Source organism: Leclercia sp. G3L (assembly GCF_021117075.1).
GTDB lineage: Bacteria > Pseudomonadota > Gammaproteobacteria > Enterobacterales > Enterobacteriaceae > Enterobacter > Enterobacter adecarboxylatus_C.
Map to the genome: position 1 here is coordinate 3211328 of NZ_CP088265.1, position 230686 is coordinate 3442013.

Annotated in this window: 204 protein-coding genes, 2 tRNA genes, 1 other RNA gene, 11 pseudogenes and 1 other annotated feature (1 of these 219 only partly in view); of the genes and pseudogenes, 133 read left to right on the plus strand and 85 right to left on the minus strand. The window is 55.9% G+C overall.

Annotated features, from left to right (window positions below):
* Positions 1 to 225 precede the first annotated feature (225 nt).
* The gene (ychH, locus tag LRS40_RS16835; RefSeq protein ID WP_142489866.1) at positions 226 to 501 is read left to right on the plus strand and encodes a stress-induced protein YchH; all 276 of its coding nucleotides are present in this window, start codon (positions 226 to 228) and stop codon (positions 499 to 501) included.
* A gap of 121 nt (positions 502 to 622) precedes the next feature.
* Positions 623 to 1666, plus strand: coding sequence for a MerR family transcriptional regulator (locus LRS40_RS16840; protein ID WP_231312138.1), 1044 nt, complete (start codon positions 623 to 625; stop codon positions 1664 to 1666).
* On the opposite strand, the gene dauA is transcribed toward LRS40_RS16840, so the two are convergent.
* The 4 genes from dauA to lolB all read right to left on the minus strand — a co-directional run bounded on the left by dauA (position 1652) and on the right by lolB (position 5997).
* Entirely contained in the window at positions 1652 to 3328 is a 1677-nt protein-coding gene (dauA, locus tag LRS40_RS16845) for a C4-dicarboxylic acid transporter DauA (RefSeq protein WP_231312139.1), read from the minus strand. The genes LRS40_RS16840 and dauA overlap by 15 nt on opposite strands.
* 120 nt (positions 3329 to 3448) lie before the next feature.
* Complete coding sequence (prs, locus tag LRS40_RS16850; protein WP_003856663.1) at positions 3449 to 4396, minus strand: ribose-phosphate diphosphokinase; 948 nt, start codon at positions 4394 to 4396, stop codon at positions 3449 to 3451.
* A 123-nt stretch (positions 4397 to 4519) separates the two neighbouring features.
* Entirely contained in the window at positions 4520 to 5389 is an 870-nt protein-coding gene (gene ispE, locus LRS40_RS16855; protein ID WP_231312140.1) for a 4-(cytidine 5'-diphospho)-2-C-methyl-D-erythritol kinase, read from the minus strand.
* Positions 5386 to 5997 (minus strand): lipoprotein insertase outer membrane protein LolB, encoded by a 612-nt coding sequence (gene lolB, locus LRS40_RS16860; RefSeq protein WP_142489863.1) that lies wholly within the window; start codon positions 5995 to 5997, stop codon positions 5386 to 5388. Before lolB ends, ispE begins: the two co-directional genes overlap by 4 nt.
* A 221-nt stretch (positions 5998 to 6218) precedes the next feature.
* Between lolB and hemA the strand changes: the two genes are divergently transcribed.
* From hemA to kdsA, 6 genes are read left to right on the plus strand one after another with little or no spacing between them, the layout of a single operon-like run.
* Entirely contained in the window at positions 6219 to 7475 is a 1257-nt protein-coding gene (gene hemA / locus LRS40_RS16865; RefSeq protein WP_142489862.1) for a glutamyl-tRNA reductase, read from the plus strand.
* Positions 7476 to 7517: 42 nt separating this feature from the next.
* Positions 7518 to 8600 (plus strand): peptide chain release factor 1, encoded by a 1083-nt coding sequence (prfA, locus tag LRS40_RS16870; protein WP_106993217.1) that lies wholly within the window; start codon positions 7518 to 7520, stop codon positions 8598 to 8600.
* Positions 8600 to 9430 carry a peptide chain release factor N(5)-glutamine methyltransferase gene (gene prmC, locus LRS40_RS16875; protein ID WP_231312141.1) on the plus strand — a complete coding sequence of 277 codons (831 nt, stop codon included), beginning with the start codon at positions 8600 to 8602 and terminating at the stop codon, positions 9428 to 9430. Before prfA ends, prmC begins: the two co-directional genes overlap by 1 nt.
* Positions 9427 to 9819: an invasion regulator SirB2 gene (gene sirB2, locus LRS40_RS16880; RefSeq protein WP_142489860.1), complete on the plus strand. Its 393-nt coding sequence runs from the start codon at positions 9427 to 9429 to the stop codon at positions 9817 to 9819. Before prmC ends, sirB2 begins: the two co-directional genes overlap by 4 nt.
* 3 nt (positions 9820 to 9822) lie before the next feature.
* Positions 9823 to 10632, plus strand: coding sequence for an invasion regulator SirB1 (sirB1, locus tag LRS40_RS16885; RefSeq protein WP_142489859.1), 810 nt, complete (start codon positions 9823 to 9825; stop codon positions 10630 to 10632).
* Positions 10633 to 10667: 35 nt separating this feature from the next.
* A complete protein-coding gene (kdsA, locus tag LRS40_RS16890) occupies positions 10668 to 11522 on the plus strand; it encodes a 3-deoxy-8-phosphooctulonate synthase (protein ID WP_231312142.1) in 855 nt (284 codons plus the stop codon).
* Positions 11523 to 11644: 122 nt separating this feature from the next.
* Here the strand turns inward: kdsA and chaA are convergent, their stop codons facing one another.
* Entirely contained in the window at positions 11645 to 12745 is a 1101-nt protein-coding gene (gene chaA / locus LRS40_RS16895) for a sodium-potassium/proton antiporter ChaA (protein WP_231312143.1), read from the minus strand.
* Between the two features lie 268 nt (positions 12746 to 13013).
* Here chaA and chaB point away from each other — a divergent pair, with 268 nt between their 5' ends.
* Together chaB and LRS40_RS16905 are read left to right on the plus strand one after the other, a co-directional pair.
* A complete protein-coding gene (gene chaB / locus LRS40_RS16900) occupies positions 13014 to 13244 on the plus strand; it encodes a putative cation transport regulator ChaB (RefSeq protein WP_142489856.1) in 231 nt (76 codons plus the stop codon).
* A gap of 193 nt (positions 13245 to 13437) precedes the next feature.
* The gene (locus LRS40_RS16905) at positions 13438 to 14133 is read left to right on the plus strand and encodes a gamma-glutamylcyclotransferase (RefSeq protein WP_156263984.1); all 696 of its coding nucleotides are present in this window, start codon (positions 13438 to 13440) and stop codon (positions 14131 to 14133) included.
* Positions 14134 to 14175: 42 nt separating this feature from the next.
* Here LRS40_RS16905 and LRS40_RS16910 read toward each other — a convergent pair whose 3' ends face one another.
* The 3 genes from LRS40_RS16910 to ychN all read right to left on the minus strand — a co-directional run bounded on the left by LRS40_RS16910 (position 14176) and on the right by ychN (position 16875).
* Positions 14176 to 14418, minus strand: coding sequence for a DUF1883 domain-containing protein (locus LRS40_RS16910; RefSeq protein ID WP_142489854.1), 243 nt, complete (start codon positions 14416 to 14418; stop codon positions 14176 to 14178).
* Between the two features lie 211 nt (positions 14419 to 14629).
* On the minus strand, positions 14630 to 16414 hold the full coding sequence (locus LRS40_RS16915; RefSeq protein WP_231312144.1) for a methyl-accepting chemotaxis protein: 1785 nt from the start codon (positions 16412 to 16414) through the stop codon (positions 14630 to 14632).
* Positions 16415 to 16521: 107 nt separating this feature from the next.
* Positions 16522 to 16875, minus strand: coding sequence for a DsrE/F sulfur relay family protein YchN (gene ychN, locus LRS40_RS16920; RefSeq protein WP_142489852.1), 354 nt, complete (start codon positions 16873 to 16875; stop codon positions 16522 to 16524).
* Positions 16876 to 16947: 72 nt separating this feature from the next.
* Between ychN and nasR the strand changes: the two genes are divergently transcribed.
* The 7 genes from nasR to LRS40_RS16955 all read left to right on the plus strand — a co-directional run bounded on the left by nasR (position 16948) and on the right by LRS40_RS16955 (position 29379).
* Positions 16948 to 18102 carry a nitrate regulatory protein NasR gene (gene nasR, locus LRS40_RS16925; RefSeq protein WP_231312145.1) on the plus strand — a complete coding sequence of 385 codons (1155 nt, stop codon included), beginning with the start codon at positions 16948 to 16950 and terminating at the stop codon, positions 18100 to 18102.
* Positions 18103 to 18330: 228 nt separating this feature from the next.
* Positions 18331 to 19578, plus strand: a complete 1248-nt coding sequence (locus LRS40_RS16930; RefSeq protein ID WP_231312146.1) for a CmpA/NrtA family ABC transporter substrate-binding protein — start codon at positions 18331 to 18333, stop codon at positions 19576 to 19578.
* 1 nt (position 19579) lies between these two features.
* Positions 19580 to 20458: a nitrate ABC transporter permease gene (ntrB, locus tag LRS40_RS16935; RefSeq protein ID WP_231312147.1), complete on the plus strand. Its 879-nt coding sequence runs from the start codon at positions 19580 to 19582 to the stop codon at positions 20456 to 20458.
* A gap of 9 nt (positions 20459 to 20467) precedes the next feature.
* Positions 20468 to 21256: an ABC transporter ATP-binding protein gene (locus tag LRS40_RS16940; RefSeq protein WP_225758598.1), complete on the plus strand. Its 789-nt coding sequence runs from the start codon at positions 20468 to 20470 to the stop codon at positions 21254 to 21256.
* 11 nt (positions 21257 to 21267) lie between these two features.
* Positions 21268 to 25248 carry a nitrite reductase large subunit NirB gene (nirB, locus tag LRS40_RS16945; RefSeq protein WP_231312148.1) on the plus strand — a complete coding sequence of 1327 codons (3981 nt, stop codon included), beginning with the start codon at positions 21268 to 21270 and terminating at the stop codon, positions 25246 to 25248.
* Positions 25245 to 27755, plus strand: a complete 2511-nt coding sequence (locus tag LRS40_RS16950) for a nitrate reductase (RefSeq protein WP_231312149.1) — start codon at positions 25245 to 25247, stop codon at positions 27753 to 27755. Before nirB ends, LRS40_RS16950 begins: the two co-directional genes overlap by 4 nt.
* A gap of 220 nt (positions 27756 to 27975) precedes the next feature.
* Positions 27976 to 29379, plus strand: a complete 1404-nt coding sequence (locus LRS40_RS16955) for a YchO/YchP family invasin (protein WP_231312150.1) — start codon at positions 27976 to 27978, stop codon at positions 29377 to 29379.
* Positions 29380 to 29381: 2 nt separating this feature from the next.
* On the opposite strand, the gene narL is transcribed toward LRS40_RS16955, so the two are convergent.
* Together narL and narX are read right to left on the minus strand one after the other, a co-directional pair.
* Positions 29382 to 30032, minus strand: a complete 651-nt coding sequence (narL, locus tag LRS40_RS16960) for a two-component system response regulator NarL (RefSeq protein WP_142489844.1) — start codon at positions 30030 to 30032, stop codon at positions 29382 to 29384.
* On the minus strand, positions 30025 to 31821 hold the full coding sequence (narX, locus tag LRS40_RS16965; RefSeq protein ID WP_142489843.1) for a nitrate/nitrite two-component system sensor histidine kinase NarX: 1797 nt from the start codon (positions 31819 to 31821) through the stop codon (positions 30025 to 30027). The genes narL and narX overlap by 8 nt, the downstream gene beginning before the upstream one ends.
* Positions 31822 to 32130: 309 nt before the next feature.
* On the opposite strand from narX, the gene LRS40_RS16970 reads away from it, so the two are divergent.
* The 5 genes from LRS40_RS16970 to narI all read left to right on the plus strand — a co-directional run bounded on the left by LRS40_RS16970 (position 32131) and on the right by narI (position 40565).
* On the plus strand, positions 32131 to 33525 hold the full coding sequence (locus LRS40_RS16970) for a NarK family nitrate/nitrite MFS transporter (protein ID WP_156263977.1): 1395 nt from the start codon (positions 32131 to 32133) through the stop codon (positions 33523 to 33525).
* A gap of 380 nt (positions 33526 to 33905) precedes the next feature.
* Positions 33906 to 37649 carry a nitrate reductase subunit alpha gene (locus LRS40_RS16975; protein WP_142489841.1) on the plus strand — a complete coding sequence of 1248 codons (3744 nt, stop codon included), beginning with the start codon at positions 33906 to 33908 and terminating at the stop codon, positions 37647 to 37649.
* A complete protein-coding gene (gene narH, locus LRS40_RS16980; protein ID WP_142489840.1) occupies positions 37646 to 39181 on the plus strand; it encodes a nitrate reductase subunit beta in 1536 nt (511 codons plus the stop codon). Before LRS40_RS16975 ends, narH begins: the two co-directional genes overlap by 4 nt.
* Positions 39178 to 39888: a nitrate reductase molybdenum cofactor assembly chaperone gene (gene narJ, locus LRS40_RS16985; protein ID WP_231312151.1), complete on the plus strand. Its 711-nt coding sequence runs from the start codon at positions 39178 to 39180 to the stop codon at positions 39886 to 39888. Before narH ends, narJ begins: the two co-directional genes overlap by 4 nt.
* Positions 39888 to 40565 (plus strand): respiratory nitrate reductase subunit gamma, encoded by a 678-nt coding sequence (gene narI / locus LRS40_RS16990; protein ID WP_106993195.1) that lies wholly within the window; start codon positions 39888 to 39890, stop codon positions 40563 to 40565. Before narJ ends, narI begins: the two co-directional genes overlap by 1 nt.
* On the opposite strand, the pseudogene LRS40_RS16995 reads toward narI, so the two are convergent.
* Positions 40562 to 41457: pseudogene (locus tag LRS40_RS16995) on the minus strand (DMT family transporter). The gene narI and the pseudogene LRS40_RS16995 overlap by 4 nt on opposite strands.
* 107 nt (positions 41458 to 41564) lie before the next feature.
* Here LRS40_RS16995 and LRS40_RS17000 point away from each other — a divergent pair.
* The gene (locus LRS40_RS17000; RefSeq protein ID WP_142489838.1) at positions 41565 to 42008 is read left to right on the plus strand and encodes an Lrp/AsnC family transcriptional regulator; all 444 of its coding nucleotides are present in this window, start codon (positions 41565 to 41567) and stop codon (positions 42006 to 42008) included.
* A gap of 155 nt (positions 42009 to 42163) precedes the next feature.
* Here the strand turns inward: LRS40_RS17000 and LRS40_RS17005 are convergent.
* The 5 genes from LRS40_RS17005 to LRS40_RS17025 form a co-directional block, all read right to left on the minus strand.
* A non-coding RNA gene (locus LRS40_RS17005) (RtT sRNA) lies at positions 42164 to 42290 on the minus strand.
* A 45-nt stretch (positions 42291 to 42335) separates the two neighbouring features.
* Positions 42336 to 42420, minus strand: a tRNA-Tyr gene (locus LRS40_RS17010).
* Positions 42421 to 42455: 35 nt separating this feature from the next.
* Positions 42456 to 42540 (minus strand) — tRNA-Tyr (locus LRS40_RS17015).
* A gap of 156 nt (positions 42541 to 42696) precedes the next feature.
* The gene (gene purU / locus LRS40_RS17020) at positions 42697 to 43539 is read right to left on the minus strand and encodes a formyltetrahydrofolate deformylase (protein WP_142489837.1); all 843 of its coding nucleotides are present in this window, start codon (positions 43537 to 43539) and stop codon (positions 42697 to 42699) included.
* A gap of 46 nt (positions 43540 to 43585) precedes the next feature.
* Positions 43586 to 44044, minus strand: coding sequence for a YchJ family protein (locus tag LRS40_RS17025; protein WP_142489836.1), 459 nt, complete (start codon positions 44042 to 44044; stop codon positions 43586 to 43588).
* A 114-nt stretch (positions 44045 to 44158) separates the two neighbouring features.
* On the opposite strand from LRS40_RS17025, the gene rssA reads away from it, so the two are divergent.
* From rssA to galU, 3 genes are all read left to right on the plus strand, one after another.
* Complete coding sequence (rssA, locus tag LRS40_RS17030; RefSeq protein ID WP_142489835.1) at positions 44159 to 45061, plus strand: patatin-like phospholipase RssA; 903 nt, start codon at positions 44159 to 44161, stop codon at positions 45059 to 45061.
* 92 nt (positions 45062 to 45153) lie between these two features.
* Positions 45154 to 46167: a two-component system response regulator RssB gene (gene rssB, locus LRS40_RS17035; RefSeq protein ID WP_142490111.1), complete on the plus strand. Its 1014-nt coding sequence runs from the start codon at positions 45154 to 45156 to the stop codon at positions 46165 to 46167.
* 201 nt (positions 46168 to 46368) lie between these two features.
* Positions 46369 to 47277 (plus strand): UTP--glucose-1-phosphate uridylyltransferase GalU, encoded by a 909-nt coding sequence (gene galU / locus LRS40_RS17040; protein WP_142489834.1) that lies wholly within the window; start codon positions 46369 to 46371, stop codon positions 47275 to 47277.
* Positions 47278 to 47477: 200 nt separating this feature from the next.
* On the opposite strand, the gene hns is transcribed toward galU, so the two are convergent.
* On the minus strand, positions 47478 to 47891 hold the full coding sequence (gene hns, locus LRS40_RS17045) for a histone-like nucleoid-structuring protein H-NS (RefSeq protein WP_039030686.1): 414 nt from the start codon (positions 47889 to 47891) through the stop codon (positions 47478 to 47480).
* Positions 47892 to 48433: 542 nt separating this feature from the next.
* Here hns and LRS40_RS17050 point away from each other — a divergent pair.
* A protein-coding gene (locus LRS40_RS17050; RefSeq protein ID WP_095033700.1) for an IS1-like element IS1B family transposase occupies positions 48434 to 49131 on the plus strand; the annotation gives its coding sequence in 2 pieces (ribosomal slippage) (positions 48434 to 48683 and positions 48683 to 49131; 699 coding nt in all).
* 84 nt (positions 49132 to 49215) lie between these two features.
* Positions 49216 to 49830 (plus strand): thymidine kinase, encoded by a 615-nt coding sequence (gene tdk, locus LRS40_RS17055; protein ID WP_231312152.1) that lies wholly within the window; start codon positions 49216 to 49218, stop codon positions 49828 to 49830.
* An 82-nt stretch (positions 49831 to 49912) separates the two neighbouring features.
* Here the strand turns inward: tdk and adhE are convergent, their stop codons facing one another.
* The gene (gene adhE, locus LRS40_RS17060) at positions 49913 to 52594 is read right to left on the minus strand and encodes a bifunctional acetaldehyde-CoA/alcohol dehydrogenase (protein ID WP_231312153.1); all 2682 of its coding nucleotides are present in this window, start codon (positions 52592 to 52594) and stop codon (positions 49913 to 49915) included.
* A 477-nt stretch (positions 52595 to 53071) separates the two neighbouring features.
* On the opposite strand from adhE, the gene LRS40_RS17065 reads away from it, so the two are divergent.
* Positions 53072 to 53293: a MarC family protein gene (locus tag LRS40_RS17065; protein WP_370649917.1), complete on the plus strand. Its 222-nt coding sequence runs from the start codon at positions 53072 to 53074 to the stop codon at positions 53291 to 53293.
* Positions 53294 to 53303: 10 nt separating this feature from the next.
* Here LRS40_RS17065 and LRS40_RS17070 read toward each other — a convergent pair.
* Positions 53304 to 54001 (minus strand): IS1 family transposase gene (locus LRS40_RS17070; RefSeq protein WP_223216367.1). Its coding sequence is split into 2 segments (ribosomal slippage): positions 53304 to 53752 and positions 53752 to 54001, totalling 699 coding nucleotides; the frame shifts between segments, so codons are not numbered across the junction.
* A gap of 50 nt (positions 54002 to 54051) precedes the next feature.
* On the opposite strand from LRS40_RS17070, the pseudogene LRS40_RS17075 reads away from it, so the two are divergent.
* From LRS40_RS17075 to oppF, 6 genes and pseudogenes are all read left to right on the plus strand, one after another.
* Positions 54052 to 54495: pseudogene (locus LRS40_RS17075) on the plus strand (YchE family NAAT transporter); the annotation flags it as partial.
* A gap of 773 nt (positions 54496 to 55268) precedes the next feature.
* A complete protein-coding gene (oppA, locus tag LRS40_RS17080; protein WP_231312154.1) occupies positions 55269 to 56900 on the plus strand; it encodes an oligopeptide ABC transporter substrate-binding protein OppA in 1632 nt (543 codons plus the stop codon).
* 85 nt (positions 56901 to 56985) lie between these two features.
* Positions 56986 to 57906 (plus strand): oligopeptide ABC transporter permease OppB, encoded by a 921-nt coding sequence (gene oppB, locus LRS40_RS17085; RefSeq protein WP_032611266.1) that lies wholly within the window; start codon positions 56986 to 56988, stop codon positions 57904 to 57906.
* A 14-nt stretch (positions 57907 to 57920) separates the two neighbouring features.
* A complete protein-coding gene (gene oppC / locus LRS40_RS17090; RefSeq protein WP_231312155.1) occupies positions 57921 to 58829 on the plus strand; it encodes an oligopeptide ABC transporter permease OppC in 909 nt (302 codons plus the stop codon).
* 11 nt (positions 58830 to 58840) lie between these two features.
* Positions 58841 to 59854, plus strand: coding sequence for an ABC transporter ATP-binding protein (locus tag LRS40_RS17095; RefSeq protein WP_142489829.1), 1014 nt, complete (start codon positions 58841 to 58843; stop codon positions 59852 to 59854).
* Entirely contained in the window at positions 59851 to 60855 is a 1005-nt protein-coding gene (gene oppF, locus LRS40_RS17100; RefSeq protein WP_231312156.1) for a murein tripeptide/oligopeptide ABC transporter ATP-binding protein OppF, read from the plus strand. Before LRS40_RS17095 ends, oppF begins: the two co-directional genes overlap by 4 nt.
* A 59-nt stretch (positions 60856 to 60914) precedes the next feature.
* On the opposite strand, the gene LRS40_RS17105 is transcribed toward oppF, so the two are convergent.
* Positions 60915 to 61244 carry an HI1450 family dsDNA-mimic protein gene (locus LRS40_RS17105; protein ID WP_142489827.1) on the minus strand — a complete coding sequence of 110 codons (330 nt, stop codon included), beginning with the start codon at positions 61242 to 61244 and terminating at the stop codon, positions 60915 to 60917.
* Between the two features lie 37 nt (positions 61245 to 61281).
* On the minus strand, positions 61282 to 62742 hold the full coding sequence (cls, locus tag LRS40_RS17110) for a cardiolipin synthase (RefSeq protein WP_142489826.1): 1461 nt from the start codon (positions 62740 to 62742) through the stop codon (positions 61282 to 61284).
* Positions 62743 to 62884: 142 nt separating this feature from the next.
* On the opposite strand from cls, the gene LRS40_RS17115 reads away from it, so the two are divergent.
* Together LRS40_RS17115 and leuE are read left to right on the plus strand one after the other, a co-directional pair.
* Positions 62885 to 63058, plus strand: a complete 174-nt coding sequence (locus LRS40_RS17115; protein ID WP_098946243.1) for a YciY family protein — start codon at positions 62885 to 62887, stop codon at positions 63056 to 63058.
* Between the two features lie 70 nt (positions 63059 to 63128).
* Positions 63129 to 63764 carry a leucine efflux protein LeuE gene (leuE, locus tag LRS40_RS17120; protein WP_231312157.1) on the plus strand — a complete coding sequence of 212 codons (636 nt, stop codon included), beginning with the start codon at positions 63129 to 63131 and terminating at the stop codon, positions 63762 to 63764.
* 35 nt (positions 63765 to 63799) lie between these two features.
* On the opposite strand, the gene LRS40_RS17125 is transcribed toward leuE, so the two are convergent.
* Positions 63800 to 64096: a YciI family protein gene (locus LRS40_RS17125; RefSeq protein ID WP_032611245.1), complete on the minus strand. Its 297-nt coding sequence runs from the start codon at positions 64094 to 64096 to the stop codon at positions 63800 to 63802.
* Between the two features lie 221 nt (positions 64097 to 64317).
* On the opposite strand from LRS40_RS17125, the gene tonB reads away from it, so the two are divergent.
* Entirely contained in the window at positions 64318 to 65049 is a 732-nt protein-coding gene (gene tonB, locus LRS40_RS17130) for a TonB system transport protein TonB (RefSeq protein ID WP_231313906.1), read from the plus strand.
* Between the two features lie 42 nt (positions 65050 to 65091).
* Here the strand turns inward: tonB and yciA are convergent, their stop codons facing one another.
* The 4 genes and pseudogenes from yciA to LRS40_RS17150 all read right to left on the minus strand — a co-directional run.
* Positions 65092 to 65487 (minus strand): acyl-CoA thioester hydrolase YciA, encoded by a 396-nt coding sequence (gene yciA / locus LRS40_RS17135; protein ID WP_142489824.1) that lies wholly within the window; start codon positions 65485 to 65487, stop codon positions 65092 to 65094.
* A gap of 104 nt (positions 65488 to 65591) precedes the next feature.
* Positions 65592 to 66131 carry a septation protein A gene (locus LRS40_RS17140; RefSeq protein WP_142489823.1) on the minus strand — a complete coding sequence of 180 codons (540 nt, stop codon included), beginning with the start codon at positions 66129 to 66131 and terminating at the stop codon, positions 65592 to 65594.
* A gap of 56 nt (positions 66132 to 66187) precedes the next feature.
* Positions 66188 to 66931: a YciC family protein gene (locus LRS40_RS17145; protein ID WP_142489822.1), complete on the minus strand. Its 744-nt coding sequence runs from the start codon at positions 66929 to 66931 to the stop codon at positions 66188 to 66190.
* A gap of 25 nt (positions 66932 to 66956) precedes the next feature.
* Positions 66957 to 67046, minus strand: a pseudogene (locus LRS40_RS17150) (YkgJ family cysteine cluster protein); the annotation flags it as partial.
* Between the two features lie 225 nt (positions 67047 to 67271).
* On the opposite strand from LRS40_RS17150, the gene ompW reads away from it, so the two are divergent.
* Entirely contained in the window at positions 67272 to 67904 is a 633-nt protein-coding gene (gene ompW, locus LRS40_RS17155; RefSeq protein WP_156263967.1) for an outer membrane protein OmpW, read from the plus strand.
* A gap of 31 nt (positions 67905 to 67935) precedes the next feature.
* On the opposite strand, the gene LRS40_RS17160 is transcribed toward ompW, so the two are convergent.
* The 9 genes from LRS40_RS17160 to trpL form a co-directional block, all read right to left on the minus strand.
* Positions 67936 to 68208, minus strand: coding sequence for a YqjD family protein (locus tag LRS40_RS17160; protein WP_103179906.1), 273 nt, complete (start codon positions 68206 to 68208; stop codon positions 67936 to 67938).
* Between the two features lie 106 nt (positions 68209 to 68314).
* Positions 68315 to 68548 (minus strand): sulfurtransferase-like selenium metabolism protein YedF, encoded by a 234-nt coding sequence (gene yedF, locus LRS40_RS17165; RefSeq protein ID WP_039030671.1) that lies wholly within the window; start codon positions 68546 to 68548, stop codon positions 68315 to 68317.
* Positions 68545 to 69756, minus strand: coding sequence for a selenium metabolism membrane protein YedE/FdhT (yedE, locus tag LRS40_RS17170; RefSeq protein WP_231312158.1), 1212 nt, complete (start codon positions 69754 to 69756; stop codon positions 68545 to 68547). The genes yedF and yedE overlap by 4 nt, the downstream gene beginning before the upstream one ends.
* Positions 69757 to 69912: 156 nt before the next feature.
* Positions 69913 to 70722 (minus strand): tryptophan synthase subunit alpha, encoded by an 810-nt coding sequence (trpA, locus tag LRS40_RS17175; RefSeq protein ID WP_142489819.1) that lies wholly within the window; start codon positions 70720 to 70722, stop codon positions 69913 to 69915.
* On the minus strand, positions 70722 to 71915 hold the full coding sequence (gene trpB / locus LRS40_RS17180; protein WP_231312159.1) for a tryptophan synthase subunit beta: 1194 nt from the start codon (positions 71913 to 71915) through the stop codon (positions 70722 to 70724). Before trpB ends, trpA begins: the two co-directional genes overlap by 1 nt.
* 10 nt (positions 71916 to 71925) lie before the next feature.
* Positions 71926 to 73284 (minus strand): bifunctional indole-3-glycerol-phosphate synthase TrpC/phosphoribosylanthranilate isomerase TrpF, encoded by a 1359-nt coding sequence (gene trpCF / locus LRS40_RS17185; RefSeq protein WP_231312160.1) that lies wholly within the window; start codon positions 73282 to 73284, stop codon positions 71926 to 71928.
* A 3-nt stretch (positions 73285 to 73287) separates the two neighbouring features.
* Positions 73288 to 74883, minus strand: coding sequence for a bifunctional anthranilate synthase glutamate amidotransferase component TrpG/anthranilate phosphoribosyltransferase TrpD (gene trpD, locus LRS40_RS17190; protein WP_142489816.1), 1596 nt, complete (start codon positions 74881 to 74883; stop codon positions 73288 to 73290).
* Entirely contained in the window at positions 74883 to 76445 is a 1563-nt protein-coding gene (locus LRS40_RS17195; protein WP_142489815.1) for an anthranilate synthase component 1, read from the minus strand. Before LRS40_RS17195 ends, trpD begins: the two co-directional genes overlap by 1 nt.
* Positions 76446 to 76469: 24 nt before the next feature.
* Positions 76470 to 76564: a sequence feature (Trp leader region), on the minus strand.
* Positions 76541 to 76585 carry a trp operon leader peptide gene (gene trpL, locus LRS40_RS24790; protein ID WP_106993556.1) on the minus strand — a complete coding sequence of 15 codons (45 nt, stop codon included), beginning with the start codon at positions 76583 to 76585 and terminating at the stop codon, positions 76541 to 76543. It overlaps the preceding feature by 24 nt.
* A gap of 138 nt (positions 76586 to 76723) precedes the next feature.
* Between trpL and rnm the strand changes: the two genes are divergently transcribed.
* The 8 genes from rnm to LRS40_RS17235 all read left to right on the plus strand — a co-directional run bounded on the left by rnm (position 76724) and on the right by LRS40_RS17235 (position 83295).
* Complete coding sequence (rnm, locus tag LRS40_RS17200) at positions 76724 to 77605, plus strand: RNase AM (RefSeq protein WP_142489814.1); 882 nt, start codon at positions 76724 to 76726, stop codon at positions 77603 to 77605.
* Positions 77602 to 78222, plus strand: a complete 621-nt coding sequence (locus tag LRS40_RS17205; protein WP_142489813.1) for an L-threonylcarbamoyladenylate synthase — start codon at positions 77602 to 77604, stop codon at positions 78220 to 78222. The genes rnm and LRS40_RS17205 overlap by 4 nt, the downstream gene beginning before the upstream one ends.
* A gap of 198 nt (positions 78223 to 78420) precedes the next feature.
* Positions 78421 to 78942 carry a DUF2778 domain-containing protein gene (locus tag LRS40_RS17210; RefSeq protein WP_156263963.1) on the plus strand — a complete coding sequence of 174 codons (522 nt, stop codon included), beginning with the start codon at positions 78421 to 78423 and terminating at the stop codon, positions 78940 to 78942.
* A 248-nt stretch (positions 78943 to 79190) separates the two neighbouring features.
* A complete protein-coding gene (locus tag LRS40_RS17215; RefSeq protein ID WP_231312162.1) occupies positions 79191 to 79682 on the plus strand; it encodes a type VI secretion system tube protein TssD in 492 nt (163 codons plus the stop codon).
* A 338-nt stretch (positions 79683 to 80020) separates the two neighbouring features.
* Positions 80021 to 81661 carry a site-specific integrase gene (locus LRS40_RS17220; RefSeq protein WP_231312163.1) on the plus strand — a complete coding sequence of 547 codons (1641 nt, stop codon included), beginning with the start codon at positions 80021 to 80023 and terminating at the stop codon, positions 81659 to 81661.
* An 81-nt stretch (positions 81662 to 81742) separates the two neighbouring features.
* Complete coding sequence (locus LRS40_RS17225) at positions 81743 to 81811, plus strand: DUF1493 family protein (protein WP_255673662.1); 69 nt, start codon at positions 81743 to 81745, stop codon at positions 81809 to 81811.
* Positions 81812 to 82055: 244 nt separating this feature from the next.
* Entirely contained in the window at positions 82056 to 82517 is a 462-nt protein-coding gene (locus LRS40_RS17230) for a helix-turn-helix domain-containing protein (protein WP_231312164.1), read from the plus strand.
* 13 nt (positions 82518 to 82530) lie between these two features.
* On the plus strand, positions 82531 to 83295 hold the full coding sequence (locus tag LRS40_RS17235; protein ID WP_231312165.1) for a DUF3944 domain-containing protein: 765 nt from the start codon (positions 82531 to 82533) through the stop codon (positions 83293 to 83295).
* A 150-nt stretch (positions 83296 to 83445) separates the two neighbouring features.
* Here LRS40_RS17235 and LRS40_RS17240 read toward each other — a convergent pair whose 3' ends face one another.
* Complete coding sequence (locus LRS40_RS17240) at positions 83446 to 83991, minus strand: tyrosine-type recombinase/integrase (protein WP_231312166.1); 546 nt, start codon at positions 83989 to 83991, stop codon at positions 83446 to 83448.
* 1899 nt (positions 83992 to 85890) lie between these two features.
* Between LRS40_RS17240 and LRS40_RS17245 the strand changes: the two genes are divergently transcribed.
* The 12 genes from LRS40_RS17245 (at position 85891) to rluB (ending at position 94096) form a co-directional block, all read left to right on the plus strand.
* Positions 85891 to 86076, plus strand: coding sequence for a hypothetical protein (locus LRS40_RS17245; RefSeq protein WP_231312167.1), 186 nt, complete (start codon positions 85891 to 85893; stop codon positions 86074 to 86076).
* Between the two features lie 62 nt (positions 86077 to 86138).
* On the plus strand, positions 86139 to 86306 hold the full coding sequence (locus LRS40_RS17250; protein WP_231312168.1) for a hypothetical protein: 168 nt from the start codon (positions 86139 to 86141) through the stop codon (positions 86304 to 86306).
* Positions 86263 to 87039: a helix-turn-helix domain-containing protein gene (locus LRS40_RS17255; RefSeq protein WP_231312169.1), complete on the plus strand. Its 777-nt coding sequence runs from the start codon at positions 86263 to 86265 to the stop codon at positions 87037 to 87039. Before LRS40_RS17250 ends, LRS40_RS17255 begins: the two co-directional genes overlap by 44 nt.
* Before the next feature lie 36 nt (positions 87040 to 87075).
* Positions 87076 to 87828, plus strand: a complete 753-nt coding sequence (locus LRS40_RS17260) for a hypothetical protein (RefSeq protein ID WP_231312170.1) — start codon at positions 87076 to 87078, stop codon at positions 87826 to 87828.
* An 8-nt stretch (positions 87829 to 87836) separates the two neighbouring features.
* Complete coding sequence (locus LRS40_RS17265) at positions 87837 to 88226, plus strand: hypothetical protein (RefSeq protein ID WP_231312171.1); 390 nt, start codon at positions 87837 to 87839, stop codon at positions 88224 to 88226.
* On the plus strand, positions 88219 to 88557 hold the full coding sequence (locus LRS40_RS17270) for a hypothetical protein (protein ID WP_231312172.1): 339 nt from the start codon (positions 88219 to 88221) through the stop codon (positions 88555 to 88557). The genes LRS40_RS17265 and LRS40_RS17270 overlap by 8 nt, the downstream gene beginning before the upstream one ends.
* 624 nt (positions 88558 to 89181) lie before the next feature.
* Positions 89182 to 89400: a hypothetical protein gene (locus LRS40_RS17275; RefSeq protein WP_231312173.1), complete on the plus strand. Its 219-nt coding sequence runs from the start codon at positions 89182 to 89184 to the stop codon at positions 89398 to 89400.
* On the plus strand, positions 89390 to 89752 hold the full coding sequence (locus tag LRS40_RS17280; protein WP_231312174.1) for a hypothetical protein: 363 nt from the start codon (positions 89390 to 89392) through the stop codon (positions 89750 to 89752). The genes LRS40_RS17275 and LRS40_RS17280 overlap by 11 nt, the downstream gene beginning before the upstream one ends.
* A gap of 15 nt (positions 89753 to 89767) precedes the next feature.
* On the plus strand, positions 89768 to 90799 hold the full coding sequence (locus tag LRS40_RS17285; RefSeq protein WP_231312175.1) for a major capsid protein: 1032 nt from the start codon (positions 89768 to 89770) through the stop codon (positions 90797 to 90799).
* A 135-nt stretch (positions 90800 to 90934) separates the two neighbouring features.
* On the plus strand, positions 90935 to 91129 hold the full coding sequence (locus LRS40_RS17290) for a hypothetical protein (protein WP_231312176.1): 195 nt from the start codon (positions 90935 to 90937) through the stop codon (positions 91127 to 91129).
* A 2-nt stretch (positions 91130 to 91131) separates the two neighbouring features.
* Complete coding sequence (locus LRS40_RS17295) at positions 91132 to 93006, plus strand: hypothetical protein (protein ID WP_231312177.1); 1875 nt, start codon at positions 91132 to 91134, stop codon at positions 93004 to 93006.
* Positions 93007 to 93217: 211 nt separating this feature from the next.
* Positions 93218 to 94096, plus strand: a complete 879-nt coding sequence (gene rluB, locus LRS40_RS17300; protein WP_142489810.1) for a 23S rRNA pseudouridine(2605) synthase RluB — start codon at positions 93218 to 93220, stop codon at positions 94094 to 94096.
* A 31-nt stretch (positions 94097 to 94127) separates the two neighbouring features.
* On the opposite strand, the gene cobO is transcribed toward rluB, so the two are convergent.
* Positions 94128 to 94718 (minus strand): cob(I)yrinic acid a,c-diamide adenosyltransferase, encoded by a 591-nt coding sequence (gene cobO / locus LRS40_RS17305; RefSeq protein WP_231312178.1) that lies wholly within the window; start codon positions 94716 to 94718, stop codon positions 94128 to 94130.
* Positions 94715 to 95476: a YciK family oxidoreductase gene (locus LRS40_RS17310; RefSeq protein WP_142489808.1), complete on the minus strand. Its 762-nt coding sequence runs from the start codon at positions 95474 to 95476 to the stop codon at positions 94715 to 94717. Before LRS40_RS17310 ends, cobO begins: the two co-directional genes overlap by 4 nt.
* Before the next feature lie 249 nt (positions 95477 to 95725).
* Here LRS40_RS17310 and sohB point away from each other — a divergent pair, with 249 nt between their 5' ends.
* A complete protein-coding gene (gene sohB / locus LRS40_RS17315; RefSeq protein WP_231312179.1) occupies positions 95726 to 96772 on the plus strand; it encodes a protease SohB in 1047 nt (348 codons plus the stop codon).
* A 34-nt stretch (positions 96773 to 96806) separates the two neighbouring features.
* Here sohB and LRS40_RS17320 read toward each other — a convergent pair whose 3' ends face one another.
* Positions 96807 to 97058 carry a YciN family protein gene (locus tag LRS40_RS17320; RefSeq protein WP_142489806.1) on the minus strand — a complete coding sequence of 84 codons (252 nt, stop codon included), beginning with the start codon at positions 97056 to 97058 and terminating at the stop codon, positions 96807 to 96809.
* A 396-nt stretch (positions 97059 to 97454) separates the two neighbouring features.
* Here LRS40_RS17320 and topA point away from each other — a divergent pair, with 396 nt between their 5' ends.
* From topA to acnA, 6 genes are all read left to right on the plus strand, one after another.
* Positions 97455 to 100049: a type I DNA topoisomerase gene (gene topA, locus LRS40_RS17325; RefSeq protein ID WP_231312180.1), complete on the plus strand. Its 2595-nt coding sequence runs from the start codon at positions 97455 to 97457 to the stop codon at positions 100047 to 100049.
* Positions 100050 to 100236: 187 nt separating this feature from the next.
* Positions 100237 to 101211: an HTH-type transcriptional regulator CysB gene (cysB, locus tag LRS40_RS17330; RefSeq protein ID WP_106993152.1), complete on the plus strand. Its 975-nt coding sequence runs from the start codon at positions 100237 to 100239 to the stop codon at positions 101209 to 101211.
* 318 nt (positions 101212 to 101529) lie between these two features.
* Positions 101530 to 101691, plus strand: a complete 162-nt coding sequence (locus tag LRS40_RS17335; RefSeq protein ID WP_142489804.1) for a YmiA family putative membrane protein — start codon at positions 101530 to 101532, stop codon at positions 101689 to 101691.
* A gap of 38 nt (positions 101692 to 101729) precedes the next feature.
* Positions 101730 to 101864, plus strand: a complete 135-nt coding sequence (locus tag LRS40_RS24690) for a hypothetical protein (RefSeq protein ID WP_255673665.1) — start codon at positions 101730 to 101732, stop codon at positions 101862 to 101864.
* Between the two features lie 126 nt (positions 101865 to 101990).
* A complete protein-coding gene (gene ymiC, locus LRS40_RS17340) occupies positions 101991 to 102092 on the plus strand; it encodes a small membrane protein YmiC (protein ID WP_231312181.1) in 102 nt (33 codons plus the stop codon).
* A gap of 168 nt (positions 102093 to 102260) precedes the next feature.
* Complete coding sequence (gene acnA, locus LRS40_RS17345) at positions 102261 to 104936, plus strand: aconitate hydratase AcnA (protein ID WP_231312182.1); 2676 nt, start codon at positions 102261 to 102263, stop codon at positions 104934 to 104936.
* Between the two features lie 47 nt (positions 104937 to 104983).
* On the opposite strand, the gene ribA is transcribed toward acnA, so the two are convergent.
* Positions 104984 to 105574 carry a GTP cyclohydrolase II gene (gene ribA / locus LRS40_RS17350; RefSeq protein WP_106993149.1) on the minus strand — a complete coding sequence of 197 codons (591 nt, stop codon included), beginning with the start codon at positions 105572 to 105574 and terminating at the stop codon, positions 104984 to 104986.
* 197 nt (positions 105575 to 105771) lie between these two features.
* Here ribA and pgpB point away from each other — a divergent pair, with 197 nt between their 5' ends.
* The 5 genes from pgpB to yciH all read left to right on the plus strand — a co-directional run bounded on the left by pgpB (position 105772) and on the right by yciH (position 109417).
* Positions 105772 to 106536 (plus strand): phosphatidylglycerophosphatase B, encoded by a 765-nt coding sequence (gene pgpB, locus LRS40_RS17355; protein WP_142489802.1) that lies wholly within the window; start codon positions 105772 to 105774, stop codon positions 106534 to 106536.
* A 151-nt stretch (positions 106537 to 106687) separates the two neighbouring features.
* Entirely contained in the window at positions 106688 to 106996 is a 309-nt protein-coding gene (locus LRS40_RS17360) for a LapA family protein (protein WP_106993147.1), read from the plus strand.
* 6 nt (positions 106997 to 107002) lie between these two features.
* Positions 107003 to 108172 (plus strand): lipopolysaccharide assembly protein LapB, encoded by a 1170-nt coding sequence (gene lapB / locus LRS40_RS17365; protein ID WP_142489801.1) that lies wholly within the window; start codon positions 107003 to 107005, stop codon positions 108170 to 108172.
* A 181-nt stretch (positions 108173 to 108353) separates the two neighbouring features.
* A complete protein-coding gene (gene pyrF, locus LRS40_RS17370; RefSeq protein ID WP_156263954.1) occupies positions 108354 to 109091 on the plus strand; it encodes an orotidine-5'-phosphate decarboxylase in 738 nt (245 codons plus the stop codon).
* A complete protein-coding gene (yciH, locus tag LRS40_RS17375) occupies positions 109091 to 109417 on the plus strand; it encodes a stress response translation initiation inhibitor YciH (protein ID WP_142489799.1) in 327 nt (108 codons plus the stop codon). The genes pyrF and yciH overlap by 1 nt, the downstream gene beginning before the upstream one ends.
* A 113-nt stretch (positions 109418 to 109530) precedes the next feature.
* Here the strand turns inward: yciH and osmB are convergent, their stop codons facing one another.
* The 3 genes from osmB to LRS40_RS17390 all read right to left on the minus strand — a co-directional run bounded on the left by osmB (position 109531) and on the right by LRS40_RS17390 (position 111013).
* Positions 109531 to 109746: an osmotically-inducible lipoprotein OsmB gene (osmB, locus tag LRS40_RS17380; protein WP_106993143.1), complete on the minus strand. Its 216-nt coding sequence runs from the start codon at positions 109744 to 109746 to the stop codon at positions 109531 to 109533.
* Between the two features lie 260 nt (positions 109747 to 110006).
* Entirely contained in the window at positions 110007 to 110762 is a 756-nt protein-coding gene (locus LRS40_RS17385; protein ID WP_231312183.1) for a DNA-binding transcriptional regulator YciT, read from the minus strand.
* Between the two features lie 68 nt (positions 110763 to 110830).
* Positions 110831 to 111013 carry a hypothetical protein gene (locus tag LRS40_RS17390; RefSeq protein WP_106993141.1) on the minus strand — a complete coding sequence of 61 codons (183 nt, stop codon included), beginning with the start codon at positions 111011 to 111013 and terminating at the stop codon, positions 110831 to 110833.
* Between the two features lie 192 nt (positions 111014 to 111205).
* Between LRS40_RS17390 and LRS40_RS17395 the strand changes: the two genes are divergently transcribed.
* A complete protein-coding gene (locus LRS40_RS17395) occupies positions 111206 to 112075 on the plus strand; it encodes a crotonase/enoyl-CoA hydratase family protein (RefSeq protein ID WP_156263951.1) in 870 nt (289 codons plus the stop codon).
* Here the strand turns inward: LRS40_RS17395 and pdeR are convergent.
* The 10 genes from pdeR to pspF all read right to left on the minus strand — a co-directional run bounded on the left by pdeR (position 112072) and on the right by pspF (position 124843).
* Positions 112072 to 114069 carry a cyclic di-GMP phosphodiesterase gene (gene pdeR / locus LRS40_RS17400; RefSeq protein ID WP_231312184.1) on the minus strand — a complete coding sequence of 666 codons (1998 nt, stop codon included), beginning with the start codon at positions 114067 to 114069 and terminating at the stop codon, positions 112072 to 112074. The genes LRS40_RS17395 and pdeR overlap by 4 nt on opposite strands.
* Before the next feature lie 324 nt (positions 114070 to 114393).
* Complete coding sequence (locus LRS40_RS17405; RefSeq protein WP_231312185.1) at positions 114394 to 116328, minus strand: exoribonuclease II; 1935 nt, start codon at positions 116326 to 116328, stop codon at positions 114394 to 114396.
* An 88-nt stretch (positions 116329 to 116416) separates the two neighbouring features.
* Entirely contained in the window at positions 116417 to 117424 is a 1008-nt protein-coding gene (locus tag LRS40_RS17410) for a CMD domain-containing protein (protein ID WP_156263949.1), read from the minus strand.
* A gap of 161 nt (positions 117425 to 117585) precedes the next feature.
* Entirely contained in the window at positions 117586 to 118374 is a 789-nt protein-coding gene (gene fabI / locus LRS40_RS17415; protein ID WP_142489793.1) for an enoyl-ACP reductase FabI, read from the minus strand.
* Positions 118375 to 118497: 123 nt separating this feature from the next.
* On the minus strand, positions 118498 to 119304 hold the full coding sequence (sapF, locus tag LRS40_RS17420; RefSeq protein ID WP_142489792.1) for a putrescine export ABC transporter ATP-binding protein SapF: 807 nt from the start codon (positions 119302 to 119304) through the stop codon (positions 118498 to 118500).
* A gap of 1 nt (position 119305) precedes the next feature.
* Positions 119306 to 120298 carry a putrescine export ABC transporter ATP-binding protein SapD gene (gene sapD, locus LRS40_RS17425; RefSeq protein ID WP_231312186.1) on the minus strand — a complete coding sequence of 331 codons (993 nt, stop codon included), beginning with the start codon at positions 120296 to 120298 and terminating at the stop codon, positions 119306 to 119308.
* A complete protein-coding gene (gene sapC / locus LRS40_RS17430; protein ID WP_142489790.1) occupies positions 120298 to 121188 on the minus strand; it encodes a putrescine export ABC transporter permease SapC in 891 nt (296 codons plus the stop codon). Before sapC ends, sapD begins: the two co-directional genes overlap by 1 nt.
* Positions 121175 to 122140 carry a putrescine export ABC transporter permease SapB gene (gene sapB, locus LRS40_RS17435; protein ID WP_231312187.1) on the minus strand — a complete coding sequence of 322 codons (966 nt, stop codon included), beginning with the start codon at positions 122138 to 122140 and terminating at the stop codon, positions 121175 to 121177. Before sapB ends, sapC begins: the two co-directional genes overlap by 14 nt.
* Positions 122137 to 123777 carry an ABC transporter substrate-binding protein SapA gene (sapA, locus tag LRS40_RS17440; RefSeq protein WP_142489788.1) on the minus strand — a complete coding sequence of 547 codons (1641 nt, stop codon included), beginning with the start codon at positions 123775 to 123777 and terminating at the stop codon, positions 122137 to 122139. Before sapA ends, sapB begins: the two co-directional genes overlap by 4 nt.
* A gap of 88 nt (positions 123778 to 123865) precedes the next feature.
* Positions 123866 to 124843 (minus strand): phage shock protein operon transcriptional activator, encoded by a 978-nt coding sequence (gene pspF / locus LRS40_RS17445; RefSeq protein ID WP_231312188.1) that lies wholly within the window; start codon positions 124841 to 124843, stop codon positions 123866 to 123868.
* 167 nt (positions 124844 to 125010) lie between these two features.
* Here pspF and pspA point away from each other — a divergent pair, with 167 nt between their 5' ends.
* The 7 genes from pspA to tyrR all read left to right on the plus strand — a co-directional run bounded on the left by pspA (position 125011) and on the right by tyrR (position 130775).
* Complete coding sequence (pspA, locus tag LRS40_RS17450) at positions 125011 to 125679, plus strand: phage shock protein PspA (RefSeq protein WP_231312189.1); 669 nt, start codon at positions 125011 to 125013, stop codon at positions 125677 to 125679.
* Positions 125680 to 125733: 54 nt separating this feature from the next.
* Entirely contained in the window at positions 125734 to 125958 is a 225-nt protein-coding gene (gene pspB, locus LRS40_RS17455; RefSeq protein ID WP_106993128.1) for an envelope stress response membrane protein PspB, read from the plus strand.
* Positions 125958 to 126317: an envelope stress response membrane protein PspC gene (gene pspC, locus LRS40_RS17460; RefSeq protein WP_142489784.1), complete on the plus strand. Its 360-nt coding sequence runs from the start codon at positions 125958 to 125960 to the stop codon at positions 126315 to 126317. Before pspB ends, pspC begins: the two co-directional genes overlap by 1 nt.
* A 14-nt stretch (positions 126318 to 126331) precedes the next feature.
* Positions 126332 to 126550, plus strand: a complete 219-nt coding sequence (gene pspD / locus LRS40_RS17465) for a phage shock protein PspD (RefSeq protein ID WP_142489783.1) — start codon at positions 126332 to 126334, stop codon at positions 126548 to 126550.
* 111 nt (positions 126551 to 126661) lie between these two features.
* The gene (locus tag LRS40_RS17470; RefSeq protein ID WP_231312190.1) at positions 126662 to 128059 is read left to right on the plus strand and encodes a YcjX family protein; all 1398 of its coding nucleotides are present in this window, start codon (positions 126662 to 126664) and stop codon (positions 128057 to 128059) included.
* Complete coding sequence (locus LRS40_RS17475; protein WP_142489781.1) at positions 128056 to 129105, plus strand: YcjF family protein; 1050 nt, start codon at positions 128056 to 128058, stop codon at positions 129103 to 129105. The genes LRS40_RS17470 and LRS40_RS17475 overlap by 4 nt, the downstream gene beginning before the upstream one ends.
* Before the next feature lie 128 nt (positions 129106 to 129233).
* Positions 129234 to 130775, plus strand: coding sequence for a transcriptional regulator TyrR (gene tyrR / locus LRS40_RS17480; RefSeq protein ID WP_231312191.1), 1542 nt, complete (start codon positions 129234 to 129236; stop codon positions 130773 to 130775).
* 53 nt (positions 130776 to 130828) lie between these two features.
* Here the strand turns inward: tyrR and LRS40_RS17485 are convergent, their stop codons facing one another.
* Positions 130829 to 133576 carry a nucleoside hydrolase-like domain-containing protein gene (locus tag LRS40_RS17485; protein WP_231312192.1) on the minus strand — a complete coding sequence of 916 codons (2748 nt, stop codon included), beginning with the start codon at positions 133574 to 133576 and terminating at the stop codon, positions 130829 to 130831.
* Between the two features lie 241 nt (positions 133577 to 133817).
* Between LRS40_RS17485 and LRS40_RS17490 the strand changes: the two genes are divergently transcribed.
* The gene (locus LRS40_RS17490; RefSeq protein WP_231312193.1) at positions 133818 to 134969 is read left to right on the plus strand and encodes a DNA-binding transcriptional regulator; all 1152 of its coding nucleotides are present in this window, start codon (positions 133818 to 133820) and stop codon (positions 134967 to 134969) included.
* A gap of 109 nt (positions 134970 to 135078) precedes the next feature.
* Here LRS40_RS17490 and tpx read toward each other — a convergent pair whose 3' ends face one another.
* Entirely contained in the window at positions 135079 to 135585 is a 507-nt protein-coding gene (gene tpx / locus LRS40_RS17495) for a thiol peroxidase (protein WP_231312194.1), read from the minus strand.
* Between the two features lie 105 nt (positions 135586 to 135690).
* Between tpx and ycjG the strand changes: the two genes are divergently transcribed.
* Positions 135691 to 136656, plus strand: coding sequence for an L-Ala-D/L-Glu epimerase (ycjG, locus tag LRS40_RS17500; RefSeq protein ID WP_156263946.1), 966 nt, complete (start codon positions 135691 to 135693; stop codon positions 136654 to 136656).
* On the opposite strand, the gene mpaA is transcribed toward ycjG, so the two are convergent.
* On the minus strand, positions 136647 to 137360 hold the full coding sequence (gene mpaA / locus LRS40_RS17505; RefSeq protein ID WP_142489777.1) for a murein tripeptide amidase MpaA: 714 nt from the start codon (positions 137358 to 137360) through the stop codon (positions 136647 to 136649). The genes ycjG and mpaA overlap by 10 nt on opposite strands.
* Positions 137361 to 137545: 185 nt before the next feature.
* Here mpaA and LRS40_RS17510 point away from each other — a divergent pair, with 185 nt between their 5' ends.
* The 11 genes and pseudogenes from LRS40_RS17510 (at position 137546) to LRS40_RS17560 (ending at position 150208) form a co-directional block, all read left to right on the plus strand.
* Positions 137546 to 139162, plus strand: a complete 1617-nt coding sequence (locus LRS40_RS17510; protein ID WP_231312195.1) for an ABC transporter substrate-binding protein — start codon at positions 137546 to 137548, stop codon at positions 139160 to 139162.
* Between the two features lie 373 nt (positions 139163 to 139535).
* Positions 139536 to 140027 carry a type VI secretion system contractile sheath small subunit gene (gene tssB / locus LRS40_RS17515; RefSeq protein WP_231312196.1) on the plus strand — a complete coding sequence of 164 codons (492 nt, stop codon included), beginning with the start codon at positions 139536 to 139538 and terminating at the stop codon, positions 140025 to 140027.
* A 42-nt stretch (positions 140028 to 140069) separates the two neighbouring features.
* Complete coding sequence (gene tssC, locus LRS40_RS17520; protein ID WP_231312197.1) at positions 140070 to 141605, plus strand: type VI secretion system contractile sheath large subunit; 1536 nt, start codon at positions 140070 to 140072, stop codon at positions 141603 to 141605.
* Between the two features lie 13 nt (positions 141606 to 141618).
* A pseudogene (gene tssK / locus LRS40_RS17525) lies at positions 141619 to 142959 on the plus strand (type VI secretion system baseplate subunit TssK).
* Positions 142956 to 143609: a type VI secretion system protein TssL, short form gene (gene tssL, locus LRS40_RS17530; protein WP_231312198.1), complete on the plus strand. Its 654-nt coding sequence runs from the start codon at positions 142956 to 142958 to the stop codon at positions 143607 to 143609. The pseudogene tssK and the gene tssL overlap by 4 nt, the downstream one beginning before the upstream one ends.
* A gap of 3 nt (positions 143610 to 143612) precedes the next feature.
* Entirely contained in the window at positions 143613 to 145322 is a 1710-nt protein-coding gene (locus tag LRS40_RS17535) for an OmpA family protein (protein ID WP_231312199.1), read from the plus strand.
* 145 nt (positions 145323 to 145467) lie between these two features.
* Complete coding sequence (gene hcp, locus LRS40_RS17540) at positions 145468 to 145959, plus strand: type VI secretion system effector Hcp (protein ID WP_103179849.1); 492 nt, start codon at positions 145468 to 145470, stop codon at positions 145957 to 145959.
* Between the two features lie 170 nt (positions 145960 to 146129).
* Positions 146130 to 148775, plus strand: a complete 2646-nt coding sequence (gene tssH, locus LRS40_RS17545) for a type VI secretion system ATPase TssH (protein ID WP_231312200.1) — start codon at positions 146130 to 146132, stop codon at positions 148773 to 148775.
* On the plus strand, positions 148775 to 149335 hold the full coding sequence (locus tag LRS40_RS17550; protein ID WP_231312201.1) for a type IV secretion protein Rhs: 561 nt from the start codon (positions 148775 to 148777) through the stop codon (positions 149333 to 149335). Before tssH ends, LRS40_RS17550 begins: the two co-directional genes overlap by 1 nt.
* The gene (locus LRS40_RS17555; RefSeq protein WP_231312202.1) at positions 149329 to 149871 is read left to right on the plus strand and encodes a putative T6SS immunity periplasmic lipoprotein; all 543 of its coding nucleotides are present in this window, start codon (positions 149329 to 149331) and stop codon (positions 149869 to 149871) included. The genes LRS40_RS17550 and LRS40_RS17555 overlap by 7 nt, the downstream gene beginning before the upstream one ends.
* Positions 149858 to 150208, plus strand: coding sequence for a hypothetical protein (locus tag LRS40_RS17560; RefSeq protein WP_370649918.1), 351 nt, complete (start codon positions 149858 to 149860; stop codon positions 150206 to 150208). Before LRS40_RS17555 ends, LRS40_RS17560 begins: the two co-directional genes overlap by 14 nt.
* Here the strand turns inward: LRS40_RS17560 and LRS40_RS17565 are convergent.
* A protein-coding gene (locus LRS40_RS17565; protein WP_095033700.1) for an IS1-like element IS1B family transposase occupies positions 150143 to 150840 on the minus strand; the annotation gives its coding sequence in 2 pieces (ribosomal slippage) (positions 150143 to 150591 and positions 150591 to 150840; 699 coding nt in all). The two genes, LRS40_RS17560 and LRS40_RS17565, sit on opposite strands and share 66 nt — an antisense overlap.
* A 55-nt stretch (positions 150841 to 150895) precedes the next feature.
* Between LRS40_RS17565 and LRS40_RS17570 the strand changes: the two are divergent.
* Together LRS40_RS17570 and LRS40_RS17575 are read left to right on the plus strand one after the other, a co-directional pair.
* A pseudogene (locus LRS40_RS17570) lies at positions 150896 to 153157 on the plus strand (DUF2345 domain-containing protein); the annotation flags it as partial.
* A pseudogene (locus LRS40_RS17575) lies at positions 153154 to 154467 on the plus strand (DUF2235 domain-containing protein); the annotation flags it as partial. The pseudogenes LRS40_RS17570 and LRS40_RS17575, both read left to right, overlap by 4 nt.
* A 15-nt stretch (positions 154468 to 154482) precedes the next feature.
* Here the strand turns inward: LRS40_RS17575 and LRS40_RS17580 are convergent.
* Positions 154483 to 155180 (minus strand): IS1 family transposase gene (locus LRS40_RS17580; RefSeq protein ID WP_223216367.1). Its coding sequence is split into 2 segments (ribosomal slippage): positions 154483 to 154931 and positions 154931 to 155180, totalling 699 coding nucleotides; the frame shifts between segments, so codons are not numbered across the junction.
* A gap of 55 nt (positions 155181 to 155235) precedes the next feature.
* Between LRS40_RS17580 and LRS40_RS17585 the strand changes: the two are divergent.
* Positions 155236 to 155631: pseudogene (locus LRS40_RS17585) on the plus strand (hypothetical protein); the annotation flags it as partial.
* A gap of 11 nt (positions 155632 to 155642) precedes the next feature.
* On the opposite strand, the gene LRS40_RS17590 reads toward LRS40_RS17585, so the two are convergent.
* The 3 genes from LRS40_RS17590 to LRS40_RS17600 form a co-directional block, all read right to left on the minus strand.
* Positions 155643 to 156209 (minus strand): DJ-1/PfpI family protein, encoded by a 567-nt coding sequence (locus LRS40_RS17590; RefSeq protein ID WP_231312203.1) that lies wholly within the window; start codon positions 156207 to 156209, stop codon positions 155643 to 155645.
* A gap of 44 nt (positions 156210 to 156253) precedes the next feature.
* Positions 156254 to 157486, minus strand: a complete 1233-nt coding sequence (locus tag LRS40_RS17595) for a sensor domain-containing diguanylate cyclase (protein WP_142489751.1) — start codon at positions 157484 to 157486, stop codon at positions 156254 to 156256.
* Between the two features lie 293 nt (positions 157487 to 157779).
* Entirely contained in the window at positions 157780 to 159054 is a 1275-nt protein-coding gene (locus tag LRS40_RS17600) for a diguanylate cyclase domain-containing protein (protein ID WP_231312204.1), read from the minus strand.
* Between the two features lie 599 nt (positions 159055 to 159653).
* Between LRS40_RS17600 and LRS40_RS17605 the strand changes: the two genes are divergently transcribed.
* From LRS40_RS17605 to dbpA, 4 genes are all read left to right on the plus strand, one after another.
* Positions 159654 to 160622, plus strand: coding sequence for a methyl-accepting chemotaxis protein (locus tag LRS40_RS17605; protein ID WP_231312205.1), 969 nt, complete (start codon positions 159654 to 159656; stop codon positions 160620 to 160622).
* 169 nt (positions 160623 to 160791) lie between these two features.
* Positions 160792 to 161775, plus strand: a complete 984-nt coding sequence (zntB, locus tag LRS40_RS17610) for a zinc transporter ZntB (RefSeq protein ID WP_142489748.1) — start codon at positions 160792 to 160794, stop codon at positions 161773 to 161775.
* A 281-nt stretch (positions 161776 to 162056) separates the two neighbouring features.
* Complete coding sequence (locus LRS40_RS24725; protein WP_285111870.1) at positions 162057 to 162233, plus strand: hypothetical protein; 177 nt, start codon at positions 162057 to 162059, stop codon at positions 162231 to 162233.
* A gap of 28 nt (positions 162234 to 162261) precedes the next feature.
* Entirely contained in the window at positions 162262 to 163635 is a 1374-nt protein-coding gene (gene dbpA / locus LRS40_RS17615; protein ID WP_231312206.1) for an ATP-dependent RNA helicase DbpA, read from the plus strand.
* Positions 163636 to 163680: 45 nt separating this feature from the next.
* On the opposite strand, the gene ttcA is transcribed toward dbpA, so the two are convergent.
* The 3 genes and pseudogenes from ttcA to LRS40_RS17630 form a co-directional block, all read right to left on the minus strand.
* Positions 163681 to 164616 carry a tRNA 2-thiocytidine(32) synthetase TtcA gene (gene ttcA / locus LRS40_RS17620; RefSeq protein ID WP_231312207.1) on the minus strand — a complete coding sequence of 312 codons (936 nt, stop codon included), beginning with the start codon at positions 164614 to 164616 and terminating at the stop codon, positions 163681 to 163683.
* A gap of 49 nt (positions 164617 to 164665) precedes the next feature.
* Positions 164666 to 165313 (minus strand): annotated as a pseudogene (locus LRS40_RS17625) (site-specific integrase); the annotation flags it as partial.
* Positions 165314 to 165571: 258 nt separating this feature from the next.
* Complete coding sequence (locus LRS40_RS17630) at positions 165572 to 166114, minus strand: hypothetical protein (protein ID WP_231312208.1); 543 nt, start codon at positions 166112 to 166114, stop codon at positions 165572 to 165574.
* 1823 nt (positions 166115 to 167937) lie between these two features.
* Here LRS40_RS17630 and LRS40_RS17635 point away from each other — a divergent pair.
* From LRS40_RS17635 to LRS40_RS17655, 5 genes and pseudogenes are all read left to right on the plus strand, one after another.
* Positions 167938 to 169144, plus strand: a pseudogene (locus tag LRS40_RS17635) (IS3 family transposase).
* A gap of 245 nt (positions 169145 to 169389) precedes the next feature.
* Positions 169390 to 170328 carry a tetratricopeptide repeat protein gene (locus tag LRS40_RS17640; protein WP_231312209.1) on the plus strand — a complete coding sequence of 313 codons (939 nt, stop codon included), beginning with the start codon at positions 169390 to 169392 and terminating at the stop codon, positions 170326 to 170328.
* Between the two features lie 268 nt (positions 170329 to 170596).
* Positions 170597 to 170674 (plus strand): hypothetical protein, encoded by a 78-nt coding sequence (locus LRS40_RS17645; protein ID WP_225759512.1) that lies wholly within the window; start codon positions 170597 to 170599, stop codon positions 170672 to 170674.
* Between the two features lie 239 nt (positions 170675 to 170913).
* The gene (locus LRS40_RS17650; protein ID WP_156263936.1) at positions 170914 to 171420 is read left to right on the plus strand and encodes a hypothetical protein; all 507 of its coding nucleotides are present in this window, start codon (positions 170914 to 170916) and stop codon (positions 171418 to 171420) included.
* A gap of 97 nt (positions 171421 to 171517) precedes the next feature.
* Positions 171518 to 171931, plus strand: coding sequence for a GFA family protein (locus LRS40_RS17655; RefSeq protein WP_142489687.1), 414 nt, complete (start codon positions 171518 to 171520; stop codon positions 171929 to 171931).
* Between the two features lie 45 nt (positions 171932 to 171976).
* Here the strand turns inward: LRS40_RS17655 and LRS40_RS17660 are convergent, their stop codons facing one another.
* The 3 genes from LRS40_RS17660 to nifJ form a co-directional block, all read right to left on the minus strand.
* Positions 171977 to 172189 carry a KTSC domain-containing protein gene (locus tag LRS40_RS17660; RefSeq protein ID WP_142489686.1) on the minus strand — a complete coding sequence of 71 codons (213 nt, stop codon included), beginning with the start codon at positions 172187 to 172189 and terminating at the stop codon, positions 171977 to 171979.
* 136 nt (positions 172190 to 172325) lie between these two features.
* On the minus strand, positions 172326 to 173447 hold the full coding sequence (gene ompC, locus LRS40_RS17665; RefSeq protein WP_231312210.1) for a porin OmpC: 1122 nt from the start codon (positions 173445 to 173447) through the stop codon (positions 172326 to 172328).
* A 402-nt stretch (positions 173448 to 173849) separates the two neighbouring features.
* Complete coding sequence (nifJ, locus tag LRS40_RS17670; protein ID WP_142489684.1) at positions 173850 to 177374, minus strand: pyruvate:ferredoxin (flavodoxin) oxidoreductase; 3525 nt, start codon at positions 177372 to 177374, stop codon at positions 173850 to 173852.
* Positions 177375 to 177641: 267 nt separating this feature from the next.
* Between nifJ and LRS40_RS17675 the strand changes: the two genes are divergently transcribed.
* Complete coding sequence (locus LRS40_RS17675) at positions 177642 to 177908, plus strand: DUF333 domain-containing protein (RefSeq protein WP_231312211.1); 267 nt, start codon at positions 177642 to 177644, stop codon at positions 177906 to 177908.
* On the opposite strand, the gene hslJ is transcribed toward LRS40_RS17675, so the two are convergent.
* Positions 177909 to 178322 carry a heat shock protein HslJ gene (gene hslJ / locus LRS40_RS17680; protein WP_231312212.1) on the minus strand — a complete coding sequence of 138 codons (414 nt, stop codon included), beginning with the start codon at positions 178320 to 178322 and terminating at the stop codon, positions 177909 to 177911. It lies immediately after the preceding gene.
* Positions 178323 to 178457: 135 nt separating this feature from the next.
* On the minus strand, positions 178458 to 179447 hold the full coding sequence (locus LRS40_RS17685; RefSeq protein WP_142489681.1) for a 2-hydroxyacid dehydrogenase: 990 nt from the start codon (positions 179445 to 179447) through the stop codon (positions 178458 to 178460).
* 458 nt (positions 179448 to 179905) lie between these two features.
* Here LRS40_RS17685 and LRS40_RS17690 point away from each other — a divergent pair, with 458 nt between their 5' ends.
* The 4 genes from LRS40_RS17690 (at position 179906) to LRS40_RS17705 (ending at position 183433) form a co-directional block, all read left to right on the plus strand.
* Positions 179906 to 180079, plus strand: coding sequence for a hypothetical protein (locus LRS40_RS17690; protein WP_185902361.1), 174 nt, complete (start codon positions 179906 to 179908; stop codon positions 180077 to 180079).
* 201 nt (positions 180080 to 180280) lie between these two features.
* On the plus strand, positions 180281 to 182917 hold the full coding sequence (locus LRS40_RS17695; RefSeq protein WP_231312213.1) for a YdbH family protein: 2637 nt from the start codon (positions 180281 to 180283) through the stop codon (positions 182915 to 182917).
* Positions 182914 to 183105, plus strand: coding sequence for a YnbE family lipoprotein (locus tag LRS40_RS17700; protein ID WP_059307766.1), 192 nt, complete (start codon positions 182914 to 182916; stop codon positions 183103 to 183105). Before LRS40_RS17695 ends, LRS40_RS17700 begins: the two co-directional genes overlap by 4 nt.
* A gap of 7 nt (positions 183106 to 183112) precedes the next feature.
* Positions 183113 to 183433 carry a YdbL family protein gene (locus LRS40_RS17705; RefSeq protein WP_156263932.1) on the plus strand — a complete coding sequence of 107 codons (321 nt, stop codon included), beginning with the start codon at positions 183113 to 183115 and terminating at the stop codon, positions 183431 to 183433.
* Here LRS40_RS17705 and feaR read toward each other — a convergent pair whose 3' ends face one another.
* Positions 183434 to 184342, minus strand: coding sequence for a transcriptional regulator FeaR (gene feaR, locus LRS40_RS17710; RefSeq protein WP_231312214.1), 909 nt, complete (start codon positions 184340 to 184342; stop codon positions 183434 to 183436).
* Positions 184343 to 184578: 236 nt separating this feature from the next.
* On the opposite strand from feaR, the gene LRS40_RS17715 reads away from it, so the two are divergent.
* Positions 184579 to 186078, plus strand: coding sequence for an aldehyde dehydrogenase family protein (locus tag LRS40_RS17715; protein ID WP_231312215.1), 1500 nt, complete (start codon positions 184579 to 184581; stop codon positions 186076 to 186078).
* Between the two features lie 123 nt (positions 186079 to 186201).
* Here the strand turns inward: LRS40_RS17715 and LRS40_RS17720 are convergent, their stop codons facing one another.
* The 3 genes from LRS40_RS17720 to paaZ form a co-directional block, all read right to left on the minus strand.
* A complete protein-coding gene (locus tag LRS40_RS17720; RefSeq protein WP_231312216.1) occupies positions 186202 to 188178 on the minus strand; it encodes an alkyl/aryl-sulfatase in 1977 nt (658 codons plus the stop codon).
* Positions 188179 to 188499: 321 nt separating this feature from the next.
* Positions 188500 to 190767 carry a primary-amine oxidase gene (gene tynA / locus LRS40_RS17725; protein WP_156263929.1) on the minus strand — a complete coding sequence of 756 codons (2268 nt, stop codon included), beginning with the start codon at positions 190765 to 190767 and terminating at the stop codon, positions 188500 to 188502.
* Between the two features lie 176 nt (positions 190768 to 190943).
* Complete coding sequence (paaZ, locus tag LRS40_RS17730) at positions 190944 to 192989, minus strand: phenylacetic acid degradation bifunctional protein PaaZ (RefSeq protein WP_231312217.1); 2046 nt, start codon at positions 192987 to 192989, stop codon at positions 190944 to 190946.
* 282 nt (positions 192990 to 193271) lie between these two features.
* Here paaZ and paaA point away from each other — a divergent pair, with 282 nt between their 5' ends.
* The 13 genes from paaA (at position 193272) to paaY (ending at position 204447) form a co-directional block, all read left to right on the plus strand.
* A complete protein-coding gene (gene paaA, locus LRS40_RS17735; RefSeq protein ID WP_231312218.1) occupies positions 193272 to 194201 on the plus strand; it encodes a 1,2-phenylacetyl-CoA epoxidase subunit PaaA in 930 nt (309 codons plus the stop codon).
* An 11-nt stretch (positions 194202 to 194212) separates the two neighbouring features.
* A complete protein-coding gene (gene paaB / locus LRS40_RS17740; RefSeq protein ID WP_032611057.1) occupies positions 194213 to 194500 on the plus strand; it encodes a 1,2-phenylacetyl-CoA epoxidase subunit PaaB in 288 nt (95 codons plus the stop codon).
* Between the two features lie 8 nt (positions 194501 to 194508).
* On the plus strand, positions 194509 to 195255 hold the full coding sequence (gene paaC, locus LRS40_RS17745; RefSeq protein ID WP_231312219.1) for a 1,2-phenylacetyl-CoA epoxidase subunit PaaC: 747 nt from the start codon (positions 194509 to 194511) through the stop codon (positions 195253 to 195255).
* 14 nt (positions 195256 to 195269) lie between these two features.
* Positions 195270 to 195767 carry a 1,2-phenylacetyl-CoA epoxidase subunit PaaD gene (gene paaD, locus LRS40_RS17750; protein ID WP_142489671.1) on the plus strand — a complete coding sequence of 166 codons (498 nt, stop codon included), beginning with the start codon at positions 195270 to 195272 and terminating at the stop codon, positions 195765 to 195767.
* Between the two features lie 7 nt (positions 195768 to 195774).
* Positions 195775 to 196845, plus strand: a complete 1071-nt coding sequence (paaE, locus tag LRS40_RS17755; protein WP_142489670.1) for a 1,2-phenylacetyl-CoA epoxidase subunit PaaE — start codon at positions 195775 to 195777, stop codon at positions 196843 to 196845.
* Entirely contained in the window at positions 196842 to 197609 is a 768-nt protein-coding gene (gene paaF / locus LRS40_RS17760; protein WP_231312220.1) for a 2,3-dehydroadipyl-CoA hydratase PaaF, read from the plus strand. Before paaE ends, paaF begins: the two co-directional genes overlap by 4 nt.
* Before the next feature lie 2 nt (positions 197610 to 197611).
* Positions 197612 to 198397, plus strand: coding sequence for a 2-(1,2-epoxy-1,2-dihydrophenyl)acetyl-CoA isomerase PaaG (gene paaG / locus LRS40_RS17765; protein ID WP_231312221.1), 786 nt, complete (start codon positions 197612 to 197614; stop codon positions 198395 to 198397).
* A gap of 1 nt (position 198398) precedes the next feature.
* Positions 198399 to 199823, plus strand: coding sequence for a 3-hydroxyacyl-CoA dehydrogenase PaaH (paaH, locus tag LRS40_RS17770; RefSeq protein WP_231312222.1), 1425 nt, complete (start codon positions 198399 to 198401; stop codon positions 199821 to 199823).
* Positions 199813 to 200235, plus strand: a complete 423-nt coding sequence (gene paaI, locus LRS40_RS17775) for a hydroxyphenylacetyl-CoA thioesterase PaaI (RefSeq protein WP_156263921.1) — start codon at positions 199813 to 199815, stop codon at positions 200233 to 200235. Before paaH ends, paaI begins: the two co-directional genes overlap by 11 nt.
* Entirely contained in the window at positions 200235 to 201440 is a 1206-nt protein-coding gene (gene pcaF / locus LRS40_RS17780; RefSeq protein WP_231312223.1) for a 3-oxoadipyl-CoA thiolase, read from the plus strand. The genes paaI and pcaF overlap by 1 nt, the downstream gene beginning before the upstream one ends.
* 39 nt (positions 201441 to 201479) lie before the next feature.
* Positions 201480 to 202817, plus strand: coding sequence for a phenylacetate--CoA ligase PaaK (paaK, locus tag LRS40_RS17785; protein WP_231312224.1), 1338 nt, complete (start codon positions 201480 to 201482; stop codon positions 202815 to 202817).
* An 87-nt stretch (positions 202818 to 202904) separates the two neighbouring features.
* A complete protein-coding gene (gene paaX / locus LRS40_RS17790) occupies positions 202905 to 203840 on the plus strand; it encodes a phenylacetic acid degradation operon negative regulatory protein PaaX (RefSeq protein WP_231312225.1) in 936 nt (311 codons plus the stop codon).
* Positions 203841 to 203850: 10 nt separating this feature from the next.
* Positions 203851 to 204447, plus strand: coding sequence for a phenylacetic acid degradation protein PaaY (paaY, locus tag LRS40_RS17795; RefSeq protein WP_142489662.1), 597 nt, complete (start codon positions 203851 to 203853; stop codon positions 204445 to 204447).
* A gap of 656 nt (positions 204448 to 205103) precedes the next feature.
* Here the strand turns inward: paaY and nadS are convergent.
* The 3 genes from nadS to azoR form a co-directional block, all read right to left on the minus strand.
* Entirely contained in the window at positions 205104 to 205388 is a 285-nt protein-coding gene (nadS, locus tag LRS40_RS17800) for a NadS family protein (protein ID WP_142489661.1), read from the minus strand.
* 1 nt (position 205389) lies between these two features.
* Positions 205390 to 205722 (minus strand): type II toxin-antitoxin system RelE/ParE family toxin, encoded by a 333-nt coding sequence (locus LRS40_RS17805; protein ID WP_156263917.1) that lies wholly within the window; start codon positions 205720 to 205722, stop codon positions 205390 to 205392.
* A 236-nt stretch (positions 205723 to 205958) separates the two neighbouring features.
* Entirely contained in the window at positions 205959 to 206564 is a 606-nt protein-coding gene (gene azoR, locus LRS40_RS17810; RefSeq protein WP_142489659.1) for an FMN-dependent NADH-azoreductase, read from the minus strand.
* 203 nt (positions 206565 to 206767) lie between these two features.
* Here azoR and hrpA point away from each other — a divergent pair, with 203 nt between their 5' ends.
* Entirely contained in the window at positions 206768 to 210670 is a 3903-nt protein-coding gene (gene hrpA / locus LRS40_RS17815) for an ATP-dependent RNA helicase HrpA (RefSeq protein ID WP_231312226.1), read from the plus strand.
* A 79-nt stretch (positions 210671 to 210749) separates the two neighbouring features.
* Here the strand turns inward: hrpA and LRS40_RS17820 are convergent, their stop codons facing one another.
* From LRS40_RS17820 to LRS40_RS17835, 4 genes are read right to left on the minus strand one after another with little or no spacing between them, the layout of a single operon-like run.
* Entirely contained in the window at positions 210750 to 211409 is a 660-nt protein-coding gene (locus LRS40_RS17820; RefSeq protein WP_231312227.1) for an O-methyltransferase, read from the minus strand.
* A 52-nt stretch (positions 211410 to 211461) separates the two neighbouring features.
* Positions 211462 to 212880: an efflux transporter outer membrane subunit gene (locus LRS40_RS17825; protein WP_231312228.1), complete on the minus strand. Its 1419-nt coding sequence runs from the start codon at positions 212878 to 212880 to the stop codon at positions 211462 to 211464.
* Positions 212877 to 213956 carry an HlyD family secretion protein gene (locus tag LRS40_RS17830; RefSeq protein WP_142489655.1) on the minus strand — a complete coding sequence of 360 codons (1080 nt, stop codon included), beginning with the start codon at positions 213954 to 213956 and terminating at the stop codon, positions 212877 to 212879. The genes LRS40_RS17825 and LRS40_RS17830 overlap by 4 nt, the downstream gene beginning before the upstream one ends.
* A 44-nt stretch (positions 213957 to 214000) precedes the next feature.
* Positions 214001 to 215653: an MFS transporter gene (locus LRS40_RS17835; RefSeq protein WP_370462874.1), complete on the minus strand. Its 1653-nt coding sequence runs from the start codon at positions 215651 to 215653 to the stop codon at positions 214001 to 214003.
* Positions 215654 to 215842: 189 nt separating this feature from the next.
* Between LRS40_RS17835 and LRS40_RS17840 the strand changes: the two genes are divergently transcribed.
* The 3 genes and pseudogenes from LRS40_RS17840 to LRS40_RS17850 form a co-directional block, all read left to right on the plus strand.
* Positions 215843 to 216646 carry a YdcF family protein gene (locus LRS40_RS17840; RefSeq protein ID WP_231312229.1) on the plus strand — a complete coding sequence of 268 codons (804 nt, stop codon included), beginning with the start codon at positions 215843 to 215845 and terminating at the stop codon, positions 216644 to 216646.
* Positions 216647 to 216844: 198 nt separating this feature from the next.
* Positions 216845 to 217523: pseudogene (locus LRS40_RS17845) on the plus strand (aldehyde dehydrogenase family protein); the annotation flags it as partial.
* 588 nt (positions 217524 to 218111) lie between these two features.
* Positions 218112 to 218297 (plus strand): annotated as a pseudogene (locus LRS40_RS17850) (aldehyde dehydrogenase family protein); the annotation flags it as partial.
* Positions 218298 to 218398: 101 nt separating this feature from the next.
* Here LRS40_RS17850 and LRS40_RS17855 read toward each other — a convergent pair.
* Positions 218399 to 219325, minus strand: coding sequence for an alpha/beta hydrolase (locus tag LRS40_RS17855; protein WP_231312230.1), 927 nt, complete (start codon positions 219323 to 219325; stop codon positions 218399 to 218401).
* 103 nt (positions 219326 to 219428) lie between these two features.
* Positions 219429 to 220430 (minus strand): type I glyceraldehyde-3-phosphate dehydrogenase, encoded by a 1002-nt coding sequence (gap, locus tag LRS40_RS17860; protein ID WP_142489651.1) that lies wholly within the window; start codon positions 220428 to 220430, stop codon positions 219429 to 219431.
* A gap of 183 nt (positions 220431 to 220613) precedes the next feature.
* Between gap and cybB the strand changes: the two genes are divergently transcribed.
* Complete coding sequence (cybB, locus tag LRS40_RS17865; RefSeq protein ID WP_142489650.1) at positions 220614 to 221141, plus strand: cytochrome b561; 528 nt, start codon at positions 220614 to 220616, stop codon at positions 221139 to 221141.
* 9 nt (positions 221142 to 221150) lie between these two features.
* Positions 221151 to 222419 carry an MFS transporter gene (locus LRS40_RS17870; RefSeq protein ID WP_231312231.1) on the plus strand — a complete coding sequence of 423 codons (1269 nt, stop codon included), beginning with the start codon at positions 221151 to 221153 and terminating at the stop codon, positions 222417 to 222419.
* 67 nt (positions 222420 to 222486) lie between these two features.
* On the opposite strand, the gene LRS40_RS17875 is transcribed toward LRS40_RS17870, so the two are convergent.
* The 3 genes from LRS40_RS17875 to LRS40_RS17885 form a co-directional block, all read right to left on the minus strand.
* Positions 222487 to 222705 carry a hypothetical protein gene (locus LRS40_RS17875; RefSeq protein ID WP_142489649.1) on the minus strand — a complete coding sequence of 73 codons (219 nt, stop codon included), beginning with the start codon at positions 222703 to 222705 and terminating at the stop codon, positions 222487 to 222489.
* A 117-nt stretch (positions 222706 to 222822) separates the two neighbouring features.
* Positions 222823 to 223005 (minus strand): general stress protein, encoded by a 183-nt coding sequence (locus LRS40_RS17880; RefSeq protein ID WP_039028538.1) that lies wholly within the window; start codon positions 223003 to 223005, stop codon positions 222823 to 222825.
* 306 nt (positions 223006 to 223311) lie between these two features.
* Positions 223312 to 224646, minus strand: a complete 1335-nt coding sequence (locus tag LRS40_RS17885) for a PLP-dependent aminotransferase family protein (protein ID WP_231312232.1) — start codon at positions 224644 to 224646, stop codon at positions 223312 to 223314.
* A 90-nt stretch (positions 224647 to 224736) separates the two neighbouring features.
* Here LRS40_RS17885 and LRS40_RS17890 point away from each other — a divergent pair, with 90 nt between their 5' ends.
* The 4 genes from LRS40_RS17890 to LRS40_RS17905 all read left to right on the plus strand — a co-directional run.
* On the plus strand, positions 224737 to 225615 hold the full coding sequence (locus LRS40_RS17890) for a DMT family transporter (RefSeq protein WP_231312233.1): 879 nt from the start codon (positions 224737 to 224739) through the stop codon (positions 225613 to 225615).
* A gap of 538 nt (positions 225616 to 226153) precedes the next feature.
* Positions 226154 to 226615, plus strand: coding sequence for a hypothetical protein (locus tag LRS40_RS17895; RefSeq protein WP_231312234.1), 462 nt, complete (start codon positions 226154 to 226156; stop codon positions 226613 to 226615).
* A 231-nt stretch (positions 226616 to 226846) separates the two neighbouring features.
* A complete protein-coding gene (locus LRS40_RS17900; RefSeq protein WP_231312235.1) occupies positions 226847 to 227266 on the plus strand; it encodes a translesion error-prone DNA polymerase V autoproteolytic subunit in 420 nt (139 codons plus the stop codon).
* Between the two features lie 313 nt (positions 227267 to 227579).
* Positions 227580 to 230686, plus strand: partial view of a CapA family protein gene (locus LRS40_RS17905; protein ID WP_231312236.1) — the 5' portion only. Its footprint extends 253 nt past the window's final position; only the first 3107 of its 3360 coding nucleotides appear in the window; the start codon lies at positions 227580 to 227582; its stop codon lies beyond the right edge, outside the window.

Consider the following 230686-nt stretch of genomic DNA (forward strand, 5'->3'; position numbering starts at 1 on the left):
CGTCGCTTGACAAAATTCTGCGCGCCGTCACGGTGAATCAGAATAATACCGTCTCTGAACCATTAGAATTTCATGCTACACAAAGGCTTATTTGTAAAGTTTTGTTGCTCCGATGTGCGTAAATGTGATCCCTCACGCAATCAGCAAAAGGGGTGTTGTCTATACTTTACACACAAGGATTAGGGAGATTATTTCCCTGCAACCCAAAAGTTCCGGAGGTGACATATGAAACGCAGCAACGCTTCGTTACTCGGTAACGTGCTAATGGGGTTGGGATTGGTGGTCATGGTTGTTGGCGTCGGTTATTCCATTTTAAACCAGCTGCCGCAACTTGACCTGCCGCAATATTTTGCACATGGTGCGGTGCTGAGCATCTTTCTGGGTGCTGTATTGTGGCTGGCGGGTGCCCGCGTCAGCGGTCATGAGCAGGTCTGCGACAGATACTGGTGGGTGCGCCACTACGATAAGCGCTGCCGTCGCGATCAGCATAAGCACAGCTAATGTGCGAACCCAATGAATACCGAAACGGCTCCCTCTGGAGTCGTTTTTTTTTGCATCATCTATTGACCCTCACGTAACGTAAGGCTCCAGAGTGACGCCACTGGCACAAGAAGGAGCCGTTATGTTAATTCAGGTCGGGGAACTGGCGAAACGCGCCGGGATCACCGTGCGCACCTTGCACCATTATGAGCAAACAGGGTTGTTGCTGCCTTCTGCCAGAAGCGCGGCAGGGTACCGGCTCTATAATCTGGCCGATGTTCAGCGTCTGCATATGATTCAGGCGCTGGCAAAGGCAGGGCTGGAACTTGCTGAAATCAGGGACTTTCTGGAGAAAGATTCACTCTCGCTATCGGAACTGCTCGAGGCGCAAATACACCTGCTGGACAAGCAGGTGCGCAGCATCACCACGCTGCGCGACCGGCTTGTGGCGTTGCGCACCGGGCTCGATGCCCATGAGGATCTCGATCTGGAGTCCTGGCTACAGACTCTGGAGTTGATGAATATGTACGATCGCTGGTTTAGCAAAGACGAGTTGCAGCAGTTACCTTTTGCGCAGCACAAGGAGGCGCTGGCGGATATCTGGGCCGCTCTGGTTGTGGAGGTGAAAAACCTGCTGGAGAACGACGTTACGGTTTCCGATCCCCGGGCGAGGGATCTGGCTACGCGTTGGATGGTTCGCCTCGAACAGGATACGGCGGGCAAACCGGAGTTTCTCACCCGTCTCAACGAGATGCACAGCGTTGAGCCGCAGATGCGCGAACAAACGGGCATCACGGCGGAGATGACGGATTACATTACGCGGGCGTTTGCCGAATCAAAGCTCATCATCTGGGAAAACTATCTCACGCCGGAGGAGATGGCCTTCACCCGGGCACACTATTTTGATCGCATGATGGAGTGGCCACCGCTGGTGGCGAAGCTGCACCGGGCCCGGTCGGAGGCGTTAGATCCCGCATCCGACGCCGCGCAACAGCTGGCCGAAAACTGGCTGGCGCTGTTCCAGTCTTACGCCGGAACTGACCCAGTGACGCAGCAAAAATTCCGCCAGGCGATGCAGCAGGAGCCGCATCTGATGAAGGGCACCTGGATGACGCCTGCTGTGCTTGAGTGGCTCCAGCAGGCGATTGGCATCATGATGCAGCGGCGGATGTCACAGATCCGCTAACGCTGCCTCGCGGTTCGGATAGAACGCCAGACGACCGGCAATGGGTTGCACCCCTGCGCGCGCCATGGTGCGCAGGGGCTGGAACTCGAGATTGCTCACCCGCAGTTCACAGCCTTCCGGCAGGCGTTGCACAAACCGCTGGAAAGCGTCCAGCCCGCCCGCATCCATTACCGGAACCGCATCCCATTTCAGTACCACAATTCGTTTCCCCGCGATGCGCGACTCGAGATCGCTGAACAGGCCCTCGGCGGCGGCAAAGAACAGTGGGCCGATCACCCGCAATACCAGCACGTCGTCAGGCACCGTCACGTTGACCGTCGCCAGGCGGGTCATACGGGCAATGCGGCGCATAAACAGCAGCGAGGCCAGCACAATCCCGACGCTTATCGCAATTACCATGTCAAAGAGCACGGTCAGCGACATGCAGATAAGCATCACGATGATGTCGTCCTTCGGCGCGCGGCGCAGCAGGTTCACCACTTTATGCGCCTCGCTCATATTCCATGCCACCATCAGCAGCAGGGCCGCCATCGCCGACAGCGGCAGCCACGAGAGCAGGGGAGCCAGCACCAGCAGGGCGAGGATCACCAGTATCGAGTGGATCACCGCCGAGACCGGGGAGGTTGCGCCGGCGCGCACGTTCGCTGCCGAGCGGGCGATGGCTGCGGTGGCGGTGATCCCGCCGAAGAACGGCGCGATGATATTGCCCAGCCCCTGGCCGACCAGCTCGCTGTTGGCTTTGTGTTTGGTGCCGGTCATGCCGTCCAGTACGACCGCGCAGAGCAGGGACTCAATCGCCCCCAGCATCGCCATCGAAAAGGCGGCAGGCAACAGGGCGCGCAGAGAGTCCCAGCTCAGGGTGAAGCTGGATCCGGGCATATCCCACGGCAGCACCAGCTGCGGCAGAAGCTGCGGGATACCGTTACCCTGCGAGCCATCTGCCAGCACATAGTGGAACTGCGAGCCGATGGTGGCGACGTGTCCGCCCAGCAGATTAACTACCCCCATCACCGCACAACCCAGCAGCAGGGCGGGCAGATGTCCCGGCAGGCGGATGCCCAGTCGCGGCCAGAGGATCAGCGTGCCCAGCGTTACCACGCCGATCGCCGCATCGCCCAGGTTTGCTGTCGGCAGCGCCATGATGAGCGCCCCCACTTTTTGCAGGTAATGCTCCGGCACGTGGGCCATCTGCAGGCCGAGGAAATCCTTGATCTGCATGGTGCCGATGGTGATGCCGATCCCGGAGGTAAAGCCCAGGGTCACGGAAAGTGGAATGTACTCAATCAGCCTGCCAAAACGCGCCAGGCCGAACAAAATCAAAAATACCCCGGACATCAGGGTCGCCACCAGCAACCCGGCGAGGCCAAACTGCTGGGAAACCGGATAGAGGATCACCACAAAGGCGGCGGTCGGCCCGGAGACGCTGAACCGCGACCCGCCGGTCAGGGCGATGACAATCCCGGCGACGGCAGCGGTGTACAGGCCGTATTGCGGTGCCACGCCGCTGCCAATCGCCAGCGCCATCGCCAGCGGAATGGCAATGATACCGACGGTGATCCCGGCAATCAGGTCACGGGTAAAGCGTGACAGGGTGTATTTCTCTTTCCAGCAGGCGTCGATGAGGGCGCGGAAGGGCAGAACATGAGAGGAAGCGTTTTTCACAATCATCATCCATGTGCGCATCATCTGTCATATCAATGGCAGGTGAAGGAGGCATTAATCATACAAATAAATACCACAGACAAAAAAACCCGCCGTAGCGGGTTTTCAGACTGCGTCCGATTAGTGTTCGAACATTGCAGAGATGGATTCTTCGTTGCTGATACGACGAATCGCTTCGGCCAGCATCCCGGACAGGGTCAAAGTACGCACGTTTGGCAGCGCTTTGATTTCGTCGCTCAGTGGGATGGTGTCACACACCACAACTTCATCAATGACGGAGTTGCGCAGGTTGTTCACTGCATTGCCGGAGAAGATCGGGTGAGTTGCGTAAGCGAATACGCGTTTTGCACCACGCTCTTTCAGCGCTTCGGCGGCTTTGCACAGAGTGCCGCCGGTGTCGATCATGTCGTCAACCAGCACGCAGTCACGGCCAGCGACGTCACCGATGATATGCATCACCTGAGAAACGTTAGCGCGTGGACGACGTTTGTCGATGATCGCCATGTCGGTATCGTTAAGCAGTTTGGCGATAGCGCGTGCGCGAACCACGCCGCCGATGTCCGGAGAAACCACAATCGGGTTGTCCAGGTTCAGCTGCAGCATGTCTTCCAGCAGGATTGGGCTGCCGAATACGTTATCAACCGGAACGTCGAAGAAGCCCTGGATCTGCTCGGCATGCAGGTCAACCGTCAGAACGCGGTCAACGCCAACACTGGAGAGGAAGTCAGCAACAACTTTAGCGGTAATTGGCACACGTGCGGAACGGACGCGACGGTCCTGACGGGCATAACCAAAGTAAGGAATAACAGCAGTGATACGGCCAGCGGAAGCACGGCGCAGGGCATCGACCATGACAACCAGTTCCATCAGGTTATCGTTAGTTGGAGCACAGGTGGACTGGATGATGAAAATATCACCACCGCGTACATTTTCGTTAATTTGTACGCTGACTTCGCCATCGCTAAAGCGACCTACGGCGGCGTCGCCAAGAGAAGTGTACAGGCGGTTGGCAATACGTTGTGCTAGTTCCGGGGTGGCGTTACCAGCAAAAAGCTTCATATCAGGCACGAGAAGAACCTCAGGCATGCGTCCAGTGGTGGATAGTTCGCCGTAAACTGTGCGGGCCAGGCGAATGCTATCCAGGCGGTGTATTAAAGAGCGCGATGCAACGTCTGGAACAGGGTGACGTTGTCACCGAAACTCAGATTGCGCCAGAATGGCCTGCTGCAGCGGGGAGATGTTCATACCACGCGCTACGAAACCATGCAGCCACTCTGGAGCCAGCTCGAGCACCTGACGTGCAGCGGATTCCGTATCAAATTCAGCAAAGACACAGGCCCCTGTGCCAGTCAGGCGCGACGGCGCGTATTCTAACAGCCAGGAAAGCGCGACATCAACCTCGCGAAAACGTTTTCTTGCGATATCCTCGCAATCGTTGCTGAATTCACAGTTTAATAACGTTTCTATTGACCTTATTGGCGTATCGCGCGGAAGGTCCGGATCTTTAAAGATAACCGGGGTCGGAATGCTGACCCCCGGGTGGGCCACCAGATACCATTTTTCCGCGGGTTCTGCCGGGGAGAGGATCTCGCCCACCCCTTCAGCAAAGGCCGCATGTCCGCGGACAAACACCGGCACGTCGGCCCCGAGCGTCAGCCCGAGCGCGGCCAGTTCATCCACCGTGAGATCGCAGCCCCACAGGTGGTTGAGCACCACCAGCACGGTGGCGGCGTTAGATGATCCGCCGCCGAGCCCGCCGCCCATCGGCAGCCGTTTCTCAACGCTGATATCCGCGCCGCTGCCCGCAGGCAGACGTCCGGATTGTTGCGCGGCGCGCATCAGCAGACGGGCGGCGCGCACGATCAGGTTATCCTCATCGGCCACGCCTTCGACCGGCGTCAGCAGACGGATTTCTCCGTCCTGACGCAGTTCAATGGAAATCGTGTCGCCATAGTCAACAAACTGAAACAACGTCTGCAGAGTGTGATACCCGTCAGCACGCTGGCCGGTAATGTATAAAAACAGGTTCAGTTTTGCGGGCGACGGCCAGTGGGTCATCATTTGACAATCCAGTTATCCATTTTCAGCTTGATGCGCTGGCTGCCTTCGGTCAGTTCCAGGCTGGACGGCAGGGCCGGTTTGCTGTTGCTGTCGTAGCCGCCGTACACCACTTTCCAGGTTTTGCCGTTCTGGCTGTAGTTCACCTCGCTCAGGCGATACTGGTCGTCGAGCTTATAGTCGGTGGCGTCGCCCGGCAGGCCGAGGATCCACTGGCGCAGGCTGGTGATCGGAATCGGCATCCCGGTCAGCTTGCCGATCATCTCTTCGGCATCGGTACCGGTATATTTCTGCCCTTTATTGTCGGTGACCTGGGCGCTGCCAGGCTGGGCAATCAGCTCCATCTCCGTGCTGCCAAGCGGGTTCAGCAGCAGCAGACGATAGCGATCCTGGCCGGTTTGCTGCCAGAAGAAGCGGGCGTAGACCTTCTGCTGATCCGACAGATAAGCAAAGGCGCCGCGGGTCTGATATTGGCTTAATGTGCGCACTTCCTGTTGATGCTGGCGCCACTGCGGTGAGTCCGGGCTTTTACCTGGCCCTTTAGGCGGCGTAATGGAACATGCGGTCAGCACCAGCGCGGCCAGGGGCAGCAGGCGAATCAGTCTGGTCATAATGAGGACAAATCCTTGAGATACGTGGCAGTTATAGTTCTTAATGCTAGCGCCCGGTAGCGGGAGCGTCTACGCTCAAGTTGTCCTAAATCATCAAATTAACGGTTAATAACAACTAATAACCTATTACTCCGAAAGGGTGCAGTCTCTTTTATTGATCTCGCGCATCCTGTATGATGCGGCCTGCTAACCTTATTAACGCTGGTACTACTCCCGCTCATATGACCCTTTTAGCACTCGGTATTAACCACAAAACAGCCCCGGTATCACTGCGAGAACGTGTGACGTTTTCGCCGGACACGCTCGACCAGGCGCTGGACAGTCTGCTTGCCCAGCCGATGGTGCAGGGGGGCGTGGTGTTGTCAACGTGCAACCGTACTGAGCTCTATCTCAGCGTTGAAGAGCAGGACAACCTGCACGAAGCGCTGGTCCGCTGGTTATGCGAGTACCACAACCTGAACGAAGAAGAGCTGCGCAACAGCCTGTACTGGCATCAGGATAACGATGCGGTCAGCCATTTGATGCGCGTGGCCAGCGGGCTCGATTCGCTGGTGCTGGGCGAGCCGCAGATCCTCGGTCAGGTGAAAAAAGCCTTTGCCGATTCGCAAAAAGGCCACCTTAAGGCCAGCGAGCTGGAACGCATGTTCCAGAAATCCTTCTCCGTCGCCAAGCGAGTGCGAACCGAAACCGACATTGGCGCCAGTGCCGTTTCGGTTGCTTTCGCCGCCTGTACCCTGGCGCGACAAATCTTTGAATCGCTCTCCACGGTCTCTGTGCTGCTGGTGGGCGCGGGCGAAACCATCGAGCTGGTGGCGCGCCATCTGCGTGAACACAAAGTTAAAAAGATGATGATCGCCAACCGCACCCGCGAACGCGCTCAGGTGCTGGCGGATGAAGTGGGGGCAGAAGTGATCGCCCTCAGCGACATCGACGCCCGTCTGAGCGAAGCGGATATCATCATCAGCTCCACCGCCAGCCCGCTGCCGATCATCGGTAAAGGCATGGTGGAGCGCGCCCTGAAGTCCCGCCGTAATCAGCCGATGCTGCTGGTGGATATCGCCGTTCCGCGCGATGTCGAGCCCGACGTCGGCAAGCTGGCGAATGCCTATCTGTACAGCGTGGACGATCTGCAAAGCATCATTTCGCACAACCTTGCCCAGCGTAAAGCGGCAGCGGTGCAGGCGGAAACGATCGTTGAGCAGGAAACCAGCGAATTTATGGCCTGGCTGCGCGCGCAAAGCGTCAGCGAGACCATTCGCGAGTACCGCGGTCAGGCGGAACAGGTCCGTAATGAACTGACTGCCAAAGCGATGGCGGCCCTCGAGCAGGGCGGCGATCCGCAGGTCATCATGCAGGAACTGGCATGGAAACTGACCAATCGCCTGATCCATGCCCCAACCAAATCACTTCAACAGGCCGCCCGTGACGGGGACGACGAACGCCTGAACATTCTGCGCGACAGCCTCGGGCTGGAATAGCGCGCCATACCCATTTTATTATTATAAGGTGCACTTACGCCTATGAAGCCCTCTATCGTCGCCAAACTGGAAGCATTGCACGAGCGCCATGAAGAAGTTCAGGCGCTGCTTGGCGATGCCGCAACCATTGCCGACCAGGAACGTTTTCGCGCCCTGTCGCGTGAATACGCGCAATTAAGCGATGTTTCAAAATGCTTTACCGACTGGCAACAGGTTCAGGAAGATATCGAAACCGCGCAGATGATGCTCGACGACCCGGAAATGCGCGAGATGGCGCAGGAAGAGTTGCAGGACGCCAAAGTCCGCGCGGAAGAGATGGAGCAACAGCTGCAGGTTCTGCTGCTGCCGAAAGATCCGGACGATGAACGCAACGCCTTCGTCGAAGTCCGCGCCGGAACCGGCGGGGATGAAGCGGCCCTGTTTGCCGGGGATCTGTTCCGCATGTACAGCCGCTATGCCGAATCCCGCCGCTGGCGCGTGGAGATCATGAGCGCCAACGAAGGCGAACATGGCGGCTATAAAGAGGTGATCGCCAAAATCAGCGGTGACGGCGTGTACGGTCGCCTGAAGTTTGAATCCGGCGGTCATCGCGTGCAGCGCGTACCGGCCACCGAATCACAGGGGCGTATCCACACCTCCGCCTGCACCGTGGCGGTGATGCCTGAGCTGCCGGAAGCCGAACTGCCGGATATCAACCCGGCGGATCTGCGTATCGACACCTTCCGCTCCTCCGGGGCCGGCGGTCAGCACGTTAACACCACCGATTCCGCGATCCGTATTACCCACCTGCCAACCGGCATTGTGGTTGAGTGCCAGGACGAACGTTCCCAGCACAAAAACAAAGCCAAAGCGCTGTCGGTGCTGGGGGCGCGTATTCATGCGGCAGAGATGGCAAAACGTCAGCAGGCCGAAGCCTCTACCCGTCGCAACCTGCTGGGCAGCGGCGATCGCAGCGATCGCAACCGTACCTACAACTTCCCGCAGGGCCGCGTGACCGATCACCGCATCAACCTGACCCTCTACCGTCTGGATGAGACCATGGAAGGCAAGCTGGATTCCCTGATCGAACCTATCGTGCAGGAGTACCAGGCCGATCAGCTGGCGGCGCTGGCAGAGCAGGATTAATGGATTTTCAGCACTGGCTACAGCAGGCGATTAGCGGGCTGGCGGGCGGTGAGAGCCCCCGTCGCGATGCGGAGATCCTGCTGGAGCATGTGACGGGCAAAGCACGCACGTATATACTCGCCTTTGGCGAAACGCAGCTTACTGCCGATCAGCAGACTCAGCTTCACGACCTCCTGGCCCGCCGCAAGGCCGGCGAGCCTGTGGCCCACCTGGTGGGTGAGCGTGAGTTCTGGTCGCTGCCGCTGTATGTCTCCGCGGCGACTCTGATCCCCCGTCCCGACACCGAGTGTCTGGTGGAGCAGGCACTGGCGAGACTGCCCGCCACGCCCGCGCGCATTCTGGATTTAGGCACCGGCACCGGAGCCATCGCTCTGGCGCTGGCCAGTGAACGCCCGGATTGTCAGGTCACCGCCGTGGATGTCATGCCCGATGCGGTGGCGCTGGCACAGCGTAATCTTGCGCGTCTGGCGCTGCCAAACGTCACGGTGCTGCACAGCAGCTGGTTCACCGCCCTCGACGATCGGCAGTTTGAGACCATCGTCAGCAACCCGCCCTACATCGATGAAGCCGATCCGCATCTCGCTGAAGGCGATGTGCGCTTCGAGCCGCGCAGCGCGCTGGTCGCTGCCGATCATGGCCTGGCCGATCTCAGCCATATCATTACTCAGTCCCGTCAGCATCTGGTGACCGGCGGCTGGCTTCTGCTGGAACACGGCTGGACGCAGGGCGAAGCGGTGCGGGCACTCTTCCTGCAGGCCGGTTTTGAACGCGTCGAAACCTGTCGCGATTATGGCGGCAATGAGCGTCTGACCGTGGGCAAACTGCCATGAATAGCTTCTCCGTGCTGATCGCCCTGCATCTGACCGCCGTCACCCTGACCATCAGCTTTTTCGCGCTGCGTTACTGGTGGCGTTACAGCAATAATCAGCTGATTAACGCCCGCTGGGTGCGGGTGCTGCCGCACTGCATCGACACCGTACTCTTTGTGTCGGGCGCGGGGCTGATGTGGGTGACTGGCTATCTGCCGTTCACCGATGACGGCGCATGGCTGACTGAGAAGCTGTTTGGCGTTATCATCTACATCGTTTTGGGTTTTATTGCGCTGGGACGTCATCGTCCGCGCAGCCAGCAGGTGGGGTTTATCGCCTTTCTGCTGGGGCTGGTGGTGCTGTACATCATCATTAAACTCGCCACCACAAGAATACCGTTACTGGGGTAAGTCATGGAGTCCTTGGCCGATTTCGAATTTAACAAAGTGCCGTTGTGCGATGGAATGATCAAAGTATCAGAGATGATCCGTGATGATTTCATTTCACAATACGTCTACGACGAGCTGGAGAATCTGGTGAGTCTGGCGCGTGAAGAGATAAGTCAGGCGCGCCCGCAGGACTGGCAACTGGAGAAACTGATTGAGCTGTTCTACGGCGAATGGGGCTTTAGCGACACGCGTGGCGTGTATCGCCTCTCCGATGCGCTGTGGCTCGATCAGGTACTGAAAAACCGTCAGGGTAGCGCTGTCTCCCTGGGGGCCATTTTATTATGGGTGGCGCACCGCCTGGATATCCCGCTGGTGCCGGTCATCTTCCCGACGCAGATGCTGCTGCGCGCCGAGTGGCTGGACGGTGAAATGTGGTTAATTAACCCGTTCAACGGCGACACCCTTGACGATCACACGCTGGACGTCTGGCTGAAGGGCAATATCAGCCCGATGGCCGAGCTGTACAATGAAGATCTGGACGAAGCGGATAACGCTGAAGTGGTGCGCAAGCTGCTGGACACCTTAAAATCGGCGCTGATGGAAGAGCGGCAGATGGAGCTGGCGCTGCGTGCCAGCGAGGTGCTGTTGCAGTTTAACCCGGAAGACCCGTATGAGATCCGCGATCGCGGTCTGATCTACGTCCAGCTCGAGTGCGACCACGTCGCGCTGACGGATTTGAGTTATTTCGTTGAGCAGTGCCCGGAAGATCCGATCAGCGAGATGATCCGCGCGCAGATTAATTCCATCGCGCATAAACAGATTACACTGCATTAATCTTAACTCCGATTCACCCTGAATAAGGCGATCCTATGAAACAAAAAGTGGTTAGCATTGGCGATATCAACGTGGCGAACGACCTGCCGTTCGTGCTGTTCGGCGGCATGAACGTTCTGGAATCCCGCGATCTCGCGATGCGTATCTGCGAACATTACGTGACCGTGACCCAGAAGCTGGGTATCCCGTATGTGTTCAAAGCCTCTTTTGACAAAGCCAACCGCTCCTCTATTCACTCTTACCGTGGCCCCGGTCTGGAAGAGGGGATGAAGATTTTCCAGGAGCTGAAGCAGACTTTTGGCGTGAAAGTGATCACCGACGTGCATGAAGCCAGCCAGGCGCAGCCTGTGGCTGACGTTGTTGACGTGATCCAGCTGCCGGCGTTCCTCGCCCGTCAGACCGACCTGGTTGAAGCGATGGCGAAAACCGGCGCGGTCATCAACGTGAAAAAACCGCAGTTTGTAAGCCCTGGCCAGATGGGGAACATCGTCGACAAGTTTATCGAAGGCGGTAACGATCAGGTGATCCTGTGCGACCGTGGCGCTAACTTCGGTTATGACAACCTGGTGGTCGACATGCTGGGCTTCAGCGTGATGAAGAACGTCTCTAACCAGTCGCCGGTGATCTTCGACGTAACCCACGCTCTGCAGTGCCGCGACCCGTTTGGCGCCGCCTCCGGTGGCCGTCGTGCACAGGTGACCGAACTGGCGCGCGCCGGTATGGCAACCGGTCTGGCGGGTCTGTTTATCGAAGCGCACCCGGATCCAGCCAACGCGAAATGCGACGGCCCATCCGCACTGCCGCTGGATAAGCTGGAGCCGTTCCTGAAACAGATCAAAGCGATTGACGACCTGGTTAAGAACTTTGAAGTGCTGGATACCAGCAACTAAGCCAGAAAATAAAAAAACCCGCCTCGGCGGGTTTTTTTATGCCCGGCGGCGCTGCGCTTGCGCGGGCCTACGGGTTCAGTTGTAGGCCGGGTAAGGCGTAGCCGCCACCCGGCATTACCGCATCACGCAAATATCGTCATCAGATAGGCCGCAAACAACGCCATATGCGCCGCGCCGTTGAGCACATTGGTGCGCCCGGTTGAAAACGAAATCTGGCACAGCAACAGCGACGCCACCATCACAATCATCTCCGGTGCCCCCAGGCTAAACACCAGTTCATTGCCGGTGATGAAGGCAATCAGCGTCACCACCGGAACCGTCAGGGAGATGGTCGCCAGTACCGACCCAAAGAACAGGTTCATCGCGCGCTGCACCTGATTGTTCAGCACCGCACGCAGCGCTCCCAGCCCTTCCGGGGAGAGGATTAACAGCGCCACCAGGAAGCCGGTAAAGGCTACCGGCGCGTTCAGCTCGGTCAGCAGCGTTTCGAGCGGGTTCGCATTCATTTTGGTGACCGCGATAACCGCAATCAGATGCACGATCAGCCAGACGGTATGCCACAGGCTGCTGTGCGCGGACGGCTTGCCGTGGTGCGGATCGTCGTCGTCGCTCTCGTCTTCGTGCTCATACACGAACAGGCTCTGGTGCGTTTTGGTCTGAATGAGAAGGAAAACGCCGTACATCGCCGCAGAAATCAGCGCCACCAGCAGGGCCTGGCCGGTAGTGAAGTTAGCGCCCGGCAGCGCCATCGGGAACACCAGCACGATAATCGCCAGCGGGAAGAGGGCGATCAGATACTGCTTAATACCAAACAGATTCATGTACTGGGTGGCGAATTTGCGTCCGCCCAGCAGCAGCGAAAAGCCGACCAGCCCCCCGGTCACAATCATAATGATGGAGTAGAGCGTATCACGCATCAGGGTGGGAGCCGCATCACCGGTCGCCATCAGTGCGGAAATAAGGCTCACTTCGAGAATAACGACGGAAAGACTTAAAATCAGCGAGCCGTAGGGCTCTCCCAGACGGTGGGCCAGCACGTCGGCATGGCGAACAACGCTGAAGGCGCTACTGAGAATACCAACAAGTGCCAGGACATTAATCCCGATAACCACTGGCAGTGACTGACTACTTCCCCAGAAGAGCAGCACGGCCAGTGCCAGCACCGGGAAAATGAGAGAGGTCTCCTTATGACGGGTTTTCACCGTCTCGTGTGCGGTTGTCATGTAGTTCTCCAGAGTTGCAGGTGCTTGTCATTATAGATAGAAAAAGAGGACGTTAAATTAACAGATTGCCACAGGTTACTGATTGTATTTTACTTAATTTTACGGTTTGAGGTGATTTTAAGTCGAAAACGACATAATAAGATATTTCTGTTAAATATATCCTTAATAACAGTAAATTAAATAAAACCATTATCCGATTATTAATTTGACTGGAAGCCTCCGGCATTGTCTACCACACTTATTAATTGATTAAAAATAGGGGGTTGATATGCCATACAAATCGAAAACTGATTTACCGGACAATGTTCAGCACGTGCTGCCGGCCCACGCGCAGGATATTTATAAAGAAGCTTTCAACAGCGCCTGGGATCAATACAAGGATGAAGAGGACCGCCGGGGCGATGCCAGTCGGGAGGAGACCGCGCACCGCGTGGCCTGGGCGGCAGTGAAGAATGATTACGAGAAGGGCGATGATGACAAGTGGCACAAGAAGAAATAGCGCCTGCCTGATTGCCTGTGCTTAATAGTTTGCACCCTGCGCTTTGACTTTTAAGGCGGTTGCGCTGTCCATCTGTTGCACCCGGCAAAATTATTGCATATCGTCACGGTACTGCTTTCTAATTGAGCAGTAAAAAGACCTGGAAGGTTCATAAAAGTGTGGGCAGGGAAGCAGGCAGTGGCGGAGGTGCACTATGTTAACGCGTGATTTTCTTATGAAGGCCGACTGTAAAACGGCCTTTGGTGCGATTGAAGAATCGCTTCTGTGGTCAGCCGAACAACGGGCGGCATCGCTGGCAGCAACGCTTGCCTGCCGTCCCGACAACGGTCCGGTGTGGCTCTTCGGCTACGGCTCGCTGATGTGGAACCCGGCGCTGGAGTTTGTCGAATCGGCAACCGGAACCCTGCCGGGCTGGCACCGCGCCTTCTGTCTGCGCCTGACCGCCGGTCGCGGTAGCGCCTGCCAGCCGGGGCGCATGCTTGCACTGAAAGAGGGCGGACGCACCACGGGGGTGGCCTATCGCCTGCCGGATACCACGCTGGAAGAGGAGCTGGCCCTGCTGTGGAAGCGCGAGATGATCACCGGCTGCTATATGCCGAGCTGGTGCAAGCTGGAACTCGATGACGGACGCACCGTCAATGCGCTGGTGTTCATTATGGATCCGCGCCATCCGCTGTTTGAAGCCGATACCCGGGCGCAGGTGATTGCCCCGCTGATTGCGGCGGCCAGCGGCCCGCTTGGCACTAACGCGCAGTACCTGTTCTCGCTCGATCAGGAGCTGACGCGGCTGGGCATGCGGGATGACTGTCTGAATGAGCTGGTGTCGCGCGTGCGGGCCTTGCTTGATGGCGCCCAGCCCGATAACCCGCTGAATGCGAGCTTCGCCTGAAAAAACGCCCGGTGGCTTTGCAGCGTACCGGGCGATTGCTCATCAGGCGGCGACGTAGCTGATGGAGTGCTCAAGCGACTGGCTGTGGCTGTCGATGAGCACCTCCCAGGTGCCGGTGTAGGGCACCGTGAGCCAGGCGCTGTCCCTGTTCTGCACGCTCAGAATATCCGCCTGCGTTTTACGTGCTGCTTTGTTACTCATCAGATGAATATGACAGCGCTCCGAGCAGCGCACCACCACCGTATCCCCGCCAAACAACTTCAGACTTGCTTTTACCAGTGCCATTTTTTACCCCGTATCTCAAAACAACGCTCTCCTTGCGGCCAATCCTGAGCGTGATGTTGTTCACAATTCACTCATGGCATAACACCAAAGGGGAAGGTCGGGGGTGCTGATTTTGATCAAAAAATGGCATAACCCTTAAACAAAAATGACAATATGCCTGAAAGCTTTCAGCGGACACCGCTTTACACCGCTTTCAGGCAGCGGATTAACATTAAATGCGGAAATGTCCGGCGGTTTCAGCCAGCTCGCCTGCCTGACCCTGCAGGGCGCTTGCCGCGGCGGCCGACTGCACCACCAGTTCGGCGTTCTGCTGCACCATGCTGTCCAGATGCGTCACCGCCCGGTTGATCTCCTGAATGCCTTTCATCTGCTCGCTGGTAGCGACGGTGATCTCCCGCATGATCCCCGACATACTGCCGATGCTGGTGACGATCTCATCCATGCTCTGGCCCGCCAGATGCACATAGCGTGAACCGGTCGCCACGCTGTCGGTGGTGGAGTCGATCAGGCTTTTGATCTCTTTTGCCGCCTGGGCGCTGCGGCTGGCGAGATTACGCACTTCACCTGCCACCACCGCAAAACCACGACCCTGTTCACCTGCACGCGCGGCTTCAACCGAGGCATTCAATGCCAGGATATTGGTCTGGAAGGCGATACCGTCGATCACGCTGGTGATATCGCCAATTTTAGTCGAGGCGGCTTCGATGGACTGCATGGTGGTGATCGCCTGGGAGACCACGCTGCCGCCGCGGGTTGCTGCCTCTGAGGCTTTGCCCGCCTGCTCGTTGGCGATGGCGGCCGATTCGGTCGACTGGGCGACGGAGGCAGTGATCTGCTCCACGGCGCTGGCGGTTTCGCGCAGGCTGGAGGCGGCCCGCTCGGTGCGGCCAGAGAGATCCTGGTTACCGGCGGCGATCTCCTGGGCGGCGTTTTTCACCGAGGCGCTGGCGTCGCGAAGCTGTACCATTACCACCGAAAGTTTGTCGCTGAAGGCGTTAAAGGCATGGGCGATCTGCGCTACCTCATCCTCGCCTTTCTCAGGCAGACGCTGAGAGAGATCGTTGGTGCCGTTGGCGATGGCGTGCATCGCATCGCGAATATCCGACAGGCGTTTAAGCAGACGGGCAATCACGAAGTGAACCACGACGGCGCTGAGCAGAACCAGGATCACCAGCGACAGGGAGGAGGCCTTCAGCAGGGTGCGCATCCCGGAGGTGGCATCATTGCTGTCGAGGGCGACAATCAGCTGCCACTGGGTGCCGGCAATCGGGGTGGCGGCAAAGGTTTTGGTCGCGTCGTTGAACTGACCTTCGGCGCTCTTACCGCTCCTGAGGACATTCAGATCGACGCCGCTGATGACATCGGTAAAGGCTTTCAGGGTCAGGGCAGGGTCGTTGGCGGCGATCACCGTCCCGTCGCTGTCAATCAACAGCCCGCTGCTGGCCGGGGTCGGATGAATACCGCGCACGTTGGCGATCACGCTGTCCATCGCTACGTCACCCGCCAGCACCCCTTTCAGCTCGCCATTCTCTTTCACCGGCACGGCAAAAGTGACCACCAGCTTTTTGGTGCCGGTATCGACATAAGGCGCGGTGACGATGGCACGATCTTCTTTCACCGCCTGCTGATACCAGGGACGTATGGTGGGATCGTAGTCGGCAGGTACGCCGTCAGGATTGGAGAACTTCGCGGTTTTACTGGCATAACCCACATAGACGTTGATAAACCCGCCCGCCTGCGCCAGCTGTTTGAACATCGGCACCGGATCGTCGCTCAGGGCGACGTTCTGCAGGGAGTTGATTACCGCGGTTTTGCTGTTGACCCAGTCACCAATCGCCAGGCTGTGGCTGGCGCTGGTGCTGGCCAGCATGTCGCGTTGCGACTGTTGATTGTCCTGACGCGTGACCTGGAAATTAATCACGGTGTTCAGAAGGAGCGCGGCGATCAGACATCCGACCGTCGCCGCAATAATACGAGCGCGAATTGACCTGAACATAAATGTAATACCTGCTGTGTTGTTGTAAGAAGCCTATCGGCATCGGGCAGGCAAACTTGATGCTGGAACCGCGCTCATAAGAAAAAAATATTTTAGTTAAATCATTATTAGAAAGTTAATAGTTTATCTGCGGATAGTGTCCACTGCGCCAGCTCCACCAGAGTGCCGATTTCCACCCCCTCAATCAGCGGCAGGGCGCTGATACCGCGGCCGTCGGTGCAGGTCTTGCACAGCTTCACCGGCACGTTTTGTGCGGTGAGGATCTCCAGCATCTGCTGAATGTTATAGCCCTCGGCAGGCTTCTGGCCGCGCAGCCCGGCGGTCACCGCGTCGGACATCAAAAACAGGCGCAGATCCAGCTCGCTCTCCTGCTCGCGCAAGGCAATCGCCAGCCGCAGGCTGTTAAACAGGGATTCACTGCCATAGGCCGCGCCGTTGGCGACAATCACGATCTTCTGCATCTTGACTCCTGAAAAGTATAAAAGGCATGAAAATTGCTTCTCTCTGTCAAACACTGACCCGGGAGAGAAAGCATGACGAACATCACCGGCGCCACCGAATGGTTTCAGCACGCCAGGCTGATGCGTAAACAACAGCTATGCAAACTGGCGCAGCTGGGCACGCTTGTCAGCCGAATCAGTCATCTTGCGCACATGCTACAGTGCGAGCGCGGAGCTTCCAACATCTGGCTCTGCTCCCGGGGCATGCTGTATGCCCTCGAATGTAAAGCCAGCCGCGCGCTGGTGGACGAACATCTCCAGGCGCTGCACCAGGTGCTCGGCACGCCGCTGATGGCCAGCGGCGCCCTTAGCGAGCGGGTGGCGAACGCCCTGCAGAGCCTGGAACAGCTGCCCGCATTACGCGAGGTCATCACCGCCTGTACGCTGCCCGCCGACGTGGCGATGGAGCGCTACAGTCGCACCCTGCGCAACCTGCTCAGTATCGTACCCCAGCTCAACGACAGCATTGACGATCCGCAACTCGCCGGCAGGTTTGTTGCACTTTATAGCCTGATGCAGGGTAAAGAGCTGGTCGGCCAGGAGCGGGCGCTGGGGGCGATCGGCTTTACCCAGGGCTTTTTCAGCGATGAGATGCGCCAGACCCTGGTGGACCGCATCGACGGGCAGCAGGCCTGCTTCGAGGTCTTTCTCTCCCTGACCCCCGCCAGCGTGCACGACCATTTCGCCCTCAGCGTGCCGGGAGCCGAAACCGAACAGCTGCGGCGGCTGGCCTGTACCCGCCAGCCCGCAGCGGATAAGGGCGTGCTGGCGCTGCACTGGTTCTCGCTGCAAACCGAACGTCTCGAACACCTGCGCGCCCTGGAAGAGATGCAAATTGCCGATCTGATGCTGGCGGTGGAGGCGCTGATTGGCCGGGCCGACGACGACCTGCCGGAGGAGCCATCCTCCGAAGAGCCGCTGGCCCTCTATCCGCAAAAGCCGCTCCTGCCGCTGGTGCGCCAGCAGGCGCGGGAGATAGAGCAGCTCTCCCGCCAGCTGGCCTCGATGCGCGACACTCTCGAGGAGCGCAAGGTGATCGATAAAGCCAAAAGCGTGCTGATGACCCATCAGCAGATGAGCGAGGAGCAGGCCTGGTGTCAGCTGCGCAAGATGGCGATGGACAAGAACCAGCGGATGGTGGATATCGCCCGGGCCTTGCTCACCGTCAAGGCACTCTGGCAGCAGTAGCTGCACCTCAGGCGGGCAACCTGTGCATGGTTGAGGTGCGTTCTGGCTGCGGGATGGCGGAAAAGGCCCGTAAACCAGGGCCTTAAAAGCTGGCATCCCCTTTGCATTAGTTAAATCACAATTTGAGACCACGCGCCAACGGCGGTGCGACGGTCTTCAGGATAAAGGCGTCCTGCAGTGCTTCGGCACTGCCGGGCGCTTTTTTTTGGCTTTTTTTCAGGAGTGAGCATGGTGGAATGGACAAGGCGGCGTTTTTTACAGGCCAGCGCGCTGGCAGGCGGGGCGCTGATGTTGCCGGGCGTGATGCAGGGCGCATGGGCTGCAGGCTCCGATAAACCGGAACTCGAGACGGTGCGCGTAGGTTTCATCCCGCTCACTGACTGCGCGCCCCTGGCGATCGCGGCGTATAAGGGCTTCGATAAAAAATACGGCTTCACCCTGGTGCCCACCAAAGAGGCCAGCTGGGCGGCGGTGCGCGACAAGCTGGTGGCCGGAGAGCTGGATGCCGCGCACATTCTCTATGGCCTGCTGTACGGCCTGGAGCTGGGCATCGCCGGTAAGCCCAAGCCAATGGCTAACCTGATGACCCTCAACCAGAACGGACAGGCGATCACCCTGTCGAGCGATCTGGCCCAGCAGGGCGTGCGTGACGGCGAGGGGCTGAAGAAGCTGATCGGCCAACAGGCGCCGGGCAGCTACACCTTCGCCCACACCTTTCCTACCGGCACTCACGCCATGTGGCTCTACTACTGGCTGGCTAGCGCGGGCATTAACCCCTTTGACGACGTGCGCACCGTAGTGGTGCCGCCGCCGCAGATGGTGATGAACATGCGCATCGGCAATATGGTCGGCTTCTGCGTCGGCGAGCCGTGGAACGCCCGCGCCATCAACGATCGCATCGGCTTTACCGCCGCCACCTCCCAGTCCATCTGGCCGGAACACCCGGAGAAGATCCTCGGCACCCGCCGGGAGTGGGTTGATGCCCACCCCAACACCGCCCGGGCGCTGGTCAGCGCATTGCTGGAGGCCCAGCGCTGGATCGATGCCTCGCCGCAGAACAAAGAAGAGACCGCCCGACTGCTGGCCCGTCGCGCCTGGCTCAACACCAAAGAGCAGTACCTCACCGGCCGGATGCTGGGTGAGTACGACAACGGGGTGGGGCAACGCTGGCAGGACGCTCACCCGATCCGCTTCTTTGAGGACGGAGCGGTCAGCTACCCGTGGCACTCCGACGGGATGTGGTTCTTAACCCAGTTCCGTCGCTGGGGGTTGCTGAAAACCGACCCGGACTACGCCGCCATCGCTCAACGCATCAACCGCACCGACGTCTGGCAGGACGCCGCCACGGCGGTGGGCGGCATTCGCGCACCATCGTCACCGCTGCGCAGCAGCACCCTGATGGACGGCACCGTCTGGAACGGCACCGATCCACAGGGTTACGCCAACCGTTTCGCCATTCACCGTACAGGGGCCTGATATGAAAAAAGTTAACACCAAAGCGGCACCCGCCGCGCCGGTCAGCGGGGAAGTGATTGCCCTGCCGCCGGTGCAGGTGCGCCGCCGCTCACCCGCGTTTGCCCGCCGGTTCAACGACCTGTTGCAGCGCCTTATTCCGGCCCTGCTCGGCCTCGGGCTGCTGGTCATCGCCGGGCAGCTGGCGGCCATCAACAGCAAAGGCTTCCCGACGCCGCTCAGCACCCTGGATTCGGCCATCACCCTGTTTGCCGACCCGTTCTACCGCGACGGCCCGAACGACATGGGGGTGGGCTGGAACGTGCTGGCCTCGCTGCAGCGCGTGGCCATTGGCTTTGGCCTGGCGGCGCTGGTGGGGATCCCGCTGGGCTTTATGATTGGCCGCTTCACCTTCCTGGCGCGCATGTTTAACCCGCTGATCGCGCTGCTGCGCCCGGTCAGCCCCCTGGCCTGGCTGCCGATTGGCCTGCTGCTGTTCCAGAAGGCGGAGCCCGCCTCCAGCTGGACCATTTTCATCTGCTCCATCTGGCCGATGGTCATCAACACCGCCGAAGGGGTGCGCCGCATCCCCGAGGATTACCTCAACGTGGCGCGGGTGTTGCAACTCTCCGAGTGGACGGTAATGCGCCGCATTCTGTTTCCCGCCGTGCTGCCTGCGGTCCTGACCGGGGTCCGCCTCTCCATCGGCATCGCCTGGCTGGTGATTGTCGCCGCCGAGATGCTCACCGGGGGCCTGGGGATCGGCTTCTGGATCTGGAACGAGTGGAACAACCTCAACGTCGAAAACATTCTCATTGCCATCGTCATTATCGGCGTGGTGGGTTTGCTGCTGGAGCAGGGGTTGATGCTGATCGCCCGTCGTTTCAGCTGGCAGGAAAAATAAGGAGCGCACATGAAACCATTAATTCAGGTCCAGGCCGTCAGCCAGCGTTTTTCCACCGCCAGCGGCGAGTTTCTGGCGCTGCAAAACGTCTCTTTTGATATTCACGAGGGCGAGACCGTCAGCCTGATCGGCCACTCCGGCTGCGGTAAATCGACGCTGCTGAACCTGATCGCCGGTATCACCTTGCCCACCGAAGGCGGGCTGATCTGCGACAACCGCGAGATCGCCGGGCCGGGCCCGGAGCGGGCGGTGGTGTTCCAGAACCACTCCCTGCTGCCCTGGCTCACCTGCTTCGACAACGTGGCCCTGGCGGTGGATCAGGTGTTCCGCCGCAGCATGAGCAAGGCCGAGCGCCGGGAGTGGATCGAGCACAACCTCGATCGGGTGCAGATGGGACACGCCATCCACAAGCGTCCGGGGGAGATCTCCGGCGGGATGAAGCAGCGGGTCGGCATTGCCCGCGCCCTGGCGATGAAGCCGAAAGTGCTGCTGATGGACGAGCCGTTCGGCGCGCTGGATGCCCTGACCCGCGCCCATCTCCAGGATTCGGTGATGAAAATTCAGCAGGAGCTGAACACCACCATCGTGCTGATCACCCACGACGTCGACGAGGCGGTGCTGCTCTCGGATCGGGTCCTGATGATGACCAACGGCCCGGCGGCGACGGTGGGGGAGATCCTGCGCGTCGACCTGCCGCGCCCGCGTAACCGGGTGCAGCTGGCGGAGGAGAGCCGCTATCACCATATGCGCCAGCAGATCCTCCATTTCCTCTACGAAAAACAGCCGAAAGCGGCCTGAGGAGCGCCACTATGCGCCTGGTCATCATTGGAAACGGTATGGCGGCAACGCGGCTGATTGAGTCGTTGACCGACCGCGCGCCCGGGCGCTTCGTCATCACCGTCATCGGTGACGAGCAGGCACCGGCCTATAACCGCATACAGCTCTCCCCGGTACTCGGCGGCGAGAAACAGGCCGCCGCCACGCAGCTGCACGATGACGCCTGGTATCGTGCGCGCGGCGTCACGGTGCTTTGCGGCGAGCGGGTGCTGGCGGTAGAGGGCGCGGCGCGGATGTTGCGCACCGATAAACGTCTGATGGGGTGGGATGAGCTGGTGTTTGCCACCGGATCCCAGCCCTTTGTGCCGCCGATCCCCGGAGTGGGTCTGCCGTACGTCTTTACCTTCCGCACCCTCGATGACGTCAACGCCATTCTGGCGACCCCCGGCCCGGCGGTGGTGTTGGGGGGCGGGGTGCTCGGCGTGGAAGCCGCTGCGGCGTTACGGTTGAGAGGTGACAACGTCACTTTAGTGCATCGTGGCCCCTGGTTGATGGAGCAGCAGCTGGATCAGCAGGCCGGGCTACTGCTGGAGCAGGCGCTGAGCGAGCGGGGCATCGGCTGCGAGCTGAACGGCGGCCTGACGGCGATTGCTGCCGACAGCGTCACCCTCAGTAGCGGACGCACTCTGGCCGCCACGCGGGTGGTGCTGGCGACCGGCGTGACGCCCAACATCGCCCTGGCGCAGGAAGGCGGCGTGCCGTGCGGGCGCGGCATTCTGGTGGATGACCAGATGCGCACCGCCCTGGATGGCATCAGCGCCATCGGCGAGTGCTGCGAAATTGACGGCCAGACCTGGGGGCTGGTGGCCCCGTGCCTGGCCCAGGCGGAGATCCTCGCCGCCCGTCTGGCCGGGGAAAACGTCACCCCCTTTACCCCGATGCAAAACGGCATGCGCCTGAAGGTGACCGGCGTTGAGCTGTTCAGCGTCGGGGAGGTGACCGCGCAACAACATGATTCGGTGTGGACCAGCTGGGATCCGCTGACCCGCCACTACCGCCGCTTACTGGTTCGCAACGGCACGCTGGCAGGCGTGCTGCTGATGGGGGAGTGTCGCAGCGCGGCCACCCTCACCGATTTACTGGCTACGTCAGAACCCGCCCAGGCGGACTGGCTGTTCGATCGATTCACTACGCAGCCGCAGGTTGCAGGACAAAACGCGATGACAAAACCTACTCTGATTGTGGTTGGGCACGGTATGGTCGGCCACCATTTTCTTGAAGACTGCGTGAACCGCGGTTTGCATCAGCAATACCAGATTGTGGTCTTCGGTGAAGAGCGCTATGCCGCCTATGACCGCGTCCATCTGTCGGAATACTTTGCCGGACGCAGCGCCGACTCGTTGTCAATGGTGGCCGGGGATTTCTTTGCCGATAACGGCATTGAGCTGCGCCTGTCCCAGCAGATTGTCGCCATCGATCGCGACGCCCGGGTGGTGCGCACCGCAGGCGGGCATGAAACCCACTGGGATAAACTGGTGCTGGCGACCGGATCCTATCCGTTTGTACCCCCGGTACCGGGGCGCGACCTGCCGGGCTGCTTTGTCTACCGCACCCTTGACGATTTGGACCAGATTGCTGCCCATGCCAAAGGCTCCCGCACTGGGGTAGTGATTGGCGGCGGGCTGCTGGGGCTGGAGGCGGCCAACGCCCTGAAACAGCTCGGACTGGAGACCCACGTGGTGGAGTTCGCCCCGAACCTGATGGCGGTACAGCTGGATAATGACGGGGCCGCCATGCTGCGGCGCAAAATTGAAGCCCTTGGCGTGGGGGTGCATACCAGCAAAGCCACCACCGAAATTGCCGATACCGACGCGGGCAAAGTGCTGCGCTTCGCCGACGGCAGCGAGCTGGCCACCGACATGGTGGTCTTCTCTGCCGGGATCCGCCCGCAGGATGCGCTGGCCCGGGACTGCGGTCTGGTGCTGGGGGAGCGCGGCGGGATCAATATCGACAACCAGTGCCGCACCTCTGACGAGGACATCTTTGCCATCGGGGAGTGCGCCCTCTGGGAGGGGAAAATCTATGGCCTGGTGGCCCCGGGCTATCAGATGGCGCGGGTAGCCAGCGCCGCGCTGGCCGGGGAGGCGAACGCCTTCACCGGGGCGGATATGAGCACCAAACTCAAGCTGCTGGGGGTGGACGTGGCCTCGTTTGGCGATGCCCACGCCCGCACGCCGGGAGCGCAGAGCTACCAGTGGACCCACGGCCCGCAGCAGATCTACAAGAAGATCGTGGTCAGCGCCGACAACAAAACCCTGCTCGGCGGGGTGCTGGTGGGGGATGCCAGCGAATACGCCACCCTGGTGCAGATGATGCTCAACGATATCCGCCTGCCGAAGGATCCCGAGACCCTGATCCTGCCCGCGGTGGCGGGCAGCGCCCCGAAAGCGCTGGGCGTGGCGGCCCTGCCGGAGAGCGCGCAGATCTGCTCCTGCCACAACGTCAGCAAGGGCGATATCTGCCAGGCGGTGAGCAACGGTGCTACCGACATCGGGGCGGTAAAACAGTGCACCAAAGCGGCCACCGGCTGCGGGGGGTGCAGCGCGCTGGTGAAGCAGGTGATGGAGTTCCAGCTGGCGGCCCAGGGCGTGGAGGTGAAGAAGGATATCTGCGAGCACTTCGCGTACTCGCGCCAGGAGATCTACCACCTGGTGCGCGTCAACCGCATCCACACTTTTGACCAGCTCATCAGCCGCTACGGCCAGGGCCACGGGTGCGAGATCTGTAAGCCGCTGGTGGGCTCGGTGCTGGCCTCCTGCTGGAACGAATACCTGCTAAAACCGGCCCATTTGCCGCTGCAGGACACCAACGACCGCTACTTCGCCAACATCCAGAAAGACGGCACTTACTCGATTGTGCCGAGGATGGCCGCCGGGGAGGTGACCGCCGACGGGCTGATTGCCATCGGCCAGATCGCCAAACGCTACCAGCTGTACAGCAAAATCACCGGCGGACAGCGTATCGACCTGTTTGGCGCCCGGCTGGAGCAGCTCCCGGAGATCTGGCAGCAGCTGATCGACGCCGGGTTTGAAACCGGCCACGCCTACGGCAAATCCCTGCGCACCGTGAAATCCTGCGTCGGCTCCACCTGGTGCCGCTACGGTGTGCAGGACTCCACCGGCCTGGCGGTGACGCTGGAGAACCGCTACAAGGGGCTGCGCGCCCCGCACAAAATCAAGATGGCCGTCTCGGGCTGCACCCGCGAGTGCGCCGAAGCCCAGAGCAAGGACGTGGGGGTGATCGCCACCGACAAGGGCTGGAACCTCTATCTGTGCGGCAACGGTGGGATGAAGCCGCGCCACGCGGATCTTTTTGCCAGCGATCTCGATGACGCCACCCTCCTGCGCTACGTCGATCGCTTCCTGATGTTCTACATCCGCACCGCCGATCGCCTGCAGCGCACCAGCACCTGGCGGGATAACCTCGAGGGCGGGCTGGAGTACCTGCGGGAGGTGATCATCGATGACAGCCTCGGCATTGCCGACGAGCTGGAGCAGGAGATGCAGCGGGTGGTGGATACGTACCAGTGCGAATGGCAGACCACCCTGCAGGATCCGGGTCGGCTGGCGCAGTTCCGCACCCTCGATGCCGCGCCGGTGACATCAAAGCGCTGGCAGGCGGTCTGTACCCTGGAGGAGATCCCCGAGCAGGCCGGGATCGGTGCCCGTCTGGGTGAGCAGCCCATTGCGCTGTTCCGCTTCGGCAAGTCGGTCTACGCCCTGGAGGACAGGGAGCCGGGCGGCAGCGTCAGCGTGCTGTCGCGCGGTATTCTGGGCGATGCCGGGGGGGAGCCGGTGGTGATCTCCCCGCTGTTTAAGACGCGGATCCGCCTGCGCGACGGGCGGCAGGTCGACACCGGCGAAGTGGCGGTGCGCGCCTGGCCGGTGAAGGTTGACGGCAATCAGGTCATGGTAGGCAGCCAAGAGCTGGTGATGCGTGCGGAGGCCTCATGAGTGAAACCCAGACGACCTGTCCTTACTGCGGCGTGGGCTGCGGCGTAATCGCCCGCGTCGACAACGGCGAGGTGAGCGTGCGCGGCGACGACAGCCATCCGGCCAACTTTGGGCGGCTGTGCGTCAAAGGTTCGTCGCTCGGGGAGACCACCGGGTTAGCGGGACGACTCCTGCATCCGGAGGTGGACGATCGGCCGGTGAGCTGGGAGCAGGCGCTGGAGGCGGCGGGTAGCCGTCTCCAGGCGATCGTCGACACCTACGGGCCGCAGGCGGTGGCCTTTTATGCCTCCGGCCAGCTGCTGACCGAGGATTACTACGCCGCCAACAAGCTGATGAAAGGCTTTATCGGGGCGGCCAATATCGACACCAACTCCCGGCTCTGCATGTCCTCGGCGGTGGTGGGTTACAAGCGCGCCTTCGGGGAGGACATTGTTCCGTGCAGCTACGAGGACGTTGAGCATACCGACCTGGTGGTGCTGGTGGGCTCCAACGCCGCCTGGACCCATCCGGTGCTCTATCAGCGCCTGGTGCAGGCGAAAATTGATAATCCGGCGCTGAAGGTGGTGGTGATCGACCCCCGGCGCACCGCGACCTGCGACATTGCCGACCTGCATCTGGCCCTGACGCCGGGGAGCGATGCCGGGCTGTTTGTCGGCCTGCTGAACGCCATTGACCCTGAGCAGGCCAGCGACTGGTCGACTGAACGCGTGGCGGCGTTTTGCAGCCTGCCGCCCGAGCATGTCGCTGCCTTTTACGCCTGGTTTATCGCCGCCCCGCGGGCGGTGACGCTCTACACCATGGGGATCAACCAGTCCACCAGCGGCAGCGACAAGTGCAATGCCATTATCAATGTCCACCTGGCGAGCGGCAAAATAGGCCGCGAAGGCTGCGGGCCGTTTTCGCTGACCGGTCAGCCCAATGCGATGGGCGGGCGCGAGGTGGGCGGGCTGGCGAATCAGCTGGCGGCGCATATGAACTTCACGCCGGACGATCTCAGCCGGGTGGCGCGCTTCTGGGGGACGGAGCGGCTGGCCCAGACGCCAGGGCTGATGGCGGTAGAGCTATTCGACGCCATTGCCCGCGGCGAGGTGAAGGCGGTGTGGATCATGGGCACCAACCCGGCGGTGTCGCTCCCGGACAGCCATGCGGTCTGTCAGGCGCTGGCGGCCTGCCCGCTGGTGATGATCTCGGAAGTAATGCGCGACACCGATACCAGCCGCTTCGCCCACATTCGCTTTCCGGCGCTCGGCTGGGGAGAGAAAGAGGGGACGGTGACTAACTCCGAACGCCGCATCTCGCGCCAGCGCGCTTTTCTGCCCGCGCCCGGCGAGGCGAAACCGGACTGGTGGATCATCGCCCGACTCGCTGAAAAGCTGGGCTACGGCGCGGCCTTTGCCTGGGATCATCCCCACGCCATCTTTACCGAACACGCCGCGCTGACCGCCTTTGAAAACCAGGGCGAGCGGCAGCTGAACCTCGCGGCGCTGGCGCAGCTCACCCGCGCGCAGTGGAATCAACTGACCCCCTGGCAGTGGCCGATTAACCGGGAGGCGTTAACCCACGCCCGGCGGGTGCCGGTCACCCCACAGCCGCACGCCGCCGCGCCGAATCTGCTCTATCCCTTACTGCTCAACAGCGGTCGACTCCGCGACCAGTGGCATACAATGACCCGCACCGGCTATGTCCAGCGCCTGATGCAGCACCGGGATGAGCCGACGGTGGATATTTCCCCCCAGGATGCCGCCCGGCTGGGAGTTCAGGACGGACAGCTGACGCGCATCAGCGCCCCGCGCGGGCTGATGGTGGCCCGGGCGCGGATCGGTGACGGGCAGCGCGCCGGGGAGCTGTTCGTCCCGATGCACTGGAACAGCTGTTTTTCGCGCCAGGGCAAGGTCAATGCGCTGGTGGAGGGGCGCTGCGATCCCCATTCCGGTCAGCCCGAAAGCAAGCAAACCGCGGTGCGGCTGATGCCGTGGCAGCCCGCCTGGCAGGGGGAGCTTTACAACCGGGAGGAACTGGCGCTGCCAGTGCATGTCCACTGGTGGCGCAAGGCGACGGCCGGGGTGACGCGGCTGACCCTGGCGGGGGACAAACCGCTGCTGGAATGGCTGATGCATCACTGCACTGGGCAGGGCTGGCAGCTGCAAATCGCGCAAACCGGCGATCGCCGCAGCGTGCTGGCCTGGCATGACGGGACACTGATGCTGGGATTCTGGCAAGGCACCGGGTTGCCGGCGCTGGCGCACAGCTTTATCGAAGAAGCGTTTCGCATCGCGCCCGTACAGCTGGCCGAACGTCACGCTCTGCTGAACGGGCAGCATCCCGGCGAGCGCGTTGATCCCGGGCGCATTATCTGCAGCTGTTTCAGCATCGGTGAAAACGCGATCCGCGAGGCGATTGCGCAAGGATGCGACTCCGCGGCGGCGCTGGGGGCAAAACTGCGCTGCGGCACCAACTGCGGCTCCTGCGTGCCGGAACTGAAAGCGATGCTTTCTGTGCGGGTGTAAACGCCTGATGGCGCTAACGCTTATCAGGCCTACGTCCCGTAGGCCGGGTAAGCGCAGCGCCACCCGGCAAGCAGGCCCCACAGGTCGGTAAGCGCAGCGCCACCCGGCAATCAGGCTTCAGGATATTCCTGAAATTTCCCTTAGGGCTGAAATTTTTCCTCAATCACGCTAAGGTGTTAACTCTGTTTTCCATCAACACAGGCGCCCTTTCACGACGGTGATGGTTGTTTCCCCCCGCATTCGTTGGCTGTTTTTCCTCCTCTGTTCTGCCGGAGCCGTTCAGGCTGCTCCGAATTCCTTTCTCCAGCAGGCGCAAAATCCCTTTGATAATAACGGCGACAGCCTGCCGGATTTAGGCATGGCGACCCCGACGGGCGAGGGTGAAAAGCATCTGGCGGAGATGGCGAAAGCCTTTGGGGAGGCCAGCATGACCGACAACGGCCTGACCACCGAGGAGCAGGCCCGGCAGTTCGCCCTCGGCCAGGTGCGGGACGCGGTCAGCCAGGAGGTCAATCAGCATATCGAATCGTGGCTCTCCCCCTGGGGAAACGCCAGCGTCGATCTGCTGGTTAACGACGAGGGGCGCTTTACCGGCAGCAAGGGCCGCTGGTTTATCCCCTGGCAGGATAACAATCACTACCTGACCTGGAGCCAGCTTGGGCTCACCCAGCAGGAAGACGGCCTGGTCAGCAACGCGGGGATCGGCCAGCGCTGGGTGGCGGGCAAATGGCTGCTGGGTTACAACACTTTTTACGACAATCTGCTGGATGAGAACCTGCAGCGTGCCGGTCTTGGCGCTGAAGCCTGGGGCGAATACCTGCGCCTGTCGGCCAACTACTATCAGCCCTTTGCCAGCTGGCGTGACAGCTCGGCGGTGGAGGAGCAGCGCATGGCCCGCGGCTACGACGTCACCGCCAAAGCCTGGCTGCCGTTTTATCATCACCTCAATACCAGCGTCAGTTTTGAACAATACTATGGCGACAACGTCGATCTGTTTCACACCGGTACCGGCTATCGCAACCCGCTGGCGGTTAATCTGGGGCTCGATTACACCCCGGTGCCGCTGGTGACCTTCTCCGCCGCCCACAAGCAGGGGGAGAGCGGGGTGAGCCAGAATAACCTCGGCCTGAAGCTCAACTATCGCTTCGGGGTGCCGCTGAAAAAACAGCTCTCCGCCAGCGAAGTGATGGACAGCCGCTCCCTGCGGGGCAGTCGTTACGATCCGCCGGAACGCGAGAGCCTGCCGGTGCTGGAGTTCCGCCAGCGGAAAACGCTATCGGTATGGCTGGCGACGCCGCCGTGGGATCTCAAGCCGGGTGAAACGGTGGTGCTGAAGCTGGATATTCGCAGCCGTCACGGGGTGCGGACGCTGCACTGGCAGGGGGATACCCAGGCGCTGAGTCTGACCTCACCGGCGCAGGCCAGTGATAGCGACGGGTGGAGTATTATTCTGCCGGCGTGGGATAACCGCGAGGGGGCGAGCAACCGCTGGAAACTGTCGGTGGTGGTGGAAGATAAAGCCGGGCAGCGTGTCTCTTCCAATGAGATCACGCTGGCACTGACGCAGCCGCTCCTGGCCCTGCCAGAAGAGGATCCGCGCTGGACGCTGCTGCCGGACGAGTAAACTCAGAAAATGCGTTCCTGATGTACCCACACCGCGGCTTCCACCCGTGATTTCAGCTTCATCTTCTTCAGCATATGTTTCACGTGCACTTTGACCGTGCTTTCGGTGATATCGAGACGGCGGGCGATCATCTTGTTCGGCAGACCCTGGGCAATCAGCTTGAGGATATCGCGCTCACGCGGGGTCAGTTGGCTGACGTCGCGGTCGGAGGTGGCGCGGTTGGCGCGCAGGCTGGCCGCCAGCACCGGGGTCAGGGCTTCGCTCAGCACCATGTCACCGGCCGCCGCCTGCTGCAGGGATTTCAGCAACTCTTCCGGCTCCATGTCTTTTAACAGGTAGCCATCGGCGCCGCGTTTCAGGGCGGTGACCACGTCCTCTTCATGATTGGAGACGCTGAACACCACCACCCGCCCGGAAAGCGATTTTTCGCGCAGCCTGTCCAGGGTTTCGAGGCCGTTCATGCCGGGCATATTGAGGTCGAGCAGGATCAAATCAGGATCGAGAGCCTCGGCCAGTTCAATGCCCTGTTCCCCGTTGCTTGCCTCGCCCACGACGGTGATATCCGACGCCATGCTGATAAGTTGTTTTACGCCGGTGCGCAGCATCGGATGGTCGTCGATCAACAGGATTGTTGCCGGCTCCTGATTAGACATGGTGTTCTCCTTGGGCAGTGAAAAGAGGCTTTTCGGGAATAAAGGTGACGATAACGTCCGTTCCGCCAGATTCACCTGGGCGAACCTGACAATCTCCACGCAGACTTTGTGCGCGGTCGCGCATAATAATCAGACCGTAGTGGTTACTTCTTTCGGCGTTTGCCGGTATGCCGCAGCCGTTGTCGCGCACCACCAGTTTGACCTGATTATCGTGTTGGCTCACGGTGAGTGAGACCGCCGTCGCTCCGGAATGCTTCAGCGCGTTGCTCAACGCTTCGCGGGCGATCTGCAGCAGATGGATGGCCTGGTGCGAGGGCACAAACCGCGGCGGCAGCTGGTAGTCCAGCGACACGGTAAAGCCGAGTCGGGCGCTGAACTCCTGGCAACTGGCCTCCAGCGCAGGCCGCAAGCCGGGCTCCGTCAGCTGCAGGCGGAAGGTGGTCAGCAGTTCACGCAGCTGCACCCAGGAGGTGTTCAGCTCGTTGCGGATCTGGCTTAACAGCTGTTTGCTGCTCTCCGGCAGGTCGGTATCCTGCATCTGCAGACAGCTGACCTGCATCTTCATGCAGGAGAGCGACTGGGCGATGGAGTCGTGCAGCTCCCGGGCAATGGTGGCGCGCTCTTCCATCACAATCAGCTGCTGCTGTTTTTCCTGATGGCGATCGAGCGCCAGGGTGGCGGTCAGCTGCTCCACAAGGGTGTCGACCAGCTGCTGCTGATCGTGGCTCAGATGGCGTCCGGCGGGCAGGGTCGCCAGTAAAATGCCGTACTGCGTCAGGTTATCCGCCAGCCGCCACTTCAGGGTCGTGCCGCTGGTGGTCAGCGGCGGCAGGCCGCGCGGACAGAGATGGCAGCCGATTTCATCGCAGCTCATATCTGACTGACAGGTAAATTCCTGATGATTCTCTTCATCTTCCAGGTCATACACCCGCAGCTCGATATCGTGCAGCAGGGTCAGATTTTGCAACCCGTTGAGCACCGGCGAGAGCCGCTCGCACATCGGCACCTGCGAGTGCAGACGGCGGTTAGCCTGCCAGAGGAAGGAGAGGATCTCGTTTTTCTGCTCCAGCCCGGCGGTTTTTTCCCGCACCCGCTGTTCCAGCACCGCGTAGCTTTCAGCCAGCTCGCCGGACATGGTGTTCAGCGCTTCGCCGAGCATGGCCATTTCGTTGCGCCCGTTGATGTGCGCGCGCTGGGTAAAATCGCGCTGGGTGACGGCGCGGGCTACCGCCAGCAGTTGCCGCCAGGGGTGCAGCAGCCTGGCGCGTAGCCAGAGAATGGTGAATATCAGCAGCAGCGCCATAAACAGCACCATCAGCCGCTGCATCAGTACCACCCGCTCAATACGTTGTTCGGTGCTGCGATCGAAGGCGGTGACCAGATTATCGAGGCGGCTGACAAAACCGGAGACATCACTGGCGACCGCGTCGGGGTTTTGCGCCTGACGGAGCCCCGGGGCCAGCTGATTTTGCCAGTAATCCTGCAGGGCTTTCAGCTGCGCCTGCTGGTTATCGCGCTGTGCCGCGCTTTGCAGTTCCGGGCTGAACGCCGTGGCGTTCATTTCATCGAGTAACGTCTGGTCTTTGGCTTCCAGCGGGATCGCCGCCAGCAGGCGGTAGCTCTGCATGCGCAGTGAACCGGCCTTGTTAATGGCGTGCGCGCTGCCCTGTACGCCCTGAACCAGCCAGCCGGAAATTGCCATTCCCGTCACCCCGATTGCGGTAGACAGCATGACAATAAGTACCAGTTGATTAACCAGCGTCAGCGGTGAAAAACAGCGTTTAAACATAGGGTAGTCTGGCTCCTGACAATGCCTGGACTCGGCAAGGGCTCTATTCTCAGGCATACCCTGGAGTATACCCATACCTAAAAAGGATTACCTACTAATTGCCATTTGTCGGACGAATGGGAGGAGGGGGTAAGCCGGGAGTAGCAGCACCGTGAAAAACCACACCTTTTTTAGCGGAATGCGCTACTCACGAGGGAGTAGCACAACTTTTCTTCGCGGAATTTGCCCACCTTCTCCTTGATTTATATCAACTTACCGCCAGCTTAAAACCCTGATCTTTGTAGCATCTTTTAAGAATCAGAGGTGTCTATGAGTCACTCAACTACCCCCGAAAGGGATTCTGGCCCGGTTATTACGGAGTGGCGTCCGGAAGATCCGGCGTTCTGGCAACAGCGCGGCCAACGTATAGCCAGTCGTAATCTTTGGATTTCCGTTCCCTGCCTGCTGCTGGCGTTTTGCGTCTGGATGTTGTTCAGCGCCGTCGCGGTTAACCTGCCAAAAGTGGGCTTCAAATTTACCACCGACCAGCTGTTTATGTTAACGGCGCTGCCGGCACTCTCCGGTGCGCTGCTGCGTGTGCCTTATGCCTTTATGGTGCCGCTGTTCGGCGGTCGCCGCTGGACCGCGTTCAGTACCGGGATCATGATTATTCCGTGTGTGTGGCTGGGCTTTGCGGTACAGGATACCTCTACTCCGTTTAGCGTCTTTGTGATTATCTCCCTGCTGTGCGGTTTTGCCGGGGCTAACTTTGCCTCCAGCATGGCCAACATCAGCTTTTTCTTCCCGAAACAGAAGCAGGGCGGGGCGCTGGGGATCAACGGCGGTCTGGGCAACATGGGCGTCAGCGTGATGCAGCTGATTGCGCCGCTGGCGATCTCGGTCTCTGTCTTTGCGGCCTTTGGCGGTGCGGGCGTTGAGCAGGCTGATGGCTCTTACCTGTTCCTGCAGAATGCCGCGTGGATCTGGGTGCCGTTCCTGGTGGTCTTAACCCTGGCCGCATGGTTCGGCATGAACGATCTGGCGGCGTCGAAAGCCTCCCTCAGCGAACAGCTGCCGGTGCTGAAGCGTGCCCACCTGTGGATCATGGCGCTGCTCTATCTGGCGACCTTCGGCTCCTTTATCGGCTTCTCCGCCGGGTTTGCGATGCTGTCAAAAACCCAGTTCCCGGACGTGCAGATCCTGCACTACGCCTTCTTCGGTCCGTTCATTGGCGCACTGGCGCGCTCCACCGGGGGGATGATCTCCGACCGTCTGGGTGGTACCCGCGTAACCCTGGTGAACTTTGTGGTGATGGCGATCTTCTGCGCCCTGCTGTTCATGACCCTGCCGGTAAACGGCGTGGGCGGTAATTTTGGCGCCTTCTTCGCGGTGTTTATGGTGCTGTTCCTGACGGCCGGGCTGGGCAGTGCTTCCACCTTCCAGATGATTTCGGTGATCTTCCGTAAGCTGACGATGGATCGCGTTAAAGCGCAGGGCGGCAACGAACAGCAGGCGATGCGTGAAGCGGCCACCGACACCGCAGCCGCGCTGGGCTTCATCTCTGCGATTGGCGCGATTGGCGGGTTCTTTATCCCTAAAGCGTTCGGCATTTCGCTGGATCTGACCGGCTCTCCGGCGGGTGCCATGAAAGTGTTCCTCGTTTTCTATATCGTCTGCGTGTTTGTCACCTGGCTGGTATATGGACGTAATTCTAATAAAAAGTAAGTAAGTGATTATCCGTTTGCGCGGCCTGGTGCCGCGCTTTTTTTATCCTGTATTTAGTTACAACATACTAAAGGCGGTACCCTCTGCCGCCGGGCAGCCACTGTGATCGCCATCGCTAATCAGGACGCTCTACCCCTTAATACCACTCTGTAAAACTTCCAGGCATACTTTTGTACGATAAATCACAAATAGACATATAAAACAGCAACTTGATGTGTTTCCTTCTGTACCGCTTTAGGGGTAGGAGAGAATTAGCCCCTCATAACATCCCCCGTTCCTCTTGATCGTTATCAATTCCCGCCATCTTTCATAGCGTTACCTTCGCTGCAAATCAGCAATGTCGATTTAGAGAGCCACAGGCTCCACACAGGAGATACCCGATGAGCAAATTTTTGGACCGGTTTCGCTACTTCAAACAGAAGGGTGAAACTTTTGCCGATGGGCACGGCCAGGTTCTGGAGACCAACCGGGACTGGGAAGACGGTTACCGTCAGCGCTGGCAGCATGACAAAGTTGTCCGTTCCACCCACGGCGTAAACTGCACCGGCTCATGCAGCTGGAAGATTTTCGTGAAAAACGGTCTGGTGACCTGGGAAATGCAGCAGACCGACTACCCGCGCACCCGCCCGGATATGCCAAACCACGAACCGCGTGGCTGCCCGCGTGGCGCCAGCTACTCCTGGTATCTCTACAGCGCTAACCGCCTGAAATATCCGCTGATGCGTAAACGCCTGATGAAAATGTGGCGTGAAGCGAAAGTGCAGCACAGCGATCCGGTTGAGGCCTGGGCCTCTATTATCGAAGACGCCGACAAAGCGAAAAGCTTCAAGCAGGCGCGCGGTCGCGGCGGTTTTGTCCGCTCCTCCTGGCAGGAAGTGAATGAGCTGATTGCCGCCTCTAACGTTTATACCGTTAAAACCTACGGCCCGGACCGTGTCGCGGGCTTCTCGCCGATCCCGGCGATGTCGATGGTCTCCTATGCGTCCGGCGCGCGTTATCTCTCCCTGATTGGCGGTACCTGCCTGAGCTTCTACGACTGGTACTGCGACCTGCCGCCTGCGTCTCCGCAGACCTGGGGCGAGCAGACCGATGTGCCAGAATCCGCTGACTGGTACAACTCCAGCTACATCATCGCCTGGGGCTCTAACGTTCCGCAGACCCGTACCCCGGACGCCCACTTCTTTACCGAAGTGCGTTACAAAGGCACCAAAACCGTTGCCGTGACCCCGGACTACGCCGAAATCGCCAAGCTGTGCGACCTGTGGCTGGCACCGAAGCAGGGTACCGATGCCGCGATGGCGCTGGCGATGGGCCACGTTATGCTGCGTGAGTTCCACCTAGACAAGCCAAGCCAGTACTTCACCGACTACGTGCGCAAATATACCGACATGCCGATGCTGGTGATGCTGGAAGAGCGTGACGGTTATTACGCCGCGGGTCGTATGCTGCGTGCCGCCGACCTGGTGGATGCGCTGGGCCAGGAAAATAATCCGGAGTGGAAAACCGTTGCCTACAACAGCAATGGCGACATGATTGCGCCGAACGGCTCTATCGGTTTCCGCTGGGGCGAGAAGGGCAAATGGAACCTTGAGCAGCGCGATGGCACGTCCGGCGAAGAGACCGAACTGCGCCTGAGCATGCTGGGCAGCCAGGACGAGATCGCCGATGTCGGCTTCCCGTACTTTGGCGGCGAAGGTTCAGAGCACTTCAACAAGGTTGAGCTGCAGAACATCCTGATGCACAAACTGCCGGTGAAACGCCTGCAGCTGGCCGATGGTACTACCGCGCTGGTGACCACCGTTTACGACCTGACCCTGGCCAACTACGGCCTGGAGCGCGGTCTGAATGATGAAAACTGCGCCACTCACTATGACGACGTAAAAGCCTACACCCCGGCATGGGCGGAGCAGATCACCGGCGTACCGCGGGCGCACATCATCCGTACCGCACGTGAATTTGCCGATAACGCCGACAAGACTCACGGTCGTTCAATGATCATCGTCGGTGCCGGTCTGAACCACTGGTATCACCTCGATATGAACTATCGCGGCCTGATCAACATGCTGATCTTCTGCGGCTGCGTCGGTCAGAGCGGCGGCGGCTGGGCACACTATGTCGGCCAGGAAAAACTGCGTCCGCAGACCGGCTGGCAGCCGCTGGCGTTTGCCCTCGACTGGCAGCGTCCGGCACGCCACATGAACAGCACCTCCTACTTCTATAACCACTCCAGCCAGTGGCGCTACGAGACGGTGACTGCCCAGGAGCTGCTGTCGCCGATGGCGGATAAATCCCGCTACAGCGGCCACCTGATCGACTTCAACGTGCGCGCAGAGCGTATGGGCTGGCTACCGTCTGCACCTCAGCTGGGAACCAACCCGCTGCGTATCGCGGAAGAGGCGAAGAAGGCGGGCATGACGCCGGTGGACTACACCGTCAAATCCCTGAAAGAGGGCTCGATTCGCTTTGCGGCGGAACAGCCTGAGAACGGTAAAAACCACCCGCGCAACCTGTTTATCTGGCGCTCAAACCTGCTGGGTTCGTCCGGTAAAGGCCACGAGTACATGCTGAAATACCTGCTCGGTACCGAAAACGGTATCCAGGGTAAAGATCTCGGCAAGCAGGGCGGCGTGAAGCCGGAAGAGGTGGAGTGGAAAGACAACGGTCTCGACGGCAAGCTGGACCTGGTGGTGACCCTGGACTTCCGTCTCTCCAGCACCTGCCTGTATTCCGACATCGTGCTGCCAACCGCCACCTGGTATGAAAAAGACGACATGAATACCTCGGATATGCATCCGTTTATTCATCCGCTGTCTGCCGCCGTTGACCCGGCCTGGGAATCGAAAAGCGACTGGGATATCTACAAAGATATCGCGAAGAAATTCTCCGAAGTCTGCGTGGGGCACCTCGGCAAAGAGACTGACGTAGTGACGCTGCCCATCCAGCACGACTCCGCTGCCGAACTGGCGCAGCCGCTGGACGTGAAGGACTGGAAAAAAGGCGAATGTGACCTGATCCCGGGCGTAACGGCGCCGCACATCATTCCGGTTGAACGTGACTATCCGGCAACCTATGAGCGCTTTACCTCTATCGGCCCGCTGATGGAAAAAATCGGTAACGGCGGGAAAGGGATTGGCTGGAACACCCAGACCGAAATGGACCTGCTGCGTAAGCTCAACTACACCAAAGCGGACGGCCCGGCCAAAGGTCAGCCAATGCTGAACACCGCGATTGATGCGGCAGAGATGATCCTGACCCTGGCCCCGGAAACCAACGGCCACGTGGCCGTGAAAGCCTGGGCAGCGCTGAGTGAATTTACCGGCCGTGACCACACGCATCTGGCGACGAATAAAGAGGAAGAGAAAATCCGCTTCCGCGATATTCAGGCCCAGCCGCGCAAAATCATCTCCAGCCCGACCTGGTCTGGTCTGGAAGATGAGCACGTCTCCTATAACGCCGGCTACACCAACGTTCACGAGCTGATCCCATGGCGTACCCTGACCGGTCGTCAGTCTCTGTATCAGGATCACCAATGGATGCGCGACTTCGGTGAAAGCCTGCTGGTTTACCGTCCGCCAATCGACACCCGTTCGGTAAAAGCCGTAATGGGCGCGAAATCCAACGGCAACCCTGAGAAGGCGCTGAACTTCCTGACGCCGCACCAGAAGTGGGGTATCCACTCCACCTACAGCGACAACCTGCTGATGCTGACCCTGTCGCGCGGTGGTCCGATTGTCTGGATGAGCGAAGCGGACGCCAAAGATCTGGGTATTGAAGATAACGACTGGATCGAAGTGTTTAACAGCAACGGTGCCCTGACGGCGCGTGCGGTAGTGAGCCAGCGTGTCCCGGCCGGGATGACCATGATGTACCACGCCCAGGAACGTATCGTTAACCTGCCGGGTTCAGAGATCACCGAGCAGCGCGGCGGGATCCACAACTCCGTGACCCGTATTACGCCGAAACCGACCCATATGATCGGCGGCTATGCGCAGCTGGCCTACGGCTTTAACTACTACGGCACCGTAGGATCGAACCGCGATGAGTTCGTGGTGGTACGTAAGATGAAGAATATTAACTGGTTAGACGGCGAAGGTAATGACCAGGTACAGGAGAGCGTAAAATGAAAATTCGTTCACAAGTCGGCATGGTGCTGAATCTGGATAAATGCATCGGCTGTCACACCTGCTCAGTCACCTGTAAAAACGTCTGGACCAGCCGGGAAGGTATGGAGTACGCCTGGTTCAACAACGTGGAAAGCAAGCCGGGCACCGGCTTCCCGACCGACTGGGAAAACCAGGAGAAGTGGAAGGGCGGCTGGATCCGTAAAATCAACGGTAAGCTGCAGCCACGCATGGGTAACCGCGCGTTGCTGCTGGGTAAAATCTTCGCAAACCCGCATCTGCCGGGCATCGACGATTACTACGAGCCGTTTGATTTTGACTACCAGAACCTGCACAACGCGCCGGAGAGTAAACACCAGCCGATTGCCCGTCCACGCTCGCTGATCACCGGTCAGCGCATGGACAAGATCACCAGCGGGCCAAACTGGGAAGAGATTCTGGGCGGCGAGTTCGAAAAACGCGCCAAAGACCAGAACTTCGACAACATGCAGAAGGCGATGTACGGCCAGTTCGAAAACACCTTCATGATGTATTTGCCGCGCCTGTGCGAACACTGCCTTAACCCGGCGTGTGTGGCGACCTGCCCGAGCGGTGCCATCTACAAGCGTGAAGAAGACGGTATCGTGCTGATCGACCAGGACAAGTGCCGCGGCTGGCGTATGTGCATTACCGGCTGCCCGTACAAAAAGATCTACTTCAACTGGAAGAGCGGTAAGTCCGAGAAGTGCATCTTCTGCTACCCGCGTATCGAAGCCGGGATGCCGACCGTCTGTTCTGAAAGCTGCGTAGGCCGTATCCGCTACCTCGGCGTGCTGCTGTACGACGCGGATGCGATTGAGAACGCGGCGAGCACCGAGAACGAGAAAGATCTCTATCAGCGTCAGCTGGACGTGTTCCTCGATCCGAACGATCCGAAAGTGATCGCTCAGGCGCTGGCAGACGGCATTCCGCAGAGCGTGATCGACGCGGCGCAGCAGTCGCCGGTCTACAAAATGGCGATGGACTGGAAGCTAGCCCTGCCGCTGCACCCGGAATACCGCACATTGCCAATGGTCTGGTACGTGCCGCCGCTGTCTCCAATTCAGTCCGCGGCGGATGCGGGCGAGCTGGGCAGCAACGGTATCCTGCCGGATGTCGAAAGCCTGCGTATCCCGGTTCAGTATCTGGCGAACCTGCTGACCGCAGGTGACACCCAGCCGGTACTGCTGGCCCTGAAACGCATGCTGGCGATGCGCCACTTCAAACGCACCGAAACCGTTGATGGCGTGATTGATACCCGTGCGCTGGAAGAGGTGGGTCTGAGCGAAGCCCAGGCCCAGGAGATGTACCGCTATCTGGCAATTGCCAACTACGAAGATCGTTTCGTGGTGCCAAGCAGCCACCGTGAGCTGGCGCGTGAAGCCTTCCCGGAGAAAAGCGGGTGTGGCTTTACCTTCGGCGATGGTTGCCACGGTTCAGACAACAAATTCAACCTGTTCAACAGCCGCCGCATCGATGCGATGGATGTGACCAGCAAAACGGAGCCGCACCAATGATTGAACTCGTCATTGTTTCGCGTCTGCTCGAGTACCCGGATGCTGCGCTTGTGCAGCATCAACAGGAACTCTTCGATGCACTCGCGTCATCGGAAAACCTGGATAAAGAGGATGCCCAGACACTGGGCGTTTTCCTCCGCGACCTGCTGGCGCGCGATCTTCTGGATGCCCAGTCTGACTACAGCCAGCTGTTCGATCGCGGCCGTGCCACGTCGCTGCTGCTGTTTGAACATGTACACGGCGAATCCCGCGATCGCGGTCAGGCGATGGTCGATCTGATGGCCCAGTACGAGCAGCACGGTTTGCATCTCGACAGCCGCGAGCTGCCGGATCACCTCCCGCTGTATCTGGAATATCTGGCGCAGTTGCCGAAAGAAGAGGCGCTGGGCGGTTTGCAGGATATCGCGCCGATCCTGGCGTTACTGGGTGCGCGTCTTCAGCAGCGTGAAAGCCGCTATGCGGTGCTGTTCGATCTGCTGGTGAAGCTGGCCAACGCCTCGGTCGACAGTGAAAAAGTGGCGGAGAAAATCGCGGATGAAGCCCGGGATGACACCCCACAGGCGCTGGATGCGGTCTGGGAAGAGGAGCAGGTGAAGTTCTTTGCTGACCAGAGCTGCGGCGAGTCGGAAATCTCTGCTCACCAGCGTCGTTTTGCCGGTGCCGTTGCCCCGCAATATTTGAATATCTCTAACGGAGGACAGCAATAATGCACTTCCTGAATATGTTCTTCTTCGATATCTATCCGTACATTGCGGGTTCGGTATTTCTGATTGGTAGCTGGCTGCGTTACGACTACGGCCAGTACACCTGGCGCGCCGCCTCAAGCCAGATGCTGGATCGCAAAGGGATGAACATGGCGTCGAACCTGTTCCACATCGGGATTCTGGGTATCTTTGCCGGCCACTTCCTGGGCATGCTGACCCCGCACTGGATGTATGAATCCTTCCTGCCGATGGACGTGAAGCAGAAGATGGCGATGATTGCCGGGGGGGCCTGCGGCGTGATGACCCTGGTGGGCGGCCTGATGCTGCTGAAGCGTCGTCTGTTCAGCCCGCGCGTGCGCGCCACCACTACCGGGGCGGATATTCTGATCCTCTCCCTGCTGATGGTGCAGTGTGCGCTGGGCCTGCTGACTATTCCGTTCTCCGCACAACACATGGACGGGAGTGAAATGCTGAAGCTGGTGGGTTGGGCGCAGTCGGTGGTGACCTTCCACGGCGGTGCGTCTGAGCATCTGGACGGCGTGGCCTTTGTTTTCCGCGTGCACCTGGTGCTGGGTATGACCCTGTTCCTGCTGTTCCCGTTCTCCCGTCTGGTGCATATCTGGAGCGCGCCTGTGGAGTACCTGACGCGCAGATATCAGATTGTGCGTGCCCGTCGCTAATCCGCTGTTTTAATCTGAACCCCGCTCTGGCGGGGTTTTTTTCGCCCCAACCCAGGTTGTTGCCCGCTGCGGCCAGCAGAATCAAGGCCCCACCGGCCAGCTGAGTGAGGCTCAGCGAGTGGCCAAACACCAGATTATCGACAATCAGCGCAACCACCGGATAGATAAACGACAGCGAGCCGATAACAGGGGTAGGGAGCTTCTGAATGGCGCTGTAGAGCAGCTGATACATGATCCCGGTGTGGACAATGCCCAGCGTCAATAAAATCCCCCACGGGAAATCGGTGGAGAAGCTCGGCATATGCGCCAGCGGCAGAAGCATCACCACGCCGGTCAGGACCTGAATAAAGGCGATATGCTGCGGCGCGAGAGTCTTTAACTTCCGCGTGATGATGGCGGTGAGGGCATAGAAGAAAGCTGCGCCCAGCGCCAGGCCGATACCGGCCAGCCATCCCGCTTCATGCCCGCCGGTCAGTTCGCTGGAGAGCAAAATAACCACGCCGCCAAAGGCGAGGAATAACCAACCCCACTTCACCAGACTCACCCGTTCGCCCAGTAGCATGCCCATCAGCACCAGCATAAAGGGCTGGGTGTTATAAACCACCGTCGACAGGCCGATAGAGATACGCTCAAAGGCGGCGAACAGCAGCAGCCAGTTCACCACCAGCGCGACGCCGCCAAAAATGGCGAGGGCCAGCGTGACTTTGGTTAACGGGCTGAAAGGCTGTTTACTGAATCGAATAAAGAGAAACAGCGCAATGGCGCCAATCAGACAGCGCCAGAACACCACTTCCGTCACCGGTAAGCCCGAGAGTAAAACAAAAGCGCCGATAGAGCCGGATATCAGCATCGCCAGGCTCATTTGCCAGGCGCCCTGTTGAATGTCACGCATCATACACCTCCTGATTAATGCCCTTATTGTTGAAAAAAAGTGTCCGGTTTTACAGCGCTGAATTAAGGTGGTAGGGGTGATTTGCTTTTATAAATTAGGTGGAAGTTATGGAATACCTTATCGATGAGATCGACCGCCGGATTCTGGCCTGTCTGGTGGAGGATGCGCGCATGTCGCTGAAGGTGTTGAGCGGTCGGGTGGGGCTCACGTCACCCAGCACGGCAGAGCGGTTAAAAAGGCTGGAGGAGCGGGGCGTCGTTCAGGGATACGGCGCCCGGGTGAACCTGGCGGCGTTAGGCTATACCCTGCAAGCGCTGGTGCGCGTGCGCCCGTTGCCGGGATTACTGCATAAGGTAGATAAATATATTCAGGCGATGCCGGAGTGTATTGAAAGCGACAAAGTGACCGGCGAGGACTGTTTTGTCATCAGGCTGGTGGTGCGCTCGATCGCGCAGCTGGATATGCTGCTGGATGGGCTGGCGGAACATGCCCAGTGCAATACGTCGATTGTGAAGAGTTCACCGGTCACCCGTCGGTTGCCACCGTTGTAGGTGGATGTCGCCGGGTGGCGGCTGCGCCTTACCCGGCCTACGGGTATGGTGCGGTTTTGTATTTTTGTAGCCCCGGTAAGCGCAGCGCCACCGGGGAAAACAGGTGTGCAGAAGCCGGATAATGGCGTTGATTTGGTTTTTTTTCAGAGAAGTGATGGTGGTGGGGGAAGGATAACTCGGCTGCGCCTCGCCCTTCGGGTCGTTGCCTGCGGCAACGCTTTCTCGCTGCGCTCGAATCGAACCTTAGTCGAAGCTTCTCATCCTTCCCTGCATCGGAAGAATATGAGGCATGGTGCGAATTTGAGGTTGAGTGCAATTTAGAAGTGATGGTGGTGGGGGAAGGATTCGAACCTTCGAAGTCGATGACGGCAGATTTACAGTCTGCTCCCTTTGGCCGCTCGGGAACCCCACCAGGGGCAATTCACATTTTGAGGTAAAGCTTGAAGATGGTGGTGGGGGAAGGATTCGAACCTTCGAAGTCGATGACGGCAGATTTACAGTCTGCTCCCTTTGGCCGCTCGGGAACCCCACCACGGGGTAATGCTTTTAATGGCCTGCTTCCTTGCGGGAAGCGGGGCGCATCATATCAAATGACGCGCCCCTGTAAAGACTTCCTTTGCTAAATTGAATCGTTTGCCTGATTTTTATGCATAAAGCCGCAAAGCTAATCAATTCATTTTATAAAGGATTAAAGAATTATCGTTCTGTTACCGTACACAAAGACACGCTGCGCCAGCACCTGATACAGCGCCCGGCTTAACACATTTTTCTCAACGTCGCGTCCGGCACGCATCATATCTTCTGCCGTGTAGGTGTGATCGACATGAATCACGTCCTGCATGATGATTGGGCCTTCATCCAGGTTGTCATTCACGTAGTGCGCCGTGGCGCCAATGATCTTCACGCCGCGTTCATACGCCTGGTGATAAGGACGCGCCCCAATAAAGGCCGGCAGGAACGAGTGGTGAATATTGATGATCTTATTCGGGAACCGCGCGACGAAGGATGGCGTCAGCACGCGCATGTATTTTGCCAGCACCACGTAATCCGGGTTATGCGCTTCGATGGCCTGCGCCATTAAATTGTCATGCTCTTCGCGGGTGTGGCCCTCATGGCTGACCAGCTCAAACGGAATATCAAAGCGCTCAACCAGGGTGCGCAGCGTCTCGTGGTTGCCAATGACCGCGGCGATCTCCACATCCAGACCGCCGTAGTTGGCTTTCATCAGCAGATCGCCCAGACAGTGGGCCTCTTTAGTGACCAGAATCACCACACGGCGACGACCGGCGGGAGTCAGCTCGCGCACGGAACCCTCCGGCAGCGCGCCGTCCAGATCGGCTAGCAGCGTCACGTCATTGAAAATCCCTTCCAGCTCGGTACGCATAAAGAAGCGGCCGGTACGGTGATCAACAAACTCGTTGTTCTGCACGATGTTAAGTTCATGCTTATAGCAGATGTTGGTAATACGGGCGATCAGCCCTTTCTGGTCGGGACAAATGGTGCGCAGCACTTTGCGTTGTGTTGATTGCATTGCCGGAAAATCCTTTGCATGTTTGCTGAAACGGTGTCGTCAGGCCTTATTGCCCGCAACACTTTTTAAATTTTTTACCTGAACCACAGGGGCAGGGGTCATTACGACCGAACTGCGGACGCGTACCATCAATATAGTACCACCGTCCGCCTTCCTTTAAGAAACGCGAGCGTTCGATGATGGCGCCCGCTTTCCCCTGCTCGGTAAAGCGGGCAACAAAACTGACAAATCCCTCGTTTTCGTCCTTGCCTACTGCCGTTTCGTACTGGGTCAGACCGGCCCATTGCGTATTCGCAAAACCGGCCTCGATCTCCTGACGAAAATCAACAGCATGGCACGATGGGTGCCAGGTCTTAACCAGGTAGTCTGCGTCCCGCATCACAAAAGCGGTATATCGGGACCGCATAAGTGAGGCCGGGTCCGGTGCAACCTGTTCACCAGTAAGATATCGCTGGCAACATAGGCTATACTCGTGAGCGCTACCGCAGGGACAGAGTTGAGACACGATGCTCTTCCTGAAACTAAAAATGAATGGCGCATTACGCCAGGGTGGCACTATGTTAACTGAGCGGTTGCAATGACGCTATGCCAGGAATCCAGGGGACGTTAAACAGGGCTAATGAGAAAAGTTAAAATCGGACTGGCGTTGGGCTCGGGAGCAGCCCGGGGCTGGTCACATATTGGTGTGATCAACGCCTTACAACGTTTAGGTATCGAAATTGATATTGTCGCAGGCTGTTCAATAGGTTCTCTGGTGGGGGCCGCTTATTCGTGTGGCAAACTCCCCGAGCTGGAAACCTGGGTACGATCCTTTAGCTACTGGGACGTCCTGCGCCTGATGGATCTCTCCTGGCAACGTGGTGGGTTATTACGCGGTGAGCGCGTCTTCAACCGTTTCCGCCAGGTTATGCCCCTGACCGAATTCTCCAGCTGCCGGATGCCTTTCGGTGCGGTTGCGACCAACCTCAGCACCGGCCGTGAAATCTGGTTCACCGAAGGCGATATCCATCTTGCCGTACGCGCCTCCTGCAGCATGCCGGGCCTGATGGCGCCGGTTCCGCACAATGGCTACTGGCTGGTGGACGGCGGCGTTGTTAATCCTGTACCGATTTCACTGACCCGCGCGATGGGGGCCGACATCGTGATTGCGGTCGATCTCCAGCATGATGCCCACCTGATGCAGCAGGACCTGATGCCGGTAAATACCCAAACGGATGATGGTGCACTTGACGATCTCGCCTGGCATGAACGCCTGCGCGGACGTCTGAGCCGTGTGGCGACGCGTAAACGGGTTGCCGCGCCAACGGCGATGGAGATTATGACCACCTCGATTCAGGTGCTGGAAAATCGCCTGAAACGCAATCGAATGGCGGGTGACCCGCCGGATATATTGATTCAACCTTTTTGTCCACAAATTTCAACGCTCGATTTCCATCGTGCAGAGGCGGCAATAACCGCTGGCGCACAGGCAGTCGAAAAGAAAATGGATGAATTATTACCTTTGGTGCGGGCTTCTGCCTGAGCACGCTTTTTTTGATTACTTCAGCAAAATCTGACAGGCGATAGTACCGATAGCATGCCACTATTGATCTATTGTCAGCGCCGGGAGAGACCATGACACAACCATTAGCCGGGAAACAAATTCTTATAGTTGAAGACGAGCCTGTTTTCCGCTCACTACTGGATTCGTGGCTTTCATCACTGGGAGCAACAACAGCACTTGCAGGGGATGGCGTCGACGCCCTGGAAAAAATGGCAGGGCTGAAGCCCGATCTTATGATTTGTGATATCGCCATGCCGCGGATGAACGGCCTGAAGCTGGTGGAACATTTACGTAACGCGGGGGATCAGATCCCCATCCTCGTTATTTCCGCGACCGAGAATATGGCCGACATCGCCAAAGCGTTGCGTCTGGGGGTGCAGGATGTCCTGCTCAAGCCGGTGAAAGATCTTAATCGCCTGCGTGAAACTGTCCTCGCGTGCCTCTATCCCAATATGTTTAATTCGCGGGTAGAAGAAGAAGAGCGACTCTTTCAGGACTGGGATGCGCTGGTTAATAACCCCACTGCGGCGGCAAAGCTTTTACAGGAATTGCAGCCTCCGGTGCAACAGAACATCTCCGGGTGCAAAGTGAATTACCGTCAGCTGATGGCCGCCGATCAACCTGGACTGGTGCTGGATATCGCCCCGTTATCCGATAACGATCTGGCATTTTATTGTCTGGATGTTACCCGGGCGGGGGATAATGGCGTGCTGGCTGCGTTATTATTACGCGCCCTGTTTAATGGCTTGCTCCAGGAACAACTTTCTCATCAGGGACAACGCCTGCCAGAGTTGGGGAGTTTACTTAAACAGGTTAACCAGCTGCTGCGTCAGGCAAGTTTACCCGGACAATTTCCGTTACTGGTCGGTTATTACCACAGCGGCCTGAAAAATTTGATTCTGGTTTCTGCCGGTCTTAATGCCACGCTTAATACTGGCGAACATCATATTCAGGTCAGCAACGGCGTTCCGTTAGGAACCTTAGGCAATACCTATCTCAATCAAATAAGCCACCGCTGCACCTCATGGCAATGTCAAATTTGGGGAACAGGAGGGCGGTTACGCTTAATGTTGTCCACGGAATAATCAGTTGGAATTTAAACGGTAGATAGCTTTACCGCCGTTTCATTGGCAATGCTACTATCGGTGCAAGTTATCATTCGTATTTATCCTAATTAAGCGGTAGCGCGTCCTTTTCAGACCCGGACTTCACCCTCCGACTGATATACTGAACGCGTTATTAATGCAGACTAAAGTTCAAAACATGAACAGTTCAGGAGAGTTTCAATGGCTGCCGTAAATTCGAAAGTGACAAAGGCCGTTATCCCGGTTGCCGGGTTGGGAACCAGGATGCTGCCAGCAACGAAGGCAATTCCAAAAGAGATGCTGCCACTCGTTGATAAGCCATTAATCCAGTATGTGGTCAACGAATGTATTGCCGCCGGCATTACTGAAATTGTGCTGGTAACACATTCATCCAAAAACTCTATCGAAAACCATTTCGATACCAGTTTTGAACTCGAAGCCATGCTGGAAAAACGTGTTAAGCGTCAGCTTCTGCAGGAAGTGCAGTCTATTTGCCCGCCGCACGTTACTATTATGCAGGTTCGTCAGGGGCTGGCAAAAGGTCTGGGCCATGCGGTGCTGTGTGCTCATCCGGTTGTAGGTAACGAGCCGGTGGCGGTTATTTTACCGGACGTTATTCTCGACGAGTTTGAATCCGATCTGTCTCAGGATAACCTGGCAGAAATGATTAAGCGTTTCGATGAAACCGGCAGCAGCCAGATTATGGTTGAGCCGGTTGAAGATGTGACCGCATACGGCGTTGTAGACTGCAAAGGCGTGGAGATGAACCCGGGCGACAGCGTGCCTATGGTGGGCGTGGTTGAGAAGCCAAAAGCCGACGTAGCGCCATCTAATCTGGCTGTGGTGGGGCGTTATGTCCTGAGCGCAGAGATTTGGCCGCTGCTGGCGAAAACGCCTCCAGGCGCCGGAGATGAGATCCAGCTGACCGACGGCATCGACATGCTGATCGAAAAAGAGACCGTTGAAGCCTACCATATGAAAGGTAAGAGCCATGACTGCGGTAATAAACTCGGTTACATGCAGGCCTTTGTTGAATATGGTATTCGCCACCAGTCACTGGGTGAGGAATTTAAAGACTGGCTGAAAGATACGCTGGACATTAAAAACTAACCAGGCGCTGATGCGCTAAGCAAAAACCGGTGATAGCCTGGCTACACCGGTTTTTTTATGCGCTTTTGAAAGGGGCTCGGGCTCAGAGGAATAGTAGAGGCTAAAATTTATATGACAGCATGTAACCGAATGTCACACCGTATAAAATACAGGCATAAAAAATCCCGCATTAAGCGGGATTTTTCGGACAACTTGCTAACTTATTCCTGAATCAGGAAGTCGTCCAGTTGTTTACCTTGCTCGTCCATGGCTTTTTTGATAACAGCTGGAGTACGACCCTGGCCAGTCCAGGTTTTAGATTCGCCGTTCTCATCGATGTAGCTATATTTAGCCGGGCGTGCAGCACGTTTAGCTTTGGTGCCTGTTTTAGCGGCAGCCATGCTGTTCAGCAATTCGTTTGGATCAATACCATCAGCGATCAGCATTTCACGATATTGCTGCAGTTTACGAGTACGTTCTTCGATCTCAGCAGCCGCGGCGTTTTCTTCTTCACGACGCTCATTAACCACGACTTCTAATTTCTCCAGCATTTCTTCAAGCGTTTCCAGAGTACATTCTCTCGCCTGGGCACGAAGAGTACGGATGTTGTTCAGAATTTTAAGTGCTTCGCTCATTGTAGTAATCTCAAACTTATAATGTGGGGGGGTTGTTGAAGTAATAATAGAGGCATAAATTGATATATGCAATAGGTCAGAATGTAAGGAATTCAAAAAACACCTAATATTTGTCACTATTATTAATATCGTTAACTTAAATTCCAGCGGCGAAAAGAGGGCTACGTTATCAACAGATGTGTAGTAAACCTGACGGCTAACTCTTTTTTTGTGGGTAATTTTATCTGCGATTATTGTTACTCAGGATAAATATCAACCTTTCGTATTAGTACTGGAAACACGGTTGACCGCTCAAACAGTTAATTATTCCTGCCGCATTTTTGACTCTGTTAGTCCATTAAAATAATATATTTTTCCTGAACTTACCGATTTTAAAGCCGTTATTCATTTGATGTTTTAACCTGCCTTTGCCGCTGCCTGTTGTATATCCAGGCAGGGAAACAATGCCCCGAACTGCCGACAAAGCGCGCTGTAGCACGGAAGACCAGGTGATGCTGCCAACTTACTGATTTAGTGTATGATGGTGTTTTTGAGGTGCTCCAGTGGCTTCTGTTTCTATCAGCTGTCCCTCCTGTTCAGCTACTGACGGGGTGGTGCGTAACGGCAAAAGCACTGCCGGACATCAGCGCTATCTCTGCTCTCACTGCCGTAAAACATGGCAACTGCAGTTCACTTACACCGCTTCTCAACCCGGTACGCACCAGAAAATCATTGATATGGCCATGAATGGCGTTGGATGCCGGGCAACCGCCCGCATTATGGGCGTTGGCCTCAACACGATTTTCCGCCATTTAAAAAACTCAGGCCGCAGTCGGTAACCTCGCGCATACAGCCGGGCAGTGACGTCATCGTCTGCGCGGAAATGGACGAACAGTGGGGATACGTCGGGGCTAAATCGCGCCAGCGCTGGCTGTTTTACGCGTATGACAGGCTCCGGAAGACGGTTGTTGCGCACGTATTCGGTGAACGCACTATGGCGACGCTGGGGCGTCTTATGAGCCTGCTGTCACCCTTTGACGTGGTGATATGGATGACGGATGGCTGGCCGCTGTATGAATCCCGCCTGAAGGGAAAGCTGCACGTAATCAGCAAGCGATATACGCAGCGAATTGAGCGGCATAACCTGAATCTGAGGCAGCACCTGGCACGGCTGGGACGGAAGTCGCTGTCGTTCTCAAAATCGGTGGAGCTGCATGACAAAGTCATCGGGCATTATCTGAACATAAAACACTATCAATAAGTTGGAGTCATTACCGAAGACCAGACAAAATATGGTACAATCGCGCATCGGTAATAATACACATTGATTAGGGTTTAACGGCCAATGGCACAACTGTATTTCTACTATTCAGCAATGAACGCAGGTAAGTCGACCGCATTACTGCAATCCTCCTACAATTACCAGGAGCGCGGGATGCAGACCCTGGTATACACCGCAGAGATTGACGATCGTTTCGGTAGCGGAAAGGTTAGCTCGCGAATTGGTCTCTCGTCACCGGCAAAGCTATATAACCCACAAACCAATCTGCTGGAAGAGATCCGCGCAGAGGTTGCTACTCAGGCTGTGCATTGTGTGCTGGTGGATGAGAGCCAGTTTTTAACGCGCCAGCAGGTGCGTGAGTTATCAGAAGTGGTCGACGAACTGGATATTCCGGTGCTCTGTTATGGCCTGCGTACTGATTTTCGCGGCGAGCTGTTTATTGGCAGTCAGTATTTACTGGCCTGGTCGGATAAACTGGTTGAATTGAAAACCATCTGTTTCTGCGGCCGTAAAGCGAGTATGGTGCTGCGTCTCGATCAGGCTGGCAAACCCTACGCGGAAGGCGAGCAGGTAGTGATTGGCGGCAATGAGCGCTATGTCTCCGTGTGCCGTAAGCATTATAAAGAAGCGCTGGTTGTAGGCTCTCTGACGGCCATTCAGGATGCCTGTCGTCGTTAACGACGCTATTTCATCTCTCTGTTATCCCTGGAGCACAGACATAAAAAAACCCGCCGGAGCGGGTTTTTTATTTAGCGATTAATTAAGCGCTTTTCTTCGCTTTCTTTTCCGCTTTGACTACGACGTCTACAGCAGGTGCAGCCGATGCCGGTACGCCTTCAGAGTATTCACGGCCGTAGTAAGTATCCAGCAGGATCTGTTTCAGCTCTGCGATCAGTGGGTAGCGCGGGTTCGCACCAGTACACTGGTCATCAAAGGCATCTTCAGACAGCTTGTCAACGTGTGCCAGGAAGTCAGCTTCCTGAACGCCCGCTTCACGGATAGACTTAGGAATACCCAGTTCCGCTTTGATGCTATCCAGCCATGCCAGCAGCTTCTCGATCTTCGCAGCAGTGCGGTCACCAGGTGCGCTCAGGCCCAGGTGGTCAGCGATTTCTGCATAGCGACGACGAGCCTGCGGACGGTCGTACTGGCTGAATGCGGTCTGCTTAGTCGGGTTGTCGTTAGCGTTGTAACGGATAACGTTAGAAATCAGCAGGGCGTTCGCCAGACCGTGAGGAATGTGGAACTGAGAGCCCAGCTTGTGCGCCATGGAGTGACACACACCCAAGAAGGCGTTAGCAAACGCGATACCGGCAATGGTGGCAGCACTGTGTACACGCTCACGGGCAACCGGGTTTTTAGAGCCTTCGTTGTAAGACGCTGGCAGGTTCTCTTTCAGCAGTTTAAGCGCCTGCAGAGCCTGGCCGTCAGAGAACTCAGAGGCCAGTACGGAAACGTAAGCTTCCAGGGCGTGAGTTACTGCATCCAGACCACCGAACGCACAGAGTGATTTCGGCATATCCATAACCAGGTTGGCGTCAACAATCGCCATATCCGGGGTCAGCGCATAGTCTGCCAGTGGGTATTTCTGACCGGTTGCATCGTCGGTTACAACGGCAAACGGCGTCACTTCAGAACCGGTACCGGAAGTGGTGGTGACGGCGATCATTTTCGCTTTCACGCCCATTTTCGGGAACTTGTAGATACGTTTACGGATATCCATAAAGCGCAGCGCCAGCTCTTCGAAGTGCGTTTCCGGGTGTTCGTACATGACCCACATGATTTTGGCTGCATCCATTGGGGAGCCGCCGCCCAGCGCGATGATCACGTCTGGTTTGAAGGAGTTTGCCAGCTCTGCACCTTTGCGAACAACGGTCAGGGTTGGGTCAGCTTCTACTTCGAAGAACACTTCAGTTTCCACACCAGCAGCTTTCAGCACAGAGGTGATCTGGTCTGCGTAGCCGTTGTTGAACAGGAAACGGTCGGTCACGATGAGCGCACGTTTGTGGCCATCAGTAATCACTTCATCCAGCGCGATTGGCAGAGAGCCGCGGCGGAAGTAGATAGATTTCGGAAGTTTATGCCACAACATGTTTTCAGCTCGCTTAGCAACGGTTTTCTTGTTGATCAGGTGCTTAGGACCAACGTTCTCAGAGATGGAGTTACCACCCCATGAACCACAACCCAGAGTCAGGGAAGGCGCGAGTTTAAAGTTATACAGATCACCGATACCACCCTGAGAAGCAGGGGTGTTGATCAGGATACGTGCAGTTTTCATCATCTGGCCGAAGTGCGCGACACGTTCAGGCTGGTTATCCTGGTCGGTGTACAGGCAGGAGGTATGACCGATACCGCCCATGGCGACCAGTTTCTCTGCTTTAACGACCGCGTCTTCGAAATCTTTCGCGCGGTACATTGCCAGCGTCGGAGACAGTTTTTCGTGAGCAAACGGCTCGCTCTCGTCAACGACACTCACTTCACCAATCAGGATCTTAGTGGTAGCCGGAACGGTGAAGCCTGCCAGTTCAGCGATTTTGTACGCTGGCTGACCTACGATGGCGGCGTTCAGTGCGCCATTTTTCAGAATGATATCCTGAACGGCTTTCAGCTCTTTGCCCTGCAGCAGATAGCCGCCGTGGCTGGCGAAACGTTCGCGAACGGCATCGTATGCGGAGTCAACAACCACAACGGACTGCTCGGAAGCACAGATAACGCCGTTGTCGAAGGTTTTAGACATCAGTACGGATGCAACAGCACGTTTGATATCGGCGGTTTCGTCGATAACAACCGGGGTGTTACCTGCACCTACGCCGATAGCCGGTTTACCGGAGCTATACGCGGCTTTAACCATGCCTGGACCACCGGTCGCAAGGATCAGGTTAATGTCAGGGTGGTGCATCAGTGCGTTAGACAGCTCCACAGAAGGTTGATCGATCCAGCCGATCAGATCTTTCGGTGCACCTGCAGCGATCGCCGCTTGCAGAACGATATCGGCCGCTTTGTTGGTCGCATCTTTAGCACGTGGGTGTGGAGAGAAAATGATTGCGTTACGCGTCTTCAGGCTGATGAGCGATTTGAAGATAGCAGTAGAAGTTGGGTTGGTTGTCGGAACGATACCGCAGATGATACCGATAGGTTCTGCAATGGTGATGGTACCGAAAGTGTCATCTTCAGACAGGACGCCGCAAGTCTTCTCATCTTTATAGGCGTTGTAGATATACTCAGAAGCGAAGTGGTTTTTAATCACTTTATCTTCAACGATACCCATACCGGATTCGGCAACGGCCATTTTAGCGAGAGGGATTCGAGCATCTGCAGCAGCCAGAGCGGCGGCGCGGAAGATTTTATCAACCTGTTCTTGGGTGAAATTGGCATATTCACGCTGGGCTTTTTTTACGCGCTCTACAAGTGCGTTAAGCTCTGCGACATTAGTAACAGCCATAATGCTCTCCTGATAATGTTAAACTCTTTTAGTAAATCAGCTGCTCGACACGAAAACAGTATAGTCAGCGCCTTTGCCACTTGCTTAACTTACATAAAAACAAGGTGTTAACGTTTTTATCGTTCCCCTGATTTACTAAAAGAGCCTCCCATCAGTAGCCTACGTTCAGATACTGAATCTCCGTGGTGGCGTAATCAAGATTACTCACTTCTGAGTACGGAAAACATGATCTGTATCAATTTATCCATAAGCTGATACCTTTCAGCAGGGGTATTTTGGGGCGTTTTATCAGATGTTAAATAATTGCAAAAGCAATTGAACCACAGGAATGCATTTAGTACACAAATATTTTACAGCGTCAAACCACTATAATTCGCAATATTGTGATGAAGTGCATGCGCAAAAAGCGTATCTTCTGCGCGGTTATTGGTGTTGCCACCTCTTTATCTTGAGTCTTGCTTATCAGCGGAGCTAACTGTGAGCCTATCGCTCTTTGATTTTCCTACCTATTTTAAGTTTTTTATCGGTCTGTTCGCGCTGGTTAACCCGGTGGGCATTATTCCTGTATTTATCAGTATGACCAGCTACCAGACCGCGCTTGCCAGAAATAAGACCAACCTGACGGCAAACCTGTCGGTTGCGATCATCCTGCTGACCTCTCTTTATCTTGGCGACTCTATATTGCAGATTTTTGGGTAATGACTCCAACTTACTGATAGTGTTTTATGTTCAGATAATGCCCGATGACCTTGTCATGCAGCTCCACCGATTTTGAGAACGACAGTGACTTCCGTCCCAGCCTTGCCAGATGTTGTCTCAGATTCAGGTTATGCCGCTCAATTCGCTGAGTGTAACGCTTGCTGATTACGTGCAGCTTTCCCTTCAGGCGGGATTCATACAGCGGCCAGCCATCCGTCATCCATACCACGACCTCAAAGGCCGACAGCAGGCTCAGAAGACGCTCCAGTGTGGCCAGAGTGCGTTCACCGAAGACGTGCGCCACAACCGTCCTCCGTATCCTGTCATACGCGTAAAACAGCCAGCGCTGACGTGATTTAGCACCGACGTAGCCCCACTGTTCGTCCATTTCAGCGCAGACAATCACATCACTGCCCGGCTGTATGCGCGAGGTTACCGACTGCGGCCTGAGTTTTTTAAGTGACGTAAAATCGTGTTGAGGCCAACGCCCATAATGCGGGCGGTTGCCCGGCATCCAACACCATTCATGGCCATATCAATGATTTTCTGGTGTGTACCGGGCTGAGAGGCGGTGTAAGTGAACTGTAGCTGCCATGTTTTACGGCAGTGAGAGCAGAGATAGCGCTGATGTCCGGCAGTACTTTTACCGTTACGCACCACGCCTTCAGTAGCTGAGCAGGAGGGACAACTGATGGAGATGGAAGCCACGGGAGCACCTCAAAAACACCATCGTACACTAAATCAGTAAGTTGGCACCATTACCGATTTTTGGCATCTCTATTGATTCGTTCCGGATTGCCGGCGGGATCCTGGTGGTGACCATCGCGATGTCGATGATCAGCGGCAAATTGGGTGAAGACAAACAAAACAAACAAGAAAAATCAGAGACTGCTATCCGCGAAAGTATTGGCGTGGTGCCGCTGGCGTTGCCCTTAATGGCGGGGCCGGGTGCCATCAGTTCCACCATCGTCTGGGGAACGCGCTACCACAATCTAATGCATCTGATTGGCTTCTCGATTGCCATTGCGCTGTTTGCGTTCTGCTGTTGGGGCGTATTCCGTATTGCCCCCTGGCTGGTGCGGCTGCTTGGTCAGACCGGCATTAACGTTATCACCCGTATTATGGGTCTTCTGCTGATGGCGCTGGGGATTGAATTTATTGTTACCGGGCTGAAATCAATATTTCCGGGCTTATTGAGTTAACCATTTCAAATGAAAGCGCGGCGCCAGTGGCGCCGTTTTTTTTGTCATTATCAGCAAATCATATAATGAAAGTTGAAAATCGCTTTAACTATAATAAATTTTACTAATAATTTTGTTTTGTTAACTATCAACCACTTGTCTCCCACCCCGACCCTGTACTGGTCACATTCCGCGCAATAAGACTGTTATTTTACTCACACGATACTCTGGGGCTTGCTGCGGGATAACTGAGATGATATTAGTAATTTGATGAATGAATTAGATGAATGTGCTAAATAATAGACAGTTGTTAATTTTTTGTACAAACAACACCTCGTCTTCAGCACTGCGACGCCACCGTCGAGCACACTTTCTACATCCCATTGAAAAGCGAAGGTTTTCTGGGCTTTTGATGCGCGGCAGGGTAGCCCACAACTTAACGGTAACTTCCGTAAAAGAGAATTGGTTAACAAATTTGCAAAATGTATTGGCACCCGGGAAAGCCATTTGGTACTTTCCGGCCTTATATTTTCCGCAGAAATCTTTTAGATGAGAATCTTTTTCATTAACGATTCTGATCTAAAAGAATTAAGACAGGCCTCGACAGGGGAGGCCTGTTAAGAATCGACGCAAGGCGGCCAGACGAGCCGTTAGTAATAGTAAAGTCGGTGATAGCGAGAAGTAAAAACGCCTGACAGCAGCATAAACTCCTACGTTGTCAGGGAACCCCAAAAAAGGGGAATTAAACAGGCTGGTAAAAAACCAGTAATTATAAAGAGTGGAGTATCAACACAATGTCCAACATCACAAAAAAAAGTCTGGTCGCGGCGGGGATCTTAACTGCGCTAATCGCGGGCAACGTTGCAATGGCTGCTGACGTACCTGCTGGGGTTCAGCTGGCGGAAAAGCAAACGCTGGTGCGTAACAACGGTGCTGAGGTTCAGTCTCTGGATCCGCACAAAATTGAAGGTGTACCGGAGTCTAACATTAACCGCGATCTGTTCGAAGGTCTGCTGGTTACTGACGTAGACGGTCACCCGGTTGCCGGGGTTGCTGAAAAATGGGAAAACAAAGACTTTAAAGTCTGGACCTTCCACCTGCGCAAAGACGCAAAATGGTCTGACGGTTCTCCGGTTACCGCACAAGATTTCGTTTATAGCTGGCAGCGCCTGGCGGATCCAAATACCGCCTCTCCGTATGCGAGCTATCTGCAGTATGGCCATATCGCCAATATCGATGACATCATCACCGGCAAAAAACCGATTACCGACCTCGGCGTAAAAGCGATCGATGACAATACCTTCGAAGTGACCCTGAGCGAGCCAGTCCCGTATTTCTACAAACTGCTGGTTCACCCGTCCGTTTCCCCTGTTCCAAAAGCAGCGGTTGAAAAATTCGGCGAGAAGTGGACCCAGCCTGCCAATATCGTTACCAACGGCGCCTACAAGCTGAAAGCCTGGGTTGTTAACGAACGTATCGACCTGGAGCGGAATACCAATTACTGGGATAACGCGAAAACCGTTATCAATCAGGTCACCTACCTGCCAATCTCTTCTGAAGTGACTGACGTTAACCGCTACCGCAGCGGTGAAATCGACATGACCTATAACAACATGCCGATCGAACTGTTCCAAAAGCTGAAAAAAGAGATCCCGGCTGAAGTTCACGTTGACCCGTATCTGTGTACCTATTACTACGAAATCAACAACCAGAAAGCGCCATTCACCGACGTTCGCGTGCGTACCGCGCTTAAGCTGGCACTGGATCGCGATATCATCGTGAATAAAGTGAAAAACCAGGGCGACCTGCCGGCTTATAGCTACACCCCGCCGTATACCGATGGCGCGAAGCTGACCGAGCCAGAATGGTTCAAAATGACCCAGGAACAGCGTAATGCTGAAGCGAAGAAACTGCTGGCCGAAGCCGGTTATACCTCTGACAAGCCGCTGACCTTTAGCCTGCTGTACAACACCTCCGATCTGCATAAAAAACTGGCTATCGCCGTCTCCTCCATCTGGAAGAAAAACCTGGGTGCGAACGTGAAGCTGGAAAACCAGGAGTGGAAAACCTTCCTGGACAGCCGTCATCAGGGCACCTTTGATGTGGCGCGTGCAGGCTGGTGTGCGGACTATAACGAACCAACCTCCTTCCTGAACACCATGCTGAGCGACAGCTCGAACAACACCGCGCACTATAAGAGCGCAGAGTTCGATAAGCTGATCGGCGATACCCTGAAAGTCACTGACGAAGCGCAGCGCGCTGAGCTGTATTCGAAAGCAGAACAGCAGCTTGATAAAGACTCTGCGATCGTGCCGGTTTACTACTACGTGAACGCCCGTCTGGTGAAACCGTGGGTAGGTGGTTATACCGGTAAAGACCCGATGGATAATATCTACGTTAAAAACTTGTATATCATCAAGCATTAATGGCAATGAGTGGGGCGGGCGATGCCTGCCCCACGGTGTCTACTCATCGTAATACTATATAGGCACACGCCAGAAGGTATGGGCAATGTTGAAATTTATCCTACGTCGCTGTCTTGAAGCGATCCCAACGCTTTTTATTCTCATAACGATCTCCTTCTTTATGATGCGTCTCGCGCCGGGCAGTCCATTTACCGGTGAACGTACGCTGCCGCCTGAAGTCATGGCGAATATCGAAGCGAAATACCATTTAAACGATCCGATCTCCACCCAGTATTTCAATTATCTGAAGCAGCTGGCGCACGGCGATTTTGGACCGTCATTTAAATATAAAGACTATTCCGTAAACGATCTGGTGGCGTCCAGCTTCCCCGTTTCGGCTAAATTAGGCGCCGCGGCATTTTTACTGGCCGTTATTCTTGGCGTCACGGCGGGCGTGATTGCCGCGCTGAATCAAAATACCAAATGGGACTACGCCGTAATGGGGGTGGCAATGACCGGGGTCGTCATACCGAGTTTTGTCGTCGCACCCTTGCTGGTCATGATATTCGCTATCACCCTTAAATGGTTGCCCGGCGGCGGCTGGAATGGCGGGGCGCTGCAGTACATGATTCTGCCGATGGTGGCGCTGTCACTGGCCTATATTGCCAGCATTGCGCGTATTACCCGTGGTTCGATGATTGAAGTGCTGCACTCCAACTTCATCCGTACCGCACGCGCGAAAGGGCTGCCAATGCGCCGGATTATTTTCCGTCATGCGTTGAAACCTGCGTTATTGCCGGTTCTCTCTTATTTAGGCCCAGCGTTCGTCGGTATCATTACCGGTTCAATGGTTATCGAGACCATCTATGGTCTGCCTGGTATCGGCCAGCTGTTCGTTAACGGCGCCCTTAACCGCGACTACTCTCTGGTATTGAGTCTGACCATCCTCGTCGGTGCGCTGACCATTTTCTTTAACGCGATTGTTGATGTGCTGTATGCCGTCATCGATCCGAAAATCCGCTACTGACACTGGAGCTCGCCATGATGTTAAGTAAGAAAAATAGCGAGGCGCTGGAAAACTTCAGTGAAAAACTGGAAGTCGAAGGACGCAGTCTCTGGCAGGATGCCCGCCGTCGCTTTATGCACAACCGCGCGGCGGTTGCCAGCCTGATTGTGCTGGTGATTATCGCCCTGTTTATGACCTTAGCGCCGATGCTGTCGCAGTTCACCTACTTCGATACCGACTGGGGCATGATGTCCAGCGCACCGGATAGCGAATCGGGCCACTACTTCGGCACCGACTCCTCCGGGCGTGACCTGCTGGTCCGTGTGGCCATCGGCGGGCGTATCTCGCTGATGGTGGGGATTGCCGCGGCCTTCGTGGCGGTGATTCTGGGTACCCTGTACGGATCGCTGTCCGGCTATCTCGGCGGTAAAGTCGATTCGGTGATGATGCGTATCCTTGAGATCCTCAACTCCTTCCCGTTCATGTTCTTCGTGATCCTGCTGGTGACCTTCTTCGGTCAGAACATCCTGCTGATCTTCGTTGCTATCGGTATGGTCTCCTGGCTGGACATGGCACGTATCGTGCGCGGCCAGACCCTGAGCCTGAAGCGCAAAGAGTTTATCGAAGCGGCGCAGGTGGGTGGGGTCTCTACCGGCAATATCGTGGTCCGTCATATCGTCCCGAACGTGCTGGGCGTGGTGGTGGTGTATGCCTCCCTGCTGGTGCCGAGCATGATCCTGTTTGAGTCCTTCCTCAGCTTCCTTGGTCTGGGTACTCAGGAGCCGCTGAGCAGCTGGGGTGCATTGCTCAGCGATGGCGCGAACTCGATGGAAGTATCACCGTGGCTGCTGCTGTTCCCGGCAGGTTTCCTGGTCGTGACACTGTTTTGTTTCAACTTTATCGGCGATGGCCTGCGTGATGCCCTCGATCCGAAAGACCGTTAAGGAGCGCCGCCATGACCATTATTGAAACGGCATCTGCGCCACAAACCCAACAGCAGGGCAATGCGCTGCTGGATGTGAAAGATCTGCGCGTCACCTTTAAAACGCCGGATGGCGATGTCACCGCGGTAAACGATCTCAACTTCAGCCTGCGGGCGGGTGAGACGCTGGGGATCGTGGGTGAATCCGGTTCCGGTAAATCCCAGACGGCCTTCGCGCTGATGGGGCTACTGGCGCAAAATGGCGTCATCGGGGGGTCTGCCACCTTTAACGGCAAACAGATCCTCAACCTGCCGGAAAACGAGCTGAACAAGCTGCGCGCCGAGCAGATCTCGATGATTTTCCAGGATCCGATGACCTCCCTGAACCCGTACATGCGGGTGGGCGAGCAGCTGATGGAAGTGCTGATGCTGCATAAAGGGCTGGGCAAAGCCGAAGCCTTTGAAGAGTCGGTGAAAATGCTGGATGCGGTGAAAATGCCTGAAGCGCGTAAGCGTATGCGCATGTTCCCGCATGAGTTTTCCGGCGGGATGCGCCAGCGTGTGATGATCGCCATGGCCCTGCTGTGCCGGCCAAAACTGCTGATTGCCGATGAACCGACCACCGCGCTGGACGTGACCGTTCAGGCGCAGATCATGACCCTGCTGAACGAGCTGAAGCGCGAGTTCAATACGGCGATCATCATGATTACCCACGATCTGGGCGTGGTCGCCGGGATCTGCGACAAAGTGCTGGTGATGTATGCCGGTCGCACCATGGAGTACGGCAAAGCGCGGGATGTGTTCTACAACCCGGCACACCCGTACTCTATCGGCCTGCTGAACGCCGTTCCGCGTCTCGATGCGGAAGGGGAGTCACTGCTGACTATTCCGGGCAACCCGCCAAACCTGCTGCGTCTGCCGAAAGGCTGTCCGTTCCAGCCGCGTTGTCCGCACGCGATGGAGATCTGCAACAGCGCGCCACCGCTGGAAGAGTTTGCCCCAGGCCGTCTGCGTGCCTGCTTTAAGCCGTACGAGGAGCTGGTATGACTGTCATTGACGAAAAACGTAATGTCCTGCTCGAAATCGCGGATCTGAAAGTCCACTTTGATATCAAGGATGGCAAGCAGTGGTTCTGGCAGCTAGCCAAAACCCTGAAAGCGGTGGATGGTGTCACCCTGCGTCTGTATGAAGGGGAGACCCTGGGCGTGGTGGGTGAATCGGGCTGCGGCAAATCTACCTTCGCGCGCGCGATTATTGGTCTGGTTAAAGCGACGGACGGCAAGGTGGCCTGGCTGGGCAAAGATCTGCTGGGGATGAAACCTGAAGAGTGGCGCGCCGTGCGTAGCGACATTCAGATGATTTTCCAGGATCCGCTGGCATCCCTGAACCCGCGTATGACCATCGGGGAGATCATCGCCGAGCCGCTGCGCACCTATCATCCGAAAATGCCACGTACTGAAGTGCGTGACCGCGTCAAAGCGATGATGATGAAAGTGGGCCTGCTGCCGAACCTTATCAACCGCTATCCGCACGAGTTCTCAGGCGGTCAGTGTCAGCGTATCGGGATTGCCCGCGCGCTGATCCTCGAGCCGAAACTGATTATCTGTGACGAACCGGTTTCGGCGCTGGACGTGTCGATCCAGGCGCAGGTGGTTAACCTGCTGCAAAAACTGCAGCGTGAGATGGGCCTGTCGCTGATCTTTATCGCCCACGATCTGGCGGTGGTGAAGCACATCTCCGATCGCGTGCTGGTGATGTACCTGGGTCATGCGGTAGAGCTGGGCACCTACGATGAGGTCTACCACAACCCGCTGCACCCTTATACCAAAGCCCTGATGTCTGCGGTGCCGGTCCCGGATCCGGATCTGGAGAAGAATAAAACTATTCAGCTTCTGGAAGGGGAACTGCCGTCGCCGATCAATCCGCCATCGGGCTGTGTGTTCCGTACCCGCTGCCCGATTGCCGGGCCGGAGTGCGCGAAAACACGTCCGGTGCTCGAAGGCAGCTTCCGCCATGCGGTTTCGTGCCTGAAGGTCGACCCGCTCTGAGTGGATAACAGGTATTAAAAAAGGCTGCATTCGCAGCCTTTTTTTATTCGCGCCAGATTTTATTCACGCCAGAGTATGTGGCACAGCTTATGGTCTTTCTCGCGGCACAGCAGAACGCGGGCAAAGATGTCGTTAATCTCACCGCCATCTTCATCAGCCAGGCCAATCACCACCTCAGCGAAGAAGTCCGGGTTCAGGTCATAATCGACGTGCTCTTCCCAGTCTTCAGACGGGTCGAACAGCTCTGCGCCGCCGCGCTCTTCAAACTGTAGATTGAAGAGGATCACATCTGCCGGGTCGAGATTATCGACGGCCAGTTCAAGAAAGATATCGTAGGCCTGCTCAAGCGTTTCGTCTTCGGTCAGGCGATTGTTCAGATCCATTTCCATGATGACTACCTGTTTAACATCGTTGGTTGGGCACGTTTTACAGCAACGGACTAAAGAAGTAAAACAGTCGTTCGGTAATTCGCTGCCACAGCGGTCTTTTCACCCACAAACGCGCGTCCAGCAAGCGGGAGCGGGAGATATAGTCGTCCTGGACGGCGGCCAAATCGCCGCCAAAACCGGCGTCATCGATCACCAGGGTGATCTCAAAATTGAGCCACAGGCTGCGCATGTCCAGGTTAACCGTGCCCACCAGGCTAAGTTCGCCATCCACCAGCACGCTTTTAGTGTGCAGCAGGCCACCTTCGAACTGGTAAATCTTCACCCCGGCGGCCAGCAGTTCGCTAAAGAAGGCCCGGCTGGCCCAGCCCACCAGCACCGAATCGTTCTTGCGCGGCAGGATGATGCTGACGTCGACTCCACGCTGGGCGGCGGTACAGATGGCGTGCAGCAGATCGTCGCTCGGCACGAAGTAGGGGGTGGTCATGATCAGGTATTCGCGGGCGGAATAGGCCGCAGTCAGCAGCGCCTGATGAATGAGATCTTCCGGGAAGCCCGGGCCGGAGGCAATGGTATGGATGGTATGCCCGCTGGCCTGCTCAAACGGCATGATGTTGGCATCCGGGGGCGGAGGCAGAATGCGTTTGCCGGTTTCGATCTCCCAGTCGCAGGAGTAGACAACCCCCATCGCGGTGGCGACCGGGCCCTCCATACGCGCCATCAGATCCACCCACTGGCCCACGCCGGCATCCTGTTTAAAGAAGCGAGGGTCAACCATATTCATGCTGCCGGTATAGGCGATGTAGTTGTCGATCAGCACCATTTTGCGGTGCTGGCGCAGGTCCATCCGGCGCAGGAACACACGCAGCAGATTGACCTTCAACGCCTCAACCACCTCCACCCCGGCATTGCGCATCATCGACGCCCAGTTGCTGCGGAAAAACGTCACGCTGCCGGCGGAGTCGAGCATCAGACGGCAGTGAATGCCCCGGCGCGCGGCGGCCATCAGGGATTCCGCAACCTGGTCGGCCATGCCACCCGGCTGCCAGATATAAAACACCATCTCAATGTTATGCCGCGCCAGCTGAATATCGCGGATCAAAGCATGCATAACGTCATCGGAGGTGGTCATCAGCTGCAGCTGATTGCCCTTGACCCCGGCAATGCCCTGGCGGCGCTCGCAGAGCTGAAACAGGGAGGCGGCGACGTCGCTGTTCTCTTCGGCAAAGATATGTTTGCAGGATTTCAGGTCGTTAAGCCATTTTGCCGTTGAGGGCCACATGGCGCGGGCGCGTTCCGCCCGGCGTTTACCGAGGTGCAGCTCGCCAAAGGATAAATACGCAATAATACCAACCAGCGGGAGGATAAAAATAATCAACAGCCATGCCATGGCGGAGGGGACGGCTCTGCGCTTCATCAGGATGCGTAATGTTACACCTGCGATAATCAGCCAGTACCCCAGAATGAGCAGCCAACTCACCACGGTGTAGAAGGTTGTCATAATAAAAAATCCTTTTGAAAGCGTATTGTTAAGAGTTTACGCGTCAGGATTTTTCTGGCAAATAAAAACGGCAGATAAAAGCGCTGGTTTGCCGCAGGCAAGGGTCTATAATGAGCGCTCTGTTTTGGGAAGAGTTGTTAACATGAAGCGCAGTAGAACAGAAGTAGGGCGCTGGCGCATGTTGCGACAGACAGGTCGTCGCAAAGCGCGTTGGCTGGAAGCACAATCCCGCCGTAATATGCGTATCCACGCCATCAGAAAATGCAGTATGAACCGTCATCGCAATGCGTTGCTGTTCGCCGTTCAGGATTACTGAACGACACAAGGGCACCCTCTGAGGTGCCCGATGTTTTTTAAAGATTCGCTATTTCGAAAAGGAGGATGAAGTGTTTGCGGATTTTGGTGTGCTTAATTTCTGGACCTACGTTGTTGGAGCCATTTTTATCGTTCTGGTTCCGGGCCCAAATACCTTATTCGTCTTAAAAACCGGTATTGGTCACGGCGTGAAAAAGGGCTATCTGGCCGCCAGCGGCGTGTTTATCGGCGATGCGGTGCTGATGTTCCTGGCATGGGCCGGGGTTGCTGCACTGATCCAGACCACCCCGGTACTGTTTAATGTCGTGCGCTATCTCGGGGCGTTCTATCTGTTATGGCTGGGCGGCAAGATGCTCTGGTCGGTGATGCGGCATAAACAGCAGGGCGAAGCCGGTGGTATCGAGCCGGCAAAAACCATCATGAAACGCTCGCTGGTGCTAAGTATGACCAACCCGAAAGCGATCCTGTTTTATGTCTCGTTCTTTGTGCAGTTTATTGATGTTCAGGCGAAAAACACCGGTGTCGCCTTTATGATCCTCGCGGTCACGCTGGAGGTCATCAGCTTTATCTACATGAGCTTCCTGATTTTCTCCGGGGCGTTTGTCACCCGCTACCTGAAGACTAAGAAGAAACTGGCGAAGCTGGGGAATGGCTTGATAGGTTTGCTGTTTGTGGGCTTCGCGGCGCGACTGGCGTCGCTGCACTAACGAGAAAAGGCTCCTGATAAGGAGCCTTTTTTATCCTAGAAAACTTTTTTAAACGGCTTCACCACAACGTTATCGTACACCCCAGCGGCCACATACGGATCGTCCTGCGCCCAGGCCTGCGCTGCTTCCAGCGATTCAAACTCGGCAATCACCGTCGAGCCGGTAAAGCCGGCCGCACCCGGATCGTTGCTGTCCACAGCGGGCATCGGCCCTGCGGTGAGTAATCTGCCTTCGTCATGCAGCAGCTGTAAGCGCGCAAGATGGGCAGGGCGCACGGAGAGACGTTTTTCAAGAGAATCAGCAACATCTGCAGCAAAAATCACATAAAGCACGGCGGAGCTCCTAAACCAATAAAAGTGTGAATTACGTTATGTGAAAGTGCAGGGGACTGCAATGCAAAGATAGCGACATTGTTAAAACCCTGCTCACTACGTGCCTTTTTTCGCCAGCTGAACGGTTAATTCGGGCGAAGTTTAACTGGCTTATTGAATATGATTGCTATTTGCATTTAAAATCAGGGCCTGGCTTTTTAACTGAAACGATTATGACTTCAATGACCCTTGAACTCCCTCGCCGCTTTCCCTGGCCGACGCTATTGTCCGTCGGTATTCACGGAGCCGTCGTGGCGGGTCTGCTTTACACATCGGTACATCAGGTTATTGAAATGCCAGCGCCCGCGCAGCCGATTTCTGTGACCATGGTAACACCTGCGGAGCTGGAGCCCGTGCAGGTCGCACCACCACCGGAACCTGTTGCAGAACCCGAGCCGGAACCGGAACCCGAAATCGTTCCTGAACCGCCCAAAGAAGCGCCAGTGGTGATCCATAAGCCGGAACCCAAGCCAAAACCAAAACCAAAACCGAAACCAAAACCGGTGAAAAAGGTGGAAGAGCGTCCGAAGCGTGAAGAGCGCCCGGTTGAACCGCGCACCACCCAGCCGCTGACGAACGCGGCTCCGGCTCGCCCGGTGATGAATTCTTCGCCAGCTACCGCTAAGCCGGTCGCCACGGCCCCTTCCGGCCCGCGTGCGCTGAGCCGTAATCAGCCGGTATATCCGGCGCGGGCGCAGGCGTTACGCATTGAAGGACGCGTTCGCGTGAAGTTTGACGTGACCGCAGACGGGCGGGTGGATAATGTCCAAATCCTTTCCGCACAGCCATCGAATATGTTTGAACGAGATGTGAAAACCGCGATGCGCAAATGGCGCTACGAAACCGGTAAGCCAGGCAGCGGTCTGATCGTGAATATCGTTTTCCGCCTCAACGGCGGGGCACAGATGGAATAAATAAAAAAGCCTCCTGACGGAGGCTTTTTTTTGGCCTGATTGTCAGACCTGCGGCAGAGGGCGCGGTTTCCCGTCGTTATCCACCGCGACATAAATAAACAGCGCTTCGGTCGCTTTATAACGCTGGCCGATAGGCTCAGAAGAGACCTTTTTCACCCACACCTCAATGTTGATCGATACCGAGGTATTCCCACGTTTTACGCAACGCGCGTAACAGCAGACGACATCCCCGACCGCTACAGGGCGCAGAAAAGTCATGCCATCGACCCGGACCGTCACCACGCGGCCATGCGCAATCTCTTTGGCGAGGATCGCCCCACCCATATCCATCTGCGACATCAGCCAGCCGCCAAAAATATCGCCGTTGGCATTGGTGTCGGCGGGCATTGCAAGTGTGCGTAAAACCAGTTCGCCCTGTGGGGCGTTCGTTGTTGTCATTATGGACTCTACTCATTACGGAGGACTTCAGGCGGGATGCTACTATGATTTAAAGCCAGAGAGAACAGAAGAAAACGCCAGGCTGTTAAAGCCTGGCGGGAGGATTACTGCTTGTCGTCCTGCGGCATATGGCGATAGATGTAGATACCGCTCAACAGGGTGAAAATCAGCGTTAAGGCGGTCAGACCAAAGACTTTGAAGTTGACCCAGATATTCTGCGGCAGCCAGAAGGCGATATAGATATTCGCCAGACCGCAGAGAATAAAGAATACCGCCCAGGCGATATTCAGACGCGACCAGACGCTCTGCGGCAGGGCCAGCTCTTTACCCAGCATGCGCTGGATGAGCGGCTTTTTCATCACCCACTGGCTGAACAGCAGGGCACCGGCAAACAGCACGTAGATGACGGTCACTTTCCACTTGATGAACTCATCGTTGTGGAAAAAGACGGTCAACCCGCCGAAAAAGGCCACCAGCACAAAGGTGATCAAGGCCATCTTTTCGACCTTGCGGTAGCGCACCCAGCTGTAGATCAGCACTATCGCGGTGGCGACGATCAGGGCGGTGGTTGCCGCATAGATGTCATACAGCTTGTAGAAGGCAAAAAAGACAACCAGGGGTAAAAAATCAAGAAACTGCTTCATTCTTCGATTCCATCATCTGCGACGGCCCGCGCGTGTTGCCCGGGCCGTCAGAAAAATTACTGGCGAATTAACGTATACAGGCGGAACAAGTAGACGAGCAATACCGCTGAAATCAGGTTGCTCACCGTATTTGCCACTATAGCGCCGACGTTTGGGGTCAGTACGGCCAGGTTCGGGGCAAACAGCAGCAGCAAGGTTTTAGCCAGCAGCCAGCTCATCACCGCCGGAGCAACCAGACGCATATTAGACCATGCCAGACGAATGCTGCTACGCATGGCGACAAAAATGCCCATTCTGTCCTGTACCACCATAATCGGCGCAAAGGCGAGAACAATCGCCAACAGTACCCCCGGCACCACAACCAGCATAATTCCTAATTGCACCAGCATGGTGGTTAAAAAGATCAGGATAAACAGTTTTGGCAGCAGCGGTGCGCTGGCACCAATCGCCCGCAGGGCGCTGACGCGTTGTCCGGCAGAAACCAGCTGGATCATTAAGAGTACGCCACCTGCGAGAATGGCATTGCCAATCAAACCGGAAAAGGTGGTCGCGGCAGAGGCGCGCAACAGGATCTGCTGCTGCTCTGGCGTCATATTCTGCACCATCTCAAACAGCCCGACGCTGCTGGCAATCTGATCGCCCTGACTCAGGCTGGCAATCTGCTCCTCACTCGGCGAAAAGGCGTGACCAAGTACCACCGTGATTAATGCGCACAACAAGGCGATCAGTAAAAAGGTAATGAACTGATTGCGGAAGAAATTCCCCGTGTCACGGTAGACAGACTTCGCCGTGATAGACATGCACTCTCCTTGAGTATTGCAGGTGTTAATTAGCGGGCAATTGTACCCTGGATAACTGCCCGGTGGCAGTATCAAGGCTTGTATGGAAAAGCATATCTTTGTAAAGCGCCCGTAATGCGTCGCTCTAATTTTGCGCGGTTGATATCACGCTGCGCTTTATTCGCCTGAAACGACAAAATTGATCCAGGCGCTAACTACCAATTTTTGCCAGAAGTTGAAAAAATTAATTTAGATCAATGAATGTTAAATCACTGAATCTAATGTGATCTGAGTGAGATCACTTAGTAATCATTTATGGGTATATTCCGTTCTCCAATAAAACCATAACGAGGGAATGGATATGAAAAAAGCAGCGGTGGCAGCACTGATTCTGAGCAGTTTATCCGGCGGCGCAGTTGCCCACGAAGCAGGCGAGTTCTTTTTCCGCCTGGGGTCCGCCACGGTACGTCCGACGGAAGGCTCGGACAATGTTCTGGGTTTGGGCGGCTTTAACGTCAGTAACAATACCCAGGCTGGGATGACCTTTACCTGGATGGCTACCGACAACGTCGGCGTTGAACTGCTGGCGGCGACGCCGTTTCGCCACAAGGTAGGTACAGGCCCAACCGGGAATATCGCCACGGTTCACCACCTGCCGCCCACCCTGATGGCCCAGTGGTATTTCGGCGATGCCGGTAGCAAGGTTCGCCCCTATGTTGGCGCCGGGGTTAACTACACCACCTTCTTTGATGAGAAGTTTAACGACACGGGTAAAGCGGCGGGCCTTTCCGACCTGAGCCTGAAAGACTCATGGGGCGCGGCGGGGCAGGTAGGGTTGGATTACCTCATCAACCGCGACTGGCTGATTAACATGTCGGTCTGGTATATGGACATTGACACCGAAGTGCGCTTTAAGGCGGGCGATCAGCAGCAGAATATCAGCACCCGTCTGGACCCGTGGGTGTTTATGTTCTCGGCGGGATATCGTTTCTGAAGAGAAGAAGGCCCCGCAGGGCCTTCATTATTTATTTACGACCCAGCAACAGGCCGAGGACAATACCCACCGCACCTGCGGCAATGAGGCCGGTAAGGGGATTATTTTTAACCGCGTCGGTAACGTCAGTAACAACGTCACTGGCCTGAGCAGCATATTTACGCCCGGCACCCTTCAACTGATGTTTTGGCGAATCAACGGCCTCGCCAAACTGCTGCTGTGCAGCACCGGCGAATTCATCCAGTTTGTTCTTCGCTTTTTCACCTGCATATTGTGCATCATTATCAAGATTTTGGTCTGACATAACGTTCTCCTTTTGTAGTCAATGTAAAGCATAAACTCCTTGGGGATATCCTGAAGAAAATGGGATTAATACTTAAAAAAAGGGGTGGCCTGTCGCCACCCCCTTATTATTTTTGAATCAAATAACGGATGGTCGGCCCATCCTGTTGAATATCCAGCACCGTATAACCGTGGTTTTTGGCATCCAGTGGAATATTGTTGATGGATTGCGGACAGTCGCTCACCACCTCGAGGATCTCGCCTTTTTTCAGCTGCGGCATCGCTTCAAGGGTAGCTACAGCCGGGTAGGGGCAAGGCTCACCTACCATATCGAGGCGGTAATCGGGAACGATCTCTTTCATGCGGCTTCCTCACGTAATTCAGTTTTCACGGCAGCGCGACGGAAGAAGCGTTTCTCCTGCGCCAGTACCAGTAAAAAGGCGATCAACAGCATCAGATAGGTCACCAGCAACCCGCCGAGCGGACCAAAGGTGTTGAGAAGATTGACCTTGTCCCAGTTGGTCGCCAGCGCTGGCGCAAAATCATCCCAGTAGTAAGCCAGCAGGGTGGAGCCCAGCACGTTACCCAGACCGACCCACCAGTAGTGGACCTGGCCTTCCACCGCGCGGTACATCCAGCCCGTTTCGCAGCCGCCCGCCAGCACGATACCGAAGCCAAACAGCAGCCCGCCGATAATAGCGTTCGGTCCTGCCCACATGATTTTGGGTGCCACGCCCAGCTGAACGTAGCTGAAAATGCCGATGGCGCTTACCGCCATCCCGGCGATGATCGCTTTTGCCATCATCGTGCGTCCGGTTATCCACATGTCGCGAAATGCCGAGGTAAAACAGATCTGTGCCCGCTCAATCAGCAGGCCAAAGCCGACGCCGAAAAGCATCGCCAGCCCGAGTTTGGGCTGATCCAGCGCGGTACAGAGCGCCCAGGCCAGCATGCCGAAGAAGACCAGCATCCCGAGGCGAAAGCGGCGGCGGGCCTGATCCGGCTTCTGCGTCAGCGGCGAAGCGGAACTTACCTTTTGCATTTTGATCGGAATACGGAACAGGGGCAGCAGCGTAAAGCGTGCGCCAAAGTACGAGCCCACGGCGGTGGCCAGGGCAAAGAACCAGGCGTGGAGTGAGAACTGCGGAATGCCGGTGAAAAAGGCGGCCAGATTACAGCCCATCGCCAGTCGCGCGCCAAACCCGGCGATGATACCCCCGACAACCGCCTGGGCGATGCGGATCCGGCTCTGCGGCATGCGCAGTTTCACGTTATTGGCCCACAGCGCCGCGGCAAAACAGCCCCCGAACATGCCAATGATCATCATGCCGTCGATACGGGTGAGCGGGGTCCCTTCAAGGTGAATCAGTTTAAAGTAGCCCCACTCTTCGGTGTGAACCCCCGCCAGCTGCAGGAGCTGACCGCCCCAGCGGGTGAATTCGCCGGTCACGGCCCAGAAGGTGCCGGTGATGCCGAAATAGTAGGTGGAGAGAATACCTGCTGCGATAACCGCAGGAACGGGAGACCAGAACTTAATTAAATAAGCCTGTTTAAAGTGTTGCCACGACATAGATAAGCCTCTGAACTCAGAAGGTTTAAGAAGGAAGAACTACAGGACGGGGGGATAATACGCCGGGAAACACATTTGACCAGCGTTAAATGCACTAAAGCTCGAAGGGATCAATTTACGCAGGATGCCGTCTGGCAAAACCAGACGGCATTACTGTTATTGTGGACGGGTCGCCGCCTTCATGGCGCTGGCGAAGCTTTTCAGCTCGCTCAGCATTTTGTCAGGCGTATTGACGTTGTTCTCGATAATTTTCACGATCGCCGAACCGGAAATCGCACCGGCAGCACCGGCACCCAGCGCCGCAGAGACCTGCTCCGGGGCCGAAATGCCAAAGCCCTGCAGCGGCGGTGCAGCATTATACTCCGCCAGCTTCTCCACCAGATGATGCAGCGGCAGGGCGGCTTTGTTCTCCGCACCCGTCACTCCAGCGCGCGACAGCAGGTAGGTATATCCGCGACCGTGGGAGGCGATCTGGCGCAGCAGTTCGTCGTCGGCGTTCGGCGGGCAGATAAAGATTGGCGCGACGTTATGACGCATCGCCGCCTGGCGGAACGGGGCTGACTCTTCGACCGGCACATCGGCCACCAGCACCGAATCCACCCCCACGCGCGCGCACTCGGCGTAGAACTCGTCGATGCCGCGGTTAAACACCAGGTTGGCGTACATCAGCAGGCCGATGGGAATGGTCGGGTATTTCTGGCGAATCGTCGCCAGCAGCTCAAAGCACTGGGTCGGGGTCACGCCTGCGGCGAAGGCGCGCAGCGTAGCGGCCTGGATGGTCGGGCCATCGGCCAGCGGATCGGAGAAGGGAATGCCCAGCTCCAGCGCATCAGCACCGGCTTCTATCAGGGTGTCGATAATTTTCAGCGACTGCTCAGGAGAGGGATCCCCCAGGGTGACGAAGGGAACAAAGGCGCCTTCCTTGCGGGCTTTCAGCTCAGCAAACACGTTATCGTAACGTTCCATCAAATTTCCCCTCGTGCTTTCAGAATATCGTGAACGGTAAAGATGTCTTTATCACCGCGACCGGAAAGGTTCACCACCAGCAGCTGCTCTTTTTCCGGGTTGTCTTTGATCATTTTCAGGGCATGGGCCAGCGCGTGAGAGGACTCCAGCGCCGGGATAATCCCCTCTTTACGGCACAGGGTTTTGAATGCTTCCAGCGCTTCGTCATCGGTGATCGACACATACTCGGCGCGACCGATGCTGTTCAGGTACGCATGCTGTGGCCCGACGGACGGGAAATCCAGCCCGGCAGAGATGGAGTACGACTCTTCAATCTGCCCTTCGTCGGTCTGCATCATCGGCGCTTTCATGCCGAAATAGATCCCCACGCGGCCATGCTTCAGCGGCGCACCGTGCTCGCCAGTTTCAATCCCATGACCGGCAGGCTCAACGCCAATCAGCCCTACGCTGGTGTCGTCGATGAAATCGGCAAACATACCGATGGCGTTAGAGCCGCCGCCCACGCAGGCGATCACCGCATCCGGCAGACGTCCCTCTTTTTCAAGGATCTGCGCTTTGGTCTCTTCGCCGATCATGCGCTGGAATTCGCGCACGATGGTCGGGAACGGGTGCGGGCCCGCGGCGGTACCCAGCATATAGTGGGCATTTTCATAGTTACCGGACCAGTCGCGCAGCGCCTCGTTACAGGCATCTTTCAGGGTGGCTGAGCCGCTGTGTACCGGGATCACTTCCGCGCCCATCAGACGCATACGGAAGACGTTCGGCGACTGACGCTCAACGTCTTTGGCACCCATGTAGATGCGGCATTTCAGGCCGAGCAGGGCGCTGGCCAACGCTGAGGCCACGCCGTGCTGGCCGGCACCGGTTTCGGCGATAATTTCGGTTTTACCCATCCGTTTTGCCAGCAGTGCCTGACCCAGTACCTGGTTGGTCTTATGCGCACCGCCGTGGAGCAGATCTTCACGCTTCAGATACAGCGTGGTGTTCGTGCCTTCGGTCAGGTTACGGCATTTGGTCAGGGCCGTCGGACGGCCGGCATAGTTTTTCAGCAGGTCGGTAAATTCAGCCTGGAAGAGCGGATCTTTTTGCGCGCTCACGAACGCCTCTTCCAGCTGGCGCAGGGCGGGCATCAGGATCTGCGGCACATACATACCGCCGAATTCGCCAAAGTAAGGGTTTAATAATGTGGTCATTTTCTCTTCCTTAATATGCACGCAGCGTTTTGAACACCGAAGCCAGCTTGCCGGCATCTTTGATGCCCGGCTGCGACTCAACGCCTGAATTGAAATCAAGACCTGCGCAGCCTGATTTGGCGGCTTCAACGCAGTTATCCGGGCTTAAGCCCCCGGCGAGCAGGACGTTGTCCAGCTTCTCGCCGTTGAGCAGCGACCAGTCAAAACGCTGCCCGGTCCCGCCCTGGCCATTATCCAGAACATATTTATCGATATGTTGCAGCGTGCGCGGCGGCAGGGTCTCGCCCACGCTCAGCGCTTTCCAGATTTGCACCTGCGGGTTCAGTGTTTCACGCAGGGCATCGATATAGTTCTGATCTTCGCTGCCATGCAGCTGAACGGCAGCGAGCGAAAGCTGACCAGCAAGGGCTACCACATTCTCAATGGCCGCATTACGGAATACGCCCACATATTGCAGTGGCGCGGCGGCGATCACCTCCCGCGCCTGGGTTTCGCTGACGTTGCGTGGGGAAGACGCAACGAAAATCAGCCCGCCGTAAATCGCGCCCGCTTCATGGGCCGCAGCGGCATCCTGAGGACGCGTCAGGCCGCAGACCTTGTTCTCACCCAGCAGGACGCGACGCACCGCCGCGCTGAGATCGGCCTGCTCCATCATCGCCGAACCAATCAGGAAGCCGTTGGCGAAGTGGCTCAGCTCGCGGACCTGGGCATAACTGTTGATGCCGGACTCGCTGATCACCGTCACGCCAGCCCCCAGACGCGGCGCTAGCTGGCGGGTACGGTTGAGGTCGATAGAGAGATCGCGCAGGTCGCGGTTATTTATACCTACCACTTTCGCCTCCAGGGCGATGGCGCGCTCCAGCTCCTCTTCGTTGCTCACTTCGGTCAGCACGCCCATGTTCAGGCTGTGCGCCACCGCGGCAAGCTGACGGTACTGCTCATCATCCAGCACCGAGAGCATCAGCAGGCAGGCGTCGGCCTGATAAAAGCGCGCCAGCCAGATTTGGTACGGGTCGATAATAAAGTCTTTGCACAAAATCGGCTGCGGGGCGATCCCGCTGACGATCGGCAGAAAATCAAAGCTGCCCTGAAAATATTTCTCATCGGTCAGCACCGAAATGGCCGAAGCGTGGTGCTTATAGATGGCGGCGATCTGTGCCGGGTCGAAATCATCGCGGATCACCCCTTTCGACGGGGAGGCCTTTTTGCACTCCAGGATAAACGCGGTGCGCGCACCCCGCAGGGCGTCATAAAAACGACGGCTGCTCGGCACCACCTCATTCTGGAAACTGGCGAGCGGTTGCTGCTCTTTACGGGCTTCAACCCAGATGGCCTTATCGGCAACGATTTTCGCTAATACGGTCTGCATTGTTTACCCTCTTGCCGCAAGTGCGGTCACTCGGTCGTAGGCTGCGCCAGAGCGCAGCACATCCATCACTTTTTGCACGTTGACCTGGAGATCTTCGTCGCCGTGCAGACGCATTAGCATGGCGACGTTAGCGGCCACAGCGGCCTCATGCGCAGGCTCACCTTTACCTTGTAACAGGCGCGTCAGAATGTCACGGTTTTCTTCCGGGGTGCCGCCTGCCAGCTGCTCCTGGTGATACGGCGTTAAGCCAAAGTCCGCCGCTTCAAGCTGATAGCTTTTGATTTCGCCGTTATTCAGCTCTGCCACCAGCGTTGGCGCATGCAGGGAGACTTCATCCATCCCGCCGCTGTGCACCACCGCGGCGCGCTGATAACCGAGCACGCGCAGGGTTTCGGCAATCGGCAGCACCAGCTCCGGACTGTAGACACCAATCAGCGCCAGCGGCGGATGCGCCGGGTTGATCAGCGGGCCCAGCACGTTAAACAGGGTGCGGGTTTTCAGCTGCTGACGCACCGGCATCGCGTGACGGAATCCGGTGTGATACTTAGGCGCGAAGAGGAAGCAGACGCCCAGTTCGTCCAGCGCATCACGGGATTTCTCCGCGTTCATGTCCAGGTTGATGCCGAAGGCGGCCAGCAGATCCGACGAACCGGAACGGCTGGAGACGCTGCGATTGCCGTGCTTCGCCACCTTCAGCCCACAGGCTGCGGCCACAAAAGCGCTGGCGGTGGAGATATTGATACTGTTGCTGCCGTCGCCGCCGGTTCCGACGATATCCGCGAACAGATAGTCCGGGCGCGGGAAGGGGGCGGCATTTTCCAGCAGGGCAGTTGCGGCACCGGCGATCTCCTGCGGCTGCTCGCCGCGCACTTTCATGCTCACCAGCGCGGCGGCCAGTTGCTCGGGCTTCAGCTCCCCGCGCACCACGGCGGAGAACAACTGGTGGCTCTCCTGCTGGCTCAGGGTCTGCGCCTGATAGAGTTTTTCCAGAATCGGCTGCAGGCTGTTGGTCTGCTCCAGCTTCTGCAGCGCCCAGTTGAGTGTCTGTTCCAGCAGGCGTGCGCCCTGGGAAGTCAGAATGGATTCCGGGTGGAACTGCATGCCGCACACCCGGTCTGCATCGTGACGTACCGCCATCACCATCCCGTTGTAATGGGCGTTGATGGTCAGGCCCGCCGGGATATTGCTCCCCACCAGCGAGTGATAGCGCGCCACCGGCAGCGGGTTCATCAGTCCGGCAAACATCGCCTGGCCGTCATGTTCAATGCTGGAAGCTTTCCCGTGCAGGATCTCACCGGCCTGGCCGACGTAACCGCCGTAGGCCTCAACAATCGCCTGATGACCCAGACAGATGCCGATGATGGGCAGCTTGCCGCGCATACGGGTTAACAGCTCCGGCATACAGCCCGCTTCACTCGGCGCACCAGGGCCAGGGGAGAGCATCAGCACCGGGTTTTGCATGGTGGCCAGACGGTCGATTAAGGTCTGGGCCGGGACATGGTTACGGTAAATGACCACGTTGTGACCGTTAGCACGCAGCTGATCCGCCAAGTTATAGGTAAATGAGTCGATATTATCGAGCAGCAGAATGTCAGCCATCAGAAAATCTCCTGTGCGTGATGGGCGGTCGCAATCGCGCGCAGTACCGCGCGGGCCTTATTGCGGGTTTCGTCAGCTTCAGACTGCGGAACCGAGTCGAGCACAATGCCTGCGCCGGCCTGGACGGTGGCGATGCCTTCTTCAACGTAGGCGGAGCGGATCACGATGCAGGTATCCAGATCGCCGTGGGCGGTGAAGTAACCCACCGCACCGCCGTAGCTGCCGCGACGGCGACCTTCGGCCTGGGCGATAAGCTGCATGGCACGGACTTTCGGCGCCCCGCTGAGGGTGCCCATGTTCATGCAGGCGCGGTAGGCGTGCAGCACATCCAAATCCTGACGCAGCTCGCCGACCACGCGGGAGACAAGGTGCATAACGAAAGAGTAGCGGTCCACTTTGGTTAAGTCGGCTACGTAGCGACTGCCCGGGGTGCAGATGCGCGCCAGGTCGTTACGCGCCAGATCCACCAGCATCAGGTGCTCGGACATCTCTTTCTGGTCGGTGCGCATCTCCAGCTCGATACGGCTGTCGAGATCGCGATCCAGAGAACCGTCGGCGCGACGACCGCGTGGGCGGGTACCGGCAATCGGATAGATTTCAATCTGGCGGCTGGTGGCGTCGTACTTCAGGGAGCTCTCCGGCGAAGCGCCGAACAGCGTAAAATCGTTATCCTGCATAAAGAACATGTACGGGCTGGGATTGCTCTTCTTCAGCACGTCGTAGGCGGCCAGCGGAGACGGGCAGGGCAGGGAGAAGCGACGGGAGGGCACCACCTGGAAAATTTCACCCGCGCGAATCGCTTTCTGCATCTGGCGAACCACCACGCCGTACTCATCGTCCGTCTGGCTGACATCACAATGCATCTGCTCCACGCGCTGCACCGGCAGCTCCGGTGGGGCTTCATTCATTTGCTCCTGCAGCTGGGCGATACGCTGTTCAAGGCGCTGTTTCTCCGCCAGTAACGGCGTAAACAGGCTGGCCTGAATGCGGGTGTATTTTTTCTGGTGGTCGATCACCAGTAGGGTTTCTGCCAGGTAGAAGCAGTAGTCCGGGCAGCGGTTGCCTTGTTCAAGCTCCGGCAGCTCCTCGAAACCGGCGACCAGGTCATAGGCAAACAGCCCGCCGAAGAACATCGCTTCGCGCTCGTGTTCCGGCACGTTCACCAGATTTTGCAGCAGGCGGAAGGCATCAAACACCGACAGCGAGCAGAGGCGGGCATCTTCGTCCAGCAGCTGGCTGACCGGTGGAAAGTGCAGGATCCGCTGGTCCGGGCGATGTTCATTCTCGATGCCTGCCGGCAGCACGTCATCCAGCAAACAGAGCAGCGCTGCGCCGTTTTCAGAGAGCGCCTGCAGGGTGACGGTGTTGCCCAGGGCGGTGATGCGCAGCGCGCTGTCGACCAGCAGCAGGCTTTTCAGGTCATCCTTACTGTCGATATCCGCAGACTCCAGCAGCAGCGTGGCAGGGCGCGCGCCGCAGACCTGATGGAACAGGGCGGTAGGATTGTGGCGATACGCCGCCTCACGGGTCAGCAGTTCGAGGGTCGGTTTGGCTGTTTGCATTATGTTGTTCTCTTTATTCTTTTCATAAAAAAGCCCGCTCAGTGGCGGGCCAGGTATCTGTTTGCATGACGCAGACGTACGACACTACCCGATAATCAGGAAGTGCGCCACCAGCCATGCAGAGTAAAATGTGCGGTCATTTTCAGATACCTCGTTGAGTGAACTTGCGTACTAGTTAACTAGTTCGATGGCGTAATGTCAACCCCCGGATTTCAGAATTTCACCACATACCGCTATTATGGCGGCGCAGATATTGAAGATGAGTGACGGGAGCCGCTTTGAGCGACACGAATTACGCAGTGATTTACGACTTACACAGCCACACCCAGGCCTCTGACGGCCTGCTTACGCCCGAAGATCTTGTCCATCGCGCCCATGAGATGCGCGTCGGTACGCTGGCAATCACCGATCACGATACCACCGAGGCCATTGCGGCCGCGCGGGCGGAAATTGCCCGCAGTGAATTGCCGCTTACACTGATAGCAGGCGTGGAAATTTCTACCGTCTGGGAAAATCATGAGATCCATATTGTCGGGCTGAATATCGATATTGAGAACCCGGCTATGCGCACGTTTCTGGATGAACAGAAGGCGCGTCGCGTGCTGCGCGCAGAACTGATCGCCGAAAGGCTGGATAAAGCCCATATTCCCGGCGCCTGGGAAGGCGCGCTGCGTCTGGCCAAAGGCGGCGCGGTGACCCGGGCGCACTTTGCCCGTTTTCTGGTTGAGGCCGGGAAGGCAAATAATATTGCGGATGTGTTTAAAAAATATCTTGCACGGGGGAAAACCGGATACGTTCCTCCCCAGTGGTGTACAATAGAACAAGCTATTGATGTCATTCATCATTCTGGCGGTAAGGCGGTGCTGGCCCATCCTGGGCGGTACGATCTTTCCGCCAAATGGCTGAAACGTCTGCTGGCCTACTTTGCCGAACACGGCGGGGACGCGATGGAAGTCGCGCAGTGTCAGCAGGCGCCCAACGAGCGCAGTCAACTGGCTGAGTATGCCCGCCAGTACGGCCTCCTTGGCTCCCAGGGTTCTGATTTTCATCAGCCTTGTCCCTGGATCGAGCTGGGACGCAAGCTCTGGTTACCCGCAGGCGTCGAGCCGGTGTGGCAACTCTGGGAGCAGCCAACGCCAATTGAAGAGAGGGAAGTATGAGCCAATTTTTTTATATCCATCCTGACAATCCGCAGCCGCGTTTGATTAATCAGGCCGTGGAGATCGTGCGTAAGGGCGGGGTTATCGTCTATCCAACCGATTCAGGTTACGCGCTGGGCTGTAAGATTGAAGACAAAAACGCGATGGAACGCATTTGCCGGATCCGTCACATCCCCAACGGGCATAACTTCACCCTGATGTGTCGCGATCTTTCGGAGCTGTCGACTTACTCCTACGTCGATAACGTGGCGTTTCGGTTGATCAAAAATAATACTCCGGGCAACTACACCTTTATCCTTAAAGGGACGAAAGAGGTGCCGCGTCGCCTGCTACAGGAAAAACGCAAAACCATCGGGATGCGCGTGCCGTCGAACCCGATTGCGCAGGCGCTGCTGGAGACCTTGGGCGAGCCGATGCTCTCGACCTCACTGATGCTGCCAGGCAGCGACTTTACCGAATCCGATCCGGATGAGATCAAAGACCGCCTGGAAAAACAGGTGGAGCTGATTATTCACGGCGGTTATCTCGGTCAACAGCCGACCACGGTGATCGATTTAACGGAAGATGCCCCGGTTGTGCTGCGTGAAGGGGTGGGGGACGTTAAACCTTTTCTGTAATGATGTAGTTTCCTTTCTTATGGGGCCATTTTATTAGCTGATATAATGGCCCTGATATTAACGCTTCGTTTCTTCCCCTCTGTATTAAAAATCTTATTATTATCTGAAAATTATTCTTTTGCCGGAATAGTCTCACCCTGTCTGAATATGCGGATGTACGATAATAGAACACATATTTACAGATAAAGCGGATTATCTATGGCGCTACAAGGGACGTTAATCCTGAACGGGGCAGACTATGCGCCGTTTAATTTGTACGGCGTGGGTGTTTTTATGGCGCACTCGGGTAAAGGAATATGCCGTAACAATGGGGGGTGTCGAAATATTCCTGACAATGGCCCACTTCCTCCCGGCAAATACTGGATTGTGGATCGGCAGGAGGGGAACTGGTTTTCGCAAAAGAAACGCGAAATTATTGATTCAACCCGGAGAGCAATTAGTATCAGCGCATTTGGTAGATCGGATTGGTTTGCGTTGTGGCGAGATGATTGGGGAATCGACGATGAAACATGGATAGACGGTGTTAAGCGCGGTAGCTTCCGGCTGCATCCAGGCACTTCTTCAAAAGGCTGTATAACAATCGCTCATGCTTCTGATTTTGCAATGATTCATAATGCGCTTATGAATACATCTCTTGTTCAGGTGCCCTGTATGCGGTCGTTGATGGCGCGAGGATGGGTGGAGGTAGTAGCTGGTGACTATAAAAACATTTGTACGTAGGATAATTAAAACCATTTACTTTATTACACTATTTGTGGTTGTAGGCCGCATGATAGGTGATCCTGAACTCTGGATTAACGATAATGTGGCAACACGTATTGCTCATATTATTTATGGACCTGACGAAATTGGTGCAGATAATTTTTATGACCTTTATTTTTACATTCATATAATCACTATATTGCCTATCGTTATATTTATCTATGTTATAACAATGAAGTTACTCAAAAAATTAAGGAGCAAATAAAATGCCAATCCCTCCGTATATGTGGTTGAAAGACGATGGCGGCGCAGATATTAAAGGATCTGTTGACGTTGAAGATCGCGAAGGAAGTATAGAGATAATCGGGTTAAGTCACGGAATTAACCTGCCTGTAGACAGTGCCAACGGTAAAATTACCGGTACGCGCCAGCACTCCTCCATGATGATTGAAAAGGAAGTGGATAGCTCTACGCCCTACCTTTATAAAGCAGCATCTACAGGCCAGACGCTGAAAAGTGCGGAAATCAAGTTTTATCATATCAACGATGCCGGGCAGGAAGTCTGCTATTACACGGTGTTGATGGAAAACGTGAAGATCACCGGGGTTAATTGCGTTGTACCTAACGTTAAACTGTCGGGAAACGATAAAATGAACCACGTAGAAAGCATCAGTATCCAATATGAGAAGATCACCTGGCGCATAGTGGATGGCAACATTCAGCATACCGACGCCTGGAATGAACGCCCTACAGCATAACGAAATCTGACGGCCCCATCTGTACGAGAGAGCCGATCCGATGGGTTTGCTTCAGGTTATCCATGCCAGAACGCTGCTGCAAAAACTTGTTGAATCATTTAGTCTAAAATTCATGTAGTATGTGCGGCCATGAATCACTGGGTGTGACACATTGTCCGCCATTATGTGTGCTATGAAAGAGTTGCAGATCAGTGAGTTAAGGTCTAACTAAACTTAACTCGTTGTTTTTGAAAGTATCCCAGACGCCTGTGAAGGCGAAAAACCATCTAAGTAAATCAAAGTGTTGGCGTTAACCTTATGATATGTAAAACAAAAGGGTCAACGCAATGAGGAACAGAGTGTACAACAAGACTCCTCGATTCACGACGAAGCGCGGTAACGTCTACTACATCAACTTTCGACTTCCCGACGGAACATTTTTCCGTCGTAGCCTCGGCACAGATTCATTGCAAGCGGTCGAGGTTACAATGTCACGCCTGAGCGCTTACATCCCCCTTGTTCAAAATGGTTCGCTGTCCGTCGAACAGTTCAAAATGCACATTGACGGTTTCAGAGAGGCCACTCAGCGCGATTTCGATACTTATTTGTTGGATTGGTTGCGGATGGGCGTTGATGAGGCTAAACGAATGCCTGAGCTTGGACGGCTCCAGCGCCAGATTGATTCTGATGATGCAATCTCTCCAACTGCCAGTGTTACTGAGGCGAAAGGCCGTGCGGATGTGCATCTGAATCGGGTGTACAGCGGTGATGATTCAACGGCGCGTATGCTGCTTGCTACTCTCTACAGGAAGAAAGTATCTTTTGATCAAAACAATGTAGAACAGGCTTACGATGTGGCAGGGCAGATTGATTTACATCAGGCTATGCTCCATCAAGCCTACGATGCTTTCTATTCTGGTGATCTAGTTCGATATCGCTCCTTGGTCGAGGAAATGCAATTTAAGCTAACCGAAGCGGAACGCTTGAAAAAACCAGCGGCTAAACAAGCCGTAGCATCTGCGGCTGAGTCTGCAAGTGACGATACACCTTTGCTCTCTGTTGCATGGAAAATGTTTACCACTGAGAAAGGAAAGGGGTGGGCGGCGGCTGTCGCCAACGAAAACCAGCGCTTTTATGATGTGTTGATGCATGTTATCGGTGATCTTCCTGTCGGAGCGATCACGAAGCCGCACATACGGCAAACTATAACCGTTATTGAAAATCTTCCCCGTCGAAATAAAAAACCTTATTCCGAAATGACGCTTGCGGAGTGCATTGATTTTGATGTGCCGGAAGAGGATTTGATGAGCAGCGCCAACGTCAAAAAGCACCTCAAGATTTACTCCTCATTCTTCAAAGTCTTTCTGAAAGATGAAAAGGACCTTTTAGAGAAAGCCCCTACAGAAGGGATCAAATACGAGGTAACGGAAAACAAGGGCGGCTCTTACTCAAAACCTGAAATGCAGCGCCTTGTGGAGCACCTGAAATCTTGCGCCGATTGGCGGCGTGATTATTTTCTGACTCTGATTTATACAGGAGCACGTCGAGGTGAAATTGCTGCTATCCGTAAAGAGCACCTTCGAAAAGATGAGGAAACACGGCGCTGGTATATATTCATTGATGGAGGGAAAACTGATCAGGCTGTGCGGCAGATACCATTAAACAAAGCCTTAGAAAAGTTATTGTTGGCTCGTACTAAGTTGCTCAAATCTACTGATCCTGTTTTCGGTGATTTGCCGACGTATGAACAGATCGGGCTTGAGTGGAACAGCATTATGGCTGATTGCAAAATACAAAAGTTTAATGAATTTGGACAGAAGAGGGTGATCCATGCTCTTCGTCACACTTTCATTTCAGAGGCAATGACAAAAGTCTTGCCCGTAATGGTGCAATTTGTAGTTGGGCACTCCCGAACCCAATCGTTAGGTATCACAGCAAGGTATACACATAGGCCACCGTTGAGAGACTTACTTCCGGTGGTCGATTGCATAAGTTGGTAACACGGCCTTACCGACAGTCTATTGTGGTTCCGTCCGAAAAATGCCCCATTTCCTTGTTGATTTACGAGGCTGGGTTTTTATATTGTTCCAGACTTCACCATTGATATGTTTATCCAGTCTGCAAAAGCCGGAAGATGGTTGTACGAATGAGGGGGCAAACTGCCTCCTCTGCTTATGCATTCTGGTACCAATCCCAGCGGTTGCTGTACAGATCCTCAAACACAGCCACCGTTCCGCACTTAGCGCAGCGTCCCGTTACAGCCTGTCGTGATGATATGCCTCTGGCGCTTGATGTTGCTATGCTCGGCACGGCGCAGTAAACTTTTTTATCTAACTTGCTCATGAAACTTGCAGTTTATAAAACTATGAGTATCATTAAGGGTGTGGAGGCATTATGAAAACATCTTTTTTAACAATACTAGCTTTTCATATGCGAGACTTACGTGAAGAGAAAGGGGTGACCCAAGCAGAAATTGCTGAAAAACTCGGAATGACAAGTGCTGGATGGGGAAAAGTTGAAAATGGGAAATCAACTCTTTCAGTAGAAAATTTGATGAAATTTTGCAAGTTAATAGATATCGATGCTCAAAAAATATTAACAATAGCGCAAAAAACGGCAAAGGATTTAATCCAAAATGGTTGGGCAGTTTCATATTCTCAAGTTGAAAATGATGGTCTTATAGAAGCACGGGGTTTCTCTGTATTAGCTAACAGCAAAGTAGATTCTGTTTTGCAAAAAGCGATAAAAGAGGGTGTGGATAAAAGTATTACAGACAATGCTAAAAATAATATCCTCAAATATGCATCTATCTACGCAAGTATAAGTAATATTTTACCTATCAAATTTAAACGTTAAAAAGGAAAAAATTATGGCTTATCGTTATGACGAAGATCTTGAGTTTTTATCAAAATGCTCTGATGAAGATCTTAATGGCTTGGTTGATTGCTTAATTTACGACAAGGATGGTGAAACTCGTTGGACTGAAGAGCTTTCTAGCAATGAAAATTATAAGAAATATAAACCTCAGCATAGCAAGTATTGGCAGGATATAGCAGCCGAAATCCAATGCTTTGGAGGCAATACATTTGCTACCATGCTTAGGGGCGGAAAAGGGGTTGAATACAGAGAAGTTCTTACTGATGCTTGTGATAAAATGAAGGTTAATTACAACAGCAAAAGTACTGTTGAAAATATAGAACAATGCCTCATGCTTAAAGTATTAAACGATGCCTTTGAAAAAATGAGCCCTGAGGAGTTAAAAGAATTTGCTCGCGAGATAGGTGTTAAAAAACTTGAGGGGCTTACAGCAAAAGGACTCGTCACTGCATTTCAAGTGATTTTTAAAGCAGGCGGGTTTAAATCTTATAAATTAACATTGATTATAGCAAATGCTATTTTAAAAGCTTTAATCGGACGAGGTTTGAGCTTTGGTGGTAATATTGTACTAACAAGATCTATGGCTATTCTTACTGGTCCTATTGGATGGGCTATCACAGCTCTCTGGACACTTATTGATATTGGTGGTACTGCTTACAGAGTCACGATTCCGGCAGTTATTCAAGTGGCTGCCTTGCGCAGTAAAATTGCGAATGCTGGCGCTGAGGAGTTAGCAGCAGAAATTACCTTAGATTGATAAAAATATTTCGCACCAAGGTGGATTGAGTCTGAAAGGATTATCAGTCCGCTTTTAATTTTATTACATAGAAAAGGTCATAACGCTGTTATGGTGTTTTGTCCTGCATGAGTCGCCAGCGGCAGCACCAGATGTTTCATACGCATCTCTTTATAAGTCCATTTCATTGATCACCCTGCTAACGGCTTGCTTGTCTAAGTCCAGATAGCGCCTGGTATCGGTGATGTTGCTGTGATTAAGCACGGTCATAGCTAAAGCGATGTTGTTTGCAGAGCGCTTGTAAATGGCATTCCCGCCAGCCTTTCGAAAGCTGTGTGCCGATACAGTGCCATGAATCCCGATAGCTTTAGCGGCTTCTGCGATCTGCTTACTCACTTCTTCACGGCGTACAGGCGCTTGTTTGTTCATCGAGCGGTTACGCTGACTCCTGAACACATGCAGATCATTTGGAAACTCAGCACGGCGACGTGCGATCATCTGCACCACTGGAGCAGGGAGGGTGAGGGCTTTACGCTTCCCTGTCTTCTGTTCTTCTATGTCTATCTCACCGTTGATCACTTCGTCGAAGCGTAAAGCGACGGCATCCCCCACACGCAGTACGGCAGCTTGCATCATTAACGTAACGTCAGCTACCAGGCTTTTGTTATGAGCGTTTAGCCACTCCCTGATCGCTTTGGCTTGCTGTTCGTCTAACACTACTGCTCTGTTCAATTTATCCCTCTCTTAAGAACACACATCTAAACTAATTAAATGAATATTATGATCAATTTCAGTTAGTTGCAATAACAATGATCAGAAAATGATCTGTGTTGTGTGTGGTAAATGGCGCGATTGTGTCGAGTGTTCAGCGCGAAGATCAGGTACACCCAGATCGAAATCTGCACAATTTCCAAATATCTTAAATAAAATCAATAGCTTGGCATTTATAAACATGTGTTTGAACATTGCCAAATCCTCAACTCTGCACGAAGAACAGCGGCAACACCAGAACATCACACTACCAATGCTTGTGTGTGGTTGTTATCTATCTCATTGATTTAATAATGATAAATGTAGAGTCGTTAGGCGAGGGCGGCGCTAACCTGCCTGTATGCACAGATTATGCGGAGTTTATGCACTTGAAAATGGTTGCGTGTCGAAATGATTATAATGCTAATTAATTGGCGGGTTTTGGTATGAAAAAATCGATGTTAAAATAAATTTGATGAAACACAAAAAGTCTTTAAGCAAATGGCACCTATCATAAAAGTGTACATTGTCCACAATGACCGCTGTGCGCCTTGAGCGGTACGGCTTCCGCATAAGTGATGAAAGATACTTTGAAAGTGAGAAAGGCGATTATAGAGCGTTACAAGCGGGTTATTTAGGATAGATTAATCTTGGATTAAGCATTACTTTATTAGCCTATTGAATAAGAATTATCTTGGGATTATTGATTAGAATGATTAGTGTCGCTTTGGCACTGATCTATTTTTAAAGTAACTAAATGGTACTTTTGAAAATACCTCAAATTGAGGTATGTTAGCACTTGGAATAATCGGATACACATCAAATTGAGGTATCACCCCTATCAAGATTGAAGAGGGTAGGTCATGGTGAGCTATTGGCGAAAGTGCAGAAATTGCACTTTTAAATCACTTTGAAGAATTACCGGAAATAACAAAAGTGCATTTTTTGCACCTAGATTTTATTGAAGGTGCATTTTTTGCACTTTTAAAGTGTCATAATTGCACACTATAAGATTAATATAATACTATTAATATAAGACTATCTTTTATTCTTTTGCGCTTGTCGCAAAGATCTTTTGCCTGGCGTCTATCGCCGTCACTCAAGGGCAAGCTCACTGGTACGCCTTTAGGTGGCTCCCCGTTCGGCCTCGTTCCGCTCACGACGCTACGCAAGTTACACCCTACATTGTGCCAGGCTTTGGCCTTGACGTGAGTCAGGCACAAAGAATTATTGCCGTAGGCAAATTACCTTTGCGCTGTGCGCGTGATGTAACCATATATTAACCATCATATGATGATTAATACATGCTAACTCTACCTAACTCTTATTATCACTCTAATAACTATTGTTATTCTCGTGCTAATTCTCGAAGGTAGAGCTGATGGCTAAAGTTCACTCTCCCTCGTACCTCGTGCAAGTTCACTAAGCCTCAATCCAATACCATCACCTACTATCCTAATAACACTAATTTAATTACTGTTATTATTCTGTAGTTGTGCTATTGGTTTCGGGAATAAGTGCCAGAGGTGCGTCCGTATATCTTCAGGCTGCACAGGAAGCCCGTAGAGCGTTTTTTAGAGGGAAGGTAATGCAGATGCACTGCCATGGGCTTAGAATCGCTTACAGAGTGTCTGGTGACGTTATAGAAGGTTGATGTATAAATAGCACATTATGTTAATCAAATTTTTAACTTATTGAAAATGATCAATTTATTTTCTCTAGGGGGTTGACAAAAGCTCTCATTCATGATAAATTAGTATTAGAAGCAGAGAAAACCTCTTCTCTACCCATCAAATTCAACAATTCAATGCACTATTAGCCTTAAGGCTGAATGGTGTTTTTCTATTTATAAGGAGAAATAAAATAATGAAATGGTTTACTGTTAAAGATGTAGTGGACGCTTTTAAACGTGGTGATATCACTCGCTATCAAATTCGAATGAATCGTAATACAGCCCGCCGCCGTGGATATCCAGAACGCGCAGCAGTGTTTGACGAGGCACTACGTATTATTGATAAAGAAAAAACAGCATTAGAAAAAGATACAAAATAATAAAGCCAGCCCTTACAGGCCTTAGTAGCTGCAATAGCGGTGATATATTAGGAGAAAACAACATGAAAATCAATTTCCCACCTGAAACTTACGAGGCCTTGATCAATCGTGCTAATTCAGAAGACAAACCCGCTGCCGCTCTGGTATCGGAACTCATAACAGCGATCCTTAGCAAAGAGGAAAATAATGAACTTAAATCAACTAAAGCAGAAGTATCAGTACGTAGATAAAGACGGTGTAACGCGAGATCGAACTCTCAACATTCCCCACTATTTCGAAGAAATCCCATTTATCTATTCTCCACACCTTGATGGAGGTAGAATTAAATTTAGTGCTGAGATGCAAAAACTTTATTGCTACGTAGCTGACTGGGAGAAATCCGGTAGTGTTTGTTACGAGGAACAAAGCGAACTTGCAAATGTGTGTGGCTTAAAACGCCGACAGACGATAAATCTGATTAATACACTTGAGTTAATTGGACTCATTACCAGAACTAAAATACCTGGTAGGAGAAATAGAGAATTACGAGCACTTCCGCTAACTGATGCTCACGTTACCCCACCAGAAGCACTGACAGCGCAGCCTGTAACAGTGTCTGACGATGTGCAATACCAATCAGCACCCACAACAGAGCTTGAGCCTGACAATCCAGCAGAGGAGCATTCAACCTCTTATTGGGATGATATTCCTTGCGTATGGGATGACCCGGCTTATCAAGCTAAGCCAAAGATGACGGATCAGCAGGGCAAGCCAGAGCTTCCCTGGGGCGGTGTAGTTTTTAGTAAAACGAATGGCGATCCTATTGAGGCCGCTGTGGAATGGGCGCTAACAGAGACAATGGGCGATGAGGAAGAAGCCTACAAACTTATTTCTAAAGTGGTTTCTGAACGTACTGGAAGAACAGAAGTATTTATTCCACGAGCACCGGAAGTCTACGACGATTTTGACCCAATACCATTTTGATCTAACACTCAGTGGCATAACTAATAAGAGGAATAAATGAGCAAAAAGAGAACTTTTGAAGTGAGCATTAACAACCTACCAGCAGCATTAAAACGATTAGATCTCCCCGCAGAACAAGTAGAAATAATTGAAGAATATAAGAAGCAATTCCCCTTCCTGTTAGAAGAAGGTGAGAATGTTTTAATTAGTCTAGATCAACTTTGGGAAGCATTAAATACCCCTTATTATTCACCGCCCGGAACGATACCCGAACTTTCGGGTAGCGTAAAATTACGTTCGCCACGGCAAGAAAATCAATATAGGCGTAACAAATTTAACCAGTGGATAGACTCAGTATTAAAAGAAATTGATGGTGAGCCTTTTTGTCGAATGGTGCCAACTGGCAAAACTAAAAAAAAGGAAACTTTTGTCTCTATTGAGGATGCTAAAACTATTGCAATGATGACACCCGGTGAACAAGGTAAAAAAATCCGCCGTTATTTTATTACTGTCGAGAGGGTTTGCAAGATTTTATGGCAGTACAATTTTCAGAGAAACCAGATTGAAGGTAAATATAACGAGGTTTATAAATTTCGTTTAGCTGAATCTGGATTTAAAGGTTTCGACGTGGCTGCTAAAGATAAAATCAGATTTAACTCCTTAGTGAAACAAATAGCAGGGGCAAGGAATGTTAGAGAAACTGATTTAGAAAACTATCACCATATTCAGCATGAAGTTTTTAATGCCATGAAGAGAGGAAGAACAGATGAACAAATTCTATCTTTTTATATTAATGATCAGGCAGCATAGAGGATTTAATGGGAAAAAAGAAAACTAACAGCATTATCCGGATTCAAAAGGCAGTACGAGCAAGCAAACGTAAATACACATCCTCTCTACATGACCTCTCACAAGAATCTGTTCCTGGTGAGATGGTGACAACGATTATAGAACACCCTCCCTCTGTACCCTGTGGAGATGAATACAACGCTTTGCAAGAAATACTCTCTACAACACCCGGCGTATTCTGGAAACCACGTAGAAAAAAGGAATATATTATCGATAGTAGCCAGCTTAAACCCTGGCAAATTATCGGGTTTGAACATTACGCTGATTATATCGGGTATTTGGGAACTAATGCCCTCAGCAATCATACTGCCGATTTAGATTTTTTATTTAATGACGATAAGGAAAATTATAATGACTAATAAAACTATGAACACCGTGAACACCATGCTTAATTCTTTCCACGAAAATTGGCATGTCCCTATCCTTGAACTGGCTAATGCCGCGTGGCGTGACAGGACGACAGAGACACTTTTACAGGCTGCTAAACAGACAGAGCAGGGGATAGAAGCACTGGAGCAGTTAGAACGCGCCATAGCGCTTCTGATGCGCCCTCAGAACAGTACAATCACAGAAGATGAGGTATGGCATGTGATCGATGAGTGGCAAGAGCTTGCATGTTCTCTACAGTATGTTGCTCAGGAGCTTTCCGAGCTAGCCTTAGAGATTGCTGAAGAATACGAGGTTGCATAATTTATAGTTAATGTCAACAAAAATGTTACGAAATTTATTGACATTTTGTGCTATCTGTGTAATAATAAGAAGTAGGGATATGTTTAAATCACTTCGTCCTGAATGCCGCTTCACGTAGGCGGCAATTCTTTTAAGAGTTTCCCCTGAAAACCTCGCTTTGTTTTCCTTGTCTTTATTGGTATTCCAGAGGATCGCGCGGATGCAATATCCTATTGTGGTGGTGGTGTTGCATACAATCACCGCGCGTCTCCTTCTCTGAATATTAAGACGTTTTCAGAGGAAGCTTTTACTAGCTTCTATACTGTTGAAAGTACAGTGTTCTATTAAGCAATAAATATTAGATATTGGTGTATCTAAGATAATTGTTACGTAAAATCTGTTATTGCCAGGCGTGAAGGGCTTCACGTTTTAACAGATGCAAAGCACCCCCGATCTTATTAAATCTCCTAAGATAATAAACGGGGGCACTTTTTAAGCGAAGTATTCTTAGCCACATTTATTCTGCAAGTGTGGACTAATAATGCCTCTCTAGCACAAAGGCATCCTCCAGGCGACTCCGGTCGCCTTTCTTTTACGCATTGCGTAAAAGAAAAGTTAAAAATAAAACGCGAGGAAACGAAATAAATGTTTCTATTAAATGATCGCGACCGAATCCTAAAATACAAAAATGAAGTGATTGAAATCAATCCTGGATTAATAGCTAAAGTGGCTGAAATGGCAGGATGCACCGTAGAAGAAATTGAAAAAGCTGTAGAGCGTTATTTCCCTTCGGAGGATACACCTCAATTAAGTATTCAGGAACGGATCGCCAATAAAGTAAGGAATTTAAATAATGGTTATTGATCTTGATACGCTGTTTCCACAGCGAAAATCACTAACAGATGTGATCAGTTATTCAACTGATAATTTTGCATCAATAGACAGTAAAGTGTTCGCTTCTCTTCCTGCTGATGTGCAGTGCGGCGATGTACTCGATAGCACTGGCGCTCTCTACACCTCCGGCGCTGATGCCTTTGTAGTGGTGAGCGAATTTGTTACCGCTGGCTCTAATAAAGCTGTGAATGTCCTACGCGCTCCTAACGTTGGATCATACGTTGCCCTCAAGAGCGACAATCTCAACGCAGTTAACCACGCAGCAGCGATCAGCGCATTACAGGCGCAAGGTTTCGCCACTCGTGAATTTTTCACCTCTTAAGCAAGGAAGATAATAATGATTATTGGAAACGAGCGTATCGACCTTTCCCCATTATTCCAGCTAACCAGCACCAGAAATTTCCTACTCAGTTCTCTAAATCTCTTTGATGGAGTTGGCGTATCATCTCATAAAGTGAGTGTGTCCCGTTTACTGGAAGATAACACCAGCCTGTTCAACCAGCCCACGGCGCGTTTCTCAAACGAGCATAACGTAACATCCCGTCAGAGCGGCAAAGAATGGCTGATCGAGCTTCCCTTCTTTATGAGGGAAGATCTTATTGTTCCGGCAGACATCCAGGGCAAGCGTAAACCTGGAAGCGACATTCAAGAAACCGTGACTGACATTTACAGCGATTACATGAATAAACACGCTGTAGCGTTTATGAGAACCCGCGAAAGCTACCTCGCGCGATCACTCTTCTCTGGGACTGTTCACACACCTAAGACGGATGATGTGCTGATCGACTTTGGCGACCTGTTCGGCGTAGCCCCGATGAATGCCACTCTTGATCTGTCAGCTACAGATAGCAGCACTCTACGTGCGATTGACGACATGGTGAGTCAAATCACCGAAGCGGCACAAAGCCAGGCGTCGGCAGTGGAACGAGTCATTGTATTTGCTAAGGGCTCATTCTATAGCGATCTGCGTTTCAGCCCTGCAATGGAAGCGGCTTTCCGCTATGTCAGCCCACTTGATGAAGGGAACGTAGTGTTCCAGCGTCGTGACCTGCTACCAGGTGTTAGCACATTCAGCATTCCTGGCACGAATTGCGATGTTGTGAAAGTAACTGATCCGCTGCTACTTGCACAAATGGGTGATTCTGACGCTATCGCTATCCCGCAATTCGCTAAAGGAAGTGTTATTTACACCAACATTTACGGCGCAGCCAGCAGCACATTTGAACTTCTTAATGCAGCACCTGCGGAAGTGTATAGCTGGAGCTATGAGAGCGAGCGCGGAAACGCGATTAACGTGATCTCGGAAAACTCGGCGTTGCCTGTGAATCACGGGTTGGGCTTCTCCGTTCACATCAAAGCCTCAGAATAAGAGCGATAGACGGTAGCTCTTCCCGTCTTGGAAAATAAAGAAGAGCTTATGAATAGGGCGTGTGAACGTTGGGAACTATGAGAGCGCAAATCTCCCCAGTGTTCCCGCCCTTTTTTATTTTCAGATGAGGACAAAATGCAATTAATTTTAAAATCAGCCAAAGGGCTGCATGTTCAATTATCAGCCTCTGATGCCGAAGGGCTTTTAAATGTTGCTGCAATGTGCAGATTATTAGATGTTGACTATAACGGCGTGAGACAGCGTATTTTTCGTGGGGAAACAGTGGAGCAAGCATTACACCACTACTTAGATCAGAAAGGCGGTGAATAATCATGCTTCAGATTAATACAAGTAAGATTGTTAATACCATAACTTTCACTGTAGATAAAAGTAGTATTGCCCTCGCTAAAGCCGCAGCCGACGATCTTCAACGTCATTTTTCTAAGATTAAAGATCCTAAGATTCGTTTTCAGGCTCAAAAGCAACGTAGAACTAAAGCGCGGGAACAAGTGGCTGATGCAAAATCTGCTTCGCCTAAAACGCCCAGTGACTTGAAGCAGCAACAACGCCAGGCAGAAAAGGCTGGGAAAGCGCAAGCCAGGGAAGCGGCTAAGATAGCCAAAAGGGATGAGACAGCTTCGTTAAAATTTAGGTCAGCTAACCTTCAAATGAAAGGCATCGCTGGGAAATACGGCATTGATCCGGCTAAACAATACCAGTTTGCCAAATTCGCTAAAGAACAGACTGAGCTTTTCCGCACCCAGCAGATCAGTAGCCAGAAGCTTTCGTATGAACTTCGTGAAAGATTGGCCTTGATGCGGAGAGAGGCAGCGTTACAAGCCCGTATAACCGCCAGTACCCAACAACAAGCGGCAGCACTCAAACACGCCAAACGCACAGACTACAAAGGCGCGGCGGCTGGTATCAAAGAGAAGGGGCTGAATGTGATCGGCGGCGGTGCTGGTTTTATTGGTGCTACTGCTACACTAGCGGGTGCGGCTTCCATCCTGGGGCGTATACGCGAGACTGCTGACGACAATTTGAACCTGATCCGCAAAAGTAAAGCTGTGGCGGTGAATCCCAACGCTATAAAAACTATTGTCACCGCAAACCGTCAGCGCGGGATTGACTCAAATTACGATACTATCACCGATAATTTCAAAGATGTGCGTGAACGTCTGGGCGAGTCCGTCACTAACACCACTTTCGATCAGAAGTCTGGGAAATTTAAAGGTGGTAATGGGGCGATTGACAATATCATGAACCTGTTCGGCTGGGACAAAGCCGATATTGCTAAGTATCAGGATAATCCTCTCGACTTCGTGCAAGCCGTCACCAACGAAGGGCAGAGTAGAGGGATGAGTGATGCGTCTATTGGACACCTCCTGGAAGACCTCGGTAATGATATGTCTTATCTTGTGCCAGTGCTGAAAAATAACGGTGAGGCATATAAAAAAACGCTGGATCAATTAATTGCTTCCGGTCAGACGCTGAATGATGAGCAGATCCGCCAAACATACGCATACGGCGACCTGTTTACCACGCTGAAAGCCCTGAACAACGGGATTAACCAGAATCTTACTTCCGGCTTCCTCGAAGGGTTCGGTAACGCTGGTAAGGATTTAGCAGACAATGCGAAAGCGTTTAATGACGTTGCAAACGGCTTAGGCTATGAGCTTGGTAATCTCACCGCTCAGATCACCGGCTTTGCAGGTGAAATAAGCGGCGGTTTATCCCAATTGCACGATTTCTTTAAAACGAAATTCCCAGATTGGTTTGCTGATCCTACTAAGACGGTTCCAGATGCTCTCTACGATGGTGCTGTTACAGGAAGTGCTAACGGTGCTGCCGATTGGATTCAACAACAAACCGGATTTGATACCCGTAGTATTGGTCATGCTGTTAAAGGTTTGTTAGGAATAGATGACCAGCCTACAGGGACAGCGGTAGAACAATACAGTCTGAATGGTCAAACCTTACGTGATAACACTATATCATCCCTAACTAGCACCAGTAGTAACGCGCCAGCGTACAACCTTGCACCTGTATTAAATCTCAATCTTGAAGCGTCCGTACCGCTGACAATCGCCAGCGATGCGAGCAGGCTTGCGGATTATGTGGATTTCACGGCGAAAGCCTCACAAGCCAGCTTCATGCAATCGCTAACCTTGTCAACCTTGAGCGGTCAAAGCAGTACAGGCGGTTAAAACTTCAAAGGAGCTTAGGCTCCTTTTTTTTTGCTTAAAGCTTAATCAGAGGCTAAGTTTTAGGTGATGAACATGCTGTACAACAAAGTAGGTTACAACGTGGTGAACATCGCGTATAATGGCATTCAGTAAAACATGCTAACGCATTGATTTATATAGATTTGTTAGTACCCATTCGACGCCTGTGAAGGCGACACCTGAAGGAAGCTCAATGAGCGAGAAATTACAGAAAGTGCTGGCCCGCGCCGGCCACGGTTCACGCCGTGAAATCGAAACCATTATCGAAGCAGGTCGTGTCAGTGTGGACGGTAAAATCGCCACCCTGGGTGACCGTGTGGAAATCGTGCCAGGCCTGAAAATTCGTATCGACGGCCACCTGATCTCAGTGAAAGAGTCTGCCGAGCAAATTTGCCGCGTGCTGGCCTATTACAAGCCGGAAGGCGAGCTTTGCACCCGTAACGATCCGGAAGGCCGTCCGACCGTGTTCGACCGCCTGCCAAAACTGCGCGGTGCGCGCTGGATCGCTGTAGGTCGTCTGGATGTGAACACCTGCGGTCTGCTGCTGTTCACCACCGACGGTGAGCTGGCAAACCGTCTGATGCACCCAAGCCGTGAAGTGGAGCGTGAATATGCGGTTCGCGTGTTTGGCGAAGTTGACGATAACAAAATTCGCGATCTGTCCCGCGGCGTACAGCTCGAAGATGGCCCGGCCGCCTTTAAAACCATCAAGTTTACCGGTGGTGAGGGCATTAACCAGTGGTACAACGTGACCCTAACCGAAGGCCGTAACCGCGAGGTACGTCGTCTGTGGGAAGCCGTTGGCGTGCAGGTTAGCCGTCTGATCCGCGTGCGTTACGGTGACATCCTGCTGCCGAAAGGGCTTCCTCGTGGCGGCTATACCGAGCTGGATTTAACCCAGACCAACTACCTGCGTGAGCTGGTGCAGCTGACGCCGGAAACCACCTCGAAAGTGGCGGTGGAAAAAGATCGTCGTCGCATGAAAGCGAATCAGATCCGTCGGGCGGTCAAACGTCACAGCCAGGTCAGCGGCAATAATCGTCGCTCTGGCAGCCGTAACAACAACGGCTAAAAAACAAAACCCGGCATCGCCGGGTTTTTTCTTAATAGTCGATACCGATTTGCGCTTTAACGCCGGCATCAAAGGCGTGTTTGACCGGGCGTAACTCGCTGACCGTATCCGCCATTTCCAGAATATCCCGATGACAGCCGCGTCCGGTGACGATCACCGTCTGGTGCGCCGGACGGTTGTTCAGCGCATCCACGACCTCCTGCAAGGGCAGGTAGTCGTAGGCCACCATGTAGGTGATCTCGTCCAGCAGCACCATGTTGAGTGCAGGGTCCGCCAGCATGAGTTTCGCCTGCTCCCAGACGGCCAGACAGGCGGCGGTGTCGGTATCGCGATTCTGGGTATCCCAGGTAAACCCGGTCGCCATTACCTGAAACTCCACCCCGTGAGGCTCTAGCAGATTACGCTCGCCGTTCGGCCACTCTCCTTTGATGAACTGGATCACGCCCACCTTTTGTCCGTGACCGACGGCGCGGGTCGCCGTACCAAAGGCCGCAGTGGTTTTGCCTTTACCGTTGCCGGTGAAGACAATAATAATCCCGCGTTCATCCTGAGCTGCGGCAACGCGGGCGTCGACCTGTTCTTTCAGACGCTGCTGGCGCTGCTGATGACGTTCATCACTCATTGCGATATTCCTGGTTTACGGCCGGGTTGGGCATCAAAGGTCATGCCGGTTTTGCGGCGACTGTCGTCGCCCATCAGCCACAGATAGAGCGGCATGATGTCGGCAGGGGTTTTCAGTTTAAGCGGATCTTCCGTCGGGAACGCGCTGGCGCGCATGCCGGTGCGTGTGCCGCCGGGGTTGATACAATTTACGCGCAGGTGGCGGCTTTGATACTCCTCCGCCAGCACCTGCATCATCCCTTCGGTGGCAAACTTCGAAGCGGCATAGGCGCCCCAGTTGGCTCGCCCCTGGCGCCCGACGCTGGATGAGGTGAATACCAGCGAGCCGGAATCGGACTGCAGTAATAAAGGAAGCAATGCCTGAGTGAGGAAAAAGGTGCCATTGACGTTCACCTGCATTACCTGCTGCCAGATCTCCGGGGTTTGCTCGTCCATCGGGCGCACTTCACCGAGAAAACCCGCATTATGTAATACCCCGTCCAGACGCGGATAATCCTCGGCGATACGCCGGGCAAGCTGCTGGCACTCCTCTGGGGTACAGGTTAACAGGTCAAGCGTATATTCGTGCGTCGGTGCGCCACCCTCGCTGGCGATCGCCTGCGCCACGTCGTGCAGTTTTCCTTCATTACGTCCTAACAGAATGACGCGTGCGCCGTGGCGGGCGTAGGTCAGCGCCGCCTCACGGCCAATACCGTCGCTGGCGCCGGTGACCAGAATAATACGGTTTTGCAGTAGATCTTTTTTGGGTTGATAGTGCAAAGTCACTCCTCTGGCGCGCGTTGGCGCGGCCCATGCTGTGCGTTCTCTTTTCGGCTTTATGCCCGAAAGTGAACAGGATATCAATCAGTCATCCGGAGAGTTCACTGTAAAATTAACAATTTGCAAATATTTTTCCGCGAAATTCAAATTCCTGAAGACGCCTCGCAAGGGTATCGTCAGGTGCGAGACGCCTGGCGAAGGCTGTTGTACACTGGGTGTGAAAACAAGTGGTTAAACCAAGGTGGACGCGTGGAATTACTTTCTGAATACGGTTTATTTCTGGCCAAAATTGCAACGGTGGTGATTGCCATTGCGGTGATCGCCGTTCTGATTGTCAACCTGACGCAGCGAAAACGTCAGCGCGGCGAGTTGCGGATTACCCGGTTAAGCGAGCAGTACACGGAGATGCAGGAAGAGATGTCGGTGGCGTTGCTCGACGCGCATCAGCAAAAACTGTGGCACAAGGCGCAGAAGAAAAAGCACAAGCTTGACGCGAAAGCGGCTAAGCAAAAAGCAAAGCTGGAGCAGCGCCCGGAAGCGGCAAAACCGCGGGTCTATGTTCTGGATTTTAAAGGCAGTATGGATGCGCATGAGGTTACCTCCCTGCGCGAAGAGATCACCGCGGTGCTGGCAGTGGCCAGACCCGAAGACCAGGTTGTCCTGCGTCTCGAAAGTCCGGGTGGGGTGGTCCACGGTTACGGGCTGGCCTCCTCGCAGCTGCAACGCCTGCGCGACAAGAAGATCCCGCTGACGGTGGCGGTAGATAAGGTCGCCGCCAGCGGTGGCTATATGATGGCCTGCGTGGCCGATAAAATCGTCGCCGCACCTTTCTCTATTATTGGTTCGATTGGCGTAGTGGCGCAGATCCCCAACTTCAATCGTTTCCTGAAAAACAAAGACATTGACGTTGAGTTGCATACGGCGGGTCAGTACAAGCGCACCCTGACGCTGCTGGGCGAAAATACCGAAGAGGGTCGACAGAAATTCCGCGAAGATCTTAATGACACCCATCAGCTGTTTAAAAGCTTTGTGCAGCAGATGCGGCCTTCGCTTGATATCGAGCAGGTGGCGACCGGTGAACACTGGTACGGCACTCAGGCGCTGGATAAAGGGCTTGTGGACCAGGTGGGCACCAGCGACGATCTGCTGCTGGGGCTGATGGAGGGCCGCGAGCTGGTGGGCGTGCGCTATACCCGGCGGAAAAAACTGATGGACCGGTTTACCAACAGCGCCGCAGAGAGTGCGGACCGACTGTTGCTACGCTGGCTGCAGCGTGGACAGAAACCCCTGCTATAAATAAAAACGCGAGGCCAGTGCCTCGCGTTTTGCATCAATCGACCAGGTGATACTTATCCGAGAGGGCATGGGCCAGGTATTTAAACATGTTAAATACCGCGGTGCTGCGTGGGGTAGGTAACCCCTGCTCATCGAGAAAGTAATCGCCGCTGAAGACCAGCACGCCATTACGCTGCTCCACACCTGTGGCTTCGATCCCTGCCAGAGTGTCGTCATGTTCACGAATGAGTTTATTTGCTTCGGCAAGCAAGGTTGCGCGGTCAATTGGTTGGGTAGTTTGCTGCATTATCCCCTCCTTAAACAGTGACATTAGTCTACGCCGCCGCGGTCCCGGGAGCAAATTTTCCCCGTTTTCAGGCATGCAGGGCAAGACGGACAGCGCTGGCGTGATTTGCTTTTGCATGCTAATAAAGTTGCGTAACGGATTTTATCAGGTAGAGTGTGCGCTTTCGTCATTCTGGCAATAGATTTGCTTGACATTCGACCTAAATCTCGTCGTGCAGTCACACCGGAGCGAGAAAAAGCCCGTAAACTCAACCACCTGGGTGAGGTCGTTTTTGGCGGCTGGTCCGAAAGGGGGTTGATATCCACTGATGACGTCGTTATATAGATGTCTCGTCGCCAGTGGAAGGTGAACTCACGCGACGTATTCCTGGAAGAAACAAATTAGGTAAAGGTGAATATGGGTAAAGCTCTCGTTATCGTTGAGTCCCCGGCAAAAGCCAAAACGATCAATAAGTATCTGGGTAGCGACTACGTGGTTAAGTCCAGCGTCGGTCATATCCGCGATCTGCCGACCAGTGGCTCAGCCAAGAAGAGCGCCGACTCTACCTCCACCAAAGGGGCCAAAAAGCCTAAAAAGGATGAACGTAGCGCGCTCGTAAATCGCATGGGTGTTAACCCGTGGGATAGCTGGCAGGCACAGTACGAAGTGCTGCCGGGTAAAGAGAAAGTCGTCTCCGAGCTGAAACAGCTGGCGGAAAAAGCCGACCACATCTATCTCGCAACCGACCTTGACCGCGAAGGGGAGGCCATTGCATGGCACCTGCGGGAAGTGATCGGAGGAGATGACACCCGCTACAGCCGCGTGGTGTTTAACGAAATTACTAAAAACGCGATCCGTCAGGCCTTTGAAAAGCCGGGCGAGCTGAATATCGACCGCGTTAACGCTCAGCAGGCGCGCCGCTTTATGGACCGCGTCGTGGGTTACATGGTCTCTCCACTGCTGTGGAAAAAGATTGCCCGTGGCCTGTCAGCGGGCCGCGTCCAGTCTGTTGCCGTGCGTCTGGTGGTTGAACGTGAACGCGAAATCAAAGCGTTTGTGCCAGAAGAATTCTGGGAAATTGACGCCAGCGTGACCACGCCGGGCGGCGATACGCTGCCGCTGGAAGTGTCGCACCAGAACGATAAGCCGTTCCGCCCTGAAAACCGCGATCAGACGATGGCCGCGGTCGCGCTGCTGGAGAAAGCCCGCTATCAGGTGCTGGATCGTGAAGACAAACCGACCAGCAGTAAGCCGGGCGCGCCGTTTATCACCTCCACGCTGCAGCAGGCGGCAAGTACCCGACTGGGTTACGGCGTGAAGAAAACCATGATGATGGCTCAGCGTCTGTATGAAGCGGGTCACATTACCTACATGCGTACTGACTCCACCAACCTGAGCCAGGACGCAGTCAACATGGTGCGTGATTACATCGGCGATAACTTTGGTAAGAAGTATCTGCCGGAGAGCGCCAACCAGTACAACAGCAAGGAGAACTCTCAGGAAGCGCACGAAGCGATTCGTCCTTCTGACGTTGCTGTTCTGGCTGAATCCCTGAAGGATATGGAAGCCGACGCGCAGAAACTGTATCAGCTGATCTGGCGCCAGTTTGTCGCCTGTCAGATGACGCCTGCGCAATACGACTCCACTACGCTCACCGTCGGTGCGGGTGATTTCCGCCTGAAAGCGCGTGGTCGTATTCTGCGTTTCGATGGCTGGACCAAAGTGATGCCTGCGCTGCGTAAGGGTGATGAAGACAAAACCCTGCCAGCGGTCAACGCCGGGGATGAACTTTCCCTGGTTGAGCTGACGCCGGCTCAGCACTTCACCAAGCCACCGGCTCGCTTCAGCGAAGCCTCGCTGGTGAAAGAGCTGGAAAAACGCGGCATTGGTCGTCCGTCTACCTATGCGTCGATCATTTCGACCATTCAGGATCGCGGCTATGTGCGTACGGAAAACCGCCGTTTCTATGCAGAAAAAATGGGTGAAATCGTCACCGATCGTCTGGAAGCTAACTTCCGCGATCTGATGAACTACGACTTTACCGCGCAGATGGAAAACAGTCTTGACCAGGTGGCGAACCACGAAGCCGAGTGGAAGAAGGTACTTGACAGCTTCTTCGGCGACTTCACCAACCAGCTGGAAAAAGCGGAAAAAGACCCTGAAGAGGGTGGCATGCAGCCGAACCAGATGGTGCTGACCAGCATCGACTGTCCGACCTGCGGTCGCAAAATGGGGATCCGTACCGCCACCACCGGCGTGTTCCTCGGCTGTTCAGGCTATGCCCTGTCGCCGAAAGAGCGCTGCAAAACCACCATCAACCTGGTGCCGGAAAACGAAGTGCTGAACGTGCTGGAAGGCGACGATGCGGAAACCAACGCATTACGCGCTAAGCGCCGCTGTAATAAGTGCGGCACGGCGATGGACAGCTACCTGATCGATCCGAAACGTAAACTGCACGTCTGCGGTAACAACCCGACCTGCGACGGTTACGAGATCGAAGAGGGTGAGTTCCGCATTAAAGGCTATGACGGTCCGATCGTGGAGTGTGAAAAATGTGGTTCTGAAATGCACCTGAAGATGGGGCGTTTTGGTAAGTACATGGCCTGCACCAACGATGACTGTAAAAACACGCGTAAGATCCTGCGTAATGGTGAAGTGGCACCGCCGAAGGAAGATCCGGTGCCGTTGCCGGAGCTGCCGTGCGAGAAGTCCGACGCTTACTTCGTCCTGCGTGACGGTGCGGCGGGCGTCTTCCTGGCGGCCAACACCTTCCCGAAATCACGCGAAACCCGTGCGCCGCTGGTGGAAGAGCTGTTCCGCTTCCGCGATCGTCTGGCTGAGAAGCTGCGCTATCTGGCCGATGCGCCACAGCAGGATCCTGAAGGTAATAAGACGATCGTGCGTTTTAGCCGTAAGACCAAGCAGCAGTATGTTGCTTCTGAGAAAGACGGTAAAGCGACCGGCTGGTCAGCATTTTATGTTGACGGAAAATGGGTTGAAGGCAAGAAATAAGCCTTAATTACCGTTACTTACCTTTGAAAGGGCCGGACTTCCGGCCCTTTTTTATTGGCGGGTTATTATTTTTTGTTACGGGCTATACAGCAATGATATAAATGATATAGTGGTTATAGTTAACCCTTTTCTTATTATCAAATCGTCTTAAGCGATTGCCCGTGTGCGCTCAATCGGATGGTCCGGCATGAAACTACAGCAGCTTCGCTATATCGTTGAGGTGGTCAACCACAACCTTAACGTCTCCTCGACCGCAGAAGGTCTTTATACCTCGCAACCCGGTATCAGTAAGCAGGTCCGTATGCTTGAAGATGAGCTGGGGATCCAGATTTTCGCCCGCAGCGGTAAACACCTTACTCAGGTTACGCCGGCGGGGCAGGAAATTATCCGTATTGCCCGCGAAGTGCTGTCGAAGGTCGATGCCATTAAATCCGTGGCGGGCGAGCACACATGGCCTGACAAAGGCTCCCTGTATATCGCCACAACCCACACCCAGGCGCGCTACGCTCTGCCGGGCGTGATTAAAGGCTTCATTGAGCGCTATCCTCGCGTTTCGTTGCATATGCATCAGGGCTCACCGACTCAGATTGCCGAAGCAGTATCTAAAGGCAATGCAGATTTCGCCATCGCCACCGAAGCGCTGCATCTTTACGACGATTTAGTGATGCTGCCTTGCTATCACTGGAACCGCTCGATTGTGGTGACGCCTGAACACCCGCTGGCGGCCAAAACCTCGGTATCGATCGAGGAACTCGCCCAGTATCCGCTGGTGACCTACACCTTTGGCTTTACCGGCCGTTCGGAACTGGACACCGCATTCAATCGCGCAGGCTTAACGCCACGGATCGTCTTTACCGCCACCGATGCCGACGTGATCAAGACCTACGTGCGGCTGGGGCTGGGGGTAGGGGTGATTGCCAGCATGGCGGTAGATCCGATAGCCGATCCCGATTTAGTCCGCCTGGATACCCAGGGCGTATTCGGCCACAGCACCACCAAAATTGGTTTCCGCCGCAGCACCTTCCTGCGCAGCTATATGTATGATTTTATTCAGCGATTCGCACCACATTTGACCCGCGACGTGGTGGATACGGCGGTTGCGCTGCGTTCTAATGAAGACATCGAAGCGATGTTTAAAGACATTAAGCTGCCAGAAAAATAATACCCTGCGGTATCTTTCCTGCGGGAAAGATACCGTTATTCCCGTTTATAATCTGAATTAGAATCCTTCTCTTTTAACCATTCGTTTAACACAGTAACCATAGGGTTACAGCGCTTTGTGTCCGCGCCTGTCTCAAAAAGCCAACAAAAATAGAAAATAAATAGCCGCTACGCAAACTCCACGTTTCATTTATATATTTCCGCTCAAAAGATTAAATATTTCACCGTACAGGATTCGTAAATTCACTGGATTTTCAACTAAAGTTTCTTTAGGATTTATCTCAGTGATGATTACTTATACCAATTGTTTGGTAGCCAAATGATAAGCAAAGTCGATTGTACGAGGTTAGCAATGCCGTCAGGAAGTCATGAGCCGCAACGGGATCCAGGGCTCAAGCGCAAAGCCTGGCTGGCGGTATTTCTCGGTTCCACGCTGTTTTGGATCGTGGTGGCGTTACTGGTCTGGAAATTCTGGGGTTAACTATGACGGTACAGGGGCGCAGTGAAGCAGTGAAACCTATGTGTCAGCAACGTGACACTCGCCGCAAAGTCCGTAAAGAAGTGACAAGCCAGGTTCCTGCTTCCTGGACGCTGTCGCCGCAGCAGCAAGCCTTCATCGATTCGTTCGCAGAAGACGATGCCAAAAAACAATAATTCTGCCGCTCAGGCGTAGTGCATTAATAATCCGGTGCGCTTTTGTACTCTTTAATAAATACACTTCAGCAATACCGAACTGAGCCTGACTCAGTCGTAAACAAATAAATAAAGACGGGTGTCACAATGATGAATAATATATCCGGAGTCAAATACTGGTCGTGGATCGCCGCGTTCTCTCTGTCGATTCTCTTCTGGTCCCAGCTTATCTGGCTCTCCCTACACTAAAAAATAAAGCCTCGCTCAAGCGGGGCTTTTTCTTTTTGACCTCTCCTTTTCTCTGCAAATTTGTCCATTTGGGTTGTTATCAAATCGTTACGGTGACGATGTGTTATCTTTAATTACGGCCCTGATAAAGGTCAGGGTATCGCAATCCCGGTAATTAAGGAGGAGCTTATGTCGTTAACCTTACGCGAAGCCAGTAAGGACACACTGCAGGCCGAGAACAAAACCTATCACTACTACAGCCTGCCGCTGGCCGCCAGGGAGCTTGGGGACATCGACCGTTTACCCAAGTCGCTTAAAGTGTTACTGGAAAATCTCCTGCGCTGGCAGGATGAGGTCTCTGTCACCTCCGAAGACATCCACGCCCTCGCCGGGTGGCTGCAAAATGCCCATGCCGACCGGGAAATAGCCTATCGCCCGGCCAGGGTCCTGATGCAGGACTTTACCGGCGTTCCGGCGGTGGTCGATCTGGCGGCGATGCGCGAAGCCGTCAAACGTCTTGGCGGCGATACTGCCAAAGTGAATCCGCTTTCCCCTGTGGATCTGGTGATTGACCACTCGGTGACCGTGGACCACTTTGGTGACGATGAGGCGTTTGAAGAAAACGTACGCCTGGAGATGGAGCGTAACCACGAGCGTTATGTGTTTCTGAAATGGGGCCAGCAGGCCTTCAGCCGCTTCAGCGTTGTTCCACCCGGCACCGGCATCTGCCATCAGGTCAATCTCGAATACCTCGGCAAGGCGGTGTGGAGTGAACTGCAGGATAAAGAGTGGGTGGCCTACCCGGATACGCTGGTCGGCACCGACTCGCACACCACCATGATCAACGGCCTTGGCGTGCTGGGCTGGGGGGTAGGGGGGATCGAAGCCGAGGCCGCTATGCTCGGTCAGCCAGTGTCGATGCTGATCCCTGACGTGGTCGGTTTTAAGCTGACCGGCAAACTGCGTGAAGGCATCACCGCCACCGATCTGGTGCTCACCGTGACCCAGATGCTACGTAAGCACGGGGTGGTGGGCAAATTTGTTGAATTCTACGGTGACGGACTCGACTCATTGCCGCTGGCGGACCGGGCCACCATCGCCAACATGGCGCCGGAATACGGCGCGACCTGTGGCTTCTTCCCGATAGACGGCGTCACGCTGGAGTATATGCGCCTCAGCGGGCGCAGCAGCGAGCAGGTTGAGCTGGTTGAGGCCTATGCCAAAGCGCAAGGGATGTGGCGTAATCCGGGAGATGAACCGGTGTTTACCAGCACCCTGGCGCTGGATATGGGCGAGGTCGAAGCCAGCCTCGCCGGGCCGAAGCGTCCTCAGGATCGGGTCGCGCTGGCGGATGTGCCAAAGGCGTTTGCTGCCAGCAATGAACTGGAAGTTAATACCGCGCAGAAGGATCGTCGACCCATTGATTACGTCATGAACGGCCATCAGTATCAGCTTCCGGATGGCGCGGTAGCGATCGCGGCCATCACCTCCTGTACGAACACCTCAAACCCCAGCGTGCTGATGGCGGCGGGACTACTGGCGAAAAAAGCCGTTACCCTTGGCTTGAAACGCCAGCCGTGGGTAAAAGCCTCGCTGGCTCCGGGCTCCAAAGTGGTCTCCGATTACCTGGCCCAGGCCCGGCTGACGCCGTACCTGGATGAACTGGGTTTCAACCTGGTCGGCTACGGGTGTACCACCTGTATTGGTAACTCCGGGCCGCTACCGGAACCTATCGAGACGGCGATCAAGCAGGGGGATCTGACGGTCGGGGCGGTGCTCTCGGGCAACCGCAACTTCGAAGGCCGTATCCACCCGCTGGTGAAAACCAACTGGCTGGCCTCACCGCCGCTGGTGGTAGCCTATGCCCTGGCCGGGAATATGAATATTAACCTCGCGACCGAGCCTCTGGGGCACGACCGCAAAGGGGATCCGGTTTATCTGAAAGATATCTGGCCGTCAGCGCAGGAGATCGCCCTTGCGGTAGAAAAAGTCTCCACCGACATGTTCCGCAAGGAGTATGCCGAAGTGTTCGAAGGCACGGCGGAGTGGAAAAGCATTGAGGTGGCGCGCTCGGATACCTACAGCTGGCAGGATGATTCCACCTACATCCGCCTGTCGCCTTTCTTTGACGAGATGCTGGCGGAGCCTAAACCGCTGGAAGATATCCACGGCGCACGGGTGTTAGCCATCCTTGGCGACTCGGTCACCACCGACCACATTTCTCCGGCGGGCAGCATTAAAGCGGATAGCCCGGCAGGGCGGTATCTGCAGAGTCGTGGCGTGGAGCGACGTGACTTCAACTCTTACGGGTCCCGTCGCGGTAACCATGAGGTGATGATGCGCGGCACCTTCGCCAATATCCGCATCCGCAACGAGATGGTGCCTGGCGTTGAGGGCGGGATGACCCGACATCTGCCGGGTACGGAAGTGATCTCGATTTACGATGCTGCTATGAAGTATCAGCAGGAAGGTACGTCGCTGGCGGTGATCGCCGGGAAAGAGTACGGTTCCGGCTCCAGTCGTGACTGGGCAGCAAAAGGGCCACGGCTGCTTGGCGTACGCGTGGTGATCGCTGAGTCCTTTGAACGTATCCACCGTTCAAACCTGATCGGGATGGGGATTTTACCGCTGGAGTTCCCGCAGGGGACATCGCGTAAAACGCTGGGGCTGACCGGGGAGGAGCGCATTGATATTGCGGATCTGCAAAGTCTGACGCCTGGCGCCACCGTGCCGGTCAAGCTGACGCGAGCGGATGGACAAACCGAGGTGGTGGACTGCCGCTGCCGAATTGACACAGCTACCGAGCTGACCTACTACAAGAACGACGGTATCCTGCACTATGTGATCCGTAATATGCTGAATTAACACACAGTGACCAGCCCGGCGCGCATCGCGCTGCCGGGCTGTTTTTTTTACTCGCTGAGCAGATGTCCAAGCTTCGCCGCTTTGGTATCCAGATAGTGTTCGTTGTTCGGGTTACGGCCAACGATCAGCGGCACACGTTCAACGATGTTGATGCCGGCTTCGGTCAGGATCTCGACCTTACGCGGGTTATTGGTCAGCAAACGCACTTCATCCACGCCCAGCAGCTTGAACATATCGGCGCACAGGGTGAAATCACGCTCGTCTGCTGCAAAGCCTAACTGATGGTTCGCTTCCACGGTATCGTATCCCTGATCCTGCAGGGCATAGGCGCGGATCTTGTTCAGCAGACCGATATTACGCCCCTCCTGGCGGTGATACAGCAGGATGCCGCGGCCTTCTTCCGCGATGTGCGACAGGGCGGCTTCCAGTTGAAAACCACAATCGCAGCGCAGGCTAAACAGGGCGTCACCCGTCAAACACTCGGAATGGACGCGAGCAAGCACTGGCGTCTGCCCGGAGGTATCCCCGAACACTAACGCAACGTGATCCTGCCCGGTTGCCAGTTCTTCAAAACCCACCATCAGGAAATCGCCCCAGGGGGTTGGCAGATTGGCTTCTGCCACACGTTTAAGCTGCATTTGATTCTCCAAAAAATGCTGACACGCCTTGTGTCTGTTGCCTGTTTGGCTGTCGGTATTGTCTTATTTTGCCACAAGCTCCACACGTTCACCTAATCACCGCCAGCTTAACGAACGTTAAACGCACAATCCGACATTTTTACGCAGCTCTCATTTTTCAGTTATGATTGTGAGGCTTATCGAAAAAAGGAGACGACATGCTTTCAATTGCCCGCCGTACGGCGGTTGGCGCAGGGATATTGCTTATTATGCCTGTGGCTGTATGGATATCCGGCTGGCAGTGGCAGCCTGGCACGAACAGCGGATGGTTAAAGGCGCTGTTCTGGATCACGGAGACGGTCACCCAACCCTGGGGCATTATTACGCACGCGCTGCTATGCGGCTGGTTTTTATGGTGCCTGCGTTTTCGTCTGCGGGCCGCCATCATGCTCTTTGCCATTCTTGCCGGCGTGATCCTTATCGGCCAGGGGCTTAAATCCTGGGTGAAAGATCGGGTTCAGGAGCCGCGTCCGTTTGTCGTCTGGCTGGAAAAAACTCACCATGTCCCGGTCAACGACTTCTACAATTTAAAGCGTAAAGAACGCGGTGAGCTGGTGAAAGAACAGCTTACTGAACAACAGGCTGTTCCGACATTTTTACGCAAACACTGGCAAAAAGAGACCGGATTTGCCTTCCCGTCCGGACACACGATGTTCGCCGCAAGCTGGGCATTGCTGGGGGTAGGGCTGCTGTGGCCGCGCCGGCGCACGCTGACCATCGCCTTCCTGCTGGTCTGGGCGACGGGGGTAATGGGCAGCCGCCTGCTGCTCGGCATGCACTGGCCGCGGGATCTGGTGGTTGCCACTCTGATGTCGTGGCTGCTGATCACCTGCGCCACCTGGCTTGCCCAGCGCGTTTGTGGCCCACTCACGCCGCCGGCAGAAGAGAAGCGGGAAATAGCCGACAGGGACCAGGAAAGCTGACTGCGGTTGAAATTCTCATATTTAGCCGCAGATCCAGTCGTGGCGCGATGCTTTTTCCGTTTCGCGCCCGTCCTGAAAATGGTAGTTTATAAGGCTGGTTACGCTATGGTGAACACTCTTTATTCGCTCAAACCACATAACGGGAAGTAATGTGAAATATTTACTCATTTTCTTACTGGTGTTGGCGATTTTTGTCATTTCCGTCACATTAGGTGCGCAAAACGATCAACAGGTAACGTTCAATTATCTGCTGGCGCAAGGCGAATATCGGATTTCCAGCCTGCTGGCGGTACTCTTTGCGGCAGGATTTGCGATCGGCTGGCTTATTTGCGGCCTGTTCTGGCTAAAAGTTCGGGTTTCACTTGCCCGCGCCGAACGTAAAATTAAACGTCTTGAATACCAAATTGCGCCCACGACCGACGTTCCGGTAAGTTCAGGTGTGCCGGTAGCGAAGGAATAATCGAAGATGCTGGAGTTGTTGTTTCTGCTTTTGCCTGTAGCCGCAGCCTATGGCTGGTATATGGGCCGCAGAAGTGCGCAACAAACAAAACAGGATGAAGCCAACCGTCTTTCACGCGACTATGTCGCCGGGGTTAACTTCCTTCTGAGCAATCAACAGGATAAAGCGGTAGACCTGTTCCTTGAGATGTTGAAAGAGGATACCGGCACCGTTGAGGCCCACCTTACTCTCGGCAATCTGTTCCGTTCCCGGGGCGAAGTTGATCGCGCCATCCGCATCCACCAGACCTTAATGGAAAGCGCCTCATTAACCTATGAGCAGCGTCTGCTGGCCGTACAGCAGTTGGGACGCGACTACATGGCGGCAGGGTTGTACGATCGCGCCGAAGAGATGTTCAATCAGCTGGTGGATGAAACCGATTTTCGCATCAGCGCTCTGCAACAACTCCTGCAAATTTACCAGGCCACCAGCGAATGGCAGAAAGCTATTGATGTTGCGGAACGTTTGGTGAAGCTGGGTAAAGACAAACAGCGCGTAGAAATCGCCCATTTCTATTGCGAACTCGCCCTGCAGCAGATGGGCAATGAAGACATGGACAAAGCCATGGCGCTTCTCCGGAAGGGCGCTGCCGCGGATCGCAGCAGCGCGCGCGTCTCTATCATGATGGGGCGCGTGTACATGGCGAAAGGCGATTACCAGAAAGCGGTAGAGAGCCTGCTGCGGGTCATCGACCAGGATAAAGAGCTGGTCAGCGAAACCCTGGAGATGCTGCAAACCTGCTATCAGCAACTGGGTATGGCCGAAGAGTGGGTGGCCTTCCTGCGCCGTTGCGTGGAAGAGAACACCGGGGCCTATGCCGAGCTGATGCTGGCGGATGTCGTCCAGGAGCACGAGGGCAGCGACACCGCACAGATTTACATTACCCGTCAGCTGCAGCGTCATCCCACCATGCGCGTGTTCCACAAACTGATGGATTACCACCTCAACGATGCGGAAGAGGGGCGCGCCAAAGAGAGCCTGATGGTGCTGCGCGACATGGTCGGCGAGCAGATCCGCAGCAAGCCGCGCTATCGCTGCCAGAAGTGCGGTTTTACTGCCTACACCCTGTACTGGCACTGTCCGTCGTGTCGCGCCTGGTCAACCATTAAGCCGATTCGCGGCCTCGATGGGCAGTAATTTTTAAAAAAATCCTTTTTTAGTTACAACATACTTTGACGCCTTTTCAGTCTGAACAGTGCGCGCTGCAGTCTGGCAGGAATGAAAATGGAACCTGTTCATTTTCGTGATGCACAGGTAGAATGCACGCCGTTTAACATTCCCGCGCCGATGCGGCGCCCATCGACGAGAAGGTCCGGTCATGACGTCTGTAGCTCCCTCTTCATCCCGCGCAGTTACTGAATCTCCTGTTGTTGTCGCTCTCGATTACAACAATCGCGATAACGCGCTTGCGTTCGTTGATCGTATTGACCCGCGCGACTGCCGCCTGAAAATCGGCAAAGAGATGTTTACGCTCTTTGGCCCGCAAATTGTGCGTGACATGCAGCAGCGCGGTTTTGATGTCTTTCTGGATCTGAAATTCCACGATATTCCTAACACCACCGCCCATGCGGTAGCGGCAGCTGCCGAGCTGGGCGTCTGGATGGTTAACGTGCACGCCTCAGGCGGTGCGCGGATGATGACCGCGGCTCGTGAAGCTCTCCAGCCCTTTGGCAAAGACGCGCCGTTACTGATTGCCGTTACCGTGTTGACCAGCATGGAGTCCAGCGACCTGCTGGATCTTGGCGTGACACTGTCACCAGCAGAGCATGCCGAGCGTCTGGCGCGCCTGACGCACAGCTGTGGGTTGGACGGGGTGGTTTGCTCAGCTCAGGAAGCCGTGCGCTTCAAAAGCGCTATTGGCCAGGACTTTAAGCTGGTAACGCCAGGTATTCGTCCTCAGGGCAGCGATGCCGGCGACCAGCGCCGCATTATGACCCCGGAGCAGGCGCTGGCGGCGGGCGTAGACTATATGGTTATTGGTCGTCCGGTAACCCAGTCTGCTGACCCGGCACAAACTCTGAAAGCCATCAACGCATCACTTCACAAGGGGGCGTAATGCGCGATAACAACAGTCGCCTGGTCTATTCGACCGATACCGGGCGCATAGATGAACCGAAAGCGGTAGCTGAGCGTCCGAAAGGCGACGGCATTGTACGAATTCAACGCCAGACCAGCGGGCGTAAAGGAAAGGGCGTATGCCTCGTGACCGGCATTGATGCTGACGATGCCACCCTGGCAGCTATTGCCGCTGAACTGAAGAAAAAATGCGGCTGCGGCGGGGCAGTTAAGGATGGCGTAATTGAGATCCAGGGCGACAAGCGGGATCTGATTAAATCCCTGCTGGAAGCAAAAGGGATGAAAGTGAAATTAGCGGGTGGTTGACGCTTGCCAGAAACAAATAAGCCACGGTCGAGACCGTGGCTTATTATTTTTATTTTGAGATAGCGCCAGAAACAAAAGGGCATTATCAAATGACTGCGGTGGAAATCGGTTAGTTATTTAACCTGATGACCGATGATACCACCCACTGCGGCACCACCCAGGGTCCCCAGCGTGCTTCCGTCAGTTAAGACGGAACCACCGATTGCGCCTGCACCCGCACCAATCGCGGTATTACGGTCTTGTCTGCTCATGCCGGAGCATGCGCTCAGGGACAATGCCAGCGTAACGGCTAGCATAGCAGCGGATAATTTTTTGCTGTTAATAGACATAACTCATTCTCCTGAAGTAGTGGTCCACGGAAATAGCTCTGCTTAATTAAGTGTAAAACTCTTAAGCGTGTTTTCCATGAAACTGTTCGCGCAGGCGTTACAAAATCACGCAGGTGATAGTCACTTCCTGTTATATCGCTAACATTAATTTTACGTCTTTATCACTGATCCAACAGGTAAATAGTCTTAAAGGCTGCGTCAGAATAATCTCAGAGCGAAAGGGCAGGTAAACGCCCGGCGAACCGGGCGTTGGAGGGGAGTCAGGCTGGCTTTTTCACGATATCGACGATGAGCCCGTCGTGCTGCAGCTTCTCGCTGTGGGCCGCTTTGAGGCCTTCGTCAGTAATAACCCGGCTGAAGCGGGAGACCGGGCCCATGGTGTAGGGATGCACCGCGCCAAATTTGGTGCTGTCGGTCAGCACAATAGCCTCACCGCCTTTCTCAAGCACCGCATTAACCACGTCTGAACGCATCATATCCCGCCCGGTAAAGCCGGTTTCAGGCTGCCAGCCATCGATGCCGATAAAGGCCTTGCTGAAATGAACCTGCTGAACATACTGACGTGTAAGAGGGCCAACCATGCTTTCGCTTTTTTTCTGATAGATTCCGCCCAACAAAATAACCTCGCTGCGCGTCTCTTTCAGAAGATGAGCAATGTAGCTGCTCACCGTCACGATGGTGACTTCCTCTTTCTGCTCGGCCAGGGTACGCGCCAGCAGGGCATTACAGCTGCCGTTCTCGATAAACACCGTTTCGCCGTTGTTGACCAGAGAAGCGGCAAACTCCGCCAGTTCACGTTTCAGGGCATAGTTGTTCATCATGCGCGTTTCGACATCTTCGCTGTCGAGCGGCACGGCATAGCCATGCGCGCGGCGCAGATAGCTCATTTTTTCCAGAAGATTGAGATCCTGGCGGATGGTGACTTCAGACACGCCGGTACTTTTAGCCAGATCAACGACGCTCACACGTCCTGTGTCGATCACCATCTGTAATATTATTTGTTGTCGGGAATTCATAGCATCCATATTAAAACGGCTGAGCCGTTAGTTGAAAACTGACATAACCACGGGAGCTGCTGCGACCCTTAAACTTCCCACGGCGATTTAGGCTGTGCGGCGTCGCCGTTTTTCTGCGCGCCCGCCTGGGTCAGTAATTCTGATTTTAATATCTCGAGATTACGCAGAGCAGAGTTCACATCACCTGCAACCAGAATATCCAGCACAGTATCAATACGTTGGGCAACTTTCAGTGCATCGATATCAGACATAATCTCATCCCTAAATGAAAAGTGAATAAATTCAATGATGCAGAAATTAACGGCAAAAGAGAAGGGAAAAAGTGTGCTAACGAAAGTACATTAATAGTAGTGATATTTTCATACATCTTTATACAGAGGACTTTGGTAGTGGATTAGTCTAATTCTGCGCGCAAGGCGCTTTTTTCTATGAGGAATTAGACTATGACAATTATCAATCAGGCTACCTGTAAACTGTTCACTGATTCTGTACGATTCACCCAACTCGCAGCTTACTACGAAGAGGAAAGACGCACCGTGTGGATGATGCTGCGAGCTCAGCCACGCCCATGCTTCAATCATGCCCTGATTGAGGAGATCATGAACCTGTCCTGGCTGGTAAGGCAGTCCGGGTTTGAGGTCGATTTTTGGGTGACCGGATCGCTGGTGCCAGAGATGTACAACACCGGCGGCGATCTACGTTTCTTTGTTGAGTGCATCGAGAATGGACGTCGCGAAGCGCTTCGGGCGTATGCCCGCGCGTGCGTGGACTGTGTCCATGCTGCGTCGCGTGGCTTCGATACCGGGGCAATCACCCTGTCGATGGTGGAGGGCAGTGCGCTTGGCGGCGGATTTGAGGCCGCGCTGGCGCACCACTTCCTGCTGGCACAGCGGGATGCGCGTTTAGGCTTCCCGGAGATCGCCTTCAATCTCTTTCCCGGCATGGGCGGCTACTCGCTGGTGGCACGCCGTTCAGGCATGAAACTGGCAGAAGAGCTGATCTACAAAGGGGAGTCACACACTGCAGAGTGGTATCAGCAGCAGGGGCTGGTGGACGTGCTGTTCGAACCCGGTCAGGGCTACGTTGCGACACGGACCTTCATCGACACGTTACAGCCTAAAATGAACGGCGTCAGAGCCATGCTCCGCGCCCGTCAGCGGGTGTTGCAGCTGCCGCGCAGCGAGCTTATGGATATCACGGAAGACTGGGTGGATGCTGCATTTTGTCTGCAGCAGAAGGACGTGGCCTATATGCAGCGGCTGGTTCAGCTCCAGGATCGCCACACCGCATCAGGCCTGCGTAAAGCCAGCTAACGCGCGTTGCGTGACTGATATCGTTTAAACCATCGCTCGAATGCGACAGCGGGCATGGGCTTAGCAAAGAGAAAACCCTGTCGTTCGTTGACGCCATTCTTTGTCAGAAAGGCGTCTTCTTTTGCGCTCTCCACCCCTTCGGCAATCACCTGCAAATTCAGCGCCTGGGCGACGGCAACAATCGCCCGCACCAGTGACTGCGAGACCGACTGCTTATGGATATCCCGGACAAAGGCCTGATCGAGCTTAATAGCATCGATGGGGAAGCGGGCCAGCTGCGACAGCGACGAATAACCGGTGCCGAAGTCATCGAGATGGATCTGCGCCCCCAGCTGGCTGAACTGCTGGATAACCGACAGCGCCAGCTCTTCGTTTTCAATCAGGCAACTTTCCGTCAGCTCCACATCTATCGGGCAATATTCAAAATTGAGATCCTTCAGCGCCTGTTTCAGATCGCTGAATATGGTCTGATCCGCCAGCTGGCGGGCCGAGACGTTGACCGCTACGCGCAAATTAATGCCTTTATCGCGCCATTTGGCGACCTGGCGGACCACATCGAGCATCACCCAACGGCCCAGCGGCACGATGAGCCCCGACTCTTCGGCATAGGAGATAAACTCCAGCGGCGGGATCAGGCCGCGCTCTGGCGACTGCCAGCGAACCAGCGCTTCGAGGGTTCTGACCTCGCCTCGCCAGGTGATCTTCGGCTGGTAGTGGATCACCAGTTGGTCATTATCCAGCGCCTTGCGCAGGTTAGTGTCCAGCCACAGATATTCAAAGACGCGCTGATTCATCTCCGGTGAGAAGACGCAAAACGTGCCGCGTCCGTTCTCTTTGGCGGTGTACATGGCGGTGTCGGCATTGCGGATCACGCTTTCACGATCGGTCCCATGCTGCGGGGCAAGGGAGATGCCCAGCGAGCAGCCGGTATAGACTTCAATCAAACCAATCCGGAAAGGCTGGCGCAGCCGGGTCAGGATCCGCGACGCCATCGCTTCCAGCGCACCCTGGGAAGTCCCGGTGGCCAGCACGATGAACTCATCGCCGCCCAGACGAGCCAGTACCTGGCCATCTTCCAGGCAGCTGAGGATCGCCAGCGCCACGGCCTGTAAAAGTTGGTCGCCAAACATATGCCCGTAGGCATCATTCACTTTTTTGAAATTATCGAGGTCAAGGTAGACCACGCCCACCTGGGTGTCGCCGCGCTTATCGATCGCTTCGCTGATCATATCGTGAATGGCATTGCGGTTTGGCAGGCCGGTAATGGTATCGGTATTGGCGAGTACCCGGAGCCGCTCCTGGGCACGACGCTCTTCAGTGATATCCGTACCGGAGCAGATAAGGAAAATTTCGTTTTTGCCGCTGCCGCTGTGCACAAATTTATTACGAAACAGGAACAGACGTTGCCCTTTGCGGGTTTTGATCCAGCGCTCAACTTCATAAGAGCTACCGTCACGGAAAAAACCGCTGATATTACGGCGGGAGGCAGCGGCTTCGCTGCGGCTCATAAACAGCTTAAAAACGTTCTGACCAATGACTTCGTGCTCTTTCATCCCGGTGTATTCTTCGCTCAGGCGGTTGAAGCGTTGAATATTGCCGTGCCGATCGAGAATGACGATGACCGAGTTGGCTTCAGAAACCACCTGTTCGGCAAAGGAGAGACCCTGCGCCAGATCGCGGGCGACAGCGGAGGTATCATGCCAGGCGGAGGCGGAGGCGGTGCCGGCCCACTCTTTTTTATTGATTTTGCGGCCTACCAGGTGCACTGGCACATCGGTACCGTACAGGGAGAGCGTCATGGTAATGCTGGAGGTGATCACCGTCATCTGGCGAATATGACTGGCCTGTTCATCGGTCAACGCGACAACCTGTGTAGTATCTGCGCTTTCACTGGCCGCAAGATGGAGCGCATTACTGTCCGCCGTCAGCCGCCACCAGGGACTGTGGGTGCCCATGTAACGAAACAGCAAATTTTGCTCCAGATCGTCAATCATGCTCTCTCCCAGGCGCACTTAATTGCACAGATTGTGCATTTCCAGTCGGTTTAATCGCAATAAAACGGCGGTAATACCGAACTAAACCTATTGTTTTTTCCCAGTATTCTTATATTAGAACGAGAATGGCGAAAAAGGATACAGTCGAATGAATATTCCTGTAGCGCATTAAGACGTGAACCCGCCCGCCGCTAATAATTGTGATCGCTTTTTGCAATTTGTGGGAGGGAAAGGTACGTAAAAATGATGAGTATGAGGTTTTAGAGGTAATAAAAAAGTCGGATCACCCGGCGTGGGTGGATCCGACTTTTCAGCAGGCGACAATCAGACGGCAGGGCGGGCAATAACGCTGCGTGTTTCCATGCGTACTTCAGCGATAGTGACGTCGATAACCTCAGTCACCTTATAGGCCACTTCACCTTTAATCTGAACGGTGCCGTTCTCCTGGCTGCAAACCAGTTCGTCACGCACGGCGTGCAGGAACGGGGCCGGAATAAAAGCCACGGCGCCGTTATCCACCAGACGAACACGCATGCCGCCGCGGCTGATATCGATGATTTCGGCCGCAAAACGGGCATCAGTCCCGGCTTTGTCTTTCAGGAAGCGGGCATACAGCCAGTCACCGACGTCGCGCTCCGCCATGCGGTTAAGACGACGACGCTCTGCCATCTGCACGGTGGTTTCGTCCTGCGGACGGGCGATGGTTTCCCCTTTAACGATCGCTTTCAGCAGGCGGTGGTTAACCATATCGCCATACTTACGGATCGGGGATGTCCAGGTCGCATAGGCTTCCAGACCCAGGCCAAAATGCGGGCCAGGTTCGGTGCTGATCTCAGCGAAAGACTGGAAACGACGGATGCGGCTATCGAGGAAGCCGGACGGCTGTGCATCCAGCTCACGACGCAGCTTGCAGAAGCCGTTCAGCGTCAGGACTTCCTGCGGGTCGACGTGTACGTCATGAGTCTTCAGCAGGGCGGCCAGCGCCTCGCTGTTCGCCGGGTCGAAGCCGGTGTGCACGTTATAAATACCGAAACCGAGTTTGTCGTGCAGTACGCGGGCCGCACAGATGTTGGCCGCAATCATCGACTCTTCAACAATGCGGTTAGCAATGCGACGCGGTTCGGCAACAATATTCAGCACTTCACCTTTTTCACCGAGAATGAAGCGGTAGTCAGGGCGATCCTTGAACACCAGCGCGTGGGTCTTACGCCACTCGCTGCGGCTCAGGCAGACGCGCTGTAACAGACGGATCTGTTCAGCAATGGCGTCATTTGCAGGCTGCCAGCTGCCGCTGTTTTCCAGCCAGTCAGACACTTCGTCATACACCAGCTTGGCTTTTGACTCGATGGTGGCTGCAAAGAATTCGATGTTCTCTTCGATGGTGCCATCGGTGGCGATGGTCATGCGGCAGGCGAGAACCGGACGGACTTCGTTAGCGCGCAGTGAGCACAAGTCGTCAGACAGTTCGCGCGGAAGCATCGGGATGTTGAAGCCCGGCAGATAGTTGGTGAAGGCGCGAATTTTAGCAGAGTCATCCAGCGGCGTGCCTTCAGCAATCCAGGCCGTAGGATCGGCAATGGCCACGGTTAACAGCAGCTTGCCGTCAGCCTGCTCTTCCACATACAGCGCATCGTCCATATCTTCGGTGCTGGCGCTGTCGATGGTCACAAAATTGAGGGCGGTGAGATCGCGACGCGTCAGACCTTCGTCCAGCATCTCCGTCGCTGCACCTTCTGGCGCTTCTTTTTCCAGATTATGGCGTGCCAGCGTGACCCACCATGGCACGAAATGGTCGTCGCCGAAGGTAATAAACTGGGTCAGCTCGGCATAAAAACCGCGGTCGCCCTTGAGAGGGTGACGGCGCATTTCAGCCACGGCCCAGTCACCTTCTTTAAAATCATGTGCGACCCCGCGCTCGGCGCGGCAAGGGATGGCGTCTTTCAGCAGGGGATGGTCCGGAATGATGGACAGACGGTCATCTTTACGCAGCACCTTACCCACAAAGCGGGTCAGGAACGGTTCGATCAACGCTTCAGGCTCGGCAGATTCACGATCCTTTTCGCTATGGATCACGGCAGTAATACGATCGCCGTGCATCACTTTCTTCATCTGCGGAGGCGGAATGAAGTAACTTTTCTGTGCATCGACTTCAAGGAAGCCAAAGCCTTTTTCCGTGGCTTTTACGACCCCTTCAGCACGTGGCGTCTGGGAATGCAGTTGCTGTTTAAGCTGCGCTAGCAGCGGGTTGTCCTGGAGCATAGTGATCTATTTTCGTAGCCATTGAGCGGCTGACAGTTTTACGCGAATCTCACTGTTACGGCAAGCGCTCTTTAGGTAATGAGTAGGGTTATTCGCCTTTGCCGATGGCGATTTTCAGACGGCTCAACCAACCGCAAAAAGCGCTCCAGGTCAGCAGGTTGATAGCCTGAGCCGGGGAAAGACCCTCGTCCGTCAGCGGGGTAAACTGCGCGGCGCTGAACCGATCCGGGGAGCGCGCCAGCTGTTCTACGGCGCGTTTTACCGCCTCATCTGGCGCATCGGCTGGTTGCGCATTATGGATGCCGCTGACCAGAATTTCCCCCGTGTAATCGAGGATCGCCGGCTCATGGCACAGCACCGGCGTAAGCTGCTGCAATAGCGGCTCGGCCTGCCAGCGTTCAAGGGATGCCAGCTGCTGCGCGCTGGCGTTCCGTTGCTCAACGCCTGGCACGACAGACTCCCAGGCGTCCATGTTCAGCTCATTATCATCAATCAGGGCATGCGGGGGGATGTGGTGTCCGGGTAGCCAGCGGACAGGGTGCCCGAGCAGGGCCTGAAACACTGCGACAACCCGCGCCTGAAAACCGACAAAGCCGATAATCTGGTTGATGGTCACGATGTCATACACCGTCAGGCCCACCTCATCGAGCTCCTGCTGCGCCTTGGCGTCGATCACGTCAGGCGAGCTGGCAAGCTGGCGGGCATACTGGGTGATCTGGGCGAGGCGGCGATTACTTTCACGAGAGGAGTCAGGACCGGAGAGCGGGGCGAGAAGCGCAGCGTAGTGATTACACAGACGCTGCACGCCGCACACCTGCGCCACGGTCAGCGCGGTGCTGAATCGGTCGTACGCGCTCAGCGTGCGCAGGCGATTTACCGGCACGGCGCGCGGGAAAAAGAGGTCACACAGCGCCCGGGCCGGGGTTAACCAGCGTTCGCAGGCCGCCAGCAGCGTTGTCGGTAAAGTGAGGTTCAGCAAAAAACGATCCGCGACCTGTGCGGCTTCGGGAACCAAAGGCAGGACTTCCGTCGGGCTGCTACTGGACTGGGTCTCGTGATACCAGTGGCCTTTGCCAGAAATACGGCGTTGTTCCATGTGCGTTCCTTGATCTCAAAATGGCGATCAATATCCTGGCGTAAGGCGGATAAGCGGAAAAATATTGTTAGGTGATAACAAATAGCGGAACGGAATAACGAGAGGGAAAACGGGATGGAACGGCAGGCAAACCTTCCCGCCGCAGCGGGAAGGTGACGAACTTATTTGATTTCCAGCTCGTTCATTGCAGCGATGTTGAAACCGCCGTCAACGTGAACCACTTCGCCGGAGATGCCAGCCGAGAGGTCAGAGCACAGGAACGCCGCGGAGTTACCCACGTCTTCGATGGTGACGGTGCGACGGATTGGGGTAACCGCTTCGCAATGCGCCAGCATTTTACGGAAGTCTTTGATGCCGGAAGCGGCCAGGGTACGGATTGGACCCGCAGAGATACCATTCACGCGCACGCCTTCAGGACCCATCGCGTTCGCCATATAGCGCACGTTTGCTTCCAGAGAGGCTTTTGCCAGGCCCATTACGTTGTAGTTCGGGATAGCGCGCTCAGCACCCAGGTAGGAGAGCGTCAGCAGGGCTGCGCCCGGGTTCAGCATGGTGCGGCAGGATTTTGCCATCGCCACAAAGCTGTAGGAGCTGATGTCGTGAGCAATTTTGAAGCCTTCACGGGTGACCGCGTTCACGTAGTCGCCATCCAGCTGGTCGCCCGGTGCAAAACCGATGGAGTGAACGAAACCGTCAAATTTCGGCCAGGTTTTTGCCAGCTCAGCGAACATGCCGTCGATGCTTTCATCTTGTGCAACGTCGCATTCCAGAATAATGCTGGAACCCAGCTGCGCGGCAAACTCTTCTACGCGGCCTTTCAGCTTGTCGTTCTGGTAGGTGAATGCCAGCTCAGCGCCTTCGCGATGCATCGCCTGTGCGATACCGTATGCGATGGACAGTTTGCTGGCAACGCCAGTCACCAGAATGCGCTTACCGGAAAGAAAACCCATAGCTCTAATCCTTATATTCATTGTTGTGGCGGCTGTCATCTGTTGGACAACCGTCGTTAAAACGCGGCGATAATAGCATGTGTCGCGTACAGTGTTAATCCGACCACTCCATACAGGGGCAGGTCAGCGATCTTTTCGCCAGGCATCGGCGGTTAAGGCTTCGCCAAAATGCCCGGCAATTAAACGTTTTGTCAGATCGTGAAGCGGCGAGGCCAGCACCGATGCGGTACTGCCGCGCTCCACCACCGAGCCTTCATGCATCACCAGCACCTGATCGCTGATGTGCTTCATCATCCCCAGATGCTGGGTCACGTAGATATACGAAATACCCTGTTTCTCCTGTAACTCCAGCATCAGGTTGATTAACTGTGAACGCATCGACATATCCAGCGAGGCCAGCGCTTCGTCAGCAATGATCACCTTTGGCCGCAGGATCAACGCGCGGGCAAGGCCGAGACGCTGTTTCTGCCCCGGTGCCAGCATGTGTGGATAGTAACTGACGTGATCCGGCAGCAGCCCGACCATTCGCAGGGTTTCAATAATCTGCTTACGCCGCGCTTCAAACTCAAGATCGGTATTCAGACGTAGCGGAAAATCGAGGATCTGCGAGATACGCTGGCGCGGGTTCAGCGACGTCGACGGATCCTGAAAAATCATGCGGATCCGCTGACTGCGGAACGAGTAATCACCAAATTTCAGCAAATGGTCGTCAATCAATACTTCACCATCGGAGGGTTCGATCATCCCGGCCAGCATTTTCGCCAGCGTCGATTTCCCTGAACCGTTCTCACCGATGATGGCCAGGGTCTGCTTTTCCCGCAGGGTAAAGCTCAGCGGTTTCACCGCTTCGACGGTCTGACGGCGGAACAAACCGGTACGGTAGCGAAAGGTCTTACTCAGGTTGCGCACTTCCAGCAAGGTTTCGACCATGTCACTCTTTCTCCATGTTCAGCGGGAAATGGCAGGCAAACAGATGGTTCCGCGGCCCGGCGAGGCGCGGGGTTTCAATACATTTCCGCTGCGCATAGGGGCAGCGTGGCCCGAGGCGACAGCCGATCGGCAAATGTTCCAGCAGCGGGATCGCCCCCGGCAGGGTATTGAGGCGGCTTTTATGCGGCATGGAGTTGCCGAAATCGGGGATCGCGCGGATCAGCGCCTGGGTATAGGGGTGATGCGGCATGGTCACCAGCTCCTCGCTACCGGCGGTTTCCACGGTCTGACCGCAGTACATCACGTCAATCTTATCCGCCCATTTGCTCAGCATCTGCAGGTCATGGCTGATCAGCAAAATGGTGGTGTTGTTGTTCTGGTTAAGCCGAGTGAGCAGGCGGAAAATTTGCGCCTGGGTAGTCGGCTCCATCGCGTTGGTCGGTTCGTCAGCAATCAGCAGGCGCGGCTGGTTGGCCAGCGCAATGGCGATCATCACCTTCTGGCACTCGCCGTCGGTCAGCTCATAGGGGAAGCTGCGCATGGCGTCTTTATGATCCTTGATCCCCACCCGGTGCAGCAGCTCGATGGCCCGGCGTTTACGCCAGCCAAAACGTTGCCACCAGCGGCCTTTATAGGTCCAGGCGGGAATGTTCTGCATCAGCTGTTTGCCTACCCGTTCCGACGGATCGAGACAGGACTGCGGCTCCTGAAAAATCATCGACACGTTGTGGCCCACTAGCTTGCGTCGCTCGCGAACGGAGAGGCGCAGCAGGTCGATATCGTCAAAGCGCATACGGTCGGCGGTGACGCGCCAGTTATCTTTCGCCACGCCGCAAATGGCCTTGGCAATTAAGCTCTTGCCCGAACCCGACTCGCCCACCAGGCCGCGGATCTCGCCTTCGCTCAGGGTAATGCTGACCCGATCCACCGCTTTCACCCAGCCTTCGCCGGTTTTAAATTCAATCGTCAGATTGCGAATATCCAGTAACGGCATTATTCCACCCCCGCCACTATGGCGCGGCGTATGCCGTCGCCAAGCAGGTTCACCAGCAGCACGCTAATCATGATCGCCGCGCCCGGCAGCATCACCGTCCACGGGGCTACGTAGATCAGCTCCAGCGCGTCGCCCAGCATTGCCCCCCATTCCGGAGAAGGGAGCTGCGCGCCCAGATCGAGAAACCCGAGCGCAGCGATATCGAGGATCGCCATCGACAGGGCGCGAGTGATTTCGGTGACCATCCCGGAGGCGATATTGGGCAGCACTGCGAACCACAGAATGTTTAAGGTGGTGGCGCCATCCAGACGAGCGGCAACCACGTACTCTTTTTCCAGCTCATCGTGAACCAGGCTGTAGACCGAGCGCACCATGCGCGGCAGCAGCGCCAGCCACACCGCAAACATGGCGTGGATCAGGTGCGGCCCCGAGAACGCCACCACGATGATTGCCAGCAGCAGCGACGGAATCGACAGCAGGGTATCGAGAATATGGTTAGTGACCGCCGAACGCAGGCCGTGGGTCGCCCCGGCGACAATGCCCAGCCCCAGACCGCACAGGGTGGCCGCCAGGGTGACCACAAAGGCGCCGCCCACCGTTGGTGCCGCGCCGCTCAGCAGGCGGCTTAAAACATCGCGGCCGAGGTCATCGGTACCGAGGAAGAAGGAGACTTCGCCGTAACGCGACCAGGAGGGGGGTAACAGCTGATAGCCAAGAAACTGCTGGTCGATGCCGTAGGGGGCAAACCAGGATCCCAGGATGCAGAGCAGCACCAGGCCGCCGCAGCCGTACAGGCCGATCATTGCCGTGGCGTCGCCGTAAAAATTACGCCACGCGGTGCGCAACGCGCCTGGCGTGCGCTTTTCACTGTATACGCTATCGTAAGGCATACCATTCCTTATGTTTCAGCGGGTTAGCCATAGCGCCCAAAATATCGGATATCACGTTAACAATAATCACCAGGGCGCCAATCACCATCACCCCAGCGGAGATGGCGGCGTAGTCCTGCTGGCGGATGGCGTTGATCAGCCAGCGCCCCAGACCCGGCCAGCTAAAGACCATCTCGGTAATCATCGCCAGCGTCAACATGGTGGAGAACTGCAGGCCAAGACGCGGGATCACCGGCGGCAGGGCGTTATGCAGGACATGGCGGCGTAAAATCGTCAGCCGCGACAGCCCGCGCGTGGCAGCGGCTTTAACATAGTTCTGATCAAACACCTCAATGGTGCTGATGCGCATCAGGCGAATGACCTCAGTCGTCGGCGCCACGGCCAGCGCCAGCACCGGCAACACCATGTGGCGCACGGCGCTGATAATCATCTCATGCCGCCAGACCGAATCTGAGAGCCAGGCGTCAATAATCGCGAAACCGGTGACCGTCTTCACCTCATACAGCAGGTCGAAACGCCCGGACACCGGCAACCAGCCAAGCGTGAGTGAGAAAAAGAGCGTCAGCAACAAGGCCAGCCAGAATACCGGTACTGAAAAGCCGAGCAGGGCGATGGCGCTGATAAGTTTATCCTGCCACTTGTTGCGGGTGATCCCGGCCAGCATCCCGACCGGGATCCCGACCACCAGCGCAAAGCCGAATGCCAGAATGCACAGCTCCATGGTCGCAGGGAACACCTCTTTCAGCTGCTCGGCGATCGGCTGGCCGTTGATGCTGGAGACACCGAAGTCCCAGTGCAACACGCCTTCAAACCAGAACCACCATGCATTCCACAGAGAGGCTCCCTGCAGCGGTGCATGGGGGGTGAAATAGCTCAGGCTGAAGCCGACAAAAGTCAGAAAGAAGAGGGTGATCAGCAGCAACAGCAGCCGACGTAAGGTAAAAATAATCACGGTTTTTTCACCTCTTCTTGATTCTCACGGGAAACGCCGGCAAAGGACGCGTTACCAAACGGACTGAGCACCAGGCCTTTAATATCGTAACGGTACGCCTGCAGACGCAGGGAAGAGGCCAGCGGCAGCACCGGCAGCTCTTTAGCCAGAATCATTTGCGCTTCATCATAAGCATCGATTCGCGCCGCCAGCTGCTGAGTAGACAGCGCTTTGCGCAGAATGTCGTCAAACTCGCGGTGGCACCAGTGGGCGTAGTTGGTCTGCGAATCGATCGCCGCGCAGCTCAGCAGCGGCCGGAAGAAACTGTCCGGGTCGTTACTGTCGGTTGCCCAGCCGGCAAGGGTTAAATCGTGGTTCATGTCCATCAGGCGCGCCTCCTGAAAACGGCCTTCCACCGGGATAATCACCACCTTGACCCCCACCTGGGCGAGGTCTGCCTGCAGCAGCTCGGCGGTTTTCAGCGGACTCGGGTTCCATGCCTGGGAGCTGGTGGGCACCCACAGTTGCAGGGTGAGGTTCTCCGCCCCCAGCGCCTTGAGCTGCTCGCGTGATTTATCCGGGTTGTATTCAGTAATTTTAGCCTCGCTATCGTAAGCCCACGAGGCGCGGGGCAGGATTGATGCGGCGGTCTCTGCGGTACCGTAATAGATGGACTGCATCAGACGCTGGTTATTGATCGCCAGCGCCAGGGCGTGACGCACCGCCGGGTTGTTCAGCGGCGGCTTATTGGTATTAAACGCCAGATAGGCAATGTTCATTCCCGGGCGCAGCGTCAGGCGCAGACGCGGATCGTCGCGCAGGATGGTCAGCTGGCTGGCAGCAGGCCAGGCCAGCACATCGCACTCGCCGGTGAGAAGTTTCGATAAACGGCCTGTTCCGCCGGAGCCTAAATCCACCACCACCTGGGGCATCAGCGGTTTGCCGCGCCAGAATTTCTCATGGCGTTGCAGGCGCACATACTGCCCGGCGCGATATTCTGCGATCTGGAACGGTCCGGTGCCCACCGGCTGGCGGTCCATCTGCTCCTGTTTGTCCTGCAGGGTCAGCTGGGTGGCATATTCGGAGGACATCACCGAGGCGTAGTGCGTTGCCAGATGCCACAGGAAGGAGGCATCCGGACGGGCGAGGGTGAACTCCACCGTGCGGTTATCCAGCTTGCGTACGTTTTTCACCGTATCGGCAAACTGCAGGCTGTCGAAGTAGGGGAAGCTGCCGCCGTTGACGTAGTGCCACGCATGGTCGCGGTTAAAAATGCGCTGGAAGGTAAAGACCACGTCATCCGCATTGAGTTTGCGGGTGGGTTTAAACCACGGCGTGGTCTGGAAGTTCACATCGTCGCGCAGACGAAAACGGTAGGTTGCGCCGTTGTCTAAAACTTCCCAGCTCTCGGCCAGCTCCGGCACCAGGCGGTAGGTATAGGGATCGACATCCAGCAGGCGGTCATACAGCTGCGCGGCGAGAGTGTCGACGATCAAACCGCTACTCGCTTTTTGCGGGTTGAAGGTGTTGACCTGCCCACTGACGCAGTAGACAAAGCCGCTGTCGCGAATATCGGCGCGATCCGCAGGCACGGGGGCAGCAAAAGCCTGGCTACTTAACAGACCGAGCGCAATCAGGGACGAGAAAACCAGACGCATAATTTTTAAGGTTTTTAGTGACGATCTGCAAAGTGTATCGCACTTACACCTGCTTCGTAAAAATGTCTGCGGATAAGTGCTGATATTGTCAGCGCATTTGATGCTTTTTGAGCAACGCCCTGAGTTGATGGTAGGTAAGACCCAGCAGCTCAGCCGCGCGTTTCTGATTAAATTTTGCCTGCCGCAGGCTCTGCTCCAGCAGCTGCTTTTCCTGCGTCTGCTGGAACTGCCGCAAATCCAGCGGCAGGGTGGGCGAAGCCGCGGCGTGGGGCTGAGCGACAGGGGATGGTGTGGAACGATTGAAGGGATCGATCACAATCTCATCGAGCTCGGTTTCGCTGCTGCCGTGGCGATAGACGGAACGCTCAACCACGTTCTTCAGCTCACGGATATTGCCCGGCCAGCGGTAATCGAGCAGCGTTTCGCGTGCGCGCTGGCTAAAGCCAGGGAACAGCGGTAGCCCCAGCTCACGACACATCTGGATGGCAAACTGCTCCGCCAGCAGCATGATATCGCTGCGCCGCTCGCGCAGCGGGGGCAGGTTGACGACGTCAAACGCCAGCCGATCCAGCAGGTCGGCGCGAAACCGCTCCTGCTCCACCATCTCCGGCAAATTAGCGTTGGTAGCGCACACCAGCCGCACATTCACCTGTAGCGGCTGATTGCCTCCCACGCGCTCCAGCTCGCCATACTCTATGACGCGCAGCAGCTTTTCCTGCACCAGCATCGGGGCGGTAGCCAGCTCATCAAGGAACAGCGTGCCGCCGTCTGCGCGCTCGAAGCGGCCGGGATGACGACGTTGCGCCCCGGTAAAAGCGCCAGCCTCGTGACCGAACAGTTCGGTATCGAGCAGATTTTCATTCAGCGCGGCGCAGTTCAGGGAGATGAAAGGCCCGTCCCAGCGCCCGGATAAATAGTGCAGGCGGTTGGCTATCAGCTCTTTCCCGGTGCCGCGCTCGCCGATGATCAACACCGGTTTGTTCAGCGGTGCCAGCCTTGAAACCTGCTCCAGCACTTCGAGAAAGCTGTTGGCTTCCCCTAATAAGGTATCTTTAAATTCAGCCATGATGAAATTAACCAGTTATTGGTGTGATTCACTAAGCGAGAGTAGGGTGGAACGGGCGAAAAAGCAATCACCTTGCGTAAAATCAATAAGATAAAAAGTTGGCACGGGATTTGTATTAGCTAAGCAGCAGGGCTTAGCCCGATAACAGAAAATGTGAGGATTCAATTATGGGTATTTTTTCTCGTTTTGCCGACATCGTGAACGCCAACATCAACTCGCTGCTGGAAAAGGCAGAAGATCCGCAGAAGCTGGTGCGTCTGATGATTCAGGAGATGGAAGATACGCTGGTCGAAGTGCGCTCCACCTCTGCCCGTGCGCTGGCTGAGAAGAAGCAGCTCTCACGCCGCATTGAACAGGCCACTGCCCAGCAGAACGAATGGCAGGAAAAAGCCGAACTGGCGCTGCGTAAAGACAAAGACGATCTGGCCCGCTCTGCGCTAATCGAAAAGCAGAAGCTGACCGAGATCGTGGCCACGCTGGAGCAGGAAGTCACGCTGGTGGACGAAACCCTGGCCCGCATGAAAAAAGAGATTGCGGAGCTGGAGAACAAACTGAGCGAAACCCGCGCCCGCCAGCAGGCTCTGGCGCTGCGTCACCAGGCCGCCAGCTCTTCACGCGACGTGCGCCGTCAGCTTGATAGCGGCAAGATTGACGAAGCCATGGCCCGTTTCGAGTCGTTTGAGCGCCGTATCGATCAGATGGAAGCCGAAGCAGAAAGCCACAGCTTTGGCAAACAGAAGACGCTGGATCAGCAGTTTGCCGATCTGAAAGCCGATGATGAAATCAGCGAGCAACTGGCCGCGCTGAAGGCCAGAATGAAACAAGACAATCAATAATAATACCTGCGGCGCCGGCTGGCGCCGCCACTCATCGTAAGACAAGGAGTAGACATGAGCGCGCTTTTTCTTGCCATTCCGCTGACCATTTTCGTGCTGTTTGTGTTGCCGATCTGGCTGTGGCTGCATTACAGCAACCGTTCCTCCCGGAGTGAGCTGTCGCAAAGTGAACAACAGCGCCTGGCGCAGTTAACCCAGGACGCAAATAAAATGCGTGAACGTATTCAGGCGCTGGAAGCCATCCTGGATGCGGAACATCCGAACTGGAGGGATCGCTAATGGCTGGACTGAACCTGAACAAAAAATTGTGGCGTATCCCCCAGCAGGGGATGGTGCGCGGCGTCTGCGCCGGGCTGGCGCACTACCTCGACGTGCCGGTGAAGCTGGTGCGCGTGGTAACGGTGCTCTCCATCTTCTTTGGCCTGGCGTTTATTACCCTGGTGGCCTACATCATTTTATCCTTTGTGCTGGATCCGATGCCGGACAGCGCGATGGGCGATGAAAATGCCCCCACCAGCAGTGAACTGCTGGACGCGGTGGATGCCCAACTGTCGGCAGGTGAACAACGCCTGCGTGAGATGGAGCGGTATGTCACCTCTGATACCTTCTCGCTGCGAAGCCGTTTTCGTCAGCTTTAACTGAGAGACCTGATATGAATCAACGCTGGCAACGTGCCGGGCAGCAGGTTAAGCCGGGCCTGAAATTTGCAGGGAAGCTGGTTTTACTGACCGCACTGCGGTACGGCCCGGCGGGCGTGGCGGGGTGGGCGATCAAATCTGTCGCCCGCAAACCCGTCCGCATGCTGCTTGCGGTGGCGCTGGAACCGATGCTGAAAAAGCTCGCCAACCGTCTTTCCGGTAAACTGAAATAGACCGCAACGGCACAGCGCTGGACGTGCCGTTGCGGCACTTTTATTCCCTTCTCCTTGTCCCCATGTCATATTTCTCAGAACAATAATTCCTTCAGGCAGAACAGGATGGCGATGAAGCGACTTAAAAATGAACTCAATTCTCTGGTTAATCGTGGGGTTGACCGTCATTTGCGCCTGGCGGTCACCGGACTGAGCCGCAGCGGCAAAACCGCCTTTATCACGGCAATGGTCAACCAACTGCTTAATCTGCATGCCGGGGCGCGTTTACCCCTGCTGAGCGCCGTGCGCGAAGAGCGCCTGCTTGGTGTGAAGCGCGTGCCGCAGCGCGATTTTGGCATTCCTCGTTTTACTTACGATGAAGGGCTGGCCCAGCTGTATGGCTCGCCGCCCACCTGGCCGACGCCGACCCGCGGGGTGAGCGAGATCCGCCTGGCGCTGCGCTATCGCTCCAACGATTCGCTGCTGCGCCACTTTAAAGAGACTTCCACCCTCTATCTGGAGATTGTCGATTATCCTGGCGAATGGCTGCTCGATCTGCCGATGCTGACTCAGGATTACCTCAGCTGGTCGAGGCAGATGACCGGCCTGCTGCAGGGGCAACGCGCAGAGTGGTCAGCCCACTGGCGCACGCTGTGCGAGGGGCTGGATCCGCTGGCACCCGCCGACGAAAACCGGCTGGCGGCCATCTCGGAGGCCTGGACCGATTATCTGCATCAATGCAAAAAAGAGGGGCTGCACTTTATCCAGCCGGGCCGCTTTGTGCTCCCGGGAGATATGGCAGGTGCCCCGGCGCTGCAATTCTTCCCCTGGCCGGACGTGGAGGCCTTTGGGGAATCGAAGTTGGCCCAGGCGGATAAACACACTAACGCCGGGATGCTGCGCGAGCGTTTCAACTACTACTGCGAAAAAGTGGTGAAGGGGTTTTACACCAACCACTTTTTACGCTTCGACCGCCAGATCGTGCTGGTGGATTGCCTGCAGCCGCTCAACAGCGGCCCGCAGGCCTTCAACGACATGCGTCTCGCGCTTACCCAACTGATGCAGAGCTTCCACTACGGGCAGCGCACGCTGTTCCGCCGTCTGTTCTCCCCGGTGATCGATAAACTGCTCTTTGCCGCGACCAAGGCGGATCACGTCACGGTGGATCAGCACGCCAATATGGTGTCGCTCCTGCAACAGCTGGTTCAGGATGCCTGGCAGAACGCGGCGTTTGAAGGCATCAGCATGGACTGTCTGGGGCTGGCATCGGTGCAGGCTACCCAGAGCGGCTTGATAGACGTCAATGGCGATAAAATCCCGGCGCTGCGCGGCCATCGACTGAGCGATGGCTCTCCGCTGACGGTCTATCCCGGCGAGGTGCCCGCCCGGCTGCCCGGCCAGGCGTTCTGGCAAAAGCAGGGCTTCCAGTTCGAAGCTTTCCGTCCCCAGACAATGAATGTTGACCAGCCGCTGCCGCACATTCGCCTTGATGCCGCGCTGGAGTTTTTAATTGGAGATAAATTGCGATGACCGAACCCTTAAAACCGCGCATGGATTTTAACGGTACGCTGGAGCAGGAACAGCATGAGGCCTTTAAGGCGGCGCAGACTTTTGATACGACTCAGGCAGAACAGTTTGCCCCGGTGGTAACCGATATGCTCCCCGCCGAAGAGGGGCAAGCCGAGGCCGTGGTGGAGGCTGCCCTGCGGCCTAAACGCAGCCTGTGGCGTAAAATGGTCAGCGCCGGATTGCTACTGACCGGCGTCACGGTGGTGGGGCAGGGCGTGCAGTGGGCGATCAATGCCTGGCAGACCCAGGACTGGGTGGCGCTGGGTGGATGTGCGGCCGGGGCGCTGATCGTCGGGGCGGGCGTGGGTTCTGTCGCTACCGAATGGCGACGCTTGTGGCGACTGCGCCAGCGCGCGCACGAGCGTGACGAAGCCCGGGATCTGCTCCACAGCCACGGCACCGGCAACGGACGGGCGTTTTGCGAAAAACTGGCGAAGCAGGCCGGGCTCGATCAGTCGCATCCGGCGCTGCAGCGCTGGTATGCCGCGATCCATGAAACCCAGAACGACCGGGAGGTGGTCTCGCTGTATGCCCATCTGGTCCAGCCGGTACTCGACAGCCAGGCGCGACGGGAGATCAGCCGCTCGGCGGCAGAATCGACCCTGATGATTGCCGTCAGCCCGCTGGCGCTGGTGGACATGGCCTTTATCGCCTGGCGCAACCTGCGCCTGATTAACCGCATCGCCACCCTGTACGGCATTGAGCTGGGCTATTACAGCCGCCTGCGTCTGTTCCGCCTGGTGCTGCTTAATATGGCCTTCGCCGGTGCCAGCGAGGTGGTGCGCGAGGTGGGAATGGACTGGATGTCGCAGGATCTGGCCGCACGTCTGTCGGCCCGCGCAGCCCAGGGGATTGGCGCCGGACTGCTGACCGCACGGCTGGGGATTAAAGCGATGGAGCTGTGCCGTCCTCTGCCGTGGACAGCGGACGATAAACCACGGCTGGGCGATTTCCGCCGGGAATTAATCGGCCAGCTGAAAGAAACGCTCAACAAAAAACCGCAGTAGCTCTTCCTTCTCGCACATAATTCCGCCACTCGCTTCACAGGCTGTCAATATTTGTTGACAGCCTTCTTCCCGATCGCCGATATCTGGCTTATCATTTCAGGGTTACTGGCTTATAGAGTGATTTTCCCATGCGTCTGGAAGTGTTTTGTAAGGACCGTCTCGGCCTGACTCGCGAGTTACTCGATCTCCTTGTTTTGCGTAGCATTGATCTGCGCGGCATTGAGATCGACCCTATCGGGAAGATTTACCTGAACTTTGCCGAAATTGCATTCGATACATTCAGCAGCTTAATGGCTGAAATCCGCCGTATCGCTGGCGTTACGGACGTGCGCACCGTGCCGTGGATGCCCTCCGAGCGCGAGCATCTGGCCCTGAGCGCGCTGCTGGAAGCGATGCCTGAGCCGTTCTTATCTCTGGATCTGAAAGGTAAAATTGACCGGGCCAACCTGGCAAGCTGTCAGCTGTTTGCCCAGGAGCAGGACAAGCTGAGCAGTCACAATGCCGCCCAGCTGATCCCCGGCTTCAACTTCCAGCGCTGGCTGGAGAGCAATCCGCGGTCAACCCACAGCGAGCATGTGATCATCAACGGGCAGAATTTCCTGATGGAGATCACCCCGGTTTACCTGCAGGGCGATAACGACGACCGCACCCTGACCGGCTCGGTGATTATGCTGCGCTCCACCGTGCGCATGGGACGTCAGCTGCAAAACCTGTCGAGTCAGGATGTCGGCGCTTTCAGCCAGATTATTGCCGTCAGCCCGAAAATGCGTCACGTGGTAGAGCATGCCCGCAAGCTGGCCAATCTGGCGGCACCTTTGCTTATCACCGGTGATACCGGAACCGGCAAAGATCTGCTGGCCCATGCGGTACATCAGGCGGGGCCGCGCGCGGCTAAACCTTATCTGGCGCTGAACTGCGCCTCTATCCCGGAGGATGCCGTCGAAAGCGAGCTGTTCGGCCACGCCCCGGAGGGCAAAAAAGGCTTCTTTGAGCAGGCCAACGGCGGCTCGGTGCTGCTGGATGAGATTGGCGAAATGTCGCCGCGGATGCAGGCCAAGCTGCTGCGTTTCCTTAACGACGGCACTTTCCGTCGCGTGGGTGAAGATCATGAGGTGCATGTGGATGTACGCGTGATCTGCGCTACCCAGAAGAACCTGGTAGAGCTGGTGCAGAAGGGCCTCTTCCGCGAAGATCTCTACTATCGCCTCAACGTGCTGACGCTGAATATCCCGCCGCTGCGCGACTGTCCGCAGGACATCATGCCGCTGACCGAACTCTTTGTGGCGCGCTTTGCCGATGAGCAGGGCATTCCTCGACCGAAGTTTTCGGCCGATCTCAATACGGTGCTTACCCGTTACGGTTGGCCGGGGAATATCCGCCAGCTGAAAAATGCTATCTATCGGGCGCTGACCCAGCTTGAAGGCTATGAGCTGCGGCCGCAGGATATTTTACTGCCCGATTACGACGCCGGTACGGTGGCGGTGGGCGAAGAGGCGATGGAAGGGTCGCTGGATGACATTACCAGCCGCTTTGAACGCTCGGTCCTGACGCAGCTCTATCGTAACTATCCCAGCACGCGTAAGCTGGCGAAACGGCTGGGCGTTTCTCATACCGCCATCGCCAATAAGTTGCGCGAGTATGGTCTGAGCCAGAAGAAAGGCGACGAGTAATCTGCCTCTGAACCGAACTGACGTGGCAGGCATAATGCCTGCCACGCGGGTAGTTATGGCTCCACGTTAACAATAACTCGCTTGTAACGGGTTAAGCGCGGCGTGCCATGATCGGTGACCGCCAGAATGATATGCATCGTACCGGTTCCCGGTGGCATCACCCGGGCGTCGGTCACATCGAACCAGGCTTTCGGCTGGTCGGCATTTTTAATGTCTAACATAATGCCGGTTGCCGCGTTCGACAGCACCCGCGTTCCTGCCTCTGCGTAGGCAAACCACTCATATGAGAGGGCATCCCCGTCGGGATCGCTTGAACCTACCGCGCTGAGTTGCACGCGTTCGCCTTTTTTCACCGTTAGGGTGGCAGGATGATCGAGCTTCGGCACCGGCGGGTGATTCGCCTCACTGTAGGGCTTAACGGTCCAGTCCATTCGGGCGGCAAAATCATTTTGATACGCGCCGCGCCAGCGCCAGATTGTCGCATGGTTGGTGGTATGCCAGCGGTTATCAAACCCCAGCACTTCATCCTGCGTATTGGTCCAGATCGGGCGTGTCTCCTGCGCCATAAACCATCTCTCTTTATGTGGCGTATAAAGTTCGTAGCGACCACCCCAGCCACCCCACTCCGGATGCTCAGGATCCGATAAGCCATTATTGATGAGGTTTAAAAATGAAGGCGTGTCGCCCTCCATCATAAACTTCCAGCGCGGATATTCTGCGCCTAACGGCCCTTTGCTGCGCACGTTTTTATCCAGCCATTCGTTGGTCACCAACTGATAATCGGCTCCGGCAAAACGACCATGAAAATAGTCGCCGCCAATGCCTATCCAGGTTGCGTGGTGGAAGCCGCCTCCGGCGTTCTGACCCGGTGAGACGATATAAAACAGCGACGGGAATTCTTTGCGTATCCACGGGCCGCTGTCATCCTGATCGGAGATGGCATAGACACGAAGTTTGGCAACAAATTGTTCGAGTTGCTCAGCTGTGCGAGTGTGACGTACTTTCCAGAGCGCCTGCGCGAGAACGTTCGGGCCGCCCCAGACCGCAACCCACAAAGGACGATCGTCCTGGCGATCAACGGCCTTAATCAGCAGCTCGGATCCCGTCGAGTCTTTGCCTTCGCCCACCGCAGCCATATTGTGGATGGGTAATCCCTGGGCAACGGTTTTAAGCAGCGCCTCCGCTGACGGGAAACCTGGCTCGTGACGCTCCAGGTTGTCACGAACCTGGCCGTAGCCCTTAACGATGGCGACGATGCGTTCAGGCTCAACCTGATCTTTATTTTTGCCTGTCGAGGTGGCGACCAGCCCTTCGATGTTCATCTGGTTGGCGTAGGTCATCAAACGCACCATTGACATCTGGTCATCCGGATCGTCACCAATGTCTGTCAACACGAACAGGCGTTGTTTGGCCTCTTTTGCTGCAGAGGATGAAGGCAGCAGCCGGTCGGCACGTGCTGCAAAGTCGGCCAGATAGGTCGCTCGCCACTGGTTTATGGTCTTAATCCCGTGCTGAGGGCCAAAGGGGGCCACGTCCTCGCTCAGGGCGGGATCGGGATTGTCTGTCCACCAGTTTGGATAGCGGGCGGAGGGCTGCGTCGCCCGGGAAGCCGCAGGAGGAACTGAAGTGAAGCTGCCGCCAATCGTGTCTGCAAGGCTGGGCCAGTTTGACGCAATGGTGTATTTCCACGTTTGCGAGGCTTTGGAGACAAAACGGAAGTGCCAGCTTCCATCCGCTGCCGCAAAGCCAGGGAAGCGATCGCTTGCCGAGGCGGAGGTGGGTACTACCAGCTCTGCCTTAGTCCCCGCAGGCGCACGGCCGTCGGGATGAACGATCAGCTCAACCAGACCGTAGGTTTCCACCACATCGGCAGCGGTGGGCGTGGCGTTAAAACTGTACATCGGGCGATCCCATGCCCGCACGAACCGTCCTCCACCTTTGCTTTCCTGGGTGGGTTCTTCAGGGTTGGGGCCAAGAACATAAGCCACCGACGGGGTATCGCCCATTTTGAGCTGGCCATCGCCATAAGCGTTAAAGAAATCGCCAAGCGCGCCGTGGCCTTTCAGATGTTTTGCCACGAAAGTGGCACCATCGACGCCATTGCGTTGATCCCCTCCCGTGAACCAGCCGCGGTAGGTGGCGTTGTTTTCAATGATGTGCAGATCCGGGTGATGCCGGACGATGTAATTATACGCAGAAGTAGACCATTTCTTGTTCGGGCCGCCGATATAGTAGACGCGAATCTTCTGCTTGATGGTCGGGTCGTCGTGCAGGGCCTGCGCCAGATCGTCAATTCCTCCCCAGATCAGGATCCAGAGGGGACGGGGGTCAGGGCGCTTTGCCGCTTCAATAATGAGCTTCGAGCCATCGGTGGGCTGGCTAAAACCGTCGGGAGGCGCAGAGTCCATCCCGCCCTGACGGGTAATTGACCGCAGATAATCCGGAGTCGGATAATCGGCAGACCAGGTTTTCAGGTTCGGGTAATCCTGTGCGTACCGATCGATTGTCTTCAGGATTTCAGTCACGCGATTACGCACCGGGCCCCAGGGCGAAGAGATTAGCCCCTCCAGCTGCATGGCGTCCGCATACAGGAGCAGGTGAACAAGCGACTGATAATCGTCGAAATCCGTCCCGCCAATATCCGTGGAGACGATCACTCGCGGTTTGGGCGTTACGATGCTGGCTGACGAGCCAACCGCGGCGCTGGCCTGGCCGTGCGCATCATAAACGACGACCATTAAGGGCATCACCAGCGACATAAAAATACGCCGTCCTTTTGTTTTCAGTTTCAGAGCAGCCACATTTCCTCCAGAGGTTTTTATAGTTATGGCACTTCAGGGATGAAAAGCAGCCTGGCATAAGTCCGGTGCAAAACCGGTTTATGATTTTTCTAAATTGCTCATTTAATTTTTAATTACATGAAGTTAACGGCAAGAATACCTGTTCAGCCGTCGATCGGCTTGTGATAGGGTGGTGTTTCGCTCACTGTTCAGAGATCACGCCATGGCGTCGCGAAAACATGACATGTTTCGGGTTGCACTCATGCTGAAGGCCAAAGGGCGCTATGGCAGGAGCATTATTGAGGGCATCTGCGAGTACATGAAATCGACGCGGATCCACTGGGATTTCCTCCTTGAGGAAGATTTTCGCTCTTCGCCAGCCAGTCTGCTCGAATGGAAGGGGGATGGCGTCATCGCTGATTTCGACGACCCGATGCTCACCTCACTGCTGACGAAAGTGGATATGCCGGTGGTCGGTATTGGCGGCACCTGGCAGATGAACAGTCCTGCGATCCGCTCCCTTTCCTATGTGGCCTCTGATAACGTTGAACTGGTAAGGCTTGCCTATCAGCATTTGATCGACATGGGGCTGCCGCGATTTGCCTGTTACTCCATCGAGTCGACGATTATGAATCCCTGGGCGGTGGAGCGGGCCCGCGCCTTTCGCCAGTTTGTGGAGGCGGATGGACACCAGGCGGAGATTTTTGAAGGGATCCCGACACACGCCCTGGTGTGGCAAAACATTCTTGAAGATTTAGCACGCTGGCTGGACAGGCTACCTAAACCCATTGGCATTATTGCGGTGACTGACTCCCGGGCCAGGCAGGTGCTGCAGGCGTGTTCTATAGCAGGCTACGCCGTGCCGGAAGAAGTCGCCATTATCGGTATTGATGACGATCCGCTGCTGCGTAGCCTCAGCCGTATTGCCATTAGCTCGGTCGCTCAGGGCACCCACCAGATGGGGCGTACCGCCGCGAAGATGCTGCACCGACAGCTGACGGGCACCCCGCTGCGCGAAAGGCATGTGGTGGTGCGACCCGAGGGGGTGAATGCCCAGGCGTCTACCCGGCATAGCTCTATAATGAATACCTATATTTTGCGTGCACGCTATTTTATCCGCCAGTTCGGCAGCCTGGGGATTAAGGCGGCTCAAGTCGCAGAGCATGTGGGCTGTTCCCGTGCGACGCTGGACATGCACTTTATGCGTACACTCGGAAAGACTTTGCACGACGAATTACTGAGCTTCAGGCTTGAACGCTCTCAACATTTGCTGAGTGAGACTAACCTGAGTTATTCAGATGTGGCTATGCAAAGCGGCTTTACGTCGCTTCAGTACATGTATTCTGTTTATCGCCGGGAAATGGGATGTACGCCGGTGGAGTATCGAAAGGCGCGTTGTGCAGGGTTGCTGTAGAGTTATATTGCCAGATGAATGGCATGAGCCCATGCTTCTCCGGGCTCATGCCATGTCGCTTTGTGCTGAGCTGGCTCGCGTGTGGAGTCAGCGCCGCAGAAGGCTTTTTTTATGCTTTCAGCACTTCCAGCGCAGCAGAATAGTCCGGCTCGGTGGTGATTTCATTCACCAGGTGGCTGAACACGACGGTGTCGTTTTCGTCGATCACGACAACTGCGCGAGCAGCGAGGCCTTTCAGGGCGCCTTCAGCGATGCCCACACCGTACTGCTCCAGGAATTCCGGGTTACGCAGGGTGGAAAGGGTAATAACGTTGCTCAGGCCTTCGGCACCGCAGAAACGGGACTGGGCGAACGGCAGGTCGGCGGAGATGCACAGCACAACGGTGTTGTCCATTTCTGTCGCCAGCTGGTTGAATTTACGCACAGATGCGGCACACACGCCGGTATCGATGCTTGGGAAAATGTTCAGCACTTTACGCTTGCCGGCAAACTGGCTCAGCACGACGTCAGACAGATCTTTTGCCACGAGCGTAAACGCCTGCGCTTTGCTGCCAGTCTGAGGAATGGATCCTGCAACAGAAACCGGGTTGCCCTGGTAATGAACGAGTTGTGACATAGTTATCTTCCTGTTTACATATAGTTAACGTCGCCGCTAGTGTATGTCATCAGCCAATAACACAGCAAACCCTATTTACGCGAAGCCGCTATACAGGAGTGAGTGATGAGAACCCTCAAGGTTTATGAAGAAGCCTGGCCACTGCATACACCCTTTGTGATCTCCCGGGGAACCCGGAGCGAGGCCTGCGTGGTGGTGGTCGAAATAGAGGAAGAGGGTGTCAAAGGGGTGGGGGAATGTACCCCTTATCCGCGGTATGGTGAAAGTATCGCCTCGGTGATGGCGCAGATCATGGCGCTGGCGCCGGAGCTGGAGCGGGGGCTCAGCCGGGAAGCGCTACAGGCCCTGTTGCCGCCCGGTGCGGCGCGCAATGCCATTGACTGCGCCCTGTGGGATTTGGCCGCGCGCCAGCAGGGGATCCCGCTGGCCGCCCTTGCCGGGATGACGATGCCGCAAACGCTGGTGACCGCCCAGACGGTAGTGATTGGCGAACCCGCGCAGATGGCCGCCAGCGCCAAAGCCCTGTATGCCGCCGGGGCGCGCCTGCTGAAAGTGAAGCTGGACGATCATCTCATCAGCGAGCGGATGGTTGCCATTCGCGCCGCCGTACCAGAAGCCACGCTGATTGTCGATGCTAACGAATCCTGGCGCAGCGAAGGACTGGCTGCCCGCTGTCAGCTACTGGCGGATCTGGATGTTGCCATGCTCGAGCAACCCCTGGCTGCGGGTGACGATGCCGCGCTGGCAAATTTCATTCACCCGCTACCCATCTGCGCCGACGAAAGCTGCCATACACGTGAGAGTCTTCCCGCCCTGAAAGGACGCTACGAGATGGTGAATGTGAAGCTGGATAAAACCGGGGGGATCACCGAAGCGCTGGCGCTGGCTGCCGAGGCGCGTCAGCAGGGTTTTGCGCTGATGCTCGGCTGTATGCTCTGCACCTCACGCGCCATTAATGCGGCTTTGCCGCTGGCGGGCGAGGTGCAGTTTGCCGATCTTGACGGTCCGACCTGGCTGGCGGTGGACGTATCACCGGCGCTGCATTACACCACCGGCATGGTTCATCTCTGAGGTTCCCAGCGCAGCAGATCGGTCATCGCTCTCAGGTACTTCTCGCTGGCCTCGTCGGACGAGATCGGCGGGAACTCGGCGGTGATGCAGTGCAGGCTTAAATCAGCGCACCAGCTACCGAAAGAGCCCGGCGTTTCATAGCCGACGCTGGTCACCAACGGCAGCGAAAAGGCATCCGCCAGCCAGCTTCCCAGCGCGCTGTGCGCGGGATCTTCAATGCAGGCCAGCGGATCGTGAAATGACACCACCCAGGCCGGATGCAGTTTGTGGATCAGGTGACATAGCGCCTCTGTTTCCGGTTCCGAACCGGGCTTTTCGCCGGTCAGCAATACCACATCCCGATCCTGTGCCGCACTGTTCCAGCGGTAGACCGTCTCGCCTTCCCGCCAGTTGGCCGCCGGGAAGTTACGGTTCAGGTCCACTCCGCGAGCGTTGGCGCGCAGTCCCAACTGACAGCCGTCCGGGTTGACGGTTAACACCACATGGTGGCGACGCAACTCCGGGGCCAAGGTGCGCAGGGCGCAGGAGAGGGTCACAATTGATGAGTTTTCATCCCCGTGAGTTCCGGCGATGATCAGGCCGCTGTGGCGATCGGCCTGTGGCGCAGGGAACCAGATCAAGGGCGCGCCGAGGAATGAACGGCCATAGTGTTCGGTTCCCGGCGGGAAAGCGCCACGTTCCGTTCTTGGACGAGTAAGGGACATAGACGTTCCTGAATCAGAGTTATACTACTGGCAGTGTTGTGCAAAACACACGGTTAATCAAATAGTTTCAGCTCCAGGGCAAAACCGGCAGATATCAACTTTCCGATGGAAGTTGTTTGCATTTCCCTGTTCAGAAACAAATAATTACGCATCTGCTCGTTACCCATCATTTCAAAGGGGATCTCATGAAGCATCCGGTTTCGTTGATTTGTTCTGCCTTGTGGTTGTGTGGCCTCTCTTCTTATTCCTTTGCTGCGGATGTTCCCTCCGGGACGACGCTGGCATCAAAGCAGGAGCTGGTGCGTCATATTAAAGATGAACCGGCGTCACTGGATCCCGCCAAAGCGGTGGGACTGCCCGAAATTCAGGTGATCCGCGATCTGTTCGAAGGTCTCGTCAACCAGAATGAAAAAGGGGAGCTGGTGCCGGGCGTTGCCACCCGCTGGCAGAGTAACGATAACCGTGCCTGGACCTTTACCCTGCGTGAGAATGCCCAATGGTCTGACGGCACCCCCGTCACCGCACAGGATTTTGTCTACAGCTGGCAGCGTCTGGTCGATCCGAAAACCACGTCGCCGTTTGCCTGGTTTGCGGCGCTGGCCGGGATCAACAATGCCCAGGCCATTATCGACGGCAAGGCCACGCCGGATAAGCTCGGCGTGACTGCGGTAGATAGCCGAACTCTGCGCATCCAGCTGGATAAACCGCTGCCGTGGTTTGCCAATCTCACTGCAAGCTTCGCCTTCTATCCGGTACAAAAAGCCAACGTTGAGAGCAGCGCGGAGTGGACCCGTCCGGGTACGCTGGTGGGCAATGGCGCATACATTCTGAAAGACCGGGTGGTCAACGAGAAGCTGGTCGTCGAGCGCAACACCCATTACTGGGATAACGATAAAACGGTGCTGCAGAAAGTGACCTTTATCCCGATCAACCAGGAGTCGTCTGCCACCAAGCGCTACCTGGCGGACGATATCGATATCACCGAATCATTCCCGAAAAACCTCTACCAGAAGCTGTTGAAGGACATTCCGGGGCAGGTTTATACCCCGCCGCAGCTGGGCACCTACTATTACGCCTTTAATACCCAGAAAGGCCCGACGGCGGATGCCCGGGTGCGCCTGGCGCTGAGCATGACCATCGACCGGCGGATCATGGCCGAGAAAGTGTTGGGCACCGGCGAAAAACCGGCATGGCACTTCACCCCGGACGTGACCGCAGGCTTTACGCCGGAGCCATCACCCTTTGAGCAGATGAGCCAGGAGGAGATGAACGCGCAGGCCAAAACGCTCCTGCAGGCAGCGGGCTACAATGCACAGAAACCACTGAAACTGACGCTGCTGTACAACACCTCGGAAAACCACCAGAAGATCGCCATCGCGGTGGCGTCGATGTGGAAAAAGAATCTCGGCGTCGATGTGAAGCTGCAAAACCAGGAGTGGAAAACCTATATCGACAGTCGTAACACCGGCAATTTCGATGTGATCCGCGCCTCGTGGGTGGGAGATTACAATGAACCCTCGACCTTCCTCTCGTTGCTGACCTCCACGCATACCGGCAATATTTCCCGCTTCAACGATCCGGCGTATGACAAAGTCATCAATCAGGCGTCGCTGGAGACCACCGCGAAGGCCCGCAACGCGGATTACAATACGGCGGAGAAAATCCTCGCGGAAAAAGCGCCGATTGCGCCGATCTATCAGTACACCAACGGGCGCTTAATCAAACCCTGGGTGAAAGGGTATCCGATTAACAACCCGGAAGATGTGGCATACAGTCGCACCATCTATATCGAGAAGCATTGATAGAGTATGTTTTCCTTATAACGGATGCTATAACCGGAACTGGCGCGAATTGTAGCGCCAGTTTTGATCTGATTTAGAATTATGCAAGAATCTACCGTAGCTCTAATTTTACGTTATTATCCCTTCTGTAAAACCATAATTACCCATCGATATTTGTTAAAGCATAGATTGAGTATTAATATGTTATTCGCCTCGCAAATACATAATTATTGTTTAATATTACTCACTGACAGGAATTAAAGTTAACTGTTTGATGGAAGTCTACTTTTGGACCAAGAGTTAGTTGATTACATGTAATTACTTGTTCTAATATCGCCTCTGCAAACAAATGTAGTTTTACTTAATAACTATTCCTTAAGGAAAAGGGACTGCTATGGCTGATACATTTCAGAATGAAGTGCCCAGGGCACGTATAAATCTCAAGCTGGCTCTCCATACGGGGGGCGCGCAAAAGAAAGTTGAACTGCCGCTTAAGCTCCTTACCGTTGGTGATTTCAGTAATGGCAAAGAAAAACGGCCGTTATCAGAGAGGGAAAAGGTTAACGTTAATAAAAATAATTTCGACAGTGTACTTTCAGAATTTAACCCGGAAATTAACCTGGCTGTACAGAATACGCTGGCTGGCGAGGGTTCAGAAGAAAATATCCAACTGCAATTTTCATGTATAAAAGATTTCGAGCCCGAACAGGTTGCCCGTCAAATTCCTCAGCTTCGCGCCGTGCTGGCGATGCGTAATCTATTACGCGATCTAAAATCCAATCTGCTTGATAACGCCACTTTCAGAAAAGAGCTCGAGAAAATTCTTAAGGATCCGGCGCTGTCTCAGGAATTACGCGACGAAATGAGCGCGCTTGCCCCGAAATAAAACGTGGGTATCTCTTTTAATGGATTAACCGGGAATATGCTGATGTCTGTAAATACTGAAACTGGCTCTGCTCAAGGGCAAACCACCGTACTTGAAAAAGAGGGCGTTTACGCCTCCCTGTTTGAAAAAATCAACCTCACCCCGGCGTCCAGCCTTGGGGATATTAATGCATTTCTGGACGATGCCGCGCTGGCGGATGCGCCTGCGGGCGAGCGCCTGACGGCTGCGATGCAGGTGTTTATGGACTGCATCCGTAAATCAGGCCAGCAGGTGGAAAAGCTCGATAAAACGCTGATCGATTACCATATCGCAGAGCTGGATTTTCAAATCAGCCGCCAGCTGGATGCGGTGATGCACCATGAAGAATTCCAGAAGGTAGAATCCCTGTGGCGCGGCCTGAAACAGCTGGTGGACAATACCGACTATCGCCAGAACGTAAAAACCGAAATTCTTGACGTCTCCAAAGATGACCTGCGCCAGGACTTCGAAGATGCGCCGGAGCTTATCCAGAGCGGACTTTACTGGCACACCTACACTGCCGAATACGACAACCCGGGCGGGGAGCCGATTGGCTCGGTGATTTCTTCTTACGAATTTGACGCCAGCCCGCAGGATATGGCGTTGCTGCGCAACATCTCCAAAGTCTCCGCCGCGGCACATATGCCGTTTATCGGATCCGTCGGGCCGAAATTCTTCCTGAAGGAGTCGATGGAAGAGGTGGCGGCCATTAAAGATATCGGCAACTACTTCGACCGTGCCGAGTACATCAAATGGAAATCCTTCCGCGACACCGACGACTCCCGCTATATCGGTCTGGTGATGCCGCGCGTGCTGGGGCGTCTGCCGTACGGCCCGGATACCGTGCCGGTGCGCAGCTTCAACTATGTTGAACAGGTGAAAGGCCCGGATCATGAGAAATACCTCTGGACCAGCGCGTCATTCTCTTTCGCCTCCAATATGGTGAAGAGCTTTATCAACAACGGTTGGTGCGTGCAGATCCGTGGCCCGCAGGCCGGTGGCGCAGTGAAAGACCTGCCGATCCATCTGTACGATCTGGGGACCGGCAACCAGGTGAAGATCCCGTCCGAGGTGATGATCCCGGAAACCCGGGAGTTTGAGTTCGCGAATCTGGGTTTTATCCCGCTGTCGTACTACAAAAACCGCGATTACGCCTGCTTCTTCTCGGCCAACTCTACACAGAAACCGGCGCTGTACGACACCGCCGATGCAACGGCCAACAGCCGCATTAACGCGCGCCTGCCTTATATCTTCCTGCTGTCCCGTATTGCTCACTACCTGAAGCTTATTCAGCGTGAAAACATCGGTACCACCAAGGACCGTCGCCTGCTGGAGCTGGAGCTCAACACCTGGGTTCGCGGTCTGGTGACCGAAATGACCGACCCGGGCGATGAATTGCAGGCTTCCCATCCGCTGCGCGACGCGAAGGTGATCGTGGAAGATATCGAGGATAACCCGGGCTTCTTCCGTGTGCGGCTCTATGCAGTGCCGCACTTCCAGGTGGAAGGGATGGATGTGAATCTGTCGCTGGTTAGCCAGATGCCAAAAGCGAAAGCGTAAGGCGGGCGCAGGGATGAAAATTTATCGTCCGTTATGGAGCGACGGGGCTTTTCTGGCCCCCCAACAGTTTCAGCAGCAGGCCCGCTGGGATGCGCACGTTGCTGATACCGTTGCACGGATGGCGCTGGCTCACCCCTGGGGTGTGCTGTGTGCTGAGTTTGACGACAGCGCACTGGCGCTTTCCCGGCTCAATGCCACTCGTCTGATGGTACGCTTTGCCGACGGGACGCTGGTAGATACGGACCTGGCGGATAATTTGCCGCCGGTTTGCGATTTATCCGCGTTAGGGCAGGAGAGTGTTGAGGTGCTTTTATGCCTGCCATTGCTCAACGCGAACGGCGGTAATCTTGATGACGGGCACGACAGTGCCCGTCCGCGCCGCTGGCAGGCGGAGCGGGTGACGGTGCAGGAGCTGGCCGGCCATGAGCGTAGCGATCTGGCCGTGTTGCGCCATTCGCTGACGCTGCGTCTGTCCACTCAGGAAAACAGTGCTTACCTCACCTGCCCGGTGGCGAGGCTGACCCGTAACGCGCAGGGACAGTGGATCCGCGAACCAGGTTTTATTCCGCCGCTGATGTCGCTGGCTGCAAGTCCTGTGCTGATCGATGAACTGAAGGATCTTCTGCACCGCCTGGCGGCACGGCGTAAGCGTCTGATGTCGATGCGTCGTTAAAGCAACGAAAGGATGGCAGACTTTGCTGTGGCAGATGTTTCCCTTTTCTGGCTGCTTAATGCCCTGAACAGCGCCGAACCTGTGTTGACAGAACTGCATCAGACGCCGTCACGCCATCCTGAGCTGCTGTACCGAGAGCTGGCAAGGCTTACCGGAAGTCTTTTGACTTTCTCCCTTGAACTCAACGCTGAGGATATTCCCCCTTACCGGCATGACATGCCGGAACTGGTGTTTCCCCCTTTGTTTACCCTGCTTGAGCAACTTCTGGAGGCTAGCCTGCCGTCGCGGGTTATCGTCATTGCCCTCGAACAGGGCGTAGACCGGGAGATTTGGCGCGGGAGACTGCACGATGCGCGATTACGTGAAGGGGCGGATTTCTATCTTTCCGTGCGTTCCACCATGCCAAACCATGAACTGCAGACACGCTTCCCACAGCTTTGTAAAGCCGGCAGCCATGACGATGTTTCCGAGGTGGTCAATATCGCTCTGAGCGGCATGGTGATTAAACCATTAAGCCATGTTCCTGCTGCCATACCGCTACGTCTGGAGAACCAGTATTTTGCACTGGACCTGTCCACCGATGCAGCTCGCGCCATGCTGGAGGCCGGAAACTGCACCTTCTACACCCCAGAATCACTCGGTGAAGTGAAACTCGAACTGTTTGCGGTGCTGCGCTCATGAATACCTCAGATATTAACCTGATAAATAAAACGTTTTATCCGGGCTGGCTGATGGTCAGCCAGTTACGCAGTGGCCAGGAGATAAAGGACGGGGAGGTACTTTACCGCCGCGCCTGCCGGTGGGTGAATGACGCCCGTAAGTCACTAACCGAAGCCGGGTTCAGCGAAAAGAGCTGTGAAAATATGCTGTATACGTATTGCGCCCTGCTGGATGAGAGCGTAATGAACCGCGACAGACAGGATGATGGCTATCGTAAATGGCGGAAGGATCCACTGCAGGCCCGTTTTTTCAGTACCCTGAACGCTGGGGAAGATCTATGGGAACGAATTCGTACCATACTGCGCGAGCCTGCGCCGGATGTGGCTGTTCTGACCTGCCTGTACCGAACCCTGCAGTTGGGTTTTGTTGGCCAGTATCGGGCTCAGGACGATGAGCGTCGTGAGGACGTAGTTCGCGCGCTCAGTGAGCGGGTGCCGCCTTTCACCCTGGCTCAGGACGCACCTGTGGTAGTCAGGGCATCTCGCCTGCGTAGTGGACGTCGGATGTACTGGCTGGGCTGGACGGCTGGAGTTGTGGTGCTGGCGGCGCTGTGGTTTACCTTCTCCTCTTTACTCTCGCAGATGGTAGCGCAGATAGCAGGGCAGGGATAAGGCATGCGTGATTACACACGTGGTTTTCTCACGATACTTACCACCATTCTTGCCCTGTGGCTGGTGTTGGGTTTCTGGCCTGGTTCTGCCGCAACTCGGTTTGTGCTCAGCTTTTGCATCTTACTGATTTGCGGTGCGGTGCTCTGGCGTCAGCGGCGGCTGTTCCGGAACCGCCAGTCAGCCAGTGGGCGGATAGAAGAAAACAGTCTGCCGCCTGAGGATTTTCAGGGTGCGGTGGTGCTGGTTTGCGGCGATACCGCACAGCTATTTTCTGCGGATATGGCGCACCGTGAAACCCGTCAGGGCTGGTATCTACGGGCAGAGGACGCCGAACAGTTACCGTTACTGGCACAGCATCTGGCTTCCGTACGTCCGGCGCTGGTGTCACAGATTTCTGTACTGCTTTCTCTACTTCCGGAGCAACAAACGAGCGAAGAAGCCCTGGCGCAGACGCTTCGGGGATGGCGACGCAGCATTATGCAGTGTCGGACCTGGCTGAATGGTGTGCCTCCCGTCTGGAACGTGGCCTGGGTCAACCCTCTGGATGCGAGGCATCATCTTCAGGAAGATACCCTTTGGTTTACCCTGACGCCTGATCTGCCGGGTGTCATGGTGAGACAGCATGGACATGTTGCGCTACCCGTTGCCGACTGGCTGCGAGAGATCGGTAGTCATGCTTCACGTCTTTATCATGCCCTCTGGCTGGACAGCGTTCTTGCTCTGACGGAAAGGTATCTTTCACGACCACTCAGTACGCGTCAGGGGGAGCTGACCCCACTGAAACCTTGTGCAACGGGTATATGTCTGACGACGGTCGCTGCGGTTGCAGAGAATCTCTGGCAGCAGCAGATAGCCGGTGTGACCACGCTGCGACCCGACGCTGTCTCTGCGTCTGAGATGCTGCCTCTTCCGGATATTCTTCTGCCATATCTGCCGCGCTGCCACGGTATTAGCCGCCGGATGGAAGATGCACGTCTGGCCGGTGGTGTTTGTTTCCTCTTTCTTGTGCTGGCGATGCTGGCTTCCTTTGTTAACAACCAGCGCCTGATTCGAAGTATTGGTGACCATCTTGCGGTGTACCACCGACTTAGCGGTACGCCGCCGGCGCCGAAATTGCAGGCACAGCAGCGCCTTCGTGCCGATAGCCGTCAGCTTGATGACTGGCTGCGTCGGGGAGAGCCGCTGCGTTATGGGATGGGGCTGTATCAGGGGATGCGTCTGATCCCCCCTGTGGAAGCCGCTATTAATGACTGGACGCCACCGCCGCCGCCTCGTCCTGTGGTTAAACAAATTTTGCAGGGACCACAGACTATCCGCCTCGACAGCATGTCTCTTTTTGACACCGGGAAATGGGCGCTGAAACCCGGCTCCACCCGGCTGCTGGTGAACTCGCTGGTGGGTATCAAGGCGAAGCCCGGCTGGCTGATTGTAGTGGCGGGGCATACCGACAGCGTGGGTGATGACAAATCCAATCAGGTGCTCTCCCTGAAACGTGCCGAATCCGTGCGCAACTGGATGCGTGATACCGGCGACGTCCCGGAGATCTGTTTTGCGGTGCAGGGTTATGGCGAAAGCCGTCCTGTTGCCACCAACGACACGGCTGAAGGCCGGACGCTTAACCGCCGTGTCGAAATCAGTCTGGTGCCGCAGGCGAATGCCTGTCAGTCACCGGGTAACACCCCCGCGTCATCGCAGGATGATGACGCTTTTTAAAATGATACACACAGTCATTCGGTCTGCATCGCGGCGGCAACTGAATGCGTCCCCGGGAGCATAGTTCACTATGTGACCGGGGCAAATGAGGGCAGCCAACAAAGAGGCAGCCTGAAGGACGACGTGTATAAATGGAGTAATTAACATGGCAATTCCCGTTTATCTGTGGCTGAAGGACGACGGCGGCGCAGACATCAAAGGTTCCGTGGATGTGAAGGACCGCGAAGGCAGCATCGAAGTGGTGGCTCAGGAACACAACCTGTATATCCCGACCGACAACAACACCGGCAAGCTGACCGGAACGCGTATCCACACGCCGTTCCTGTTCACCAAGGAAATCGACTCCTCCAGCCCGTACCTGTACAAGGCGGTCACCACTGGCCAGACCCTGAAATCTGCAGAATTCAAGTGGTACAAAATCAACGATGCCGGTCAGGAAGTGGAGTACTTCAACACCAAGCTTGAGAACGTGAAGGTGGTGAAGGTCAATCCGCTGATGCACGACATCAAGGATCCCTCCAAAGAGAAGCACAACCATCTGGAACAGATTGAGCTGCGCTACGAAAAAATTACCTGGACCTATAAAGACGGCAACATCATTCATTCCGATTCCTGGAATGAACGCGCTACTGCCTGATCCCTGTAGCAGACGGTTCTCCGTCTGCTTTTTTTACTGAGCACCTGTGACTACGGGCGCTCAGCAAAGAAAAACACAATCTGCCTGCCTGACCTGATGCGCTTTGGGTTCCCTGGATGAGGAAAAGCGACGGGCGGTAGCGTGTCCGGAACCGATAAAGAGAGAGTCTCATGGAAAATCCAGCCATCCTGTTACGCCGTCTTAATCCTTACTGCGCCCGCGCGATGGAAGGCGCAGCCTCCCTGTGCCAGACCCGTGCTCATGCGGAAATCCTGCCCGAGCACTGGCTGCTGAAACTGCTGGAGCAGGGCGAGGGCGACCTGACGGTGCTGGCTCGCCGTTATGAGTGGGATATGGATGCGATATGGCAGGATTTACTGACGCATATGGATACACTTCCTCGCTCCGTTCGTAGCCGCCCTCAGCTTTCGGAAAGCATACAGGTGCTGATGCAGGATGCGTGGCTACACGCCTCGCTCGCGGGCGAAGAACAGATCCGCAGCATTCACCTGCTGATGGCACTAATTGAAAAGCCGAAACAGGTGCGCTGCGATGGGTTATGGCCGCTGTTGACCCTGGGTCAGAGCCAGCTTGAACGCCTGCGCCCGCTGCTGGATGCGCAGTCTGATGAACGCCCGGAGATGCAGCAGGAGGTAGCACTGGCGCAAGGGTCCGGCGGAGAAGTGGAGTTTATAGGCCGCCCGGTAAATGCAGAGATCAAAGAGGGCGAACTGACCCCGGCGCTGCAGAACGCGCTGGATAAGTTCACCCTCGACGTCACCGCCCGCGTCCGTGATGGCAAAATTGATCCCGTATTTGGCCGCGACAATGAAATCCGCCAGATGGTGGATGTTCTCTCCCGTCGTCGCAAGAACAACCCCATTCTGGTCGGTGAACCGGGCGTCGGCAAAACTGCCCTGGTGGAAGGGCTGGCTCTGCGTATTGCCGAAGGTAACGTGCCGGACAGCCTGAAGCCAGTGAGCGTCCGCACCCTTGATCTCGGGCTGCTTCAGGCAGGTGCAGGGGGGAAGGGGGAGTTTGAACAGCGGCTGAAAAACATTATCGAAGCGGTGCAGCAGTCGCCACTGCCGATTCTCCTTTTCATTGATGAAGCGCACACCATTATTGGCGCAGGCAACCAGGCGGGCGGCGCGGATGCGGCCAATCTGCTGAAGCCCGCGCTCGCCCGCGGCGAGCTCAGGACCATCGCCGCCACTACCTGGAGCGAGTATAAGCAATATTTTGAGCGTGATGCCGCACTGGAACGCCGCTTCCAGATGGTTAAGGTGGATGAGCCGGATGACGACACCGCCTGCCTGATGCTGCGCGGCCTGAAATCCCGCTACGCAGAGCACCACGGCGTGCACATCACCGATGAGGCCGTTAAGGCCGCGGTCACGCTTTCAAGGCGTTACCTCACCGGACGCCAACTGCCGGACAAGGCGGTGGACCTGCTGGACACCGCCTCTGCCCGGGTCCGCATGAGCCTTGATACCGTACCGGAACAATTAACCCGTATGAAGGCGCAGCTGACTGCGCTGGATATGGAGAAGCAGGCGTTGCGGAAAGATATTGCAGTAGGTAACAGTACTCACGGCGAACGTCTGCCGACCATCGAGCAGGAAGAAATCCGCATTATTCTGGCGCTGGATACTCTGGAAACCCAGTATGGCCAGGAGTTGAAGCTGATCGGAGAACTGTTAGCCTGTCGTACCGACATTTCCCGCCAGGCAGAAATTGCTTCCCTGCAGAGCCGGCTTACCGCCGTGCAGCAGGGTAATCCGCTGCTGGGCCTTGACGTGGATGCGCGCACTGTCGCCACCGTTATCGCCGACTGGACCGGGGTGCCGCTCTCTTCATTAATGAAGGATGAGCAGACGGAACTGCTGAGCCTGGAAGCCAGCCTCGGTAAACGCGTGGTGGGCCAGGACGCGGCACTGAATGCCATTGCACAGCGTCTCCGAGCCAGCAAGACCGGCCTTGCGCCGGAGAACGGCCCGCAGGGGGTGTTTCTGCTCACCGGCCCGAGCGGCACCGGTAAAACCGAAACTGCGCTGGCCCTTGCAGACGAACTGTTTGGCGGCGAAAAATCCCTTATCACCATCAACCTCTCCGAATACCAGGAGCCGCACACCGTCTCTCAGCTCAAGGGTTCGCCGCCGGGGTACGTCGGCTACGGCCAGGGCGGTATCCTCACCGAAGCGGTGCGCAAACGCCCCTACAGCGTGGTGCTGCTGGATGAAGTAGAAAAGGCCCATCGCGATGTGATGAACCTGTTCTATCAGGTCTTTGACCGCGGCTTTATACGCGACGGCGAAGGGCGTGAAATCGACTTCCGTAACACCGTTATCCTGATGACCTCCAACCTCGGCAGCGACCAAATCATGCATTTGCTGGAGGAACAGTCGGAAGCCACCGAGCCGGACCTGCATGAACTATTGCGCCCGGTACTGCGCGACCACTTCCAGCCGGCGCTACTGGCGCGTTTCCAGACGGTGATTTACCGGCCGCTGGCACAAGACGCGATGCGCACTATTGTCGGGATGAAGCTGAACCAGGTGAGTAAACGACTGGCTCGCCACTACGGTATAACGACGGAGCTCGGCGAAAGCCTGTATGACGCGCTGACTGATGCCTGCCTGCTGCCGGACACCGGGGCGCGCAACGTCGATAGCCTGCTTAACCAGCAAATTTTACCGGTACTGAGCCAGCAGTTGCTGACTCATATGGCTGCGGAACGAAAGCCGCAGCGCCTGACATTGGGCTGGAATGAGGGAGAAGGGGTCGTCATTGAGTTACAACAGGAGGATCAGTAATGACCATCCATGATAAGGATAAGGAAGATAAAAAAGAGGAAGAGAAGGATGGTTCAACGCGACAACTGACAACCGGGGAGATTGCATTGGCGAAGTCGGTATTCAGGTCGACGATCTCATACCATAAGGTCTGGATCCATCATGACAGCTACCTTCCCTTTGGACTGCAGGACAAAAACACGGCGATGGCCCCAAACGGCGAGCTTTATTTTCGTCACTGGTACAGGGATGATTACTCGTTAGTTGTTCCTTTTCTGCAACATCTTTTTATACACGAAATGAGTCATGTCTGGCAGCGTGAAAAGGGAATGAATGTCATTGGAAGGGGCCTAATTAGCTGGGCAGTAAGTTACCGCTATGTCCTGGATGGGCGTCTGCTAAGTGAATACCCCATGGAGCAGCAGGCACAGATCATTGCCGACCATTTTTATTTGCAGGTTGAAGGATACGAGACGTGGCGTGATCTGAGGGAAGCGGGTGATATCACACTTGATGGCAACATTTCTGAATCCGTGATCCGCCATCTGTATACCAGCGCATTGCGAGGATTCCCATGGTGAAAATAATAACTTTTCGCTGTAGGTATACTTTTTTATTTAGTCTGATCTTACTGACCGGATGCCCTGGAAGCGGAGATTACCTTCAGCCTGATGAAGTAACAACGGTCAGTTCAAGAGGCGACAACGTGTGTTTCAGCATTCCCGATCCACAGGACTACCAGCCTGTTAGTATTTCTATCGACCCAAGAGGGACACGATTCAGGGATCGGAACATTACGTTTGATCCCACACTTCGTATTGTGAACAGCCAGCTATGTATCCCACCTTCATTCCATCATTTTCCTGATAAAGGCCAGTTTATTGTCAGATATGTTCTTCAATCTGAGCGCCATAAGGATACGCCACGCAGAATGGTCGCCGGGATTGAGATTGGCAACGATTGTGTTTTTGATATTCCGCTTACTGACATGGAGGCAGTAAGACCTTATGGCGAGTTGAAAAGCAGTAATGATCGGTCTGTTCAAAGCGAACGTAGTGGTTCCTGCAAATATCCCTTTAAATCTTTTCATGGAGTGAAAAAGAATGAATCTGACTGACTCGCTGCATAACATTTTAAAAGGGACAGGAAACCTGAACCGATACCGACTGGATATTCCTTCCTGTCCGTCGCCACTGGATGTTGAAGATTTTAGCGGTATTGAAGGCATGAGCAGGATTTACCGGTATGACATCGTTTTCACCAGTACGGATAACCATCTTGATGCTGCGTGGTTCCTGCGGAAACCGGCAAGCCTGACGATGGGAACGGGCCTGCTGGTAGTATTAACTGAGCAGAAAAAAGTACACGGTGTTGGTAATGACTCCAACTTATTGATAGTGTTTTATGTTCAGATAATGCCCGATGACTTTGTCATGCAGCTCCACCGATTTTGAGAACGACAGCGACTTCCGTCCCAGCCGTGCCAGGTGCTGCCTCAGATTCAGGTTATGCCGCTCAATTCGCTGCGTATATCGCTTGCTGATTACGTGCAGCTTTCCCTTCAGGCGGGATTCATACAGCGGCCAGCCATCCGTCATCCATATCACCACGTCAAAGGGTGACAGCAGGCTCATAAGACGCCCCAGCGTCGCCATAGTGCGTTCACCGAATACGTGCGCAACAACCGTCTTCCGGAGCCTGTCATACGCGTAAAACAGCCAGCGCTGGCGCGATTTAGCCCCGACGTATCCCCACTGTTCGTCCATTTCCGCGCAGACGATGACGTCACTGCCCGGCTGTATGCGCGAGGTTACCGACTGCGGCCTGAGTTTTTTAAATGGCGGAAAATCGTGTTGAGGCCAACGCCCATAATGCGGGCGGTTGCCCGGCATCCAACGCCATTCATGGCCATATCAATGATTTTCTGGTGCGTACCGGGTTGAGAAGCGGTGTAAGTGAACTGCAGTTGCCATGTTTTACGGCAGTGAGAGCAGAGATAGCGCTGATGTCCGGCAGTGCTTTTGCCGTTACGCACCACCCCGTCAGTAGCTGAACAGGAGGGACAGCTGATAGAAACAGAAGCCACTGGAGCACCTCAAAAACACCATCATACACTAAATCAGTAAGTTGGCAGCATCACCCACGGTGTTATCACTGATTTCAGGCGAATATCCGGCTCTGCCGACCAGACATTATATAGGATTACCCTGAGACCTTTTTTATCCCTGCTGGATAAACAATTCCGTTCCCATCGTTTCTTTGTCAATAAATCTGTGCCCGACGTGGTGGCGTTGATATTGCAGGAGCACGGCCTGCATGGCTGGGAATATGAATTTAATCTCAAACAAAACTACCCGAAGCGCGAGCAGATAAACCAGTATCAGGAGAGCGATCTGACATTTATTCAGCGCCTGCTGGCTGAGGTGGGGATTTTTTATTTTTTCACCTTACAGGAAGATGCGCAGAGCGAAGTGGTGCATTTTGCCGATGCGCAGCGGCCGCTGATGTTTGGTAAAACGCTGCCGGTGAACAGTCCGTCCGGGATGAGCGACAGCGGGACAGAGTCCATATGGGGGTTGGACGTCACCCATAACGTGGTGGAGGCAAACGTCACCACCCGGGATTACAACCACCGTGACGCCCAGAGTGTGCTGCAGTCTTCCCCGGCGGATATGACCCGGGGAGATGGTGAGGGCAAGTCTTATGGGGAGGTGTATCACTATAAGCTGCGTCATCTGGAGCGCGGGGAAAAAATCGACCCGCAGGCGGAAACCGCCAATTTTTATGCCCGCCTCGATCATGAGCGTTTTCTGGCAGACCAGACGCGGATTACAGGAGTCAGCAACGATGCGACCCTTGCAGCCGCGCAGGTGCTGACTATCACCGACAGCCTGCTGCCGACTCTGCCTGTGCCCTTGCAGGATCCGGTATTAATCACCGGACTGGAGTTTACCGCCAGCCGTAAAGCGGCCCTGCGCGTGAGCCTGCAGGCAGTCCCCTACAGCGAAACGGTGTGCTGGCGTCCGCCGCTTCTGCCGCGCCCGAAGGTGACCGGTACCATGACGGCCCGAGTGACCAGCGCAAAGGCTAATGATATTTACGCCTGGCAGGATGCATCCGGTCTTTACCGGGTGAAATTCGACGCTGACCGGGACGGTAAGGTACAGGGGCAGGAGAGTATGCCGGTGCGACTGGCCAAACCTTACGGCGGGGATGTATATGGTTTTCACTTCCCGCTTGTCCAGGGAACGGAGGTGGCGATCGCTTTTCACGAAGGGGATCCGGACCGGCCGTACATCGCCCATGCCCTGCATGATTCACGGCATGTGGATCATGTCACGGAAAAGAACAGTACGCGCAATGTTATTCGTACTGCCGGATTAAATAAGCTGCGGATGGAGGACAAACGGGGTGAGGAACATATCAAGCTCAGTACCGAGTACGGCAAAACGCAGCTTAATTTAGGTCACAATGTCAACGCCTCCCGGGCGCTTCGGGGGGAGGGTGCTGAGCTTCGGACGGATGACTGGGTAAGTATCCGGGGCGGGAAAGGGGTGTTTATCAGTGCGGACATACAGCCTCAGGCGCAAGGACAGATGCTGGAGATGGATGACGCTATCCTGCAACTGGAGCAGGCATTAACGTTGGCTCGAAGTATGGCAAAGGCTGCCATCTCTGCAAAGGCCACTCAGGGGGATGTCGGTAGTCAGCAACGATTGAATGCCTCTTTAAGTGACCTCACCGCACCGGGAATGCTGCTGCATGCCCCAGAGGGAATTGGAATGGTGAGTGCCAGGACGCTGCGGATAGCTTCGGGAAGTGAAAGTGTGGGTATCATGTCGGGAGACAACACCGATATCAGTGCTGGCCAGTCGTTCACCGTTGCAGCAGGAGAAGCTGTTAGTCTGTTGGCAAATAACCAGGGTATGCAGTTGCTGGCAGCAAAAGGCGAGGTAAATATTCAGGCGCAGAGTGACGCGTTATCGGTTAGCGCTCAACAGGGTCTTGAGATTCAAAGTTCTGAAGGGACAGTGACTGTCTCCGCTCATCAGGAACTAGTCCTTGCGTGTGGTGGGGCCTATATCAAACTAAGCGGTGGAAATATCGAACTGGGTTGTCCGGGAAATATTCTGCTGAAAAGCGCGAATGTACAAAAGATGGGCGCAGCCAGTCTTGATATCACGCCAATCGAAATGCCGGTAGGATTTGGTGGTGGTTTTATTCTTACCGATGATAAAGGTATTCCGCAGTCGTCAACGCCTTATCGAATAACAACGGCAGAGGGTGATGTGTTACAGGGAATTACTGATGAAAATGGCAAAACAGCGCCAGTCAATACATCAATTCCGTCATCGGTAAAAGCTGAGTTCGGTAAGGTAAAAACTAACGGAGAGGCGGAATGACACAATACCAGGGGTATGACGTAACAGATGCCACCCATAAAACCAGTATTCATAATGACTGGAAAACGGTTGTCGCACAGAAAAAGCCAGTGCGCGGTGTGACCTTAACCATCGGTGTGTTTTTCGATGGTACAGGGAATAATCGTGAAAATACCGCATCTCGCCTGCTGAAATTTAATGAGTGCAGTGCTCCCAGCCAGGGTGTGAATCAAAAAGATGCGCAAAGCTGTGAAGACTTTCTTGAAGCCATCAATAAAGATAGTCTCTCGAATGGCAGCTACAGAGGATATTATTCAAATATTCACTGGCTAAATACTCTCTACTTACCAGATCAGGCACTAAAGGAAGAGCAGACGTCAGCTCAAATCAAAACCTACATTTCAGGGATAGGTACCGCGGCGGGGGAATCAGACTCGGCCATCGGCATGGGGCTGGGCACCAGTATTCTGGATATATTTGAAGGCGTGGTGACGAAAACTGACGAGGCAATGGAAGGGATCGCCAGCGAACTTTTAGCTTTTATGAAGCGAAATGTCCAACAGAATTTCTGTATTGCAAAAATTCAGTTTGATGTCTTTGGTTTTAGCCGTGGGGCGGCGGCGGCGCGGCACTTTGCCAACCGAGTTATGGAACAGGATCCTGCCATAGCCAGTGCGATTGCGAAAGGGCTCAGAGGGGATTATTACGACGGCAAACCTTCCGGTGAAGTCCGCTTCCTGGGACTTTTCGATACCGTGGCGGCCATTGGCGGGATCAGTAACTTCTTCGATATTAATGGCCGCAGCAATCCGAGAGTGAAACTGGAATTGCGTCCTTCTGTTGCGAAGAAAGTTTTCCAGATCACCGCGATGAATGAATACCGGTATAACTTCAGCCTGAACAGTATTCAGAGTATGTGGCCCGAGCTTGCGCTGCCGGGAGCGCATTCAGACATTGGCGGGGGTTACAATCCGGTGGGCTCACCTCTGCAGGAAAATGAAAGTCTGTTTCTGAGCTGCCCTGAATTTGAAATCGTCAGCGACGATACCAGAGAAACCGATACGCGAGTCTATCGTAAGGCGGAGAAAGCGAGAGAAATGCTGATGTCTTTGCCTGCCTTAAAGCACATTTTGCCTCAAGGGAAAATCACCACTAAAACCCGCTCCGTTGGTGTGATAAACAGCAATCAACATCGGAATGGCATAATACAAAAACAGGTGGGGGCCGCCGTGTTTTTTGAGCGTATGGCCGTTCCCAATGAATGGGCCAACGTCTGCCTGCGAGTGATGCTAGATGCGGCTCAGGAAGCCGGGGTATTGTTCTATGAAATTGGTAATGACTCCAACTTACTGATAGTGTTTTATGTTCAGATAATGCCCGATGACCTTGTCATGCAGCTCCACCGATTTTGAGAACGACAGTGACTTCCGTCCCAGCCTTGCCAGATGTTGTCTCAGATTCAGGTTATGCCGCTCAATTCGCTGAGTGTAACGCTTGCTGATTACGTGCAGCTTTCCCTTCAGGCGGGATTCATACAGCGGCCAGCCATCCGTCATCCATACCACGACCTCAAAGGCCGACAGCAGGCTCAGAAGACGCTCCAGTGTGGCCAGAGTGCGTTCACCGAAGACGTGCGCCACAACCGTCCTCCGTATCCTGTCATACGCGTAAAACAGCCAGCGCTGACGTGATTTAGCACCGACGTAGCCCCACTGTTCGTCCATTTCAGCGCAGACAATCACATCACTGCCCGGCTGTATGCGCGAGGTTACCGACTGCGGCCTGAGTTTTTTAAGTGACGTAAAATCGTGTTGAGGCCAACGCCCATAATGCGGGCGGTTGCCCGGCATCCAACACCATTCATGGCCATATCAATGATTTTCTGGTGTGTACCGGGCTGAGAGGCGGTGTAAGTGAACTGTAGCTGCCATGTTTTACGGCAGTGAGAGCAGAGATAGCGCTGATGTCCGGCAGTACTTTTACCGTTACGCACCACGCCTTCAGTAGCTGAGCAGGAGGGACAACTGATGGAGATGGAAGCCACGGGAGCACCTCAAAAACACCATCGTACACTAAATCAGTAAGTTGGCACCATTACCGTCAGAACGTTCTGCTCGCGAATGGATGAACTTGCGCAGCAAATCAGCCAGTGGTTCGCGGGTTCCGGAATCGAGGTGACGCTATCCACCAGACATCTCCATGACCTGAGCGCGGTGGGCTACAGCCTGAACAGCGGCATATGCCGTTATGACATCACCGCCATCCGGTTGCAGAACGGCGACCGTAGCGTCCGACTTCTTCCAGAGCAGCTCTGGAATGGCGCTGAGACAGGCATTGTGACCCTGCATGTCGATGCGCCCGGTATCCGCCAGACGTTTTATCTGAGCATGGCGCCGGAAACGGGCTGGTTTATCCGGCGTCAGTATCAGAGCGCAAAAGACAACGTCATCATGACCGAAGAGCGCTTTTTTGAGACTGTAGACAGGCTGGCCTGAAACCACCTGCCTTACTTCTGCAACACTTCAGCAAACTTCGCCAGCCACTGCGGATGCGCAGGCCAGGCCGGAGCGGTAACCAGATTGTCATCGACATACGCCTCATCGATACCAATATCAGCGTAGTATCCGCCGGCGAGTCGGACTTCCGGCGCGCAGGCCGGGTAGGCGCTGCAGGTCCGTCCTTTCAGGACATCAGCGGCGGCCAGGAGCTGAGCCCCGTGACATACGGCGGCAATCGGCTTACGCGCCTGGTCAAAGGCCTGCACCAGTTTGATCACCTGCTCAATGAGGCGCAGATATTCCGGCGCCCGTCCGCCCGGAATTAACAGGGCGTCATAATCCTCTTCTTGCACCTCAGCAAAATCGGCGTTGAGAATAAAACGGTGGCCAGGTTTCTCGCTGTAGGTCTGGGCGCCGTCAAAATCATGTATCGCCGTCATGATAAAGTCGCCTTTGGCTTTGTCAGGACAGACCGCGTCAACCTGATGGCCAATCATCTGTAATGCCTGAAACGGCACCATGGTTTCGTAATCTTCTGCATAATCCCCGACCAGCATCAGGATCTTTTTGCTCATCTTAACCACTCCTCAAGGAATACATTGAAAGACAGATGGCGACATCACGCCGCCAACACTTTATTACGACCATCATTCTTGGCGCGATACAGCGCATCGTCCACGCGCTTAAACAGATCGTCGATATTTTCCTCCGGGTTATGCCGCGCCACTCCGATGCTGACGGTAAAGCGGGGCAGGCCGGAGATAGCAATGCGGGCAACCGCGGCGCGCAGGGTTTCTGCGATCTGCATCGCCGCGTCCAGCGACGTGCGGGGCAGCAACAGCACAAACTCCTCGCCGCCCCAGCGGAAAACGTAATCATCTTTTCGACAACAGCTTTCCAGCATTCGCGAGAGGGCAATCAACACCTCATCGCCTTTCTGATGTCCAAACACATCGTTGATGCGCTTGAAGTGGTCCGTATCCACCAGCAGCAGGCTGAACTCCTGCTGGGCCGGAAGATGATTCGGTGAGGCTTGATCGGTGAGGTTATAAAACTGACGGCGATTGAGCAGGCCGGTTAACGAGTCGCGCAGCGCGGCGTGTTCGAGCTCCTGTTCAAGTCGTTTTTGCTCGGTTATATCGTGAATGATGCACAGCATCAGTTTATCGCCGTAAATCTCAATCGGGCCGGCATAGGTCTGTACGTGACGGGTGGTGCCGTCAGCCAGTCGATGGACAAAGTTGAGCGGCTTATGGCCGCCGGGCAGGCGCGCGATCTCGGTCATTACCGGCAGAATATTGCGCCCGAGGGTGTTGATCTCCCAGGTGTGCTTGCTGCACATCTGTTCATGGGAGTAGCCATAAAAATTGAGTGCCGCGAGATTGGCATCCACCACCTGACCGTCCCGAGCGGGATCGATTAACAGCATTGGCGCACTGTTGGTCAGGAAAAAACGTGCGTAGAACCCCTGCTTTTTGCGCTGGTAAGTCCCGGAGCTGGTGGCTTTAAGACCCGTTACCGGTTGCCGGGCGATGCCCTCAAAAACAATCACCTCGCCGCAGGTATCAAAAAAGGCCAGCGACAGTCGGCAGCTGAGGCTGATCTGCTGGTTATTTACCAGCACGCTCCAGATTTCAATAATCTCTTGTTGGGTCTTTAAATCGGGCACATACATCGCAAGCGTTGCCTGCGCATGTGCCGAGCAGACTCCTTTGCGCAGGCTGTCCAGCGTCGCGTCCTGCATGATCTTTTTTGCTGCCGTATTGGCGAACAGAACATCCTCCGTGACCGGGGATACTACCCACACGGGCGTTTTAAGCATATCCAGCGCAGCAAACCCTGAAAGCGACATAGGCCAGTCTCAGTTATCAGCACGTCACGTGCCTGAGATCCACGACGGAGCGGCACGCGTGGGCTTCTCTGAAACATACTCTACTTCATCCGATCGGGCAGGATTTTTTTGTGATATCCGTGTGAAATTTGTATTAATTATACCAGCTGGAACAGTTTTATTTTCCGCCGATGTTAGTGCATTAAAAAAAGCTCACTTTTCCATTCGTTAATGACCTGCAAAATATATAGCGTTCCAGGGCGCAGGCATATTTTTGTCAGGCTTCAGCCCAAACCGGCACTATATTCTGTTGCTCACATCCCCGGATGGTAAACCGTCCAGCCATTGCGTCTCTCATTCCTGGCGTTAAACAACGCCATATCCGCTTTCAGTTTAAGCTCATGCAGGGTCAGGCCGTGTTCAGGGTAGAGACTTATCCCGGCGCTGAGGGATATATTCAACGCATGATCGCTAAGGTAAAAAGGCTGGGCAATATCACTCACCAGCGTTGTACAGAGTGCTGACATCTGGGCTTCGTCACAGTCTGGCCCCGAAATCACAAACTCATCCCCGCCCATACGGGCAAGGGTCATGGCGGGGTGCAATCTGGCCTTGATGCGTTTAACGACATTGATCAGCAATGCATCCCCGACAAAATGGCCCCAGGTGTCATTAATACTCCTGAAGCGGTCGAGATTGAGAAAAATAAGCGCAAAAGGGCGGTTGTTTTCATCTGCCAGGCGCAGACCATCCAGCAGCATGAGGTCCATTTGATGGCGGTTCGCCAGTCCGGTGAGGGCGTCGTAGCGCGCCTGGATCTCCAGCTGGTTGTTCAGCTGGCGCAGGTTCTCGGTCAGTTGGTGGGCGCGGTTATGTGAATCGATGTGAGAGATAATTAACATAATGCCGAGCAATAACAGCGTTGTGGCTGAAACCCAGACAGAGAGTCTCATTTCGCCGATCCCGGCGGATATGGCATGTGCGCCCGAATGGAAATCCGCGGCGGCCATGCCGGTATAGTGCATCGCGCACACGGCCGCACCCAGCACCCCGGCGGCGATAATCCGCTTCTTCACCACACCTTTATGTTGATGGCGAAAATGAAAGGCCAGTCGCAAGCCGGTGCCAGAAGCGATGAGCGAAATCACCCCCGACAGCAGCACAACGGGAATATTCCAGCGGATCGCGCTATGGGCCAGCAGGGCAGACATCCCCACATAATGCATCGAGACGATGCCCGCACTGAGGATGACGGTGGCCAGCAGCAGGCGGGGCAGGGAGAGCGAACCCCCTGACACGGCAGTATTGATAGCCAGCGTTGCCGCGACCAGCGAGATGCCGAATGAGGTGAGGGTGAGCTCCGGATCGTAACTCATCATTACCGGCATGCGCATCGCCAGCATGCCGATAAAATGCATCGACCAGATCCCCGTGCCCAGCGTTACGCCGCCAGCGAAGCGCCAGAACAGCGAGGCTCGCGAGTTGGCGAGCCGTATTTTCCCTGCACTGTCCAGCGCGACAAATGCGGCGAAAAACGCGACCAGGCAGGAAACGCCTATGAGGATGGGATCCCACGCGATGTACATCATCAAAATTCTCACGCTTAACAGTCACAGAAAAACACTGGCGGCGTTAAAACGAACCGCACAGGTATACGAGGGTATCTATTTAATTCAGTATCGGATTAGCGCTGGGAAAACATTAATGTTTTTTTCAGTAAAAACGTAAAATATGTTCCTTAATGCGTTAGTTAAGCGTGGCTAAATTGCCATCATCTGGAGTGGGAATAGGGCTTAAGTATGAAGGTCTGAATAGCTGCATTATCGCTCACCGCTTTGACATTCCCTGGTTACGGCAACATCAGTGTATAGTACTTTAATTATTGCTTTGGTGGGCGCATTTGTTCTACCTAACGCAAATAGCAAGAGGTATACCATTTATGAGTTGTCTCTACGAAATGAAGATGAAAAATTAAAAAGGCAATGCTATATATTCCTTATCATCTAAAAATTCCGTTGTGGGATATATTATGCTCAGGAACATTAGCGTAAGGACTTTTATTCTTTCTTATCTGATGGTTGTCTTTCTCTTAATTGATGGGTTGGTCATTTCTTTAGCACCGCAAACATCTCTGTTAATTTCACTTAATATTCTATTTATCGTCGCGTTCATGTTCCTCCGGGTTTACATGACCCGGTACCTGGTTGTGCCCATCAATACGGTAAAAAGAAGCATCGAAGAAGTTGTCTCCGGCAATCTGGGCGTTACTATTCCTGAATTTGGTAATAACTGCGCGGGGCGATTGATCCCGGGCATTAACACCCTGTCGGGCAACATCGCCACGCTGGTGCGTGAGATCCGCTCCTCCTCCGCAACCGCAATGAGTCTGTCTGAACAGCTGGCCGCCCGCAGTTCGGCACTGGCAGCGAAAACGGAGCTGCAGTCCGCGTCGCTGATCCAGACCTCTGCCAGCATGGAACAGATGGCAGCCACCACTAAAAACACCGCTGATAACACTCGCCTCGCCAATGAAAAGGCAAACGTGGCGACTCTGCAGGCAAAGAGAGGAGGCGAGCTGATGGGGCAGGTTGCCAACAATATGCACTCCATTACTGAATGCGCCCAGCAGATGACCGAGATCATCACCATGATTGACGGTATCGCGTTCCAGACCAATATCCTGGCGCTCAATGCCGCGGTTGAAGCTGCCCGGGCCGGCGATCATGGCAAGGGCTTCTCCGTGGTGGCGGGGGAAGTGCGCAGCCTGGCGCATCGTAGTGCCGAGGCGGCAAAAAGCATTAAATCCCTGATTGCCGTGACCAGCAGCAACGTCAGTCAGGGGGCGATGGTGGTGGCCGAAGCCGAAAAGAACATGCATGAAATCGTCAGCGGCTCAGGACAGGTCAGCAAGCTGATGGATGAGATTTCCACCTCGACCTATGAACAGGAGAAGGGCATCGCGCAAATCACTCAGGCCCTGACCGATCTGGAAAACGTCACCCAGAGTAACGTGGGGATGGTGGAAGAGCTGTCCGGCTCCTCGACGGTGCTAAAAAATCAGGTGGTTGAGTTGCAGGCCCGTACGCGAAATTTCCATCTGGAACCGGCATCCTCTGCGCCATTATTCGATGGGCAACATCACCCCGCGCGTGCCTGACACGCCATCTGATATAAAAGCCTGGTTCGCCAGGCTTTTTTGTCCGCCGCAGTTGATTCAGGAATAGTCTCTTTTATGAATAAATTCAGCGCGATGGCGGGGTAAATGGTTGCTTAACTTGCCGGTGTGGCTAGACTGACAGCAAAGAACAGCTACTGGCGGAGGCGCTGTGGAAGGCTTAAAAGGATCGGAAGTTAACGTTCCTGACGCAGTTTTTGCGTGGTTACTCGATGGGAAAGGTGGGGCGAGACCGCTCACCGATAACGATATTATCGATCGGCAACATCCCTGCTGGCTGCACCTGAATTATACCCAGCCGGAGAGCGCTCACTGGCTGGCTTCAACCCCGTTATTGCCCAACAACGTGCGCGACGCGCTGGCGGGGGAAAGCCTGCGCCCGCGCGTGACCCGTATGGGCGAGGGGACACTCATTACCCTGCGCTGTATTAATGGCAGCACCGATGAGCGGCCGGATCAGCTGGTGGCGATGCGCCTTTATATGGATGAGCGACTGATTGTCTCGACCCGGCAGCGAAAAGTGCTGGCGCTGGACGATGTCGTCGGAGATTTAAAAGAGGGCACCGGCCCGGAGGATTGCGGGAGCTGGCTGGTGGATGTCTGCGACGCGCTCACCGATCATGCCAGCGAGTTTATCGAAGAGCTGCACGATAAGATCATCGATCTGGAAGATAATCTGATCGATCAGGTTATTCCGCCTCGCGGATTTCTGGCGCTGCTGCGTAAACAGCTGATCGTGATGCGCCGCTACATGGCCCCGCAGCGCGATGTTTATGCCCGGCTGGCAAGTGAACGACTGCCCTGGATGAATGACGATCAGCGTCGCAGAATGCAGGATATTGCCGACCGCCTCGGACGCGGCCTCGATGAAATCGACGCCTGTATTGCCCGTACGGCGATACTGACAGACGAAATCGCGCAGGTCATGCAGGAGTCGCTCTCCCGCAGAACCTACACCATGTCGCTGATGGCGATGGTCTTTCTGCCCAGCACCTTCTTAACCGGGCTATTTGGCGTCAACCTCGGAGGGATCCCCGGCGGGGAGTTCCGCTTCGGCTTTTCACTGTTTTGCATCATGTTAGTCGTTTTAATTGGTGGTGTTGCGTGGTGGTTACATCGCAGTAAATGGTTGTAAATTTACACTATTCTGGCGTTCAGATGCGCCTGAAACGCTATTTTAATTGAGCGAGGTCAATAAACCTTTTACCCATAAGGTGCACTATCTCTCCCGCAGGTGAATGCAACGTCAAGCGATGGGCGTTGCGCTCCATATTGTCTTACTTCCTTTTTTGAATTACTGCATAGCAAAATTGATTCGTACGACGCCGACTTAAATAAGTCGGCTTTTTTTTGCCTGCAACCCCGCAGCGACTACCCTAAAAGAGACAATCCATTCTTCTGGAGGGTAATATGGCTATGCTCTTGACACTGCTGCTGCAACAAACCCGGCAATCGGATCCGATACCCGTCGATCCAGTGCCCGTTCCTGAACCGATCCCACGCCCGCAGCCGATGCCGGATCCGCCACCGGATGAAGTCCCGATTAAAATGTCGCATCAAAGGCGGAGATCTGCGAGGATACGCGCCTGCTGACTGTGAGTTTTTTACCGCGAGAATAACTGTGACTGCTTTTTCAACGCTGAACGTACTGCCTGCCGCCCAACTCGATAATCTTAACGAGTTGGGTTACCTGACGATGACCCCTGTACAAGCTGCCGCGCTGCCAGCGATCCTGGAAGGACGCGATGTCCGCGTACAGGCGAAAACCGGCAGTGGCAAAACGGCGACATTTGGTCTTGGCCTGTTACAGCATATTGATGCCAGCCTTTATAAGACGCAGTCGCTGGTGCTTTGTCCAACGCGCGAGCTGGCGGATCAAGTGGGGGCAGAGTTACGTCGCCTGGCGCGTTTTCTGCCAAACACCAAAATTTTAACCCTCTGCGGTGGCCAGCCGTTTGGCGCCCAGCGCGATTCTTTACAGCATGCGCCGCACATCATCGTCGCCACTCCGGGGCGTTTGCTTGATCATCTGCAGAAAGGTACGGTCTCCCTCGACGCGCTCCAGACCCTGGTGCTGGACGAAGCCGACCGGATGCTGGATATGGGCTTTAGCGAAGCCATCGACGAGGTGACGCGTTTTGCCCCGCCGTCGCGCCAGACCATGCTCTTTTCGGCCACCTGGCCCGAGGCGATTGCCGCCATCAGCGGGCGCGTACAGCAAAACCCGATCGCCATCGAAATTGATACCGTCGACGCCCTCCCGGCGATTGAACAGCATTTCTTCGATACCACCCAGCGGGGAAAAATCCCGCTGCTGCAAAAGCTGCTCAGCGTGCATCAGCCCGCCTCCTGCGTGGTGTTCTGTAACACCAAAAAAGATTGTCAGGCGGTCTGTGATGCCCTGACCGAGGCCGGACAGAGCGCATTGTCGCTGCATGGCGACCTTGAGCAGCGCGACCGCGATCAGACCCTGGTACGTTTTGCCAACGGCAGCGCCCGCGTGCTGGTGGCGACAGACGTAGCCGCCCGCGGTCTGGACATCAAATCTCTGGAGCTGGTGGTGAACTACGAGCTGGCCTGGGATCCTGAGGTGCACGTACACCGCATCGGCCGTACTGCCCGTGCGGGTAATAGCGGTCTGGCGATCAGCTTCTGTGCCCCGGAAGAGGCGCAGCGGGCTAACATCCTGGCAGAAATGCTGCAAATCAAGCTGAACTGGGTCGATGCTCCGGCAAACGTCGGTATTGTGCCGCTGGCCGCCGAAATGGCGACGCTCTGTATCGACGGCGGGAAAAAAGCCAAAATGCGTCCAGGTGATGTGTTGGGCGCGCTGACCGGTGATATTGGCCTCGACGGCGCTGATATTGGCAAAATCGCGGTGCACCCGGCACATGTGTACGTGGCGGTACGTCAGTCGGTGGCGCAAAAAGCGTGGAAACAGCTGCAAAACGGCAAGATCAAAGGCAAAAACTGCAAGGTTCGTCTGCTGAAATAAGCGGGCGGAAGAGCGTCTCAGCGGTAGCGCTGAGACGCTTAAAGATTACTTCACTTCAATAACGTTCAGACGCATCTCATCCAGCTGAGTGTCATCCTCTTCCGGCTGCCAGCCCGCGGGCTGCATCGGGATCTCTTCGCGATCGAATGCCAGATCGCCGCCGTTCACCATTTCTGAACCGTGCTTAATCCCTTTGAAATCAAACAGGTTGATATCGCTCAGGTGCGAAGGCACCACGTTCTGCATCGCGCTGAACATGGTCTCGATGCGGCCCGGGTAGCGTTTGTCCCAGTCGCGCAGCATATCGCCAATCACCTGACGCTGCAGGTTCGGCTGGGAGCCGCACAGATTGCACGGAATGATCGGGAAGGCTTTGGCCTCGGAAAAACGCTCGATGTCCTTTTCGCGGCAGTAGGCAAGGGGACGGATCACAATGTGCTTCCCGTCGTCGCTCATCAGCTTCGGTGGCATGCCTTTCATTTTGCCGCCGTAGAACATGTTCAGGAACAGCGTCTGTAAAATGTCATCGCGGTGGTGGCCGAGGGCAATTTTGGTCGCGCCGAGCTCGGTGGCGGTACGATACAGAATGCCGCGACGCAGACGCGAGCAGAGCGAGCAGGTGGTTTTCCCTTCCGGGATCTTCTCTTTAACGATACCGTAAGTGTTCTCTTCGACAATTTTGTACTCAACGCCCAGCTGCTCCAGGTATTCCGGCAGGATATGCTCCGGGAAGCCCGGCTGCTTCTGATCCAGGTTGACGGCCACTAACGAAAAATTGACCGGCGCGCTTTGCTGAAGGTTGCGCAGGATTTCCAGCAAGGTATAGCTGTCTTTACCGCCAGACAGGCAGACCATAATGCGGTCGCCTTCTTCAATCATGTTGTAATCTGCAATGGCTTCACCGACGTTGCGGCGCAGACGCTTTTGCAGTTTGTTGAGGTTGTACTGGTCTTTCTTGGTAATTTCTTGATTCTTTTGCATTTATTCTTTACTCAAATATCAAATGGGGCACCAGTGGGGCAAAACGCTTTTAAAGCGCCAACTTCGCGTTCAGCATGGCCACCTGTTCACTGTTCTTTTCTTCTATCCATGTAGCATAGATTTCATACACCATCTGCGCATTTTCGTGCCCCATCTGATTAGCAATAAAAGACGGGTTAGCGCCTGCCGATAACAACCAGCATGCGAAAGTGTGCCGTGTATGGTACGGATTGCGGCGGCGAATACCAGCACGTTTTACAGCAGAGTCCCAGCACGCGGCAATACTGCCCACTAAGTAGTGCGCTTTCTGTGCGCCGTTTCTTACGCGTGGCATGAAAACAAAATGCATGTTCTGCTTTTTAGTCAGCCCATATTCACGATGGTGATAGGCGATCTCCGTTTTTGAGAACTGGGCCGTCAATTCGCTTTGAGCCTTAAGCGCGTCGATCGCCGGTTGAAGTAACGTGACAGTTCTGAAGCCTGCCTCTGTTTTAGGCGGGCCGAACCTACCGAGAGTATTCAGATTCCTCTTTACGCTAAGGGTACCAGCAACCACATCGATACCCTCCCAGGCAAGCGCCGCCAGCTCTACATGTCTAAGCCCCGAATAAACAGCAAACTGCCACAAATTTCGCTTTTGCCCATGATTTGCTGCCATGAGCAGATCAAATTCAGCCTGGGAAAGCTGATCGGGTTTAGGGAGGCTTTACGCGGCTGCTGGCATCAGCATCAAGAGGGAGTAGATGGCAAAGTAAAAACTTTGGACATGTGCTGCGGCGGCTACATGTTTCGGTTTAAAAAATCAGCATGAACTTAGAGCAATATAGCTAAGTTGCAGACAAGCTGTAGACTCATTATCATTCCTGGCTAATGAATAAGCTACCGGAAGGTAGCTTATTCATAGTTACAAAGTCATCGGCAAGCTATTTATGTCGATTTTTTAATTATGGATAAATTATATTTTTGCTTTGTTATCCATTACATATATTTGAGTGCAATAGTTTCCTGTTTGAGTATACATTTTTAATATCCCTCCTTTGTTTTTAGACCAAAGGACGCCTGCGCTGTCTGCCACATATTTAAAATGACCATCTTGATTAAGCAGGCCGGCACAATTTCCCTCTTGCGCGATAATAGACGTAGAAGATGCATAGCAATAACCGCCGCTTTGGGAAAAGTGTACGGACTGAATAATTGTATCTCCGACACTACCATAAGTTATATCAATATCAATGTTATCTCTTGATTTTTCAGGGAAATACCGTACATTTGTACGACTCTCTTTGGCAGAAGTAGAGTTATCAAAAGTTGCCTTAATTAATGCATTGCATTTAGTAAATCCAACATCATTTGCCATTTTTACGGCATCTACATTCACTGCTGCGTGGGTAGAGAAGGATGCCAGAAAAACTGATGAGATAATTAGCCTATTCAATTTTTGAGTCCTTTTTTCGAATGGTCCCAATCTTATCGGCAGCGAATACAGAAACTTAAGCATTAATTCACTCTTTACTGATAGTTCCCTTAATGCTTTTTAGTGTCTTAGAAGGTTCGAAAAACCAGAGTTTCCGCCGTTCGTCAAGGTTCTGGTGAGGGCAAAGCTGTCGTAGATGTGCGTTCAGCAGGGCATGAGCGCCAGGCATGTGAATTCAAGATGGGTGAATTTTAGCGTGAGGTAAATTACGCTGAAAGCTGCACACGTCATATCTGGGAGGTATGGACAGAAAGCCGCGCCACCATGCTCGATTCTGAACCGGTGAGTCGGCTAGATATAGGTTAGTTATAACACATCGGACAAATTGGCGATTAAAGGGAACTGGGATATTTTTCCGATTCACATTTTTCATAAGGAAATTTCAAATACTCCATATCACTTTTAATATCGGCTGTGCGCACCCAGTCCCACCATTTGCTCTTGGATTCATCAGTGTTACGTTCATTTCTTTTGGACTGAATTATATCTAAAATATGTTCTTACATTTCCGGGTGTTTGTTGTACAGCTTCTCAAGAGAGGCTATAAGAACGTTCGATCTTAAGCAAAGCTTAAAAAGCTTTACGCATTTCCAAAATATCGGCTTCATATTTTTTTTGAGCTGGCCTTCATACTTTGCTTGCATCGCATTTTTTTGAATCCTCAGTCTCGAAAGATCGGCATCAGCGTCCAAACGCTGATTTTGTAAATCAAACTCGTGAGCTAGTTTTTCTTTATGTGCAGTCTCGCTTGATCTGTGTGCTTCTCTATCCCTTTGCGCGGCATCAAAGTCGTGGTTAAAGAATGGATTATTGCTTTTCCCCAGAAACCCATAAGCATATCCTCAATTTAATTTGCATGAACCCACCGAGAATTTCAGACTCATCTTCCCAAAACCAGAAGTATATGGTAATGCAAGCTACTTTCGTTCGCGGAAGCGCTGGTGCGGCAAACCTTCAGGAGGTTTGCCATCAGCAGGGGCAGGGCGCATAATCTACCATACAAGCAATATGGGAATCCCCATCTCGACAGCCAGGGCCTCTCCGGAAGCCTTTTCTTGCGTTGATTATTCGAACTTAACCAGCCATAATTACCGTGTCATAGGAGTTGAACGCCCTACGGTGCAGGCGCGTCATATTGGGGACAATATGACGACAAACACTTTGGGGTTAATCCCCAAAATTATTTACTTATCCGTTACCTGTGTCTTTTGTTTAAGTATCGTCATGTTCTTAGCTGCGTTTGTTTTCCTTGGGCTAGGTGCTAGTGATATGAGTGATACAGTTGTAGGCGCACTTGTTAGTGTGATAATTGCTCTTAGCAGATTAATGATTGTGATTGTTAAGCTGGTTGGGCAGGGTGCGTTACACGGAAGCTAAAAACCTCCTTAATGGGAGGTTTTTTTTCGACTGAATTCAGCCTTCACATATAAATACTGACTTGTACGGCTGTGCGTATTGGTCGGTTTATCCACCCTAACTACACCTGATCGATAATACCGATCGATGTCGCCAGCAAGTTGCCGAAGGAGAACTGGCATTTCAGCCGGGCCGACGCCAACCAGTGGATAAAGTACTATCAGCCCGACTTCGCCGACAAGACGACAGATGCCAGCGATAACCGATACTGGATCCTCCTCAACATGGGGAGGATGTTCTGATGGGCTTCGTATTCCCGGCTATCGATTATGTCGGGCAGTATTTGCATCACAAATGTAAGCCGTATCCTCGCGACTTCAACGGGTTTTGCATTTATCGATGATGTAGCCCCCTGAAACACCAGACAGTAGCTGTATCTCCAGATAAGAGATAGGCTTGAATATATGTCTAACACTAACGCCAATTTTGAGATGACCGGGATCCTGTTAGGACAAGAAGTCCGTAAACGTAAAACTCCTCAGGAGAAGATCGCCATTATCCAGCAGACGATGGAGCCGGGCATGAATGTCTCCCATGTCGCCCGCCTGCATGGCATCCAGCCCAGCCTGCTGTTTAAGTGGAAGAAGCAATATCAGGAAGGCAGCCTCACCGCCGTTGCGGCCGGAGAAGAAGTTGTTCCAGCTTCTGAGCTTACTGCTGCTCTGAAGCAGGTCCGGGAGCTTCAGCGCCTGCTGGGCAAGAAGACGATGGAAGTTGAGATCCTGAAAGAAGCCGTGGAGTACGCTCAGTCGCGAAAATGGATAGCGCACGCGCCCTTGTTGCCAAAGGACGGGGAATAGCCCTGGTCAGCCGCACCATGGGCGTGTCGCGTGCGCAGCTGTCACTGCGAATTAACCGTTCTGCCGACTGGCAGGACAGGCGCTGTAACCGGCGTGATGACGAAGCAGACGCTGAAATACTGTCAGAGATCCTCGATATCATCAGCGATATGCCCAGTTACGGCTATCGCCGTGTGTGGGGCATCCTGCGTACGCAACGTCGTACAGAGGGACTGCCCCCGTGAACGCCAAACGGCTTTACCGGCTTATGAGCGAGCATAATCTGCTGTTACTGCATGACAAACCAGAGCGGTCGAAGCGTGAACATAAGGGCAAAATCGCGGTGGCAGAAAGCGATATGCGCTGGTGTTCAGATGGCTTCGAGTTCGGCTGCGACAACGGTGAGAAGCTGCGGGTCACGTTCGCGCTGGACTGCTGCGACAGAGAAGCCATAGACTGGGCAGCGAGCACAGGAGGCTACGACAGTTCGACGGTGCAGGATGTGATGCTGAGGTCGGTGGAAAAGCGCTTCGGCGACGGGCTGCCGACCACACCGGTTCAATGGCTGACGGATAACGGTTCAGCATATACCGCGCATGAAACGCGGAGGTTCGCCAGAGAGCTGAATCTGGAGCCGTGTACAACAGCGGTGAGCAGCCCGCAGAGCAATGGCATGGCCGAACGGTTCGTGAAGACGATGAAGGAAGACTATATCGCGTTCATGGCAAAACCAGATGTGAGAACAGCCCTGCGAAACCTTGCAGCAGCGTTCACACATTACAATGAAAACCACCCGCACAGCGCGCTGGGATATCACTCCCCGAGGGAATATCGGCGGCAGCGGACATCGTTAACTTAAGATACAAAAGCTGTCCGGAGATGGCGGGTCAAGATCACCGACAGAATATGAAAACCAGTATTATCAACGGCTAGGAAGTGTCTAGATTATCCGTGGCGATTCATATTGTGAGTAAGATATTTTCGACAATGGTATCAGCGGACTTACAGGACTTAACATAAATTAAAATGTGTCAATGTACACGTCCGCACTTACCTTTAACGAATAATTAATAGCACAGCACTTCTCTGAGGGTTGTTACAGAAATGGAAGAACTTAAATCAAATTCAGTTTCAGACCGCGATTATCATCCTCTCTATGCACCTGCCTCTGCCGGTGATATTGATGCTCAAATCGAACTCGGACTTAAGTACCGTGATGGCGATGGTGTTGAGCAAGACGGCAACAAAGCCGTCGAGTGGTTAACCAAGGCCGCTAACCAGGGAAGCACTCAAGCCAAATTTAATCTGGGCTATATGTACAAGGATGGCGACGGTGTCCCTTTAAATTATTCGAAGGCGATTGAGTGGTTCACGTTAGCTGCTGACGAGGGGGACATGAATTCTTTGGTATGGATTGGGATTCTACATCAAAGGGGCCATGGGTTTACACAAGCCTTCTCTAAGGCGGCTGAGTGTTACTCCGTGGCCGCATCGAAGGGAGACAGTTACGGGCAATATAATCTCGGAACCTTATATCGGGATGGAAAGGGTGTGCCTCGTGATAGTCATAAAGCCTTAGGACTTTTTACTCTGTCTGCTGAACAGGGAAACGAACTTGCTCTGGAGGCACTGGGTGAGTTGTACATTGCACAGCGTGACTATGAAAAGGGTAAGGAATATCTTCGCCAGGCAGGTGAGAAGGGCAAGCAAAGTGCCCTTGAAACGCTAAAAAAAATTGAAGCGGTTCAAGAAAAACACAGGATCGAAGACAGTATCAAAAAAATCACCTGTCCTTTCTGCGGCAAGCAAAGCGTTTGGAAGGCAAAATTTTGCCACGGCTGCACAGCCCGGATTACGTACGAACCGATAAGAGAATATGAATGGATAGGTATAGGTCTCGGTATTATTTTCGCTGTAGTTGGTATTGCAATCGATCCGAATCATATCGGTATGGTACTGTTTTATGCCTTCATTATATGGTGTCTATCCATAATCCTCGGTAAATTGTTCGGTAAGCAAAGAGCTATGTTCAGCAGGAACTAAGTCTTCAGCCTCACAAATTGATTTTATTTTCCTCTGAATTGGGCAGTGAGTTGCAGGTTGGCAAAATTCCGAAGTAAAGTTTGTTGATCTAAGACGATAAGTAAAAACTTACCGAGCGTAAACTGCGCCTCGTTTTTTGTCTTCACTGTCAAGGCCCGGTGACTACTCATAGTGTTCCACTGCCCGGTTTTTACGCCGTTTGCCGCCTGGCTGTTTTTAACCAACCAACGCTATAGTTGTAGTCCATCTACAAAAACGGGAGGTAGTCATGCAGTATGTCGAAAAAGATGACCCGCGCGAGGCCCCGGAATCGGGCGATAAAAAGCCCCAACCCGTCAAAAAATAGCTGACCGTAGGTCATGCCCACGCCACCGGCATTTGCTGGTGGCTTTTTTATGCCTGCGCCCCGGCACGTTCCACCCTAACAACCTTCTACCCTGGCTCAGTAACTAGTGCTGTATCGGCCTTGCGCACTCATCAAAAAGGCCCATGTGTTGTTGAAGATCAATTCTGTACGATAGAGAAGAGACAGGTACTGAAGGCGATGGTCAGCAAAAACACGACTGATACGATGAGGTGCTAACGATGGGTAAACAGTGGCAATTACTATTGGGCTTGTTTGTTTTAATAGCAGTGTTTTCATCCGCAAAGGCGAACACGACGGCGATGGGGCTGACGTTAGGTAAAACCACGCTGCAGCAGTTCATCAAAGCCTATCCCACCGCCCAGCACGAGGGGCGCAGTAAGTGGAGCGACGGCGATATTTTCTCTATTCCGAATAACGAGCTGGGATTAGAGGGCGCCAAAAATAATGCAGTTATCTTCAATAAGTCGGGGCGGATCACCGCCATTATGCTTGAGCTGGATAAGCACCGGTTTGATGAAGTTGAGAGTATGCTCGAGCATAAATACGTGGCGGTGAAAAAACAGATCTCCTTTGCCGGGGACAAATATGCCAAATACCAGAATGAAAATGATTTAATTGAGCTTGATGCGCCCTATTTATCCTCCGTCATGAAACTTACCTATTCAGAACAACTCTTTCAGGAAGCCTGGCTGAAAAAGAGTGCGGAGGAGTTCAGCCGCCGGTGACGGCTGCGCAAACGTGGAGGCTGACTTACACTTAGCCGGTACGCGGCGTTCCGTCACGCCACCTGTGTGGGTCATGCTTACCTGAGAGGAGTCTGTTATGGCGAACAAAGTCTCTGCCCAGTGCCACTGCGGAGCGGTCAGGTTTACCGTTGAACTTTCGGACGGGTTCAACACCATCCGGCGCTGCAACTGCTCATTCTGCCGGATGCGCGGGGCCATTGCCGTCTCCGCGCCCTTATCGGGTATCGAGATTGTTCAGGGCGAATCACTGCTGACCGAGTACCGTTTTAACACCCAGGCGGCGGTACACTATTTTTGTTCGGTCTGTGGGATCTACACCTTCCACCAGCGGCGCTCTAATCCGGAGCAGTATGGCGTCAACGTTGCCTGCATTGAAGGCGTCTCGCCGTTTGATTTCCCGGAGGTGCTGGTAATGGAGGGAAGGCATCATCCCAATGATGGCGGCGGCGGTGTGGCTGGCGTGCTGAGCTACCGCACTGCCGACAGCTAGCGTAGCTATTCATCTGGAAAGGTCATGGGCACAGGGGATGTGCGCTCAGGCAATTTTTCTCTCTTTGAATTTGCCTTTTACCACGCCGTCATAGAAACGCCCTTTTGAAACCACATGCAGAAAATCATTAAAAATGCGCGCAGGTACGGGCTGATATTGCCAGGCACTGTGATCCCGAAAACGGACTTCCAGCGTTTCGTTGCATTTATCGTAGGCAATCGAGGCGATGCGCGAAGATTTAACAGCATGATGGTTCATAATAGCGAGTCCTCTACAGCCCGGCAGACATGAGATTTATCTTGTATCAGAAAGGCCGAATGGCGCAACAAGATTTGAACGTAATGCTGAAAGGGATATAAAGCGTTAGCCCGCGTCGTAACGCGGGCTAATTTCATCAGAACTGGTAAACCAGACCGACGGCGACGATGTCATCGGTGCCGATGCCATTGTCTTTGTAGAACCGATCGTCTTCGTCCAGCAGGTTGATTTTATAATCAACGTAGGTGGACATATTTTTGTTGAAGTAGTAAGTCGCCCCCACTTCAGCATATTTAACCAGATCCTGATCGCCCTGACCGTTGTCCAGGTCTTTACCTTTAGACTGCAGGTAAGATACCACCGGACGCAGACCGGAATCGAACTGGTACTGAGCGGTCACTTCAAAGTTCTGGGTTTTTTCTGCAACGGTATTTCCGTTGTCACCGTTACCGTATGGGGTCATGTTACGGGTTTCAGAGTACATGGCCGCCAGATAGATATTGTTGGCGTCATACTTCAGACCGGTGGTCCAGGCGTCAGCTTTGTCGCCGCCCGCAGTGGTATTTTTCACCTGATCGTTAGTACGGTCAGAAGAGGTATAGGCCGCTGCTGCGCTGATACCCATGCCGAAGTCGTAAGAGGTAGAGATACCGAAGCCGTCACCGTTTTCATTACGTACGCCACGGTCTTTACTGTTGTTGGTGCCTTCGTTACCGTTACCGGTGCCTTCGTTATTGCCCTGGTACTGCAGGGCGAAGTTCAGGCCTTCAACCATGCCGAAGAAATCGGTATTACGGTAGGTCGCCACGCCGTTCGCACGGCCGGTCATGAAGTTATCTGCTTTGGTGTAGGAGTCGCCGCCAAACTCTGGCAGCATATCGGTCCAGCCTTCCACGTCGTACAGGACGCCGTAGTTACGGCCGTAATCGAATGAACCATAGTCACCGAATTTCAGGCCAGCGAATGCCAGACGCGTCCAGGACTGGTTAGAAGAACCTTCGGTATTGTTTGCCTGAATATTATATTCCCACTGGGCGTAGCCGGTGAGCGTATCGTTGATCTGGGTTTCGCCTTTAAAGCCGAGACGCATATATGTCTGGTCGCCGTCAGCAGTGCTGTCGTCTGAGAAATAATGCAGACCGTCTACTTTACCGTAGAGATCTAATTTATTGCCGTCTTTATTATAAATTTCAGCTGCATTTGCTGCGCCAGCCATTAACAAGGCTGGGATCATCAGAGCCAGTACTTTTATTTGCATTGTGACTATTCCTTATGCTGTTTTTATAGTTAATAATTTTTTAACTTTCCATGGAACTTTCTGTGTTGGAAAGAGGTCTCATGCTAAATCACTCTCTCTTATCCGCGATAAAACATAATTGTTACTAAGTAAGTAAATTCTCAAGCATTTGCTGCCGAAGAAATAGTGATAATTCTCGTGAATGTATTTAATAAAACCATATAAAATAAAAATTATTTCTCATTGCGATGACGCGCTAAACTTGGCTGCGTTATATGTCTTAAAACCTCTTGTCCGTTATTTATTGAATCCACGTTAAATAGATAAACTATTATTTATTTGTGAACAGGATCGCCCGTCAGTATATGACTGGCGGGTTTTTTTATGCCCAAAGAAAAGCCCGGACATGCCGGGCTATAAAGTTTATTCGCTTACCGATTTCTCGGCTTTTCCGGCTAACTGCGCCAGGAAGTCGTAGCGTTTTTGTAGATCGGCGGCGGCATCTTTCCACAGCTGCTCTGCCACTTCGGGCTGTTGGGCGTTAAGGCGACGGAAGCGTTGCTCCTGCATCAGCGTTTCTGCCAGCGCATCTGACGGTGGACGGGAATCCAGCGCCAGCGGCAGTTTGCCCTCATCGGCCCGACGTGGGTCGAAGCGGTACAGCGGCCAGAAGCCGGTTGCCGTCAGCTGGCGCATCTGATCGTGGCTTAATGCCAGGTCGTAGCCATGCTCCTCGCAAGGGCTGTAGGCGATGATCAGCGACGGACCAGGATAAGCTTCCGCCTCCTGAATGGCTTTTACCGTCTGGTTCAGCTGTGCTCCCAGCGAGATTTGCGCCACATACACATGACCGTACATCATCATGCTGACCCCCAAATCTTTGCGTGCCTTGCGTTTGCCGTGCTCGCCAAACTTGGTCACCGCCCCCAGCGGGGTCGCTTTCGAGGCCTGGCCGCCGGTGTTGGAGTAACACTGAGTATCCAGCACCAGAATATTGACGTTCTCGGTCAGGCTCAGGACATGATCCAGCCCGCCAAAGCCGATGTCATACGCCCAGCCGTCGCCGCCAATCAGCCAGATCGATTTCTCGACCAGCGCATCGGCATCGGTTAACAGCTGTTCTGCCCCTTCAACGCCCGCCAGCTGCTGACGCAGCTCCGCCACCTGCTGACGACGCACGTCCGGCGTGGCCTCGCTGTGCAGGGCGCTGTTCAGCTCTGCCGGGATCTTATCGGCAAACTGCTCCAGCAGGCGCATCACGCGCACCCGGTGCTGATCCACCGTTAAGCGGAAGCCCAGACCAAACTCAGCGTTATCTTCGAACAGTGAGTTCGCCCACGCCGGGCCGCGGCCATTAGCGTCGGTGGTGTAGGGCGTTGACGGCAGGTTGCCGCCGTAGATGGATGAACAGCCGGTGGCGTTGGCGATCAGCATCCGATCGCCATACAGCTGGGTCAGCAGCTTGATGTACGGCGTTTCGCCGCAGCCGGAGCAGGCGCCCGAGTATTCAAACAGCGGGGTGATCAGCTGCGAGGTACGAATATCGATGCGCTCAAGGCTGTTGCGATCGATTTCCGGCAGGTCGAGGAAGAAGTCGTAATTTACTTTCTCTTCCTCCACATGCTCAAGGCGCGACATCATATTGATGGCTTTGATCTCCGGGTTCTGGCGATCTTTCGCCGGGCAGACCTCGACGCAGAGGTTACAGCCTGTGCAGTCTTCCGGCGCTACCTGCAGGACATATTTCTGACCGCGCATGTCGCGAGATTTCACATCCAGCGAGTGCAGGCTGGCCGGAGCGCTCTCCATCGCCTCAGGCGAGACAACTTTGGCGCGGATCGCGGAGTGCGGGCAGGCCGCCACGCAGTGGTTACACTGGGTGCACAGCTCCTCTTTCCAGATCGGGATCGCTTCGGCGATATTGCGTTTTTCCCAGCGGGTGGTGCCCATCGGCCAGGTGCCATCCGGCGGCAGGGCGGAGACGGGCAGGGCATCGCCGAGACCGGCCAGCATCGCGGCGGTAACGGTTTTGACAAAGTCCGGGGCGGCATCAGAGACCACTGGCGGGCGGTTCGGGCTGTGGGCATTCACCGGCTGCAGCGGCACTTCGGCAAGGGACTCCCGGGCCAGCGCCAGGGCCTGCCAGTTGCGTTCCACCAGCTCCTGGCCTTTGCTGCTGTAGCTTTTGGCGATCGCGCCCTGCAGCTCCATCAGGGCGCTGTCGCCCGGCAGGATCTGCGTCAGGTGGAAAAACGCCATCTGCATGACGGTATTGATACGTGCCGCCAGGCCGCATTCACGGGCGATTTTTGCCGCGTTAACGATATAGAACTTCGCTTTTTTCTGGTTCAGTACCGCCTGCACTTCCTGCGGCAGGCGCCCCCAGACCTCATCGGCGCTGTACGGAGTATTGAGCAGGAAAATCCCGCCCGGCTTCAGGCGCTCGGCCATCTGGTATTTGTCGATAAACTGCAGCTGGTGGCAGCCCACGAAATCGGCCTGCGACACCAGATACGCCGAGCGGATCGGCTGCTCGCTGACGCGCAGATGGGAAACCGTCAGGCCACCGGCCTTTTTCGAGTCATAGACGAAATAGCCCTGGGCATACCACGGCGTGGAGTTACCGATAATCTTGATGTTGTTCTTGGTGGCCGACACGCTGCCATCGCTGCCCAGACCGTAAAACAGCGCTTCGAGTTTGGCGGTGGAGGGCAGGGTGTTTTCCGGCAGCGACAGGGAAAGGTTGGTCACGTCGTCATAGATGCCGACGGTAAAGCGCGGCTTCGGCTTCGCGGCGCTCAGCTCGTTAAAGATGGCCAGCACGCACTCGGGGCCAAACTCTTTTGACGAGAGGCCATAGCGTCCGCCAATCACCCGCGGCAGCGTTTCGCGCTCGCCGCCGTTAAAGGCCTCGGCCAGAGCGGTCATCACGTCCAGATAGAGCGGTTCGGCCTGGGCACCCGGCTCTTTAGTACGATCCAGCACCGCCACCGACCGCACACTCTCCGGCAATACCGCCAGCAGGTGTTTCGCGGAGAACGGGCGATACAGGCGCACTTTCAGCACGCCCACTTTCTCGCCCCGGCTCAGCAGCTCATCCACCACCTCTTCACAGGTGCCGATGGCGGAACCCATGATCACAATCACGCGCTCCGCCTGCGGATGGCCGTAATACTCGAACGGTTTGTACTCGCGTCCGGTGGCGGCGGCAAAATCGGCCATCGCCTGCTCCACGTGGTCATAGACCGCGTTGTACCACGGATTAGTGGCCTCCCGGGACTGGAAATAGGTATCCGGGTTGGCGGAGGTGCCGCGGATCACCGGATGTTCCGGGTTCAGCGCGCGGGCGCGGTGGGCGTCGATCTCTGCCTGCGGGAGCAGGTTACGGATGGTGTCGTCGGAAATCGGCACAATCTTGTTAATTTCGTGCGAGGTGCGGAAACCGTCGAAGAAGTGGATAAACGGCACCCGGCTTTTCAGCGTCGCCATGTGGGAGATCAGGGCAAAATCCTGTGCCTCCTGCACGCTGCCGGAACAGAGCAGGGCGCAGCCGGTCTGGCGCACGGCCATCACGTCAGAGTGATCGCCAAAAATCGACAGGGCGTGGGTGGCGATGGTGCGCGCCGCGACGTGCAGCACGAAGGGAGTCAGTTGGCCCGCCAGCTTATACAGCGTCGGGATCATCAGCAGCAGCCCCTGCGACGAGGTAAAGGAGGTGGAGAGCGCCCCGGTCTGCAGCGCGCCGTGAACAGTAGCAATCGCCCCGGCTTCAGACTGCATTTCGACCACGCGAGGAACATCACCCCAGACGTTTTTCAGCCCGTTACCGGCCCAGGCATCGGCCTGTTCAGCCATCGTCGAGCTGGGTGTAATGGGATAGATGGCGATCACTTCACTGGTGCGAAACGCGACGGACGCGACTGCGCCATTCCCGTCAATAGTTTGCATATGACACCCTTACATTGCGCAAAGAAAGAGAGACCCGTGACACATCGACAAGTCCTGTAGTTATCTTTTTATTTTAGCAAAGGGCCGCTGAAACGATTTTCGCTTTTGTGTCCTGCTTATTAGTGCCATTAATGGTTTGATCAAACTTTTGCCTGAAAATAGTCTGCAATTGTTTTGACAGCGCAGAAAACCGCGCTTCGGCTCTCGACGGCAGGCTTTGGGGTGCCTATTATGCATAGGTTTTGCAATTCAATATGGGGAGAGATTATGCGCGCAGCATTTTGGGTTGGGTGTGCCGCTTTGTTACTGTCGGCCTGTAGCAATGAACCTGTACAGCAGGCTACCGCCGCGCATGTCGCGCCGGGGATGAGGGCGGCGATGTCCAGTTCCGGTCAGGCAAACTGCGCCATGATTGGCGGGGCGCTGTCCGTTGCGCGTCAGCTGGATGGCTCGGCCATCGGCATGTGCGCGCTGCCGAACGGCAAACGCTGCAGTGAACAGTCGCTTGCCGTCGGATCCTGCGGCGCGTACTGATTACTCTGCGCGTTTAAAGACCAGCGTCGTCTCCGCCGTCGCTAGGGTTAACACGTCTTCCGTCAGATCGACCTGGGTGCCGTTGCGCAGCATGGTGCCGATGGCGTGATCCAGGTCATTGAGCTGCGGCTCGGTACAGAGCTTACGCGTCATAGCGAGCGTTTTGACCTTGAGTTCGCCATCAGACAGCTTGCCCTGGCCGTTGAAGCGGTTACACATCACGCCTGACACCGCCATGTCTTCACCAAAGGCGATCTCCGGGGGTGTATTGGCCGGGTTGATGGCGGCGCCGTTAATACTTTGCAGCACAAAGCGGTGCTGCTGAAGCTGTTCTTCCTGAACAGAGGCTTTCCCTGGATTGACACAGCCTGCCAGCGCCATGCTGAGGATCGTTACCGCGACGAGCGTTTTCATGGTTATTCTCAATCTATTCACTTCATAAATAGCTAATGCATAGTCTATTGCGCTGGCGGGAATTGTCTTGCGGGATAATCTGAAAACAGGGCGGGAAGGTGTTTCCTCTCCCCGAAGGGAGAGGGGGATGTTCACTCAGAACAGCGCGTTCGGACTCGCTTCGCCTTTCTCAAGCTGGCTCAGGTTACCCAACGTGGTCTCTGAAATACTGATCAGCGCCTCGGCGGTTAAAAACGCCTGATGACCGGTAAACAGCACGTTGTGGCAGGCGGAAAGACGGCGGAACACGTCATCCTGGATCACGTCGTTAGACTTGTCTTCAAAGAACAGATCGCGTTCGTTTTCGTACACGTCCATCCCCAGCGCACCAATTTTCTGCGTTTTCAGCGCCTCAATGGCGGCCTGAGAATCCACCAGGCCACCGCGGCTGGTGTTAACAATCATCACGCCATCTTTCATCTGGTCGAACGCGCTCTGGTTCAGCAGATGGTAATTGTCTGCGGTCAGCGGGCAGTGCAGGGAGATGACGTCTGACTCCGCATACAGGGTCGACAGATCGACATACTCCACGCCGAGCTCCAGCGCGGCGGCGCTCGGATACGGATCGAACGCCAGCAGGCGCATACCGAAGCCTTTCAGGATCCGCAGCGCCGCGACGCCGATCTTACCGGTGCCGATCACCCCGGCAGTTTTGCCGTACATGGTGAAACCGGTCAGCCCTTCCAGCGAGAAGTTGGCATCACGGGTACGTTGATAAGCGCGGTGAATACGTCGGTTCAGCGACATCATCAGACCAATGGCATGTTCAGCCACCGCTTCCGGGGAGTAGGCCGGGACGCGCACGACCTGAAGGCCCAGCTCTTTGGCCGCCTCAAGATCGACATTGTTGAAGCCTGCGCAGCGGAGAGCGATGTACTTCACGCCCTGTTTTTTTAACTCCTCCAGCACTGGACGACTGCCATCGTCGTTAACGAAAATACAGACCGCATCGCAGCCGTGCGCGGTTTTGGCCGTCTTTTCGTTAAGCAGAAAGTCGAAAAATTCAAGTTCGAATCCATATCCCTCGTTAACATGTTGCAGATACTTTTTGTCGTACTGCTTTGTGCTATATACCGCGAGTTTCATAAGACTTTCTCCAGTGATTTTGGAACTACGTTAGCATGATTAAAATAATCATACAAATTTTAAAATATTATTGAATTCAATAAGTTCTGATAATGATTTTACAACATCTCTGCACAATAACCCTATGATCTTCAAACTGAACCGCTTTTTTGTGCAGCGCCATCCCGCGACAACCCGTGATGGGGGAGGTGAATTCTCTTTTTCTCTCGATAAAGCAATTAAAAACAGGTGGTTAAATCTAATTGTCTGCCGTCGCGCTCGATATAAATATAAGCGTAACTTATAGTTTTAGGGTGGCGACTTGCTGCATCTACAACTGGAGTTTCAAAATGAAATCCACCGTACAACATGTTTCTAAAGAACAACCTAAGCAGCCGCAAAAGAATCAAGACGAAAAGAGCAAACAGAAACCGGGTAAATCGAAATAACCTTTCATAGCACAGTTTGACGGAGGCTTTATGGCTGATCGTCCAGATTATATTGATCCTGTTCCTGATGATGAACCGCTTCCCGGCGGAAGCGATCCGCTTTTTGATGAAGACGAAGATGAAGATGATCCCCTGACGGGTGATGACATACCTGACGTCAATGACCCGCTGGATCCTGATGACCCGGATGTGATCAGAAGATAGCTTCATACACCGCTTTTCTAAACCGCCTCCGGGCGGTTTTTTATTTTCCTGAACGGGTTTGCGCGAAGCGTAAAAACGCTCACATTCAGGGTTATCACATCTATCCTTAAGCAGGCCTTCGCTTCACCTGCCTGACGAAACATGCCACAATATTCGATACTGTCGGCTAATTTTTTTGCTAAATCAGGATATTAACTGCCCATGAGGGGTAAATATAAAGCCGCAATCGCGCTACTGCTGCTGATCGTTCTCTTGCCGCTGACGCTGCTGCTGACCCTTGCGCAGTGGCTACCTACGCTTGCCGGCATCTGGCTGCCCGCCGGTACCCGGATAGCCTTTGAAAAAAGCCCGCGCCTGACCCGCAACGCGCTGGTGATTGCCGATCTGCGCTATCTGGTTGACGACTGCGAAATCGCCCGTGTCGAAGACGCTACGCTCAGCCACCCGAGCCGCTGGAAAATCGACATCGCCGGGCTGGATCTCAACAGCGCCTGCCTGAGCAAAATCCCCGCCAGCGAGCCTGCACCCGCCGCACCGCGAACCCTGGCCGAATGGCAGTCGCTACTGCCGAATACCTGGCTGAATATCGATCGTCTTACGCTCTCTCCCTGGCAACAATGGCAGGGGAAATTAACCGCCTCGTTGACCCCGTCGCGACAGGATATTACTTACCACGGGGATCGGTTTAGCCTGCGTGGCACTCTCCGTGGACGTTCCCTGACCGTCAGCGACGTCACGCTCAATTTGCCCGATAATCCGCAGCCGGTGACCCTGGTGGGGGAATTTACCCTGCCGCTGGTGCCGGACGGCCTGCCGGTGCAGGGACATGCGGCTGCGACCTTCTCGGTGCCGCAGCTCCCGTCGCTGGTGGATGCCGATCTGGCATGGCAGGACAATCAGGGCCAGCTGGTACTGGTTGAGCGGGAGAGCCGCGAGCCGCTGCTGGATCTCCCCTGGCAGATCACTCCCGAACAGCTGACCATCAGCGACGGGCGCTGGCGCTGGGACCAAGCCGGAATACCTCTGAGCGGTCGCCTGGGGCTTAAAATCGATAACTGGCAGCAGGGCACGGAAAACGCCGTTATCAGCGGCCGGATGAACGTTCTGACCCAGGGCGATGCCGGTAAAGGCAACGCGGTTCTCACCTTTGGTCCCGGCAAGCTGAGCGTCGACAACAGTGCCATGCCGCTACAGCTTACCGGCGTGGCTAAACAAAATGACCTCATTCTGTATGCCATGCTGCCCGCCATGCTGAGCGGCAGCCTGGCCGAGCCCCGTCTGGCGTTTGCGCCGGGGGCGCTGCTGCGCTCCCGCGGCAGGATCATCGACTCCCTCAATATCGACGAAGTACGCTGGCCGCTGGCCGGCGTGGCGCTGACCCGCAACGGCATAGACGGTCGCCTGCAGGCCATTTTACGCGCCCACGAGCAGGAGATGGGGGATTTCACCCTGCACCTTGATGGCCGGGCGAATGACTTTCTGCCGGATCGCGGCCTGTGGCAGTGGCGCTACTGGGGCGAGGGCAACTTTACCCCGATGCAGGCCCGCTGGGACGTGGCGGGCAGAGGCGAGTGGCGCGACAGTATGATTGAACTGCGCGAACTCTCAACCGGGTTCGACCAGCTGAAGTACGGCTCCATGCATGCCAGCGCGCCGCGCATGGTGCTGGAGAGTCCGATCCGCTGGCAGCGCGATCCCGCCCGGCCGCACTTCAGCGGTGCGTTAGCCTTTGAGGCCGGGGAAACCACCTTCACCGGCGGCAGCGTGCTACCGCCGTCGACGGTCAAATTCAGCGTCGATGGCAGCGACCCGACCCTGTTCCAGTTCAAAGGCACCCTCAACGCCGAAGCGATCGGCCCGGTACAGCTGAACGGGCGCTGGGACGGGGAGCGTCTGCGTGGCCAGGCCTGGTGGCCGAAGCAGTCCCTGACCGTCTTCCAGCCGCTGGTCCCGCCGGACTGGAAAATGACCCTGCGCGAAGGGGAGCTGTATGCTCAGGTAGCGTTCTCCGCCGCGGCCGATCAGGGCTTTGAGGCCGGAGGCCACGGGGTAGTGAAAAGCGGCAGCGTCTGGATGCCGGATAACAAGGTGAATGGCGTCGATTTTGTCCTGCCGTTCCGCTTCAGTCAGGGCACCTGGTCGCTGGGTACTCATGGCCCGGTGACGCTGCGCATTGGCGAAGTGATCAATCAGGTCACGGCCCGCAACATCACCGCCGATCTGCAGGGAGACTACCCCTGGAGCGAGGCAAATCCGCTGCTGTTGACTGACGTGAGCGTGGATCTGCTGGGCGGCAAAGTGACTATGCAGCAGCTGCGGATGCCGCAGCACGACGCGGCCCTGTTGCGGGTGAATAATATCTCCTCCAGCGAGCTGATTAGCGCCGTTAACCCGAAACAGTTTGCGATGTCCGGGCCGTTCAGCGGGGCGCTGCCGTTCTGGCTGGACAACGACAGGTGGATCATCAAAGATGGCTGGCTGACCAATTCAGGCCCGATGACCCTGCGTCTTGATAAAGACACCGCCGATGCTCTGGTCAAAGACAATGGGGCGGCGGGGGCGATTAACTGGCTTCGCTATATGGAAATTTCGCAGTCGTGGACAAAACTCAATGTAGATAACCTGGGTGAATTAACCCTGGCGTCGACCCTCCGTGGCGCCAGCCGCTCCGGGGGCCAGACGCAAGCCGTCAACCTCAACTACACCCATCAGGAGAACCTGTTTACCCTCTGGCGCAGCCTGCGTTTTGGCGACAATCTGCAGACCTGGCTGGAGCAACACGCAGCATTACCGGATAACCGCTGCCCGACAGGCAAGGAATGTAAGGAACAACCATGAAAAAGCTGGCCGGTGGGTTCACCGCGATTGTGATACTGACGCTGACAGGCTGCACGCCGAGGATCGAAGTCGCGGCGTCGAAAGAGCCGATCACCATCAACATGAACGTCAAAATTGAACATGAAATCCACATCAAAGTGGATAAAGACGTGGAGACGCTGCTGAAATCACGCAGCGATCTGTTCTGAGGCTGCCATGAGAAAACTGATTGCGCTGATGATGTTAACCCTGGGGCTCTGCGCGCCCGCGCTGGCGCTGACCCTCAACGAAGCCCGCAGTGCCGGGCGGGTCGGTGAAACCCTGAGCGGCTATATCGCGCCGCGGAGTCAGGATCGCGAGACGCTGGCGCTGGTGGAGCAGATTAACAAGGCCCGCACCGACAGCTATCAGAAACTGGCCGACAGCAATAATATTCCGGTGGATGAAGTGGCGAAAATGGCTGGGACAAAACTGGTCGCGCGCGCCAACCCCGGCGAATATGTCCAGGGGATTAACGGCAAGTGGTTGCAGAAGTGATCAGCGGTGGCGTTTGCGGTATTCGCCGGGCGAAATACCAAAACGCTGCTTAAAGGCCGTGGAGAAGTGGCTGTGGTCGGTAAACCCCCAGCTGTAGCCAATGCCCGCCAGTTTTTCATCGTCCCGGGCGCCGCGCAGCATCTGCGCGCACAGATCCAGACGACGATTTTTAATGTACTGCGCTACCACCAGCCCTTTCTCGGCAAACATCCGGTACAGGCTCCGCACCGACATTCCACACTCCGAAGCGATCCACTCCGGGCGCAGGTGTTCGGCCTGAATATGATCGTCGATCAGGGTCAGCACGTTCGTAAACTGGCGCTCTTTGCGCGGCTGTACGCTTTCACGCTGCTGCAAGACCGGCCGCAGCAGGCAGACCATCGCCTCCAGCGCGGCTTCGATTTCGGTTTCGCTCAACGCCGGGTTGCTCATGCTGTCCTGCAGCAGGCGGTAGCTGAGCTGGACGGTAGGCAGGCTGTGGGAGAGCTTTTGCGCGCAGGTCACCTCCTGAAAACGAAAGTGCTGTTCGAGGATCTGACGCGGCAGCAGGAGCGAAATCTGGCGTGATTTTTCCGGCCAGTAGATTGAGCAGGGGCGGGAGGCGTCAATCAGGGTGATGTCCCCGGCGTTGAGCACAATCTGGCGATCGTCCTGCTCCAGTCCCGCTTCACCTTCCAGCTGAAAGACGGTGTAGAACCAGGCGTCGTTGCTGGTTTTGATCTCCTGACGGGTGCGAAAGAGGTTCACGCCGCCGGCGGTGACGGTGCTCAGTTTCAGGTTGCCGGTCCAGGTCGATTCCAGCTCGCCATAAAACTCGCCGCTCATCGGCCGGGCGGCAAAACTGCCGCACACCTGATTAATTTGCGCCAGCCAGCGCTGGTAGTTGTCCTGTTCGTTTGCACATGCCATCGTCTTACCCGCTACGTCGTCAATGTTTAAACATTGTTGCATTTATGTTGCTAATTGCCCGTGACCTGGGGCGAAATCCTGCAAAAAACTCCGCCGCATAACAGAACGAAACGGCGATATTGTCGCGTTTTGCGGTGCCTGTCACAGCGGGCAAAGCGAATGTCACAGAGATAAAAGCGCATTCGCCAAAGCCATCTTAGACTGCGTTGACACCCTGCGAATAATAAGGAATCGCTATGTCTGATACTCAGGTCGCCGTACTGCACAGCGTGCAGAAATTTTTGGATCGCCAACATGGCCTCTGGATTGAGGGACGCCAGTCCGCCTCCGACAGCGAAAAGCGTCTGGAGATCTTTAACCCGGCCACCGGCCAGGTGATTGCCTCGACGGCCGATGCCAGCGCGCAGGATGTGGACCGCGCGGTGATGTCCGGCTGGCGTGCCTTCGTGGCCCGCAGCTGGTCAGGCAAACTGCCTGCGGAACGTGAACGTATTCTGCTGCGCTTTGCCGATCTGGTGGAGCAGCACACCGAAGAGCTGGCCCAGCTTGAAACCCTGGAGCAGGGTAAATCCATTAACATCTCCCGCGCTTTTGAAGTGGGCTGCACCCTGAACTGGATGCGCTACACCGCCGGGCTGACCACTAAAATTTCCGGTAAAACGCTGGATCTTTCTATTCCGATGCCGCAGGGGGCCCGCTATCAGGCGTGGACCCGCAAAGAGCCGATTGGCGTGGTGGCCGGGATTGTGCCGTGGAACTTCCCGCTGCTGATCGGCATGTGGAAGGTGATGCCCGCCCTGGCCGCGGGTTGCTCTATCGTTATCAAGCCGTCAGAGACCACGCCGCTGACCCTGCTGCGCGTGGCGGAGCTGGCAAGCGAAGCCGGGATTCCGGACGGCGTTTTCAACGTGGTAACCGGCAGTGGGGCGGTGTGTGGCGCTGCGCTGACCAACCATCCGCATATCGCCAAAGTGAGCTTTACCGGCTCAACCGCCACCGGCAAACAGATTGCGCGCTCCGCCGCCGACCGCCTGATGGGCGTGACCCTGGAGCTGGGCGGTAAAAACCCGGCCATCGTCCTGAAAGATGCGGATCCGTCATGGGTTATCGAAGGGCTGATGACCGGCAGCTTCCTGAACCAGGGGCAGGTCTGTGCGGCAAGTTCGCGCATCTACATCGAAGCGCCGCTGTTTGATACCGTGGTGAGCGGCTTTGAGCAAGCGGTGAAATCCCTGAGCGTCGGGCCGGGTATGTCCCAGGAGGCGCACATCAACCCGCTGGTGTCCCGTGCCCACTGCGACAAAGTGCAGAGCTTCCTCGACGAAGCGCAGTCGCGTCAGGCCGAGCTGATCGCCGGTAACCGCGGCCCGAATGGCGAGGGGTACTACGTCTCGCCGACCCTGGTAGTCAACCCGGACGCCAGCCTGCGTCTGACCCGCGAAGAGGTGTTTGGCCCGGTAGTGAACCTGGTGCGCGTCGCCGACGGTGAAGAGGCCCTGCGCCTGGCAAATGACACCGAATACGGCCTGACCGCCAGCGTCTGGACGCAAAACATCAGTAAAGCGCTGGAGTACAGCGATCGCCTGCAGGCCGGCACGGTGTGGATCAACAGCCACACCCTGATCGACGCCAACCTGCCGTTCGGCGGCATGAAGCAGTCCGGCACCGGCCGCGATTTCGGCCCGGACTGGCTGGACGGCTGGTGTGAAACTAAATCGGTGTGCGTGCGTTATTGATGCCCGGCGGCGTCGCGCTTGCACGGGCCTACGGTTTCGTAGGCCGGGTAAGGCGAAGCCGCCACCCGGCAACAGACCGCACAATCCGTACGCCGGGTGAGCGCAGCGCCACCCGGCAATAAGTTACGGTGTCACAATATTGAACCAGAACTCAAACTTATCCATATAGCCCAGCATGGTATCCAGTTTCGCGCTGTCGCCGGTCACCTTCACCGCACCGCTCTCTTCAGCCTGTTTCAGGGTCGTCTCCTTGAGGATGATTTTATTCAGCGTGTCGCGATTAAGCGTAATGGTGGCATCCGCATTGGTCGCTTCGGCATTGGCGGTGTGGTTCAGCACGCCGTTTTCAAGCTCCAGCTTGTATTTCCCGCCGTCGCTGCCCAAATCGATGTTGAACACCGCTTTGTCTGATCCCGCTTTTTCACCGTTAATGTGCACCGCCAGATAGTCAAAGAACATCTCCGGGGTCATCGCCCGCACCGTATCCGGGCTGGCGGTGTTTGGCGTTGGGCCTTTCACCACGCCGTTACGCAGCTCCTGCGCGCCGGTGAGATAGAAGTTACGCCACGGGCCGGATTCTGCCTGATAGCCCAGCTGCTCCAGCGCATCCGCCTCCAGGTTGCGGGCTGCCTGGTTGTTCGGATCGGCGAACACCACTTTACTCACCACCTGCGCCACCCAGCGATAGTTCCCCTGGTCGAAGTCGGTTTTCGCCTTCTGCAGAATGGCGTCCGCGCCGCCCATGTACTCGACAAATTTCTTCGCCGCGTCTTCCGGCGGCAGCTCATCCAGGGTCGCCGGGTTGCCGTCGAACCAGCCGAGATAGAGCACGTAGGTCGCTTTCACGTCGTGGCTCACCGAGCCGTAGTAACCGCGGTTCGCCCAGGTGTGCGCCAGCGAGTCCGGCAGCTTGAAGTTGGCGGCGATCTCATCCCGGGTCAGCCCCTGATTAGCCATGCGCAGGGTCTGATCGTTGATATATCGGTACAGATCGCGCTGGCTTTTCAGCAGGTTATTGACGTTCTCTTTGCCCCAGGTCGGCCAGTGGTGCTGGGCCATCAGCACCTCGGCCTTATCACCCCAGCGCACAATGGCTTCGTTGATGTATTTCGACCACGGCAGCGGCTCGCGGATCTTCGCCCCGCGCAGGGAGTAGGTATTGTGCAGGGTGTGGGTCACGTCTTCGGCCGATTCGATCAGCTTTTTCTCTTCGATAAACCACAGCATTTCCGACGGCGCTTCCGAGCCCGGCGCCAGCATAAAATCATAGGTCAGACCGTCGATGGTCTCCTTCTGACCGTCTTTTTCGATGATATTGGTCGGGGCAATCAGGGTGACGGTCCCGGCGGAAGTGGTGGTGCCCAGTCCGGCGCCGACCTGACCTTTGGCATCCGGCTTCAGCAGGTTGCCGTACATGTAGCTGGCGCGGCGGCTCATCACGTTACCGGCCATAATGTTCTCTGCCACCGCGGCTTCCATAAAGCCGGCCGGGGCGTAGATTTTCACCTTCCCGGCTTTAACATCGGCTTCGTCCACCACACCGCGCACGCCGCCGTAATGGTCCACGTGGCTGTGGGTGTAGATCACCGCCACCACCGGCTTCTGCCCGCGGTTTTTAAAATAGAGATCCATCCCGACTTTCGCCGTTTCCGCCGACACCAGCGGGTCAACGACGGTGACGCCGGTAGTGCCTTCGATAATGGTCATATTCGACAGATCGAGGTTACGGATCTGATACACCCCGTCCGTCACCTCAAACAGGCCGCTGATGTTAATCAGCTGCGCCTGACGCCATAAGCTGGGGTTCACGGTGTCCGGCGCTTTATCGCCCTCTTTAATAAACGCGTATTGCTGCGGATCCCAGACCACGTTGCCCTGTTCGCCTCTGATCACCTCCGTGGGAAGCGGGGCAATAAAGCCTTTATGGGCATCGGTAAAGTCGGTGTTATCGGAGAAGGGCAGTTGACTAAAGAGGGCGTTATTGGCTTGTTGGGTGGCGGCGGCGGCTTCTTTGGGCGCTTCTGCGGCAAATGCAGGAATGCCAACAGAAATAAAAAGCCCGGCGAGCGCAAGGCTTCTTGCTATCAAGTTGAATCTCATCCTGAAAACCTCTCAATGTGCATACAACGGCGTAGGGGAAAACTTCGCGTGATGTCCAGAAAAACGTTTTAAGAAAGGCAACCCAGGCGGAAAGGGGTTGATTAACTATAAGCAAGAATATCTGTTCAGAAAATAAACTACTTAACGGAAATTTAATGTCTGTCCTGGTCGGCAAACATAGTGCCGCCCGGCATTGCCCGGCGTCGCTGCGCTTGCACGGGCCTACGGGATCGCATATTCCGTAGGCCGGGTAAGGCATAGCCGCCACCCGGCAGCAGGCCGGACAAAAAAGCCGGGCAATATGCCCGGCTTGTTAACCCCTTACTGCGCCTCTTTCTTCTTGCCCAAAGACGGGGTTTCGTCGAAGAAGTTCCAGGGTTTAAGCAGGGTATGCACCCACTCGGTCGGCATGATGGGCCACTCTTCCGCACGCGCCACGTGGGTGGTGCCGGTGGTCATCCACACCACGTTATCCTGATTATCCAGCGACTCGTTGTCTTTGCTGAACTGGCCCAGACCGGTGTCCTGGGTAGAGCGGTTCGGGAATTTCCCTTCCGGGTACATCTCGTTTGGATGGTAGCGGGTCACCCACAGCTGCTTATCCATAAAGCTCAGGCGGTGATAGATCCACTCGTCCGGGGCGAATTTCGCGCCGGTGGCGACCGGGTGCGTACCGCCCGCGTACGGAATGATCTGGTAAGAGACCGGGTTGCCCATGCGGTTCTCTTTGCTGGTGTTGCTCAGCAGACGAATGGTGCCCGGGTCAAACTTCTGCGCCGCCTGCTGCTCGGTATCAATGTTGTACTGATTGATCTGCAGGGTACTGGTACGTGGGCCGCCGGCGGTGTTCGGCTTCACCTCCGGATCCATCGCCACCAGGCTGTTGTTCGTGCCATCCACGTCCATATCCAGACGGAAGTTATAGATATGCTGGTGGGTGGTGCCGACGATATTGTGGTCGATCAGGGTGCCGTACTTCGTATCCTCTTTCGCGCTCGGGTCGTGCATGGTTTTCGCCGTCACGCCTTTCACCGCTTCGATGCCGGTTGCCCCGGCATCAATGCCGATGGTGCCGTTTTCATGGAAGATCCAGTCGAAGATGTAGTCGTAGTTCCCCACGGTGCTGATCCAGCGCACCACCAGCTCACGACGTTCGGTGCTGACGTTCGGCTGGTTCATCTCCTGGTGCTTATACTCCGGCCCGGCGTAGCGTTCGAAAATCGCCATCGCCCGAGGGATTTCCATTGGTGCCCCGGTGTAATCCGGGATGGTCTGATTCAGCAGCACGGCGTTGGACGGCACATCTTTACCGCGCACCAGCGGGGAGGTCAGGGTACCCATGCCGTAGTCGCCAGAGTCCAGATAGGCCTTGAAATACCAGCCGACGTCCGGGTCGCCGTAAGGGACGATCATCCCGCCGAGCGATCCTTCGTACATCACCTGGCGTTTTTTGCCGTTGTCGTTAAAGGTGACGGTAGAGATGATGGGCCCGACGCGGGAGTCGAGGCTCAGGTGGAAGTCCCAGTTCTGCCAGTGGATCATATTGCCGGTAATGGTGTAGTTCTTACCTTCCGGCTCGGTGATCTCCAGCGGCTTATGCGCGACCGGCTCGCGGTCGCGGCCGTCATAAGGACGGGGCTCCATCGGCACCGGGACGATCGCCCCTTCTTCGATTTTGATAATTTTCTTCTCGACCAGGTCCACCACCGCGACCAGGTTTTCAATCGGGTGCGCCCAGTAGTTGCCGTCGCCAATATCCAGATAGCTCACCACTTTCAGCAGGCGATCTTCCTGCTTCAGGCCATCTTTACCGTCAAAATAGCCGACGGTCAGCGGGGTGGTCATCACCTTGCTCGGGTCGTTGATCCCGCGTTTTTTCAGCGCGTCGGCATACTCCTGGCTGCCGGTGACGATCTTCTGTACCGCCATAAAATCATCCAGCAGCACCATGCCGTGCGCATCCTTGATCGGCTCCCAGTGCAGGATTTTCTTATCTTTCAAATCCACCCGCGCTTCGATAATGAATTTGCCGTCCAGCATGGTGATATTGGCTTCACGCGGCGCATCCACCGCCGTGCCGTTCAGCACGAAGTCCCACACTTTGGCTTTGTCTGGCTCGGCCAGCGCAATCTGGGTAAAGCGGGTGTTGGGTTTGAAGTCCGGCGAGGCTTTCACAATCCCGACGGCCTGTTTAATTTCATCCGGGGATAACGCATTCAGCGGGTGCGGTGTCTTTTCCACCTGGAAGGTCTGGTCGAGGCCGGACTGGAACACATCGTTAACAAAGGTATCAGAGATCCAGGCCTTATTGTCTTTCATCACTAACGGCGCCTGCAGGGTGAGCGACTTGCCGTTGACGATGGCGGTATTCGCACCTGGCTTCACTTTGATGAAGGCCCCATCTTTGGTGATGGTGTAGATCTGGGCATAGTCGTCCCATTTCACATCAGCACCGAATTCGGTCAGGGTTTTATCCATCTCGACCATATGCGCTTCACCACCGTGAGCCAGCACCTGACCGGAAAAGAGACAAGCAACGGCCAGGGCCAGCGCCGTTTTACGTGGAGAAAAGATTGAGGAGCTTCCCATGATTAACCTCTGTTGTATGTGTTGTTATCCACTCGGGACCGCTGTTCTGCGCGCGGTTTATTCAATGCCAACATAGCAATAACGCTGTGCGTACCGTTTGCCTGCATTTGCCAGATGTTTTGTCAGATGTGCCAGAAGCCGGGTAACGTGCGCGACGTTACCCGGAGGGAGGGGGATCAGGCGTCAAAATCGCCGTGCTGACGGGAGACGAGAGTCAGGATGGAGTAAAGGGCCACCGGCTGCTGGTGCTGGTTGAAGATCTCCACCGACCACTCCACCACGCCGGTAGGTTTCTCTTCCGCCGTGCGCTGTTTCTTCAGCGTTTTGCGCTTGCAGGTCAGACGCACCTGGATGGTATCGCCCGGTTTAACCGGCTCAATAAAGCGCAGGTTCTCCATGCCGTAGTTGGCGATCACCGGCCCGACGCCCGCATCGACGAACAGCCCGGCGGCAGCGGAGATCAGGAAGTAACCGTGCACCACGCGCTCGCCAAAAATCGACTCCGCCGCGCCAATCTTGTCCATGTGGGCGTAGAAATGATCCCCGCTCAGGCAGGCAAAGTTGACGATGTCGGTTTCGGTCAGGGTGCGGCGCGGGGTCAGCAGGCTGTCGCCCGGTTGCAGCTCCTCGAAATATTTGCGGAACGGATGGACGCGATCCTCCTGCACCTGGGCGCCGCGCACCCACTGCTGGCTGATGGCGGCCAGCATGCTCGGGCTCCCCTGGATCGCGGTGCGTTGCAGGTAGTGCTTCACCGCCCGCAGGCCACCCAGCTCTTCGCCGCCCCCGGCGCGCCCGGGACCGCCGTGTACCAGCTGCGGCAGCGGGGAGCCGTGGCCGGTGGACTCTTTGGCCGACTCTTCGTTGAGGATCTGGATACGGCCGTGAGCGCGCGCGGCCCCGGCGATAAACTGACGCGCCAGGCGCAGATCGGCGGTTACCAGCGTTCCGGCGAGGCTGCCTTCCCCGGCACGGGCCAGCGCCATGGCATGGTCGCGGGTCTGATACGGCATCAGGGTAGCCACCGGGCCAAAGGCTTCGGTGGCGTGCACCGCCGGGGTTTCATCCGGCTGTGGACAGAACAGCAGTGTCGGCGGGAAGAAGGCCCCGGCGGCGTGCAGGTCGGCTTTACCGCCCAACAGGGCCTGGCAGCCCGCCGTCACTAAGGCATCCACTTTCTCCTGCACGTCAGCGCGCTGTTCGGCATTGACCAGCGAACCCATCTTGATCCCTTCCTGCGCCGGGTCGCCAACAGCCACTTTTTCCAGCCGGGCGATCAGCGCCTGGCTGACGGCCTCCACCTGCGCCTGCGGCACGATGATGCGGCGGATGGCGGTACATTTCTGTCCGGCTTTGGCCGTCATCTCCCGCACCACTTCACGGATAAACAGGGCAAATTCCGGCTGCTCCGGGGTGACGTCATCCCCCAGCACGCAGCAGTTCAGGGAGTCGGCCTCCATGGTGAAGGGAATCGAACGGGCGACGATGTTCGGGTGTACGCGCAGCATCTGGCCGGTGACCGCGGAGCCGGTAAAGGTCACCACGTCCTGGCTGTCGAGCTGGTCGAGCAGATCCCCCGCGCCGCCGCAGATCAGGCTGATGGCGCCGTCCGGCACCAGGCCGCTGTCGACAATCGCTTTCACCATCGCCTGGGTGACCTGGGCGGTGGCGGTGGCCGGTTTGATGATGGCCGGCATCCCCGCCAGCCAGGTCGGGGCCAGTTTTTCCAGCATTCCCCAGCACGGGAAGTTAAAGGCGTTGATATGGACGGCCACCCCGGATTTCGAGGTCAGGACGTGACGTGCGGCAAAACCGCCCTCTTTTGACAGGGGGATCAGCTCATCTTCCGGCCACAGGGTATCGTCCGGCAGTTCACGACTGCCGAGGCTGGCGAAGGTGAAGAGGGTGCCGATCCCGCCCTCGATATCCACCCAGCTGTCGGCGCGGGTTGCCCCGGTCTGGGCAGAGAGGGCATAGAACACCTCTTTCTGGCTCAACAGATGTTTTGCCACCGCTTTCAGCATCGCGGCGCGCTCGATGAAGGTCATGGCGTGAAGGGCTTCACCGCCTTTCTCAATGGCGTAACGACGCGCGGCGGCCATATCCAGCCCTTCGCTGGTGACCTGCCAGAGGGTTTCGCCGCTGATGGCATGCTGAATAGTGCGCTCACGGCCCCGGCCAGACTGCCAGGTGCCGGACAAAAAGCTGGCTAACTGCTGCATTTTTCTCTCCAGGTGGTTCGTTATTTCGCTATAGATAGTTTGATTATGAATCATAAAATGCAAGTGATGTTTTAATGATTTGTTAACATTGTGATCTTGTCTGGCTATTCCCGTTCCAGGTTTCCCACCACCAAAGGGGCTGCGCAAAAGGCTTGCGAGCCACATCACAAAATAAGCAAACACTCCTTGGGGTTATATTTAACCTTTGTGTAACTTTTAAGAAACGAAGTGATTCATCATTGAATGAAAATTACCAGTTAAACGAATCATAAGGGTGATGACGTGACGGAAGAACAACGCTTTGAACAGCGAATCGCGCAAGAGACGGCCATCGAGCCGCAGGACTGGATGCCTGACGCGTACCGCAAGACGCTGATCCGCCAGATTGGTCAGCATGCCCACTCCGAAATTGTCGGCATGCTGCCGGAAGGCAACTGGATCACCCGCGCCCCGACGCTGCGCCGCAAGGCCATTCTACTGGCGAAAGTGCAGGACGAAGCCGGGCACGGTCTCTATCTCTACAGCGCGGCGGAGACGCTGGGCTGCGCCCGGGAAGACATCTACCAGAAGATGCTCGACGGCAAGATGAAGTACTCCTCCATCTTCAACTACCCGACCCTGAGCTGGGCCGATATCGGCGTGATTGGCTGGCTGGTGGATGGCGCGGCCATCGTTAACCAGGTGGCGCTGTGCCGGACCTCCTACGGCCCCTATGCCCGGGCGATGGTGAAAATCTGTAAAGAAGAGAGCTTCCACCAGCGTCAGGGCTTTGAGGCCTGCATGGCGCTGGCCCAGGGCAGCGAGGCCCAGCGCCAGATGCTGCAGGACGCCATTAACCGTTTCTGGTGGCCGGCGCTGATGATGTTTGGCCCGAACGACGACAACTCGCCGAACAGCGCCCGCAGCCTGGCCTGGAAGATCAAACGATTTGGCAATGACGAGCTGCGTCAGCGCTTTGTCGACAACACCGTGCCGCAGGTGGAGATGCTGGGGATGACCGTCCCGGATGCGGATCTGCACTTCGATGCCGAGAGCGGTCACTACCGTTTTGGCGAGATCGACTGGCAGGAGTTTGACGAGGTCATCAACGGCCGTGGCCTATGTAACCACGAGCGTCTGGCCGCCAAAAATAAAGCCTGGGAAGAGGGGACGTGGGTGCGCGAAGCCGCCCTGGCGCACGCAGAAAAACAACACGCCCGCAAGGTCGCGTAAGGGGAATCACGATGAGCAAAACATACTGGCCGTTATACGAAGTTTTTGTCCGCAGCAAACAGGGGCTGTCCCACCGTCACGTGGGGAGCCTGCACGCCGCCGATGACCGCATGGCGCTGGAAAACGCACGCGATGCCTACACCCGCCGCAGCGAAGGCTGCTCCATCTGGGTGGTGAAGGCGAGCGAAATCGTCGCCTCGCAGCCGGAAGAGCGCGGCGAGTTTTTCGATCCGGCGGAGAGCAAGGTCTACCGTCATCCCACCTTCTACACCATCCCTGATGGCATCGAGCACATGTGAGGTCGGGGATGAAAATGTTAACGCACTATGTTCTGCGTCTGGGTGATAACGGCCTGGTGCTCTCCCAACGTCTGGGGGCCTGGTGTGGCCACGCCCCGGAGCTGGAGATCGACCTCGCGCTGGCCAATATCGGCCTCGACCTGCTGGGCCAGGCGCGCAACTTCTTAACCTACGCCGCCGAACTGGAAGGCGCGGGCGACGAAGATACGCTGGCCTTCCAGCGCGATGAACGCCAGTTCAGCAACCTGCTGCTGGTGGAGCAGCCGAACGGCAACTTCGCCGACACCATTGCCCGGCAGTACTTTATTGACGCCTGGCACGTGGCGCTGTTTACCCGTCTGACCCAGAGTCGCGATCCCCAGCTGGCCGCCATTGCCGCCAAATCCATCAAAGAGGCCCGCTACCACCTGCGCTTCAGCCGCGGCTGGCTGGAACGCCTGGGCAACGGCACCGCCGTCTCGGCGCAGAAAATGCAGCAGGCGGTCAACGACCTGTGGCGCTTTACCGCCGAGCTGTTCGAGGCCGACGAGATTGACCAGGCCCTGGTGGCGGAAGGTATCGCCGTCGATCCCCGCAGCCTGCGCGAAGCGTGGGAAGCGGAAGTGTTTACCGGGCTGAACGCGGCGACGCTGAGCGTGCCGTCTGAGTCCGCCTACCGCAGCGGCGGCCGTAACGGGCTGCACACCGAACATCTGGGACCGATGCTGGCAGAGATGCAGTATTTGCAGCGCGTTTATCCCGGGCAGCAGTGGTAACGCAGGAGAGCACTATGCAACATGCCGTCGAACTCACACCCGCCGCCGTCCCGCAGATCTGGTCCCTGTTGAGCCAGATCCCGGACCCGGAGATCCCGGTGCTGACCATTACCGATCTGGGCATGGTGCGCAGCGTTACCCCGCAGGGTGAAGGCTGGGCTATCGGCTTCACGCCGACCTATTCCGGCTGTCCGGCTACCGACCATCTGATGGGGGCGATCCGCGACACGCTGACCACCCACGGCTATGCCCCGGTGCAGATCACCATCCAGCTCGACCCGGCCTGGACCACCGACTGGATGACCCCGGATGCCCGGGAGCGTCTGCGCCAGTACGGCATCAGCCCCCCGGCCGGTCATAGCTGCCATGCGCATCTGCCCGCCGAGGTGACCTGCCCGCGCTGCGCCAGCACCCGTACCACCATGATCAGTGAATTTGGTTCCACGGCCTGCAAGGCGCTTTATCGCTGCGACAGCTGCCGGGAACCTTTCGACTATTTCAAATGTATCTGAGGTCGCCATGACAACGTTTCATTCCTTAACGGTGGCAAAAGTAGAACCCGAAACCCGCGATGCGGTGACCATCACCTTCGCGGTTCCCCGGGCGTTGCAGGAGGCGTATCGCTTCCGTCCCGGCCAGCATCTGACCCTGAAGGCCCATCTCGCGGGCGAAGAGCTGCGTCGCTGCTACTCCATCTGCCGCAGCGTTCAGCCGGGCGAGATCAGCGTAGCGGTGAAAGCCATCGACGGCGGACGCTTCTCGCGCTATGCCCGGGATGAGATCAAACAGGGGATGGCGCTGGAGGTGATGGTGCCCCAGGGCCATTTTGGCTACCAGCCGCTGGCAGAGCGGGAGGGCTGCTACCTGGCGATTGCCGCCGGGTCCGGCATCACCCCAATGCTGGCGATCATCTCCAGCACCCTTAAAACCGAACCGAACAGCCAGTTCACCCTGATTTACGGCAACCGCAGCAGCCAGAGCATGATGTTTCGCCAGGCGCTGGCCGACCTGAAGGACAGCTACCCGACGCGCCTCCAGGTGGTGAACATCTTCAGCCAGGAGACGCTGGACAGCGAGCTGCTGCATGGCCGCATCGACGGTGAAAAGCTCCAGGCGCTGGCGAAACACTTAATCGACTTCAGCCAGTTTGACGAAGCCTTTATCTGCGGCCCGGCGGCAATGATGGACGAAGCTGAGCTGGCGCTGAAAGCGCTGGGGATGCCGGAAAAATCGCTGCATCTGGAACGCTTTAACACCCCGGGGACCAGCGTGAAACGCGCCCACACCGTGCAGGTGGAAGGGCAGAAAGTGACGGTGCGTCAGGACGGACGTGACCGCGAGATCGTCCTCACCGCTGACGACGAAAGCATTCTTGACGCCGCCCTGCGTCAGGGCGCGGATCTGCCGTATGCCTGTAAAGGCGGGGTCTGCGCCACCTGCAAATGCAAAGTGGTGCGTGGAAAGGTGGACATGGTCACCAACTACAGCCTCGAGCCGGACGAACTGGCGGCGGGCTACGTTCTGAGCTGCCAGGCCCTGCCGCTGACCAGCGACGTGGTGGTGGACTTCGACGCGAAGGGGATGGCATGAGCGACCTGATTATCACCCGTCAGGGGCGGGTGCTGCACCTGACCCTGAACCGCCCGGCGGCGCGCAACGCCCTGAACAATGCCCTGCTGAGCGAGCTGGCGACCACCCTGGAAGCCGCCGCAGCAGACAGCGAGATCTCGGTGTGCGTGATTACCGGCAACGAACGCTGCTTTGCTGCCGGGGCCGATCTCAACGAGATGGCCGAAAAAGATCTGGCCGCCACCCTGAACGACATTCGCCCGCAGCTGTGGGCGCGGATCAACGCCTTCAGCAAACCGCTGATTGCCGCCGTGAATGGCTACGCGCTGGGCGCGGGCTGCGAGCTGGCGCTGCTGTGCGATGTGGTGATTGCCGGGGAAAACGCCCGTTTCGGTCTGCCGGAAATTACGCTGGGCATTATGCCGGGCGCGGGCGGGACCCAGCGCCTGATCCGCAGCGTCGGCAAATCCCTCGCCAGCAAAATGGTGTTGACCGGCGAAAGCATCACCGCCCGTCAGGCCCTGGCCGCGGGCCTGGTGAGCGACGTTTATCCCGAATCCCTGACCCTGGAATATGCCCTCCGGCAGGCAGGGCTGATGGCGCGCCACTCGCCGCTGGCATTGCAGGCGGCGAAGCAGGCGTTACGCCAGTCTCAGGAGGTGGCCCTGCAGGCCGGGCTGGCCCAGGAGCGTCAGCTCTTTACCCTGCTGGCGGCCACCGACGATCGCCGCGAGGGCATTGATGCCTTCCTGCAAAAACGCACCCCCGAATTTAAAGGACGCTAACCATGGATTTCATTCTGAGTCACGTTGAGCAGGGGGTCATGACGATCACCCTGAACCGCCCGGAGCGTCTCAATAGCTTTAACGAGGAGATGCATCAGCAGCTGGCGGCGTGCCTGACCCAGGCCGAGCGCGACGACAGCATCCGCTGCCTGCTGGTGACCGGGGCCGGGCGCGGCTTTTGCGCCGGGCAGGATCTTAACGACCGCAACGTCGACCCGAACAGCCCCGCGCCGGACCTCGGGATGTCGGTGGAGAAATTTTACAACCCGCTGGTTAAGCGCCTGGCAAAACTGCCTAAGCCGGTGATCTGCGCGGTCAACGGCGTCGCCGCCGGAGCCGGAGCCACCCTGGCGCTGGGCTGCGATATCGTCATTGCCGCCCGCTCGGCGAACTTTGTGATGGCCTTCAGCAAGCTCGGTCTGGTGCCGGATTCCGGCGGGACCTGGCTGCTGCCGCGCCTGACCGGCCGCGCCCGGGCCATGGGTCTGGCCCTGCTGGGGGAGAAAATCAGCGCCGAGCAGGCCCATGCCTGGGGGATGATCTGGCAGGTGGTGGATGACGCCGAACTCACCGACACCGCCCGCCAGCTGGCCGTGCATCTGGCATCGCAGCCAACCTTTGGCCTGGGACTGATCAAGCAGGCGATCAACGCCGCCGAAACCAACACCCTTGATGCCCAGCTGGATCTGGAGCGCGACTATCAGCGCCTGGCCGGACGCAGCGCCGACTACCGTGAAGGCGTCAGCGCCTTCCTGAACAAGCGCGCGCCGCAGTTTACGGGGAAATAAGATGACGACAATTCATACCGTGGCGGTGATTGGCAGCGGCATCATGGGGGCCGGGATCGCCGAAGTGGCGGCCAGCTACGGCCATCCGGTGCTGGTGTATGACATCAATGCCGACGCGATTTGCCGCGCCATCGACGGGATGCGCACCCGGCTTGAGTCCCGCGTGGCGGGCGGCAAGCTGAGCGCTCAGGCGAGCGAGCAGACGCTCCAGCGCCTGATGCCGGTGACCGATATTCACGCCCTGGCGGCGGCCGACCTGGTGATCGAAGCCGCTTCCGAGCAGATGGCGGTCAAAAAAGCGCTCTTTGCCCAGCTGGCGGAGATCTGCCCGGCCAAAACGCTGCTGACCAGCAATACCTCCTCTATTTCCATTACCGCCATTGCCGCCGACCTGCGCCACCCCGAGCGCGTGGCCGGGCTGCACTTCTTTAACCCGGCCCCGGTGATGAAGCTGGTGGAGGTGGTGAGCGGGCTGGCGACCTCCGGGGAAGTGGTGGAACAGCTGAGCCAGCTGGCGGTGAACTGGGGTAAACAGCCGGTGCGCTGCCAGTCCACCCCGGGCTTTATCGTCAACCGCGTGGCGCGTCCGTACTATGCCGAAGCCTGGCGGGCCCTGGAAGAGCAGGTTGCCGCCCCGGAAGTTATCGACGCCGCGCTGCGCGACGGCGCGGGCTTCCCGATGGGGCCGCTGGAGCTGACCGACATGATAGGCCAGGACGTCAACTTCGCCGTCACCTGTTCGGTATTCAACGCCTTCTGGCAGGAGCGCCGTTTTCTGCCGTCGCTGGTGCAGCAGGAGCTGGTCCTGGCCGGGCGCTTCGGCAGGAAGAGCGGGCAGGGCGTCTACAGCTGGCGCAGCGAGAAGCCTGCCGTGAACTGGCTGGAGCCCGTCAGCGATACCTACAGTGCGATGCAGGTCCAGCGGAGAAGTGACGGTGTCACCGAAATTGACGGCCTGCTGCTGATCGAGACCCAGGGCGAGACCGCCCAGGCGCTGGCGAACCGTTACGGCCAGCCGGTGGTGGTGTGCGATCGTCAGGAAGGGGATGTCGCCGTCATTGCGGCTGCGGCCAGCAATCCGGCCTCCGCCACCCTGAAAGCGGTGTGGCACCTGCAACAGCAGGGCAAGCGCGTCCTGCAGGTGGCCGATTATCCCGGCCTGCTGATCTGGCGCACGGTGGCGATGATCGTCAACGAAGCGCTCGATGCCCTGCAAAAAGGGGTTGCCAGTGAACAGGATATCGATACCGCCATGCGCCTCGGGGTGAACTACCCGCGTGGCCCGCTGGCCTGGGGAGAACAGCTTGGCTGGCAGCGTCTGCTGCGCCTGCTGGAAAACCTGCAACGCCACTACGGTGAAGAACGCTATCGCCCGTCATCCCTGCTGCGCCAGCGTGCGCTTCTGGAGAGTAGCTATGAGTCATAACGCCTGGCGCAACGCCCGCGCCATGTATGAAAACGACGCCTGCGCCCAGGCCTATGGCATCGACATTATTGAGATGGATGAGGGCATGGCAGTACTGACCATGACCGTCACGCCGCAGATGCTCAACGGCCACAAAAGCTGCCACGGCGGCCAGCTGTTTACCCTTGCCGACACCGCCTTCGCCTACGCCTGCAACAGCCAGGGGCTGGCGGCGGTGGCCTCGGGCTGCACCATCGATTTTGTGCGTCCGGCCTTTGCCCACGACAGGCTCACCGCCACCGCGCAGGTGCGCCATCAGGGGAAACAGACCGGCGTGTACGACATTGAAATTGTTAACCAACAGCAGAAAACCGTTGCCCTGTTCCGTGGGAAATCCCACCGCATCGGCGGCACTATTACAGGAGAAGCATAATGCGTGACGCCTTTATTTGTGACGGGATCCGTACCCCCATCGGCCGCTATGCCGGGGCATTGTCCGGCGTGCGCGCGGACGATCTGGGCGCTATCCCGCTGCGCGAGCTGCTGGTGCGTAACCCGGGGCTGGACGCGGAACGTATTGATGACGTGATTTTTGGCTGCGCCAACCAGGCGGGGGAGGACAACCGCAACGTGGCGCGAATGTCCCTGCTGCTGGCCGGGCTGCCGCAGACCGTCTCCGGCACTACGCTGAACCGCCTGTGCGGCTCCGGCCTCGATGCGCTGGGCTTTGCCGCCCGCGCCATTCGTGCCGGTGATGGCGACCTGATGATTGCCGGTGGCGTGGAGTCGATGTCCCGCGCGCCCTTCGTGATGGGCAAAGCCACCAGCGCCTTCCAGCGTCAGAATGAGATTTTTGATACCACCATCGGCTGGCGTTTTGTGAACCCGCTTATGGCCCAGCAATTCGGTTCTGACAGCATGCCGGAAACGGCAGAGAATGTAGCAGAATTGTTACGGATTTCCCGCGAGGACCAGGACGCCTTTGCTTATCGCAGCCAGCAGCGCACCGCCCAGGCCCAGGCCAACGGCATCCTGGCCCAGGAGATCGTCCCGGTGATGATTAAAGGCAAAAAAGGGGCAGTGACCGAAGTCATGCATGACGAGCATCTGCGCCCGGACACCACCCTGGAGATGCTGGCCGGGCTGAAAGCGCCGTTCCGCGCCGGGGGCGTAGTCACCGCGGGCAACGCGTCCGGCGTGAACGACGGTGCCGCGGCGCTGATTATCGCCAGCGAAGAGATGGCCGCAGCGCAGGGCTTAACGCCGCGTACCCGCATCGTGGCGATGGCGACTGCCGGTGTTGAACCGCGCCTGATGGGGCTGGGCCCGGTGCCTGCCACCCGCCGCGTGCTGGAGCGTGCCGGTCTGAGCATCAACGATATGGACGTTATCGAACTGAACGAAGCCTTTGCTTCGCAGGCGCTGGGCGTACTGCGCGAGCTGGGGCTGCCGGACGATGCTCCCCATGTGAACCCTAACGGGGGCGCCATTGCCCTGGGCCATCCGCTGGGAATGAGCGGGGCCCGTCTGGCGCTGGCCGCCAGCAACGAGCTGCATCGTCGTAAAGGGCGCTATGCGCTCTGCACGATGTGCATTGGTGTCGGTCAGGGCATTGCCATGATCCTTGAGCGTGTCTGAACAATTATAAAAAGTGAGTACCCTACAATGACAATCACAATGACAGCAGCGACAACGACAACGACAGCGGCCACTCAGCTTGACCCGATCGAAACCGCCTCCCTGGATGAGCTGCAGGCCCTGCAAACCCAGCGCATGAAGTGGACGCTGGAACACGCCTATAACAACGTCCCGATGTACAAACGCAAGTTTGATGCGGCGGGGGTCCACCCTGACGATTTCAAAGAGCTCGCGGATATTCGCAAGTTCCCGTGCACCACCAAACAGGATCTGCGTGACAACTATCCGTTCGACACCTTCGCGGTGCCGATGGAGCAGGTGGTGCGTATTCATGCCTCCTCGGGCACCACCGGGAAACCGACCGTGGTCGGCTACACGCAAAACGATATTGATAACTGGGCCAACATTGTGGCTCGCTCCCTGCGCGCCGCCGGTGGCAGTGCGAAGGACAAAATCCACGTCGCCTACGGCTATGGCCTGTTCACCGGCGGGCTGGGTGCTCACTACGGGGCCGAGCGGTTAGGCGCGACGGTGATCCCGATGTCCGGCGGTCAGACCGAGAAACAGGCCCAGCTGATCCGCGATTTCCAGCCGGACATGATCATGGTGACGCCATCCTACTGCCTGAACCTGATCGAAGAGCTTGAGCGCCAGATGGGCGGCGATGCCAGCCAGTGCTCCCTGCGCGTCGGCGTCTTTGGCGCCGAGCCCTGGACCCTGGCGATGCGCCGCGAAATCGAGAAGCGCCTTGGGATCACCGCGCTCGACATCTACGGCCTGTCCGAAGTGATGGGCCCGGGCGTGGCGATGGAGTGTATCGAAACCGCCGACGGCCCGACCATCTGGGAAGATCACTTCTACCCGGAGATCGTCAACCCGAACGACGGCACGCCGCTGGCCGACGGTGAGCAGGGCGAACTGCTGTTCACCACCCTGACCAAAGAGGCGCTGCCGGTGATCCGCTACCGCACCCGCGACCTGACCCGCCTGCTGCCGGGCACCGCCCGCACCATGCGCAGGATGGATCGCATCAGCGGTCGCAGCGATGACATGCTGATCATCCGAGGCGTAAACGTCTTCCCGTCCCAGCTGGAAGAGGAGATCGTCAAGTTCGAACATCTGTCGCCGCACTACCAGCTGGAAGTGAATCGCCGGGGCCATCTTGATTCGCTTTCGGTGAAGGTGGAGCTGAAAGAGAGCAGCCTGACGCTGACCCACGAACAGCGTTGCCATGTGTGCCATGAGCTGCGCCACCGCATCAAATCGATGGTGGGGATCTCCACCGACGTAACCATTGTGAACTGCGGCAGCATCCCGCGTTCCGAAGGCAAAGCCTGCCGCGTCTTCGACCTGCGCAAGGCCGCCGCCAACGGCTAACCGCCGCCTGCTGACCCTCTCCGTATTGGGGAGGGTCAGGCTTTTGGCGCTATGCTATGATTCATCCGGAATAATAATCACAACAGAATGAATCACATGAGTAAACTCGACGCCTTTATTCAGCACGCGGTCAGCTCCGTTCCCGTCAGCGGCACGTCGTTGATCTCCTCCTTGTACGGTGATGCGCTCTCCCATCGCGGCGGGGAAGTCTGGCTGGGTAGCCTGGCGGCCCTGCTGGAAGGGATGGGATTTGGCGAGCGCTTCGTGCGCACCGCGCTGTTCCGCCTGAACAAGGAGGGCTGGCTGGATGTGATCCGCATCGGCAGACGCAGCTTTTACCGGCTAAGCGACAAAGGGCTGCGCTTGACCCGGCGGGCAGAGGCGAAAATTTATCGCGCCGAGCTTCCGGCCTGGGACGGCAAATGGCTGCTGCTGCTGTCCGAAGGGATGGACAAAGCCACGCTGGCGGATGTGAAAAAACAGCTCATCTGGCAGGGCTTCGGCACTCTGGGGCCCAGCCTGATGGCTTCGCCGTCGCAACAGCTGGCGGACGTACAGACCCTGCTGCACGAGGCGGGCGTGGCCGAGAACGTGATCTGCTTTGAGGCGCACTCGCCGCTGGCGCTTTCCCGCGCCGCGCTGCGCTCGCGGGTGGAGGAGTGCTGGCAGCTCAGCGAGCAGAACGTCATGTATGAAACCTTCATCGACTCGTTCCGGCCGCTGCTGCCGCTGCTGCGTGAAGCCACCCCGGAGGAGCTGACGCCGGAACGCTGCTTCCAGATCCAGCTTTTACTGATCCATTTTTACCGCCGGGTGGTGCTCAAGGACCCGCTCCTGCCGGAAGAGTTACTCCCATCGCACTGGGCAGGCCAGACGGCCCGCCAGCTGTGCATCAACATTTATCAGCGCGTGGCGCCAGGCGCGCTGGCGTTTGTCAGTGATAAAGGGGAGACCAGCGTTGGCGAACTGCCATCGCCGGGCTCTTCATACTGGCAACGCTTCGGCGGCCTGACGCCTGCGTAAAGGAGGTAATGTGCCTGTATATCAAATCGATGGGATGACCCCGGTCGTTCCGCCAGAGAGTTATGTCCACCCGACCGCGGTGCTGATTGGCGATGTGATCCTCGGCAAGGGCGTCTACGTGGGGCCCAACGCCAGCCTGCGCGGTGATTTTGGCCGTATTGTGGTGAAGGACGGGGCCAATATTCAGGATAACTGCATCATGCACGGTTTCCCGGAACAGGACACGGTGGTGGAGGAAGAGGGGCACATCGGTCATGGTGCCATTCTGCATGGCTGCATCATCCGCCGGAATGCGCTGGTGGGGATGAATGCGGTGATCATCGACGGGGCGGTGATTGGCGAAAACAGCATTGTCGGCGCCGCCGCGTTTGTGAAAGCGAAAGCGGAAATGCCAGCCGACCATCTGATCATCGGCAGCCCGGCCAAAGCGATTCGCGTCCTGAGCGAGCAGGAAAAAGAGTGGAAGAAGCAGGGCACCCGGGAGTATCAGACGCTGGTTGAACGTTGCAAACAGACGATGCACCAGGTCGAGCCGCTGCACGAGGTGGAGCCGGATCGTAAGCGGCTGGTGTTTGATGAGAATCTGCGCCCGAAATCGTCCAGCTGAGCGGCTAAACGCCTTCCCAAACGAGATCGCGATCACGTAATTATCTGTTTTAATGATATTAAACAATAAAATATAACAGTGCGTGATTCGGGTGTTGACAGTGCATCTATAATGAGTAAATTAGAACTCAGCACCGGAGAGAAATAAATGCTTAACGGTGCGGTAATAAAGCAGTAATGAGATGCGATAAAGGCCACGAAGTAGTGTAGTTTGGGTCCTGGTAATAAGTAAACGCCAGTGTGAACACGCTTTCAGGCCATGCAGTAAATCAGTACGATCGCATGATGGGGAAGTCAACGCGATGATGTAAGGCCTTGTTTCAAAGAGTAATGGTCGCGATCCGGGGACGTAAGTATGGCGTTAAGAATATCGCGACGCAATTAAGGCAACGCATCAAGAGTATATATCGCGTGGGTGATGTACACGACAGGACATGATGTTATTTCACATACTTATCAGAGGAGGTAGCGTTAACTTGTTTTATCGGTAATCCTGTGAGAATACGTACATCTTTGAAGTTGTAGTGTGTAATTAAGTTGATGAATGTTAATTATTAATTTGGTAGTACCCTAAAAGCCCCGGCAATATAGCGCTGGGGCTTTTTCATTTCTGCTGCGGTATTTCCCGCTCCGCTTTGCTGGCGTAAAAACGACCATTTAATGTGCAGCCAGTTCGTAAAAGAATGCGGGGTTCGCCTGGATAGTGGCCAGTACTTTTGCCGCAAGGCCGGTTGGGTTACGCCGTCTGGATTCCCAGCTTTTGATGGTATCGACGCTGGTGCCCAGCGCTTTTGCCATTTCCGCCTGGGAAACGTTAAGCTGCTCTCTGATCGCTTTGACATCGGCAATCTCATAGCGGGTAACGCGGGCAGGGGCTTTGGTGCCGTTTTTGATGTCGACTGCCTCTTCCAGGGACGTTTTCAGCTCGTCAAAAAAATTCATTTTAGACCTCGTTTTTCAGTAAGGTTGTCAGCTTTTTTAGTTCAGCCTTTTCCGCATCAGTCAGATTCTCTTTGGCGCTTTTCGGATAAGCGAGCACCAGCCAGATAATCTCCCGTGTCGCCAGGAGGTAAATCACCCTGGCGCTACCGCTTTTCCCCTGAGTACCCGTTGCCATCCGGACTTTTCGCAGCCCACCGGTATGCTGGATGACATCACCTTTGTCCGGAAATGCAATCAGCTCTCTCTGTAGCGCCAGGAGTTCATCATCTGTAGCAATCTGTTTGATCTGCCGTGTAAACAGTGATGTCTCGATAAATTCTATTGAATGGCACACGATTCTCACTCCATGTAAGGTACCATGTACACCTTTTAGTGTACATAGTACAGGTCCATAAATATTTTGCTGTCAGAGCTTGAGTCAACTCAAATGACCTCTGCTACTCGTCGGCATTGTATGAAGTGTGGGGATATAGTGCTGAAAAGCGTGCTGATTCTACGAGGCGTCTCGTAAAGATGAGGGGAAGGCAGGGGGAATAAAAAACTCCCACCGGGCGGTGGGAGTGGGAAATCTTATGCAGCCACCAGGCTGTCGATCGCGGCTTTCGCGTCGTTCTGCGCTTTGGTCGCCACTTCCGGACCGTAAGCGATACCTTCAGCGAACACGAAGTTCACGTCGGTGATGCCGATAAAGCCCAGGAACACGGACAGGTACGGGGCAATCAGGTCGGTTGGGGTATCTTTGTGAATACCGCCGCGGCTGGAGAGCACAATTGCACGTTTACCGGTCACCAGGCCTTCAGGGCCTTTCTCGGTGTAGCGGAAGGTTACGCCAGCGCGCGCCACCAGGTCGAAGTAGTTTTTCAGCTGGGTCGGGATGTTGAAGTTGTACATCGGGGCGTTAATCACGATCACGTCGTGCGCTTTCAGCTCGGCAATCAGCTCATCGGACAGCGCCAGCGCTTCCTGCTGACGTGGGGTCAGTGGCGCATCGCTCGGACGCAGGGCACCAACCAGTTCACCATCCAGTACCGGGATTGGCTGAGCGGCCAGATCGCGGACGGTGATTTCGTCACCGCTGTGCTGTTCACGCCACTGCTCAACGAAATAATCAGACAGCTGACCAGACTGAGAGTACCCTGCCAGAATACTGGATTTAAGAACTAATACTTTGCTCATGGGTGATTCCTTTTTTGTATTTGATGAGGGGGGTTGCCCCGTTGCTTGCTGACACTCTATTCACAATCCTGTCGCAGGGATAGCGCAATATATCGAAGCCTATGTTCGAATTTTTTGAATAAGGCGCAAAAACCACCGATGTGGTACTCTATATCAATCATTAAAAAGAGATTTTATCCGGCAGTGCACTGCCCGTTAACGCTATGACAGAACAACAGAAATTAACCTTCCCGATGCTGATGCAACAGCTGGAATCGCTGATGCTGCGTGACAAACAGCGGTTTGCCCGCCGTCTGCACGGGGTCAAGAAGGTTAAAAATCCTGATGCACAACAGGCTATCTACCAGGAGATGGCGAAAGAGATCGAACAGGCGGCGGGTAAGGTCGTGCTGCGCGAAGCCGCGCGTCCGGCGATTACCTATCCGGAAAACCTGCCCGTCAGCCAGAAGAAACAGGAAATTCTCGAAGCCGTGCGCGACCACCAGGTGGTGATTGTGGCGGGGGAGACCGGCTCCGGTAAAACCACCCAGCTGCCGAAAATCTGTATGGAGCTGGGGCGCGGGATCAAAGGCCTGATCGGCCATACCCAGCCGCGGCGTCTGGCGGCACGTACCGTGGCGAACCGTATTGCCGAAGAGCTGCAAACCGAGCCGGGCGGCTGTATCGGCTATAAGGTGCGCTTCAGCGATCACGTCAGCGACAACACCATGGTCAAGCTGATGACCGACGGGATCCTGCTGGCCGAAATTCAGCAGGACCGTCTGCTGATGCAGTACGACACCATCATCATCGATGAAGCGCACGAGCGCAGCCTGAACATCGACTTCCTGCTGGGTTATCTGCGGGAACTGCTGCCGCGTCGCCCGGATCTGAAAGTGATCATCACCTCGGCCACCATCGACCCGGAACGTTTTTCGCGCCACTTTAACAATGCGCCGATCATCGAAGTCTCCGGTCGTACCTATCCGGTAGAGGTGCGTTATCGCCCGATGGTCGAAGACGCCGACGATACCGAGCGCGACCAGCTACAGGCCATCTTCGACGCGGTGGACGAGCTGGGGAACGAAAGCCCGGGCGATATTCTGATCTTTATGAGCGGCGAACGCGAAATCCGCGATACCGCCGACGCGCTGAGCAAGCGCGACCTGCGCCATACCGAGATCCTGCCGCTGTATGCCCGTCTGTCTAACAGCGAGCAGAACCGCGTGTTCCAGTCCCACAGCGGCCGCCGCATCGTGCTGGCGACCAACGTGGCGGAAACCTCGCTGACCGTACCGGGCATTAAATATGTCATCGACCCCGGCACGGCGCGTATCAGCCGCTACAGCTACCGCACCAAAGTGCAGCGCCTGCCGATTGAGCCGGTGTCCCAGGCCTCCGCCAACCAGCGTAAAGGCCGCTGCGGCCGCGTCTCGGAAGGGATCTGTATTCGTCTCTATTCGGAAGACGATTTCCTGTCGCGTCCGGAATTTACCGACCCGGAAATTCTGCGTACCAACCTGGCATCGGTCATCCTGCAGATGACCGCGCTGGGGCTGGGCGACATCGCCGCCTTCCCGTTCGTCGAAGCGCCGGATAAACGCAATATCCAGGACGGCGTCCGCCTGCTGGAAGAGCTGGGGGCCATCACCACCGACGAGCAGGCCACCGCCTACAAGCTGACCCCGCAGGGTCGTCAGCTCAGCCAGCTGCCGGTGGACCCGCGTCTGGCGCGGATGGTGCTGGAGGCGCAAAAACACGGCTGCGTGCGTGAGGCGATGATCATCACCTCGGCGCTCTCCATCCAGGATCCGCGCGAACGCCCGATGGACAAGCAGCAGGCCTCCGACGAGAAGCACCGCCGCTTCCATGACAAAGAGTCCGACTTCCTCGCCTTTGTGAACCTCTGGAACTACATCGGCGAACAGCAGAAAGCCCTGTCGTCGAACCAGTTCCGCCGCCAGTGCAAGCTCGATTTCCTCAACTACCTGCGGGTGCGCGAGTGGCAGGATATCTATACCCAGCTGCGTCAGGTGGTGAAGGAGCTGGGCATTCCGGTGAACAGCGAGCCGGCGGAGTATCGCGAAATTCACATCGCGCTGCTGACCGGTCTGCTGTCGCATATCGGGATGAAAGATGCCGATAAGCAGGAGTTTACCGGCGCGCGTAACGCCCGTTTCTCCATCTTCCCGGGCTCCGGTTTGTTCAAAAAGCCGCCGAAGTGGACGATGGTGGCCGAGCTGGTGGAGACCAGCCGCCTGTGGGGCCGCATTGCCGCGCGCATCGATCCGGAGTGGGTCGAGCCGGTGGCCCAGCATCTGCTGAAACGCTCGTACAGTGAACCGCACTGGGAGCGTGCCCAGGGCGCGGTGATGGCGACCGAGAAGGTCACCGTCTACGGCCTGCCGGTCGTTGCCGCGCGTAAGGTCAACTACAGCCAGATCGACCCTGTGCTGTCACGCGAGCTGTTTATCCGCCACGCGTTGGTGGAGGGCGACTGGCAGACCCGTCACGCCTTCTTCCGGGAAAACCTGAAGCTGCGCAGCGAAGTGGAAGAGCTGGAGCACAAAACCCGTCGTCGCGACATCCTGGTGGATGACGAGACGCTGTTTGAGTTTTACGACCAGCGCATCAGCCACGATGTGGTGTCGGCCCGCCACTTCGACAGCTGGTGGAAAAAGGTCAGCCGCGAAACCCCGGATCTGCTCAACTTTGAAAAGAGCATGTTGATCAAAGAGGGGGCGGAGCAGGTCAGCAAGCTCGATTACCCGAACTTCTGGCATCAGGGCAATCTCAAGCTGCGCCTGAGCTACCAGTTTGAACCGGGCACCGATGCCGACGGCGTGACCGTTCACATTCCGCTTCCGCTGCTCAACCAGGTGGAAGAGAGCGGTTTTGAGTGGCAAATTCCCGGCCTGCGCCGGGAGCTGATTATTGCCCTGATCAAATCCCTGCCGAAGCCGGTGCGCCGCAACTTTGTTCCTGCGCCGAACTACGCCGAGGCGTTTTTAGGCCGCGTGACCCCGCTGGAGCTGCCGCTGCTGGATTCGCTGGAGCGGGAGCTGCGCCGGATGACGGGCGTGACTATCGACCGGGAGGACTGGCACTGGGATCAGGTGCCCGATCACCTGAAAATCAGCTTCCGCGTTGTGGACGAGAAGAACAAGAAATTGCAGGAAGGGCGCTCCCTCACCGAGCTGAAAGAGGCGCTTAAAGGCAAAGTGCAGGAGACCCTCTCTGCCGTGGCCGACGACGGTATCGAGCAGAGCGGGCTGCATATCTGGAGCTTTGGTCAACTGCCGGAAAGCTACGAGCAGAAGCGCGGCAACTACAAGGTGAAAGCCTGGCCGGCGCTGGTGGACGAGCGCGACAGCGTGGCGATCAAGCTGTTTGATAACCCGCAGGAGCAGCAGCAGGCGATGTGGCGCGGGCTGCGCCGTTTACTGCTGTTGAACATCCCGTCGCCGATCAAGTATCTGCACGAGAAGCTGCCGAACAAAGCCAAGCTGGGCCTCTACTTTAACCCGTACGGCAAGGTGCTGGATCTGATCGACGACTGCATCTCCTGCGGCGTGGACCAGCTCATCAACGCCGCAGGCGGCCCGGTGTGGACCGAAGAGGGCTTTGCGAAGCTGCACGACAGGGTGCGCGCCGAGCTTAACGAGACGGTGGTCAACATTGCGAAGCAGGTGGAACAGATTCTCACCGCGGTGTTCAATATCAACAAACGCCTGAAAGGGCGGGTGGATATGACCATGGCGCTGGGGCTGTCGGACGTCAAGGCCCAGATGGCCGGGCTGGTCTATCGCGGGTTTGTCACCGGCAACGGCTACAAGCGGTTAGGGGATACCCTGCGCTATCTGCAGGCGATTGAAAAACGGCTGGAGAAAATGGCCATCGATCCGCACCGCGACCGGGCGCAGATGCTGAAGGTAGAGAGCGTGCAGCAGCGCTGGCAGCAGTGGCTGAACAAGCTGCCACCCGCCCGTCGTGATGACGAAGACGTGCAGGAGATCCGCTGGATGATCGAAGAGCTGCGCGTCAGCTTCTTTGCCCAGCAGCTGGGAACGCCGTATCCCATCTCCGACAAACGTATTTTGCAGGCGATGGAGCAGATCTCAGCCTAAAACCATGCCCGGTGGCGCTGCGCTTACCGGGCCTACGAAACCTGTAGGCCGGGCAAGCGAATGCGCCGCCCGGCTGTTGCTACCCGTTCACAATCGCCAGCGTAAACCCATCCCACCCCTTCACGCCCACCGTCTGCAACGCCGTCGCGGTGAGACGCGGGTTATCCCCGATCATCTCGATAAACCGCCGCACGCCGTGCACCCGGGCATCATCGCTCTGGCCGTTAATCACCTCCCCGTCGCGCACCACGTTGTCACCGATAATCAACGTTCCCGGCCGGGAGTAGTGCAGGGCCCACTCCAGATAGCCCGGATTATTCGGCTTGTCGGCATCGATAAAGATCAGATCGAAGGGTGGGATGTTGTCGAAGCGTTCGAGGGAGAGCAGGGCCGGGCCTTCGATCAGCTCGATACGCGAATCCAGCCCCGCCAGATGGATATTCTGGCGCGCAACCTTCGCGTGCACCGGATCGGCCTCGAGAGTTACCAACTGCCCGTCCGGCGGCAGGGCGCGCGCCATCCAGATGCTGCTGTAGGCCCCCAGGGTGCCAATCTCCAGAATGCGCCTGGCCTGGGTCATGCGTACAAACAGCGCCAGCAGCTGGCCCTGATTGGCGGCGACGTCGTGCGCCGGTAAACCGGCGCGCTGGTTATTCTCAAGCACCTGCTGGAGGACCTCATCCTGAGGAATGAGCTCGGAAATCATGTAATTATCTACGGCAGACCACTGTTGTTGCATAGATTGACCCCTTAGTGAGAGCTTTGCCCGGCGGCGCTACGCTTGCGCGGGCCTAAGATCCTGTAGGCCCGGTAAGCGTAGCGCCACCGGGCATGTTTTCAGACCATCCACCCCCCAGCGCCTTATACAGATCGATCTGTGCCAGCAGCAGGTTATTTTTCGCCTGCACCACGCTGGTCTGCACCGAGAACAGCGTGCGCTGGGCGTCCAGCACGTCCAGATAGGACGAATAGCCGTTGTTATAGCGGTTCTGCGCGATCCGCAGCGTCTCCTGGGCGACCGCCTGCTGCGCCACCAGCTCGGTCAGCTGCTCGCCGTAGCGGGTGATGGCATCCAGGCTGTCGTTGACCTCTTTAAAGGCGTTGCGCACGGTTTTTTCATAGCTGTAGAGCGCCTGGTTACGCTGCGACTGGCCGATATCCACCTGGGCGTTCAGCGCCTGACGGTTCAGCAGCGGGGCCAGAATACTGCCGCCGATGCTCCACAGCTCCAGCGGGTTGTCCAGCAGGCCGGGCAGAGTGCGATCCTGAATCGATCCGGTGGCGGTCAGGTTGATCGACGGCAGCAGGCTGGCGCGCGAGGCCGCAAGCGTAGCATCGGCGGCGATCAGCTGGCGTTCCGCCTGCACAATATCCGGACGGCGATTAAGGAGCGATGAGGGCAGCTGCGACGGGATACGCAGCGGGGTCAGGGTGTCGAAATCCGCGCTACGGGCGATGGCCCCGGGGTTGCCCCCCAGCAGCAGGGTCAGGGCGTTCTCCTGACGGGCTATCTGATTCTGCACCTGCGGGATCTGCGCCCGCGTCGAGCGCAGCTCGGAGTCGGACTGCATCAGCTCCAGACGCGAGCTGTACCCGGTCTGATACTGCCGTTGCGCCAGGTTAAAGGCCTCTTCCCGCGCTTTGAGGGTCGACTGCGTCACCCGGAGCTGCTCGTCCAGGGCCAGCAGAGTGACATAACCCGAGGCTACCGAGGAGGCCACCGTCAGATCTGCCGCGGCGGCGGCGGCTTTTTGCGCCTCGAGGGTCGCCTGAGCGGCATCGGCGGTGCGGCGGTTCACGCCCCAGATGTCCACGTCATAGCTGGCGGTCAGGCTGCCTTTGTACAGTGCGCCATAGGTGGGCAAACCGGTGGCCGCCGACTGGGAGCGGGCGCGACCGGCATTCAGATCGGCCTCCAGGGTCGGAAACAGGTTACTGTCGCTGGCATACACCCGGGCCTGATACTCGTTGATCCGCTCCCGGGCGATCAGCACGTCGCTGTTGTTGCGCAGGGCCTGATCGACATAGTGATTGAGCTGGCTGTCGTGAAAGTTGCGCCACCACTGCTGCTCTGCCGGGCTGGCGGGGCCGGTGCTGGCCCGCCACTGGGCGGGGATCTGCAATGTCGGTTTTGCCGGGGCGACATCCACCGACTGGCAGGCGCTGAGGACGGAGGTAATCAGCAGGGCGGTGAGCGGGCGGCGGATCATTCTGCCTCCCGGGTATCAATCGTCACCTGTACCGACATCCCCGGACGCAGCCGCGCCGCGTCCTCCGCCTTGCCCAGCACCTCGATGCGCACCGGAATGCGCTGGGCAATCTTGACGAAGTTCCCCGTGGCGTTATCCGGGGTAATGGCGCTGAACTCCACCCCGGTGGCGGGGGAAATGCTCTGCACCCGGCCTTCATAGGCTCTGTCGTTCAGGGCGTCGACGGTGAATTTCACCGGCTGGCCGACGCGCAGGTTCGCCAGCTGGGTCTCCTTGATATTGGCGATCACCCAGTGCTGCGGCGGCACCAGGGTAGTGAGGTGGGTTCCGGCCGTCACATAGGCACCTAAGCGCACGGCGATCTGTCCGAGCTGGCCGTCACGCGGGGCAACGATGCGGGTGTTCTGCAGGTCGATCTGGGCCAGCTCCAGGGCCGCCTTCGCGTTCTCGACGTCGGCCTCCAGCGCGGCGCGGTTGACGATAGCGGTTTGCAGATCCTGGCGCGACATCTCCAGGGTGGCTTTGGCCTGATCGATATCGGCGCTGCCCTGAGCGGCGCTCGCCAGGGCGGCATCCCGCTCGCGGATGGACAGCGAGCCGTCGGCGGTAAGGTCCTTCACGCGTTTTAAGTCGGCCTGGGTTTTCTGGCTCTGCGCGCGGGCGTTTTTCAGCGCCGCCTCGTTACGCTGGATCACCGCCTCGGCGCTTTTGCGCTGTTGCAGGTTGTTATTCAGGGTGGCGATTTTCATCGCCAGCTGGGCTTCAGCCTGGTGCACCCGCTGGCGGTAGATACGGTCGTCGATCTGCAGCAGCAGGTCGCCTTTCTTCACCTGCTCAAAATCCTGCACCTTCACTTCGGTGATATAGCCGTTGACCTGCGGGCTGATAAAGGTGGTCTGGCCGCGCACGTAGGCGTTATCGGTGAACTGAACGTGACGGGTAAAGGGCGGCAGCTGCCAGGCGTAGAGGATCACCAGCACGCCAACGATGCCGATCGCGGCGGCGGCGAACACCGACACCACGCGCAGATTATTACGGGTATTGGCCTGCTCTCTGGAGGCATCCTGCTGACTCATAACCACTCCTGATAAAACACATTAATCATTATTATTTATAACCGTTATTGACTGCCGGTGGCCTTTTTCAGCGCCAGACGGGCAGTGATGCGCAGCCGCAGCAAGCGCCATATAATCCAGACCAGCGTGGCGGTGGCAATGCCAGCCGTCAGAAGATAAGTATCGTTGTAAGCGAGAATATTTGCCTCCAGCGTGCTGGCGTTCTGCAGCTGGAGCGCCGACTGGGTGCTCAGCAGGGCGCTGTCGCCAATCTGGCTCCGGTACATCTGGCTGTAGATCTGCAACCGCTCATTCACCAGCGGATTGAGGCTGGTGAGCTGCTCGGCCAGCAGACCGGAGTGGTACTTCTCGCGCCAGGTCTGAAAGGTGCCGAGAATGGCAGAACCCAGCAGACCACCGATGTTCTGGCTCATGCCGAACAGCACCGAAAAACTGACCAGATTACGCGGATCGGCAACCACGCCGCCAATTCCGGCCAGCATCGCCGGGGCGAGGAAGAAGGCGCTGCCGAACCCGAGCAGGAACTGGCTCAGCATCAGCTGATCCGGGCGGGTGAGGCTGGTGGACTGGCTGTCGAGCAGCGAGGCAATAATCATCAGCACCAGCGAGGTGATAATCGGCCAGGCGAGTTTGGTTGGTTTGATGGTCAGGCAGCTGGCGGCGATGCCGCAGACGATCCCGGCAAAAATCGACCACGCCAGATGAGTCATCTGTTCATTCTGCAGGCCGACATACTGCAGCCAGCCGATCACCCCGGTGTTCTGTTCCGCCAGCACGATGCGGATCAGCAGCATGATCAACCCCAGGCGCACAATGCTGCCGCTGGAGAGCCAGCGGGTGTTGAGCAGCGGGTTGCTGCGGTTATGTTCAAACACAATCGCCGAGACAATCAGCACCAGCGAGCCCGCCAGCGACCAGCCGATCCACGGCGCTTCAAACCACCAGTCGAGCCGTCCCAGCGACAGCACCGCGCACAGCAGCGCCATCCCCGGGGCCAGCAGGATAAAGGTGATGAAATCTTTCTTCTCGAATACCTTGCGCCGGTCACCAGGGGGCAGCTTGAGGGCGATCACGCAGCCCAGCGAGATCAGCGCCAGGCCCAGTTCAAACAGGTAGAGCCCGCGCCACTCGTCCAGCTGCAGCAGTTCGGTGGAGAACAGCCGCGCAATGGGGATCGCCAGCGACGAACCGGTGATGCCGATGGTCAGGGCCTTCAGACGATGTTTCGCCGGCCAGGCCTGGATCTGATAGTAGATCCCCAGCGAGCTGAGGGCCGCAGCCACCATCCCGTGGGCGGCGCGCACCATCAGGGCCGAGCTGAGATCGTTGACGAACAGGTGAAAGAAGGTCACCAGCACATAGAGCACCAGAAAGCCTTCGGTGAAGGCGCGCAGGCCAAACTGCTGGCGAAACTTCACCAGCAGCAGGTTTATCGACACGTTGGTCATCACGTACACCGCCGGCAGCCAGGCGATCTCGGTGGACCAGGCGGAGAAGGTGCCCTGCAAATTTTGCAGGTTGGCCGCGACCATCGCATTGCCCAGCGCCCCGGTCAGACAGACCAGCAGACCCACCACCCCGTAGGCGATGCGCTTCGGGGTGCTGTGCAGGGGGGTGGACGGGGAGCCTAACAGCATTGGCTTTTCGTGAGGCTGCCACTCGCGAGGAGCATAGGGGTCGCGCTGGGGCAGGCGCATAACGATAATTACCTATAGTTTTTGTAAATAGTTAGTGGGCTAATGATTCTACGTCTGACGCAAAGTCTGTTTCAAGTGAATATGATCATGCGAGGTTACGCAAATGTGAGCGAAAATATTTCAGAGGGATCCTCTGTTAACCAGTAGCCTATGCGTTACTCTGAGCTTACTTGCTGGAAGGAGGTAACGATGAGTCTCACAATCTTCCCGTCTCTGCCCGATAAAACGCTGGCCGCGGTCAATACCGTCGGGGCCTGGCTCGCTGAAGATAACCTGCCCTACAATCCGCCCGCGCTGCAGCCGGATCTGGTGGTGCTGGCCGGTAATGCGGTGATCCCCTCCATCGACGCGGCCTGTCGTCTGGCGTCGTCGCTCGCTATCCCCTTGCTGATCAGCGGCGGCATCGGCCATTCAACCACCTTTTTATACGCCGCCATTGCGCGACACCCGCGCTATAACAGGGTGCGCACCACCGGCAAAGCCGAAGCCACTATCCTTGCGGAGATCGCCCGGGAGTTCTGGCATATTCCGCCCGAGCGCCTGCTGGTGGAAGATCAGTCCACCAACTGCGGTGAAAATGCCCGTTTCAGCGCCGCGACGATCCAGCATCATCAGCTGCGGGTGAAACGTGGGATTGTGGTGCAGGATCCGACCATGCAGCGCCGCACTATGGCAACCTTTGCCCGGGTCTGGCGCGATAAGCCGGATGCCCCGGAATGGACCAGCCATCCCGGCATCGTACCGCAGCTGCAGAACAGCGAGGAGGGGCTGGTGTTCCGCGGCGGCGGCGAGGGGCTGTGGCCGGTAGAACGCTATCTGTCGCTGGTGCTGGGTGAACTTCCTCGCCTGCGCGATGACATTAATGGCTATGGCCCGCTTGGCCGCGATTTCATCGTCCATGTCGATATTCCCGCTGAGGTAGAGGCCGCCTGGCAGATCCTGCGTAACGACGTCATTCTCACCGAAGCGCTGGTCAGCCGCTCCCTGCTGTAACCCATTGCCCGTTTGCGATGACTTTCCCGCAAACGGGCAGCCTTTGTTGTCGAATTGTGATTTTTTCCTCCTGCTGACCCGTTTCTTTTATGAGATGTCTCACAAAAACAGCGCGATAGGCTGTGATTACGGGTCGGGAACTGTAGTTTTTAACAATAATTTTACTTGTTAAAAACAGTGCAATTACAGGAGCAGGTCATGACAGTACCCGTACAACATCCTATGTATATCGATGGACAGTTTGTAGCCTGGCAGGGTGATGCCTGGATTGATGTGATCAACCCGGCCACCGAAGAGGTCATTTCCCGTATTCCCGACGGCAGCGCTGAAGATGCCCGCAAGGCCATCGACGCCGCCGAGCGCGCTCAGGCCGACTGGGAGGCGCTGCCCGCTATCCAGCGCGCGGGCTGGCTGCGTAAAATCTCCGCCGGCATTCGTGAACGCGCCAGCGAAATCAGCGCCCTGATCGTGGCCGAAGGCGGCAAAATTCAGCAGCTCGCGGAGGTGGAAGTGGCGTTCACCGCCGACTATCTCGACTATATGGCCGAGTGGGCGCGTCGCTACGAAGGTGAGATTATCCAGAGCGATCGTCCGGGCGAAAACATCCTGCTGTTCAAACGGGCGCTTGGCGTGACCACCGGTATTCTGCCGTGGAACTTCCCGTTCTTCCTGATCGCCCGCAAGCTGGGCCCGGCGCTGCTGACCGGCAACACCATCGTTATTAAGCCGAGCGAGTTCACCCCGAACAACGCTATCGCCTTTGCCAAAATCGTTGACGAGATTGGTCTGCCAAAAGGGGTCTTTAACCTGGTGCTGGGCCGCGGTGAAACCGTAGGTCAGGAGCTGGCGGGTAACCCGAAAGTGGCGCTGGTCAGCGCAGCAGCGGCATCTTGCCTGTGTATCATAACTCTTTGCGTGTATGCGTATTATGTTGTATATCTCATATTTTTTTGCGGAATTGTACTGTTACAGCGACGACTCCGCACTAGCGTGTGTCACCTGGCGTTCGTTTTTGCTCCGCGACATATAACAGCAAGACAGCCTATGGCGGGAAGATGGTGGATGATGGTGTAATGTGACGTGGCGTAACGTGGTGTGTGTGGAATCTTTATTATATCATCAGCGTATGCGGCGGTGGCTAACATCGTCATTGTTGCTTGGCATTTTTGGCGGCCTTCATGTGGCAGACGTATACCACACCTTTACCACTTTTTTTCTTGGCGTTGTCGCATACATGTCACATCTACGTTTTTTTATTTATATTTATGGTGGTGGCGACGTGGCGGCGGCGTCATCACTCCGCGCGGCGACGTTGCATCGTGATGGATATCATCGCCAAAGGGGCTCTCATAGCGCTCGTTGTGGCTCGGTGGTGTTCGTGGCATGCAGATGGTGGGCGTTTCCGTCCGGTGGACGAGGATCAGTAACGACAACGATAATGGTGATCGATCCAGGTTCCGCCCGAGATCTGAACGTGGCGATGAAAGCCATCAAAGGGCTTAAGTTCGGTGAAACCTACATCAACCGCGAGAACTTTGAAGCGATGCAGGGCTTCCACGCGGGCTGGCGTAAATCCGGGATCGGCGGAGCGGATGGCAAACACGGTCTGCATGAGTACCTGCAGACCCAGTTGGTCTATTTGCAGTCCTGATAAAAACGCCGGGTGGCGCTGCGCTTACCCGGCCTACAAAACTGATAACCGCATCGGACACGTAGGCCGGGTAAGGCGAAGCCGCCACCCGGCGATGCAGGCTACACCTTTGTTTCAATCCAGTTCATCATCAATTCCGGCCAGACGGCTACCGGCAGGCCCTGGGCATCGCGGATGCCAAACCCGTGTTTTCCACGCTCAAAGAGATGCATCTCAACCGGCACGCCCAGGCGGCGCAGGGCGCTGTACATCGCCAGGCTATTCTCGACTTTCACCGCCGGGTCGTCGGCGGCATGCAGCAGGAAGGTTGGCGGGGCGTCGCGGGTGGCGCGCTCCTCCAGCGAGTAGCGACCGATCTGCGCCTCTGTCGGGTTATCGCCGATCAGCTCATGACGTGAACCCGAATGATGGTGCGCGTCACGCATGGTGATCACCGGATAAACCAGCGCCATAAAGGCCGGACGGGCAGGGAACGCGTCGGCGGCGTCCACCGGGGCATAGACCGCTTCATCGTGCCGGGTGCCGAGGCTCGCTGCCACGTGCCCACCCGCAGAGAAACCCAGTACTCCAATGCGGGCCGGATCCAGCTTCCACTCCGCTGCCCCGGCGCGGATCACGCGCATCGCCCGCTGCACGTCGGCCAGCGGCGCGTCGGCCCCCTCTTCATGGCCATCTCCCGGCATGCGGTAGGTCATCACAAACAGGGTATAACCGCGAGCATTAAAGAACGCGGCCAGCGCGCTGCCCTCTTTATCCAGCACCACGCGGCGATAAGAGCCGCCGGGCGCCACCAGAATACCCACGCCGTTAGGGCGGGCAGGGGCATACACGGCGATCTCCGGCGCGCGGATGCCGGTGACGGCGCGATCGTAGTCGGAGGTCCCGGTATGGCGGGGTTCACGGGTAAAAACGGCGTCGCTGGTGCGTGCGCCAGGGGCTTCATTATCGGGCCAGATGGTAAAGGTGGCCGAACGGCCCACGGCTTGCGCCATCTGTTGTTCTAATGTGTCGCGGCTCAGTGCTTCCATGATAAGGCTCCCTCTCTGGAAAGCCTTTGTTATATCAGGGTTAACAAAATGAAAACCAGCACCGACTCACAGGATGCGGACAGCAGGGCTGTCCGCGGCGTGTTTACAGGGCAGCGAACTTATCTAAAGTCCGCACCAGCTGGGTGACAAACCCGTATTCGTTATCGTACCAGGCCACCGTTTTCACCAGCTGGACGTCGCCCGCGTCGGTGACTTCCGTCTGGGTGGCGTCGAAGACCGAACCAAAGTGCGAGCCAATCACATCCGACGAGACAATCTCTTCGTCGGTATAGCCAAAGGACTCATTGCCTTCGGTGGCCTTTTTCAGCGCCTGGTGGATCTCATCCACGCTCACTTTTTTCTCCAGAATCGAGACCAGCTCGGTTACGGAGCCGGTTTTGACCGGCACGCGCTGGGCATGGCCCTTCAGCTTGCCGCTCAGTTCAGGGATCACCAGCCCGATGGCCTTCGCCGCGCCGGTGGTGTGCGGGATGATGTTTTCCGCTGCGGCACGCGAGGCGCGCAGATCTTTGCCGCGCGGGCCATCCACCAGCGCCTGGGTGCCGGTATAGGCGTGGATGGTGGTCATGGTGCCCGCCCGGATGCCAAAGGCGTCGTGCAGTACCTTCGCCAGCGGTGCCAGGCAGTTGGTGGTGCAGGAGGCGACGGAGATAATGGTGTCGCTGGCGTCGATGGTGTCGTCATTGACGTTAAAGACGATGGTTTTCATCTCCCCGGCCGGGGCGGAGATCAGCACTTTTTTCGCTCCGGCGTCCAGATGCGCCTGCGACTTCTCCTGCGAGGTGTAGAACCCGGTGCACTCCACCACCAGATCCACCCCGGCGGCTTTCCACGGAATGTGTTTCGCCTCTTTTTCGGCATACACCGAAATGGATTTTCCGTCGACGATCAGGGAGTCTTCCGTAAAGTCCACGCTCCACGGGAAGGGGCCGTAGTTGGAGTCGTGTTTTAGCAGGTAGGCCAGCACTTTCGGTGACGTTAAATCGTTAATCGCCACGACGCTATTACTGTCCTGAGTTTCCAGTAACCGACGAAGAACCAGTCGGCCAATACGACCAAATCCGTTAATGCCAATCTTACTCATGATGTTCTCCTGAATGATGTACGGGACGTTAAACTCATCCAGGAATAGACCAGGAAGCCCAGCGAGGCAATTGAAGATGCCTGATCTGCGCGGAAGTTTTTGAAAACGCGGGGACAAAAGTTAATGAATTTTTAACTGAAGCTGGTTATTTTACCTTTTTATTAGCCTTTATCAGGAAAGACTATGCGTAATAAATACACCGGCCTGCAAATTGCAATTCACTGGCTGGTTTTTCTGCTGGTGATCGTGGCCTACTGTGCCATGGAGTTTCGCGGCTTTTTCCCCCGCAGCGACCGCCCGCTGATCAACATGATCCACGTCTCCTGCGGTATCTCTATTCTGGTGTTGATGGTGGCGCGTCTGCTGGTGCGTCTTAAGTACCCCGCGCCGCCGATCGTGCCTAAGCCAAAACCGATGTATATCGGCTTATCCCATCTGGGCCACCTTGCCATCTATCTGCTGTTTATTGCCCTGCCGCTGATTGGCCTGGTGATGATGTATAACCGGGGCAATACCTGGTTTGCCTTTGGCCTGGGGATGCCCCATGCCGCCGAGGGCAATTTCGACCTGGTGGACACGCTGAAAGCCTGGCACGTCACCCTGGCGAACCTGGGTTACTTTATTATCGGCATTCACGCCTTTGCCGCGCTGCTTCATCACTACTTCTGGAAAGACAACACCCTGCTGCGCATGATGCCGAAAAAGCGTTAAGAGCAGCCTGTGGCCCCTCAACTGCGTAAGGTGCTGCTCGCCACCGGCATCGGTCATTTTGTCGAATGGTTCGATTTCGGGCTCTACGGTACGATGGCGACCATCATTGGCATGCAGTTCTTCCATACCGACAACCCGGCGTCGGCGCTGCTCTCCTCGTTCGCGGTGTTTGGTGCCGGGTTTGTGATACGTCCGCTCGGCGGGCTGTGGTTTGGATCCCTCGGAGACAGGATTGGGCGGCGCAAGGTGCTGGCTACCGTGATCCTGCTGACCTCCGGCGCTACCTTTACCATCGGGTTACTGCCCACCTACGTGCAGGCCGGGCTGCTCGCCACGGGCCTGCTGGTGCTGGTGCGGATGATCCAGGGGTTTGCCGCCGGGGGCGAAAGCGCAGGTGCCACCACTTTTCTGGCCGAGTATGCCCCCGCTGACCGCCGGGGCTACTTCACCTGCTGGACAGACAGCTTCGGCTTTATGGCTTTTGTCGCCGGATCGGGCCTGGTGCTGCTGTTGACCGCGGGGCTGGGGGAGGCGGCGATGAACGACTGGGGCTGGCGCATTCCGTTTCTGTTAGCCGGGCCGCTGGGCTGGATTGGCCTGTATCTGCGCAACAATCTTCAGGACTCCCCTGAATTTCAGGCGCTGCTGAACTGCCATCAAACGGAAGCTGCGCCGCTGCACAGGGCCGTGACCACCGGCAAGCGGGCGCTGGGCTTTTGCATCGGGTTTGTGGCGATCAAGGCGGTGGTGCACTGGATGCTGCAAACCTTTATTCCTGCCTGGCTGGTGGCGACGCTGCACTACCCGGCGCTGGATGCCTATACCATCACCACCCTCGGGCTGTTGACCGTCGCCGTGCTGGTGCCTTTTATGGGCTACCTGTCGGACCGGCTGGGCCGTAAACCGCTGATGCTGGCGGGAGGTCTTGGGTTGATCCTCGTCGCCTGGCCGGCCATGAAGCTGATGGCAAGTGGGGCGGTGTTCCCTGCGGTGCTGGGGCTGCTGCTGGTGGGGCTGTGCATCGCCGCCTTTGACGGCGCCAGCAATGCGGCGATGGCGGAGCTGTTTCCGACCCGGGTCCGCTATGGCAGCATGGCGATTGCCTATAATCTTGCGGTGGCGTTCTTTGGCGGAGTGACGCCGTGGTTGCTGGCCTGGCTGCCGATCGTGACCGGTAATCCGCTCTCGCCAGCGCTGTATGTGATGGCGGCGGCGCTGATTACCCTCCTGACGGTGCTGCGCGCCAGAGAGAGTGCCGGGCTGCCGCTGCGGGCATAAAAAAGCCCGGCGGGGAAGGCCGGGCGAATAACAAAGCACAACACGTTCTACATCACTTAACAGCTGTTTACTTCAGATCGCGGTTCGCCATGGCGTTGACCAGATACGACTGACGCTGGCTGAGCCTCACCTCACTGCTGGCGTCATTGTCTCTTCTGAGCTGGAGTGCCGGGCCGCTATCCGGTGAACGGGTACGCTCAGCGTCACCCGGAATTATCCAGCCGACATCATCACTGGTGCGATGATTATTACGTGCGTTGCGAACTCTTCTTCTCAAATGCAGCATATAACCTCCGCATAATTCATCGAACTGCCTGTTAAAGGTCAGGTATTTATACCTTTCTCGCCGTTTCAAATATATTGTCTGACAAAAATGGGTCAGAGAGAGAATATATTGTGGAGCTTATGCCGCTGGTTTGCGGCCGCCGCCCCGGCTATTCTGTCCACCTTTTTTTCCCGCTTCAGATGCGCGTTGCGGGTCATTTTTAAAATTCCCGCCGCTGCTCTGTCCACCTTTGCGGCCCGCCTGGGATGCACGTTCCCGGTCTTCTGCGAAATTGCCGGAACCGCCTCGATGTTTAGTCATAACATGTCTCCAGTGTTTCGTTGAGAATATTTACTGAGAGGAAATTAACCTCTTCAAATGTGTGCAGAAATAAATGTAGACAGAACGGCAGAAACTTCAATAAGCCTTTCGGCGCGTTTTTGTGCTCCGCCTGAATATATTTTAGGCATTTTTGCAGGTGATGGAGAATATATCGACGCTAATAAATAAGTTAGCAAAAGTTACATGTGGTCCGAATTATTTCAGGGGAGATATTTACTGTGATCAAGCGCCAGAAAAAATGACTTTCCCGGGTAAATTAAGACGAGTCTTAAGAAGCAATCCGGCTTAACGACTCTGCTCCAGCTCCACCGCCGCTCTGACCTGCAAGAGCGCGTGACGTAAATTTTTGATCGTCACCGACCCAAGGGCGATGCGGATCGCCTGCGGCACCGTGCCGGAGGTTGAAAACGGCTCCGCGGTCGAGACGGAGATATGGTTGTCCATCAGCGCCTTCACGACCCGATCGGCTCTGGCCTCGTCCGCAAGCGGCAGCCATGCAAAATACGAATCGGGATGGGTAATGCAGGGCAGATCCCCCAGCACCGCTTTCAGAACGGTTTGCCGCTGCCGGGCGTCGCGTCTTTTCAGCGTTTCAAAGCGGGACACGGTACCGTCCTGGATCCAGTGACAGACCATGGCGGTCATAACCGATGGCGTGTTCCAGGTGGTGGCCCGGATGGCCCTCTCAAGGGCCGGGCGCAGATCCGGCGGGCAGATCACCGCCCCGACCCGCAGACCGGTCGCCACATTTTTTGAAAAGCCGGTGACATACACCGTGCGTTCCGGGGCAAAGCTGGCGACGGGCGGCGGTGGACGGCGGATCAGCCACCCGTAAGCGGTGTCTTCGACGATCAGCAGGTCGTGCTGCCGGGCAATGTCCGCCAGGGTTCTGCGCTGCTCATGGTTCAGCACCCAGCCCAGCGGGTTGTGCAGGGTGGGCATGGTGTACACCGCCCGCACGTGACGCCGCTGGCAGATCTGGCGTAACGCCGCCAGATCCGGGCCGGTTTCCGTGCAGGGGATGGCGAGAAGCTCCAGATGATAGAGCGCCGCCAGGGCCTTAAAGCCGGGATAGGTGAGGGCGTCCACCGCCACCACGTCACCGGGCCGAAGCAGCCCCATCACTGCGACAGTCAGGCCATGCTGGGCCCCGTTCACGATCAGCACATTATCCGCAGAGGGTTGAAAATGTGGCCCTGCGAGGTGGGCGGCGACGATCTCCCGCTCGATCTGCCTGCCGGCATGCGGCTGATAGCGCAGGTGTGATTCGATATCGCCTCCGGCGGCGACCTGCCGGAGCGCCTCGCGCAGCAGCTCCCCCTGGCCCGGCTGGGCGGGATAGTTGAAGTTCAGATCCAGCACATCGGTGGCGATCGCCTGCTGATCGATCCCCTGGCCCGAGGGCAACAGGATCTCTCTGACGAAGGTTCCGCGTCCGGTTTCGCCGCTGACCAGCCCCATCTTCTCCAGCTCGGCATAGACCCGCGTCGCGGTGGCAAGGGAGATATGCTCCCGGGTGGCGAGCGTGCGGTGGGTGGGCAGGCGGGTGCCTGCCGGGATCTGGGCAGTCCGAATCAACGCAGCGTAGCGATCCACGATCCCTTTGTAGCGGGCTTTCATCAAATGTATCCATGACAATAATTTGATTGTATTAGATTGGCGAGACTACCATCCGCTCAACAGAGGCTCAAGACTGGGAAGGTAAGGGTAATGAATATGGCGGTAGATAAAAACGCGCTATCAGGCTGGCTTAACGGCCTGCTGGGGGTAGTGATTTTCAGCGGCTCCTTGCCCGCCACGCGGGTTGCGGTGCAGGACTTTGATCCCTTTTTCCTGACCTTTGCCCGGGCCTCTCTTGCCGGGGTGCTGGCCCTGATGCTGATCCTCGTATCGCGGGAAAAACGCCCGCCAGCCGCCCGGATTGTGCCGCTGATGATGGTCTCGCTGGGCGTGGTGGTCGGCTTTCCGCTGCTGACAGCGCTGGCATTGCAGCACGTCACCGCCACCCATTCGATTGTGTTCCTTGGCCTGCTGCCGCTGATGACCGCTATTTTCGCGGTGCTGCGCGGCAAGGAGCGTCCGGCCCGGGCCTTCTGGATCTTCTCGGCGCTCGGCAGCCTGCTGGTGATGGGGTTTGCGCTTTCGCAAGGTGCCGCGCTCTCCCTGACGGGCGATCTGCTGATGCTCGCGGCGGTGATCGTCTGCGGCCTGGGCTATGCGGAGGGAGCCGCGCTCACCCGCGAGTCAGGCGGCTGGCAGGTGATCAGCTGGGCGCTGATCCTGGCGCTGCCTTTTATGGTGCTGGCCTCTCTGCTGACGATGCCGGCATCCTTCAGCGGCATCGGTATTCCGGCCTGGAGCGCGCTCGGCTATGTGTCGCTATTCAGTATGCTGATCGGGTTTATCTTCTGGTACAAAGGGCTGGCCCGGGGTGGGATCGCCGCCGTCGGGCAGTTGCAGCTGTTGCAGCCGTTTCTGGGGCTGGCGCTGTCCGCCACGCTGCTGCATGAGCGGGTGAGTCCGTTGATGATGGTGATTACGTTGGGGGTGATTTTGTGTGTGATCGGCTCGCGGAAATATGCCCGGTGAAGGTAGAAGATTTGCACGAACTGTTCCCTCTTCATTGAGGATTAGGGTTAGGGTGACGGGGAACATGCGGCGGCGGAGGTGGTTCCGTTCACTTCACGTTCCTTGCTTCTCTGATATGCCCGAACCCGTGAACGTGCCAGGGGGGCTCGCCGCCTCCCCCCTGGCTACCCCGGCTCCCGGCAAAGAAAATCGCCGCTTCGCGGTGCCCTCGGCTTATTCCCTCCGGCTATCGGGTCGGGCGTGATCCTACATCCATGTAGGTCACGCCCTCTCGGCGCATCCATGCGCCTCGCCCCGGCCTGCGGTCAACGCCTCAGCGATTTTCAGCCGGACCAGGGAGTCGCTGTAATTATTTTATTAATCTGGGTTTTCTTCGTTGCTTTACAATTTTTTGCGAGGCGCTTTCCGGAAATGATTTTGTAGGCTTGTCGCTTCGTACTCTGCGCAGTATCTTCCGGTTGCGCCTGCAAAATCAGGCGTCGGGATTGGAACCCTGGCAAATTTTATCGATGACATTACTTTATCGGAGATTGCCACTATGGCTACAACCCCAACTCTTGATCACGCTTTATTTACCACACCGTTCTCCCATAACACCGACTTCACCGAGCTGGCGAACCACTGCGAACGCTTTGCCCATACCCTGCTGGAAAGCGACGATCCCGCTGAAAAGCTGGCGCTCTGCGCCCGACTTTCTGCCTGTCTCGCGTTATTGCAACCAACGCTCAACGAGCCTATCCCGCCGCACCTGGTGGGCCGCTTCACCCTTAACGATCTGCCCTCGCGCCTGCCTGCATTCGAACCGGAAAGCGACCAGCTTGGCCTGTATTGTCAGACCCTCACGCAGCTGTTGATCGGCAACATTCTGCCGCCGGAGATGGCGCGCGTGATAGAAGGGCTGCTGTATGAGCTGGTGAACTTCTACGCCGATACGCTCAACGCGCCGCGCTGGCTGCAAACGCCGGACGGGCGCGTGGCGATTGATGCGTTGATTAACTGAGGAGCACGTAGGCCGGGCAAACGCAGTGCCGCCCGGCGTTTCCCCTCTCCCTCAAGAGAGAGGGAGCCGTCCATGCAACCTCCTGAAATATTTACAAAATAAATATCATCAAACACATTAATAACTTATAACCGAAGCGGTTACGCAATAAACAGCCCCCATTGCCCCGCGACTTGCCTGCGCGCCTCGCTACGACTACTGTATATAAAAACAGTATTCGAGGAACGAATCATGGTGTTTTACCAACTTGCAGCATTGCGCGAGGTGATCGCGCTACCCCTTTTCGGCGAGGTCGTACAGTGCGGCTTTCCCAGCCCGGCGCAGGACTACGTGGAACAGCGTATCGACCTGAACAAATTGCTGATCCAGCACCCCAGCTCGACCTATTTCGTGAAAGCGGCCGGGGATTCGATGATTGATGCCGGCATTGGCGACGGCGATCTGCTGATTGTCGACAGCGCCAGAACGGCGCAGCACGGGGATATTGTCATCGCAGCGGTGGAGGGGGAGTTTACGGTAAAGCGCCTCCAGCTCAGACCCCGGGTGCAGCTTAACCCGATGAACAGCGCCTATTCACCGATCGTCGTAGGCAGCGAAGATTCGCTCGATATCTTTGGCGTGGTGACCTATATCGTCAAATCGGCGGATTAACAGGACGGATTTCCGTGAAATACATTCAGGTGTATAACACGGCGATTATTACACCCGGTGCGGCGGGATATTTCCCGCCTTTTCTGTCAGGTCCGAAAATTCTTACAAAAAAGATATTCTGAATCACTATAAACACTTACAACTGAAGTGGTTATTCAATAAACAGTCGCCGTTCCCCCGCAACTTGATTGCCCCCATCGTCATGTCTACTGTAGAAAATATTTCCGTTGGTTGGCGCAAAAATAATGAGCAACACCAACGTTAATAGCAAATTAACAGGGATGTCGTTTTTAATAATAAGGGATATATATCAGTGAACAATCATGCAGGATGGACGGCAGCTGATTTCGAAAATTTGTTGAAAGGACAATGGCTTGTACCTACCGCGGTGGGGTGGCACGCGGAGGATATTGCCATTTTTTCATCCGATCGTGGCAGAGGCGTTCCCCGTCTCTTTGTTGCCATGGATGTCGATACCTGGCTAAGGGGAACCGGTAATACCGGAATTTACGCCAGATGGTCCGATACCCATGATTATCTGAAAAAGCACTATGCGAATTATTGTGGCGCAGTAGTGCAACGCTATATTCCCGAATTGCCGCCCGATTTTCCGCAGTTTCTGGTTGAGGATTCGTATGAGGCGCTTATTTCACTGGGGGCCGAAGCGCGGCGCAGGTTTAATGGAAAAGCCGTCGCGATAACCGGCACCGTCGGTAAATCCTCAACCAAAGACATGCTCAGCGCCGTGCTCTCTTCTGCGGGATCGGTCGTGACGACGCAAGGCAATAATAACTCGCGTACGGGTGTTTCGCTGACGCTGGCACGCGCAGGCGTTAACCCTGACTATGTGGTTATTGAGGCCGCTATTTCTGCATTGTGGATGCGCAATGGTGGCGTGGGTCTGCGTATAAAACCGCATATCTGTATTATCACGGAAGTGGGTATCACTCAGGTGCGTGAAAATAACCGCACGCTCCAGGATACTGCCCGGCATAAGGCCCGGGTCTGTAACGGCATAATTCCTGGCGGCTATGCCATTGTGAATCGTGATATCGCGGAATATGAACAGGTGCATCAGGATGCGGTGCGCTATGGCGCGAACGTTATCAGCTACGGCTTTCACCCGCTGGCAGATGTGCCCGTGACCTGGTTTGTGTCGGATATGAAGGGGTCTGATATCGGCATCTGCCTGCAGGGCGAAACGATCCGTTATCGTCTCGATGAGCCGGGGAAGGGGATTGCAACAAACTCGGTGGCGGTGATGATAGCGGCAAGGCTATTGGGACTGGAGGCCGCGCAAATCGGCAAACAGCTTGCTGCATTTCGTAATCAACGCCGGAAAATGCAGATCTCGTCGCTGCCCGTTCCCGCAGGCGGCAGCGTAACGTTGATTAATGACAGCTACAGCGCAGAATACCTGTCGATGCTCAATGCGTTCGATTTTGCCTCGCGCCAGGCTACGGAAAAAGGGGGGCGCTTAATTGCGGTACTGGCACGCATTATCAACCTGAACGATAAAGCAGAGGAAGTTCACCGTTCGCTGGCGGAACCGCTGTTAGCCGCCGGTTTTCACCAGGTCTTTGTTCATGGCGAGGAGATGCGTTATCTCCATGAAATCCTGCCACCCGCGCGGGCGGGTGGGCATTTTATGCAGGCTGGCGCCATGGTGGAGTCTGTGCTGAAGACGCTGCGTGAGGGGGATATCGTGCTGGTCAAAGGCGATCCCTATGAATCGGATTTTGGTGAGGTCGTGAAATTACTGCACGAGCAGACTCAGGCGCCACGGCCGGTACAGAGCTGCGCTACCCTGCTGGTTAATCTTTCAACGGGCGAGACGCCCGTAGCCCGGCATGAGGAGGATACGCTAACCCCCCGGCATCTGAGTCAACTGCTGCTGGCCTTGCTGTGCGCTCAAGGGTTGCAGGAGGGAAAACTCGCGCTGGTGGAGAGAGTCCCGGTCCGGGAAATTGCGGCAGAGGTGCTACAGCAGGGGCCGTCACTGGGTCTGAAAAAGGGTGACAGCCTGACGGTGAAGTCGTTGGTGCAGGCCATGCTGATTGAGAATGCCCGCGACGCGGCGATTAATCTTGGTGAGTATCTGTTTGGTGATAACCAGACGGCGCGAGAAGGGATCCAGAAACAGGCTGATGCCATAGGAATGACCCGGACCCGACTGCACAGCGTCTCGGGGCGTCTGCGCGACGGGCAGTGCACGACCCTGCAGGATATCGCTCTGATGATCCGCCATTTCTATCAGCATTATCCCCATCTCCTGCACTGGTTTGCTGAAAGTGAAATGACCTTTGGCGACAAACTGTACCGTAAAACGACCAATATGCAGATGGATGGTCGTGCCGGTTACAGCTATACCTCTGGCGGCTCTCCGCGCTGGGGGTTTGCGATCCAGCGTATCGGAAAGCAGGTCTGGCTCGCCTGCGTGGCGGGTGCCAGCGATGCGTTCCATCTGGATTATCAGCTTGATAAATTGCTGGCGCAGGCGGAAGGCACAGAGACATCCGTCACCGAAGAACGGGATGACAGAACGGTCTCGCTGGATAAAAAGGCGGCAGTTTTTACCCTCATTGGCGATACCTACTATGGCGAGTGGTATACCCGACAGCGCCAGCAGAAGGGGATTGATGATGCGCTCCAGCACCATGGCTACGATTACTCCTTTCAGGGGCTTCGGCCGCTGATCGCCCGGAGCGATTACACTATTGCTAATTTCGAAGCCGCGCTGGGGACAGCGACCACACAGAGCCTGCAGGGGCGCAAACCCTTCTGCCTGATCGGCGATCCTGAACGCTCTGCGGCAGCACTACGACGTGCAGGCGTGGATGCGGTGGCGCTGGCGAATAATCACAGTATGGATGCCGGCGAAGCAGGGCTGAAACAGACCCTAACCGCGTTCCGCCAGCAGGGTATCGTCAGCTTTGGCAGCGGTCTAAATGCTCGCCAGGCGAGCGCGCCGCTGGTGATCTCGGTTGGCGGGAAAGTGTTTAAATTTTATAGCGCGTACTGGTTCCGGCTGTATATGGAGCAGGATTGTGCGTTTTATGCGCAGCCGCGTCGGGCGGGCGCGGCCTGCATCAGCGGCGAATTGATTGAGCAACTGCGTGCAGAAAAAGCGCGTGATAATCCGGCGACAACCATCGTGCTTGCTCACTGGGGCATGGATTATCGCTGGACGGGTGAACAACAGCGAGCGCTGGCAAAAAGGCTGACGCGTGCAGGGGCAGATCTGATCATCGGTACCGGGCCGCATATGCTGGGCGAGATTGAGCGTTTGGGCGATGCGTGGGTGGTCTACAGCATCGGTAACGGCGTGTTTAACAGCAATGGCGAATACCGCCAGCGCAACGTTCCCCCTTACGGCTTTATCGTGCGGCTACAGGTGGGCGGCGAACAGCCGAAGCTCTG

What these genes read in the sequence shown, in the direction of transcription:
- narX (WP_142489843.1), bottom strand. Translation starts at nt 31,821, where the DNA reads ATGTTTAAACGCTGTTTTTCACCGCTGACGCTGGTTAATCAACTGGTA.
- LRS40_RS17630 (WP_231312208.1), bottom strand. Translation starts at nt 166,114, where the DNA reads ATGCTTAAGTTTCTGTATTCGCTGCCGATAAGATTGGGACCATTCGAA.
- LRS40_RS17840 (WP_231312229.1), top strand. Translation starts at nt 215,843, where the DNA reads ATGAGTCTCACAATCTTCCCGTCTCTGCCCGATAAAACGCTGGCCGCG.
- LRS40_RS17410 (WP_156263949.1), bottom strand. Translation starts at nt 117,424, where the DNA reads ATGGAACAACGCCGTATTTCTGGCAAAGGCCACTGGTATCACGAGACC.
- LRS40_RS17655 (WP_142489687.1), top strand. Translation starts at nt 171,518, where the DNA reads ATGGCGAACAAAGTCTCTGCCCAGTGCCACTGCGGAGCGGTCAGGTTT.
- hns (WP_039030686.1), bottom strand. Translation starts at nt 47,891, where the DNA reads ATGAGCGAAGCACTTAAAATTCTGAACAACATCCGTACTCTTCGTGCC.
- nirB (WP_231312148.1), top strand. Translation starts at nt 21,268, where the DNA reads ATGCGCCTGGTCATCATTGGAAACGGTATGGCGGCAACGCGGCTGATT.
- LRS40_RS17265 (WP_231312171.1), top strand. Translation starts at nt 87,837, where the DNA reads ATGGGAAAAAAGAAAACTAACAGCATTATCCGGATTCAAAAGGCAGTA.
- paaI (WP_156263921.1), top strand. Translation starts at nt 199,813, where the DNA reads ATGAGTCATAACGCCTGGCGCAACGCCCGCGCCATGTATGAAAACGAC.
- LRS40_RS17470 (WP_231312190.1), top strand. Translation starts at nt 126,662, where the DNA reads ATGAAGCGACTTAAAAATGAACTCAATTCTCTGGTTAATCGTGGGGTT.
- LRS40_RS17115 (WP_098946243.1), top strand. Translation starts at nt 62,885, where the DNA reads ATGAAGCGCAGTAGAACAGAAGTAGGGCGCTGGCGCATGTTGCGACAG.
- LRS40_RS17335 (WP_142489804.1), top strand. Translation starts at nt 101,530, where the DNA reads ATGATAAGCAAAGTCGATTGTACGAGGTTAGCAATGCCGTCAGGAAGT.
- azoR (WP_142489659.1), bottom strand. Translation starts at nt 206,564, where the DNA reads ATGAGCAAAGTATTAGTTCTTAAATCCAGTATTCTGGCAGGGTACTCT.
- mpaA (WP_142489777.1), bottom strand. Translation starts at nt 137,360, where the DNA reads ATGTCCCTTACTCGTCCAAGAACGGAACGTGGCGCTTTCCCGCCGGGA.
- tpx (WP_231312194.1), bottom strand. Translation starts at nt 135,585, where the DNA reads ATGTCACAACTCGTTCATTACCAGGGCAACCCGGTTTCTGTTGCAGGA.
- oppA (WP_231312154.1), top strand. Translation starts at nt 55,269, where the DNA reads ATGTCCAACATCACAAAAAAAAGTCTGGTCGCGGCGGGGATCTTAACT.
- pspA (WP_231312189.1), top strand. Translation starts at nt 125,011, where the DNA reads ATGGGTATTTTTTCTCGTTTTGCCGACATCGTGAACGCCAACATCAAC.
- pspD (WP_142489783.1), top strand. Translation starts at nt 126,332, where the DNA reads ATGAATCAACGCTGGCAACGTGCCGGGCAGCAGGTTAAGCCGGGCCTG.
- adhE (WP_231312153.1), bottom strand. Translation starts at nt 52,594, where the DNA reads ATGGCTGTTACTAATGTCGCAGAGCTTAACGCACTTGTAGAGCGCGTA.
- LRS40_RS17290 (WP_231312176.1), top strand. Translation starts at nt 90,935, where the DNA reads ATGCAATTAATTTTAAAATCAGCCAAAGGGCTGCATGTTCAATTATCA.
- oppC (WP_231312155.1), top strand. Translation starts at nt 57,921, where the DNA reads ATGATGTTAAGTAAGAAAAATAGCGAGGCGCTGGAAAACTTCAGTGAA.
- paaH (WP_231312222.1), top strand. Translation starts at nt 198,399, where the DNA reads ATGACGACAATTCATACCGTGGCGGTGATTGGCAGCGGCATCATGGGG.
- LRS40_RS16905 (WP_156263984.1), top strand. Translation starts at nt 13,438, where the DNA reads ATGTTAACGCGTGATTTTCTTATGAAGGCCGACTGTAAAACGGCCTTT.
- tynA (WP_156263929.1), bottom strand. Translation starts at nt 190,767, where the DNA reads ATGGGAAGCTCCTCAATCTTTTCTCCACGTAAAACGGCGCTGGCCCTG.
- topA (WP_231312180.1), top strand. Translation starts at nt 97,455, where the DNA reads ATGGGTAAAGCTCTCGTTATCGTTGAGTCCCCGGCAAAAGCCAAAACG.
- hrpA (WP_231312226.1), top strand. Translation starts at nt 206,768, where the DNA reads ATGACAGAACAACAGAAATTAACCTTCCCGATGCTGATGCAACAGCTG.
- LRS40_RS16955 (WP_231312150.1), top strand. Translation starts at nt 27,976, where the DNA reads ATGGTTGTTTCCCCCCGCATTCGTTGGCTGTTTTTCCTCCTCTGTTCT.
- LRS40_RS17195 (WP_142489815.1), bottom strand. Translation starts at nt 76,445, where the DNA reads ATGCAAACAGCCAAACCGACCCTCGAACTGCTGACCCGTGAGGCGGCG.
- LRS40_RS17095 (WP_142489829.1), top strand. Translation starts at nt 58,841, where the DNA reads ATGACCATTATTGAAACGGCATCTGCGCCACAAACCCAACAGCAGGGC.
- sapC (WP_142489790.1), bottom strand. Translation starts at nt 121,188, where the DNA reads ATGCCTTACGATAGCGTATACAGTGAAAAGCGCACGCCAGGCGCGTTG.
- prfA (WP_106993217.1), top strand. Translation starts at nt 7,518, where the DNA reads ATGAAGCCCTCTATCGTCGCCAAACTGGAAGCATTGCACGAGCGCCAT.
- cybB (WP_142489650.1), top strand. Translation starts at nt 220,614, where the DNA reads ATGCGTAATAAATACACCGGCCTGCAAATTGCAATTCACTGGCTGGTT.
- LRS40_RS17320 (WP_142489806.1), bottom strand. Translation starts at nt 97,058, where the DNA reads ATGCAGCAAACTACCCAACCAATTGACCGCGCAACCTTGCTTGCCGAA.
- cysB (WP_106993152.1), top strand. Translation starts at nt 100,237, where the DNA reads ATGAAACTACAGCAGCTTCGCTATATCGTTGAGGTGGTCAACCACAAC.
- ycjG (WP_156263946.1), top strand. Translation starts at nt 135,691, where the DNA reads ATGAGAACCCTCAAGGTTTATGAAGAAGCCTGGCCACTGCATACACCC.
- LRS40_RS17385 (WP_231312183.1), bottom strand. Translation starts at nt 110,762, where the DNA reads ATGAATTCCCGACAACAAATAATATTACAGATGGTGATCGACACAGGA.
- paaX (WP_231312225.1), top strand. Translation starts at nt 202,905, where the DNA reads ATGAATCACATGAGTAAACTCGACGCCTTTATTCAGCACGCGGTCAGC.
- LRS40_RS17255 (WP_231312169.1), top strand. Translation starts at nt 86,263, where the DNA reads ATGAACTTAAATCAACTAAAGCAGAAGTATCAGTACGTAGATAAAGAC.
- LRS40_RS16915 (WP_231312144.1), bottom strand. Translation starts at nt 16,414, where the DNA reads ATGTTCAGGTCAATTCGCGCTCGTATTATTGCGGCGACGGTCGGATGT.
- LRS40_RS17700 (WP_059307766.1), top strand. Translation starts at nt 182,914, where the DNA reads ATGAAAAAGCTGGCCGGTGGGTTCACCGCGATTGTGATACTGACGCTG.
- pspF (WP_231312188.1), bottom strand. Translation starts at nt 124,843, where the DNA reads ATGGCTGAATTTAAAGATACCTTATTAGGGGAAGCCAACAGCTTTCTC.
- LRS40_RS16930 (WP_231312146.1), top strand. Translation starts at nt 18,331, where the DNA reads ATGGTGGAATGGACAAGGCGGCGTTTTTTACAGGCCAGCGCGCTGGCA.
- narL (WP_142489844.1), bottom strand. Translation starts at nt 30,032, where the DNA reads ATGTCTAATCAGGAGCCGGCAACAATCCTGTTGATCGACGACCATCCG.
- sapA (WP_142489788.1), bottom strand. Translation starts at nt 123,777, where the DNA reads ATGCGTCTGGTTTTCTCGTCCCTGATTGCGCTCGGTCTGTTAAGTAGC.
- LRS40_RS17145 (WP_142489822.1), bottom strand. Translation starts at nt 66,931, where the DNA reads ATGTCTATCACGGCGAAGTCTGTCTACCGTGACACGGGGAATTTCTTC.
- hcp (WP_103179849.1), top strand. Translation starts at nt 145,468, where the DNA reads ATGGCAATTCCCGTTTATCTGTGGCTGAAGGACGACGGCGGCGCAGAC.
- LRS40_RS24725 (WP_285111870.1), top strand. Translation starts at nt 162,057, where the DNA reads ATGCTCTTGACACTGCTGCTGCAACAAACCCGGCAATCGGATCCGATA.
- LRS40_RS17875 (WP_142489649.1), bottom strand. Translation starts at nt 222,705, where the DNA reads ATGCTGCATTTGAGAAGAAGAGTTCGCAACGCACGTAATAATCATCGC.
- narJ (WP_231312151.1), top strand. Translation starts at nt 39,178, where the DNA reads ATGATTGAACTCGTCATTGTTTCGCGTCTGCTCGAGTACCCGGATGCT.
- LRS40_RS17235 (WP_231312165.1), top strand. Translation starts at nt 82,531, where the DNA reads ATGGCTTATCGTTATGACGAAGATCTTGAGTTTTTATCAAAATGCTCT.
- gap (WP_142489651.1), bottom strand. Translation starts at nt 220,430, where the DNA reads ATGAGTAAGATTGGCATTAACGGATTTGGTCGTATTGGCCGACTGGTT.
- rluB (WP_142489810.1), top strand. Translation starts at nt 93,218, where the DNA reads ATGAGCGAGAAATTACAGAAAGTGCTGGCCCGCGCCGGCCACGGTTCA.
- LRS40_RS17000 (WP_142489838.1), top strand. Translation starts at nt 41,565, where the DNA reads ATGGAATACCTTATCGATGAGATCGACCGCCGGATTCTGGCCTGTCTG.
- LRS40_RS17885 (WP_231312232.1), bottom strand. Translation starts at nt 224,646, where the DNA reads ATGAAAGCCCGCTACAAAGGGATCGTGGATCGCTACGCTGCGTTGATT.
- LRS40_RS17690 (WP_185902361.1), top strand. Translation starts at nt 179,906, where the DNA reads ATGGCTGATCGTCCAGATTATATTGATCCTGTTCCTGATGATGAACCG.
- LRS40_RS17395 (WP_156263951.1), top strand. Translation starts at nt 111,206, where the DNA reads ATGACAATTATCAATCAGGCTACCTGTAAACTGTTCACTGATTCTGTA.
- narI (WP_106993195.1), top strand. Translation starts at nt 39,888, where the DNA reads ATGCACTTCCTGAATATGTTCTTCTTCGATATCTATCCGTACATTGCG.
- ttcA (WP_231312207.1), bottom strand. Translation starts at nt 164,616, where the DNA reads ATGCAAAAGAATCAAGAAATTACCAAGAAAGACCAGTACAACCTCAAC.
- ymiC (WP_231312181.1), top strand. Translation starts at nt 101,991, where the DNA reads ATGATGAATAATATATCCGGAGTCAAATACTGGTCGTGGATCGCCGCG.
- LRS40_RS16910 (WP_142489854.1), bottom strand. Translation starts at nt 14,418, where the DNA reads ATGGCACTGGTAAAAGCAAGTCTGAAGTTGTTTGGCGGGGATACGGTG.
- LRS40_RS17855 (WP_231312230.1), bottom strand. Translation starts at nt 219,325, where the DNA reads ATGGAAGCACTGAGCCGCGACACATTAGAACAACAGATGGCGCAAGCC.
- LRS40_RS17720 (WP_231312216.1), bottom strand. Translation starts at nt 188,178, where the DNA reads ATGAGATTCAACTTGATAGCAAGAAGCCTTGCGCTCGCCGGGCTTTTT.
- LRS40_RS17605 (WP_231312205.1), top strand. Translation starts at nt 159,654, where the DNA reads ATGACCCGGTACCTGGTTGTGCCCATCAATACGGTAAAAAGAAGCATC.
- LRS40_RS17835 (WP_370462874.1), bottom strand. Translation starts at nt 215,653, where the DNA reads ATGCGCCTGCCCCAGCGCGACCCCTATGCTCCTCGCGAGTGGCAGCCT.
- paaB (WP_032611057.1), top strand. Translation starts at nt 194,213, where the DNA reads ATGAGCAAAACATACTGGCCGTTATACGAAGTTTTTGTCCGCAGCAAA.
- LRS40_RS17510 (WP_231312195.1), top strand. Translation starts at nt 137,546, where the DNA reads ATGAAGCATCCGGTTTCGTTGATTTGTTCTGCCTTGTGGTTGTGTGGC.
- LRS40_RS17890 (WP_231312233.1), top strand. Translation starts at nt 224,737, where the DNA reads ATGAATATGGCGGTAGATAAAAACGCGCTATCAGGCTGGCTTAACGGC.
- yciA (WP_142489824.1), bottom strand. Translation starts at nt 65,487, where the DNA reads ATGACAACAACGAACGCCCCACAGGGCGAACTGGTTTTACGCACACTT.
- LRS40_RS17715 (WP_231312215.1), top strand. Translation starts at nt 184,579, where the DNA reads ATGTCTGATACTCAGGTCGCCGTACTGCACAGCGTGCAGAAATTTTTG.
- ychN (WP_142489852.1), bottom strand. Translation starts at nt 16,875, where the DNA reads ATGCAGAAGATCGTGATTGTCGCCAACGGCGCGGCCTATGGCAGTGAA.
- sirB1 (WP_142489859.1), top strand. Translation starts at nt 9,823, where the DNA reads ATGGAGTCCTTGGCCGATTTCGAATTTAACAAAGTGCCGTTGTGCGAT.
- LRS40_RS17140 (WP_142489823.1), bottom strand. Translation starts at nt 66,131, where the DNA reads ATGAAGCAGTTTCTTGATTTTTTACCCCTGGTTGTCTTTTTTGCCTTC.
- LRS40_RS17205 (WP_142489813.1), top strand. Translation starts at nt 77,602, where the DNA reads ATGAGCCAATTTTTTTATATCCATCCTGACAATCCGCAGCCGCGTTTG.
- LRS40_RS17650 (WP_156263936.1), top strand. Translation starts at nt 170,914, where the DNA reads ATGGGTAAACAGTGGCAATTACTATTGGGCTTGTTTGTTTTAATAGCA.
- oppF (WP_231312156.1), top strand. Translation starts at nt 59,851, where the DNA reads ATGACTGTCATTGACGAAAAACGTAATGTCCTGCTCGAAATCGCGGAT.
- LRS40_RS17685 (WP_142489681.1), bottom strand. Translation starts at nt 179,447, where the DNA reads ATGAAACTCGCGGTATATAGCACAAAGCAGTACGACAAAAAGTATCTG.
- pcaF (WP_231312223.1), top strand. Translation starts at nt 200,235, where the DNA reads ATGCGTGACGCCTTTATTTGTGACGGGATCCGTACCCCCATCGGCCGC.
- rssA (WP_142489835.1), top strand. Translation starts at nt 44,159, where the DNA reads ATGAGAAAAGTTAAAATCGGACTGGCGTTGGGCTCGGGAGCAGCCCGG.
- prmC (WP_231312141.1), top strand. Translation starts at nt 8,600, where the DNA reads ATGGATTTTCAGCACTGGCTACAGCAGGCGATTAGCGGGCTGGCGGGC.
- paaF (WP_231312220.1), top strand. Translation starts at nt 196,842, where the DNA reads ATGAGCGACCTGATTATCACCCGTCAGGGGCGGGTGCTGCACCTGACC.
- LRS40_RS17900 (WP_231312235.1), top strand. Translation starts at nt 226,847, where the DNA reads ATGGTGTTTTACCAACTTGCAGCATTGCGCGAGGTGATCGCGCTACCC.
- sapD (WP_231312186.1), bottom strand. Translation starts at nt 120,298, where the DNA reads ATGCCGTTACTGGATATTCGCAATCTGACGATTGAATTTAAAACCGGC.
- yciH (WP_142489799.1), top strand. Translation starts at nt 109,091, where the DNA reads ATGCGCGATAACAACAGTCGCCTGGTCTATTCGACCGATACCGGGCGC.
- LRS40_RS16950 (WP_231312149.1), top strand. Translation starts at nt 25,245, where the DNA reads ATGAGTGAAACCCAGACGACCTGTCCTTACTGCGGCGTGGGCTGCGGC.
- LRS40_RS17390 (WP_106993141.1), bottom strand. Translation starts at nt 111,013, where the DNA reads ATGTCTGATATCGATGCACTGAAAGTTGCCCAACGTATTGATACTGTG.
- fabI (WP_142489793.1), bottom strand. Translation starts at nt 118,374, where the DNA reads ATGGGTTTTCTTTCCGGTAAGCGCATTCTGGTGACTGGCGTTGCCAGC.
- ompC (WP_231312210.1), bottom strand. Translation starts at nt 173,447, where the DNA reads ATGCAAATAAAAGTACTGGCTCTGATGATCCCAGCCTTGTTAATGGCT.
- LRS40_RS17280 (WP_231312174.1), top strand. Translation starts at nt 89,390, where the DNA reads ATGGTTATTGATCTTGATACGCTGTTTCCACAGCGAAAATCACTAACA.
- paaG (WP_231312221.1), top strand. Translation starts at nt 197,612, where the DNA reads ATGGATTTCATTCTGAGTCACGTTGAGCAGGGGGTCATGACGATCACC.
- tssL (WP_231312198.1), top strand. Translation starts at nt 142,956, where the DNA reads ATGAATACCTCAGATATTAACCTGATAAATAAAACGTTTTATCCGGGC.
- LRS40_RS17475 (WP_142489781.1), top strand. Translation starts at nt 128,056, where the DNA reads ATGACCGAACCCTTAAAACCGCGCATGGATTTTAACGGTACGCTGGAG.
- yedE (WP_231312158.1), bottom strand. Translation starts at nt 69,756, where the DNA reads ATGTCGTGGCAACACTTTAAACAGGCTTATTTAATTAAGTTCTGGTCT.
- LRS40_RS17600 (WP_231312204.1), bottom strand. Translation starts at nt 159,054, where the DNA reads ATGATGTACATCGCGTGGGATCCCATCCTCATAGGCGTTTCCTGCCTG.
- paaK (WP_231312224.1), top strand. Translation starts at nt 201,480, where the DNA reads ATGACAGCAGCGACAACGACAACGACAGCGGCCACTCAGCTTGACCCG.
- hslJ (WP_231312212.1), bottom strand. Translation starts at nt 178,322, where the DNA reads ATGAAAACGCTCGTCGCGGTAACGATCCTCAGCATGGCGCTGGCAGGC.
- purU (WP_142489837.1), bottom strand. Translation starts at nt 43,539, where the DNA reads ATGCAATCAACACAACGCAAAGTGCTGCGCACCATTTGTCCCGACCAG.
- cobO (WP_231312178.1), bottom strand. Translation starts at nt 94,718, where the DNA reads ATGAGTGATGAACGTCATCAGCAGCGCCAGCAGCGTCTGAAAGAACAG.
- LRS40_RS17660 (WP_142489686.1), bottom strand. Translation starts at nt 172,189, where the DNA reads ATGAACCATCATGCTGTTAAATCTTCGCGCATCGCCTCGATTGCCTAC.
- tssB (WP_231312196.1), top strand. Translation starts at nt 139,536, where the DNA reads ATGGCTGATACATTTCAGAATGAAGTGCCCAGGGCACGTATAAATCTC.
- LRS40_RS17270 (WP_231312172.1), top strand. Translation starts at nt 88,219, where the DNA reads ATGACTAATAAAACTATGAACACCGTGAACACCATGCTTAATTCTTTC.
- LRS40_RS17160 (WP_103179906.1), bottom strand. Translation starts at nt 68,208, where the DNA reads ATGTCAGACCAAAATCTTGATAATGATGCACAATATGCAGGTGAAAAA.
- LRS40_RS17535 (WP_231312199.1), top strand. Translation starts at nt 143,613, where the DNA reads ATGCGTGATTACACACGTGGTTTTCTCACGATACTTACCACCATTCTT.
- yedF (WP_039030671.1), bottom strand. Translation starts at nt 68,548, where the DNA reads ATGAAAGAGATCGTTCCCGATTACCGCCTCGATATGGTAGGTGAGCCT.
- acnA (WP_231312182.1), top strand. Translation starts at nt 102,261, where the DNA reads ATGTCGTTAACCTTACGCGAAGCCAGTAAGGACACACTGCAGGCCGAG.
- tssH (WP_231312200.1), top strand. Translation starts at nt 146,130, where the DNA reads ATGGAAAATCCAGCCATCCTGTTACGCCGTCTTAATCCTTACTGCGCC.
- LRS40_RS17555 (WP_231312202.1), top strand. Translation starts at nt 149,329, where the DNA reads ATGGTGAAAATAATAACTTTTCGCTGTAGGTATACTTTTTTATTTAGT.
- LRS40_RS17560 (WP_370649918.1), top strand. Translation starts at nt 149,858, where the DNA reads ATGAATCTGACTGACTCGCTGCATAACATTTTAAAAGGGACAGGAAAC.
- pyrF (WP_156263954.1), top strand. Translation starts at nt 108,354, where the DNA reads ATGACGTCTGTAGCTCCCTCTTCATCCCGCGCAGTTACTGAATCTCCT.
- LRS40_RS17820 (WP_231312227.1), bottom strand. Translation starts at nt 211,409, where the DNA reads ATGCAACAACAGTGGTCTGCCGTAGATAATTACATGATTTCCGAGCTC.
- tonB (WP_231313906.1), top strand. Translation starts at nt 64,318, where the DNA reads ATGACCCTTGAACTCCCTCGCCGCTTTCCCTGGCCGACGCTATTGTCC.
- ntrB (WP_231312147.1), top strand. Translation starts at nt 19,580, where the DNA reads ATGAAAAAAGTTAACACCAAAGCGGCACCCGCCGCGCCGGTCAGCGGG.
- LRS40_RS17405 (WP_231312185.1), bottom strand. Translation starts at nt 116,328, where the DNA reads ATGCTCCAGGACAACCCGCTGCTAGCGCAGCTTAAACAGCAACTGCAT.
- LRS40_RS17640 (WP_231312209.1), top strand. Translation starts at nt 169,390, where the DNA reads ATGGAAGAACTTAAATCAAATTCAGTTTCAGACCGCGATTATCATCCT.
- oppB (WP_032611266.1), top strand. Translation starts at nt 56,986, where the DNA reads ATGTTGAAATTTATCCTACGTCGCTGTCTTGAAGCGATCCCAACGCTT.
- ompW (WP_156263967.1), top strand. Translation starts at nt 67,272, where the DNA reads ATGAAAAAAGCAGCGGTGGCAGCACTGATTCTGAGCAGTTTATCCGGC.
- ychH (WP_142489866.1), top strand. Translation starts at nt 226, where the DNA reads ATGAAACGCAGCAACGCTTCGTTACTCGGTAACGTGCTAATGGGGTTG.
- LRS40_RS17695 (WP_231312213.1), top strand. Translation starts at nt 180,281, where the DNA reads ATGAGGGGTAAATATAAAGCCGCAATCGCGCTACTGCTGCTGATCGTT.
- LRS40_RS17260 (WP_231312170.1), top strand. Translation starts at nt 87,076, where the DNA reads ATGAGCAAAAAGAGAACTTTTGAAGTGAGCATTAACAACCTACCAGCA.
- LRS40_RS17645 (WP_225759512.1), top strand. Translation starts at nt 170,597, where the DNA reads ATGCAGTATGTCGAAAAAGATGACCCGCGCGAGGCCCCGGAATCGGGC.
- LRS40_RS17705 (WP_156263932.1), top strand. Translation starts at nt 183,113, where the DNA reads ATGAGAAAACTGATTGCGCTGATGATGTTAACCCTGGGGCTCTGCGCG.
- LRS40_RS17590 (WP_231312203.1), bottom strand. Translation starts at nt 156,209, where the DNA reads ATGAGCAAAAAGATCCTGATGCTGGTCGGGGATTATGCAGAAGATTAC.
- chaB (WP_142489856.1), top strand. Translation starts at nt 13,014, where the DNA reads ATGCCATACAAATCGAAAACTGATTTACCGGACAATGTTCAGCACGTG.
- tssC (WP_231312197.1), top strand. Translation starts at nt 140,070, where the DNA reads ATGTCTGTAAATACTGAAACTGGCTCTGCTCAAGGGCAAACCACCGTA.
- feaR (WP_231312214.1), bottom strand. Translation starts at nt 184,342, where the DNA reads ATGGCATGTGCAAACGAACAGGACAACTACCAGCGCTGGCTGGCGCAA.
- trpD (WP_142489816.1), bottom strand. Translation starts at nt 74,883, where the DNA reads ATGGCTGACATTCTGCTGCTCGATAATATCGACTCATTTACCTATAAC.
- narH (WP_142489840.1), top strand. Translation starts at nt 37,646, where the DNA reads ATGAAAATTCGTTCACAAGTCGGCATGGTGCTGAATCTGGATAAATGC.
- rssB (WP_142490111.1), top strand. Translation starts at nt 45,154, where the DNA reads ATGACACAACCATTAGCCGGGAAACAAATTCTTATAGTTGAAGACGAG.
- LRS40_RS17550 (WP_231312201.1), top strand. Translation starts at nt 148,775, where the DNA reads ATGACCATCCATGATAAGGATAAGGAAGATAAAAAAGAGGAAGAGAAG.
- pspB (WP_106993128.1), top strand. Translation starts at nt 125,734, where the DNA reads ATGAGCGCGCTTTTTCTTGCCATTCCGCTGACCATTTTCGTGCTGTTT.
- ribA (WP_106993149.1), bottom strand. Translation starts at nt 105,574, where the DNA reads ATGCAGCTTAAACGTGTGGCAGAAGCCAATCTGCCAACCCCCTGGGGC.
- LRS40_RS17675 (WP_231312211.1), top strand. Translation starts at nt 177,642, where the DNA reads ATGCGCGCAGCATTTTGGGTTGGGTGTGCCGCTTTGTTACTGTCGGCC.
- pdeR (WP_231312184.1), bottom strand. Translation starts at nt 114,069, where the DNA reads ATGATTGACGATCTGGAGCAAAATTTGCTGTTTCGTTACATGGGCACC.
- paaC (WP_231312219.1), top strand. Translation starts at nt 194,509, where the DNA reads ATGAAAATGTTAACGCACTATGTTCTGCGTCTGGGTGATAACGGCCTG.
- nadS (WP_142489661.1), bottom strand. Translation starts at nt 205,388, where the DNA reads ATGAATTTTTTTGACGAGCTGAAAACGTCCCTGGAAGAGGCAGTCGAC.
- kdsA (WP_231312142.1), top strand. Translation starts at nt 10,668, where the DNA reads ATGAAACAAAAAGTGGTTAGCATTGGCGATATCAACGTGGCGAACGAC.
- lolB (WP_142489863.1), bottom strand. Translation starts at nt 5,997, where the DNA reads ATGACCAGACTGATTCGCCTGCTGCCCCTGGCCGCGCTGGTGCTGACC.
- LRS40_RS17245 (WP_231312167.1), top strand. Translation starts at nt 85,891, where the DNA reads ATGAAATGGTTTACTGTTAAAGATGTAGTGGACGCTTTTAAACGTGGT.
- sirB2 (WP_142489860.1), top strand. Translation starts at nt 9,427, where the DNA reads ATGAATAGCTTCTCCGTGCTGATCGCCCTGCATCTGACCGCCGTCACC.
- galU (WP_142489834.1), top strand. Translation starts at nt 46,369, where the DNA reads ATGGCTGCCGTAAATTCGAAAGTGACAAAGGCCGTTATCCCGGTTGCC.
- cls (WP_142489826.1), bottom strand. Translation starts at nt 62,742, where the DNA reads ATGACAACCTTCTACACCGTGGTGAGTTGGCTGCTCATTCTGGGGTAC.
- paaE (WP_142489670.1), top strand. Translation starts at nt 195,775, where the DNA reads ATGACAACGTTTCATTCCTTAACGGTGGCAAAAGTAGAACCCGAAACC.
- sapF (WP_142489792.1), bottom strand. Translation starts at nt 119,304, where the DNA reads ATGGTCGAAACCTTGCTGGAAGTGCGCAACCTGAGTAAGACCTTTCGC.
- paaZ (WP_231312217.1), bottom strand. Translation starts at nt 192,989, where the DNA reads ATGCAGCAGTTAGCCAGCTTTTTGTCCGGCACCTGGCAGTCTGGCCGG.
- LRS40_RS16975 (WP_142489841.1), top strand. Translation starts at nt 33,906, where the DNA reads ATGAGCAAATTTTTGGACCGGTTTCGCTACTTCAAACAGAAGGGTGAA.
- LRS40_RS17275 (WP_231312173.1), top strand. Translation starts at nt 89,182, where the DNA reads ATGTTTCTATTAAATGATCGCGACCGAATCCTAAAATACAAAAATGAA.
- tdk (WP_231312152.1), top strand. Translation starts at nt 49,216, where the DNA reads ATGGCACAACTGTATTTCTACTATTCAGCAATGAACGCAGGTAAGTCG.
- nasR (WP_231312145.1), top strand. Translation starts at nt 16,948, where the DNA reads ATGACGAACATCACCGGCGCCACCGAATGGTTTCAGCACGCCAGGCTG.
- trpB (WP_231312159.1), bottom strand. Translation starts at nt 71,915, where the DNA reads ATGACCACATTATTAAACCCTTACTTTGGCGAATTCGGCGGTATGTAT.
- chaA (WP_231312143.1), bottom strand. Translation starts at nt 12,745, where the DNA reads ATGACAACCGCACACGAGACGGTGAAAACCCGTCATAAGGAGACCTCT.
- LRS40_RS24690 (WP_255673665.1), top strand. Translation starts at nt 101,730, where the DNA reads ATGTGTCAGCAACGTGACACTCGCCGCAAAGTCCGTAAAGAAGTGACA.
- LRS40_RS17210 (WP_156263963.1), top strand. Translation starts at nt 78,421, where the DNA reads ATGGCGCTACAAGGGACGTTAATCCTGAACGGGGCAGACTATGCGCCG.
- LRS40_RS17285 (WP_231312175.1), top strand. Translation starts at nt 89,768, where the DNA reads ATGATTATTGGAAACGAGCGTATCGACCTTTCCCCATTATTCCAGCTA.
- LRS40_RS17215 (WP_231312162.1), top strand. Translation starts at nt 79,191, where the DNA reads ATGCCAATCCCTCCGTATATGTGGTTGAAAGACGATGGCGGCGCAGAT.
- LRS40_RS17825 (WP_231312228.1), bottom strand. Translation starts at nt 212,880, where the DNA reads ATGATCCGCCGCCCGCTCACCGCCCTGCTGATTACCTCCGTCCTCAGC.
- tyrR (WP_231312191.1), top strand. Translation starts at nt 129,234, where the DNA reads ATGCGTCTGGAAGTGTTTTGTAAGGACCGTCTCGGCCTGACTCGCGAG.
- hemA (WP_142489862.1), top strand. Translation starts at nt 6,219, where the DNA reads ATGACCCTTTTAGCACTCGGTATTAACCACAAAACAGCCCCGGTATCA.
- pgpB (WP_142489802.1), top strand. Translation starts at nt 105,772, where the DNA reads ATGCTTTCAATTGCCCGCCGTACGGCGGTTGGCGCAGGGATATTGCTT.
- LRS40_RS17880 (WP_039028538.1), bottom strand. Translation starts at nt 223,005, where the DNA reads ATGACTAAACATCGAGGCGGTTCCGGCAATTTCGCAGAAGACCGGGAA.
- nifJ (WP_142489684.1), bottom strand. Translation starts at nt 177,374, where the DNA reads ATGCAAACTATTGACGGGAATGGCGCAGTCGCGTCCGTCGCGTTTCGC.
- LRS40_RS17490 (WP_231312193.1), top strand. Translation starts at nt 133,818, where the DNA reads ATGCTGAAGGCCAAAGGGCGCTATGGCAGGAGCATTATTGAGGGCATC.
- pspC (WP_142489784.1), top strand. Translation starts at nt 125,958, where the DNA reads ATGGCTGGACTGAACCTGAACAAAAAATTGTGGCGTATCCCCCAGCAG.
- LRS40_RS17830 (WP_142489655.1), bottom strand. Translation starts at nt 213,956, where the DNA reads ATGAGTCAGCAGGATGCCTCCAGAGAGCAGGCCAATACCCGTAATAAT.
- LRS40_RS16970 (WP_156263977.1), top strand. Translation starts at nt 32,131, where the DNA reads ATGAGTCACTCAACTACCCCCGAAAGGGATTCTGGCCCGGTTATTACG.
- lapB (WP_142489801.1), top strand. Translation starts at nt 107,003, where the DNA reads ATGCTGGAGTTGTTGTTTCTGCTTTTGCCTGTAGCCGCAGCCTATGGC.
- LRS40_RS17250 (WP_231312168.1), top strand. Translation starts at nt 86,139, where the DNA reads ATGAAAATCAATTTCCCACCTGAAACTTACGAGGCCTTGATCAATCGT.
- LRS40_RS16940 (WP_225758598.1), top strand. Translation starts at nt 20,468, where the DNA reads ATGAAACCATTAATTCAGGTCCAGGCCGTCAGCCAGCGTTTTTCCACC.
- LRS40_RS17895 (WP_231312234.1), top strand. Translation starts at nt 226,154, where the DNA reads ATGGCTACAACCCCAACTCTTGATCACGCTTTATTTACCACACCGTTC.
- LRS40_RS17295 (WP_231312177.1), top strand. Translation starts at nt 91,132, where the DNA reads ATGCTTCAGATTAATACAAGTAAGATTGTTAATACCATAACTTTCACT.
- LRS40_RS17230 (WP_231312164.1), top strand. Translation starts at nt 82,056, where the DNA reads ATGAAAACATCTTTTTTAACAATACTAGCTTTTCATATGCGAGACTTA.
- LRS40_RS17105 (WP_142489827.1), bottom strand. Translation starts at nt 61,244, where the DNA reads ATGGAAATGGATCTGAACAATCGCCTGACCGAAGACGAAACGCTTGAG.
- LRS40_RS16840 (WP_231312138.1), top strand. Translation starts at nt 623, where the DNA reads ATGTTAATTCAGGTCGGGGAACTGGCGAAACGCGCCGGGATCACCGTG.
- trpA (WP_142489819.1), bottom strand. Translation starts at nt 70,722, where the DNA reads ATGGAACGTTACGATAACGTGTTTGCTGAGCTGAAAGCCCGCAAGGAA.
- ispE (WP_231312140.1), bottom strand. Translation starts at nt 5,389, where the DNA reads ATGATGACCCACTGGCCGTCGCCCGCAAAACTGAACCTGTTTTTATAC.
- paaD (WP_142489671.1), top strand. Translation starts at nt 195,270, where the DNA reads ATGCAACATGCCGTCGAACTCACACCCGCCGCCGTCCCGCAGATCTGG.
- osmB (WP_106993143.1), bottom strand. Translation starts at nt 109,746, where the DNA reads ATGTCTATTAACAGCAAAAAATTATCCGCTGCTATGCTAGCCGTTACG.
- trpCF (WP_231312160.1), bottom strand. Translation starts at nt 73,284, where the DNA reads ATGCAGACCGTATTAGCGAAAATCGTTGCCGATAAGGCCATCTGGGTT.
- LRS40_RS17595 (WP_142489751.1), bottom strand. Translation starts at nt 157,486, where the DNA reads ATGTCGCTTTCAGGGTTTGCTGCGCTGGATATGCTTAAAACGCCCGTG.